The following is a 230686-nucleotide window of genomic DNA, read 5'->3' as shown; positions in this document are numbered from 1 at the left end:
TAATGGGCTTTTTAAAATATCAACATACGATGTTACTAGTTGCTTATTTTCTTGTGTTTTATTTGTTGAATTTTCCTTATTAAACTCATCTAAATTCCCAACAAGAATTTGCGTTGAATATTGATATGACGGCTTTAAAACATACATAGAGATAAGAACTAAAGAAGCGGTTAAACAACACATCGTTAAAATAATCGTTACGAATCTTCTTTTCAGTAATTGTTGAAAATCTTTTATACTCATTTCTTGCTTCAATTATTTCACCGCCCTTTTCTGAATAACATCCTGCAATTCACTCTTTACAGATAACCCTTTCTCTCTTCTATCCACTTGTTTTGTTACATACTTTCCGACTCCGAATGCAAATTTTTCTACATATACATACGAAAGCATTGCAAGTATAAACGAAAAAACAAATGAAAAAATTAAAATAATAGGCAACGGTAATATTTCATGGAGCATGTATATAAGGGAAAACAACGATATAATATGGTATAAATAAAGACTGTAAGAAATCTTCCCCAAATATAACAAATATTTATTATGTAGCAAGGACGACAAAGTTGATATTGACAAACTTAATATGACAAATAAACATGCACTTATCGCCACTACGTAGTCTCGAAATATAAAATTATTGAGCACTTTCATTTCTCCAATAAGTCCTTCGTACATAAAAAGTAAAATCGCAAATAAAAACCATGCAATTTTCGTGTTTTTAGTACAATTACTATAAAAAACTATTAATTTATTTTTATACTTCGCAATTAGTGCCCCTAGTAAAAACAGCACCGTATAATGCAATGTTAATGCATAGCTTGTTAATGTTAAGCCCGAGCGAAACAAAAATAATATTACGACAGAACATATACTAAAACTAAACAATAATAGTAATGAACACCTTAACGTTTTTCGTAAGCAAATCATCAAAATTAACGGGAAAATTATTGATATTCGCATTTCATGGACAAGTGACCAAATCACACCGTTATATGCATCTGTATTATATTTCCCAACCAATAAAATATGTTGTGCGATTAAGCTTGAAGAACTTTCAATCGTCCATGAGCGATTAAACCATTCACTTAAATAAGAAATACCATATTCACTAATTGTAATCTGGCATACAATAGCTATAATTATTGCCACAATATAAGGAATATATATTCTGCATATACGTTTTAAAAGGTATGACCCATAGCTACTATAGTTTTTTTGAATAGATTCATACAAAACAAATCCGCTCAAAACAAAAAAGATAATAACTGATTCGTTACCACTACTAAAAATTAGACGAGCAGGCGTTTCTTTTAATAGATACACAACAAATGGTTTATTATCTTCATAACTGTAATTTTGAAATGCTGAAAAAATCATTAAATGATGACCAATCATTACTACTAATGAAGAAATCCCTCTTATAGAGTCCAATTCTTCGTATCTTTTCATCTTTTTACATCAACTCCTAATGAAATGATAATAATCATTTCAAAGCGACATCTTTATTCATATTCCTCTCCTTTCTTTTCATTCCAATTTTTCATATTAAAATGATTTTATAGTATAAATTTGAGTGTATTGTAACATTTTTTGTAATATTTTGAATAGAAAATCTCAAAAATTGGTATATACCAATTTCAACCTCGAAAAATGAGTAATATTGATAGAAAAACGCTATAAAAATATCTTGCATATTTACAAAATTAAAGAGCTGAATAGCGTTTTTTCAATATAAAATAAAAAAGATAGCCTACATAGGCTATCTTTTTTATTTTATTTAATTACTGGCACCACTATATGCTACATGTCGTTTCTCAATTCTCTCTTCAATTTCTTTCATATTTTCTTTATTATTTAATAGTGATTGTTTATTTTCAATTAATAATTGTTTAAACGATTTTCTCACTTTTTTTCTCATTTTCATTGTCCTCCTTGGGGGATGGTTTATATAAAAGATAAAGAATTATCTGTGTGTTCTTATAATAATTGATCGTTGTGAATTCTATTTGAACTTCATATGAAAATCTCGTTTATTTTCTGACAACTTTGTGAACACGAAAAAATGATTATCTAAAACTATGTTGAAATTAATTCACTTCATGATAAAAGTTATTATTTTTATCAACTTTTATCATTATATCTTGTCGAAATATTTATATATTTAAAATTGAGTTCGACATAATTTTATTTATTATCATACTGTTTACAAAAACAAAAAGAAGGTGTCACCAAGTCAAAGTTCGACTTATGCAACATCCCTCTTCCCAAACTATTTATAGCATATTTATTAATATTTCAGGTCTTCCCCAATTCATTTCTTCACAAACAAATCTAAGTTTTTCTTCATCCATTGTGTGTAATCCTTCTTCTAGTGAACATGAAATTGGAACTTCACAGTGAATTTGGGCTAATTGTAACGAAATATTTAAGTTCTCTAAATCACTTTCAATCTTCGTACGCTGCGCTTTTGTTAATGATTCTACATTTTCTAGTACAGCGGATACTGTTCCGTGCTCTTGAATAAGCTTATACGCTGTTTTTTCACCGATACCTTTTACCCCTGGATAATTATCACTTGTATCTCCCATGAAAGCTTTTGCATGGACGATTTGCCACGGCTCTACACCTTTTTCTTCCATGATTTTCTCCGGTGTGTAATATTCGTAATTTCCAATTCCTTTACGCAGAAGCATGACTGTAACGCTCTTATCAACAAGTTGAAGTAAATCCGTATCACCTGTTAAAATATAAACTTCAGCTTCATTGCAATATTGTTTTGCAAGCGTACCGATACAATCATCGGCTTCGTAGCCTTTCATACCGATAACTGGAATGGATAATTTTGCAGTCATTTCTTGCACTAAATCAAATTGAGGAATTAATTCTTCTGGTGGCGCTGCACGATTTGCTTTATAATTCGAGAACGATTCTGTTCTAAATGTCGTACTTCCCATATCCCAGCATGTAACGATATGTGTTGGTTCGATCGCTTGCGTAGCTGTTAATAAGTGTTTCATATAACCATGAATCCCGTTCGTAGGGGTTCCATCTTGTCGTTTCATAAATTGTCCGTAGACACTTGTTGCGTAAAAAGCACGAAATAATAGTGCCATACCATCAACTAATAATACTTTTTTCATAATTCCTCTCCTATTAAAAAAATAATAACCTTACGTTATCACGTAAGGTTATATAAATAGATTACCATTCTACGTTTTTGCTCAACTTTGTCTATTATACATTGTTTTTGTATATTTAGCATCATTAACACATTAAGACGTTCTACTACAACAAGTATGCAAGATGCCTGAATACGTATTTTTTCCAGTAGAAACAACGATAGCTTTTGCATTTCCACTAACAATATGCGAACCTTTAAAACATACATTTTCAAGCTCAAGTGGATTATAATCTTTCATCCGTTTTAATGGAATAAACCGTTTACGTTCAAGGTGATAGCAGCTCTCAAACTTCTCTATATTCGCTTCGTTTCCCGTTAACACAGACTCATTCACTAATAAATCATCTGCATAAATAATACGTACATCAGCTGGCACAGCATCTCCAGCCGAAAGAAAAATCATATCTCCAGGTACAAGTTCTTGCACAGGTATCTCCATCATTTTCAGTTCACTATTTAGCCCTGTACTACTAGAACATTCTACTCTAGATACAGTAATCGTTTCACGTTGTAATTCATCACACACACGTTGTTTTGAAAAACCTGGAATCATGCCACCTAGCTTCATCATTACTTCTGCAAGAAGTGCTCTTTTTGAAGTTAGTTCATTTCGGCCATATACTTGAATACGTTTTTGTGCCTCTTTCATTGATAGTCCGTCTCTTGTTGTTTTAAAATATGCAAATACAGATTTTACATCTCTTGTTGCAATTTCAATTAATAAATCTTTATTTTTTTGGAGCATTGTTTGTTCTTTTATTGATTTTTTACTTAGTTTATATGACGTGTTACCCACAGTTTTGTTTGCATATAACATATTATCGTCTCCTCCTTTACAACATAGGAAGAAACGCTTTGTTTCTCAATTTATCCACTTTACTGTGAAAGTGTCTCGCGCTTTATAAACGCTATTATTGTGATAAATATAGAGGGAGGAACAAATCGTTTCCTGCCTACATCATATATTTTTGATTTGAAGTATATGGGTAACGGAACCGAGTCAGAATTTGACATGCTCCTCACCTCCTCGTTTAATTTTATAGTTTATAATATGAAATTACTCATAGCTTGGTAACAAAAAAGACCCCTACCCTTAAGAGAGTAGCGGCCATTACATACACAAATAAACGATTTCTAATATAATTAGAAATCTACGGACCTCTCCCTCACCGAGTTTTAGCACTGTATAGCATAGGTACATTACCAGCTACGTTAAGAAAAACCTTAATTCGATCATTCCTGTTGACCCATTGGCGTCTCTCGACATTTTTGGGCAGTAGCATTTCTCTATACAGGAGCCTCACCTAACAGAGACTTATTTTCATTACATTGAAAATGTTACTCTTATTTAAAATAGATGTCAACCGTAGCCTACAATTTTTTCAAATGGTATGGCAAACTAACGTATATAAAGTGAAACTTTAATCAGTGGGGGTTTTGTTCATCCCCCACTGATTATTAGCCCTCACCAATCGGGCTTTTACGGAATAAAATAAAAAACTTTACGTTTAAACGTAAAGTTTTTAATAAGTTATACAACCAGCAATTACAATCCCAATTGAAAGCGATAAAAACATAAGAAAAAGACCGACTGCTTGATTATCTTCTTCGAGACTTTTGTTTATATTAAAGCGTGGTGTAAGCCACTCAGCTAAATAAAAGACGATAATTTGAGCCAAAATCCCAACTGCTCCCCACGAAATCATATCAAGAAGTGAAATTGAATTAGCTGCTGTCGAATATAAAACGATAGCTAACCCAAGTAATCGCCCTCCAAGCACATAGCTTACCGCCTTATTACCTTGAGCCATTAACTTAAATTCCTTAACTTTCGTTGTCACTTCCATCAAGAACAGACCAATACATAAAAGGCCGAGTGTTACTGCTAAATATAATAAAAAATTAATCATTTTTTCCCCTCCTTTTTATACCTACCGGTAAATAGTACGATTCATTTCCTGTAATCTTTTCTCCCGCGCGAATACCGATACTACTCGCTTTTCCAGCAATTAAAAACGAACCAAACACATATGACAGTTTCTCGATCCCTTTTTCTGTTTCCAAGGATACGACTGGCAGTTCGATATACTTTTGAAATATCGGTAGTGACGCTTTATATGTTTGGTGTGCATTTTGAAGCATAATATTTTCGTCTTTATCGCGAATCGTAATTGTATCTCCTTCTCTCCCAAATGAAGGTTTTTGAACGAAAGAACCTTTTCCTAAAAATAAATCTGGTTCTAAATATGTAGGTAACATATATTCTTTAATCCACTGTTGTTCCTCGTTTGTATAAAAGACCTCTTCTTCTGCTAACCCCCAAATAAGACACTGAATTGATTTTGGCTGAAGTAAAAATGCTGACAAAGGATTTATTATAAAAAGCTTTCCGGCTTTTACAAGTTGCAGCAGTTCCACACCTACCAAATCTCCTGTTTCAGGATCTTGATCCTCAATTAAATCTTCTATCGGATATGTTTGGCGATATAAAACATCAATCTTCGCCCCATCTTTATCGACTAGAGCATCTTTTGTAATTCTAAGTTCTGACATTGGCACTACTTTATTTTCAACATGGCATAGCTGACTTAAATACATAGTGGTATTCCAATCCTCGATATGTTCATGATGTGCTGTAAAAACAACATTTGGATTATCTAATCCCTTTGTCGCTTCCATTACTGCTTTCGTTACACCAGAAGATAGCAATCGTTCTTGATCTGAGTTTGGATCATCATAGCCTAGATTTCCACATACTTTCCCATTCATTTGAAAGCATTCCATAATAAAAGTTGGTGTATCACTATTAAACTCAAGCATTTTGATTTGGTTATCCTCTGTTACGGCAAAATCAAATCGCGAAATTACAGATTCAGGATAAAGCCCTTTCATTCTAATGAATGATAAGCTCGCAGGAGGAAAACCAAGCTCAAGAAGCTGTTCGTCACTTAAATTTCGCAAAAGTCTAGCAGTCTTAAAAAATATTTTACCCATTCGTTCAGTCGCTAAGTGTAATTGTTCCAAAGTCTGATTTGTTATAGAAAAAACATGAAACAAACTATACTCACATTCATATAAATCCGACCAAAAATTCGGATATTTTAAATAAAATTCTTTTCTATCCCTTATGTATTGCGACATATTTTAGCCCCCAAATCCTCCCTTTGAACCGCTTCCAATTCCACCTTTAAATTCAGCAGACGATTGATACGATTTAAACGCCGATGAATTTTTAAAAGTGGATTTATTTTGATAGTATCGCCCACCATAGAAGTAATGCCCACGATAACCTGAACTACTATCATCACACTGCCATACCCCAAGTTCATCATCCCAATCCCAATCAGAACAACTATTATCATTCGGTTTTGGGGGAAGATCTTGTGCGCAACCAAATAAAGTGCCAGTCATTAAAGACGTTACGACACCACCTACTAGCCATTTCGTTTTTGTCACCTTCGCACTCCCCTTTTTAAATTCTATTCCTATTATATAGGATGGCATGATAAAGTAGAAGAAAAAGGAAGAAGAGGGATTAAATGCGCTTAGAATATCGACTTAATGATGAAACGAAAGGGTATCCTGCTTTATGGAACTACGCCAATATTTCTAATTCTGAAATTATCGCACGCATGACTTGTGAATATTTTATTAAAGAGAAAAATACTTATATTGTTACTGCAACTTCGGTTGATCCAGACGGAACAGCAGTTATTTATATTCAAAAAGAAGTTTTCGCAAATGACCCTTCAGACCCTACATACTCCTACATCGGTTTTGAAATTAGAGAACTAAGTGAAACGAGTTCAAACATAATAGATAGTCAAGATGTATGGAACTATGAAGAAATTTTACCATCTCTTCATTCAGATATTATATATATTCAGCGAGACGGCATGTCTATGGAGTTCTCCTTAGATTCAAGAGAGATTGATGAAGACAGAAAGTGCTACATTTATTACGGAAACTTCACAGGTGAATCAAGATAATATTGATATATCTATGCAACAAAAAAACCTTACGTATAAAACGTAAGGTTTTTATATAGCCCCACATATGCCGTTCTCTCTAGATGTCCATAAACCTGCTCTCACAGGTGGATGCTCTCACAAATGTTTGTAACTTCCTTCTTAAAAAGATGGCATGTTAGCTACATTTAAATATTGAACTTCCATATTAAACTTATTGGTTTAAGACATGCATAAGCTACGTACACCGTAGGAATTTTATATAAGGTTAGTTGAAATAAGACCCCCGCACGTGCCGCTCCTCGTAAATGTCCAAAAACCCGCTACTCGCAGGTGGATGCCCTCACAGTTACCGTACATCTTCCTCCACAAGGAAGGCTTGATGATGGTCGCTAAATATTGAGCTTCCGTATAACTAACATCGGTTTTAGACATAAATAAGTTACGTACACCGCAGGATGTATTATTTACTTGTCGTTATATTATCACATTGTTTCCAATGTGTAAAATACAAAGTTTTTCGAGCAATCTCTTGCTTGTGACCTTATTTTAATACAAATTATTTTTGCATGCAAGTGATTAATCTTCTTCTTTTGCAATTTGATTTTCTGGATAAGAAATCCAATCACTCCAGCTACCTGCATACAATTTAACATTTTGGAATCCAGCTAATTTTAATGCAACGATATTTGGGCACGCTGTAACACCAGAACCACAATATACAATGGTTTCCTTATCTTTCGAAAGATTTTGGAAGCGTTCTTGTTGCCCAGCTCCATTCTTAAATTGTCCTGATTGCAACATTCCATCCTTCCAAAAATGGTTTACCGCTGTCGGAATATGACCTGCTTTATGATCGACAAGTTCCTCGACACCAGCATAACGCTTTGGCTCTCTAGAATCAATTAATGTAACATCCGCACCTGCACGGATATTCTCTCTGACCGTTTCCATCGTTACAAGCATATGATCTTGTATGTTTGTTTTGAATGTTTTTCGTATAACAACAGGAATTTCCGTTGTTGTCGGTAGTCCATTCTCTTTCCAAGCCGGGAAACCACCATCTAATATATATACTTTCTCATGTCCTACATAGTTACATAACCACCATAAACGAGCAGCATTTGCACCGGCTTGACTGTCATACGCAATTACTTTCGTATGTTCATCAATACCAGCCTCCGAAAGCTTGTCTGCAAACTCCTCAATATTTGGTAAAGGATGGCGGCCACCATGTTCTGCTATAGGACTTGATAAATCTAAATTCAAATCAAAATATAACGCATGAGGAATATGTCCTTCTTCATACTTTTCTCTACCCCAATTAGGATTTGCTAAATCAAAACGACAATCGATTATACGGACATTCTCATCGTCTATATGCTCACGTAACCATTCGACTGTAACTATCATCTTTAAAGACCTTCTTTCTCTTTCAAACGACTTACATACTCCATAACCATTTCTTCTGTAACATATTTACGCTGCAAGGTAACACCATTTTTTGCAAGATCATTAATTTGCTTCGTTACAACATTAATGACATCAACCGAAAATTCTTTCCCATTTGACGCAAGAGATACGGCAGCTTCAATAGCTGCTTCACGCTGTGCATCTAATTGTAAACATGCTTTTACACTTTCATTTTGTTTACGAGAATGTGCTGTAATTGCTTTATGTACTTCCATCTTCTCTTCCCCCTAAATAGTTATACGTTTTTATTCAATTCCATTGCAAGCCGGATCATATCACGACATACAATCCCATTTTCAATAATCTCTTCTTCATAATGCTTCGAAAAGTAATCAAAATCAATAGAAAAAATACGAAATCCACATTTTTGATATAAAGCAAGTTGTGAAACACTAGAATTGCCTGTACCAACTTCAAGTTTTGACATACCGTATCCTTTAGCAGTTTCTACAGCATGCCTTAATAGCTTCTTCCCAATCCCTTTTCCTTGCAAATGCTCTGCAACCGCAATATTCATGATTTCCATCGTCTTTGGCCTTGTTTCCAAAAGAACATATACACCGATAACGCTCCCCCCCTGCTTAGCTACGTATGTTAATCCTCTTTGTACATACGTAGCTATTTGCCGTTCACTTGGATCAGCAAGTAACAATAGAGACTTCGGTATAGCCTCTTTTGGAATACATTCTATTACAACAGACATAAAAAATTCCCCCTTCTCTATTGTTCTAAACCCTCCTTGTCTACCATAAGTAATAGAAAGGAGGGATTCACCATGGACAACAATGAGAAAAAATGCAACGTCATCTCTATTGATGGAAAGAAGAAGAAAAGCGACACGTATTCCTATCCAAAATTAGTAGTTGAAAACAAAACATATGAATTTTCTTCATTCGTCTTATGCGGTGAAACACCAGATGGCAGACGACTCGTTCTTACTCATATGATTTCTACCGATGAATTTGCTGGATTTGTAAAATCTTTAGATACTGTACTGCAAAAGAAAATTGAACGAATCTTTTTCTCATAACGACTATATAACATAAATTTCTTTTTCAATCTCTACTAACTGCTTTTGCAATTGTTCTTTACTTTGTTCATATAGAGATACATCAATCGTTTCAGCCAATGCAAACAATATACTTTCATAATAGTTCATCACATCTTGCTGCATCACTTTTTGGAATAAGTTCCACTTCATATCCCACTCTTGCTTATAATGATGAACAAATAAATCTTTTTCATCAGCTACATAGTTTGATACGAGCGGTTCTAATACAGATTTAGCGTCTTCTTGCATAAAAGCTTTGTCATTCTTTTCAAAAAAGCTTTTCTCATTTTTAAAATGTGCCAATGCTTTTTTGAAATCTTTTATTTCAACTGAAGGAAACGGTTCTTTATGTGTAATATCTTTATATTCATACTCCACTGTTCCATTCATAGAAATTGATTCATTTTCTACTTTACAGTTCACTACAATTTCGTTCTTTGCACGCTTCATCGCTTCATCTATCCATTTTTCAAGGCGTAATGATGTCGCACGCATTTCTTGCAATAAATCATGCTGAATAAATGCTACTAATTCCATAACACACTGTTGCAATTGTGTTTTCACATTTCCATCCGTTCGAAGTGACGCCGGATTAATAAATTCAGTAAACACATCGTTATAGCGTAGGAATAGACGCTGTTGCACGTAATAAAGCAACTCTTTCACTTCATTTTGCATCGCCTGTTCTTCAGCAAGTACACTATATGATGAAATGATATGAAGTAGTTGATCACGCTCTGCTTCATATTTTTTCGTTTGCTTCTCTTTCTCTTCATTCCCCTGTTTTGCACCCTTTATCATGTTTACTAAAAGCTGATCTGCCCCTTGCAAAGCACCATATAGAGCATGCACAGAAACAAGCATTAAATCTCTCATCATAAAGGACGTAAATGATTCCTCAAACTTCGTAATCCCAGAGTTTTGTAAAATACCATACTTCTCTTTTTCAACATTCTTTCCTTGTTTCTCTTCAAGCGCACATAAACTTGAAATTGCAAATAAACGCGGATTTCTAATACCGTATTGCAGCAGCTGATCTGCGATATAACCTTTTACCATTTCAAGTTCTTCTTCAGACTCTGCTAAATCCGCCGCATTAATTAAGAAGAACATTTTATCAAGGGCAAAAGTATCCTTTACACGACCAAGCTGAATTAAAAATTCACGGTCAGCACGAGAGAATACATGATTATAATATGTTACAAATAAAATAGCATCTGCGTTTTTAATATACTGGAATGCAACATCCGTATGGCGAGCATTAATAGAATCCGCTCCAGGTGTGTCTACAAGCGCTACTCCCTGCCTTGTTAAAGCACAATCATAATAAAGTTCCATATACTCAACGAAGCATGATTTCTCTTCATTCGCTACATAATCAGAGAACTCTTCTAATGTAACTTGTACTTGTTCTCCTAAATAAGTAGAAACTGCATCATATCCTTTTTGTACCGCTCGTAAAAAGCTAAATGTTGTTTTTTGCTTCCCAGTTGGTGAAGGATATTTCATAACTTTATCAATTTGTGCTAACGCTTCATCTAACGTAGCAATCTCATAATGAAACAGCTTATAAACAGCTTTCATATCTTCTAATAACGCTTGCTTTGATTTAAACTGAACAATTACTGTTCCGTGTGGTTTTTCCTCTGTAACCGGCAAAATTTGATTAATCGTTGCCGTCGTCGGGTTTGGTGATACAGGAAGTACTTTCTCACCGAGTAAGGCATTGGCAAATGATGATTTCCCAGCACTAAATGCCCCGAATAACGCTACTGTAAATTGTTTTGTTTCCACACGTCTTCTTTTCTCTATTACCTCTTGCTGTACATGTTTCAGCGCTGGCAATGGCTCTAATATCGTTTCAGCTTTTTTCACTTTCTCTAATATCCGCTGAATATTTAAAGCCGCCGTTCCTTTCAGCTCTTCTTCATGAACCGCTACGTTATCGTTTACGATTTCCTGCTCTTGTAGTGTAAATTTCTCACTAACAATTTGCTTTTCCCTTTGCAATATCTCATCTATTTGCAGCCCTTCAGGCGTAGCAACATGATCGTGCCAAACATTTCGTAAATAGTCTTCATATGCCTCCAAATTGTTACTGTATTGTAATTGTGTTTCTTTCGCCGTTTGCAGCATCGTATATGTTTCAATCTCTTCTTCAATACGAGCAACTGCTTCTCTCACCTTTTGCTTTAAAACGACCGCACTTTTATCAAAAATTTGCTGCGCTTTTATAAAATAACGTTTCTTCAGTTCATTCGCTACATCCGCTGTATAAAGAAGTAAGTAATCACCTGTGAAACCTGCGCCTTGTTTAATTACTTCAGCCAACATTTCTGGTCCGAAAGCAATTTCTAACCCATATATGTCTTTCCCAATTTCCTCCGTGAACAATCCTTCTTCTTTTAAGAAGGCTACAATAAATTCCTTCACATGAAAATCAAGCTGCGTTTCAACAGTCTTTTGAAGGGCAGAATAAAACGCCTCTACACGTCTTTGTTTTTCTTGCTCCGTCTTTCCTTTCGCAAATAGCAAACCGACCTTAAATTTTGTTAATTTCGTTTCTAAATATGCATTTGCCAATTCTCTCATTTCAAACGGCATTAAATAAGCGTTATCTAATATAGCTTGTAAACCTTTTATAAATTCATTTCTCACATAAGATTCTTTACTTGCCTCACGATTTTTCGCTTCCGTTAACTCTTCCTTCTTTTCAACTACCTCTGAAATAGAAAGTGGTGATGCTAACTCTTCCTCATATTTCAAGAGAGCTTTTTCATTTTCAGAAACAATAAACGAGAAATGTTCCCCCATTAAATATTCTGTTTCTCGCTCCATTCCAGTCCTTACATACTGCTCTTTTTCTTTCATAATAGAAGTAATTAACGCTTCTAAGCTTCTAATTTCATTATGTGGATGGTTCATCATTCGTAATGACGTATAATAAACACCATCTACTTCAATATCCCAGTTAGAGAATGATTGTTTTACACTATCTTTATAATTCTCAAACGATAATTCATTTTCTTTATGTTTATCTATTTGATTTACAACGAGATAAACCGTTTTATTACGTTGTTTCAATTCTTTAACAAATTGTAAATTCACTTCGGATTGGACGTGATTATAATCCATCATATAAAAAATGACATCTGCCAGATGAAGTGTCGACTCTGTCGCTAATTGATGGGCATCATCTGTTGAATCAATCCCTGGTGTATCAACTAACATAACCCCTTCAGGAATCGGCGCGTCGTTTCGATAAATATGAACACCAATTACTTCATCGCCGTCTTTACAAATTTGTTTTAATTCTTCTGCTGAATATGCACCGTCATATTCGTACTGCTCTCCAGATTTAACCGTTACAACAACACGATCCATTCCTTTTTCAATTTTGACAACGTTAGCGCTTGTCGGAATTGGACTTGTCGGTAACAACTGCGCTTTATATAGATGATTCATCATCGTTGATTTCCCTGCAGAGAAGTGACCGCAGAACGCTATCATAAGCTGTTCTTGTTTATATTTTTGAATTACCTCAAACAACTTTAAACTATTCTCTGCATCGCCGTGTTTTTGCCACTCTTCATAAAAACAAACAAGTTTTTTCATACCGTTTGTCTGTACTATGTTTGTCATCCCCTTGTTCCCCTTTATCCAAGATGTATATACTTTTCCCCGCTATTTGCGAGCTCATAACCAGTGAGAGTTACACCTACCCATTGATTACAGTTTCACTTTACTATCATACTAAATTTTCAGCATATTCTCATTAAAAATAAAAAATCCCTTTCATTCTTTTTACAAATGAAAGGGATTTTATGTCATATCACTCATTTTGCTGTTCCTACTCCATTTAAAACATACTTCGCAATAACTGCATATACAGCGACTGTACCTGCTACTAATGCATATACCATACTTACGCACCAACCTTTTTTGATAATGATTATCACTTTTGAATACAGTTTATCATTAAAGAGAATCATTATCAACACTTTTCATAAAGAAAGCTCCTTATAAGAAGGAGCTTTACTGCCTGTTTTGAAAAAGGTTAAAACTTGTTGTGCACTCTTATTATATCTCATCCTACATAACTTAACAGTTTAAAAAAATGGAAATATCCCCTATCCCCTCCACCTTACATTTCGTATAATAAAAGGGAATTACTTAACAAGGAGGAAAAAAATGACACAAAATCTCACACAAGGCGAGAGGATACACTCCATTGATATTATTAGAGGAATAGCTGTACTAGGTATTTTTCTTGTGAATTGGCCTGTTATCGCCGGGGTTGACTCACGTGATCTTTCAGGAATTTACGAAGGGATAGACAGCTACATTCGCCTATTTTACGATATGTTTATTCAAACGAAATTTTATACAATTTTTTCGTTTTTATTCGGATTAGGTTTTTATATTTTTATGAGTCGTGCTGAAGCGAAAACAGATCATCCAAAAATTTTATTTGTTCGCCGCTTACTTATTTTATTATTATTCGGTTTCTTACATTACGTTCTTTTATGGGACGGAGACATTTTACATACTTATGCGATTGCTGGATTTTTCTTATTTTTATTTTATAAGAGAGAACCTCGTACTATTTTAATATGGGCTATCGTTTTATTGAGTATTTTTCAATTCATTATGCTAATGGCTGGTATTACGGTTGCATTGGTACCAAAGGAAGAGCTAGGTTTTTCCTTACCTATCATGCCATTAGAAGACTGGCTGTCACAAATACAAAATCGTTTCCATACATTTTACGCTGATGGAATTGGATTAAATTTACTTATGCTCCCAGAAACAGTTGGGCTGTTTTTACTTGGTTTATACGCCGGCAAAAAGGATATTTTCCGCCGCGCGAAAGAGTTAGATCCAAAGCTTAAAAAATGGCAAATTATTATGTTCCTTTTTACATTACCAATGTGGTTCTTCATGGTTCGTTACTTCTTATCAAAACCATTTTATGAACCAATTTATATGCAGGTCTTTACAATGTTTAGCGGAAAAACGTTATTCATATTCTACATTTTCACACTAATGCGTTTATTACAAAAAGAAAAATGGCAAACGTTATTACGTCCATTCCAATACGTTGGACGAATGGCATTAACAAATTACATCTCGCATACAATTGTTACATTACTTGTATTTGGTCTATTTCTTAAAAATTATTATCCTGCTCCATTATGGGTTGGACCAATATTCTGCATTAGTTTCTACACGTTACAAATCTTTATTAGCCGCTGGTGGCTTTCACATTACCAATACGGGCCACTTGAGTACATTTGGCGTCTTGGTACTTACGGGAAAATGATGCCACTTAAAAAGAAAAGCAAGGTCTCATAACGAGACCTTGCTTTTTTACGCTTCTCTTACTGCATTTTGCATAGATACTGGCTCTTCTTCTACTTTCACTTTGCGCTGCGGCACCATATTAAATACGATATTTAAAAGTACTGCTGACGCACTTCCAAGTACAATTCCGTTATCTGTTAAAATACGAATGCTTTCTGGAAGTTGTGAAAATAATGTAGGAACGACTGTTACGCCAAGCCCAATTCCGACAGAACATGCAACGATTAATAAGTTTTCTTGTCTTCCGAAGTCAACGCTACTTAACATTTTAATACCATATGCCATAACCATACCGAACATCGCTAACATCGCACCGCCCAGTACTGATTTCGGAATAATTGTTGTAATAGCTGCGATTTTAGGAATGAAACCAAGTACGATTAACATACCACCGCAAGTATAAATAATAACGCGATTTCTTACTCCAGTTAATTGAACAAGTCCTACGTTTTGAGAGTATGTTGTATATGGGAACGCGTTGAAAATGCCACCTAACACCATCGCTAATCCTTCTGCGCGATAGCCTTTTGTTAATTCTTTTTCACCGATTTTTTTATTGCAAATATCAGATAATGCAAAGTATACACCCGTTGCTTCTACAATCCCTACACAAGCAACGAGAATCATCGTAATAATTGGTGTTAATTCAAATGTTGGTGTACCAAAGTAAAATGGTTGAATACCGTGGAACCAATCCGCCTCTCCAACCGCTTGCAAACTTACTTTCCCCATAAACGCTGCAACGATAGTACCGAACAATAGACCTAGTAAAATAGAGATTGAACGAATAAATCCATCAAAGAAACGATACATAATGATGATAAATAATAACACACCAAATGCTAATGCTAAATTTTCAAGACTACCGAAATCCTTACTTCCTACTCCTCCAGCCATATCATTAATTGCTGCTGGAACAAGTGTAACTCCAATTACAGTAACAACAGATCCTGTTACAACAGGTGGAAACAGTTTTACAAGTTTTCCAAATAATTTCGCAAAAATAACAACGAATAACCCAGCAGCAATAATTGCTCCATAAATTGAAGACACACCGTATTGTTTTCCAATCGCAATCATCGGTCCAACGGCTGTAAATGTACAACCAAGTACAACGGGAAGTCCTATACCGAAAAAGCGATTTGATAATGCTTGTAAAATTGTCGCAACGCCGCACATTAATAAATCAATTGAGACTAAATATGTTAACTCTTTTTGATTTAAACCAAGTCCACCGCCCACAATAAGCGGAACGATAATTGCTCCAGCATACATTGCAAGCATATGCTGCATACCAAGCGATGCAATTTTAAATGGATGCTGCTTCATCGTTTATTTCACCTCCGCAGTTTCTTGCTGTACAAATGTAACTGTGCCGTTATCAAGTGATGCAATTTCTGCTAGTGATTCAACACGAACGCCTTGTTCACGAAGCTTCTTTCCTCCATCTTGAAATGCTTTTTCAATAACAATTCCAATTCCTGCAATACTCGCTCCAGCTTGCTCTACTAAACTCATTAAACCTAAAGCAGCCTGACCGTTTGCTAAAAAGTCATCGATGATTAGCACACGATCATTTTCATCGATATGATTTCGAGATAATGAAATTTCATTTGTTTCTTGTTTTGTAAATGAATATACGTTTGCAACGTACATATTATCTTGTAACGTTAACGATTTACGTTTTCGTGCAAAAATTACTTTTACACCAAGCTCTAATGCAGCCATAACTGCTGGTGCAATGCCTGAAGATTCAATCGTCACGATTTTTGTAATGTTCTCTTCTTTAAAACGTTTAGCAAATTCTTTTCCGATTTCTTGCATAAGTACTGGATCAATTTGATGATTTAAAAAAGCATCTACCTTTAATACGTCACCAGATAAAACCTTTCCTTCGTTCAAAATCTTTTCTTGTAATACTTTCATGTTTGTTCCCCCTCTTATGCAATAAAAAAACTCCAAAAGCCGCCACCACTCGTTACAAGTGAGAGACGAGCTTTTGGAGTTTCGCAAAAAAAGAATGCTAAACAAGCAATTATATTCGTCCTCACTCATAGTCAAAGTATTTACGGTACTTCGGTAGAAACTTGCAGGCCATATCCCCGCGATTATATGAGTGTAGCTAACTATTTATTTTATAGAAGGATTATAACGTACTTTTTATGCTTTGAAAAGCATTTATCGAAAAAACACGTACAAATTTTTAAAAACTACTATTTTTGTTCGAGTTTTGCAAACTCTTTCATTTCCAATTACAACTTCGTTAAAATGATTGGCCCATCTTTTGTAATCGCAATTGTATGCTCATATTGAGCTGATAATTTCCCGTCCATCGTTCGTGCAGTCCACCCATTTAAATCTACTTTAGAATATCGCATACCTATATTTACAATCGGTTCAATTGTAATTACCATTCCTTCTTGTAACTGAGGTCCTTGTCCTTGTTTCCCAAAATGAAAAATTGCTGGTTCTTCATGAATCTCTTTACCGATTCCATGTCCCGTAAAGTCTCTTGCGACAGAAAAACCTTCATTTGTTACATAACTTTCAATTGCATAGCCAATATCTCCTACATGGTTATCGATTATCGCCTGGTCAATTCCTTTATACAAAGCATTCTCAGCTACTAACAACAACTTTTCTGCTTCATCAGAAACTTTTCCAACTCTATACGTCCAAGCAGAATCTGAAAGACCCCCATTTAAGTTTACTACCGTGTCAATTGTTACAATATCACCCTCAGTTAAAGGAACATCGGCCGGAAACGCATGACACATTTCATCGTTTACAGATGCACATATCGCATATGGATATCCGTTGTACCCTTTCTGCTCAGACGTTGCACCATGCTGTTCTAAATATGCTTCAACAAACGTATTAATTTCTTTTGTAGTAATACCTGGTTTCATCATCTTCGCAATTTCTCTATGACATGAAGCAAGTAATTTTCCAGATTCATGCATTAACTCTATTTCATTTTTCGTTTTAATTATACTCATGCTGTCTCTCCTTACTAAACTTGCTATTTACTATTAAACTTGCTATTTACTATTAAACTTCAATCATACACATCCTCTTCCAAAATTTCAAAACTTCCAATTACAAAAAGTATGATTTATTTCTGCATAAAAAAACAGAAGGAGATTCTTCTGTTTTTTAATCATTTTTACATATATAATTCATTTTCAAAAACTCAAAACAACTACCATTTGTTTTCTGTATAAACGTTCCAACTACTTCAAACCCTGCCCTTTTATACACTTTAATCGCTCTCTCATTAAATATAGCTACTGATAGTGTTATATACTTGCATCCATATTTTTCTTTACTAAAAGCTAGTATAGCGTTTAAGAACTGTAAACCAAATCCGTTCCCAGTTATATTAGGTCTCATTCCAAGACCAATATCAACCGTTCCGTCATTTATTTTACAAACAGTAAAATAACCAATGAGAGTGCCATTTTCCTTCACAGAAAATGTATGATCCCCTCTACTTTCATCATATAAAAATTCAGCTAAATCTTCTTCATCTGCCTCTATATCGTAAAAGGAATATTTCCCTTCATAATGCCAGTTGTATGCAATTTCTTCTGCTTCTTCTTGCGTCATTACTGTATATGTATAGTCCATTCTCCCATCCCCCTTTAAAAAAGAGCTGCAATTAAGCGGCTCTTTTTTTACAACTCATAAATCTCTTTATATTTCGCTTCTAAATAATCGGCTAAGTAGTTTGCATTTAAGCCTTCACCTGTTACATCTTCTAAAATTTCAAGTGGCTTTTTCGTTTTACCGTATTGGTGAATGTTTTCTGTTAACCATTCACGAATTGGTGTTACGTTTCCTTCTTCTAATAATGCATCAAAGTTCGGAATGTCTTTTAACATTCTTTGCTTAAATTGCGCTGCATACATATAACCAAGTGCATAAGATGGGAAGTATCCAAATGAGCCACCAGCCCAGTGAACATCTTGCAATACACCTTGCGCATCATTTTCCGGACGAATTCCTAAATATGCTTCCATCTTATCATTCCAAGCTGCTGGTAAGTCCTTCACTTGTAATGTACCATCAAATAATTCTTTCTCTAATTCATAACGCACCATAACATGAAGCGGGTATGTAAGCTCATCTGCTTCTATACGAATGAATGACGGCTTCGATTCGTTAATTGCATCATAAAATTCATCGACTGACATATCATCAAATTGACCATTGCTATACTCTTTTAATAAATCATAATTTTTCTTCCAGAATGATTTATTACGGCCGATAAAGTTCTCAAAGAATAATGATTGTGATTCGTGAATACCCATAGATGTACCACTGCAAAGTGGTGTACCTTCAAATTGTTCTGCAATATTTTGTTCATATACTGCATGACCACATTCATGAATCGTTCCAAAAACAGCCATACGAAAATCTTTTTCATCATAGCGTGTCGTAATACGAACATCCCCTCTATTTAATGTAATTTCGAAAGGATGCACTGTTTCATCAAGACGACCTGCTTCAAAGTCATAATTCAATTGCTTTAATAGTTCTAATGTAAAGTTCTTTTGTTTTTCTTTTGAAAATTGTTCCGATAAAGCACTTGTTTTTAATCCTTTTTTAGACTCAGAGATTTCTTTTACAAGCGGCACGATGCGCTCACGAAGTTGACCAAATACGTGATCTAAAACTTCTACTGTAATACCTGGCTCATACATGTCTAATAATGTATTATATTTATATGTTTCATAACCCCAATATGTAATAAATTTCTTTTTAAATTCAACAATTTTTTCTAAGTATGGGCGGAACATTTCGAAATCAGATTTTTCACGAGCTTCTTCCCACACACTCTCTGCTTTCGCTTCTAATTTCACATAAGCCTCATATTCAGCTTGTGGAATTTTTTTATTTCTATCATATTCTTTCCGACACTCTTCAACCATTTTCTTCGTTGTTTCAGAAAGTTTATCTTCACGTATTAAAGCTTCAAGCTCTGTTAAATAGTTTCCCATCTCATCTGAAGTCGACATAGCAAACACTTCTGACGAAAGCATACCAATTACTTCTGAACGCTGATCTACACCTTTTTTGGGTGCACCTGTTCTTAAATCCCAAAACATTAAACTTAATGCTTCTCCGTAATTTTGTATCTTCTTCACGTATGTTAAAAATTGTTTTTCTACTTCATATGTAGCAACTGTCATCGTATAAAAGCCTCCTTTTTCTACCTCAAACTTAATTCGACACGGAAACATAAATTCCTTTTATAATAGAAAAAAAGCTTGGCAAGCGCCAAGCTTTCTCCTTATAATTCTTTACCTTCTACTGGCAGTACATTTTTCACAGCTGCAACTACTTTCTCTTCTTCTGAATCAGATAAGAAAATTGATATGGCACCTTTATCTTCACTTGTACGAATTAAACGCCCAATTCCTTGACGAAGTCGTAAAATCATATATGGTACATCTACATCCCAGAATGGATCATTTACGTGCTTACGTTTCGCTTCAAACACAGGATCGTTTGGAGGGAATGGTAAAGACCAAATAATAACGTGCGATAATGATGAACCAGGAATATCTAAACCTTCCCATAAATGAACCGCACAAAGTACAGTCTCTTCTTCATTTTGGAAACGAGAAACGAGCTGGCTAATTTCCTGATCTCCTTCATATAAGAACGGAACCGACATTTGCTCTTTACTTACATACTCTTTGAACGCTGCAAGCTCTTGCGTTGTACGGAATAATACAAGCGTACGTCCATTTGTTTTTTGTATATTTTCAAGTGTATATTGACACTTTCTTTCCCATTCATTTTCTTTCGTATGTGATAGTAAGTTTACTGTCATTTGCTCTTCGTAGTCAAACGGTGAAGCAACTGAGAATGACAAGTAATCTTTTACCCCTAGGCTATTAGCTGTGAAAGCGAATGAATCGTTGTTCGATAATGTCGCAGAAGAGAAAATATACGGTATTTTCTTCGAGAATACTTTCTCTTGTAACACTTCTTCAACTGCACGCGGCATAATAACTAACGTGAAGGCACCATCACCTTCTTCACCCCAAGTAATTACATTTTTCTCGTGCATGAACAGACGAAGTGAATGTTCTAATACATCTAAATGCTCATCAACAATATTTAAATCATACGTGTTTACTGTATGCATTTCACTTTCGAATACTAATGCATCTCCAACTTCACCGATTTTTGCATAAAGTCGTTTCGCTTCAGCTGTTACTTTTTCTGTCACAGTAATTTCTAGACGATCAGAACCGGCAATTTCCTTTTTATTCTCTTGTAACACATCAAAGAATCGTTCAGTTTGCCAAATTGTTTCTTCTACTAAATGTGCAAACTCCTCACGAATATCGTTTTGTAGCAATCTCGTTAATAGTTGCTCCATCATCGTTTGCTTTAAACGGTATGTTAAAGCTTTTTGAGCTGCATATTCTACAAGATGTCCTTCATCGAATACAACGCAGCTACTTTCTGGTAATAATGGAATTTGCCCTTCGCGCTTACGAGCATCGTACGTCCAAATATGATCCATATAGAAATCTTGAGAACAAATAATTAAATCTGCTGCTTTACGATAATGTTCACGAGAAAGAGTTTGTCCACAACGATGACGAGAATCACAAGTAAAGCAATCTTGGAAGTAATCCCAATTTACTTTTGACCATTCTTCGTCATTTAAAAGTGGAAATTCTTTTCTGTCACCATAGTGAGTAAAGTTTTGCATCGTACCATGATCGAATACAAACTGTGGTAACTCGTAATATACGTCTTCAATTACTTCTGGAGCTCGTCCACTCATAACATCTTCAAGTTTACGTAAGCATAAATAATTATCCATTGATTTTGCAAGCCTTACATCAACAGATAGCCCTAATGCTTCAGATAACTTAGCGATGTCCCCTTCTTCTTTCACAAGCTGCTCAATTAACGTTTCATCTGCACAAGCAATAATAGCTGGTTTCCCAGTATAACGCGCGTAACAAATTGCATATAGAAGATATACAATTGTTTTCCCTGTTCCTACACCAGCTTCTGCGAACATAACTTTCTTTTCTTGGAAAGCGCGTTCTAACTGAAACGCCATAAAAATTTGTTCATCACGCTCTTCAAAGCCTTTTTCCGGAAGGATGTCGTAAAACACATCTCCAATCCACTCATTCAACTTATCATAAAAATTATCTTGTTTTCCTACTTCAAATGGTAATCTCTTCTCAGTAAACATCCTTAGCCTCCAACCAAAAAGTTTTTCTATAAAAAGATAATAGCAACTGCTACGCATATGTGTGCAGCCACTTTCCCCTGTTGCAATACATAGAAATTCACGAAAAAAAATTTTCCTTTCGAAAAAGGAAAATTTTCTTCTATATTAATGACTTTAAATACCGTTTATCAATCGCTGTTTCATGTGAAAGAGCTGACAAATATTCTTCTTGCGCTTTTTGTATTTCATCTACAATCGCACCTTGACTATCCACTTCTTTTCCGAGCTCATCATACGTACGGTGAATAGCTTTTTGAATCATTGATAATTGAAAATTATCCATATGACTTCCTCCTTTACGCATTACATAATAGCCAGTATATGCGCGCTAGAGGAGTTTTATACTATGAATTACGCGGTGGACGTTTTCCGAAGTATTGGTAGTAATCTGTACGGATAAATCCGTTAAACAGCTTACGCTTCTTCGACGCATCTTTTCCGTAACACTTCTCAAATGCTTCGTAGCTTGTTAATACATACGCTGACCATGTATCTAATGGGCGGAATACTTGTCCCATTTCTTTATACAGTTGTTCAACAAGTGCTTTTTCACTTAAACGTTCTCCGTATGGAGGATTCGTTACAACGTAGCCATAATCCTCTTTTGTTGTGAAATCTTTTACTTGCATTTGTTTAAATGTAATTAAATCGCCTAAGCCTACTTCTTCTGCGTTATCTTGAGCAACTCGAATCATACGATGATCAATATCTGATCCAATGATTTGTAATCGTTGATCATAGTTCGCTAAATCTTCAGCTTCTTGACGAGCTTCACGCCAGTTTTGTTTCCCTACCCAGCCCCACTCGTCAGATGCGAAACCACGGTTAAATCCTGGTGCAATGTTTTGTCCAATTAATGCTGCTTCAATCGGAATTGTACCTGATCCACAGAATGGATCAACAAATGGACGATCTGGCTTCCAGTTTGTTAATTTAATTAAAGACGCAGCTAATGTTTCTTTTAACGGAGCTTCCCCTTGATCCATACGGTATCCACGTTTATGAAGCCCAACACCGCTCGCATCAATTGTTAATGTTGCAATATCCTTGAGCATTGCAATCTCGATACGGAATAACGGACCATCTTCTTCAAACCAAGTTGTACGTTTATATGTTGTTTTTAATTTTTCAACGACAGCTTTTTTAACGATACGTTGGCAATCCGAAACACTGAATAATTCAGATTTTAAAGATTTACCGATAACAGGGAATTCACCATTCTCTGGAATATAATCTCCCCAGTTTAATGCTTTTGTTTTTTCAAATAGCTCATCAAATGTCGTTGCTTTAAATTCGCCAACTTTAATTTTTACACGGTCCGCAGTACGTAACCATAAGTTCGTACGACAAATCGCCTTTTCATCTGCTTCAAATGTTACTTTGCTGTTTTCTACTTGACATTCATAACCAAGATCGCGAACTTCTCGGGCAACTAACGCTTCAATACCCATTGCCGCTGTTGCAATTAAAGTAACTTTTCCCATTTGCATTCACCTCTTATGTATATTCAAACAATAATTAATAGCAATTGGTCCTATTAATTATTACATTTTACGAAAAATTTTCTCATTAACCATTTTAACTCATACTTTATAACTTCATACAAATAAAAAGCCCTCCTCTAACAAAGGAGAGCTGAGTTATTTCATAGTTGGTTCATAACGTTCTGTAAGCCATGTTCTGTTCCTTTGTACTACAAACGGCCCACGCCTCGTACTCCGGTGGCAATCATCTATCTACAGGTTATAAAACCTGTCCTTTCCCGTCGTTCATTTCCTTGGAAAAGATTCCCCTACCATTATTTGGGTTTCTCGCTCGTGGGGTTTACCTCGTTCCACTCCTATCATTTCTTCAAGGACTTCGTCACTGTGGCACTTTAAAGGTAGTCAAACCATATCCGAAAGGACTTAGGTTTTTTCCCTGCCGTTAAACCAGCCTTACAGCCAGAATACCCTAGCTTATGAATTGGCTAGGCACGAACACTACAGCCATCTCAGGCCGTGCGAGCATGGACTTTCCTCTACAACGTTGGCGTTGCAGCGATTACCCAAACGTTATGACATCCATTAGTATAGTGGAAACAAAAAGATTTTGCAACGTTTTTTTCTATGTAAAATGCTTAAACCTTTTCCCACCTTACATCATTCGTATAACTTACTTCCAAATACAGCTTTTTCTAAGTTAGATAAGCGTTTTAAAATATCCGTATTCGTGTTGTTATAAACCGGTTGTGCAACTGGTGTTTGTACAGGTTGTTGTGGAACTTGCGTTACTGCTAGTTTTTGTTCCTCTAATTCACGCTTTAAACGAGCATTTTGTTGCTTTAATTGCTCAAACTCTTTGTGGAAAGCTTCATAGTCTTTAATGATCATATCAAGAAACTTGTCTACTTCTTCTTGCTGATAACCTCTCATACCTGTTTTAAATTCTTTTTCTAAAATATCTTTCGCTGTTAATTTAATTTTATCCGAAATCATTTTCTTCACCTCAAATTTTTACCAAAACTTTCATTAACTAAATTTTTTCAGAAACAATGCTTTTTGTCAATCATATATACGAGTACTATATTACATATTACTCTGCATTATTCCACTGTTCCTCTTCTATTATATCTTGTAAATCAGAAAAAAGAATGAAATAACTGTGATAATTTTCTATTTCTCCTTTTTTCTTTGCTGATTCTACAATATATTTGGGACTTCCTGGTTTTTCTTCATCGTATACCGCTAAAAGCGCATCACTTTTTTCAATAAAAAATTGATTTTTTAATTTAAATTGCTCTGGGCTTTCATACTTCCGTTTCGTGATACTATCAACATGGTCTGCTTGAGAAAGAATAAATTCGTAATATTCACGATTATCTTCTTTCCAATTTTCTTCTTGTTCTAAAAACGGAGTGAATACCGCTAATTTTAAATCAGGATATTCTACTTGCATTTCAAAAACAACTTCAGCAGCCCATAATTCTACACCTAATTGGCCGCTTATTATAACCCATTCTAAACCATCTTCTACAAAAGTGATTAATTTACGGTGTAATGCTTTCTTTATACACTCCACTCCTGGATGATCATTTTTAAATATTCCAAGTTCAAATGGCTTATATCCTGTTACTGCAATAACTTTCATATCAACACTCCAATTACAAAAAAAGAACTAGCATTTCGCTAGTTCTAACATATCATTTACTTTTTAAATATTCCACCAACGTTTGGTCCGATATTTGGACCTACTGGTGATACATTGTTTGGTAAAAACGGTGATACATTTGGTCCTGGTCCAAACGGTGATACATTCGGTCCTGGCCCAAATGGAGATATTTGATGACCGTGGTGATGATGATGATGATGACCATGGCCACACGGTCCACATCCGCCACCGAATCCTGGGTCGATTGGGTCCACAACATTTACATTTGAATTTGTTTGCGGGAAGAAGTTTTGGTTTTTAATTTGTTGATGATGTACATGTGTTGTATGTGTTGGGAAAATGTGTGGCACCACCGTTGTTGAAAAAGAGTGTGTTACGCATTGTTTCGTCGGATGAATGACAGGAGCAGTCGTACAAATAGGTCCTGTAGGCTTATGCCCTCCAAAGCAAGGATGACAATGATGCATAGTTTTTTCTCTCCTCTCTCGTTAAAAAAATCTGATTACACTTTACAGTATGAGAAAAGAGAGAAAGCCGTTTGTTATATATACCCATTTATTACAAGGAAATTTGTCTAGTCCTTTATTTCATTTACATTGTTTTTATAGACAATCCTTCAACATCACTTACCAAAAAAGCCTCCAACTTGCTTTACAATACCTGTCACTTGATTCATCGCATTCATCATTTGTCCAGCTGTATTCATCATTTTATTTACATCATAGTTACCATCTGATGTTTTAAATTGAGAAACAAAACTAGAAAACTGACTTGGCTGTTGTTGCTTTTGCTTACCCTGCGTCGGGTACGGTTGTTTTGGTGGATAAAACATCGCTTGTTGATTAGCATACGGAGATGGTGGTGGCATATAATATTGCGAATTCATATAAGGCTGCTGCTGTGATTGATTCATGTATGGTTGCTGAGCTTGTGATTGTTGAGCTTGATTCACATAAGGTTGCTGCTGTTGTGGTTGTTGAGCTTGATTCACATAAGGTTGCTGCTGTTGTGGTTGTTGAGCTTGATTCATAAAGGACACTTCAAACGGTTGATAATAATTTTGATTTCCATAATAAGGCTCGAAAGGATACATATTATACCGTAAATATGTATCCGTATTATATTGGTACATATTTTGCTGTGCATATGGATTCGTTTGCTGATATAAGTTAGGTTGTTGAAACATGCATTCTCTCCTCCTTCACATAAGTTTCTACATATATAATATGTACCTATAAAATAATATGTGTGATGGAGTATCTGTCTATTTTTGTCGGAAGTTTAAATTTTTAAAAAATTAAAAAAGAAAACCCTTCCATGCTATGATAATGAAGAAGAAGATTCTCATGGGGGAGGAATCAACATGGTATTAGGGGATTTAAAACAAGCGTTTTCTCAAAAAAAGGGGTATTGCACAGAGAATGCAAATGAATTATTAGACTTTGCGAGACATTGGTATCTCGAAGGAAAAATATGCATATCAGATTATCGAACATTAATAAAAGAATTAGAAATAAACGGCGCAACAAAACCTACAACAATGACAGAAGCATAAAAATAACAAGAGGGCTCTCCCTCTTGTTATTTACATTGCTCAACTATATTTTGCAAAGTATACGAAATGGCTTGGTGTGTTTCAAAGAATCGTTTACCTTTACCTTTATTTACAAAGCATTGCAACACATTCGTTTGTAAATTATCATATACTTGATCAATTTGCTGTACATGTATATATTTTGGCTTTTCTTCTTTAATCCACTTATAAGCTAATTCTTTCCACTTCTTTAATTCCTCATCTACCATATCTACAAACGGTTTCATATCCTTATAAAAGTCGTATTCGGTTAGTTCTCTCTTTTTTACATTCGCTTCATTATTATACTGCATGAGTTTTTCTGAAGACTGTATTAATGCTTCATTCTTCATTTCTTTCCCACCTTATTATGCACTCACTACGACGTTTTGAAATGTCTTTACCCAATTCCCTTTCTCTTCGTGATGCACTAATTTATTTTCCATATGTTCAATATGCATTTCTGTTATTTCTATCTTATTGCATATTTTTTCACTCGCATCCTTTAATGCATGATTCATTCTAATCCCTATATTCATTTCCAGCAAATCGAGAGAACTTAACATTTGATCCATTTTTTTCATTACATCTTCCTTCTGAACCATCGCCATATACAAAACGCCTCCTTCTTTGCTTTTCCTTTGTCATGTAATTTCGCCGAATGATTCACCACTCCTGCCCACATGACAAAACTAGTTGTTATTCGTCAAAGAAATCATTTCGTATGTCATTTATAGAAATGGTAACAATACAAAAAGGAGGTGTATTACAATGGCAAAGAACAAAAATGAAAAAAAGAAAAACCAAAACAAACAACAAAATAAACCCGAGACTGGCAATCCAAAGCTAGATGGTCCAAACTTCCCTGCTACATAAAGCGAGACTTTATTACGAACAGTTAAATTTCAAGTCACCCTTAATCTCCTACTAGCATTACGTTTTGAGATTAAAGTTGTAGCACACATAGCAGGATTGTTTCAAATTAAGAAGTCCCGTCTTCAAAATGGAAGACGGGACTTCTTTTTTATTATATCATGAACTCATCCATCCTTTTAGCAAAACGATTTGCGATAGATAGCCTATAGATTTGTTCTCTCTTTCTTCTATACCATTCTGTTATATTAACTTCCCCTTTAGGTTCTTCAGGTACAAATAGCACATTCATTTTCATATTTGCACAAAACCAATCTCTCATTTTTATTTCTTCATGTAAAATAACAGGATAAATATCTCTAAGTGTTGGCGTATAAGACTTTCGAGTTTCCTTTGCGTAAACTTCATAATCTTCTCTAGACCCAGTATGTGTAGTTTGCAATGCAAACTTATAAAACGAACCATTATAAATTGGATGAAACAATAACCATGCTAATTTTTTTCCTAGTTCTATGCGCTGTTGTAACGTTTCAAATTGATAAACCGAAAATCCATACATTCTTCCTTCAATTGTTGGGAAGATAACTGCACTAATATGAAGTCTTTCTTGCACTTTAAAAAGTGCAGTATGGAATACATGTTTTTTAAAATATGTGTTCTCAATGACTGGTTTTTGAATTTTATTTTGTTCATTTATAATAAGCGCTGTCATAAGCCTATTCATATCTCTTCTTTCCCAGAAAAGTAACCATTCTTTTTCCATAAAAATTGATACGTTGAAATATTGCAACAAATGAAAGAGAGGTGCACGTCTCTTCTTACTTTCCTCATACAATAATAGCTGAGGAAATGCATCTAAAAAAATAATCCAATTAGCCTGTTCGTACAGAATAAATAAATGTTTTTTTACTGTTCTAGGTAAAACAGTAGCATAATATCTCCCTTCTAAATCAGTCATATTCCAGCCCGCATTTCTCGAAACCATACTCGCTAAAAAGGCCCACCTGATTTCACTATTTCTTAAATAATATTCTTGATAAGATTGTGTCCGAGAAATATTGTCCACATTAGCTATTTCTGTTTTCTTTTTAATATTGTGAATGATTGCTTTTTCTTCCTCTGTACAAAAATTTTTTTCTCGATTTTGTTTCATTTTCATATAATCATTCCATGTAAACATAAATAAGTCATCATACCTTTCATCAAAAAGGTCACATCTTTTTTCATTTTTTGATATAATCACCTTTGTAAGTAATTCTTAGCAAGTTGGGGGTGGACACACTATGACCATTCGTTACCCAAATGGAAAAAGGTATAATCAAGCTTCACAACCTCAAAAAACACCTATAAAAACACATACTTATAGTAATAGAGGTATGTCCCTTGAAGAGGAATTAAATGAAACAAATCAATATTACTTAACCCATAATATTGCATGTGTACATAAAAAGCCTACACCTCTTCAAATTGTAAAAGTAGATTACCCCGCTCGAAGTGCTGCAGTGGTAAAAGAAGCGTATTTTAAACAACCTTCTACAACAGATTACAACGGTGTATACAAAGGGAAATACATCGATTTTGAAGCAAAGGAAACAAAAAATAAAACTAGTTTCCCACTTCAAAACTTCCACCTTCATCAAATTGAACATATGAAGCAAGTGGTTGCTCATAATGGAATTGCATTTGTTATTATTAAATTTACACTTTTTGATGAATTTTATTTACTAGATGCAAAACATATTATTGCATTTTGGAATCGTCAAAATACTGGTGGACGCAAGTCGATTACGAAAGAAGAAATAGAAGAGCATGGATCCTTATTATCATGCGGTTATCACCCTCGGATTGACTATATCCGTGTACTAGACATGGTTTATTTTTCGTGATAGAGTCATCACTAAGGCTCTTTTTTCGACTTTTGGGGGAGAGAATGAAAGGTAGGAGAAAGTATAATGTCAGATAATTATCGTTCTCGTACAGAACGAAATCATGTGAAAAATCAAGAGAAAAAAACACATAAAGAAGAAAAACCAAAGAAAAAAGGCTCCTTTTTCAAGAAATTTCTTATAGGTTGTCTACTTCTTGGTATCGTTGGTCTTGTAGCCGGCGTTTCCGCTTTCTTTGTTATGGTAAAGGATGCTCCAAAATTAGACAAGGCCAAACTTGTTAATCCTTTATCAACAAAGTTTCTTGATAAAAACGGGAATTTCTTCTATGAATACGGTGCTGAAAAACGAACACACGTTACTTATGATCAAATTCCAAAAGTAGTTGAAAATGCATTCCTTGCAACTGAGGATTCGCGTTTCTATGATCATAATGGAATTGATTTTAAACGAACTACAAAAGCAGTTATGGAAAATGTCACTGGTGGTTTCGGTTCCCAAGGTGGTAGTACGATTACACAGCAAGTCGTTAAAAACTACTTTCTAACGATGGACAAAACTGCTAAAAGAAAAGTACAAGAATGGTACTTATCTTACAAATTAGAGCAACAATACTCTAAACATGAGATTTTAGAAATGTACTTAAATAAGATTAATTTAGGTAACCGTTCATACGGTATTGCGACAGCAGCGCAAAAATATTATGGTAAAGATTTAAAAGACTTGCAATTACATGAAGCTGCTATGCTCGCTGGTTTACCCCAAGGTCCAAACATTTATGATCCAACAAAAAAGGAAAATGTTGAACGAGCAACAAATCGTCGTAATGTCGTATTATCATTAATGAATCGACATGGTTATATAACAAAAGAAGAAATGAATAACGCCGTTAAGATCCCAGTAACTGAGGGCCTTCAACCGTCTTCAGAAGTAACTGAGATGAAGTATCAAGCATTTTTAGATGCGGTTGTAAAAGAAGTTGAAAAAGAATATCCTGATGTAAATATCGGTTCAGATGGTTTAACGATTCATACAACACTTGATCAAGATGCTCAAGATTACGCTGAAAAAATTATGGATGGTAATCTTATTAAGTATCCAAACGATCAATTCCAAGGATCATTCGTATTTATGGATACACAATCTGGAGAAGTTCGAGCAATTGGTGCTGGACGTAAAGAAAATAAGTCCACTTTCAAAGGTCATAATATGGCAACTGATTTAAAACGCCAAGTTGGTTCAACAATGAAACCAATTTTCGACTACGGTCCAGCGATTGAGAATCTTCAATGGTCTACTTACCATCAATTAAATGACTCTGAATATACTTATTCGGATGGCACAAAGATTAAAAATGCTACAGGGAGTTTTAAAGGTGACGTTTCACTTCGTGAAGCATTGAAGAAGTCATTAAACATCCCGGCTTTAAAGACAGCTCAAACAGTTGGACTTAATAAATCAAAAGAGTTTGCTGAAGGTTTAGGCATGACATTTGAAAATGGAGTACATGAATCTACTGCAATTGGTAGTAACGATAGTTCTCCATTAGCAGTAGCAGGTGCATATGCAACCTTCGGTAATAGTGGTAACTATAATAAACCACACTTCGTAAAAGAAGTAACCTTCCCGGACGGGAAAAAGAAAAGCTTTAAACCGAAAGAACAACGCGCTATGCAAGACTATACAGCTTACATGGTAACTGACGTTCTTCGTGACGTAGTAAAACCTGGTTCTGGTGGTACAGGACCAACAGCATATGTTTCAGGTGTTGACGTAGCGGGTAAAACTGGAACGCAAAACTTTGATGCAAAAGATCTAAAGAAATACGGCATTCCAGCTGATGCAAACAGGGATAGCTGGTTCGCTGGATATACACCACAATATACGATGGCTGTATGGACTGGTTACGTAAAGAATGGTCCAGAAAACTACATTAGTGATCGTTATACTAAAATTGCACAGCAAATGTTCCAAGTAATGATGAGCAAATTCGCTACAGATAAATCTCGCTTTGAACGTCCTTCTTCTGTACAAGAAATAAACGGAGAATTATACGTAAAAGGTGCGAAAAAAGATGCAATTAAACAAATTAAAGTAGATGCCCCTAGTGGTCTGAATGTCACTTTTGATGGCGCTAGCACAGTTACACTAAACTGGTCTGGACCAGCAGAAGTCGATGCATATGCAGCCAGCTATAAAGCAACTGATGGTTCAAGTGGTAGCCTATCAATAAGTGGTACGACAGCTACTCTTGGTGGTATTAAACCAGGTGTTACTTACAGCTTCTCTGTAGTAGCGAAAAAAGGCACTGGAACAAGCCCAGCAGTTGGTGCATCCTTCACTGCGCCTGGCGGAACTCCAGATGCGAAAAAAGCTGAAGAAGAGGCTAAGAAAAAGGCCGATGAAGAAGCTAAGAAAAAAGCTGATGAAGAAGCCCAGAAAAAGGCTAATGAAGATAAAGTAAAACAAGACGAAGCTAAGAAAAAGGCTGAAGAAGAGGCTAAGAAACAACAAGAACAACAGCAAGAACAACAACGTAAACAGCAAGAAGAAGCTCAAAAGAAAGCTGATGAGGAAGCTAGAAGAAAAGCTGAAGAAGAAGCTAAGAAAAAAGCTGATGAAGAAGCTAAGAAGAAAGCTGAAGAAGAGGCCAAGAAAAAAGCTGAAGAAGAGGCTAAGAAACAACAAGAACAGCAACACCAAAATACCAGAGGAGATACACCTCACGCAGACGGTGCTGTTGTTACAACAGAGTCCTAATATACAAAAAAAGAAGTCCGTTTCTCTTAACGAGAAGCGGACTTCTTTTTTGTTATCATTTTCTTTACATACAGCTTTTCTATTTCGATATACAACTGCGCTAATTGAATATAAGAATGATAATTACTCGGTTTCTTTATAATGAATGAATATCTTTCCATAAAATTAACAGGTTGCACTTTTAATTTATTCGTATTTATTTGCATTTCATTCAAACTATGAACAGGTTGTTCATTTAGCCAATAGACAACCGATAACAAGTGAGCTGCAAAAAGAATCATTGGTCCCTCAGCCTCTTGCTTATTTCTATTTCGAAACAGTATAGCAATGTCTTCATGCTTATTTTTCCATACATTCAACATCGCTGGAATGCTGTTTTCAATTTCCTTCCACGGCTCATACTGTCTTTCAATATCAAATATAAAGTAAGTATTTTGTATTATCTCTTCAAAAGAATTGTCTGTATGATACTTAATTAAATTTACACTTTCTTTAAAAAATGGTAAACAGTGAAATTCTTTCGGTATTTCTATAACTCGCTCCATCCTTTATTTCACCTTCATTCGCTTCTTTCCTTCACGACATACTTCTAACAGTCTGCACTCCTCACATTGCGGTCGTTGTGCTTTACAGTGATAACGTCCAAAGAAAATCATACGATGATGTGTAACTCCCCACTCATCCATCGGTACTTTCTTCATTAATGTTTTTTCTACTTCTAACACCGAATCTTTCCATCTACAAATCGCTAACCGTTTACTCACTCTTTCTACATGCGTATCAACAGCAATTGCCGGGATGCCATACGCTACCGAAACAACTACATTTGCTGTTTTTCTCCCTACTCCTGGTAATTTCGTCAACTCGTCACGGTCTTCTGGAACTTTTCCATTGTAATCATCCAGCAACATCTGACACAATTTTTGAATGTTTTTTGCTTTATTTCTATACAACCCAATAGAACGTATATCTTGTTGTAACTCTTCCAAAGATACACTTAAATAATCTTCTGGTGTTTTATATTTTTGAAATAAATTTTTCGTCACTTTATTTACAAGTGCATCTGTACATTGTGCAGATAGTGCCACCGCGATTACTAATTCAAAAGGATTCTCATGAATTAATTCACAATGTGCTTCTGGATACATATCCGCCATTGTGTCTAAACAATAGCGAATTTGCGTTTTATTTAACATATACTTCCTCCTATATTACTGCTCCAACCAATTATAAAAAGGCACTTTTCCAGTAAATTTCGTCTCTTGTTTTGTCATTTGTTGTGCTCTTTGTTGATTCGCTCTAAATTTTTGACCTTGATTTTGAGCCTGATCTACCGTTTTAATTCCATTCTTTTTCCACTCAAATAAAATACGATCAATATATCGGAAATTTAGTTTTCCACTCATTACAGCTTCTCTAAGAGCCGCTTGAATTAAATTTGGATGATGTTGATCTTGGTCCTCCCACATTCCTAACGTTTCACATTCGAACGGCGAAAGTGGTCTTCCAAATTCTTTTTCAAATACTGTATATAAATTTACTTGCAGCTGTTTTTTTTCTTTTTGCTCTTCCTCTATTGATTCATCCATTAAGAAATGTAATATTTTTTCCCATAACGGTTGTAAAGAATAACTTTCGCACATCATCGCTTCTGATCTTTGTCCACCTTCTAGTGATAAAAACCCTTTTTGAATCAATGCTTGAATTACTTCCATACATTTCATTTCCGTTATCGTCATCCGTTCAGAAATCTCTGATGGAGTCGGAAACGAATTACCTGATTCTAAAAATGTGTGTACATGAAGTACGACCATAAATTCCGTCTCATTTAAACCTAATTTTTTATAATGCATCATAAGTAATTTTGGAATTGCAATGCTTCCCTGCTCAAACCACTGTAACATCATTTTCTTTTTCATCACCAAACACCTCGCTCTCTAGTATAACACACCTTTAGCTATTTCTTTTTGCCACAATTCGTCAAAAAAACCTCCCTATTAATGGGGAGGTTTTTTATATTACATGAATGAAATATAAAATTAAGCTTGCACTTTACTTTTCATAAATGTATGGATACGCTCTAATGCTTTCTCTACTTGTTCAAGAGATGTCGCATATGATAAGCGAACATTATTTGGAGCACCAAATCCTGTACCTGGTACAAGAGCCACTTTTTCCTCTTCTAATAGAGCTTTTGCCCAATCATCAACTGTTGCATATCCTGATAAAGCTACAGCTTCTTTTACGTTAGGGAATAAGTAAAATGCACCTTGCGGTTTAATGCAAGTAAAGCCAGGGATTTGAATTAATTTATCATAAATGATGTTTAATCTCTCTTCAAAGGCTTGACGCATTGTTTCCACAGGTTCTTGTGAGCCTGCATATGCCGCAATTGCGCCGTATTGAGCGATTGAAGTAGGGTTTGACGTACTATGACTCGCTAAGTTCGTCATCGCTTTAATAAGCTGCTTATTTCCTGCAGCATATCCAATACGCCATCCTGTCATAGAATGAGATTTAGATACACCATTAATAATAAGTGTTTGTTCTTTTAATGCATTAGAAAGCTGGGCAATTGAAGTATATTCTACGCCACCATAAATTAATTTTTCATAAATCTCATCAGAAACGATTAAAATATCATGTTCTAAACATACTTCTCCAAGCTGTTGTAATTCTTCTTTGCTATAAATCATTCCTGTTGGATTGCTCGGTGAATTAATAATAACTGCTTTCGTTTTCTCTGTAATTGCCTCACGCAGCTGCTTTGCTGTAATTTTGTACTCATTGTCTTCTAAACCTTCTACATAAACCGGCTTACCGCCAGCAAGCTTTACTTGCTCTGGATAGCTTACCCAGTAAGGAGTTGGGATGATAACTTCATCTCCCTCATCAAGTAATACTTGGAATAATGTATACAATGCATGCTTTGCACCATTACATACAATAATTTCAGATGGATCATACGCAATACCTTGATCGCGAGTAAATTTCTTCACAATTTCTTGTTTTAACGATTGTAATCCACCTGTTGGTGTATACTTCGTATGCCCTTCTAACATCGCTTTATGTGCAGCATCCATAATATGCTCTGGTGTATTAAAGTCAGGTTCCCCTGCCCCTAATGCAATTACATCATGACCCTCTGCTTTTAATGCTTGTGCCTTTGCTGTAATTTCTAAAGTTGAAGACGGTGTTAAAGCAGCTACTCGCTTTGCTAATTTCATTTGTAGTTCCCCCTACATCTATTTTTCAATGCTATATCGTCTTAAAAATTTTCCATCTTTAAATTCAAGATAGTAATAACTATAACGATTGTCATCATCAATATATGTAACTTCCCATAGTGGTACATCATTTTCAAAGCCTAATTTCACTTTCATAATCTCTTTCGGCTTACTTTTTGATTCCTTACTTTCATTGCCGACTTGCTCTATTGTTCTTTGTATAGCCTCTTTTTCAGAAATACCTTCGCTCTTTTTCCTTACTACAGTATCCCCTTTTTTCTCAGGCACCCAAACGATAAGTTGTTCTCCCTTTTCATCTGTACCTTGCACGACTATATATGCAGATTTTCCGTTGTAATAATCAACAGATTTCACCTTTGTAAGCTTTGCTTTTTCTTTAGCAATTTCTACAAATTTCGACTCTTTTGGAATTTTCTTTCCCATCGCTTTATTATAAACATACGCCCCATATATTCCGCTAGCAACGATAACAATAATGATTGCAAAGATCCACTTTTTCATTGTATCACTACGTTCTGTAAATCGTAAATACAGCTGTTTCTTTATCTTTTTCGTCTAATGCTAGTCCGAACATGAGGTCCTGCTCTTTTAACGTACGATTTAAACTATCAACAATTTTATACAAATCCGACGAATATTTAATACGCGTCGTTGATAGTACTTCGATTTTCTTCTCCATGAAAAAACTCCTCCGTTACACAAAAATTTCTAATTATAGAAGAACGCAATGCGGTTACAATAAGAGTACATTCTTTACAACCCCTGCTTCATCACCCATCTATTATAGCAGGACATGTACAGCAAAAAAAGGTTTCAAGTCGAAAACCAACACATTTTGTATACAAGAAGTAAGAAAAATAAAATTCCTCCTACCCACATTTTTTACGCCTGAAGTTTATAAGTACTTCAGGCGTATTTTTCTTCCATTTTTATTCATTTGGTGGTTCTTCTAATTGTACTAACAATTCTTCTAATGGCCCTTCATAAAGAGGTACGTTAGGAATCGATTGTAGAAATCGTTTTCCATAGGAAGAACTCGTCAAACGACGATCTAACACTACTACCGTTCCTGTATCTGTATTCGTTCGAATTAAGCGGCCGAATCCTTGTTTGAAACGTAATATTGCTTGTGGAAGCGCTAATTTAGCAAATACATCTTCACCTTGATTTTTTAGCCACTCACCTTTCGCTTCCATCATCGGCTGATGAGGAGGTGTAAATGGTAGACGGACTATAACAAGACAACTTAAGGCATCTCCTGGAATATCTATTCCTTCCCAGAAACTGCTCGTCCCTAATAAAATTGATTTGTCGAATTCTTGAAACTTTCGAATTAAGCGGCTTCGACTTCTATTATTCACACTTTGGGTCAGTAATAAATACCCCTCTAATTCATCATTATTTTTTAAATTCGCATACGCTTCTTTTAACATTTCATACGAAGTGAATAAAACGAGCATTCTGCCTTTTGTGGCTTTCGCTATCTTTGCAATATGTTCCGATACAGATTCAATATATCGCTCATTACTTACTTGCTTAATAAAAGGTACATCCGTTGACACCATTAATTTCATCTGTTCATCATAACGAAATGGCGACGGAACCTTTAAAGTATTTGGAGCGAAATCATGTAAACCAAGTTCCTCTTTTATATAATCAAACGTATCGTTAACTGTTAGTGTTGCGGATGTAAAAATAACACTCTTTTTTTCTGTTAAAAATTCATCAGCAAATCTTTCACCAATATGAACAGGCTGTGCATATAGAACTGTTGAATGAATCGTCCCTTTCGTTTCAGTCTCCATCCAAGTTACATACGAATTCTTTTCTAATACGAGTAACTGTAATGATTCTGCCATCTTTCTCAGCAACTCAATTAAATGCATAAATTCACCTGTTACAACATGCATCTCCCATTCTAACTTACTTTGCAATATATCCACTTGCTTCTCAAGAGCAGTTACTACCCTTCTTAATTCATATATAAAACGATTTGTTAATTCGACGATACTATCCCACAACTTACCTTTTTCTAGTTCTGCGTTATACCTATAGATGAGCGGCATATTATTCGTTCCTTGCTCTTGCTTTGTTTGTTTAAATATAAAAGTACGTAACATTTGGAAGAGTTCATCCGCATCAAACTTAAGTTCCTTCAAACTATAACTTATCATACGGAAAGTTGAACGAGATGCTTGCTCTGATTTTTTCATCATTTTATATACTTTGGAGAGTACATCTTCTGTTTCTAGTGTCCCAAGACGAGATATAACCAATTGAAAATACATACAAGAGAACTGTTCACCCAATGTTCTACTCGCGGCTTCTTCAATATGGTGAGCTTCATCAAAAATAATATGTTCGCATGAAGCAAACAACGGTTCTTCACTTGAAAAATCTTGAAATAATAACGCATGATTTGTAATAACGATATCTGCAAATAAAGCTTTATTCTTCGCTCGCTGGTAAAAACAACGACTAAACCAATTACTTTGCATACCGCCTGGACTATACGCATCGCTACAAATACGATTCCAAAGTAACTTTCCGCCCTCAGGAATATTTAATTCGTCTCGATCACCTGTTTCAGTTTGCAATAGCCAAACTAAAATCTTCGCCTTTGTAAGTGCCATATCATAATTTTTTTCTTCCTCTTGCAAAGCATACTCAAATTTATGTAAGCATAAATAATGCTTTCTTCCTTTTAGAAGAGCTGCCTCAAATGAAAATGGCATTATTTTTTGTAATAACGGAATTTCTTTTTCTAATATTTGTTGTTGGAGTTGTACCGTTTGTGTACTTATAATGACAGGTTCTTCTTTTCTCTTTGCAAAATAAAGACTAGGAAGCAAATAAGCGAGAGTCTTTCCTGTTCCTGTACCGGCTTCAATTAGTGAAAAACGAGAATCTCTTAACGCCGTATATATCTCTTTCATCATCAGTTGTTGACTTTCTCTTCTTTCAAACTTTGGCATATGTGATTCCAATTTATCCATCGTTTTATTCAAGAAAGCATCAAACTTTGATGAACACGTTTCTCCAAGGTTTAAGGAATAGTTCCGCTTTTTCAGCGCAATATTTCGATGTATTTCATACTCCGCTATATCTTCTTTACCGTGCATTACTTTCTTTAAAATATTTTCAGAAAGCACATCAGCTATATCGCTTTGGAACACATCACTTAATTCATAAAGCGATTGCAACGTGACAAGTGGTAACTTTTCAATTTCATTTAAAAATTGTAAAAATAATTCCGCTGTTGCAAGAGCATCACTATCCGCACGATGTGGTTGATCGTGCTCTAGTTCATGCTTCTTAGCTAAATCACGTAATTTATAACTATCGGCTGTCGGCAAAAGAATTTGAGCCAATTCAACCGTGTCGATTTTCGGACAATGTATTTCTGTATATCCAGCTTGCCTTAATTCTTCATTTAAAAAATTCCAATCAAAGTGAACATTATGCGCAACGAAAGCCGCACCTTGTAATAGCTCAACAATCATCGGGGCTACATCTTGAAATAACGGGGCTTGTTTTACAAGACTTTCATCAATCCCTGTTAATTCTGTAATAAATGGTGGGATCTCTCTCTTTGGATTAACAAAAGACGAAAAAATCTCCAATATCTCTCCATCTTCTACTACAACAGCTGCAATTTGGGTAATTTTATCCTTCCCATCTTTCCAGGAGTTCCCTGTCGTCTCTAAATCAACAACGACATAACGCTTACTCATATATGTAACACCTCAATTTCTTACCTTTCAAACAACAATAATTTATATAATGTTACTATACCACGTTTTATCTCATCTTAATGAAAAGATGCACAAAAAAGCTATCTCCGCAATGGAGATAGCCTTTCTACTTATAATATCGTACCCGCTTTTTCAGCACCTAACATTTCAATAATTTGATTATTATCGTCTAGTACTGCAATTTTTGGTTCTTGTGTATGAATCTCTTCTTCCGTAACTAGCCCATAACAAATAATAATTACTTTGTCCCCTGGTTGTACAAGTCTTGCCGCCGCACCGTTTAAACAAACAACACCACTACCGCGTTCCCCTTTAATAACGTATGTCTCTAAGCGAGCACCATTATTATTATTTACAATTTGGACTTTTTCGTTTTCTACAATATTTACTGCATCCATTAAGTCTTCATCAATTGTAATACTACCTACATAATTTAAATTTGCCTCCGTTACAGTTGCACGATGTAACTTTGCTCTCATCATTGTGCGAAACATAGATGCTCCCCCTTATTTAACCGTTAATGTTATATTGTCAATTAATCTTACATTTTCAAACTTAACTGCAATAGCTAAAATGATTCTTCCTTCGACTTTCTCTACCATTGTTAATGACGGATATGCATATAAATCCGCATAATCTACAGTGCCTTTCGTATGCGTCTCAATATAATCTTTCACAAGATTTGTAATGATTTCCGGATTACGTTCACCTGCCTCAATTCTTTCTTTCGCTATACATAGGCTGCGGTATAAATGAAGAGCTTCTTCACGTTCATCTTGTGATAGGTACACGTTACGAGAACTTTTCGCTAAACCATCTTCTTCCCTTACAATATCAACTGGTACGATTGTAACTGGAATATTGAAATCAGTTACAAATCCTTCAATTACTGCAACTTGTTGAGCATCTTTCATACCGAAATAAGCACGCGTTGGCACCGTAATATTAAATAGTTTCATCAGTACAGTTGCAACACCAGCGAAATGACCAGGTCTTTGTTGACCGCATAATACGTCCGTGCGCTTCACAACTTCTACTGTTGTTGTTTGTTCTGCTGGATACATTTCTTCTACACTCGGATAAAATAAATAATCTACACCGTTTTCTTTTGCTACATTTTCATCTCTATCAATATCACGAGGATATCGATCTAAATCTTCATTTGGGCCGAATTGTAGCGGGTTTACAAATACACTTAAAACTACAATTTCATTTTCTTCTCTTGCCTTACGTAATAAAGTAGCATGGCCTTCATGTAAATAACCCATTGTTGGAACAAAACCAATACTCTTTCCACTTGCACGAAGTTCGCTTGTAATTTGCTGCATCTCTTGCACTGTAGTTACGATTTTCATTATTGTTTTCCTCCGTATAACGCTAAGCATTCTTCCTCTTTCATTGTGAACGAATGTTTTTCTTCAGGAAATTGCCTTGTCTTTACTTCAGTAACATATTGTGAAATCCCACGCACAATCTCCTCTTGAACAGACGTATATTGCTTCACAAATTTCGGAACACGATTTACGCCGTATGAGATAAGATCATGATAAACAAGCACTTGTCCATCTACTTTTTGTCCTGCACCAATCCCAATTGTTGGTATTGTTAGTTGCTCTGAAATAAGTTCTGCTAACTGCATTGGTACACATTCTAACACAAGCGCTATTGCACCAGCTTCTTCACATTTCTTTGCATCTTCTATTAATTTTTTTGCACTCTCCGCATCTTTTCCTTGCACTTTATATCCACCCAACACTCCTACAGATTGAGGGGTTAAACCTAAATGCGCTACAACAGGAATTCCTGCGTTCGTCAAATATTGAATCGTCGATATAACTTCTCCAGCACCTTCTACCTTCAGTGCGTGTGCCCCGCTCTCTTGAACGATGCGACGTGCATTCACCATCGTTTCTTGTAATGATACGTGATACGACATAAATGGCATATCAGTTACAATAAACGTCTCTTTCGCTCCACGGCGTACAGCTTTCGTATGATGAATCATATCCTCTACTGTTACAGGTACTGTTGAATCGTATCCGAGTACAACCATTCCAAGAGAATCTCCAACTAGAATCATATCAACTTCAGCTTCTTCTGCTAATTTAGCAGATGGATAATCATACGCCGTTAGCATTGTAATCGGCTCACCTTGCTCTTTCATCTTCAAAAAATCTGTTTTTGTTTTCAAAAACTACTCCTCCTTTATGCAGGAGAGAGGAGATGGCCGAAATCATATAAAAAACCCCTCTGACCATAAAAGGGCAGAAGGGTTGTGTGTTAGTCGGCATTATTCATCCCTCTGTCCCAGTCCGTTATTGGATCAAGGCAGAATCCAAGTTATTATTTTTCGTATGACTTCGAATCATGGTGCAGTTCGCTCTGATACTGCCCACATTCGAACTAATTATAGCAAACTACAAAAAGGAATTACTACATTTTTTTGAAAAAATAATTTTTTATTCTTATTACGGTATATGAAATTTAACACGAGAGTATATATGCTATACAGTTTTTATGGAGAATTCAATCCTGAAAAGATACATGTTTTTTCAACGCATGCTAAAAAAGTCCAAGTTAATTTTTTCTGTAATCCATTTAACTGTATAGTATAACTCTTAAACTAATGATGCAGGTTAATTGAGGAAAGTACTTAACAAAGGAGAATTGCAGATGTCTATGAACAGGTGGTTATTTCGATTCAGCAGTTTGCTTGTAATGATTGTATGGTGGATGTCTTTAGGATCCTCCCATGTATTTGCCTCAGTTACTGTCGTAACACCCCCCACCGATTTAACGAAAGTGATTGAGGTTGAACTAAATGATGATTACTTTAATCCAAATGTTATCACGATTCCGCTTGAAGGATCAACAACATTACTATTGAAAAATAAAGGTAAAAACGAGCACACCTTTACAGTGAAAAAACTCGGCATTGACGTCGTAATCGAGTCAGGAAAAGAAAAGAATATTACCGTGAAACCTAAAAATACTGGTACATATGAATTAATATGTCGATACCATCTTCTTAAAGGAATGGCAGGCAAAGTAATCGTCAAATAACATGCCCTGCCAACTAGGCGGAAGATATTTTGAAATGAACTTTAAATATGAAAAAAATTTATTATCATGTTACAAATTCAACTCAAAACTATTGAAATAAAAAGAAGTTCCAAAAGAGGAACTTCTTTTACTTAATTTCAATATCTGCAGAATGAATATGATGTACTTTCCCCTCATGATCCTCCAGAAGTAATACACCATCCTCTGTGATTCCTTTTGCTAACCCCGTAATTGTCTCTCTCATCGTTCGAGCGGTAATTTCTTTCCCGATGCTCACAGCGTAACTTTCCCAAAGAATTTTAATGACAGAGAAACCATTTTGTAAATACTCTTCATATAATTTTTCTAGTTGTAAATAGATTTGTTGCATAAGTTCTGCACGAACAATCGGCTTACCTGATTCAATCGCTAATGAAGTAGCAATGTGCTGAATTTCTTCATCAAAATGTTCTTGCTTTTGATTCGCATTAATACCGATGCCCATAATGACAGCATTAATTTTATCAGGATCCGCTTGCATTTCTGTTAATATACCTACAGCCTTTTTACCTTGAATTAAAATATCATTTGGCCATTTTATTCCTACGTTTACACCCGTGCATTTTTCAATTGCCTGTGCAACACTAACGGCCGCTAACAAAGTAAGTTGCGGTGCATGATGAACTGGGATTGATGGGCGTAAAATAATACTCATCCAAATCCCTGTTCCTTTTGGTGAATGCCATTTTCTGCTTAAACGACCTCTTCCCGCTGTTTGTTCTTCTGCTACAACGACTGTTCCTTCTTCTGCACCTTCATAAGCAAGTTTTGCTGCAATGTGCTGCGTTGATTCAACAGTTTCTTCAAAATACACTGTTCTACCAATCCGCTTCGTTTGTAGCCCTAACTGAATTTCATTAGCGGTCACTTTGTCTGGCTTACTTGCAATTCGGTAACCTAATCGACGCACAGCTTCAAGTTCATATCCCTCACTCCGCAGATCCTCCATATGTTTCCACACAGCAGTTCTTGAACAACCAAGTTTATCACTAATTGTTTGGCCGGATACAAACTCGCCATCCGCTTCAGAAAAAACTTGCAATAACTGCTTTCTTATAGTAGATTGCATCCTTGTAGCCACTCCCTTATACGCTCTTTCTCATTAACTACGTTTCCTTGTACGATTGCTTCTTCGATTTTCTGAAGCATCTCAGCAACCCACGGACCAGGCTTTTTGTTTGCCCAGTTTAATAAATCATTACCAGTCACTTTCATTTCTTGACGCTCCTGGATTGGCAATGCATGAAACATTGATTGTACTCGTTCAACAGATGTAGGGTCATAGCGTTCAATCATCGCTTCATATACTCTCTCTGCCATTTCAGCGATATGAATTCCCGTTTTATAAAGAAGGACTGTATCCCAATCCTTCTCCTTTCTAGTACGGATTGTCAATAAAACTGCAACAATATCTTTTATTTTTTTATTCGAAAACTTCCATTGACGTAAAAAGACAGATGGATGTTCTTCTCCGATACAATATAAGAAAAATGCCCACGCCTCAATATCCGTTTCGAAAGAATCCCATTTATACTGCGTAGCTTTTAACAGTCTCTCTTCTGACATTTGTAAATATGGCAAATGAGAAAATAGCTTCGTCTCTACTAATTCTTTGAGACCTTTCACACAATATGTACCAGTTAACAGTTTCTCAAACTCTACTGTAATACGCTCAATTGCTATATGTTCTAGCAAATGCCCATACGTTTCAATCGCTTGCTTCGTTTTCATTTCTAATGAAAAACCTAACGTGCTTACAAACCGAATACCACGCATCATTCGCAGGGCATCTTCTTGAAAACGATCCGTAGCATTTCCAACTGTCACAATTTCTCTCTGTTGAATGGCTTCCTGTCCAGCAAATAAATCGACCATTTTGCCTTCTTCTGTCATAGCAATTGCATTCATCGTGAAATCACGACGTTTTAAATCCTCTTCTAATGAACGAACAAATTGAACACTACTAGGTCTTCGAAAATCTTCATATTCGCTTTCTGTTCGAAAAGTAGTTACCTCATAGGGCTCACCATTTTCTACAACAATTACAGTTCCATGCTCAAGACCAACAGGAACATTTCTTGGGAATATAGCCATCACTTCTTCTGGTAGAGCAGATGTCGCAATATCAATATCTCTAATCGGCCTATCGATAATAAGATCTCGTACGCTCCCACCAACAAAGTAAGCCTCATGTCCTTGTTGCTTTAATGTCTCAATAATAGAACTAGCTTTTTTAAATCTTTCCATTTTTGTCATCCCTTAGTACGTCATAGTAAATCGTTTCATATTGTGAAACAATTTTTTCTGAGCGAAATTGCTCATAAACACTTTCTCTTGCTCGTTCTCCCATATTACGGTGAAGTTCCTCGTCCTTTAATAGCTGAATAGCTTGATTTGCCACTCCTGTTGTATCGCCAACTTCACATAAATATCCTGTTTCCCCGTGTTGAATAACCTCTGGAATACCTCCAACCCGTGTTCCGATACAAGGTACACCACACGCCATTGCTTCTAATAAAACAAGACCAAAACTTTCCTTCTCTGATAGAAGCAACATTAAATCACTCATCGCAAGTAGTTCTGCAACATTATCTTGCTTCCCTAGGAATAAAACGCGATCTTCAATATGTAAATTCTTCACTATCTGTAAAATCGTACAGAATTCTGGTCCGTCTCCAACAAGAAGCAACTTCGCATCTACTTCTTTAACAATTTTAGCAAATGCCTGAACAACATCCTGCACACGTTTCACTTTACGGAAATTCGAAATATGAATAAGTACTTTTTCACTCTCACTTATACCATATTCTTTCTTTAATTGAGACATATTACGCTTGAAATATACACGTTCGTCTATAAAGTTATATACCGTTTGAATTTCTTTACTTGGTTTTACAAGCTCATGTGTTTCGTTAATTAATGAATGCGAGACAGCAGTAACAACATCCGATTGCTCAATACCAAAACGAATTAAATTATTTAACGAAGGGTCGGAACCTAACACAGTAATATCTGTTCCATGTAAGGTTGTAACAATTTTAATACGCTCTCCGATCATTTGTTTTGCTAAATATGCACAAATTGCATGTGGTATTGCGTAATGCACATGTAAAATGTCTAAGTTTTCTCTTTGTGCAACCTCGGCCATTTTACTTGCTAACGCTAAATCGTATGGTGGATATTGAAATACAGAGTATTGATTTACCGTCACTTCATGAAAATAAATGTTTGGATATACTTTATTTAACCGGAATGGTAAACCCGATGTAATAAAGTGAATTTCATGCCCACGTTCCGCCAATTGCTTTCCTAATTCTGTTCCAACAACTCCAGAACCACCTACAGAAGGATAACATGTAATACCTATTTTTAATTTCATTTACATCCCCCTAATAAATCAGCATGTAATAAAACCGGTTTCTTACTCATAAATCCCTCGGCATACAAGACTCCAACTTCTTTTCCAAACATCTTCTCACGAGCAATCACAGTTTCAACGTAACCTTCTGTTAACGGTGTCTTAACACCATCACTCCCTGTTGAAAACTGACTTTCATACGCTTCTAATGCTTCCACCTTTATAGAGAGGTACTCACTTATATCTATACAAAAATTCGGTTTATGAAAACCATTAATCATATAATTATAAAAAGACTCCACACGATGTGGTGAAAGTTCCGGCATATATTTACGGATTCCTGCTGAAAAAATAGCCTCTTCCACAAGCTTTGCACAATTTGCATGATCTGGATGGCGATCTTCATAGTACGGCGCAAAAACTAGTTTTGGTTTATATGTACGGATCACCTTGACAATTTCACGTATATACTCTTCTTTCATATACAAACCACGGTCTGGCATCGCTAAATTCAGCCTCGTTTTTACTCCCATTATACGAGCTGCGACCTTCGCTTCTTCTTTTCTCAACTCTATCGTTCCATTTGAAGAAAGATCAGCTTCTGTTAAATCACAAATACCTACTTCATACCCTTGCTTTGTATATTTAGCGATGGTACCAGCCATGCCGATTTCAACATCATCGGCATGAGCACCAAACGCTAATATATGTAATCCACTCATAATTGTTCCCCTCATTTTCTTAACTTACGATAATCTAAATCTCCTCGCTCTAATGCGTGCATTAACATTTCAGCACTTGCCATATTCGTTGCAAGTGGAATCGCATATACATCACATAAACGAAGTAATGCATTCACATCCGGTTCATGCGGCTGTGCTGTTAATGGATCGCGGAAGAAAATCACCATATCTAAATCGTTCTTTGCAATCATTGCACCAATTTCTTGATCTCCACCAAGAGGGCCAGATTGATATCTTGTTACAACTAATCCAGTCGCTTCCATAATGCGAAGCCCTGTCGTTCCTGTTGCAAATAATTCATGTTGTTCAAAAATTGGTTTATATGCGTATGCAAACGAAACCATATCATTTTTCTTTTTGTCATGTGCGATTAAGGCAATTTTCATCCGTTGTCTCCCCTTTAGTCGATAATATTTTCTAAACCGTACACAAGATGATCAAGGTTCATTACTGTCTCAATTGATAGTTTTACACCTGACATAAATGATGCACGATTGAATGAATCATGACGAACTGTTAACATTTGTCCATCTCCACCAAACATTACTTCTTGGTGTGCAATAAGCCCTGGCAAACGTACACTATGAATGTGAATACCGTCTACATTTGCACCTCGTGCACCTGCTAGTTGCTCTACTTCATTTGGATGACCTTGCTGCTTTGATTCACGATTTTGGCGAATTAACTCTACCGTTTTTACAGCTGTACCAGATGGTGCGTCTAATTTTTGATCATGATGTAATTCAATTACCTCAACATCTTGGAAATATTTCGCTGCCATTTGTGAGAATTTCATCATAAGAACTGCACCAATTGCAAAGTTTGGAGCAATAATTGTTCCTACTGCTTTTTCTTTTGCATTCTCTGTTAAACGTGTCAATTCTTCTTCTGTAAATCCAGTTGTACCAATAACCGAACGAAGTCCACGCTCAACTGCAAGTGTAACGTGTTGTTTCCCCACTTCTGGTGTTGTTAAATCTAACAACACATCTGCTTCTACTTCATCTAAACAAGTATGTAAATCAGCGTAAATCGGCGCATGTAATGCTGGCATGCCAGGTAAATCAGAAATCTTCTCACCACCATGCTTATAATCCACTGCTGCTACTAAATTAAAATGTTCCGTTCTTTCCATAAGAAGGACTGCTTCATGTCCCATACGTCCTCTTGGTCCGGCGATAATTACTTTAATTTCTTTCATTATTCTTTCTCTCCCTCATCAATACGTGTCCAGCGATCTTTATCACGTGTATTAAATTTATTCATTACAATGTTATGTGCTGTCTCTAAATCAATATTTAAACTATTTGCCATACAAATCATAACAAATAATACATCTCCAAGCTCTTCTTCAATACTTCTTTCTTTTTCAGTTGTTTTCTTAGGTTTCTCACCATAATAATGATTTACCTCTCTTGCAAGCTCTCCCATTTCTTCCGTTAAACGAGCCATCATTGCAAGCGGACTGAAATAACCTTCTTTAAACTGACCAATATATGCATCTACTTCTTTCTGCATATCTTTCATCGTTTTTGCTTCCATACTATTCACCTCTAATCCTTCCTCTTTCATGTTAGCCAATTCATCGCGATTTGACAAATATTATTCCCCGCCAAACACCTATTTGCGACCCATTTTTGGATAGACTATAATAAAGTGAAACTTCTTTTGTGATTTTTTTGCAAAAGATTAGTTGAACTAATCGGGTTCCTACGGCTGGTTTGCCTTTCTTCAGAGGTTTATCTCCTACCAGCCGTTGGTACGGGGTAAAGTGAAACTTCTTTTGCGATTTTTGCAAAAGAAGTTTCACTTTACACAAAAAATCAGCCCACATCAATCAGGTTCTTACTATTTTCACTAGCAACTAGAAATTACTTATTATTATGTTTTACCGTTTCAGCGGAGCAATGCAATCATTACATAATTAGGGGGATTTCTATATGACATCAAAATTGAAGATGCGAAATATTATTTTTATTTTAATTGGTTCCGCTATATTTTCTTTCGGTATTGTCAATATCAATATTGAAAACCACCTTGCAGAGGGTGGGTTTACTGGTATTACACTATTATTGTATTTTTTATTTAAGTTTGATCCTTCCTACTCAAACTTAATTTTAAATATCCCTATATTTTTTATTGGCTGGAGGTTACTTGGCAGAACGACATTTTTATATACATTAATTGGAACCTTTAGCGTATCTTTATTTCTATGGATTTTCCAGCGTTACGAAGTACTCAACTTACATTTAAACTTGCAAAATGATATGACACTCGCAGCTTTATTCGCCGGGGCATTTATCGGTATCGGCCTTGGAATAATATTTAAATATGGCGGGACTACTGGCGGTGTAGATATTATCGCACGACTAGCGCACAAATATGTTGGCTGGAGTATGGGGAAAACAATGTTTATGTTTGATGCTGTCGTTATCGTCGTCTCTATTCTTACCTATTTATCATACCGTGAGGGCATGTATACGCTAGTTGCTGTTTTTATCGGTGCTAAAGTCATTGATTTTATGCAAGAAGGAGCTTATGCTGCCAAAGGAGCGACTATTATCTCAGAGAAAAACGATGAAATTGCTGCCAAAATTTTATCTGAAATGGAGCGCGGAGCAACCTTTTTAAAAGCTGTTGGATCGTATACAAAAGTGGAACGTAATGTATTGTATTGCGTTGTTGCTAAAAATGAAATCGTGAAATTAAAGAATATCATTACTTCTGTAGATCCTCATGCTTTTGTCGCTGTAAGTGATGTACATGATGTAGTTGGTGAAGGGTTTACGTTAGATGAAAATAAAAACCCTTTACATAATTAAATATAACTAGAAAAGCGCCTTAGCTTTTCTAGTTTTTTATTACAAGTCTTTTAAGCTTCTCAAAATCCTCATGAATAAGCTCCAATAAACTCCGATTATAAAAAATGGAAGCTGGATGAAAAGTCGGAAAAACATGATATTCTTTCTCTGACCATGTAAACTCTGCACTTTGCATATCCTTTAATTTTTGAATGGGCTGTTTTAATAATTGCCCGTGTACATCTGTGATTTTTTTATTTTTTCCTGTTAAACGTTGAAGACCGATATTTCCAAGCGTGACGATAAGCTTCGGATGTATTTTCTCTAATTCATAATCTAACAAAGGCGCATGGGCAACTATTTCTCCCTGATTTGGCGTTCTATTATACTTTTTTTGTATGATTTCACCATTTCGTTCTTTTTTCTCTCGCCATTTATAAGGTCTACTCCGAACAGCGCTCGTAATATATACTTCTTCCCTTGTAACGTGGATACGCTCTAAAAAAACCATTAATTGTTTTCCCGCCCTCCCGCTAAACGGAATCCCATTATGAATTTCTGTTTCACCAGGTGCTTCTCCTAACAACATAAATTTGGGATTTTCAGGACCTTGTCCACTTAAAAAACCTTCTAGTTGATAAGGAGCACTACGCTTTTGCACTTGTTTTACTAAATGGTCTGGATATTTCATTTCCCCCACCACCTTTCCGCATTACTTCTATTATTTCTATTTGCAATACATTATATAATTCAATCCACACAACAAAAAAAGACTATCAAAATTGATAGTCTTTAGTCGTCGCTACGCTGCATACCAGTATACATTAATACGAGACGTAATAATTCAAATACCGCTACAGCTGCAGCTGCTACATATGTTAATGCTGCCGCATTTAATACTTTACGAGCTTGCCCATATTCATCTGTTGATACAATACCTAACGCTTCAATTTGTTGCATTGCGCGCTTTGACGCATCAAACTCAACTGGCAATGTAACGAGCTGGAACACAACACCTGCTGCCATTAAAATGATACCTAATAACAATAGTTTTGACATTGTCGCAAATATACCAATCATAATAAATACCCATGATATATTCGATCCAAAATTAGCCACAGGAACTAACGAATGACGAATACGCATAAAGTTATAATCTTGTGCATCTTGAATTGCGTGTCCTACTTCGTGTGCTGCAACTGCTGTACCAGCAACTGAATGTCCATAATAGTTATCTGTTGATAATCGAACCGTCTTAGCGGTTGGATCATAATGGTCTGATAAATGACCTGGTGTTTCTTCTACAGCTACGTTGTATAATCCATTTTCATCTAAAATTTTTCGAGCCACTTCCGCTCCTGTCATACCTGATGTTGAATAAACTTGTGAATACTTGCTATAGGCACTACGTACTCTTGACTGTGCATACAACGGTATGATCATTATGATCGCGAAGTAAATTAAATAAAACATCATGAACCTCCATTGAAGTTTTAATTATAGTACTTCTCATTCTATTTTCTTCTGCCACTATTGTCAATGAATAAACCTTACAATCCATATCTTTATTTATTGCATTATCTATTTTTAGAATGTACATTACTTTTTCTTTTTTCTCTCTCTCCTTTATACTTTCTCCATCCAACATAAGTTAATGTGAATAAAATAAGTCCCCCAGTAATTGTCATAAACCAAATGAGAGAGGGTGCAATTTCATCTTTTTTTACTGTGTGAAATATCTTTTGCAAATCCCCTTTAATAATCCCTAATTGCATTTGGCCGCCTTTCGTTTTTAACATAACGTTACGAAATTCATCTAAATAAGATAAATGAACATTTACACGCTGGACCTCGTTTTCTGGCAAAGCAATCATTAAGCTTGGATAAATAATATTGAATTCATTTAAAAACGTATTTAACGTTTGTTGAAACTGCCCAGCATCTTCTTTTTCCATCGCTTTTTCCATTTGAGAAAAGGCATCCATTACTTTCCTTTCTCTTTCCATCCAAAGTGGTTGATATTTCGATACTTGTGCATCAACAGCAAGTTGTAATGCCAGCACATTATCAATTTTAGCTTGCTTACCTAAACCTTCTTCAGAGAGCGATTGTTGCGCCTTATCGTAAGCTAAAGAAATAACTCTAACTTGATCTGGTGTTACTTCCTGCTTCTTTTCATTCCCCTTTATTAAAAACTGCTCCGAGAAATGTTGTAATACTTGTACCGCTTTTTCATCTTCATTACGCTTCACTAACTGTAACGAGTCGTCTAACAACCCTGTTAGCTCATTCCACTCTTCAGCATATATACGTAACGGAAACATTATAATTAGAAATGCTATCAATCCAATTAATGTTCTCTTCATCCCGGTCCCCCCTTAACTACTAGTACAAAATATGTTAATTTGGACAAGAATAGAACAGAACTAGACCGAAAAATATATTATCGTTTTACAAAGAAAAAAATTCTCTTTAAGCAGAGAATTTTTTCTGTGACATCCTTTTCTTTTTTACGAGATATCTATATAAGCTGTAACAAAGTATACTCCCACCTAAAATGAATAATAAAATAGCACACGCAGCATGCATAAAGAACTCTTCTGGTAACATTAATATAATTGGATCCTTTTCAGGATCAAAAACCCAATAATCATTACTAAATAAAAGTTTATGGAATAATACAAAACTCTTTTCAAAATTAATAGCAATTGGTAACATAAGCGCTATCGGAAAAATGATTGTTAAAATCGATCCGTGCAGTAAAAACTTTTCATTTTTCTTTTTTAATAAATAAATTCCGCCTATCACTGCAATCATAATTGTCGCATACATCACATATTGAATCTTTACTAAAATATTTTTAACATCTACAAAATGAATACGGCCATTTGTGGACATATCTAATGTGGGCAAATGTAATGCTCCGTCATAAAACGGGGATAAATATGTAATAAGCACATCGTAATTTCTTTTAATTTCATCCTTCGTCATATCCGCTAAATCAGGAATATTTAAAAAATCAATTTCAAAATAATACAACCATTTTCCATATACAACTGCCGTTGTTGCGAGTGCAAAAATAGAAAATGCTATGCTATATGAAACAACTAAAGTAATCAATCGATCCAATATTTTTGTACCACTCTTATTTTTCTCCATGTTCTCCCCCTAAATGTTCTAACCATCATAAAGAAAATTGTTTTCTTTGCTCACGTAAGCAACAATAATATGTAATACATAGTACAGCAATACTTAACCAAAACGTAAAATAACCAATTTCCTCTACAAACAAATGCATAATTCCATATCGCGGCATTTGCCAAAATAAATAATCAATTGCATCGTTATGCAACGTCCACACAGCTGCTACTATAAAATGCCATTTTTTTATACGATAGAATGGAGCATATAAAAATCCTTGTATTGCCATCGCGAAGTGCGAAAGCATTAACATGTAGCCCATAAGGCCTATAGGCCCTTTTACGTAAATCATAATCGCGTTTACAACAACAGCCCAAATACCATATTTTATTAAAGTTACAATCGCTAACGCTTCTATTAATCCCCAGTTTCTCTTTGCCAAAAAAGCAATTAAAACAAAGACAAAAAAGAGAGTCGCCATAGGACTATCTGGTACAAACGGGCAAAATATAGGTGACGTTTCTTTCAATTGATTTCCGTACCATATAAATCCATAAATTGTACCTAATAAGTTAACAATTAATAAAAATAATAATACCGAGCGTTGTCTTAACATTGCATACAAGTACACCAATCCGTATGTCCAACACCTTTCAAGCAAAGTAATTCATTCACTAAATCCTACTCTATTATAACAAACTTCATCCAACTAAATAGAAAAGCTGACTACAAATTTTGTAGTCAGCTTTTTTATTATTTTTTATTATACTTTGCAACGAATTCCGAAAGCTTCTTCAGTTCCTCATCCGTACCTTTAAATACACCTTTAGGCATTGAACCTTTTCCCTCTTTCGCAATTTTAGCAATTTCTTCTGGCTTTAAAGTTAAGTTTTGCAGTGCCGGTGCTGCTGCCCCGCCTTGTAAATTGTCACCATGACATGTTAAACAAGTATTTTTTTGCATTAATTTATAGCCATCATCATTTTTATCAACTGGCGCTGTTTTTACAATTGCTCCTTGTTTTTTTGCAGCTTCCCAGTCGTGGTGTGCTACAGATTCCCAAGTTAAAAAGATAATCGATGCAATTGCTAAAAGCATAAATCCAGTTGCCACAGGACGCTTCAATGGACGTCTTTCTGGACCTCGATCAAGAAATGGAGCTAACAGTAATGCTCCAAACGCAATCCCTGGCATAATAAATGCTCCAATTACAGTAAATGAACCGGAAGCATACGAATACTTTAATAACTGATACAAGAATAAGAAATACCAATCTGGAAGTGGTATATATCCAGCATCTGTTGGGTCCGCCATTCTCTCAAGCGGCGACGGATGCGCCACTGTTAAACATAAATAACCGATTAAAAAAACTGCACCAACCATCCATTCTTTTAACAAGAAGTTCGGCCAAAATGCTTCTGTTTTCCCTGGGTATTCAGAATAGTCTTTTGGAATATTTGGTTTCCGAGCTACTGGTACCCGAGAATCTCCTACAAACTTCATCCCTTTGCCGCGATGCATAATCTCCCTCCTTTAGTTCTTTCCCCTTTAATTTAGCAATCTCTTATAGTGGACCGGAAATACCTTGTTTGCGAATCATGATGAAGTGGAAGGCCATTAAACCTAGAAGTGCTGCTGGTAAGAAGAAGACGTGAATAGCAAAGAAGCGAGTTAATGTTTGAGCGCCAACAATTTCGGAATGACCAGCGAGTAATGTTTTAATATAAGGACCAATGAGCGGTGTTTGCTCTGCAATTTGAATCCCTACTTTTGTAGCAAATAAAGCTTTCATATCCCACGGTAATAAATATCCGGTAAAACCAAGACCTAACATAACAAAGAAAATAAGAACACCAACAATCCAGTTTAACTCACGGGGCTTTTTATACGCACCTTGGAAGAAAACTCTGAGTGTATGTAAAAACATCATTACAATTACGAGACTAGCACCCCAGTGGTGCATACCACGAACAATTTGCCCATAAGCAACTTCATTTTGTAAATAGTAAACTGATTCCCAAGCATTTTTAATATCAGGCACATAATACATCGTCAAAAACATTCCAGATAAAATTTGAATTACAGTAACGAAAAAGGTAAGTCCTCCAAAGCAATAGACGAATGCAGAAAAGTGATGTGCCGGGTTTACATGTTCAGGTACTTCATGATCAGCGATATCACGCCATATTGGTGTAATATCTAATCTTTCATCCACCCAATCATAAATTTTATTTAACATCTACTTTGCACCCCCTCTTGGCTTCGCTTTTCCTAGATACAGCGTTCCATCTTTCACTTTAGACTCGTACACATCAAGCGGAGCAAGGGGTGGCGTACCTTTAATGTTCATCCCATCTTTTGTATAACGACCCCCGTGACATGGGCAAAAGAATTGATTCGGATGTGCTTTGTCCGAATTCCAGTTAACTGTACATCCTAAATGTTTACATACTGGAGAGAACGCAACAATGTCTCCGCTTTCATCTTTATGAACCCAAGCTGATTTTGGTTCTTCAGACTTGTACCAACCATCAACCTGCTTCACTTTAAAATCGAAACGCTTCGGCTCTGTTGTAATATCCTTTACTTGCGCAACAGCAACCATATCCGTTCCCGCTTCTTTTCTTAACACCGGATCAAGCGCAAATCGCGTCATCGGCATTAAAATACCGGCAGCCATAAAGCCTCCTACCCCTGTGAGTGTGTAATTTAAAAATTGTCTTCTTGACACGCGATGTTCTTTCTCGCTCACGAAAATTTCCCCCCTCTATCAGAAATTGTCCCCTCGTGATAAATTATATAAAAAATAAAAACTAGGACACTATCATGATATAATACGCTCATGCACAGGTCAATATCATACTACTCATAATAATAAGAACTTTCTGTTTATTATGAGTTTCCCCATTTCTCTTCCAACATCACCATTATATTTTTTATATGTGCATGAATAACTTCTCTTTTTGCTTGATCACTAAATTGTTCTAATGCTAATGAAGGAAACCAAAACAAATCTCCCTGTAACTCTTGCATATCCTCTTTCCATGAAAAATCACTTGTAACATAAGCAATATGCTTAAAACCTTCACTTCGTAAATGATTTGTCCATTCTTGCAAACGACCTTTTTCATTCTTTTGACTTTCTACCAAATACGTAAACGCAGGCAGTAAAAGCACTCTTCCCTTATACTCTCTTTCCAATTCCGTGCTCAACAATTCGATAAATTCACCTTGTTCTACAACCATTTTCATTTCTTTTGCTGCCGAAATTGATAACAGCGGTATTACTCCTGTATCAACATACTCTCTTGCTTGCTCAAACTGTTCCACATCTTTTACAATCCACTTCAAATTCCTTCCCTCCTTCACTTACAAATGACAGAACTTTCACTTTATATATATTAAACCATACTAAAAGAGGTAAAAAAAGAAAAACTACCCAATATAGGTAGTTTTTCTTGATGAAAGTCTGAAATTTGTAAAAATTTATTAATCCAAATAAATTCTATAAAGTTTTTAACTCTGCCGTTAATCTATGAAACGCTTCCTTATCTTGCTTATCTAACGCTTCATCAATTTGTTTCAAAAGGCGTTCTCTCCTAAACGAAAATACACTTTCTTCCAAAAACCTTTCTGCAAGTAAACGATCTTTTTCATTTACTTCAATATGCTTTGGTAGATATGGGTTTTCTTCTAATACAGCTACATAATTCGCATTTTGAAACGATGATTTAAAGTTGAGTTGAATATAAATATCCTCATCTCGATTTAAACGAATATCATGAAACGATTTTTCAGCATCTGTTGTCATAACATTTTGTTTAAAAAAGTGAAACGGTGTGTCTTTCACACAATTCGCTGACATCACTAAGCCACGCGGACAATATTTTGCATGCTCTACGAAGTGGACTTTATGCATCAATTGGTCGTGACTCATTAAATAATTCAGAATCCATACACATTCACGCTGTTTCAGTTGGTAATTATTCAAAAACCATTTTACAAAATCCTTCTTCTCGTTTACAGAAACAGGGGTATTCATAGCAATTAAGTCCCTCCTCTGTCTTTCTCTTTTCTTTTTAGATTCAAGAAGCGGCATTCAGTTTCCTTCCAACTTATGAAAAATCCTCTAAATTATATAACAACTCTTCAATATGAATTTGTGTCGGGTCTAGTTGTAATAACTGGGTAAATACTTCTTTCGCCTCTTTTCGGTTTCCTTCTTCCAATAAGAAATAACCGTACTCTTCTAAGAAGTCTGGATGATTCTTAAAAGAAGTATATGCACTTTCATAGTGTTTTAATGCATCCGAATACATTTCTAATTGTTTTTTTGCATACGCAAGATCCCAAAGTAGTTGTGTATCTGGTTCTCCACTATCAATAGCACGCTCTACAATTGCAATTAACTCTTCGTACTTTTCTTGTTCTTTTAAGATATATGCATATTTTAATGTTCCACCTAAATGCCCTGGATCTAACTCAAGCGCTTTTTGAAGAACTTCCTCTGCTTCTACTATTTTTCCTAATTTCGCCGCAATGTTCGCTAACTCTACATAAAATGGAACTGAAAGCTCATCTACTTTAATTCCTTCATGAAGCGTTTCATAGCTTTCTTGAAGCATTCCTTCTTTTTCATAGCTTTTCGCTAAATACATGTACAGTGATGCGTACTCAGGGTCTAATTCTTTTAGTTCTTGCCAAGCACCAATTGCTCTCTGATATTCTTCACCTTGGTATAATGTGAAGGCATATCCAAATAATGAGTGAATATCTTTTTGTTCCTCTAGGCCTGCTTCATAATAAGAAATCGCTTCTTCCCAGTTTCCGATCGCGCTTAACGTTTCTGCGAGGCGAAGTGCGATCACAACACCACCCATTACTTTATGTTCCGCTAATAGCGATTCATAATAAGTAATTGCCTTTTGTTCTTCACCTTTACTACTATATAATTCTGCTAACCCAAACGTAATAACAGGTTCATCAGGCATCATTTCTTTCGCCTTTAATAGTTTTTGCTCTGCTACATCATCAAAACCTTGCATTTGGAATAAATCTGCAACAAGTAATAACGATTGAACATATAAATCGTCATTTTCTGGAATATCATGAAGCACTTCAATCGCTTCATCTTCTTTATCTAGATCAATATATAATTCTGCTAAAAATACAGTGAATTCACTTTCTTCTGGATACAGTAAACGTAAGTCTTCAGTAATTGCTAATGCCTCATCTGTAAATCCAAGTGTATGATAGTAACGAGCGATATCATACTTCTCTTCATCATTCGCAATTTTTAATTGTTCTTTTAATAATTGTAATCCTTTTTCTGCTTCACCATTTTCAATATATGAAACAGCTTGTTCAAACTTTTGCATAAACGTCTCCTTTAATTCTAAAAAATATTCTCTTCTGTTCATTTATCATAAGCAACTCACTGTTAGAACGCAACCTTTAGAATGAGCATGCTTCTTCTTATACTTCTTCCTACAGAGTAGTTAATTGTTCAAAAGGTTCGGATATGACACCGATACCTTATCATCATCTTCTATTGTACCGCTTTCTTTTATGACCGTGCAAATAACTTCTCTCACTAATTATCAAGCCATACAAACCGTGGTTTACAGAATAACTTAATTAGCAGTCTTCAACCTTTATTTTGAATGCGATAAAAAAGGCTCCTATAATAGGAGCCTTCACAATCTCTTAAGAATATGTTTCTTCTTTCTGTACTTGCTCATTTACAAGCTCTTTCAGTAACTCTATAATTTCATCATTTTCTTCCTTCAAACCGACAGTAATACGAATACCATCATCGATACCAAATGCAGCACCAGAACGAACGATATATCCTTTTTTCATTAATCGTTCGAAAGCTTCATTACCTGGTATACCGAGTTTTAAGAAAATGAAATTTGTTTGAGATGGATAATAGAATACGTTATATTCTTTACAAAATGCATAATACTGATTTAAACCTTCAGCATTCTTTTGCACACAATCTTGTAAAAAAGCTTGATCTTCTAATGCAGCGAGTGCTACAGATTGGGCTACAGTTGATGTATTGAATGGTAACCTAGCTACTTCTAGCTGTCCGATTAACTTCGCATCCCCAATCGCATATCCGATACGAAAAGCAGCTAAACCATATGCTTTTGAAAACGTGCGTAAAACCATAAGATTTTCATACTTTTCAAGAAGTGGTAATGTTTGCGGATAGTCTTCTGCTTCCGCGTATTCATAATATGCTTCGTCCATAATAACGAGAGCCGACTTAGGAACTGATTCTAAAAATGAAAGTAATTTTTGTTTCTCAACATATGTACCTGTTGGATTATTCGGATTACAAATCCATACAATTTTCGTTTTCTCATCTACTTGCTCTAGCATTGCATCTAAATCGTGAATACCATCTTTAAGTGATACTTCACGAACTTCTGCTCCTTCAATAACAGCATGGTGATGATATTGTGAAAACGTAGGATTCGCCATTACAACGTTTGTTCCTTCATGTAGTAACGCTCGGCTAATCATTTGAATGACTTCATCTAATCCACTACCAAATAGTAGTTGTTCTGCTTTTACACCTAAATGTTCCGCTATTTTTGTCCGAAGTTCAAAGGCATATCCATCTGGATAAAGGGCATATTGGCTCGCTAAAGAAGTTAATGCTTCTGTCACACGTGCTGAGCAACCGAATGGATTTTCGTTGGATGCTAATTTCACAATTTTTGATAAACCATATTCTCGTTTTACTTCTTCAATGTTTTTCCCAGGCACATACGCTCTCAAAGTTAACAATTGCTCTTTCACTCTCATTTTTCTTCCCCCAGTCATTTCATTCAATTTGATTACAATACGGTTATAGCCCCTTACTGTAATCTTTTGTCATAACCGTCACTATTACGAGAATACCTCTAAATGAGCACTTCACAGCACTTCGCTATCATTTTAAACCATATCTTTTTGAAATGCCTCTAACGCAATATGAACAGTCTCATCTGAAATAGATACGACATTCACTACCCCATATTCCTGCATAAGCACCATATGAATTGCTCCTGCATTTGCTTTCTTATCTTGTTTCATCAATTGAACGAGGCGCTCTACATTCAAATCTCCTGGCATTTTTGGATAGCCGTATTTCAAGAACCACTGCTTCATATCTTCATAAGCAAGATCAACCTTGTACACTTGCTCACTTAAAAATATGGCGAATAACATTCCAACCGCTACACCGTCACCGTGAGTAATATTTCCATACCCTAGCTCTTTTTCAAGAGCATGTCCTAACGTATGTCCAAAATTCAAATGAGCACGTACACCCTTCTCTGTTTCATCTTGTGACACAACATTTGCCTTTACAGGAATCGCCTTCGTTAATATATGGATTAACTTCTCATCATGAAGATCCGCTAATGTTTGCACTTCTTCTTTTAACCAATAGTATAGCTCCACATCACCGATAAGAGCATGCTTTATCACCTCTGCATAACCTGAACGCCACTCTTTTTCAGGAAGAGACTGTAAAAACGGTGTATGATATACAACTGCTTCTGGCTGATGGAATGCACCAATCATATTTTTACCTAACGGATGGTTAATCGCTACTTTCCCACCCACTGCGCTATCGTGCGCTAATAAAGTTGTCGGAACCTGCACAAAGCGAATACCACGCATAAACGATGCAGCAACAAAACCAGCTAAATCTCCAATCATTCCGCCTCCAAGTGCAAGAATTAAAGAATTTCTATCTAATTTATTTTCAAGAGCTGACGTATGAGCCGCATAGAAATTTTCGAAAGACTTCTCTTTTTCGCCACTTGGTACAACAAACGAAAACACGTGCTGCTCTACTTGTAATGCATCGATAACTGTCTGTAAATGTAGTGATGCAACAGCTTCATCTGAAATAATCATTACGTTAGATACCGCTGGCTGCATATTTTGAACGATCGTTGTTAAGTTTGACAACACTTCTTTACCAACATGTACATCATATTCTTTTGATTTCGTTTGAATATGTATGTTTCCCATTAAAATCCCCTCGCATATTCATTATGTTTCTCAATATTTTCACGAATTAGTTCCATACGATCTAATCCGAATTGTTCTATTAAAGCTGTCGCTAATTCCCAAGCCACAACCGCTTCTGCAACGACACTAGCTGCTGGCACTGCACAACTATCTGAACGTTCAATGCTCGCTGTAAAAGGCTCTTTCGTATCAATATCTACACTTTGAAGAGGTTTATAAAGTGTAGGTATCGGTTTCATCACACCGCGCACAACAATTGGCATTCCAGTCGTCATACCGCCTTCTAATCCACCTGCATTATTTGTTCTTCGTGTATATCCATGCTCCTCATTCCACAGAATTTCATCATGAACTTCACTTCCTGGTCTATGCGCTGCTTCAAAACCAATTCCAATCTCGACACCTTTAAAAGCATTAATACTCATAATTGCAGCTGCTAATTTCGCATCCAGTTTTCGATCATAATGCACGTAGCTACCTACTCCAATTGGCATCCCTTCCACAATTACTTCAACGATTCCACCAATTGAATCACCATTTGCTTTCGCATCATCAATCGCTTTCATCATTTGGTTACCAGCTTCGTCATCTAAGCAACGTACAGGAGATGCTTCGGTAATACTCTTTAATTCTTCAATTGAACTATACGTAATCTCCTTAGCTTGTACACCGCCAATTTCAATTACATGGCCCGCTACTTTAATACCAAGTTCTGCTAACACCTTTTTAGCAACCGCACCAGCAGCAACACGCACCGTCGTTTCGCGCGCTGACGAACGTTCCAGTACATTCCTCATATCTCTATGACCATATTTAATCGCACCGTTTAAATCAGCATGCCCAGGCCTTGGTTTTGTCACTTTCCTTTTCATCTCTTTTTCTTCTTGCTCAGTTAAAGGCTCCGCCCCCATAATTTTTGTCCAGTGTGCAAAATCACGATTTTCAACAACAAGTGCAATAGGGGAACCTAATGTTTCTCCATGTCTAACACCACTTAAAATTTGCACTTGATCCGTTTCAATTTGCATGCGTCTACCGCGCCCATATCCCTTTTGCCTTCTAGCTAACTCTTCGTTTATATCATCTGCTACTAAAGACAATCCTGCCGGAACACCTTCTATAATCGTTGTAAGTTGTGGACCATGAGATTCACCAGCTGTAATATATCGCATACGTTATTCCTCTTTTCGTATATGTATTTATCTCACTATATTAACTTTTATCATTCTAAAAATATTAAAGAAATTATATCATAAATCGACCATTTTCTTATTCTATATTTCCGATAGTCCTAATTTAAATATCAATATATCATAACAGTTCAAACTTCGTAACTAACTGAAAATAAAAAAAGTGCAAGAAGAATACCCCTATTCTCCTTGCACTTTTTACTATTATCACAGTGATTAAAGCGTTTACAAATTATTTCAAAATAATTAGTAAATCCATTCATTCATTAATTTTGAGTAGTCAACTAATTCTTCTTCTTTAAAGAAAATAGCAATCTCGCGCTCTGCGCTTTCTAAAGAATCAGAACCATGGATAATGTTTTTCGCAACAGTTACACCGAAATCTCCACGAATTGTTCCAGGAGCTGCTTCATGTGGTCTTGTTTTCCCCATCATGTTACGAGCTGTATCTACTACACCTTCACCTTGCCATACCATTGCGAATACAGGTCCAGATGTAATAAAGTCTACTAACTCACCAAAGAAAGGTTTTTCCTTATGCTCAGCGTAGTGTTGTCCAGCAATTTCTGGAGTGACTTGCATTAATTTTGCACCAACTAATTGAAAGCCTTTTTTCTCAAAACGAGCTACAATTTCCCCAATGAAGGCACGTTGTACACCGTCTGGTTTTACCATTAGAAATGTTTTTTCCATAAAAAATCTCTCCACTTCTGAATTATGTATGTAATTGTATATCCCCACACACATATTATCACCCTTATCACAATTGTGCAATAGTTTTGAAATAGAGAGATTATTTTATTTTTTAGAATAAACCTTAAAATTTTCGTTTTCCAATATACTTTGCAACATTTTGTAATGCGTACTTTGCTTTTCCACGTGGGAGTGGTTTTATTATTTCTAAAGCTTTATGTAAATAACGTTCACTAAACGCAAATGCTTGATCAATTGCTGTACTATTTTTTACAGCATCAATAATTTCTTGCATTTCACTTGCTGTTGAATTTTCATGTACAGATGTGATTTTCTGACGAAGTACGGGATCTTCCATCGCATATAAAGCAGGAAGTGTAATATTCCCTTGTAGTAAATCCCCACCAGCAGGTTTTCCAAGTTTCTCTTCTGTAGAAACGAAGTCTAAAATGTCATCAATAATTTGATAAGACATTCCTACAAAATACCCATACCAAAATAGACGATTTACCGTATCACGATTAGCACCAGCAGCAATCGCTCCCAATTGACAACTCGCGGCAATTAATAATGCTGTTTTTCGCTTTATTCTTCTTAAATACGTTCTTAAATTTTGGTCATAATTGTATTTATCTTTAATTTGTTCAATTTCACCTTTACAGACTTCTAAAATAGTATGTGATAACGCTTGATGTGCCTCTGGAATTTCGATATTGGTTATACATTCAAGAGACTTAGCGAACAGATAGTCCCCTGTATACATCGCAATACGATCTCCCCATTTCGCATTCACAGTCGCACTGCCGCGTCGTAAAAATGCAGCATCAATAACATCATCGTGAACAAGAGAAGCCATATGAATAAGTTCTAACGCAACAGCAACATGCTTAATCGCATCTAACTTATAATCTCCAAATTTCCCTGCAAGCAACACAAATACAGGACGAATTCGTTTCCCACCAGCTTCAATAAGCTGTAATGCTGCCTCTTCTACTAATGGCTGTTCAGAAGCGACTGTCTTTTTTAATTCTTTTTCTATCACATTAATATCCGATCGTAAAAAAGAGTACATAAGTTGTAACTTCATATTGTTCACCTTAACCTAAAACTTCTTTTTTCTATTTTGATTCTGGTTTAATTCCTAAATGCATTGCTGCTACCCCAAAAGTAAATGGTTTCACTTGCACACGTTCAAGTCCAGCTTGCTCAAACATTTGAGCCAATTCTTTCATCCCTGGGAACGTACTAGCAGATTCTTGAAGCCATGAATATTCTTTATAACTTTTCGCAAACATCTTTCCAAATAACGGCATGATATATTTAAAGTATAAAATATACCCTTGTCGAAAACCAATCATTGTTGGTTGAGATGTTTCTAAACAGATTACTTTTCCACCTGGTTTTACTACACGCGTCATTTCTTTTAATACGTGCATATAATCCGGTACGTTACGTAAACCAAACCCAATCGTCACATAATCAAACGTATTATCTTCAAACGGAAGTTCCATTGCATTCCCATGTAGAAGTTCTACTTGTTTTAATTGTAACGCCTCTACCTTTTGCTTACCAACAGATAACATATTTTCACTGAAGTCTAAGCCAACAACCTTTCCTTGCTCACCTACGGCTCCAGCTAGCGCAATTGTCCAATCTGCGGTTCCACAGCATACATCAAGTGCTTGACTGCCTGGTTGTACATCCATAATTCGCATCGTTTCTTTCCGCCACGCTTTATGTCTTTGAAAACTAATTACAGAATTCATCACATCGTATTTATCAGAAATCTTTTCAAATACGTCATGTACTCTTTCTTCTTTTGATTGTTGCATGCTCGTACCTTCTTCCAATGTAAAATTGCTTATGTCTTCTATTTATTCCTTAACACAGAATTTATTTCATTTATGTCTGTGTGATTTTCTAAAAATTGTTTTTCTTTCTTTCTCAATTCCTTCATCCAACCATTAATCACTACTTCTGCTTTATCCCCTAAAGCATCTTGCATAGCTTGAAAAACAGGTGAATGTTGCTTATCAGCATACAATTGAATTTCTTTTTGAAGGCGATTTCCACCTAATACGTATGTGATAAATGGCTTCCAATGTGATAACTGAAAATGATCACATGTTTTTTGAAGGAGCGCAGACTCAATCGTTACTATGCTTTTCATTATGTCATCCGTCGTTTCATGCGCTTTTTGGTATAACATAATTTTGTGTTCATTTATCTCTTTAATTCCTTCAGCAAGTGCACGAATTAAAACAATATCACGATTCATAGACAATAAATAATAATATAGTCCACTATAGTAATCGCCTGCAAGTACTGTTAATTGACGACATTTATGGAATTCAATCTCTTCCTCGCCTGCTTTATTTGATACCCTTTCATGCGTATCAAGCGCAATTTGTACAAGCATAATTGTTACTACGTAATGCTCAATTTGTTCTATATGTAAGTTTGCACTCTTTAAAGCACCATATAACAATGCTATCTTTTCTTCATCAATAAATGGTTCTTCAATATAGTTTATAAAATAAGGATGGCGTAATTTCTCCATCAATTTTTCTTTTATACCCGCATACCCTCCGTAGATGTCACACACAAAAAATCACCCTTGTTTTCTAATTCATAAAACTTATTATAACACATACACTCTATTTTCTATAACCAAAACTTGGCTACACCTACCATTCATGTAAGCAATCTTTCTAATCTCACTCTGTCTAGTTAAAACTATATCATTTATTTACTAAAAAAAAAAAAGAAAAGCAGTTTCCCGCTTTTCTTTACTTCGTTTTAATAAACGATAAAATTTCACTGCGCGCTGCAGCATCATTTTCAAGCACACCACGCACTGCTGTCGTTACTGTTTTCGCACCTGGTTTTTTCACACCACGCATCGTCATACACATATGTTCTGCTTCTACTACTACCATTACACCATGAGGCTCTAGTACTTCCATAATAGAGTTCGCTACTGTTGATGTAATACGTTCTTGCAGTTGTGGGCGACGTGCAATTGTATCTACGGTACGAGCTAATTTACTTAACCCTGTTACCTTTCCACCTTGCGGAATATATGCAACGTGAGCAACTCCATAGAATGGTACTAAATGATGCTCACACATCGAATAAAATGGTATATCTTTTACTAGTACAAGCTCTTCGTGATCTTCTCCGAATACTTTATGCAAATGCTCTTTCGGATCTTCATGCATACCTGAGAACACTTCTGCGTACATTTTTGCAACACGCTTTGGTGTATCAAGTACTCCCTCACGATTTGGGTCATCCCCAATCGCCTCTAAAATAAGGCGTACTGCATGTTCAATTTGTTCTAAATTAACTTTTGCCATCCGCTAGCCCTCCCGAAAACCTAAAAGTGATACGAACACATTCTAGCATATTTATGTTTTTAAAAGCAAAAAGAAGAGTTCCCAAAAAGGAAACTCTTCTTCCCTGTTAATATGTAAGGATTATTTAACCGCATCTTTTAACGCTTTACCAGGTTTGAATGCAGGTACTTTACTTGCAGCGATTTCAATCTCCTCACCTGTTTGTGGGTTACGACCTTTACGAGCCGCACGCTCACGAACTTCGAAGTTACCGAATCCGATCAGTTGTACTTTATCACCTTGTTTTAAAGCTTCTAAGATAGAATCAAAAACAGCGTCTACTGCTTTTGTTGCGTCCTTTTTAGAAAGGGAACTTGCTTCTGCAACAGCATTGATTAAATCTGTCTTGTTCATGCCATTCACCTCCTCCCAAAGATAAGACTGTATAATGATCATAAAATGAGTCTTACTTTCATTTGTAGGCAATTTTTGCAAATTCTATACTACAAAGATGTAGATAAATCATTATCAACGCCTATATTATACGATTCTCCTTTATAATTCAATATTTTTAAGGAAATTGTTACTCTTAAAATGTGAAAATCTGATGAAACTTGACAATTTACAACAATGTATTAGATAATGACTGTTTATTTTTCTATTTTATAATCAAAAAAAACAAAAAATCCCTCTACAATGAGAGGGATTTTTTCTTATAGTATAATCGCAATTAATCCGCCAGATCCTTCATTAATAATTCTTTCTAGCGTTTCTTTTAATTTATATCTAGCATTTTCTGGCATTAAAGATAATTTCGCCTGAATTCCTTCTCGAACAATCGAGCTAAGTGAACGTCCAAATATATCAGAATTCCAAATTGATAACGGGTCATCTTCAAAATCTTGCATTAAATAACGAACTAATTCTTCACTTTGCTTTTCAGTACCAATAATCGGCTCAAACGTTGACTCTACATCTACTTTAATCATATGAATAGATGGCGCTACCGCTTTTAACTTCACACCAAACCTTGAACCGTGACGAATAATTTCTGGCTCATCTAAGCTCATATCCGCTAATGCAGGTGCTGCTACACCATATCCTGTTTGCTTAACCATACGCAGTGCATCCGCCACTTGATCGTACTCTATTTTCGCATGAGATAAATCGAGCATAAGCTTTAACAAATGATCTTTCCCTCGAATTTCTACTCCTACTACTTCTTTTAAAATCTGATCATATAATTCATCTGGCGCATATAAATCAATCTCCGCCACACCTTGCCCCATATCAATGCCAGCTAGGCTCGCTCGATCAATAAATTCATATTGACTAAACTGCCAAACAACGCGATCCACATCACGAAGACGTTTTATATCCTTCACAGTTTCTTGAACTGCTTCTTGATAACTTTGACGCAACCAATGCCCTTCATTTAGCACCATTACCCAACTCGGAAGGTTCACATTCACTTCTAATACAGGGAATTCAAATAGCGCTTCACGAAGTACATTATATACATCTGTTTCTCTTAAACTCTCCACACTCATTGCAATAACCGGGATATCATATTCTTCTGATAAACTTTGGCGTAATTGCTCTGTATCTGGATGATACGGCTGTACCGTATTAATTATCATAATGAAAGGTTTTCCTACTTCTTTCAACTCATTTACAACGCGTTCTTCTGCCTCTATATAATCTCTTCTTGGAATTTCACCAATTGTTCCATCTGTTGTAATTACAACACCAATTGTTGAATGTTCTTGAATTACTTTACGCGTGCCGATTTCTGCAGCTTCATGGAATGGAATAGGTTCTTCATACCAAGGGGTATTAATCATACGCGGGCCATTCTCATCTTCATAGCCCTTCGCTCCAGGAACCGTATATCCAACACAATCTACTAATCGAATATTCACTTCAAGTCCTTCATCTACTTCGATAGAAACCGCTTGGTTTGGAACAAACTTCGGTTCCGTCGTCATAATTGTACGACCAGCAGCACTTTGAGGCAATTCATCCTGCGCTCTTTGACGGTCAGACTCATTCTCAATATTTGGAATAACTACAAGTTCCATAAATTTTTTAATGAATGTTGATTTCCCTGTTCGAACAGCTCCTACAACTCCAAAATAAATATCACCGCCTGTTCGTTCTGCAATATCTTTAAAAATATCTACCTTTTCCAAGTGATTCCCTCCCTCAAAATTTTTGGGAATAATTCCGCGTTTATAGTCAACTAATACCTTCTCTAACGTTGCCTATAATATCTGATATAATATAATGGTATTCTAGAAGTTCGGACAATATATCATATAATTTTGTCCAATTTCATATGACTATTAAAAAATATCTTTTGTTTGCATCGTAAGTTGTATAACATAAAAAACCTTTCTTCTAGAACTTATTCACTAAAAGAAAGGTTCATGACTTATCATTTTAAAAAAATTGGTTCTCCGTCCTTTACTGTGTACGGTAAAGAATAAGCTGGTACAAATGGGGAACCTTTCGAAAGTATATTTCGAATATCTTCTCCCTCTGTAAACTGCCCTTCATTTTTTTTCAAAGCGTCATATAAGTCGATTCTATAATCAACAAAAACTTCTCCTTTTTCATTAATTACAAAAGGCAGTCCTTTACCAGAATATGGACTTGTCACTTGTGGCACATCTTTATATCCTAGTTTTTTGAAATCCAATTCATATACACCATCTGAAATTACTTTTTTAAAAGGTGGATATTGATGTTCATCACGATACATCCTAAGCTTTAAAGATAGTTCCTGAATTTGTTCAGCCATCCTAACATCAATTAACTTTACTGTCGGATTTGTTTCAACGTCTATTAATACGTATTGATATACTCCTCCACTTTCATACGCATTCCCTGGCGCTTCTTGTATGTAACGCGGGGCAATCTGTTGAAAATCGATTGGATACTTTTGATAAATAGGTGTACTCATATCCCTCGTCTTAATTGGCAATATCCCATCATTTTGCTCCTTAAATGTCACAACAGCTTTTTGAACAACCTGTAGCTGATCTTCATAAGGAACCGCATTTTGCTTCATATTTTCTTTCGGATACAGACACCCCGTTAAAAGGCTCATACAACAAAATATTAAAATAATATGGAATTTTTTCACTAGCATCACCTTTTCATACTAATCTAATTTGCTCCGTATGTAGTATTTTCGAGACCATTCCATTTACTGCTGTACAGGTCCACTAAATACAACAAGAAAAATAACTATTCCTGACACAATCATAAGGGTGTACGCTACTAACGCTGTAATCCCTTTCAAAAATTTATTCTTTATTCTATGTCTACTTAATAAAATAAAACTTACTGCAAAAAACATAAATCCAATTGCCCCTAAAGCCAACCACATTTTCATAAGCCCTTCTGACATATACACACCCCTTTTTATTAATCTATTTTTATACTATTTTAACAAATTAAAATCTTTAAACAAATACAAAAAGAACATTTTACTACAAATCGCGAGTATGTAACTTTAATCAATAGGTTTTCCAGCATTTCTCACCAATCTAGGCAAAAATAAAACCGAAGCGATTGTATCTCTCGCTTCGGTTGACCAAATATGCCCAAAAACAGCTCTATTCCCATTCTTTCATGGCTATCATATGCAATCTCCAAACTCTTTGTTTCTCATAATTTATTTTTTAAACATTTTGCTTAACGAGCCAAAATCTGTTGGCATATTATTATTAATAATCGCTTTTACAATTTGATCCTCTTGCTCTTTCGGCACTTCACGTCCCGCCATAAGAGCCACTTGATGAATTAATTGACGAAGTACAGTTTCATCACGTAAATTCGCATTTTGCACGGATGATGCTAATTTAAAAATATCCTCTTTATTTACTTTCGCTTCCTTCTCAATATTATTAAAAATATTATTATCCATTCTTTTCACCCTCTCCTCAAGTTACTCTTCATCCTATGCAAAAATGAAAAAATGGTGAAAAGACCCAAAAAATAAAAAAGCGACAGAAGTACAAATGTACTTCTGTCGCTTTTCTTTACAGTAAATCAGGTATAGCTTCCACTTCATGTTTTCGAACACGTCCCATCAATGAGCCTACTGCATCTTTTACGTTATTCCCATTGAACAGCACGTCATATAAAGCAGCTGTAATCGGCATTTCAACTTCCATTTTCTCTGCCAATTCATGAGCAGCTTTCGTTGTTCTTACACCTTCCACAACCATACCCATGCTTTCTAACACTTCTTCTAAAGAGTGTCCTTTTCCAAGCATATTTCCAGCGCGCCAATTTCGGCTATGAACACTTGTACAAGTTACAATTAAGTCTCCCATACCAGTTAGACCAGCAAACGTTAACGGATTCCCGCCCATTTTTCTTCCTAAACGAGCAATCTCTGTTAAACCACGTGTCATCAATGCCGCCTTTGCATTATCACCTAATCCAAGACCATCAGTTATACCAGCAGCTAATGCGATAATATTTTTTAACGCACCACCAAGTTCAACTCCAACGATATCTGGATTTGTGTATACACGAAAATAACTATTCATAAATAAATCTTGTACTTCCTCAGCCGCTTCCATACGCTTTGCTGCAGACGTAACTGTTGTCGCTTGTCGTAAACCGACTTCTTCAGCATGACTCGGTCCAGACAGTACAACAACATCTTTAATTAAGTGCTCTGGAATTTCTTCCTCAATCACTTCCGAAATACGTTTTGACGTACCAGGTTCAATTCCTTTGCTCGCATGAATCCAAGTAATTGGTTCAGTAACAATTTCTTTCATCTCTTGTAATACATCTCTGTACGCTTTCGTTGGTACTACTAGCAGTACTGTATTTACATCTACTAATGCTTCTTCTAAAGAAGAGTAGGCTACGATTGTGCTTGGCAATGTAATGCCTGGGAGATATCGACTATTCTCATGTTTCGTATTCATTTCATCCATAAGTTCTGGGCGATTTCCCCAAATACGTACATCATGTCCATTGTCAGCTAATACCATCGCTAACGCTGTTCCCCAGCTACCTGCTCCTACTACTGTGATTTTTGTCATAAAATCACATCCTCTCCATTAGTCTCTTGCTCTAGCGATAATGTGAATCGGCGTTCCTACGAAGCCAAATGATTCACGTAAGCGATTCTTTAAGAAACGCTCATATGAGAAGTGCAATAATTCTGGATCGTTTACAAACACAACAAATGTCGGTGGTTTTACCGCAACTTGTGTTGCATAGAAAATTTTCAGACGGCTACCATTATGAGTTGGCGTCGGATTCATCGCTACCGCATCCATAATTACATCGTTTAATACGTTCGTTTGAATACGGATACTATGACTTTCATTTACCTCATCGATAACCGGTATTAATGTTTGTGTACGTTTTCTCGTTTTTGCAGATAAGAAAACAATTGGTGCGTATTCTAAGAATTGGAAATGAGCACGGATATTTTCTTCAAATGCTTTCATTGTTTTTTCGTCTTTTTTCACTGCATCCCATTTATTTACAACGATAACAACAGCTCGCCCTGAATCATGAGCATATCCAGCGATTTTTTTATCTTGCTCAATAATTCCTTCTTCACCATCTAAAACAACTAAAACAACGTCAGAACGTTCAATCGCTCTTAGCGCACGAAGTACACTATATTTTTCTGTACTTTCATACACTTTTCCTTTTTTACGCATACCAGCTGTATCAATAATTACATAATCTTTTCCATCTTTACTATATGGTGTATCGACAGCATCACGAGTTGTTCCTGCTACATTACTAACAATTACACGCTCTTGACCAAGAAGAGCATTTACAAGTGATGATTTCCCTACGTTTGGACGTCCAATTAAAGAGAAACGAATTGTGTCTTCATCATATCCGTCTTCTTCAATCTTTGGAAAATGTTGTGCAGCTTCGTCTAGTAAGTCACCTAACCCTAATCCGTGTGTACCTGAAATTGGGAATGGTTCGCCAAATCCTAATGCATAAAAGTCATAAATGTCACTGCGCATTTCCGGATTGTCCACTTTATTTACTGCAAGTACAACCGGTTTATTTGAACGATATAAAATTTTTGCAACTTCTTCATCAGCTGCTGTTACACCGTCACGACCGTTTGTCATAAAAATGATAACATCCGCTTCATCAATTGCTACTTCAGCTTGTTGACGAATTTGTGTCAAAAACGGCTCGTCTCCAATATCAATTCCGCCCGTATCAATAATGTTAAATTCATGATTTAACCATTCTCCAGCGCTATAAATACGATCGCGCGTTACACCTGGAATATCTTCTACGATTGAAACTCTTTCTCCAACAATTCTATTGAAAATAGTAGATTTCCCTACGTTCGGGCGACCTACTATCGCTATTACTGGTTTCGGCATATACTTTCATCCTTTCAACTTGCTTCTGTTTATTATGTAAAAAACCCTTCTTTGTGCAAGAAGGGATTTGCATTCCAGAATATTTCTCAACGTATCAAAACACCTCACATTATAACACACGTTGCTAATGTTTCACAATAATATATACATTCTCTTGTAAGCGATGTGCAATACCATCTAAAATTGCTTCTAAATTATTTGCAACAAATTCTAGTTCCTCCGTCGATTCGCAAACGAATAAAGGAGCACCACCTGCAAATTTTTCTGGAGTCGTTGTTATAACTGCCAGAATAACACTTTCTAACATCATCTCTTATCTCCCCTTCCTTTTGGGGCTTCCGATGACATATGGACAGCACTTTCTAACGTTGGTACATTTCCTATGACACCTATCGCTTTCTCTGCATCTTGATCTTGCGGCAGGACAAAAATCCCAACCCTGCCATCCTCTAAATCACGCTTTGCTAACGGTACAAGCGCTGGTGTACCAGAATCTCTATAAATCCCTAACGCTACTGAAACATCGTGTAAAATAGCTTGTCGTTGCCCTAAATTTGAGATTGTAACCATCGCATCAATTGATTTCGGCTTTAAAATAAAACCCATACCATATTTCATAATTTCTTCTTGTCTTGCTGGCAATCCAATATTCATAATGTAAATATTGTCAATATAAAGCCCTGCTCCTTCAAAACGAAGCGGAACGTGCTCAATTTCAACAAGATCATGTAGCCTTTTACCAGACATTAATTTTTTCGCGATAAAAAATGCGATTATAGCCATAATTACTCCTGCAATCCATGAACGGAATCCTATATACGCAAACGTCGTTGCAAACGACGTTAACATTGCCAAATAGTTGCGACTTTCAAAAACCAATGCAATTCCTTCAATGTATGTATTTCCACGCGGTACGAGCTCATACCCATCTAATTGTTGAAGCGTATTTCTTTCCATATTACGTACATCACGAAATTGTGTCGCTGCTAATGTAAGAAATGTAATGGCAGAAAAATCTTTTTTCAAAATAGACGGGATTGCAATCGCTCCTAAAGCAGCTGCAATTAACCCCATTGCAATATGAATAATTTTCCCATGTAGCCTCGTCGGATATTGCCGCGTATCCGTCCGAAGCATTAGCACCCTTGTAACTGTCCCAGCTATTACGCCGCATAAAATGGCTGGTGTATATTCAGTCATGTATTACCCTCGCCTTTCTTTTACGTGTTTTTCTCTTAAACCGTTCCATGTATACTGATGCTTTTGCAATCCAAAACAATATTGCCATGAATAATGTAGAAATGGCGACGATATCAAAAAATGCTAAACTACCGTAATCATATGGAAAATTCAATTTCCTAAAAATAAATGTCACTAGCAGCTCTCCTTGTAACATCCCTACATATAGAGAACATAATCGTAATATGCGATCCCCATGCAATAACACCGATGCATACACAAGAGCACTACTTAGCAGAAACACTCTATCCACCACAATCCAAATCGGATCATATATTTCTAACAGATGAAAACTTGTATATAACATTGCGATAATAAGTGCCGAAAGTAAGCTATACAATTTTTTCCAGACAGAATATAGCGTGATCCCTATAAAAGAAATAATACAAAGTAAAAGAGCATTTACTGATACCACGAATGAGGCAATCGTTACATGTAACGGAGAGCAAATTATAAAAATCAGTATACAAGCGCCTAACTTCCACCGGATAGAGTCCTTTTTCATAAAAAAGGTTACAATGATCCACCCTATCCAAGCTACAAAATAAAAAGTACTTCCATCCATCAACTTCACCTCCTATGTTTTCCATTATGGGAACTTTTTATGAAAGTTAATCCACTTTATTTACGCATAGTTTTTTCTTATAACAGCAACACTTTTAACAAGGAGGTGTTATTCATTATGGGTAAAGATCGCCAAGAACGAAAACTACGAGAATCACGCCGCGTTGAATCCGATCGTGATCAATCACTACAATATCCAGGTGCAACTGGACTTGATACACCAGAACAGGCTCGAAAACAAAACCAGCACTAATTAATACAAAAAGACGGTTTCGATATTGTACGAAACCGTCTTTTACATAATCAGTTTAATGATTTCTATTTATATTGAAATAATATTTCGCACACTATATCCTCCCATTACTTCTTTTTACCTTCACCTATTCCCATTAAAAATTAAGTTCTCTCCAGTAATTCGACAACACACCATCTACATTTTTCAACCCTTTTTCAATTACAATTTTTATGAAATGATATTTTTATATAATGCTAATTCCATTCTCCACTTTATATTACGAAAAAGAATAGAACAAAAAAAAATCAACCGAATGGTTGATTTTTTATCTCCTACTATAATGCGCAGTATCAATACCACGCTGCATTAACCAATGATATGTTTCACCCTTTACAACAAGAGGTACAGATTGCAACTCTTCTATCGTCTTCGCACCAAGAGCTGTCATTATAAATTTCAAATCTGTATGTAGAAGCTCAATTTCATCCAATAACTTCTCAATACCATCTTGCATTAAAATACGTAAAAAGTAACCAGCAAACGCAGTTGTATTCGCCCCTAATGCGATCGCTTTCGCTACGTCAAGCGCTGTTTGTATACCCCCAGATGCAATAAAAGAGAGGTTATTATTTGTAGAGGTTGCTTCAATAATCGAGGTTGCTGTTTGTATGCCCCAGTTATTAAAATAAGAAAGCATTCGCTGCCTTCTTTCGTTTTCAACAGCAGCAAAATTCGTACCACCTTGCCCACCAATATCAATTGCTGTTACACCTACGTTCACTAACTGTTGCATTGTTTCCTTACTCATCCCAAATCCAACTTCTTTTACAATGATAGGAACTTTACTATTTAAAACAATTTTCTCAATACGCTGAAGTACTCCAGTAAAATCACGGTCTCCTTCTGGCATCGTTAACTCTTGTATGACATTTAAATGAATTTGTAATGCATTCGCTTCAATCATATCAACGGCGCGCTCTGCCTGCTCGATAGTTGCCTCACTACCTAAATTAGCAAAGAAAATACCATTTGGGTTTACCTTTCTAATCACCTTATAAGAAGCAGCTTCACTTTCATCTTTTAACGCCGCCATTTGCGAACCTACAGCCATAGCAAGGTTATGATGTTTCGCTACATATGCTAATTGCTCATTAATATGTAACGTTTTCTCTCCTCCACCACCAGTCATCGCATTGATAAAAATCGGCGAACTTAGTGAAAGTTCGCCGATTTTTGTTTCACATGTTATTGTGTCATAATTTGAATTTGGCAAGCTTTGATGCACAAAATCAATATCATGAAAGCCATGCGTACGAGACTGACCAGTAGAAAGAGCATATTCAATATGATCTAATTTACGTTTTGCCCTTACCACTTGTACCCCTCATTATTTCTTTAATTTTTTCAGTTGTTCACCAATAATATCACTTAATTGGAAAGTAGCAGAATCAGCATTTGGCTCATACTGACTATAATCTTCAGTTACATTATTTTCCTCAAGCGCTTCTTTTATACTTAAAGAAATACGTTTCTCTGCTACGTGAACTTCAAGTACTTTCACTTTTACTTCTTGTCCCATTTCCAATACTTCATTCGGATTTTTCACGTGACGATTTGCAATTTGAGATACGTGTACAAGCCCTTCAACGCCCGGTAAAATCTCAACGAATGCACCAAATGTAACAAGGCGTTTTACTACTCCCTCACGAATATCTCCAGCTTTTATTTCGCCAGCAACGTTTTCCCAAGGTCCTGGTTGAGCTGCTTTAATTGATAAAGAAATACGTTGTGTATCAGCATCAACAGATAACACCTTTACCTTAACCTTTTGACCTTGCTCTAACACTTCAGAAGGTTGCTCTACACGTTCGTGTGAAATTTGTGAAATGTGAACTAAACCGTCCACTCCACCAACGTTAACGAATGCGCCAAAGTCAGTTAATCGTTGTACTGTTCCTTCAACAACGTCCCCTTCTTTTAATGAAGAAATTGCTTCTTTTTTCTTAGAATCTAGTTCTAATTCTACTACCGCTTTATGCGAAAGGATTACACGATTTTTTTCACGGTCTAATTCAACAATTTTCACCGCTAATGTTTTACCTTTATAGTCAGTAAAGTCTTCTACATAATGTACTTCTACAAGTGAAGCTGGAATAAAACCGCGAACACCAAGGTCCACAACTAATCCGCCATTCACAATATCTTTTACAGTAACATCAAATACATGACCAGAAGTAAATTTCTCTTGTAGTTCTACCCATGCTTTTTCTGCATCAACAGCACGTTTAGATAAGACAAGATCATCTTCTTCTAATTTAATAATTTTCAACTCTAGTGTTTGATCTAATTCTACAACATCGCTTGCTTTTTCAATATGAACGTTAGCTAATTCACTAATTGGAATTACGCCATCTGTTTTGTATCCAACATTTACAAGCACTTGTTTCTCTTCAACCTTCGTTACAGAACCTGTAACAACGTCACCAACTTGTAATTCTTTTGAATCCATAACTTCTTCATTCATTTTCTCTACCATGGAAATACCTCCCTACAGAATTGACAAAGCATTTTTTATGTATATACGAAATGAAAACAAAGTTTTCATTTGCATGTTTAAGAATTTCTCATCACATACTCTTTTTCAATAACATTCACAAGAAAATATATTAAACCTATATAAATAGTATACAGCAAAACCAGCTTGAAAAAAGTATGTTTTGAAATATAATAGCGAATATATTCTGACAGTTTTATTCCTCTTTAACTAACTTCTTACAAATCAGCTCATTTGTCAAGGAAAGAGACTCACAATTCACGTATCCTTTACATTTCTATTTAAACAAAAAAAGAAAGAGGACTATCCCCTTTCTTTATTTCGCAAACACTCCAGAAACAATGCTCATAATTTTTTGGACAACTTCTTCAATTGATAAAGAAGTCGTATCTAATTCCAATGCATCATCAGCCTTTTTTAGTGGAGAAACTTCGCGTTCTGAATCTAATTTATCACGCTGAGAAATTTCTTCTTTTAGCTGCTCTAAATTAGAATCGAAACCTTTATTTAAATTTTCTAAATGTCTTCTTTCCGCTCTTTCTTCAACAGAAGCAAGCATAAAGATTTTCACTTCAGCATCCGGTAATACATGTGTACCAATATCACGGCCGTCCATTACAACGCCGCCTTTTTTCGCTAAATCTTGCTGACGACGTACCATTTCTTCACGAACAAGGCGATGTTTCGCTACAATAGATACTCGATTCGTCACATCAGGTGTACGAATTACTTCAGAAACATCTTGTCCATTTAAAAATACAAGCTGTGTATTTTCTCCTTGCTGAAACTCAATATTTACATTCTTTACAACTTCCATTAACTGCTCTTCATTTTCAATGTCTACTTTTTGTTCAAGGGCTGCATATGTAAGCGTACGGTACATTGCGCCTGTATCAATATAAACGTAAGAAAGTTCCTTCGCAACAACTTTTGCCACTGTACTTTTCCCAGCAGCTGCTGGACCATCTATAGCAATTGAAATTCGTTTATCCATTGTAACACCTCATTTTTTCACTTATAAAACAAAACGAAAAGCAGGTGTTCACCCTGCTTCTTCTCATTTGCTTCACGTCATTAAATCCTCAATTATTGTAGCATAATCCTTCATAGAAGAAAATGAAAACTACCTATTCACCTGCAAGATTTCCACTTTGTTTTTTACCATGACACCTTCATAATAAACAATTTTAGATAAATATTTCACTGATGACTTATGTATAAATAACAATTGCACAACAGAAAGACAAATGAATTGTATTATTAATATACGAATAAAAATTCTCTCCATCTTTTTCACTGGAATTCTTCCCTCCTATACTATATTTATTTGCACATTTCGTTTCATGATTTTATACATCGTACATATAGCAGTTAATTTTATTGTCATTTTCGAGGCATACTTTTATACATTTCCATTGTCGAATTTACTCAAAACATGTTATGTTCTAAATGTATTTTTTTACTTGAAAGGGGTATAAGCATTGAAAAGAATCCTAGTTTTACACACAGGTGGAACAATTGCAATGGAGGAAGATAAAGAAACTGGGGTCGTACAACCAGGTGAAAAAAATCCTCTTTTAAAATTCATTCCTGATTTAGAAGGCGATGTTGATTTAATCGTTGAAGATGTGTTCCACCTACCATCTCCTCATATGACACCGAGCGAAATGTTACAATTACAAGTCATCATTGATGAAAGAGTAAAACAAGACAACATTCATGGCGTAGTCATTACGCATGGCACGGATACATTAGAAGAAACAGCTTATTTCTTAGATTTAACAGTACAAGCAACTATTCCGATCGTAGTGACAGGTGCAATGCGCTCTAGCAATGAGTTAGGTGCTGATGGTCTATATAACTTCTTATCAGCTGTAAAAGTTGCTAGTTGTGATGAAGCTGCAGAAAAAGGTGTTTTAGTCGTATTAAACGACGAAATTCATTGCGCTACAAATGTAACGAAAACACATACAAGTAATGTTGCAACATTCCAAAGCCCACAATACGGACCAATTGGAATGGTAACAAAACGCGGCGTTGTCTTCCATCACGCTTTAGTACATCACGAAACATATACGATAAACAAAGTGTCTAAAAATGTAGTTGTTCTAAAAGCATATGCTGGCATGGATGATACATTATTAGCAGCAATCGAAAATCTTCCTGTAGACGGCATTGTTATCGAAGCTCTTGGACAAGGTAATCTCCCTCCAAGAACACTACCTAGTCTAGAAAGATTATTAAATAGAGGTATTCCTGTCGTATTAGTTTCTCGCTGTTTCAACGGTATCGTTCAAGACGTATATTCGTATGAAGGTGGCGGTAAACACTTAAAAGATATGGGCATTGTATTCACATACGGCTTAAATGCACAAAAAGCACGCATTAAATTACTTGTTGCATTAGAGAATACAAATTCTCATGAATCCATTCAAAATATGTTTATGCACGAATAAAAAGGAGCTGTCGAGGTTTTCCCGACAGCTCCTTTTTATTTTTCTCTTGATGCAATGGTTTGCGCAATCGCATCTCCATGAAATCTTCCGTTCTCGATAAATATTTCATTTGCATTATTTCCAGCAGCAATGACACCTGCAATGAAAATATTTTCAGCATTCGTTTCCATTCTATCCTCTGTATAAATTGGACGTCCTGTTTCTTCATCAATCTGAACACCCATCTTCGTTAAGAAGCTATGATCAGGATGATAACCAGTCATCGCAAATACAAAATCGTTTTTGATTGTAAGAGCTTCACCATCAACTGTAAACGTTAATGTATGCTCAGTAATTTCTTTCACATGAGCCCCAAAATGCATTTGAATTGTACCATTTCGTACTAACGCCTCAAATTCCGGCAAAATCCAAGGCTTTATGCTTGGTGAATACTCACTTCCACGATACAGTACCGTTACACGTGCACCAGATTTAACAAGTTCTAACGCGGCATCTACACTCGAGTTTTTCCCACCTATAACTACTACATCTCGATCAAAATAAGGATGCCCCTCTTTAAAATAGTGAGCTACTTTCTTCAATTCCTCACCTGGAACATTCATATAATTTGGATTATCATAATATCCAGTTGCTACAACAATATATTTCGCTATATATATTTCCTTACTTCCGTCACACTTTGTCGTCTCAACCTGAAAAACTTCTCCATCTTTTTGAACTTTCTCCACTCGCTCAAAAGCATTTACACGTACAGATTTACGTCTTACTACTTCACGATAATACGCAAGCGCTTGATTTCGAACTGGCTTACGATTTTCTGTAATAAAAGCTACATCACCAATTTCTAATTTTTCACTAGAAGAGAAAAATGTTTGATGAGTTGGATAATTATAAATGGCATTTACAATGTTTCCTTTTTCAATTACTAACGGATTTATCCCTACCTTTTGCAACGAAATTGCAGCCGCTAATCCGCACGGACCGCCTCCGATTATAATAACTGTTTCTTTCTGCATACTCGTCCACTCCTAGTCTTCTACCAATACACTATTTATAAAAACAAGAAAAAACCTACTTACAGCAGTAGGCACCTATCTTTATTGTATTCATTTTTCATATATTTGTCATCTAAACGAAACGTACATCCGATAGACATCTGCTAAAAACTGCTGAAATTTAATACCTTGTTTCCCTAATACATTCTCAGGATCAATCTTTCTAGCTGGATCAAGCGTTTTATGTGACACGATATCTTTTTTCGGATTTAAGCCAAAGTTTTGGCATAAATACGCATGATACCATGTAAAACGATTATATGCTTCCCAAAAGTTAACATCACCACCATAACAAAGTTCCACTCCAATGGCCGCCTTATTCGCGTCATAGCCATATAAGTCATTATCCGTCGGCACACCATATCGAACATGATACGCAACTTCATTTATAGGAATAATCTCCAATATTGTTTTATCATCTATAAATGTATGCGCCGAAGCTTTCGGTTGTAATTCATTAAAGTAATCTCGATTCCCTATCGCATTGCTTCCAGGATTCCCCGTATCATGGCTTACAATAAATCTCACTTTAGTCAGAGGAATCCCCGGTCGTGAACTTCCATATCCAATATAGTTGCGCTCTATAGGAAACATCGCCATTGCTACCAACTCCCGCTCTAGAAGATTACCTTACTTCCTTATATATGTATTCGGTAGCAATGTCCTTATCGCATATTTCTTACGCGAAGAGAAAATCGAAAATATTTGAAGTGAACACCATAAACAACAAGATACTTACAGCCACTCCATAAAAACCGTAAAACCAAACACAATCTTCTTTCGTATCTAAACCGAAAAATTTATTTACCGATTGTAATAATGTGCCACGCTTGCTTTGTTTGTTTCGTAATACTTCCACTCGCTCTACAACATCTGCTGGCATCATAAATCTTTGGTCTACTGTCATTTTCATCATTTATCTCTCCTTAAAATCATTTCCGTTTTGTTTATCTAAGGAGAGTATAGCACGTTTGTTCGTATAGAACAAGCGTTCTTTTTATTTTTATTTTTATTTTTATTTTTCAGCAAGCCAAGTAAAAATCGAGATTACAACGGCAATAATCGGCCCTACTACAACCACACCAAATACCAAAAACAGTAGCCCTTCCCCGAACATCCGAACGGTACTTATTTTTCGAGCTTTCATCGTTCTTGCAAGTTCTCCCTCTAACCTCTTAACCTTCTCTTCTAATTGTTCTACTCGTTCCAGCATTTCATTCTCCATATACAACACCTCATTTAATACTTCAACAAAAAAACGTGATTCCCTCGAAAGGAAATCACGTTTTCTCAAGATATAATATTTTATACCCAACCTCTGAAGCGGCTTGCTTCAGCCATTTTACGAACACCAACCATGTACGCCGCTAAGCGCATGTTCACTTTACGAACTTGTGCTGTTTCATAAATAGAATCAAATGATCTTACCATTACTTTTTCTAAACGTTGTTCTACTTCTTCTTCAGTCCAGTAGTAACCTTGGTTGTTTTGTACCCACTCAAAGTAAGATACTGTTACACCACCAGCACTTGCTAACACGTCTGGAACAAGCAAAATTCCGCGATCTGTTAAAATTTTAGTCGCTTCTAATGTTGTTGGACCATTTGCAGCTTCAACAACGATTTTTGCTTTAATATCATTAGCATTTTCTTCTGTAATTTGGTTCTCAATTGCAGCTGGTACTAAGATATCGCAATCAAGTTCTAACAATTCTTTGTTTGAAATTGTATTGTTAAATAGCTTTGTTACTGTACCGAAGCTATCACGACGGTCTAATAAATAATCAATATCTAATCCGTTTGGATCATGTAACGCGCCGTAAGCATCTGAGATTGCAATAACTTTCGCACCTGCATCATGCATAAATTTAGCTAAGAAGCTACCAGCATTACCGAATCCTTGAACAACAACGCGTGCACCCTTAATATCAATGCCACGTTTTTTAGCAGCTTCGCGAATACAAATTGTTACACCTTTCGCTGTTGCTGTTTCACGTCCATGTGATCCACCTAATACAAGCGGTTTACCTGTAATAAATCCTGGTGAATTAAATTCATCAATACGGCTATACTCATCCATCATCCACGCCATAATTTGAGAGTTTGTGAATACATCTGGAGCTGGAATATCTTTCGTCGGACCTACGATTTGGCTAATTGCTCGTACATAACCGCGGCTTAATCTTTCTAACTCACGGAATGACATTTCACGTGGATCACAGATAATTCCACCCTTACCTCCACCATATGGTAAATCAACAATACCACATTTTAAACTCATCCAGATTGAAAGTGCTTTCACTTCATTTTCTGTTACATTCGGATGGAAGCGAATTCCACCTTTCGTTGGACCAACAGCATCATTATGTTGCGCACGATATCCTGTAAATATTTTAACAGTCCCGTCATCCATACGAACTGGTATTTTCACTGTCATCATACGAATTGGTTCTTTTAATAATTCATATACTTCGTTTGGATAACCCAATTTTTCTAACGCTTCACTAATAACAATTTGTGTTGAATTCAATAGTTCAAAATGTTGTTCCCTTTGTTGTTGTGTTTTTGTTTGAGTTCCCTTTTCGGCTACCATAGTAAGTAAACCCCCTGTAATTTCACTTGTTTAGTAAACCTTCATTGCCTAGTATACACCCTTAAATTTGGAATGCAATAGAAAACGCTAACAAATATATACAAACTATTTTCTGTTGCAAGCGTTTTCACTATTATTATAGTCCTTTTATTACTTTTAGAAAAGTAAAATACTTAAATATTTAAATATTTTTTATTTTCATCAACCACACTCCCATAAAACTGCATATTTTATTTTCAAAAAGTATGTTCGAGTATTTACAATCATCCCTTCCCTTCTCCAAATAAAAACAAAACCTCAGCTATGTTGTATTAGCTGAGGTTTTGTTTTTTCACAAAGTAATTGTGTATTTGTTCTATCGCGTTAACATCCATTAATTCTTTACCGTACTCCATGATGCGATAAATGGTTGCTGTAGACGGATTACCGTATTCCGCTAAAATAGCTATAAAATCCGCCTTTAACAATTGAATTTGTTCCTCTTCTTCCACCCAAAGATAGAAGCGCTCATCCCACGTATATAGCTTTCCGCCAGTTACACCAAGGTTATATAAGCGATTCGACAGGTTAATTACGTCATCTAGCGTAGCAAACTCATATAATATATGCTCACTTTCATCTAGAGTCACTTGCATTTCAATAAACTCGTCACGGAACTCATCATCTGTATCCATTTCTTGATTTTCTTTCGTTACAATTACAACCATCCCTTGTGCTTGTAGAGAAAACACTTCAACTGCAATCGGACCATCTGCTTCAAACCCTAATTCCTTATTTGCTTCTTGCATCATATCACGAAATAATTGCTGTACTTTCGGTGCATTTCTCCATAAATCTTCTTTCGTTAATCCTCGTTCAGATAAATCATCAAATGTTAGAAAAATTTTTATCTTATTGTAATTTAATCGTTCCAGCCTCATCTCATACCCTCCCTACGTAACCAATGCATCTAATTTTTATTATATGAAATAGAAAATAGATGGTTCTTTTCGAACAACTATTCCGACATTTTTAACCATCCATCCCATTCTTCTTTCGTATCACCAATTAAGATTGTTTCAATGTCCAACTGGTTTAGAACGCCTAGCTTTCCAATAAATCCAACAGAAAGAGATTCCCTTTTTTCTTGTAATAAATTTATAAAGTTCATCGTCTTTTTCATTTCTTGTTCGTCAGCAAAAGATATAAATACATATTTCGGCTGTATTTCCTCTACCGCTGATAACATACCATCTTCAGCTAAGCTTGTCCTAATATATATCGCCTCATATCCTTTTAAGCGTAAATAAGTTGAAAAAATAAATCCTTTCAATGCATCCTTTTCTAACACAATAACTTTGTGTAAAGAGGAAAACATTGAGGCATTGTGATACACCATCCCTAGACGCGTTTGTAAAAATGATAGTGCATATTGAAATTGCACCATTGAAATCTCATTATTATTTTTTGACGTTAATAATTTGTCTGTCACTCGAAGAACGATACTGGCAACAACCTTTTCTGTTGAATATATACTAAAAGCTTCGTTTAATAATGCAGCAATTGTAATTTCATCAAATTTTAACAAAGCTTGTAGCAAATCGTCCACTAAAACAACTTCTTTATCGAAATGTATCTCTTTTTGAACTGTACTCTGCAAACGATTCTCTTCTAATAACTGAACTGCTTGTCCAATCATCATACCGGAAGAAACTTTTTCCATTAACCATTTTAAAATTTGAATATGCTCTTCTGTATATAAGCGATGCCCAGCTTGATTCCGCTTTGGGGCAATAATTTGATATCGTCTTTCCCATGCACGAAGCGTACTCGGCTGAACTCCAATTATATTCGAAACGGCTTTTATATTATATTTCCCACTAAGAGTTGGCATCATTTCCCTCCGCACAATGTAATGATATGTGTTTGAGCAGGTGCTCGGAAACGAAGTGGTATCAATGTTGTTCCATACCCATTACTAACAAAGAGAATCGTATTCAAATGGTTATATACGCCACCTTTTAAATATTTTTTAGATGGGAATAATCGGATTTGTCCTCCATGCGTATGTCCACTTAACACAAGTGAAATCTGTTCATTTCCAGACATTTTTTTTATTATATCAGGGTTGTGACTAACTAGGATACGAAAACCATCTTCTTTACAATCCGCCAATGCCAAATCTAGACGATCACGGTGCAATCCAACATCATCTATACCGAGCAAACAAATTTTCTCTCCTAATTCAGACTCAAATACCACTCTTGTATTATCTAAAACTTTTACGTTATTTTCTAATAATAACGCATCTAATTCATGATATTCTATCTCATAATCATTGTTTCCCCACACAAAATATACAGGACCTATCTCTCTTAACTTTTGAATATTCGCAGAGATTTTTGATAAAGAGACACCTTTCTCTGCTAAATCTCCTCCGATAATTACGAGATCTACTTTTCCTTTTACTTGTTCAATTAACAAATTCGAAATGACCCTTCTATGAATATCAGAAATAAAAAACACATTTACTTTTTGAAAACTTTTCGGAAATTCTTTAAATACTAAAGTATGTTCCAACACCGTATTACGCATCGCTTCTTTATACATCACAAAAAGTAATAAAATCCCCATGCCTATGAGAGTACTGAATAATATAATCCATATCATATTTTTGACTCCCTCCTCATAAAGATAATCCTAGGCTTTTATAACAAACTGTGATCGCTTAACTCGCTAGCTTTCTTGCTTTGTGGACTTATCTTTTATCGGAATTTTTAATTCTTGACCTGCACTCACTTCATCTTCCTGCAAGTTATTATACTTTTTAATTACTTCAATTCCATTTCCATCTGAAAAATATTGCTTCGCTATACTTTCTAAAGTTTCTCCCTCTTTCACAGTATGCGTTATTACTTTTTCAGAATGTTTCTGCGACTCAGATTTAGCTGAATCAAAGAAGATTACTTCAAACGCACTTTTTCCAGCATTATTACTATCACCCTTCACCTGAATATATTTATCCGTGTACCACAAAATACTAATCGGCAGAAGAATGAATAGAAATGTTAAAACCCGGACGAAAATGTGATTTATTTTAAACTTTTGTTTTTTCTCTTTATTTCTATGAATTTCACTACGCGGCGGTAAACTTTCTTTTTCTTCCACTCGCTCAACTTCTAATTCCTCTTCAAAATCAGGAATTCGTTTCCTCATGTTGTTCACCACCACCTTCCATTTATTTTCTTAATTGGAGTCCCATTATAAAATCAACAAGAAAGTGTGCAAAGATTGTTATAAACAAATTTCCTGTCCATTCAAATACATAACCAAAGACAAAACTAATGAAACAGACGAAACAAAATAAAAATGGCTTTGTTATATAACGAATATGTAACACTGCAAATACGAAGCTCGCAATTACAATTCCAAAATGAGTCTGTACTACACCTCTAAATAAAAATTCTTCTGCAAAACCAATCAAGAACGTAATAACGAGTAAGTGTAGAACGGACATTCCTCGAAACATCTTATCGTTAATACCACCATCATCAAACCATGACTCCGGAAACACTCGCATTGCAACATAATCTAATAACACAATACCAATCGCTAACAAACCACCTATAATAAGTATAGATACTGGTTCCCATTTCCATAAATTAAAGACTTCTTTTACATCTTTAAATAATATATATGCCAGTAAACAGCCAATACCGATAATAATTAACTGTGTTATATATAGATTCAGCCTTATTTCCTGCGGACTCATATCTTCAACATTATGCCTTTGAATGTTCATCATTCCTCCATCTTTTCTAGGCCGAAAAGCTTTTGTAACTCTGTTTCCCAATTATAGTCGAAATCCGATTGTTGCGCTCGTCTTTTTTTATAATCTTCTTTGGTAATACCGCAATAATCGCAGCAATTAATTAACTCTTGCTCTTTCCTATAACCGAACTGTTGCAGCACATATTCACGTCTACACCCTTTAACTTGTATCCATGACTTCATATTTTCTAGCTCACTATATTTATTACGCAACCTTATTTCTACTTCAGCTATTAATCGGTTCATGATTTCATCTGACAAACCTTCTAATAATAATCTTCGTTGTTGTATAATTCCAACCTGTTCGAGATGATAACGAACGAAACGCCAATATTGCTCATTAAATCTTGCTGCATTATAACAAATTTCTTCTACATCTTCTATTGGTAATTCCTTCGTTTGAAACATTCTTTCTTGTAGTAAAGAAAATAAAAATTTTATTTGTGACTTACTTGGCAATTCATCCTCAATGATTGAAATTGGTAAATCATGATCCAACGGACTACATAATAAAATAGCTATACTCGGTTCGCCATCTCTTCCAGCTCTTCCGATTTCTTGTAAGTAAGAGGCTATATTAGTTGGATAATGAAAATGAATAATATATCGCGTATTCGCCTTATTTACCCCCATACCAAATGCACTTGTGCATATTACAAGTTGCAATTGATCGTTCATAAACTGCTGTTGAATTAACATACGCTCTTCATGTTCCATACCACCATGATAAAAAGCTACACCAGTAACACCTTTCCCTCTCAAGTATTCCGTTAACCTTTCTGTCCACGCTCTACTTGAGCAATATACAATCCCCGGCCCTTGTAAATACATCACCTGCTCTAAAAGCGCCTCTTTCTTTTCTTCTATCGTCTCTACAAATTGCACATCCATTGCAATATTAGGACGATCAATAGAGTATACATGTTCCGCGGCACCCTTTAAATTTAAACTATCTGCGATATCCTGCAGTACCCCTTTTGTCGCTGTGGCTGTCAATGCTAATACTGTAGGAGAACCAATATTTTCAATAACTACATTTAGTTTTTTATAGTCCGGTCTAAAATCATAACCCCATTGAGAAATACAATGAGCCTCATCAACAACAAATAATGAAATATGAATTTTCTTCAATTCCCTAATTAATAACTCCGACTGCAACATCTCTGGTGAAACAAAAATAAATTTATATGAAGATAATTTTTTCATCGCTTCTCTTTTTTCATTTAATGTCCGAAAACTATTAAATGCTATCACTCGGTTTTTCACAACATACTTTAATTGTGTCACTTGATCTTCCATTAAAGATAATAACGGTGATACAACAAGCACTGTTCCTTCTCGCATAAGCCCCGGAAACTGATAGCACATAGATTTCCCTCTTCCAGTCGGAAGCATTGCTATCACATCTTTTCCTTCTAATAAATCTGTAATTACTCCTTTTTGACCTGGACGAAATTCAGAATATCCAAACCACTTATATAAATATTCTTCAAGTTTCATTTACACCCTCCATCCGCGCTAATACAAGACGAACTTCAAAATAAGAGATATCTTCTCCAACCGCTTGTTTCAAAACACGTAACTTCCGCGTTTGCAATGCTTCAATTACTTTTATTACTTTGTCTATCTTTTCTTTTTCCATAAACATTTCAATAGAAAAATCTTTTTCTCGCAAAGCAATTTCAACAAAATGATCTTCTATCGTTGCAACCTTTAAATTCCGAATCGTCGCTATTTCTTCTAAAGAACGTCCTTGTCTCCAAAAATTATATGTTTTTTTCGTGGATAAACTAAATAATTCAGCTCTCTCATTTGGATAAGATATAATTTCAGCTAATAGCGGAAATTCATTTTCTTTATCACGAACTTCTTGTATAAAGAAATGTATTGTACCCCAAAATAAAAAATACACCCTGAATATATCTTGTTTCGTAATTTCTGCTAATTGTTGCAATGTACAACCAATGCGTTCATAACCCGTTAATCGATATGTTACAATCGTCGCTTCTATCGCATTACTCTTTTCTAAAAGATTATGTACTTCTGTCCATAGTTTTCTCGCCAACTCACTTCTCTTATATGGCCTTCCTGTTAGAAAACGTTTCACCCACATCATTATTTCTGTATCTTGCTGAATTGGAATAAACCTCGTATTATTCTGTTGTAAATTTGATATGGTTTGAATAATTAATGATAATCTTTTCCAAAATGTTTCACCTAATTCACCATAATGTAAACCATGCAAATGCGCCGGAAAAGCATAAACTTCCTCCCATTTATGTAACTGCATTTTACCCGTAGGTGTTAACACATATGTATTTTCATGTATTTCTTGAATAAAATCCGCTTGCAACAACTTTGCAACTTCACCATCATAGTCATTTCTATTTAATGATTTATATATTCCGAACAAAAAAGAAATTCGGAACATATTTCCATCTTGTAAAGTTTGCGAAGAACGTTTGCCCTTTAGTAAATAATAAATAGAAGAAACGGTTCTTTCACCATTCAATTGTTTTAAACAATGCAACAAAGTATATTGTATTTGCATGACCGCTTCCACCTTCCAATCTTAACTTCATTCTTTTCAGTACAATTACACTATCTACTGTCGCTCATTAAACTTATCATATAAGAACTATATACTTGTATATATTCTATTGTATCAAACGAAATCATATTTACGTATTTTGAAAATCTTATGACATAATTCAAAAATAAGTTGACACTCTAATTGATAAGCATTATCATTATAATTTTATGTTGAAAAGTTTTACAAACCGTTTTACAATAAGGTTATAATTTTTATGGCGAGCTTTTCACATACATATTATCAGGAGGGAAAAAAGATGGCAAAATATACAATCGTTGATAAAGATACTTGTATTGCATGTGGTGCTTGTGGCGCTGCTGCACCAGACATTTATGACTATGATGATGAAGGTATTGCATTTGTAACATTAGATGATAACCAAGGTATCGTTGAAATTCCAGATGTATTAATTGAAGATATGATGGATGCATTCGAAGGCTGTCCAACTGACTCAATTAAAGTTGCTGACGAATCATTCGACGGAGACGCTTTAAAATTCGAATAGTCTTTTATTAACTTCAAAAAACGCCCCTCCTATTGATGAGGGGCGTTTTTTGTATCTAAATTTTATTTTCCTTAATAAAAAACCATTAGTAGTTTCACACTACTAATGGTTTTAGTATATATTATGCATTTTTCATTTTTGCAAACACCCATACTTTCAGGCGTGAGAATAATGCTACAAATACAATTGTTACAACAATCCCTTTAATTAAATTAAATGGTAAGATTGCCGTTACAACCGTTGTTTTTATAGCTTCGCTAGACATAGCTGGTGAATTTAAAAACCAAGTGTACGCCGGGAATATGATGATGTAGTTTAATACACTCATAATAAGTGCCATTGTAATTGTCCCTAGCATTAATCCTGTAGTTAAACTCTTCACAGTACGATACTTTCTAAATAAGAAAGCTGCTGGCCCAATAAATAAACATCCTGCAATAAAGTTTGCAATTTCTCCAACTGGTACTCCCGTTAAACTTCCTTGAATCCCGTAATGTAAAATGTTCTTTATCGCCTCTACAATCACTCCTGCTACTGGTCCAAAGATAATTGCCGCAATTAGAGCTGGTACATCACTAAAATCAATTTTCAAAAATGGCGGAAGCCCTGGGAACGGGAAATCCAACATCATTAGTAAATATGCAATACTACTTAGCATCGCTACACTCACCATCTGCACTACACTGTTTTTTTGTTTCATCTTTCTCTCTCCTTTTCCATCGATCATCTCATGGAAAGTGGAAAGGTTCTGCTATGCCTATTTTTTCATAGAACGAAAAAACCCTTTGTGTTTTACACAAAGGGAGAATTTAAGGCACATCAAACAGACGTTCAAATCCATATCTTTTTTGAACGCTTGAACCTCCATCTTCTCCCATCCAGACTATACTGTCGGCTTTGGAATCACACCAAATCCTGCCTTAACGGCTCGCGGGCTTAGAACAAAATCATAAATAGTTCATCACCGCCGGTCGGGATTTTCACCCTGCCCCGAAGATAGACCGATATTCTATTTTCCCCTTCATTATACAACAACCTCATAACATTGTGAACTAAAAAATTGTAACTTATTTAAAATTAGTTATTTATTTTTCGTAACAACAAATGAATTGCGAGATATTTTACAATACAATCCATATTTTTTATTATTCGGCATTTCTCTTTTGAATTACCTAGTCATATATAATTAAAAGTGATAAGATATTGAATTGTTAAGATAAGAACATTTTCTGAGTTATGGAGGAAATGTCATGAAAAAAGACAAGAGACATTCTATTCGAGAAGCAATGAAAAAAAACTTAAGAAAAGAATACTTTTACTTAAAAAAAGAATTACTTTTCTACTGCCCAATTGATTTAGGCACATTCTCAAACGAGACATACTATGCTACTTTCGATGAAGATGGCATCAGTATTTATCAGTATGATAAAAAAACAGAAAGTAAATTAAAATTGTGTGAGCGTCATCCGTGGAAGAGTTGGAATAAAGTGAAGATTGATCACTATTTGACAACTTCTCAATTTATTTTTCAGGGTGAGCGAAATTGGATCTTATCTCTTTTTCAAAAAGGAAAAGAAGCTCAAAAAATTATTGAAGAGCATACATCTTTACAAACAGAAGTTGTTTCCCGCTCTTTCTTAAAAAAACTTCCTGGTTTTCGTTCTAATACACCACTGAATAAATACATCGGTAGTATTTGTTACACTGCACTTATTGCATTTTTATTAAAATGGATGATTCCATTTCAAGCACCACAAATCGCCCTGTATTCTATCTCGATTGGTTGTATGCTTCTTGGCCTACTTTGTTTGACAATCGGTTTAATTGAACCGACTATCGTACTGTTTCGAACAAAAGAGAAAACAAGAACAAAAGTTTTTTACTTATATAGCTATTTAGCTATTTCTGGATTTATATGTGTCTTTATTTTTTGGTAAAAGAAGCCGTCCCAAAATAAATTTTGGGACGGTTTTCTTTTAGATATAGATGCTCTGATTCACTCAATAGTTCTAGCAAAAGCGCCCATATAATTTCATTTATATTGAATCTTATTTAAGAAGAACATAAATTTGTTCAAAGTTTAATTTTTGAAGCGTTTCCTTTACTTAACATATAATTGTTGATTAGGATAAATTAGCTCTTGCTGCAATCCATTTTTTTCTTTAATTTCCTTAAGTGTCATACTAAATTTCCGTGCAATACTAACTAAAGTATCCCCTTTTTGTACGACATATAATGACGAAGAAACAACTTCATTTCTTTGTTCACTTAAAACAAGCAATGGGTTCATCGCATTCTTTTTCGTCATCGTCCATCTTCCTTGATGAAGTTCTAGATGTAAGTGCGCACCTCGCGATTCTCCCGTGTTCCCTACTTCTCCAATTTTTTCTCCTTTGGAAATATAATCTCCTTGATCCACATATCTCTTATTTAAATGTGCATATACAGCCTCATATTCTCCGTGTTTAATAAATACAACATTTCCATAACTACTTGAATAATAAGACCTCGTTACCTTACCATCTTGGATAGCTGCCACAGGCGTTCCAATCGGCGCAGCTACATCAATACCATAGTGTTTTCCATGCCTTGTCCCAAAATAATCACTTATCTGACCTTCAACAGGCCATGTCCATCGATTTTCTTCTGCATAAACATGTAATTGAGATACAAACAGTATACTCAATAACATGACACCGCATTTTAAAACTTTCATATACATCCTCCGTTTTCTAATTACCACCATACCTTCTCTATTTTGGTATATTACAGAAAAAAGTATACAAAAAAAGAAAGTGAATTATTCCACTTCCTTCTCTTTCTTATCACGAAAAACTAATGCACTACGGTTATACTCCACATCTTTCACTTGTAATCGGGCATTTATTACTCGAGCTATCGCAAACAAATAATCAGATAATCTATTTACATACTTTAATACAACTTCATTTATTTTCACTTCTTTTTGCAATGATACTATAGAGCGTTCTGCTCTCCTTACAACAGTACGTGCAATATGAATAGTAGCCGCTGCCTCGCTACCACCTGGCAAAATAAAGCGTTCTAGTGGCGGGGCTTCTTCTATATATAAATCAATCTTTCTTTCTAAACTTTCAACCATCACAATTGTCACTTTATAAGGAATTTTTTGTTCCACTATTGCCAAGTCTCCTCCGCAATCAAATAGTTCATGTTGAATATTTTCGAGCTCATTGTAAATATCTATAAAAGCTCCGCCTTGAAGCTTAGTCATTGCATATCCAATATGAGAATTTGCCTCGTCTATTGTTCCATACGCTTCCACACGGATATCATCTTTATCAACCCTGCCACCTATTACACTTGTCGTTCCTTTATCTCCTGTTTTTGTATATAATTTCATTTCTTCACAGCACCTCTCTTGTTATTCTTTATTCGAGCAACATAGAAAAAAGTTCTACCATTCTTTATTTAATTGAGTTTACAAAAAAATAAAAAACAGCAGAACTTTATTCATTATCAACTTTAAAAACGCATATCTAAATTATACGATTCGGTAAATATACAGAGAATGTAGTTCCTTCTCCAACAACACTTGATACAGAAATTTTACCATCATGGCCTTGAACAATATTTTTCGCAATCGCAAGCCCGAGTCCTGTTCCACCCTTTTTCCCACGTGTTCTTGCTTTATCAGCTTTATAGAAACGATCAAATAAAAATGGAATATCTTCTTCTGGAATGCCTGCACCCGAATCTTGTACTTCAAAAATAAGACCGTTATTTTTCGTATCAATTACAAGCGTTACATGTCCGCCTGCATTCGTATGACGTATTGCGTTATCAATTAAATTCGTCAATACTTGTTCCATACGATCTGCATCAAACGGGTATTGTTCAATTGGATCTTTGAAATCAACCGTTAACGCGACCTCTTTATCCTTTGCAATTCCTTGGAATTTACGACCAATTTTTTCAACAAACGGATGTATATCCACTTCACCAATATGTAACTCTACATGACCGCTTTCCATACGAGCTAAATCTAACAATTCATTTACAAGTTTACCTAAACGAACAGATTCATCATAAATAATTTGAACAAACTCATCTATTTCCTCTTTCGTTTGCACAATATCATCTAAAATCGCTTCACTATACCCTTGCAGCATGACCATTGGTGTACGAAGTTCATGTGATACATTCGCAATAAAATCTTGACGCATCTTTTCAAGACGACGTTCTTCCGTCATATCTCGCAGTACTGCTACAGCTCCACGAATTTTCGTTTGATTGTAAAGCGGCGTCATAAGAACTACATAGTTTCCTTTTTGTAAATTAATTTCAACAACTTGTTGTTGTTCGCTTTCTACAACGAGATGGAATAATTCCACAAGTTCAGAAGGTAGTTTTTTACTGAGCTCTATCTCTTTTTCTTCTTGCCAAACTTGTAAGAAATGTTCGGCCGGCGGATTGATTACAACGACTTCACCTTCTTGATTTAACGTAATAACCCCATCTGCCATACTACTCAAAATACTTGCTAACTGCTCTTTTTCTTGTTGCAAGGCGTTCATATTAAACTTCAACTGTTTTCCCATTTGGTTTAAGGCCGTTGCAAGCTCACCAATCTCATCCTGAGATACCATAGGAGCCTTTGCATCAAACTTCCCACGTGACACTTCAAAAGCAACCTCACGCATTTTACGAAGCGGTGCTGTAATCCGAGTAGATAAGAAGAACGCAAAGAAAGTTGTTAATATAATCGCAATTCCAGCCGATAAGAAAATAAAATCAGTTGTTCTTTCCATACCTTGTATCGGTACTTGTAAAGATTCATATACGAACACTGCACTTTGATTTTTTGATTGCACTGGTTTTCCGACGATCATAATATCATTTTCGGTGTTTTTATTCTTCCTACTATTAGACGCTTTTCTAATATTATTCTTAATTTCTTTTTTGTCTGTAAACACAGCCGCTAATTCTTTATCTTCTTTTAAGTCATCCATTGTAAGAGTGACTAACCCTTCTTGTTTCGGTGAAGAAGAGATTTCTTTACCATCTTCTACAATAATAATCCTTGAAAGTGGGTCAGAGAATTTGTAAGCGATATTCTCAATCGTTTTTACATCGGCACCTTCTTCAATTAACTCTGAAACACTTGTTGCAACTTTTTGAAGCCTAGCTTCACTCATATCAACATAATACGTTCTAAAAAACTGTGAAAGTAAAATCGCAACAAATCCAAGAACAAACGAAACGAGAAGTAATATGGTCATCCATAACTTCCCTACTACACTTCTCCAAAGCATCAGTCGTTCACAACCTCAAATTTGTAACCTACACCCCAAACAGTAACGATCATTTTCGCTGCATCTGGTGATTTTTTGCTTAACTTCTCACGTAAACGCTTTACATGTGTATCAACTGTACGTAAATCTCCGAAGAATTCATATTGCCATACTTCTTTTAACAGTTGCTCACGATCGAATACTTTATCAGGAGCTTTCGCTAAAAATAATAGTAACTCATATTCTTTCGGCGTTAAGTTTACTTCATTACCATCTGCAGTAACACGGTGTGCATCGTTATCAATTGTTAAGTGCGGGAATACAGTAACATCTTTTGTCGTTGTATCTTGTGTAAAGAATGTTGTTGGTACAGCACGACGTAATACCGCTTTCACACGTAGTACGACCTCACGTGGACTAAATGGCTTTACAATATAATCATCTGTTCCAACTTCAAATCCTTGTACTCTATTTACTTCTTCACCTTTTGCTGTCAGCATAATAATTGGTGTCGCTTTCTTCTCACGAACCCCTTTACATACTTCAATGCCATCTTTACCAGGCATCATAAGATCTAATAAGATTAAATCGTAATCATTTTGCAACGCCATTTCTAAAGCTGTATCACCATTATCTGCTTCTTCAATCGTATATTGTTCTCTTTCTAAGTACATTTTCAATAAACGACGAATACGATCCTCATCATCTACAATTAAAATTCTTGATTCATTTTCCATCTCTACCCGCTGCGCACTCTCACCTCAGCGGTTCACACCTACCCTTCTTTAACTATTATGTTGCGCTATTCTCGTTTATTTAAGCAATCTTCTAAATGTTTCACTTCCCATATTATGCTTCACAAGAATAATAAATTTTGTTCAATTTTTTTCCAAAACTATGTATTTTTTTTGAACAGCATATAATGTCCTCGACATCATTTTACAAAATCAACCGCTACTTTGTCATGTTTTTCTCAAAAAAGAAGAAAAGTTGACAAAAATAAAATAGGAAAGTGACATGCACTCCCCTATTTTATTTCTCTATGCATATGAATGTAAACCGGCAATAATTAAGTTTACTACAATAAAGTTAAACATAATGATTGCAAAACCAATTACTGCAAGCCAAGCTGACTTCTCTCCATGCCATCCTTTTGATAGGCGTAAATGTAATACTGCCGCATAAAAGAGCCAAGTGATAAGTGCCCAAACCTCTTTTGGATCCCAGCCCCAAAAACGTGTCCACGCTATTTGTGCCCAAATCATCGCAAAAATTAATGCACCTAATGTGAACACTGGGAATCCAATTGCAATAGATCGATATCCAATTTCATCTAGTAAATCACTATTCGTATTCTTTACTAACGGCTGAAGTGCCGCCGATACTCGCTTCCGTAAAACAAGTCTTAATACAATATACAGTAATGTTCCAACTAACACTGACCAAATAACAGTATTTAATTTTTTCGCATTTACAATCGCTGGAACTTCAACTGCCGGTTCTAATTTATTTTCTGTCAGTAACTTCCCTTCGTGCGGTCCAACTAAAGCCGGAAGATTGTATTTCATTTCCACTTGTTGTTCATTTTTATCAATCCATTGAAACTTCGCTTCATATTTCATACTAGAAAATACCGTTGTTACTCCAATAAATCCAACTGTACAAACAAGTGTAAATACTACCGTCTCTAGCCAAAATGTACGTTTACTTCTCGTCGATTGATCTACATTTTTCAATAAATACATAACACCTGTAATAAAACTAATCGCTAAAATGGCTTGTCCTGCTGCTGCCGTCGTCACGTGAATATGTAACCAATTACTTTTTAAAGATGGAATAAGCGGGGATATTTCCCTCGGAAACATACTTGCATAGGCAATTAATAAAAGCGCAACTGGTAATGCAAATAGTCCGATTATGCTTACACGGTACATAAAATACATGACAATAAATGCTCCTACAAGCATCATGCCGAAAAATGTACCGAATTCAAAAAAGTTACTAACTGGCGCATGTCCTGATGCAATCCACCTTGTAACAAAATATACTGTTTGTGCAATAAACCCTAAAATTGTAATCGTTATTCCTACATTTGCCCATTTATGACCCTTTTCTTTAATTGCTCCCCCGAAAAATAGAGTGGCAATTAAATATAAAATAAATGCGGTAAAGAGAAAGTTACTACTTATTTGCACCATATCGTTTCCCCACCTTAACTAATTTTTTTATCAATTACTTTATCATTTGGCTGTGGAATTGCTGTACCTTCTAGTACTCTTTCAATATCTTTCTTTAAACCGAACCAATTTTTATTTGTATGCCCTGCAATCCACCATTCATCATTAACACGTTGTATCCAAATACGGCGATGATTCCAATACATACCTTGAATGACACCAACCATAAATATAAATCCTCCAATGCCGAGAATCCAAAGCGTTAAATCTTTTCTTACAGTAAGTGCTGTTGCATTTTGCATTTCAACACCTGCAAACGACATTTTATATTTGTTGTTTCCATCTGGTTCTATATTTTGCTGAATACCAACAAAACTCACTTCACCATCTGGTGTTTCAGGTGTAAACATTTTAAATACAAATGCAGGATTGTTTGGTAATTTCGTTTTTGTATTTGGTTTTCCATTCTCATCAAAATAAAAATCAGGAAAATAGCTTAATAGTTCTAGAGAATAACCATTTCCTAAATCATATTTTTCCTTAGGATTCGTTAAATCTACTTTAATTGGTCCCCACTTTTGATTATTTTCTTTATTTTGCAAGTTAAAGGACATACTTTTAAATTCACTTTCTTTATAATCCACTTGATACACTGCAAATTGATCAAATTTCAGTGGTTCATTCACTCGAATTTCCGCTTCTTTTACTTTTTCTAATTTCGGTTTTTGTCCTGCTATATTTTCTCCTACTGCTTTATATAATACGGCATTCGTTTGGAAGTTTTTCGCAATCATTTTATCGCCTACACGATCAATCGCTTCATCAAAAACTTCCTTGTCCTTACTTTTATCATAAACTTCTTTTATAAATTTCTCGTTTTTTAAGTAGTATTGTCCATCCGTCCCTGGTATTTCTTTCGTTTCACCGTCACGTAACCAAAGTGCTTCGTCTACGTACATACTCGGTAAAAAACGAAGCATCGCACCGAATAAAAAGATAATAAGACCGATATGATTTACATATGGACCCCAACGCGAGAAGCGTCCCTTTTCTGCTAAAACGTTTCCGTCTTCCACTTTCACGTTATAGTTTCTTTTCTTTAAATTCTCTTGCACTCTTTCCAGGTCACCTTCTTGCGGTGTACCAGTCCCATATAATCTCTGTCTCTTTAAAAAACTAGGATGTCTTTTTACGCCTTGCTTTTTTAAAGCTTTATAAAGTGGAATAACGCGGTCTAAACTACATATCACAAGTGAAATACCGATAGAAGCAATCAAAATCATATACCACCATGAACCGTATAAATTATTAAACCCTAATTGATAGTATAATTGTCCTAAAAATCCGTATTCTTGTTTATAATATTCAGCTGGTGCAATACCTGGAGTTATGTACATTTCTTGCGGAAATATAGTTCCTATCGCTGATGCAGCTAAAGTTATTACGATTAGCCATACACCTACTTTTACAGAAGAGAAAAAGCTCCAAATTTTATCGACTATCGTTTTTGTCTGCGTGAGAGATCTCCGTGCACTCCCCTCATAGCGCATATCCAATAGTTTTGCATTTTCATTGCTTTCAAATGGTTTCCCGCAAGCTTCACAAAAAACGGTTCCTATCGGATTAACATGTCCACATTCACATTTAATTTCTTTCAACACTCTCACCGCCCCTGTATCTATATGTACTATTGTATATTCTAACCTCAAGTTACCGCAATACTCAGAATTTTTAAACCAGAGGCACTATAAACACGCACCCCTTATGTAAAGGCTTTCTTTATTACGGAGTAATTTTCTTTAAATACCCTTCTAACTGTTCTTTCGTTTGTTCCCCTATAATTTGCTCCACTACTTTTCCATCTTTATCAATCAAAAAGCTTGTCGGTAAAGGACCTACTCCATATGTTCCTATAATCTTTTGTCCTTTATCAATGGCAACTGGGAATTTCAAACCATATTGGTTCACAAAGTTCTTTACTGCAATATCCGTTTCATCTGCATCTAACGCTATGATTTCAACGCCTTTTTCTTTATACTTTGGATATAATTCATTCATATAAGGCATTTCTTTTTCACAAGGTTTACACCACGTGCCCCAAAAGTTTAAAAATACACCTTTTCCCTTTAAATCTTTTAGTTCAATTTTCTTTCCTTCTAAATCCGTCACAATAAAGTTAGGTGCTTCTTTTCCGATTTGCATTTTCTCTTTATTAGCAAAGAATCCTTGATAAAGAGTAAATCCTACAGCACCACATAAAATGAGTAGAATAATAACGCGAAATAATAAGCGATTTTTCTTCATATTACCTCTCCTCTCCTCGGTAAATGTTATGTATTATCTTCTGTAAATGTTGTATTGAATAAATCACCAGCAGAGCACTCCACTGGTGAATTTTTAACTCTATAGCTTATCTTGGCTTTGTAGAAGCAAGCGCGCGTAATTGTTTCACCTCATGTGGTGTCAATTCTCTCGCATCACCAGGTCGCAGGCTTCCTACTTCTAAGAAAGCATAACGTTCACGTTTTAATTTCACTACTTTACAGTCTAACGCTTCAAACATACGACGTACTTGACGATTACGTCCTTCATGAATTGTTAATTGTACAATAGCCATCTCTTTACGCTTGTCCCAAGAAATAATTTTCACACGTGCTGGTGCTGTTTTACCGTCTTCTAACGTAACACCGCGTTCTAACATGCGAATTTTCTCACCTGTTAATGGCCCTTTTATTTTTGCAACATATGTTTTTTCAACTTTATATCTAGGATGCATTAATACGTTTGCGAAGTCCCCATCGTTTGTCATTAATAATACACCAGACGTATCATAATCTAAGCGTCCGATTGGGAATAAACGTTGTGTAATTTCCGGGAAAAAGTCCGTTACAACACTTCTTCCTTTATCGTCTGATACACTTGAAATTACGCCAGTTGGTTTATATAGTAAAAAATAAACAGGTTCTTCTTTTTCAAGAGGGATATTATTTACTTCTACTTTATCTTGAGGAGTTACTTTTGTCCCTAACTCTTTCACTATTTTTCCATTAACTTTCACTTTTCCTTGCTGAATTAATTCCTCAGCCTTTCTTCTCGATGCAATACCTGCTTGCGCAATCACTTTTTGTAATCGTTCCATTTCTTTTTTTCACCTCGAATTTATCTTACCTTACATTAGAAAGACTTGGCAACCGCATACGCTTTACGGCTATTCGCTTCATCTTACTTAAACAACATAGCGATGATAATAAACATATAAAGGTCAAATCATGTTTTTACCCTTTATTATTGTCCATATTTTTCATATTTCTCACAATAAAAGTTCATCATTTTGTCAAAAATACCACATAAAAAAACCACTATTAAGCTACACCTTAATAGTGGTCGTATACGTATTATAAGCGAAATAGCGTAAAAAATGAATAGTATTACTGAAACAATAAAGAAACGAACACAATTGAGCATATAATCCCGATTAAATCTGCAAAAAGTCCTACTTTTAGTGCATCCCCCATTTTTCTAATCCCAACCGCTCCAAAATATACAGTTAAAATATAGAAAGTCGTATCTGTGCTCCCTTGCATCGTAGAAGCCAATCTCCCAATAAACGAATCTGGCCCATATGTTGCAATTAAATCGGTCGTAATACTTAAACCAGCAGAGCCTGAAATAGGGCGTATAAGTGCTAAGGGTACAATTTCTGCTGGAACATGGATCAAATCTAACATTGGCTTCATTACCGATATCATTGCATCTAACGCACCTGAAGACCGGAATATAGAAATAGACACAAGCATTCCAACCATAAACGGTAAGATGGAAATTGCAATTTGAATCCCTTCTTTTCCTCCCTCAACGAACGATTCATACGTCGGCACTTTCTTTATTGTGCCATATAAAAGGATAAAACCAATTACACAAGGGATTACCCATAAGGAAATTGTATTTACAATGCTCATTTTTTCCGCCCCTTTCTACTCCTTCTTCGGTAAAAATAGCGGTCAATCCAAATTGCCCCAATCATAGAAAGTACTTGTGCAATAAATGTTACCCCAACAATTTCAGTAGGATTCGCTGATTCATACGTCATTCGAATGGAAATGACTGTCGTAGGAATTAATGTAATAGCTGATGTATTTAATGCTAGAAACGTCACCATAGAACGGCTCGCCGAATCCTTTCCTCCATTTAACTCTTTCAGTTGTTCCATCGCTTTAATACCAAGAGGGGTCGCTGCATTACCTAGACCAAAAAAGTTTGCCATCATATTTGATAGAATAAATCCCATAGACGGATGATCCTTTGGTATTTCTGGAAACAACCTTTTTACTATCGGCATAAAAAGTGTAACTAATTTTTTTAACAATCCGGCTTCCTCTGCAATTTTCATTAAACCGAGCCAAAATACTAAAACACTAATAAGTCCTATACAAATCGTTACCGCATCTTTTGCTCCGTCAAATACAGCTTTATTCACTTCTTCCATCGTTCCATTTATCATGGCGTATACAATCCCAATGACAGCCATCGCTACCCATACGAGATTAACCATCGTTCCCAACACCTATCATGTAAGAAAAAATTTCTTTCACATTATTCCAGTAAAGTCCCGTTGTAGCTACTAACTTTCGTTTACTATAAAATAAATTCCGTTCTCCAACTTTTTCATTACCAACATAAATGTCTGTCTTCCCAACCTTTACTCCATCCGTAAGTTTTGTACTTTTATCGAGTTCAACTTTTAATACTACGTTCTTTTTTTCTTCTTCAGTTAACGGTACCGAAAAACTATTTTTCGTATAAACATGGTTGGCATACTTCTTTTCATTTATTTCAGCAATTGCTCCTTGTCCTAAAACTTTCGTTTGTTTGAAACGGTCAAAACCTTTATCAAACAAATTCATATGATCATCCCAATCACTAGAGGCACTCAAAGTTACGACAATTAAATCTAGTCCACCTTTTGATGCCGTTGTAACAAGCGTTCGCCCAGCTTTCTTCGTAAAGCCTGTTTTTCCCCCTGTTGCAAATTCATAATAAGACGTTACCAGCTTATGTTTATTTTTCCACGGGTAATCCCAAGAATCTGATTTATATGTTTTGGTTCCAAAGATTTTCTTAAATGTCTCGTTTCCCATTGCATATTTCGTTAATAATGCCATATCGTAAGCCGACGAATAATGTGATCCATCTCCATCTAAGCCATGAGGGTTTGAGAAGTGCGTATCTTTCATTCCAATTTCTTTCGCTTTTTGATTCATTAAATATACGAATCCATCTATACTCCCACCCACACTTTCAGCAATTACTTGCGCTGCGTCATTACCAGATCTAAGCATGAGTCCGTATACTAAATCTTCTAACTTCACTTTTTGTCCAGGCTTTAAATAGATTGCCGATCCTTCCACCCTCACCGCTTCATTACTAACTGATACCATTTCTTTCATCTTCCCTGATTCAGCAGCTAATAAGGCGGTCATAATTTTTGTTATACTAGCAATTTTTTGAGGCTCATGTTCTGCCTTTCCGTATAATACACGACCAGACTGTTGCTCCATTAATACAGCATTTCGAGCACTAACATTGCTGTTCATCTTTGCATATGTAGGAATCGGCATAACGCTTGCATACATCATAAGAAGCGTAATGATTACACAAATTCGTCTCATATTTCCCCCCACGTCCTTTTGGCACTTTTTGTACAAGTGTATGCTTGGCCTTTTAAAATATGAACGAAATCTTCCTTCTACTTCCATTAAAAAAGACGCAGAGAATTTGCGTCTAATATGGTGTCCATTCAATTTGTTTCGCAGTTTCAAATCTTTTTTCTACATCAGGCCAATTTACAACATTCCACCAGTTTTTAATATATTCATCTTTTCGATTTTGGTATTGTAAATAATACGCATGTTCCCAGACATCTAGTACAAGGAGCGGTATCGTATCCCATTGTGTAAATAATTGATGAAGTGTACTTTGCAAAATTTCTAACCTTCCAGACCGGGGTACCCAAACGAGAATTGCCCAGCCTGAACCTTCTACTTTAGAGGCTGCTTCTGTAAAATGTTTTTGGAAACGTAAAAAGCTCCCAAAATCTTGTTCAATTTGTTGTGAAAAAGTTCCTCTTGGACTTCCACCACCGTCTTTTTTCATGTTATTCCAAAATATCGTGTGTAAGTAATGACCTGACCCATGAAAAGCCGCTTCCCTTTCCCAATGCTTAATTAAATCAAATTTATTTGTTTTTCTCGCTTCTTCCATCATCTTCTCTGCTTTATTTAATCCTTCCACGTAACTCCGATGATGTTTATCATGATGTAACATCATAATTTCTTTAGAAATATACGGTTCTAACGCATTATATGGATAAGGTAATGGCGGGAGTGTATGTCCTCCAATTGGGACAGCTCGTTCACTATCCCCTCTTTCATATAATTCATATTCCTCTTCTTCTTGCATAAATACTTCCTGCAAGTGATGCTGAATATGTTCTACATCATCGCTTATTTCATACATAAACTCTGCATCTGTTTCATACTCATGCTCTTTCATACGCTCTAATAACGTCTGAATTTTATAAGCAAGCATATGGACATCATACACTTCCATTGCGCGACTATCTAATACGTGAAGAACACTTTCACACCAATTTTCTACTTCATGAAAGTAATCTGTAAATACACCTTGCTGATTCATGTTGCACCTCCCTAATGCTATCCACTTAACTATATTCAATGAAAATCCCTTATATAACTGTACAAAAGGAAAAGAAGCTAAGTCACCTTAGCTTCTTTTCCTCAATCAATATTTGTGTAACATCTTTGTCTGATAATCCGTCTCATAATATTCTAGTTCTTCACGCATCAATTGAAATTTACCTTCTAAACTCTTCATCACTTGCTCTAAAGATGCAGGTGGTGTTTGTTGAAAAACGATAGAATTTTTCCCTGTATATGCAGACCGACTATTTTCATACCAATGATCACTCTTCGGTGAAAAAAACTCTGCAATTACTTGATGGTAAATCTTATATAAAATTTTTTCAGCTGCTGTTTTTCGAAATGGCTGGCTATTCAACAAAACAAAACATGCATCCTGTCCTTCTTCGCAAAAAACGAGAAGTCGTCTCATTGATGCTAATAACCCTTTATAATATCGCTCATTCCCTGCTGGTGTTTCCTCTAATAAAGAAGGTAACGTATGATAATTTACATAATTGGTTATCAAATTAATAGCATCTTCTAAAAATATAGAAACTTGTTCTGTTTGATTTTCAACCATCAAATTAGACATTTTTTCTCTCTCCTTTGCCATTTCACGCTATTTCTACTCTTTTATTTTTATGTAATTCAGCCAATATTTCTTGTACTTTCGACACCGTTCCCTCATCAAAATATTGTTGAAATTCTTCCATATTATTTAAATACAAACGTTTTTGCGCACGAAGCTCCTTATCTTTCATTAAACAACATGTCGCTACAATATCGCGCAAATATATGTTTTGTTCTTCTACTTTATACACTGGATTTCCTTCAAAAGGAGTAATTTCTTGTAAAACTTCTTCAAAATATCGAACGTATAAAACCGAAAAAGTTTTCTCTTTACCATTTAATATATATGTCACTTCAGATCTGTTAAAAAAATCTTCTGATGTATTAGGTTTCTCTTTTTCTAACTCATATCCTACGTAACCTTTTATAATCATATACTCCCCCTCACCCTTCTTTCACCTTATTCTAACTTAATTTTCCGATAAACGAAATATTCTTTTAAATATACCTATATAAAAAATAGCTCCCCTATACAGGAAATTACCTTTTTATTTTTCTTGAAGTTTGTCATAATAATATTATTGTCTCAGTTTTCTTATACAAGGAGAGTTGTATTTATGTCGTTTTCATGGAAACGTTTCTTACAAATCGGGAAAATTATCTTCCCATTTGTTGTATTAACAATTGTATTCTTTCAAGCAAAAAAAGAATTAGCGGGCATTTCTTTTTTAGAAGCGATTGATACAATTAAAAACATTCCAACTGGAGGAGTCTTTTTAGCAATTACACTTGGTGCATTCGCTGTATCAACAATGTTCTTTTATGACTATGTTATGCTTCGTTACTTAAAAGCTGATATTCCTGTCCAAAAGATTTTCCGTATCTCGTGGATTGCTAATACTTTAAATGGATTTATCGGGTTTGGTGGTCTTGTTGGAGCCGGCGTACGCACAATGCTTTATCGTCCATATATAAAAGAAAATGGAAAACTTATTAAAAGTATCGCTTGGATGACAACTGCCTTTATTAATGGATTAGCCATTCTTTCATTTCTTGGTCTTATCGGAATATTAGACACGAGATTTATTTTGCATGAAAAACCATGGCTATGGCCTGTTCTTATCTTCTTCGCTCTTTTCGTCCCTATATATATCGGATTTTCTAAATTAAAAAATAGAAAAGCGACGCAAACAGAGGAACAAGAAGAAGAGGAGAAAAACCCAACTGTTTTATACTCATTAGTTTCATTAGTCGAATGGGTATCTGCTGGTATTGTTATGTACGTCATATTACTATTATTTGGCATTGAAATCGAATTCCAAAAGTTTTTAGGCGTATATGTTATTGCTGCTTTAGCTGGTGTCGTTAGTCTTGTTCCTGGTGGCCTTGGATCATTTGATCTTGTCTTCTTAACTGGGCTTGGGCAATACGGCATCGATACAGGTGTTTTACTCCCTGCTATGTTATTATATCGTCTCGTCTATTACATCTTGCCCTTCTGCCTTGGTCTCATTTTTGCAGCTTTTGAAATGACAGGAGTAGCCATTAAAAAGTTTGAAGATAAACCTTTTATTGCGCCTGCATTAGAGACAACTGGTGTTATATGGACTTTGCAGCGTGACTTTCTAGGAAAGTTAGGTTCTTGGGCATCTGCTGCTTTAACAGTATTTGCTGGCTTAATGGTTATTTTATCAACCATTCTACCGACAAGTATAAATCGGGCACACGCCTTACATATTCTAGCTCCAAAACATCTTATTCAATTTTCTTTTAGCTTATCGCTAACATTCGGTATTCTCCTCCTCATTCTTTCGCGGGGGATATATTACGGAACAAAACGTTCTTATTATATGACGATTGTTTCTTTAATTGGAGCGGCTATTTTTAACACACTAAAAGGAATTGATGTTGAAGAAACTTTTATTTTATTAATCGTACTCGCTGTATTGTATATGCTTCGTAAAAGGTTTGTACGTGAGAAAATGGAAGTCTCACTTTCCGATATCGTAAAAGTTTTTATATTCCTACTTGTAACGTTATATTTATATAAAAACTTAGGTATTTTATTTGCAGGTGCAAAAGAAGCTTTCAAACCTGATTTTGTCGTTCGTAATATTACACAAGTAAAACGAAGTGCATTAGCAGCTGCCTTTTTTGTTCCTACTTTTTTACTAATTGGTTCACTCATTGCAAATCGTTATCGAAATGAATTTCCCGGGCAACCAGCTAATGATAAACGATTACAAAACTTCTTAGATGAACATGGTGGAAATGTACTTAGTCATTTAGGTTTTTTAGGAGATAAACAGTTCTTTTTCAGTAGTGATGGAAAAGCACTCATTCTCTTCTCAATAACTGGAAAACGACTTATTGTACTGGGTGATCCAATTGGGGACCCTTCCTCCTATCGTACTGTATTGCAAGAGTTTTTAGCTGAGGCTGATCGATTTGGATACATTTGTGTATTCTATCAAATTGAAAGTAAATGGATGAGTTTATACCACGATTTTGGTTATAACTTCTTTAAGCTGGGTGAAGAAGCTGTTGTTGATTTAAATACCTTTACAATAACAGGAAAGAAACGCGCTGGCATGCGAGCTACTTTCAACCGTTTTGAAAGAGAAGGCTATACATTCTCTATTCATGAGCCACCTTTATCCGACGAATTATATGAAGAGTTAAGAAAAGTTTCAGATGCATGGCTTGGTGGAAAAAAAGAGAAAGGTTTTTCACTCGGATACTTCGATCGTGAATATATTAGTCGCGCTCCTATCGCAACATTATCTGATGCGGATGGAAAAATTATTGCATTCACAACATTCATGCCTGTATATCAAAACGGATCATTATCTGTCGATTTAATGCGATATTATCCAGATGCGCCTAGCGGCATTATGGACGCAATTTTCATCCACTTATTCCAGTGGGCAAAAGAAAATGAATACCACTCCTTTAATATCGGTATGGCACCACTTTCAAATGTTGGTTTATCCACACAGTCTTTCTGGTCTGAACGAGTGGCTGCTGCAATCTTTAATAACGTTCGTTATACGTATAGTTTCAGCGGATTACGACATTTTAAAGAAAAATATAAACCAGCATGGAGCGGTAAATATTTAGCATTTAGGAAGAATCATTCTTTACCAATTACAATGCTCTCTGTAACAAAATTAATAGGAAAAAGAAAAAACAGCTAAATTCTTAGCTGTTTTTTCTTTTTTGAACTTGTACAATAAATTCTTTTTCATACTTCTTACCATTTATATAGAAATTCCCCCACATTTTATACGTGCCCTCGGCAGGAAATGTAATTCGGTATTGTAATTGCTCATCCGTATCTACAGGCATAGCGTATAAAAAATTCTCCTTCGTTTCATCCACTATATAGAGTGACTCTACTTCTCCTCTCTCTGAATGCAATTTCAATTTTTCACCCTTTTTCGCTTGAAACTGAAATGTTAACGTAACTGGTTCATTCGGATGTAATGCGCCAAATAAAAGAGAAACTTCATACTCTCCTATTTTTTTTGTAAGTACACTGTCGATTGGAAATTTCACTTTTTTCTTATTGTTCTCCTCTTTCGTTCTACCAAAATTCTTCCTAGCGAATGACTCTACGGACTTATTTTTGTCTTCGTATAAAAATATTGTATATTCTTCGTCTTTTGCTATTTTGGAAGATAACTTATATGACCCGTTCCCTGCAAATGTGGGTTTAATTTGTTGTATGTTTTTTAACTGTCCATCTACAATCACTGCCCGCATTTGATCATTTACACCACGAATTTCATTATTCTTGTTGTTTAACAACTGAAATACAATATCTACTTTCTCATTTCCCTTTCCATTTGAAACATCCCACTTTACTTCCTGAACATCTCCTACAGTCTCTTCGTTTTCTTGATATTTTTTTATGTAAAATCCTCCTGCCACAATAAGTACTAACGCAATAAGCCCAATGACAAGATTTTTCAAAACATCACCTACCATTTCTATTGTCTCTATTCATACAAAACTTCTTAAGATATATATTCTAGATTATGATTTATGAAATCCTCCTATTTTGCACATATTACAAATAATAAAAAGATTTTAATTGAAAGGATTCGTAGTGTATAATGCAAATGATATTGATTTCTATCAATACATTATAAGGAGGACTTTTTTATGAGTGTACATATCGAAGCAAAACAAGGCGAAATCGCTGAATCTATTCTATTACCTGGTGATCCATTACGTGCAAAATATATCGCTGAAACATTTCTAGAGGACGTTACTTGCTATAATAATGTGCGTGGTATGTTAGGTTTCACTGGAACTTATAAAGGAAAACGTGTATCTGTTCAAGGTACAGGTATGGGTGTTCCTTCTATTTCTATTTATGTAAACGAATTAATCCAAAGCTACGGAGTTAAAAATTTAATTCGCGTTGGAACTTGCGGTGCAATTCAAAAAGATGTAAAAGTTCGTGATGTTATTATCGCAATGACGGCTTGTACTGATTCTAATATGAACCGTTTAACATTCCCAGGATTTGATTTTGCACCAGCTGCAAACTTTGACCTTTTAAAGAAAGCTTATGATGCTGGAACTGAAAAAGGATTACACGTTCGTGTCGGTAACGTTTTAACAGCAGATGTGTTTTATCGTGAAAGCATGGACATAGTTAAAAAACTTGGAGATTACGGTGTATTAGCAGTAGAAATGGAAACAACTGCTCTTTACACATTAGCAGCGAAATACGGTGTAAATGCATTATCTGTATTAACAGTTAGCGATCACATCTTCACTGGCGAAGAAACAACATCTGAAGAGCGTCAAACTACATTTAACGAAATGATTGAAATCGCTTTAGATGCAGCAATTCAACAATAATACACTAAAGAACTTGTCATACGTCTGGCGAGTTCTTTTTATGTGACTTTTTATAAATAACTACTTTATAAAGAGACAGATTTCTCCCCTCTACTTTCTTGTAACGTTTGTTATAATGAAGTGAAACTTTAATCAGTGGAGGTTTTTTCCATCCCCCACTGATTATTTGTTGAACCAATCGGATTTAACGGGATAAAGAAATCATTTACAGTATTTCTCATAAGAGGTGACGCAGTGAAAAACAGAAGTATTGTCTTTAAACTATTTTTATTAACATCCACTTTATTTACAATCATATTCCTACTTTTTTTCCTAGGACAATCTCTATTTTTAGAGAAATTTTATATTAATAAGAAAGTAAAAACAGTCCAAACTGCTTTTGAAAAATTCGTAGATAATTATGATAAAAGTGATAAAAGTTATGAGCAGGTTAGAAAACTAAAACAAGAATTTCATGATAAAACAAATGCCGATATGCAGTTTTTGGATTCTAACGGTATTATTAAAAGTGATAACAATTACTATATCGATGTATTTAATCCCAACAATAATAAACAGTATTCCATTCCACTCAACAATCTTTTAACACCAGAAGAATATAATAAATTCGAAAATTTAGGTTTAAAAAAAGATGTAATAATCAATGTTGATGGAGTCGTACAAGAGAATAATATAATCACACCACAAAAATTAGGAACGAATTATAATCAATGGCAGAACGAACATTTCTATTCGGATTTTCAGTCAATTAATGGTAACCCTTCTAAGAACAGACTTGCAAGCCGATACAAATCTACAACTCGAATCGTCTTTACAGGTGTTATAACTAAGTTACAGCTCCCATCCAAAGCGGAGGTTCGTCTTGCAAATGATATTGAAACATTACAAGCCGTTCAATATTTTGCAGATATGATTAGAGAGGGAACTTCTAACTCGAACCAATTAAGTACTTTCATATTAGATGGCGGAGAAAATATAAAAAATAGTATCTTTGTAAAACCGATTATAGAAAATGGAAGGATTACAGAATACGCTTTTGCGATAGCATCTTTGCAGCCTGTTAATGAAGCGATGCTCGTTTTAAAAGATTATTATGTCTATGCCTTAATCATCGTGTTTCTCGTAATTATTTTGTTATCCTTCTACTACTCAAAAATCATTGTTAAGCCATTAATTAAAATAAATCGTGTTACAAAAAAAATGGCTAATTTTGATTTCAGCGAGAAATTACCTGTTACAGCTGACGATGAAATTGGCGGGCTTTCTGGCAGTATCAATACATTATCTGTAAATTTAAAAGATCGAATCGATCGATTAAATGTTGCTAATACAAAGTTACAACAAGATATTGAACGTGAACGTCAATTAGAAAAAACAAGAAAAGAATTCATTTCTGGCGTATCACACGAATTAAAAACACCGCTAAGTGTAATTAGAAGTTTTGCAGAAGGAATTAAAGATGGTGTTAGTAAGGATACTTCGTATTATACTGATGTTATTTTAGAAGAAACAGAAAATATGAACAGGCTGATTGTTGAAATGTTAGAATTAGCAAAGTTGGAATCTGGTACTTACAAACTAGATATGACGACGTTCTCAATCGGTGAATTAACGCAACAAGTCTACACAAAATTATTATTTAGCATGGAAGAAAAACATTTACAAGTGAACATCGATGCAGACCCTTCTATACTTGTTAAAGCAAATCGCAGTCGCATTGAGCAAGTAGTTGTGAACTTACTAAGTAATGCAATCCGTTATACGCCAGAGGGAGAAAAAATACAAGTCTCCATTATAGAAGCAGAAGATACCGTAAAAGTCGAAATCGAGAATACAGGAAACCCTATCCCTGAAGAAAGTCTTGAAAAAATTTGGGATCGCTTCTATCGTCTAGATGCATCACGTAGCCGTCACACTGGAGGTACCGGTCTCGGATTATCTATTGTAAAAAACATTTTAGACCTCCATCATGCCGAATACGGTGTGTATAATACGACTAACAGTGTTGTATTCTATTTCAATTTACAAAAAGTAAAAGAAGTCAAATAATTTGTCTTAATTTCACTAGGAGTTCACATGAAATTCACACTCTCCCTTTATAGTAAGAAACAAGTTAATCCTTTCCTTTACACATATAAAAGAGGAGAGTGCGTGAAATGAAACAAGCAGGACAACCTATTCAAAATGAAAAACAATTAGAAACTATCAAAAATATACTTTTACAATCTTCGAAACGTGATGGCTTATTATTCGTATTAGCTGTAAATTCTGGCTTAAAAGTAAGTGAAATCTTACAATTAAAAGTTAGTGATGTAATCGATGAAAATGAAAATGTTCGCCATTCCATTTTATTTTACAATGAAAAAGTAAAGAAACATAAATGGTTTGCTGTAAATGAAGACTTACAGCACGCAATCGAAGACTACATGAAAGAACGTAAAACTTGGAAACGTAATGAACCATTGTTAAAATCTCAAAAAGGAACAAAATCTATTACGAGACAACATGCATGGTACATTTTAAACAAAGCTGCAAAAGAAGTTGGATTAGAAGGGATTAGCTCACATACACTTCGAAAAACTTGGGGTTATTGTGCATACAAATCAGGTGTTGATATTGCATTTTTACAACACTTCTTTGATCACAGTACTCCATCAAAAACTTTAAAGTATATCGGTATTGCTTAATAACTCTTATACATAAAAAAGGTTACCATTTAAAAATTTGGTAACCTTTTTTATATTTCATATTCTCTTTTCTTGTCTCTCCTATACTGTAGTGGTACTCTAATAATAAGGGGGAGAAATTATGAACACACTTACAATTGAATTACCAAAAGAAACGGCTGAAAAACTTGATTTATTAAAACAAGCTTATGAAAAGAAAACAGGTGCTTCTATCTCTGAGAGCACTCTCGTTCAAACACTTATCTCAAAAGAATTTATCCAGGCGATAACTCCTTTTGATTTACAACAATTCGTCAACGGAAAAGAACAGCATTAATGCTGTTCTTTTTTTATCTCTATTTAAAATATACAAAGTTTTTTATATATTTTTAGAAAAACCATTGACAATGATAATGATAACCATTATCATTTATTATGAAGCCAACAATTGATGAATCAACCAAACGCTCAGTAACATTGTTACCCCTCTTTTTCATATAGAAAGGCACTGTACATTCCCCCTGTTTGTACAGTGCCTTTCTTGTTTATTATCATTCAAAAAAATTTAATTGCTCCGGCTTCGGCTCACCATATGTAATGTTCATCATTTTCATAAGCTGTTTCGCATTATCTGCTGCATCCCCACCTGAATTGTTGTTAAACAGTACGTATATATCCTTTGTTTTCTTTTTTAATTGCTCTAATCGTTCAACCCATTCTTCCAGTTCTTTATTGTTGTAGCGATATAAACAGCGAACCGCTCTCCAGTTTTCCCCTTTATCAAGCCAACCATGAACATTTCGACCGTGAAAACGTATTAATGCCATGTCTGAATTCGTAACCTCTAACACGAGTGGCACAGAACCTATCCCAGCCTGTGGTTCATCACAAATTGTATGAATCCATTTCTCTTGTTCTAGAAACTGTAACGTCCTATCTCTCATTTCTGGATAAAACCATGTTTGATTTCGAAATTCTATTGCACATGGTAAACCTTCCATTTTTTCTTTCGTATATCGAAGAAAATCTACATTTTTCTTTTTACAATCAAACCATGGTGGATATTGAAATAAAATCGTTTTTAATTTACCAGCTTCAATTAAAGGAAGAATAGATTGTTTATATACATCAAACATCTCATCGAACGTAGAAAAAGGAATTTCACCTTTCATATGTCCTGTCATTCCTTGATATGCTTTTACGATAAAAGAAAAATCTTTCGGTGTTTCCATTGCCCATTTTGTATAGTTTCGTGCAGGTTGCATCGCATAAAATGAGCTATCCACTTCTACTATAGGAAAATACTCGCTGTATGTTCGTAATTTATTTCTATTTTCATAGGGATTTATGTATAAAGAATCATGATCTCCCCATCCTGTCACTCCAATAAACAGCACATATACCCCTCCCTTTTTAACTTCATCTTCTATTCACTTTCCAAACACTTTGCATCATGTAGCCTTTTCTTTAAGAGTATCCTTATAAAAATATGATATACTATATGGAAGAATTTTTAAAATGAGGGGTTATTTATTTATGCTTCCAAACGATGCTACTGTATCTCATGAAAAACGAATTGAAGAACTAGAAAACAAAGTACGTTTTTATGAAGAACTTGTGAATCAATTACCACATCATTTCACATACAAAAATCCACATATTGGTTTACGAATAAAGAAAACTAGAACAACCCATTCCATTCAAGAAATACCAAAAGAGAATAAAGAGGCTCATTTTCAACTTACTTGTGATTCATTATTTTTATTTGAACAACTCGAAAAACACTTTGTACATATTTTTGATGCCTTTTCACATCATGTAACCTTTATCGATAATAAAGGGAATATTACTTTATGTAATCAAGTTGCTGCAGATGATTTCGGTGTAATACGAAATGATATTATCGGAAAACCGATTCAACAATTACTAAACTTGCCGGAAGAAAAAATTAAAGCGATTGAAACATTAAAAACGGGAACAGAAATATATAATGAAGAAGTTTTAGACAAAAACTATGGCATTATAAATAACCGAATTATTCGTGATTATAACGGGGAGATTTTTAGAGTTATTAGTGTCTTTCATTATTTAAATACAGAACGTGATGCAGAGAAGTTTTCGTTAGCAGGGCGAATCGCAGCTGGAATTGCACACGAAGTACGAAATCCTCTTACAACAGTACGAGGATACTTACAATTTTTACAAGAAAGCATTTCTCCATCAAATAAAGAGTTATTTAAAAACTTGCTTATCCCTGAATTAGATCGTGCAAATAATATTATTACAAAATTTTTAGCCATTTCAAAAACACGGGAATTTACAAGAGAACCGTTTCCCATCAATACATTTTTACGTGACTATATTCAACAGTTACTAGCTAGTGAAGTTTCCTTGCATAATATTTCAATTGATTATAACTTCTCTAATGAATTAGATGATATTTTAGTCAATATTGATCGACATGAACTTGTTCAAGTGTTTTTAAATCTATTTCAAAATGCCGTCGATGCTCAAGGCGAAAAACCTCTTTCTATTCAAATTACTAGTTATCGCCTTGATAACTTCGTTCGGATTACTTTCACAGATAACGGAATTGGTATTCCTCCAGCTATTCAAGAATACATCTTTGATCCATTCTTCTCAACGAAGGATTCGGGAACAGGACTAGGCTTGTCAGTAACAAAAAAAATCATTCAAAATCATAACGGTACGCTCAAAATGACTAGTGCTCCAGACGGTACAACCTTCACTATCTCTATTCCGATTTTACCTAAAGTAAATCGTGAAGCAATTAACTTATAAAATGATAATGCTGTTCTATGAACTCCCTTTAATTGTTAAGCAAACTCTAACAATTAAAGGGAGTTTTTTATGCTAATTTATTCTCTTTAAAACATATAGATTTTTCTCTACTTTTTTATTGTTCGTGTTAGGTAGGTAAACTTCTTATTTTTTGAGAAATAGTAGTTTGTCCATCACGAAATTAGTTTAAATTTCATTTTAATATATAGTAACGACTATTTATTCTATGAAAGAAAGGAAAAGTATTTTATGGTAATGATTGTTGCGAAGTAAGAGCATGTAGCCATATTAACATCTCTAAGTCAGAACTTACAGAATTTGTTAGACTTCTTCAAGCTCTTGGTCAAGCTATTCTAGTTCAATATGGATCTGGTTGCCTAGGCGGAGGAACTACGGGGGCTACTGGTACTCAAGGGCCTCAAGGCGCCCAAGGACCGGCGGGTGCTACTGGCGCTACTGGACCAGCGGGTACGCCAATTCCTGTAACGATCGCAGCAATCGGAAACTCCAATGCTCAAACAATATCACCTGGAATAAATATCCAATTTAACCAAGTTTTCAAAATAAATAATATCGATTTCAATGACACTACAGATACTCTAACAGTTTTAGAAACAGGCGTATATGATATTAGTTTCTCAGCATCTACAACTTTCCCAGGATCTTCACCGTTTGGATTCGGTATTTCATTCAACGGCCAACCACCTACTCGTAATTTCTCAACTAACGTTATCGGTAGTGCTGTATCGTTCTCTACAATCGTTACTTTACAAGCTGGTACAACAATTTCTGTACAACCTACAGCAAACACTATTTCTATTCCAAACACGGACGATACAACTGCAACACTATCTGTATTCCGAATTTACTAATTTTCACTTGAAAAATATATTTATAATAATATGTATCGTTTAACCGTGCGTTAAATCTCTCTTTATATAGAAAGGAGCACTTATTTGGGAGGATAAGTGCTCCTTCTTTACGTTTCTTTACCTCAAATTTACTCTATCTTAATCCTCTTTTTGTATGATAAATAATGAAGTCAAAGATATGAAAGAGGGATGAAAATGAGAGTTATGTCACTAATACGCATTTGGTTTGCTCTTATGGTATGCATTATTTTATGTGTAGGATTTTTTTTAACTCTAAAATATTCCACTATATCAAAAGCAGAGAGAAAAACTGTTCCATACAAACTTTTGTATACAAAACAAAGCAACATCCCTTATTCCAATGCAACAAATAATGAAAAAAAAGTTATAAAAGGAATGCTTATTACGAAAGCTTCTAGTTCCGAGGCGTTACTCCAAATTGCTGAAACGATTAAAGATCAGTATACAAATAAAAAAATCGATGAAATTACACTTTCTATCCACAATGAAAATAATGGTAATTACGAAGAAGAATTGCCTTACGAACCTATTAGTAAAGGCAAAATAATCGTCACATACGATTCCGAATCCTTTGGCAGTACGAATATTGTACTTAATGAGTAATATCATGTATCTCAACGGATATGGATTAATAGCTAATTAAGATAGACAAAAATCTCTACCGATTAAAATTTTATTTTGTTTTCATACAAAAAAAGAGGCGAATTTTTTTATTCGCCTCTTTCTTTTACCAAAATGAAGGAATCCATTCTTTCACTTTATCAAGCCACTCTTGTTGCTCTTGTTTTCGTTGTTGTTCCTCTTCTTTCCTTCTCTTCTCTTCTTCTTTTCTTCGTTTTTCCTCTTCTATTGTAGTCAATTGTTTTTTATAATCAGCCTCAGATATGAGCGATAACTGGAATGCTTTTTGAGCTGGATTTGCGTTTGCTTTTTTCATAATATCCCGGAACATTGTCGTCGTAATTTGACTACCACCCGGAACATAATGATCGCTATCTGTTTTATCATATCCTACCCAAATCGCACCTACCAAATCTGGCGTGTATCCAACAAACCATGAATCCTTTGCACCGGTGCTCGGGCCATTTACAATTTGAGTAGTTCCTGTCTTCCCTGCCGTATCAACATTATTAACTTTCGCCTTTTCGCCCGTTCCCTTTTCGACAACACCTTTTAATAAATATGTCATCTTTTGAGAAATTTTCTCGCTCGTCACTCGTGTCTCTTTCTTATACCACTTTCCAAGCGTTTCACCTTCAGCATTTTGTACCTCCCTAATTGCATGAGCTTCCACTTGGACTCCATCATTTGCAAATGTACTGTATGCTTGAGCCATTACAAATGGAGATGTCCCCACATGCATACCGCCTAAAGCAATCGGATACGTACGATCTTCTGGCACTAATGGGATACCAAATCGCTCTAAAGATTTCAATCCTTTATCTAATCCAATTTGTTCTAATAGCCACACAGCTGAAACATTGTACGACTTTGCCACAGCTTCATACATTGTCACATCACCGTGAAAAGTATGATCGCTATTTTGTGGTTTATATTCTTTAATGTTAAATGGTTCATCTTTTAATATATCGTATACTTCATATCCTTGTTCTAACGCTGGTACATATACAGCCAAAGGCTTTAACGTTGAGCCAGGTTGTCTTTTTAATTGGGTTGCATGGTTAAACTGTAAAAACTGATACGGCCCTCTGCCTCCAACTAGAGCTGGTACACCACCTGTTTTTGGGTTCATAAGAACTACACCCGTTTGCATAAGTTGGTCTGAGCCACTATCTTTGAAATAACTATCATTATTCACAACGTCTTCTACAGCCTGTTGTTTTTTCGGGTCAAGCTCTGTATAAATACGATAACCACCCGCTAAAATTTCATTTTGTGTTAATTCGTACTTTTCCATCGCCTCTCTAACAATATAGTCTACATATTGAGAGTATTTTCCCTTGTATTTATCATCAACGCCACGTTTTAACACAAGTCCGCTCTCTTTTTCTTTATTATACTGTTCGTCAGAAATATACCCTTGCTCTTTCATTAAACTTAATACGACATTACGTCTTTCAATTGACTTGTTAAAGTTTTTATAAGGTGAATACGCAGATGGTGCTTTAATCAAGCCCGCAATCGTTGCAGCTTCTGAAATTGATAAATCTTTTACATCTTTATCAAAATAAGATTTAGCTGCCCTTTTTATACCCCAAGCACCTTCACCAAAATAAATTTGGTTCATATACATTTCAATGATTTCATCTTTCGTATACGTGCGCTCTATTTTTTTCGTTAAAAAATATTCCTTTATTTTTCGGGAGTATGTGCGGTCTTGTGTCAGAAATACATTTTTCGCAAGTTGTTGTGTTATTGTACTTCCCCCTGCTACAACTTCTCCTGCTGTAATATTTTTAAAAACCGCACTTATAATTCCACTATAATAAATACCATGATGGTTAAAAAATTCCTTATCTTCTACTGCAACAATTGCCTGAACCATAATATCAGGAATATCTTTTCTTTTAACGCCTTCTGTTTTCGAAGAAGCTAATTTAGTTGCGACCTCATTATTTGCATCATAAATTAAAGTCGGTTGTGGAACAGCTTGTTTTAATTCAGATATGTCTTGAATGGAAATTATTATATTTACAGCAATAAATAGAATAACGAATACACTTCCCAATACAATTAATGAATTACGAAGTTTCTTCCTCTTATTGAACCACTCAAGCATTTTTTTAAAATGAGTGTTCTTCAATTTCATTCGTTCACTTCCTTCATTTATTTACACTCTTCTTTTTAAAAGGAAGAATATACCGCCTTTTAAATTTATTATAATAACGTAGTCATTCCTATAGTGTAAAGCTTTTCTTTTGCATTCATACTTTTTGCAAGAAAAGGACATTCTACAAGTAAGATATTCACTATTGGATATTAATATTATTAATAGAACAACGAGAGTTATGTTAAGTTTTTGTAAACTTTTCGATAAAATGTTTTAAAAAACGACAGTTTTTTGTTAGAATTGATTAGCCAATATATTTTACATATATTACTTTTGTGGGGGTAACAATAATGGTCTTTAAATCAAAAAAAGATAAATTTTCTGAAATGTTAATGAATGTTTCCGAAAATTTAAAAGAAGGCGCGCAGTTTTTCGTGGAGTATAAAATTAAAAATGCTAGCGATTTAAAAGAGTTTTCTATGCGCATGAAAGAGTATGAGTCAAAAGGTGACTCATTTATTCACGAAATCATTATGGAGTTAAACAAAGCGTTTATCACTCCGATTGAGCGTGAGGACATCCTACAACTTGCAATGAGTATGGATGATGTATTAGACGGATTAGATCACAGTGCTGGTCTGTTCGAAATGTATTCTATTACAGAAGCTGATGAATACATGATTAAATTCGTAGAAGCAATTAATCAATGTGCGATTGAGATTGCAAACTCTGTTGAATTAATGTCTAACAAAAAATTAGTCGACATTCGTACAAATGCGATTAAAATTAAGGATTATGAATCACAGTGTGATGATATTCGCCGTCATGCGATTAAGAACTTATTCTCTCGTGAAAAAGATCCGATTAAGATTATTCAATTTAAAGAGATTTACGAAGAGCTTGAAGAAGTAGCTGATAGCTGTCAAAGCGTTGCAAACGTATTAGAAACAATTATTATGAAGAACGCGTAAGGAGTTTGATCATGGATACACTCTTGATACTGACCGTTTTAGTAGTCATTTGCGCTTTAGCTTTTGACTTTATCAATGGATTTCACGATACAGCAAACGCTATTGCAACGGCTGTTTCAACGAAAGCTCTAAAGCCTAGACATGCCATTATTATGGCGGCTATTATGAACTTTTTAGGCGCAATGACATTTACAGGTGTAGCAAAAACGATTACAAAAGATATCGTTGATCCATTCGCCTTACAAAATGGTTCTCTTGTAATTTTAGCTGCTTTGCTTGCGGCGATAGCTTGGAACTTAATTACTTGGTACTACGGTATTCCAAGTAGTTCTTCGCATGCAATTATCGGCTCAATCGCAGGTGCAGCAATTGCGGCCGCTGGGATTAGCTCGCTAAATCTTAAAGGATTTATTAAAATTATTGAAGCTTTAATCATTTCACCGATTATCGCTTTCGTTATTGGTTATATCGTATACAGTATTTTTAAAGTAGTATTTAAAAACTTTAACTTAACAAAAACGAATAAGAACTTCCGTATATTCCAGATTTTCACTGCAGCATTACAAGCCTACACACACGGTACGAATGATGCACAAAAAGCAATGGGAATCATTACGATGGCTCTTATGGCTAATAACTATCATACTTCTAGCGATATCCCGTTCTGGGTACAATTATCTTGTGCTATCGCAATGGGGCTTGGTACTTCTGTCGGTGGATGGAAAATTATTAAAACTGTCGGTGGACAAATTATGAAAATTCGTCCTGTAAATGGTGTAGCTGCCGATTTATCATCATCACTTGTTATTTTCGGTGCAACATTCATTCACTTACCGGTTAGTACGACGCACGTTATCTCTTCTTCTATTTTAGGGGTTGGTGCTTCTCACCGTGTGAAAGGGGTAAAATGGGGAACTGCAAAACGTATGTTAATTACATGGGTTATTACACTTCCTATTTCAGCTTCTTTAGCTGCTCTGTTTTACTACCTATTACATTTTGTTTTCTAATCAAAAGTCGTCTTCCTTATTTTTCTAGGAAGACGACTTTTTTGTGAACAAGCCTATTTCTCATTAAAAAGCGTGTATAATAATTGATGGATAAGTTATTTAGAGGAGTTGGCAATTTTGGAATACATCATGTTACTTTTCATCGGACTAATCGCCGGAACAGTCGGCAGCCTAGTTGGGCTTGGAGGCGGAATTATTATTGTTCCGTTATTAATTGGATTACACAGTTTATCACCACAACTTGCAGTAGGGACTTCTATGGTAACAGTCGTTTTCACAGGACTATCTTCCACCCTTACTTACATGAAGCATAAGCGAGTAGATTATAAAAGTGGACTTATTTTATTTATCGGAAGCGGCCCTGGTGGTATTATCGGATCATGGGCAAATAAATTTTTAAACCAAGACACATTTTCTTTATACTTTGGGATTTTCCTTATATTCGTCTCAATTCTACTTATGCTTCGAGACAAATTAAAACCTCTTTCCCTCTCAAATACGTCTGTAATTAAGCGTTCTTTTACAGATAATGATGGAAATACTGTACACTACCAATTCCCACCGTTTCTTGCTATCTTTATCGCTTTTATAGTTGGGTTTATATCTGGATTATTTGGAATTGGTGGCGGTGCCTTACTTGTTCCAGCAATGATGCTTCTTTTTGCATTCCCAGCACATATTGCAGTAGCAACTTCAATGTTCATCGTATTTCTATCAGCAATTGTAAGTTCTGCAACTCACATCTCACTTGGAAATGTCAGCTGGATTTATGCATTAATCCTGATTCCGGGTGCATGGATTGGCGGAAAAATCGGGGCTTACATTAATACAAAACTAAGTGGTAACGCCGTAATTAATTTATTGCGTATTACGTTAATTATTCTTGGAACTAGATTAATCATTATTTCCCTTTTATAACGTATTCTTTTTAGAATGCGTTTTTCTTATACACATGAATATAAAAATCCTCCGAGGAGAACAAATAAAATTAAACAAACACATAATAACATATAATTTGAAATATGTACTTTCTTCAAGTTGACCACTCCTATAACTGCGACTGTTATCTTTATGATAGCGAAAAAATAGTTCACTTGCAGTTACAGAGTGCTAACAATGCAAAATCAATTATTACAAATTTTATCCTTATATTTCATTTCTTTGTATATTCTATCGATTTAATAAAAAAAGATGTCATATTGACATCTTTTTTAGTGAAGAAGTGACCATCCCATGAAGTCTTCATGTACTTGGCACGCCCTCTTATCCTTTCGATCATATAATTCAGCATAACTATCTGTTTCTTCATCATAAGCCATCGTATAAATAATTTGGCCGTCTACTTCAACGGATAAAACGACTCCACCTTTCATCTCTTCTACATGAATGATAGCATTCGCCGGAATTCTCATATCCGTCATTCTCATCGCATCTAACAATATACTAAACCCCCTACAGCGTATTCATTGCTAGTACTATTACACACTAAATAGTATACTACTGTAATAGCATACATTTCGTCAATGAAATTGCTGTTGAAATAGCATATTGTCTATATACATATACGCTAAAATAGAAGAAATAGAAACATATTAATGGGGGGCTAACATTGATTCTACACAAAGGAGATGTACTATTCCGTCAAGGCGAGGACGGTCCTTTATACTTTATAAAAACAGGCTTATTAAAAGTAGTTCGGCTAGAAGAAAACGGAACACCATTTTTATTCAACATTATCGTTCCAGGTGAAACGATACCTCATCATTCTTTAATTTCACCGAAAGAATATCACGGTACAGCTATCGCTTTAATAAAAACAGAAGTGGAACCGATCACTAGTAGTGAATGGTATGAGAGACTTCAAGCAAATTCCGAATCGTATGCTAACATTGCTATGCAATTGCAATCTAAATTAAGAATGATGCAACAACGAATTGATCAATTGACAACCGTCTCTCCGAAAGAACGTCTTCATCGTTTACAAGAATGGTTCACCCTATATTTAGGTGACATTCCTATATATGAAATATTAACACAAACCGAAATTGGCCAACTGATAGGTATACGCCGTGAAACAGTAAACCGTTTATTACGAGAACAAATAAAAAACGAGGTAAAATAAATACCTCGTTTTTTTGCTTATTGTAAGCTTGTTGCTGGGCCGAAAAATTCATAATGAATATGCTCTTGTTTCACACTTAAATCAGTTAGTGCAGCATTTATATGCTTCATAAATGCTACTGGACCACAGAAATAGAACTCTGCTTCAGTTGTCGGAATAATAGTTTTTAACCATTCACTTTCAATGAAACCTTCTTTATCAAAGTTCTTCATTTCTAAATCTTTTTCAGTCGGTGCAGAATAACAAGTATATGCTTTAACTTGTTCATATTCATTTTCAACTGCCTTAACGTGTTCTTTCATTGCATGTGTATTACTATTTATTGCTGCATGAACAAAATATACATTACGTTTTGAATCTTGTTCAATTAACGTATTTAACATACTCATCATCGGTGTAATCCCTACTCCACCACTAATTAGTACAACTGGTAATGTTGAATCCATATTTAACACGAAATCTCCCGCTGGTGCACTTACTGGTAAAACATCTCCTTCTTTTACATGTCCATGTAAGTAATTAGACACTTTACCGTCTGGTGTATCTACACCTTTTTCTTTTTTTACACTAATACGATAATATTCTTTCCCAGGAGCATCGGATAAACTGTATTGACGATTATGTGTATATGTCTCACCTTCAATATTGATTTGAATCGTTACATATTGACCTGGGATGAATGAAGAAACTTTCCCTCCATCTTCAGGTTTCAAATAAAATGACGTAATAACATCGCTTTCCTTCACTTTTTTTACAATCACAAAGTTGCGGAAGTCTTTCCATCCACCTTCTTTATGTGCAGCTTCTTCATACATCTCTGCTTCAATGCTAATGAATGCATCAGCAATTACACCATATGCTTCTCCCCATGCATTTAAAACTTCATCAGGTGCACCTGCGACCTCTTTAATGGCACGTAGTAAACATGTACCTACAATCGGATAATGCTCAGCTTTAATCCCTAAACTTCTATGCTTATGACCAATTTGTTTTACAACTGGAATAATTGCTTCTAAATTATCAATGTACGTTGCAGCTGCATAAACAGCATTCGCTAACGCTTGTTGTTGTCTTCCCTTTTTCTGATTCGTATGGTTGAAAATATTCAACAATTCCGGATGTTCCGAAAATAAAATTTGATAGAATCTCGTTGTAATTTCAACACCTTTTTCTTGTAATAATGGTACTGTTGACTTTACGATTTCAATTGTTTTTGCACTTAACATTGTATCCCACTCCTCTATTTCCTTAACTGTTTTTAGTTTAACTGAATCTTATAATGCAGATTGTGATTTTAATCACTATTAACACGATGTTTTTGTGAATAATATATGAACATTGCATTTACAAAAGAAAATAAGCTAACTAGAATTCTAGCTAGCTTATTATTTTGTTTGTATAGCTTGTTCGATTACTTTTATATCTTTCCCATCGCCAAACTCCGTATACCCCCAGATATTCGTTTCACCTCTATATTTATTTACGATAATATCCAAGTCATGATATACACGGTGGGCATACACTACATACTCAATATTTTGAAGTTCCACACCTTTTTTTACAATTTCATAGCTTCTATTTACATCGCGTTTTATTTTTTCATTCTTTATTTCCGTATGTATATTTTTTAAAGATTGTTCTTGTTGTTGAAACCATTGCTTAAATTGATTCCAATCCCCGTCTGTATAATTCTCTGCTTTACCATAATTTAAGAAATTATTATAGCTTTCATGTGTCATTCGAATAAAATCTAGCACTTTTGTCTCTTCTTGCACATCTTCTATTTGAGCTATTGTATTTACCTCAGCAGGCTTATTCGCATAATGTAACAGCACTTTCATAAGACTATAACTCGCAATGATCATCACGATAATAATCCCGAATACACTTAACAATTTCTTCATATACAGAACTCCTTCTCTACTAAAAATATTACAATGTATGACTATACTTGTAACTTTCTCTCGTAGAAATATAATTCCTGTATAAATTCTTCCTATCATTTCGACAATATTTTTCTATACATTTCTCGTTGGCAAATGTTCTTGTAAAACAATATATCCTTCATAAGCTGTGTAACCGAGTATAGCCATTAATCCGATATAACAAGCAAATACTGTCCATTTCGTTTTCGCATCCACTTTATAATAGTTTTCTTGTTGTTCCTTTTCTGTTTTCCATTCATTTAATTTTCTTTCTGACGCTTCAAATGCTTCCCTTATGTGAATTGTATACTCATCTTTTTCACCTTCATATGGAACATAATCTAACGGTTCGAACTTCGGTAAAAGATACTCTAACACTTCCATTTTTTGAAGTTCACCTATTTGTAACTCTTTTTCCCGTTCTCTTTGTCTTAATGCATTCATCTCATGATGCATCACGTATATAGTCCGATGTACAGCACCCGTTTCTTTTAATTCCTCTTCAAGCCTAGTAACATATTCTTTCATCCCATCAATTTTATGCCCTAATTCCTTAATCGGCTCATCTCTCTTTATTACTCTATATAACTCCATACAACCGATAATAACAATAAATCCTCCCAAAATACTTTTAAAGTAAATTGAATAGCCAAGTAATAAAATAAGGCCTGCTCCCCAAATTTTAGTACTGACAACTGAAATAATTCGCCCACCATCTAGCGGCGAAACGGGAATTAAATTAAAGAAATTAATCATACTTCCAAGCAAAATAACAAGCGCCCAAAATGGCTCTTTCGTCATTATATAAAGCGGTATCGCTGGTAAAAATGACAGAAGTCCGAAAAGCGGACCCATATAGGCAATGTAAGCTTCATCTTTCGCATTTTTCGGCATCTCTTTCATTCCAATAAGGGCCCCCATAAATGGAATAAAGATTGCTGGCGATGTTGGGATCCCCTTTCTTTTCGCAGCCCATAAATGGCCCATTTCATGAACAAACAACAAATAAATGAGCGCCACTCCAAATTTCCAACCATATAGAACTGCGTATGCGCCAAGCGATAGAAACATACTAAATACCGTTGAAAACTTTGCTAATTTAAAAATTGCAAATACCCACTTTAACTTAGACAGTAAAAATAGACCTATCGCAACAATAATTCCCCATAATCCTTTTTTATTATTTTTCATATTCCTCTCCTTTATCTCTCATTAATGAATCATATTCATTCATTAAAGCTTGTTCTTTTCTCTATTATGACATATTTTTTTCTATTGTTAGAAATAATGTTTATATAATCCATTTTCAGCCAAAAATACAAATAAAAGGAGGTGTACAAAAATGAATTTACAATCTCTTATAATAGGTGCTCTATCGTTTTTAGCTTCAACTCTTATTTTTTATACCGTTAGTTACGTATTATTATTAGATTTGTTGCCCAATCACGTATTTATTGCCCTTGTCATCCTTTCCGCTCTTATGATTTCTTTTCTTATTACACGAAAATCAATGAATGAGCCATCTGCAAAAGCAAAGTAATAGAGAGGGGTGCTTTCCCCTCTCTATTATCATTTCCTAGGAAAGGCCATATAGATTTGACGAGTTTACATTCATTCCAATCCGTACGGGCTAATTAAAGTCTCACTTTATCTTTGAAAATTCATTTTTTCACCATAATCTTTAACAATCTGAATTATATTTTGAAACACACCTATTTTTTCTTTTTCACTGTTTAATATTTTCAAATCATAATTTTCGTAATATGTTTCTAATGATTTTAATTGTGATTCTGAAGCGCTTTTTATCAGAACAGTAGCATGCAATTCATATTGCTTATACCCTTCCTTTACTTTTTCACCTAAAATTATTTCACTCTCTTTTGCTCCAATTAATTTTTGAACTTTTTCTGGAAAATTGAGTTGCAAATAATATTCTTGCTCCTTCACTAACTTATTGTATAGTGATTGTGAAATCGTATACCGTACCGTATAATTCACGTTTTGATCGCCTGTTTTAATATGAAATGCGGTAATCTGTAAATCTTTTTTTGTTACTTCTGTTAAAGGGCTTACCTGCATCTCATCTTCTTTTTGTTCTGAGACATTTGGAAATATATCCAAAAGCTTTTCCGTATCTTTTTCATTCAACATATACATAGCTTTCTTATATTGCACCCATCCTCGTCTATCTTCTCCCCTTAACCATGCATAATAAGTTTCTTTTTTCCCATCTCTACTAATTTGTATTTCATATTCAGGTTCACCGAAGCTTCCTGTTATTTCTTGTTTCTCAGCTTTATTCAAAATGTCTATTACTAACTTCGCTTCTGATTCCTGCAACTTTTTCTCTTTATGTTTTTTTTGTATAACGGTTACCCCTATTGTTTCTTTCACTTCATTCACCGTCTCTTCTACTTTTTTTGTTTCTTTTTTCGGCTCAACTTGACCACAAGCTGCTAGTAACATAACAAACAACAACACCAATACATATTTCCCTTTCAAATTAATCCTCCTCTTACGATAAGAAATCCTTATAATCTTCATACATAAAACAAAAACGTGACATCCTATTAAATACGCTATACTAATCATTGAAAGGAGGTCTTTATCATGTCCATTAATTTTCATGATGAAAATAATAAGTACACATATGCAACAAGAAACGCTCATATTTCTTGGGCTGAAATGGTAAAAAACATTACAGAAATACAAAACAAGCAAATAATTGATATCGGCTGTGGTGGTGGGATTTATACGAAAGAACTCGCTCTTATGGGAGCCAAAAATGTTGTGGGACTTGATTTTTCAAAAGAAATATTACAAGCTGCAAAAGAAAATTGTAACAACTTTTCAAACATTTCATTCATCCACGGTGATGCACATAATATCCCATACCCTAATGAAACATTCGACATAGTTATTTCGCGTGCAGTTATTCATCATTTACAAGACATTCCTACATTTTTACGTGAAGCTTCTCGTATATTAAATAAAAACGGTGTACTTATTTTACAAGATCGAACAATTGAAGATTGTACAATTCCAGGAAGTCCCGAACACATTCGCGGATATTTTTTCTCTCTATTTCCAAAACTTATTGAAATAGAGTCAAAAAGACGTCCAAAAACCAACACTATACAGACAGAATTACAAAAACATTCTCTTCATGTACTTCCCGCACAAACACAATGGGAAATACGAAAAATACATGATTCTGTAGAAGCATTATTGCAAGATTTATCTCCTCGAACAGGTCGATCCATTCTATATGAGTTAACAGATGATGAACTTTCTCAACTTCTACAACATATACAGACCGCATTACAAAACGTCTCTCCTATTATTGAAAGAGATCGATGGACAATTTGGAGCGCCATGAAGTTGTAAGGAAGGAAGCCTCACAAAATAATGTGAGGCTTCCTTCCTTTCATAATCTAATTTTGCAACACTCTTGATATCCTCCACTTCTGGCCTGTGCACTTCCACACTTCGGACATACTAAATATCTAGACTGATTTGTCAATAAACTACCTTTTTGAAAGAGTAAAACTTCTGCTTGTTTAAACGAACGCGAATAATATAACCACATAAAACCAATTATAGCAATAATGCCAAATAATACTCCCATCGCAAGCATTTCAGTCACCTCTTTTGGTTTGTTCTTTCCAGCAAGTGGATTGTTGTATTATTCTCTGTAAATTCAAACAATCCCTTCTTTACTCCTATAAATATCAACTTTCTCTATAAATTTTACAATTCTCCGCAAATTTTTACTCCTATTTTACAATTCATTATTCCTTTTGCAACAACGAATATCACTTTCGATATTTCCATATATAAATATATCTTCAAAAAAACATATTGACTTTCTAAAAAAAACATGCAACAATACTGTCAGAATACTTGAATAAAAATTCATTGACGAGAACGAGTACGTTATAGAACTGTTCCCCAGAGAGTTGGCGATTTGCTGAAAGCCAACGTTCAGTGCGTAACCGAAAATCATCTCCGAGAAGTAGAACCGAATGTTACAGTAAGTTCTTACCGGCCGTCCCCCGTTACAAGGAACACGTATCATGTTGTACGTTGCAAAGCCGTATACATATAGATTTATTTCTACATGTGTAAATTAGGGTGGTATCGCGGGTAAATATAACTCGTCCCTTTCTTTAGGGACGAGTTTTTTGTGTTCTTACAAATGAATGAAAAAGGAGGAAAAACAATGAACACTGTATCAAAAAAACATATTTTTTTCACGGGTCTTATGCTATTTTCTTTATTTTTTGGGGCAGGTAATTTAATTTTCCCTCCCATGCTTGGGCAAAACGCAGGTGAAAACTTTTGGCCAGCAATGATTGGATTTTTACTAACAGGAGTTGGCTTGCCACTACTTACTGTTATCGCAATTTCTCTATCAGGAAATGGAATGCAGCAACTTGCAAGTCATGTCCATCCATTATTCGGAATTTTCTTTACAGTAGTTGTATACATTGCCATCGGTCCATCCATGGGCATCCCACGTGTTGCAAATGTCGCTTATGAAATGGGGGTTAGTTCTTTCTTGCCAGAAACAATCCGCTCTAGCAGCCTAGTGCTATTTGTATATACAATCATCTTCTTTACTATCGTATTTTGGCTGAGTTTGAATCCATCTAAACTTGTTGATCGTATTGGAAATGTATTAACACCTATTTTATTACTCTCTATTTTCTTATTATTTGTTAAAAGTGTATTTACACCACTTGGGCAATCAGGACCAGCGATGCAAGAGTATCAAACTTCTCCAATCTTCAAAGGCTTTATGGAAGGCTACTTAACAATGGACACTATTTCAGCACTTGCATTCGGAATTATCGTTGTAAATGCAATTCGCTCTAAAGGTGTGAATGATCGTAAGTCCATTGCCATCGCCACAGCAAAAGCAGGGCTTATTGCCGCTACAGGGCTCGTACTTGTATACGGTGCACTCGGCTGGCTTGGGGCAACTAGCGTCTCGCTCGGATATGCAAAAAATGGCGGACAGCTACTTACTGTTATCGTACAACAATTATTCGGTCCATACGGTTTGCTCCTATTATCTCTTATCGTTACACTCGCTTGTTTAACGACATGCGTTGGACTCGTATCTGCGTGCAGCCAATATTTTTCAACATTATTGACTACATTTTCATACAAAACGTTCGCGAGTATCATTTGCGCATTAGGATTACTAGTTGCCAACTTAGGTTTAACGAAAATTATCGCAATCTCTGTTCCAATTCTACTTGTTGTGTATCCAATTGCGATTGTACTCGTACTACTATCATTACTTCATAAATACTTCGGTGGATATCGCTCTGTTTATGTAGGTGCTTTAATTGGAGCAGCTGTAGTGAGCGTATTTGATGGATTAAAACAAGGTGGTATTTCAGTTTCATTTATCACACCATATTTTGAATTTATCCCTTTATATAATGAAGGAATCGGCTGGCTAATACCAGCATTAGTAGGAGGTCTTATTGGTCTTGCAACGGCTAGGTTAAGCGGTACGAAAAAAGTTCCATTAGTAACCGAATCTCACGAAGTAAAAGCCTCCTAAAAAACTCCCAAAAGGGAGTTTTTTTACATTTGATACGCAGCATGATTAAAACTGCTTATTTTATAAGCCTTCGTATAATATTCAATATTTGTATCAACTGTTTCTACCTTGACAACATCATAGCGCTCTTCTTGCTTTACTAAAAATAAATAGTATTCCTCTGTTGCCTCAATGATAACGCTTACATTTTTTATCGTCAATAAAAACATTCAATTGTTTTAACGCCAAATCTATATTGTATCGAGCCAATAATCAGCGAGGAATTCCCCACCAATTAAAGTTTTACTTTATCCCGCATTAACTGCCCGTAAAAGCCCGATTGGTGAGGGCTGATAATCAGTGGGAGAGGAACAACCTCCCCACTGATTAAAGTTTCACTTTATCACTTCGTTAATTGATGCCTAAATGCATAAATAACCGCCTGAGTACGGTCACTTACATTCAATTTATTTAATATATTACTCACATGTGTCTTTACCGTTTTCAGTGCAATAAATAACTCGTCCGCAATCTCTTGATTACTTTTTCCCTCTGCAATTAATAACAAAATCTCAAACTCTCTTTCCGTTAAATCATCATGCAAAGGTTGCTCTTTCTTTTGACGCATACGGGACATCATTTTCCCGGTAACTTTCGGCTCTAATACTGTTTCTCCATCATAAGTAGCTCGTACAGCATCAGCAATATCACTTGCTCTTGATGTTTTTAATAAGTAACTGGTCGCCCCAGCCTCAATAACAGGATACAATTTTTCGTCATCTAAAAAGCTTGTTACAACTACAATTTTTGCTTCTGGCCATTCTTGAATAATAGCACGTGTTGCTTCGACACCATCCATCTCATCCATAACAAGGTCCATTAAAATAATATCCGGCCTTAATTGCAATGCTAATTCTGATCCTTTTCTTCCATTCTCAGCTTCCCCTACTACTTCAATATCTGGCTGTGTAGATAAATATGCCGATACACCCATACGAACCATTTCATGATCATCGACAAGCAATACTTTTATCATACTTCTCCCCCTCTCTCAATCATGATCGGTACTTTTACTTCTATTTGTGTACCTTTGGCCGGGAAACTAAGTACCTTAAGTGTCCCACCAATTTCATGAACACGCTCTTGCATCGATCTTAGGCCATATGAACCAGCCTTATTAACCCCTACTTCAAACCCAACGCCGTCATCAATGATTTTTAAAATCGCATATTGATCAATTTTTCGAAGGCGCACTTCTGTTTTCTTTGCCTTCGCGTGTCGCAACGTGTTTGATAGCGCTTCTTGCACAATACGGAATAAATGATCTTCTACACCTTTTTTTAATTCTATTGGCTCAATAAGCCATTCAATTTTCATATGTTGTTTTCGCGATAATTCCGTTAATAATTCCTCTATACCTTCTGTCAGTTTCTTACCTTCCAATTGTACAGGACGTAAATGAAGGAGCAATGCTCTCATTTCTGATTGAGCATTTACAACCATATTTTCAACAAGTTGCAATTGTTTTTTTGTCACATCTGGAAATTCAGTTATTTGTTCATTAATCGCTGACATCATCATCGACATTGCGAAAAGCTGCTGACTTACTGAATCATGCAACTCCCTTGCTAAACGATGCCTTTCTTGAGAAATCGCTTCTTGTCTCATCTCTTCATTCCAATGAGCTCGTTCATTCGTTACTTTTTGAAAGAGTCCAGCTTGCTCCTCTAATCGACGAGCCAGAACGATTACTTTTCGTTCCACTTCATGAAATTCATCATCTGCAGTAAACGAAACATCGCTCGGAAAATTCCCTCGCTCTACTTCAAATAGAAAAGTATTTAATCCTTGTATACGCTGCTCTATATAATAACCGATTGCATATCCTACAATTCCCCCGATAAGTAAACTTGTAGTCATAATAAACAAGCCAATTGGAACAGAAGCGATGGATTCCTTCCATAATAAATCATACACTTGTTGCTCGCTTTTCCATACATATACAATTGTACAAATGAGTGCGATACTAACAGAGGACAACATAGAATAACGAATATACATCCACGAAATATTTTTTTGTTTCTTCATTATACTTTCCTCACTTCCGTGTCGCCTACGACAAGCGAAGAAATAATTTTAATACGACGAGGAGCCTCTTTATACTGCTCTGTTCTAAATGTAACATTGCGGTTAAACCCTGTCTCTTCATGACCTGGCAAGAGCACACGTCCGACAATAACAGAATGATTTAAAGAAAGTTCAATATCATATGGCACATATAAACGAATATTACCAACGACACCCCGAATAACAATTACCGTTTCCCCTTCTGGAATCATAGCAGTTGTTAAATCTATTTCCACATCACAAGCACCATATTGAACATTAATATCCTCAAGTTCATAAATATGATCCATCATTCGTACATTGCCTACAAACATATTTTTCAAATATGTTTCTGTACGATATATTTGCTTCTCTTCGTCTATAATCCCTTTTTCTTTAATTTCAACCTTCATTGCTTTTTGCTGATGCCCTTGTTGAATCAATTGATAACCAATTAAAGCTAAACAAGCAAATACGACAAGAACAAATGCTGCTGATGAAAATAAGAAAAATAAAAATACGATACCACCAACAAATAAAAATACATTTCCCCGTACATAACGATTCTTTTTACGATAATGCCTTCCAAACATAAGCATAATAAATGCAAAAATGAGACCACCTGGTTCAAAATGTCCAAGTATCATATCAAGAAAAAGACCGAATCCAAATATGATGAGGAGCATCCCCATTAATTGTGTCTTTGAAAAATGTTTCTTCATTTCAGCTCCCCCCTTCTTGTCACATATACATAGAAGAAAAGGCATTGCTTTCCAACACCTTTTCTCCTATCACTATATCATAAGCCTGTTTTATAATATACTACTATTATTTTGTTAACTCTTTCGTTAACGATACATCATTCTTTTCTTTCATTTCACGCTCAAGTTTTGCAATTTTCATATCAAACGTGTCACGCTCATGCTCTTCATTCATACGAGTTTCTAAGTCACGAATATGATCTTCAATCTCTTCAAATCGTAAGAACGGATTATTTTCATCCATTTTATGCATCGCAGTATTCATACGACGATTTGCATGTGCCATATTTTCACGTGCCATTAGTTCCATGCGCTTTGCGTGCATTTCTTTTAATTTATTTTTCATTTCAGAAAGACGACGCTCTAACTCATCAAGTTGCTCTACAACACCTGCATACATTTCTTCTAATCGAGTTACTTGCCCTTCATAATAAGCTACCTCTTCTAACGCACGTTCGTGCAATTGTAATTCGTCTGCTTCTTGAGCAATGATAGCTTGCTTTGATCTTTTATTAACGAAATAACGTGCTTGCTCAAGCTCACGAGCAAAATTAGATTTTAATGTTTTATGACGCTCAATTAACTTCTCAATTTTTGTTATTTCACGCTCACTATCACGTAAATATTGGTTTAACATCGCAATTGGATTTTTTCTTTCCTTCTCATCTAACACGTTATGAAAATCAGCTAAAATTGCATCGCGTACACGTCCGAATAAAGATTGTTTCATTATAAATCTTCCTCTCTTCTACTTTATTTATAATTTGATTTATTGTTTTAGTTTTTCATTAATTTGTTCCACTCATCTTCAAAGTTACTATATGGTTTAGAACTTTCTGGAGCAGATTCAACAACTACATCTTTTTCTTTTTTCCACTCACGGTATCCGTAGTATAAAACCACTAAAGCAGCGATACCGATTAATGCTGGCGAATGAGAAAGTGCAATGGATAAACCGATTAAACCCACAATACCCCAAGCTAACTTTCCAAAAAATGATTTAGCTCGCACAAATGATTTATAGCTCCAATATACAACTCCTGCTCCGATTGCGAATCCTACAATACCAGCAAGACTACCAAGAGCAATTAAAGCCAAAATACCGGCTGCGATAAACGCTAGAAATTGTTTCATCTTGTGCTTGCCTCCCTTCGATTTGATACTCTTATCTTAACTATTTTTTCATCTTTCCATAACGAGCTTAAGAACCGTTTTTAACTCAGACTTAAGACCGAGTCATATTCAGCCCTTTACGCAAAAAAACGTGCAGAGTCTATTCTCTGCACGTTTTTTAATTACTAACATTCATATTAAATTAAGCTGTTTTATGATACTCTTTTTTCTCAGCTACTTTCGAAAACCTTGGAAACCCAATTAAAATAGAAACAATCCCACATACTCCAACTAAGATTGGATAAAATGCATATGGCAACAATTCAACCGGAGATAACGCTGCAAATCCTGCTGCCGTTAACATTTGGGCACCGTACGGAATTAATCCTTGCACACAACATGAGAAAAGATCTAATACACTCGCTGATTTACGAGGATCTATTTCATATTGATCTGCAATATTTTTTGCAAGCGGGCCTGTAAAGATAATTGAAATCGTATTATTCGCTGTACACATATTCGTCATACTCACTAAACCAGCAATACCAAATTCCGCTCCTTTTTTCGAACGAATATTACGTGTTAATACATTCATTAAATATTGAATACCACCATTATATTGGATTAATTCAACCATACCGCCAATTAATATAGCAAGTAATACTAACTCCATCATACCGCCCATTCCAGTCGTTACACTTTTAAAGAAACTTTCTAACGTGTAACTTCCATCTATAAGGCCGATAACACCAGATAGTACAGTTCCACCAGTTAATACAATAAGTACATTCCAGCCAAGTAGCGCTGTAATAAGTACTCCTGCGTACGGTAAAATCTTTATCCAATCAAAGCTATGTGCTTTAATCTGCGTGTCACTTCCTGAAGTAACTATTACTAATAGTACAATTGTAATAATAGCCGCTGGTAACACAATTAAAAAGTTCGTTTTAAACTTATCTTTCATTTCTGTTCCTTGTGAACGAACAGCTGCGATTGTTGTATCTGAAATAAATGATAAATTATCACCAAACATCGCTCCGCCAACAACAGTAGCCATTGCAAGCGCAATTGAGATATCAGTTTGACCACTAATACCTACAGCAATCGGCGCTAATGCTGCAATTGTTCCCATTGAAGTTCCCATCGCTAATGAAATAAATGCACCAATAACAAAGATTCCAGCTACGATAAATCCTGGCGGTAAAATAGTTAACGCTAAATTAACAGTTGAGTCTACTCCGCCCATTCCTTTAGCAGTTTCAGAAAACGCACCTGCAAGCACAAAAATTAATACCATAATCATAATATCCGGATTTCCTGCACCTTTAGCGAACCGCTCTACTTTCACATTAAAACTTTCTTTACGATTCATCACTAAAGCGACTCCTACAGCAATTGAAATCGCTACAAGTATCGGCAATTTATAGAAATCACCTGTAATAATTCCAGAACCAATAAATAGCGCCAAAAATATTCCAAGTGGTAATAAAGCTAAACCATTTCCTCTCGTTTCTTTCAAAGTACCATCTCTCCCTAGTTTCAACCTTTTTCTAATGAATAACAAAAGACCTCTTCCGATGAGAAGAGGTCTTATACATCTATAAGAAACACTCTTCTCATCTTTCAAGCACACGCTTGCTGGATTTGGCACAGCACTCTGAAATCGAGTCCGCTGCCGAGGCATCGTAGGGCCAGTCCCTCCGCCTCTCTTTATAAGAAGGTTTCATATTTATTTTTTAATAATAATTTCTTCCCTAACTTTACTCGCTTACAAAACAAAAGTCAATTATTTTTTGTATAGATTTTTTTGGTAATTATACAAAAATTTGAATACAACAATCATTTTAACTTTTCGATTTCTTCTTCCAATATTGAAATCCAATAAAATTCACTATTTTTTATTGTTGCTAATATCCATTTCGTAGTGTGCCAAGCTAGCTCATACTCTTCCTTCGTGACATCACCACTTTTATAAGCATCCTCTAGCTCCTCTTCATCTAATACATACACCTTACCGCTAGATAATAATACTACATCTAAATATAAATCATCAAAATACGGTAAACCACGATCGTCTATTTTATATTCTTTCGCTACATCGATATAATATTGCACTAATTTTTTCTGATCATCTAACATAGCGGTAATCGCAAAGTTTTTCCCGTCTATGAAATATTGAATCCACGTATACTGATCTGCTGCAATACAAAGTTCTTCACCATCATATTCTTTACAACTAGGCTCTCTCACCTTTTTTATATCCAGTATTCCGAGCATTCCCTCTTCCACTTGCTTAACCGTATAACTCTTTTCTATTAGTCTCTTCCACGAAGAACCGTCACCATATTTTCGTTTCATTATGTCTGCTCCTCTTCTATATACAGAAAAGCTCCCACATATTATGTGAGAGCTTGTTCATATTATAATTAAGCCGCTTGACCCTTTTCAGAAATCTCTTTTAAATAAGCTTGTCCTTTTTCAGCGTCATATTGACCTTCCCACTTAGACATAACTACAGCTGCTAAAGAGTTTCCTACAACGTTAACTGCTGTACGAGCCATATCTAAAATACGGTCAATACCAGCAATGAACGCTAAGCCTTCAGGTGGAATACCTACTGTACCAAGTGTCGCTAATAATACAACGAATGATACGCCCGGTACACCTGCGATCCCTTTTGATGTAACCATTAATACAAGCAACAATGTAATTTGTTGTGTAATAGATAAATCAATACCGTACATTTGCGCTAAGAAAATAGCCGCAATTGCTTGATATAAAGTTGATCCATCTAAGTTAAATGAATAACCTGTCGGAATAACGAAAGATGTAATTGCTTTCGGACAACCGAATTTCTCCATTTTCTCCATGATTTTTGGTAAAACTGTTTCTGAGCTTGCTGTAGAATACGCTAAAATCAGCTCGTCTTTTAAAATCTTAAAGAATTGGAAAATGTTAATTCCAAATATTTTCGCTGTAAGTCCTAAGACAACTACGACGAAGAAGATCATTGCTCCATATACGACAATTAGTAATTTCCCTAATGGAATTAATGAAGCAAGACCAAATGTAGAAACTGTAACACCAATTAGTGCAAATACACCAAATGGTGCAAATTTCATAACTTGGTTTGTTACGTAAAACATTGCGTCAGCCACACCTTGGAAAAATTGAAGAACTGGTCTTCCTCTTTCACCAATTGCTGCTACACCTAAACCAAATAGTACAGAGAAGAAGATAATAGCTAGCATATCTCCGTCAGCTAACGACTTCATAATGTTCGTTGGAACAATATTTACAAATGTATCTGCAAATGAATGACTTTGTACTTGCTCTGTCGTATGTGTATATTTCGAAATATCTGTCTTTGTTAACTGCTCCATATTTACGCCTTTTCCTGGTTGGAAAATATTCGCTATTAATAGACCGACAATAATTGCAATTGTTGTAATGATTTCAAAGTAAATAATTGTTTTTCCGCCTAGTCGACCTAATTTTTTAACATCGCCAACACCAGCAACCCCAACAACAATACTTGCTACAACAATTGGCACAACGATCATTTTAATTAATCGGATGAAAATATCACCAATTGGTTGTAAATAACTCACCACTGCTGGATTGCCAAAGAAAATCGCCCCAACCGCAATACCAAGCGCAAGTCCTATTAATATTTGCCATGCTAGTCCTATTCTTTTCATATTTGTTGTAACCCCCTCTTCGATGTGTCACTCTATCTCTCATTCTATCTCTATAAAACTAAGAAATTAAGAGTATTACATATTATTCGACAATTCACTACATTTTGTCCCTGTTAAAAATCATAAATCAAAAATTTAAATCTGACAACAAAATAACTTTGCCCGAACGCAAATAATTTTCTTGACAAAAAGCAGACCCATGTCAGAAAACCTCACATGAGAACGATTCCTCACTAGTGTTTTATTAGCTTTCCAAGTAATATTTCACCTCATAAAAACGATTACTTTCCTCCTTCATTTTACAGGAAAATTCCAAAATATACCTTTGTTACACATATGAATAAAATGTAAGCACTATGACAATTACAGTTGAAAAATGATAAATTCCGACAAAACTTAGCAATTTTATAAAATTTTCTTTACATTATGATTACAACGATAGACACCCTTCTTCTTATGATATATAACATTCATAGGGAAAGGAGTCAGACAACAATGAAAAAGAAATTTGCAGCGTTTAGTGTTTTAGCAGCAGGAACGATTTTTGCTTCCCCGTTACTTTCACCCGTATACGCTGAAACGAATCAAGATAAATTATCTAACATTCAATCTGAATTAGAAGGCAAACAAAGTGACTTACAAAATAAATCAGTCGAGAAAGAACAAATAGAAAAAGAAATTCAAGAATTACAGAAGAAAATCGATGAATTAACTACTTCCATTAATAAAAATGAGACTGAATTAAACGATACAAAAAAAGAAATTAGCAAAACACAACAAGTAATTACTGACAAAAAGAAACATATAGAACAATTACAAACAAACATAGATACACGTCAGGAAGTTATTAAACAACGATTACAATCTATGCAAGAAAAACCGCGTACAAATATCATTACAGAAGTATTAACAAACTCTACAAACATTGCTGATCTTGTTGATAATATGTACTCCGTAAGTTTAATATTAAACAACGATACAGATATTGTAAAAAAACAAACATCTGATCAAAATGCTGTAACGACAGAAAAAGAGGCTGTTGAGAAAAAAGAACAACAACTGAAAGACTCTGAACAAAAACTAGAACAAAAACAACAAGAATTACAAAATAACCAACAGCAGCAACAAACTCTTATTAACGATCTACATACGAAAGTAGCAAAAGTAGATTCAGAGATTGAAGGATTAGAAGAATCCAAGGGCATTTTAGAAAATCAACGTCAAGCTGTTCAAAAAGCAATTGAAGAAGAAAAACGGGCGGAAGAAGCTCGTAAAGCGGAAGAAGCCCGCCAGGCAGAAGAGGCTCGCAAACAACAAGCTACTAAATCTGCTCAAGCGGCCCCAACACCACATGATACAAATATCGGTGGTTTTATCAAACCAGCAGCTGGATCAAAAACTTCTGGATTTGGTGTACGTTCTTTAGATAACCATAAAGGAATTGACATCGCTGCTTCGGGAACGGTTCCAATTATCGCTGCTGCAGATGGCGTTGTTATTCGCTCAGAATTATCATCTAGTTACGGAAACGTAGTGTATTTATCTCACCGTATAAACGGAAAAACATATACGACAGTATATGCTCATATGAATAGTCGTTCTGTATCGAATGGACAAACTGTAAAACAAGGCGATCAGCTTGGATTTATGGGGAATACGGGCCAATCATACGGACAACATTTACACTTCGAACTTCATCTTGGAGAATGGAATGTCGGCAAGACAAACGCAGTTGACCCATCTCCTTATATCGGATTATAAAAAACCTCGGTGCCTACCGAGGTTTTTTATTTACACTTCACACAATATAGGCATTCTACATAGACTATAACTAAATGCCTATAGTTTACGAGGTGATCCATATGAATACGCAATTACAACAAAAAATAGAAGAAGCTAGAGAAACGTATATTGGCCGGATATTTACATTTGGCGGCTCAGTTTTATTTTTAATCGGTTCATTCCTCGCAGTCACCACAGCCTATAAAGCGTATAATCGTCTATTACATTCATCAACATAAAAAAAGACGGGAGATCCCCGCCTTTTTTTATGCAAACATTTTAAATACACCTATCGCATTTAAAAATACAATTATTACAGTTACCGGAATAACATAACGAAGTAAGAAGAACCAAATGTTAAATAACGTTTTCCCTTTCGTTTCCGTCACTTCTAATTCTTTCATCAACAACTCTTTACTCATTTTATTTGGTACAAATAATGAAATAGCTAGTACTCCTAACGGCAGCAATACGTTACTTACCGAAAAGTCGACTAAATCAAAGAATGTTTTCCCAAATATTTTCACGTCACTCATAATCCCAAATGATAACGCTGATGGAATACCGACTGCAAAAATAAGAATACCAATTAATAATGATGCTGACGGACGCTTCTTCTCATTACCTTTCGCAACAGATGCTACTACAATTTCAAGCATTGAAATTGCTGATGTTAAAGTCGCAAAGAAGAATAAAATTAAAAACATAATAAAGAAAAATTGACCAAATGGTATTTTTGCAAATACTGCTGGAAGGACGATAAACAGTAATCCCGGTCCTTCAGTCGGTTTAACTCCTAATGCGAAAATCGCTGGGAAAATTGCTAATCCTGCAAGTACTGTAACAAAAACAGTTAAACTTACAATAGATGTTGCCGATTTCGCTAAATGTTCCTCTTTCTTTAAATACGAACTATACGTTACCATTACCGAGGCACCTACAGTTAGCGAGAAGAAAGATTGTCCCATCGCATATAAAATTGTATCTGCTGTAAGCTTTGAAAAATCTGGTTTTAAGAAGAACTCTACTCCAGCAAAAGCACCATCGAGTGTTAACGCACGAACAATAATCGCAATAAATAAAATAAATAATAGCGGCATCATGTACTTACTTGCCTTTTCTATACCTTTCTCTACACCTTTACTTACAACAAAAATCGTACAAAGCATAAAGATAAATTGTGCTCCAATCGCACTTAATGGATTTGAAATCGTTTCACCGAACAATTGTCCATAATCAGCTGCACCATTCCAGAAACTTCCTGTCACACTATAATATAAATAAAGTAAAATCCATCCACCTACAACACTATAAAAAGATAGTACACTAAAACAAGTAACAACTCCCATACGACCAATCCAAGGATATAATTTGCTATTTGGCACTAGTACTTTATAAGCTGTAACCGCCTCTTTTTGCGTGCTACGTCCAATAACAAACTCCGCTATTAGAAGAGGCATACCTATAAATAAAGTTAATAGTAAAAATACAAGGAAGAATGCGCCTCCCCCGCCATTACCTGCAACATATGGAAATTTCCATATCGCACCAAGACCTACTGCGGCTCCGGCTGCTGCGAGTACAAAGCCTATTTTCGACGTCCATTGCTGTGTTTCTTTCATCATAATTTCTCCTTTTCTGAATATTTAAACTTTTGTTAATTATACACTTTCATTTCATACTCGCACACCTCCTTTAGAAAATAAAAAAGTCCCCTACACGCAAATATGCATGTAGAGGACGATATATGTAATGTAAATACCGTGGTACCACCTCAATTGGATTGATAAATCCCACTTGTTCAAGTACAGGAATAATTCCGATACTCTATCCTTTTAACGGCGGAACCCGGGTTGCCTACTACAATGTTCAACATACCTCTCGCAAGCCCATTCTGTATATTTTATCGTACCGGGCTCCCACCTAACCCCAGCTCTCTGAACGCATCAAATATACGTACTCTTCTTGCTCATCGATTTCATCTATTGAAGTTACTTGTGATTATAAATTATATTTTTACATTTGTAAAGCGCACTTTATCTTTTATTATTTTAAAACCTTTTCCTCTAACTCACGTAAAAAACTTTCTCTTTTCCCCTCATTTTGCACATATACTGATTTCAACACTTCTTGGAGCAATATATTTCGTTCCCTCTTTTCTAACTGTAAATCTTTTAACTTCAACCTTACTTCATATAAAAAATCTAAATACGATTCATATGTCTCATCATATTTATTTGCAATATCATCTCGAATTTTTTTTGCGAGCTTCGGGCTCGCTCCCCCAGTAGAAACTGCTATATTAAGTAAACCACGATGAATCGCTGCCGGAAAATGAACATTACCACTTTCCGGATTTGTAATAACATTTACTAATTGATTCTCAGCGGCATCTTCAGCAACTTGTTCATTTAATATTGAATCACTACTCGCTGCAACAACTAAAAAAGCACTTTTAATATCACTTTTTTCATATTCTCTTTGATACCAACGAATTTTCTTTTCTTCCACAAGTTTTACTAAATTCGCATCTAATTCTGGACTTATCACAACTATATCCGCACCCTGTTTGAGTAAAGGAATAATTTTAAATCCTGCAACTTTTCCCCCGCCAATAACAACAACGCGTTTCTCATTAACTCGCACTGTAAGTGGATACATACTGATCTCCTTTCAATAACTCCGTCGTTTTCTGAATTAACATATCTTGAAACGCTTCATTCTTCCCTAAATATGGACTGATTTTTATCTCTTCCACTTCATATTGGCACACTTCTTTCTCAATATGTTTCATAAGTAAACCTGTAAATAACAAGTAAGGCAGTACAACGATGTTCTTTTCTTTTCGTTCTACAACTTCCTTTAACTTCTCCTCAAATTTTGGCTCTGCAGCCGCTAAATAACAAACTTCTACTTTTTTAACCTTCTCTTTTGTTTGAAATAAAGAAGCAATCCAGTTTATATCTCTTAATACTTCAGGATCACTGCTCCCTCTTGCAACAAGAAGTAACGTCACTTCATTTTTATCTTCCTGTTCGATGCCACTTCCGCTATACACCGATTTAACAAGTGTTTCTGATACACCAAACGGATTACCATAGGTCACTTTAACATCCGAAAATTGATTAGTTAACTTTTCCAATTCAAAAGGGATATCTTTTTTTACATGACCTGCCGCTAATAAAAAAACAGGGATAGCAATAATCTCAGTGGCCCCACGCTTCACACATGTACGAAAACCATCTTCAATAGAAGGATTCGCTAACTCTAAAAAACAAACTTCTTGAATAGTCGCTTCTATACGGCTCATGCACGATGTAATAAATTGAATCGCCTCTTCTTTCGCTGTCTTCAAACGACTTCCATGACATATATATAAGACGGCTTTCATTTTACAACACTCCACTTACTTGATAAGCATTTTCTGTCTGCTTCTCAAACCAATGAATTTTTTCTCTAAAACGGACAACCTCTCCAATTACAATCATACTCGGATTTTGAATTTGCTCTTTTTTCGCAACATCTACAATTGTCCCTAACGTTCCAACAACTGTGCGTTGCATAGACGTCGTCCCCTGCTCAATAATAGCAGCTGGCGTACTTTTATCTTTTCCATGCTTCATAAGTTGCTCACATATGTAGGGCAAATTACTAACCCCCATATATACCGCTAAAGTCTCTACACCTTTCGCTAAACTTTCCCATTTCACTTCTTCTTCAGCACCTTCTTTCCTATGCCCAGTCACAATAGCAAAACTTGCACTTGCATCACGGTGCGTCACTGGAATGCCCGCATAAGCAGGAGCAGCTATTCCAGCTGAAATACCAGGAATGATTTCAAATGGTACACCTTGCTTTGCTAATGCTTCAGCTTCTTCTCCCCCTCTACCAAACACAAATGGATCGCCGCCCTTAAGCCTCGTTACAACTTTTCCTTTTTTCGCATACTTAATAAGAAACGTGTTAATTGTCTCTTGCTTCATCGTGTGATAATTCGGGAGTTTTCCACAATAAATTAAATCCGCGTCAGGCTTTGCGTATGAAAGCAGCTCTTTATTCACAAGTCGGTCGTATAAAATAACATCTGCCTTCTCAATACATTTCAACCCTTTAACAGTAATTAAATCTGGATCGCCAGGACCCGCTCCAACAATATAAACCTTCCCCATCATCTCTCCTCATTTCTTCTATTAAAATGAAACTTCCATTCGTATATAAGAATGGAAGTTTTTATTTTTTCGTATTACTGATCTCTACTCATGGATAACAAATGCCCCACCTTTTCGAATCTTCTTTTTTTCAAACAAAGAAATCTCTTTTACCTCTGGCAACGGTAAAAAATGCTTTTCAAGCTCAATCTCCGCAAGCTTAAATGCCTGTTCTTCACTTTGAGCAACAACAACAATCGGAACAATACTATTTACTAACACAGCTTCAAATCGATATAAATCCATATCGTCCCTCCTAAGACGCTATTACTTCTTCTAGCACGTTATTTAACGCTATTTGTAATGTATCTACACCAACACGACCTACAAAATCATAAAATGTTTCGGCTGGTAATTTATTCTCTTTGAAATAACTTATAAATGATGCGAGTACATCAGGTAGATCCTCGCCATCTATTTTTCCTTTTAACTTTTGATTGTAGGCACCGCCATCTAACAATGTTCCACCTACGTATATTTCAAACGCTTCAACAATACCTTTTTCCTTCGTTTTCATTTTCACCCCTTGTAGCCCAATGTCAGCAATTTGACGTTGACCACATGAATTCGGGCAGCCTACCATATGAATTCGAACTGGAACATCGAGTGCAATTTGTGTATCTAAGTATTCTGCAATTTTTCGTAATCTTTCTTTCGTTTCTACTAGTGCAAGATTACAATATTCAATACCGGTACATGAAACCGCATGACCAATAAATGATTTCGGGCTAGCAGATATCGCTTCAAACAGCGGTTCACTAAGTAATCCTTTTACATTTTCTGGAGGGACGTTCGGAATAATGAAGTTTTGCGAGTTACATGTACGAATTTGTCCATTTCCATATTGCTTTGCGATTCTTGCAATCTCAAACATTTCTTCTGCATGTAAACGACCTACCGGTACATTAAAACCTACATATTTTAATCCCTTTTGTTTTTGGTCTTGAACACCATAAAAATAGCCTGCATTCCATCCTTTGAGTGCACTTTCCCCTTTACTTTGTAAAGGCCCTGTATACTCTATTAGTTTCTCTTTAAATTTCTCTGCTCCCCAGTCCGCAACAAGAAATTTCAACCGAGCTAAATGACGTTTTTCACGATATCCAAAATCACGGAATATAGTAGCAATCGCAATCGCCACCGCCTTCACTTCTTCTGGTAAAACGAATACATCTAATTCATCAGCTAAATACGGTCGAGCTGATAATCCTCCACCTACTTTTATATGAAAACCAACTTTTTTCTCACCATCTATTTCTTTCGTTGCAGGCGTAAATGCAACACAGTTAATTTCTGCGTTTGCTGAATTATAAATATTAGAACTAATAGACATTTTAAATTTACGTGGCAAGTTAGAAAACTCTTCATTATGTTGGAAGTAATCATATACTTCTTTTACAATATGCGTTGTATCGAATAGTTCATTTGCATCAATGCCAGCAAGCGGATTACCTGTAATATTCCGCGTTATATCACCACAAGCCCCCGCTGAAGATAACCCAACTCTTGCTAATCTTTTAAAAATATCTGGAATTTGCTGAATTTCTAACCAGTGAAACTGAATCGCCTGTCTCGTCGTAATATCTATTACATTACGTCCATAATCTTCAGCGATAGAAGCAAGTACTTCTGCCTGTGCATTTGTAATAATCCCTGACGGAATATTTACCCGCATCATAAAATAACCAGCTTCTTTCGGTCTTTGTAAATACAAGCCTGCCCATTTAAAGGCATCCCACTCTTCTTTCGGAATAGATTCGAAACCATTTTCCGCATAGTAAGGAATATCATTAAAAATTTCTAAGCCATCTTTTTCTAATTTATTTTTCTCGGTCTGATTTAATTTTTCATTGTTAGCCCATACTTTTTCATAACTCATTGTTTATCCCCCTATATAAAACTACGCTCTTGTAAGTACTTCACGATTTGTTCTGCACATTCTTCAATAGAATATTTGTGCGTTTCTACAATTAATTCCGCTTGCTCTGGCTCTTCATAAGGCGAATCAATACCTGTGAAATCCTTAATATCACCTTTTCTTGCCTTTTTATAAAGTCCTTTCGGATCACGTTTCTCACACTCTTCAATCGGACACTTCACAAAAATTTCAATAAATTCATCTGCCGCTAATAAATCTCTTACTTGTTTGCGGTCTACTCGAAATGGTGAAATAAATGCTGTAAGGACAACTGCTCCTTGGTCTACAAATAACTTTGCCACTTCGCCAATACGTCTTATATTTTCCATGCGATCACTTTCAGAAAATCCTAAGTCTTTATTTAAACCGTGGCGAATGTTATCCCCATCCAGCACATAATTTCCAATATTCTTTTCAAACAGTTTACGAGCGACCGCATTCGCTACTGTAGATTTACCCGAAGCTGATAAACCAGTAAACCAAATTACAAAACTATGATGTCCATTCTTCACTCTTCTCTCATCTTTTGAAACCGAAGCTGTATGCCAAGTAATATTCGTATCCATCTCGTTCTCTCCCTATTCTGTTACTACTTCTTTTTTCAAGCCTTTAATTAGCACTTCCACTACTTCTTTACGACTAAATGTACTTGGCGGAATCTCACCGTTTCTTAATAATTCTCTTACTTTCGTACCCGATAAAATAACATGATCTTCTTTTCCGTGCGGACATGTTTTCGTTGAAGCCATCGCTTCACATTTCGTGCAGTAAAAACTATGCTCAAAGAATAGTGGTGTAATTCCTAACTCTTCTATCGTAAAATTTGTGAAGATTTCTTGCGCTTCATACGTTCCGTAATAATCTCCTACTCCAGCATGATCACGCCCTACTATAAAGTGGGTACATCCAAAATTCTTTCTTACTAACGCATGAAATATCGCTTCCCTTGGTCCTGCGTAACGCATGGCAGCAGGAAATACACTTAAAAAGACACGATTTTTCGGATAATAGTTTTGAAGAAGTACTTCATAGCTTTCCATTCTTACATCAGCAGGAATATCATCCGATTTCGTTTCTCCAACGAGCGGATTTAAAAAGAGACCATCTACAATTTCAAGAGCAGATTTTTGAATATACTCATGGGCACGATGTACCGGGTTTCTCGTTTGAAATCCGACCACTGTTTTCCACCCACGTTTTTTAAATGCTTCCCTCGTTTCAATTGGGTCTAAATGATAAGAAGGAAATTGATTATTTTCAAAGCGTTTTGTTAGAATAATAGTTCCTCCAACGTAAACGTTTGGTCGTTCATATAATTTTTTCACTCCTGGATGAGCCTCATCCGTTGTTTTATATACAAGTAACGCTTCTTTTTCTTTATCTGGTACAAAAATATCTTCTATTTGAATGACACCGTATATATTTCCATTGTTGACAAGCTTTACTTCCTCTCCAGCCTTCAGGCTTTCTGCGACTTTTTCTGTTACCGGTAATGTAATCGGTATACTCCACACACTACCATTTGCTAAACGAAGCGTTTCTACAACAGAATCATAATCTTCCTTCCCTAAAAAACCAGTAAGGGGGCTATATCCACCTGTCGCCAATAGTTCTAAATCACTTAACGCAATATTGTCTAATTTAATTTCTTTTTCAATTTGTGATACGTCATATGTCTCATCTATACGGTTTACTAATTCGTTTACTATGCTCATTTTTCTATATCCTCTCTTAGCTTTATTTCAAGATTCATCTTATTGGTAATGAAGACCACATTCAGTTTTCACTTTTCCAGCCCATCTACCATCTCTTGAATCGCCACCATCCCCTACAGGTAACGTACATTTCTCACACCCAATACTTGGATAGCCAACATCATGCAACGGGTTATACGGCAAGCTATGTTTGTATACATATCGCCAAACTTCTTTCCACGTCCAATGAATGAGTGGACAAACTTTAATAGATTGAAAACGATGATCTTGATTTATAAACTTTGTATGCTTACGTGTTTCTGATTGTTCCCTTCTTAAGCCCGATATCCATGCTTTTTCCACGACTAATGATTTTTCTAAAGGTAAAATTTTTCTAATCTTACAACAAAGATTCGGATTGCTCTCCCACAGTTTTTCACCATGCAACTTCGCCTGTTCATCAAGTGTAAGTTCTGGCTGTTTTTCTATAATATTCAATGAAGGAAATCGTTCCCGCACTTTTCGAATTAATTCATACGTTTCTTGAAAATGAACATTTGTATCCAAAAATACAACTTTAGCAGATGGATTTACTTGGTTTATAATGTGCAGCAATACCATACCTTCCACCCCAAAGCTACATGCGTAGACAACCTCATCTTTATATTCTTTATAAGCCCAATTTAATACTGATAACGCACCTTTTGTTTCATCTTCTTCCGAAAACGAAACAACATTTTCTTCCCACGTTTCATACGTCAACATGTTTTTTCCCCCTGTAAAAGCAAAAAGACGGTTTTAACCTAATGAAAATAGGTTAAAACCGCCTCTAGTTTTTCTAGTCAGCGCTTTTCACTTTAAACGTACTTTTTCACTTTTCTCTAACTGAATTACTTTTCCATCTTGCACAACAATTGTAATTGAACCATATTTCATATCAGCAAGCATCGCTTCAATCTTCTCGGATACTTCATCAAAATGTTCCCGTACACTCACGCGAACAGCCCCCCCTTTTTATTCATAAAAAAAATCTTTCCCATTTCGAAAAGACTGTTCGGTAATATATTTTACCTTATCTTTCAAAATGGATCCCATTTTGCTGGATTTAGCACCTTGCTTTCTATAAGCAGGTTGCCGAGCTTCTTCGGGCCAGTTCCCTCCACTTCTCTTGATAAGCTTTGTATTTGTATTTTATCACAATTCTGATTTTTTTCAATCCTAGTTTTCCGATATATTTTAATTATTTTATTTTATAAAAAAGGAATTGCCCATTCGAACAACTCCTTTTCCTATTTAGACAAGCTCTTTAATACGTATGCGATCGTTCCCAATAATATTTTCATATGTTTCGCGTTCCACAACTACTTGCGATGTTCCGCCTTTTGCAAAAACAACGGCTGGTCTTCGAATCCGATTGTAATTATTCGCCATCGAGTACCCGTATGCTCCTGTACAGGAAACTGCTAGTAAATCAGAAGCAGCGACTTTCGGTAAATGAATATCCCAAATCAACATGTCTCCACTCTCACAGCATTTCCCGGCAATCGAAACGAGTTCCTCATTCTCATCATTCGCTCGATTCGCTAACATCGCTTCATAACGCGCATTATATAAAGCAGGTCTTAAATTATCTGTCATTCCACCATCGACTGATACATATTTCCGAATACCAGGAATATCTTTCACAGATCCAACTGTATAAATTGTTGTCCCAGCATCACCTACAATGCTACGGCCTGGCTCAATCCATATTTCTGGCAATGGATATTCACATACAGTAAATTGTTCTCTCACTGCACTTGTTACAGCTCGCACATATGTCTCAAGAGTTAATGGTGTATCTGACTCTGTGTAACGTATTCCAAATCCCCCGCCTACATTTAACACTTTTACTACATAGTTTGTCTGCTCTCTCACTTCTTCTAAAAATTGGCGAAGAACTTCAATTGCTCGAACAAAACCAGCTGTTTCAAATATTTGCGACCCAATATGTGAATGGATCCCTAGCACATTATAATTGGATTTTTGTAAAGCAAATCCAATTGCCTGCATTGCTTGACCGTTTGAAACACCAAATCCAAATTTCGAATCATCTTGACCTGTTGTAATATATTCATGTGTGTGCGCCTCTACTCCAGGCGTTACACGAATTAATATGTTCACAAATTTCCCATGTTGCATCGCTAAATCGTGTAAAACTTCTAATTCAAAGAAATTATCTACGACAAAACAACCGATATTCGCCTGAAGAGCCATCACTATTTCTTCTTCTGTTTTATTATTTCCATGAAAATGAATACGTGATGCCGGAAATCCTGCTTGGAGCGCAGTATATAATTCTCCCCCAGAAACAACGTCTAATGACATATTCTCTTCACGAGCTACTCGGCACATCTCCATGCACAAGAACGCCTTGCTTGCATATGCTACTTGATAAGAGAAACCACTTTCTTTAAAAGCACGATGAAATGCTCGGCATTTTCCTCGAATAGACTCTTCATCGTATACATAAAGTGGTGTTCCGTATTGCTTTGCTAGCTGCGTCGTATCGCACCCTCCAATTTCTAAGTGTCCTTGCCCATTAATTCGGCTTGTGCCGTGTAAATACATTTAAATTCCTCCCTTATTTCCTCTAAAACTCATAACCCCAATCTTCTATTCATTGCAGCACGCTTTTAGATAGACAAAAAACGCGCGGAACAATGTTCACACGCGTTTCTTATTAGGAAAAATATATATTGAAAAAATAAACGAGTTGTTATCTCCTCAAAATAAGAAACCGCATCAACATCTCCAAATAGCTCTCCATAAAATAAATCTTATGACAGTACTACATTTATTCAATGCAGTCCCAATATATGAATAAGATGGTTATTCTTATATTTCGGCAATAGTCCCTTTCAACCTATGATCACAGATTCCATTAAATCTCCCATAGCTTACTCTTTCCTATCGCGGCCTCTACCTTTGAGAGTAGATGAGGTAAGTCTATTTAATTTTCAAACATCTAATTGTTGCTATTAACAATACCAAAGGACCATTTTATTTGTCAAACAATTTTTTATATTGTTTTTTTACAGTTTAGTTTCGTATCATTTGGTAAGCGCTTTACTGAAATCTTTGTCACTTCCCATTCGCCTTCTTCGTTATTAAATGTAATCGTTACCTTCTCAAATGGTGGAGCAATTTTCCCAGCAACACGTTCATACTTTGTCACTTCAATACTTGCTTGAAATAAATATGTACCGCTATACACTTTTTTTAAACTAATAATTTTAGGACATTGATAAGGTTTCAAACTTCCATATTGTTTTTCAATTGCTTTATTTATTTTTGGAAATAAAACAGAATAAAGTGCATCTTCCATAAGAGGTGCATCATATTGGGCTACCGACACACTCGGTGAAGTAAAAAGTATAACACTACTGCATGCTATAAAATATAATAATTTTCGCATTATAACCTCCGTATTATCACGCGATTCTTTCTGCGTACGATAATTATCATACATAGAAATTCTGTTTTATTGTCTCCCACCACTCTTTTTCTACTCGATTATTATAAAAAAGCCCACAACCTTCTTTTATTTTCGTATAATGATACTCATAGTATAATAATCATAATAACAAAGGACTGTTCGTATATATAAAATGAGTCGTTAAGCAAACTGACTCACAAGAACTGTCATGCTTTTTAGGAGAGGAGTATATTATGCTACAACATCTGTTTCCAAAACTGCGATTTGCACTCGTTGCAGTCGTTTTACTATGGATTAAAACATATATTGTGTACAAGCTAGCATTTGATATTAAAATTGATAATTTCTTTGAAGAATTCATGCTTTTTATCAATCCACTAGCTGCGTTACTTTTATTTTTCGGCTTAGCTTTACTTGCATCTAAGCACCGAAACCGAATTATAATTGGAATCAGTTTTATACTGTCATTTATTTTATTTGGAAACGCAATGTTTTATGGGTTCTATAACGATTTCGTTACTTTCCCGGTTTTATTCCAAACAAACAATATGGCTGATTTAGGGACAAGTATAAAAGAACTCTTTACGTACAAAACATTACTTTTATTTGCAGATGCAATTATTTTAATGTTTATTTCACGTAAATTCCCATCATTTGGCGACAAAACACCACTTTCCCGCTCAGAGAAGCGAACTTTCTTTAGCGGTGTAACAGCTTTATTAGCACTACAAATTGTTGTATCAGTTATTTATAAACCACAAATGTTCTCGCGCTCATTTGACCGTCAAACTGTCGTGAAGAATTTAGGTTTATACACATACCATCTATTTGATATTACGCTTCAATCCAAGTCTTCAGCTGAGCGTGTATTTGCAAGTGGGGATGGGTTTTCTGAAATTAAAAACTATACAGACTCAAAAGACAAACAAGTTGATAAAAACTTATTTGGAGCTGCAAAAGGTAAAAATGTAATTTTAATTTCAATGGAATCTACACAAAACTTTGTTATTAATAAAAAAATAAATGGAAAAGAAATTACACCATTTTTAAATGAATTTATTAAGGATAGTTTCTATTTCGATAACTTCTATCATCAAACTGGACAAGGCAAAACTTCTGATGCTGAATTTATCGTTGAAAACTCACTTTATCCGCTAGATCGTGGTTCTGTATTCTTTACTCATGCAACAAATGAATACACAGCGACACCAGAACAATTAAAGAAATACGGATATTCTTCTGCCGTCTTCCATTCAAACGATAAAACGTTTTGGAATCGGGATGTAATGTATCCTGCGCTTGGATATGATCGTTATTTTAATTTAAATGATTACGCAGGAACGGAGCAAATGTCTGTCGGTTGGGGATTAAAAGATAAAGAGTTCTTTGAACAATCTATTCCAAAGTTAAAATCTTTACCGCAACCGTTCTATACAAAATTTATTACATTAACAAATCATTTTCCGTTTCTTCTAAATCCGGAAGATCAATATGTTGATGAATTCAACTCGGAAAGTGGTGTTGTAAACCGCTACTTCCCAACTGTTCGTTACACAGATGAAGCTCTTAAATTATTTATTCAACAATTAAAAGAACAAGGATTATATGATAATTCCGTTATTGTCATTTATGGTGATCATTACGGTATTTCCGAAAATCATAACGCAGCTATGGCACAGTTCCTAGGAAAAGATACTATTACACCATTCGATTCTATGCAATTACAACGAGTCCCTCTTATTATTCATGTGCCTGGCCAAGAAGGAAAAGTTGTTTCTAAAGTATCCGGTCAAATTGATATTAAGCCAACGCTCCTTCATTTACTTGGTATTAAAACAAATAAATCCGTTGAATTTGGAACTGACTTATTTATTAAAGAGAAAGACCCGCTTATGGTAATGCGTGATGGTAGCTTTGTTTCTGAAGAGTATGTTTATACAAAAAATATGTGCTACAAAAGAAGTACGGGTGAAGAAGCTGACATGACGTTATGTCAGCCGTATATTGAAAAAGCAAAAACAGAATTAAAACTCTCCGATAAATTAATTTATGGAGATTTATTACGCTTCGATCCTAATAATCGATATAAAACCGGAACGATGACAACGAAATTTGAATAGTAAAGGAAGCAACTTTATACAAGTTGCTTCCTCTTTTTATTTTCACTTAATTTTCGAACCATCCTTCTATGAAATCTTTCACAAATTGGTAATTTCTTTCGTATGAGGAATAAATTTATGGTATGATAAAATAAGTAAACTTTCATACACTAATTAAGAATTTATTACAGAAAGCAAGGGATCAGATTTTGTATAGAGCAGCTATTCCAAACTTATTTACGCTCGGAAATTTATATAGCGGATTTTTATCAATCGGCTATGCATCTTTAGGATATTATAAATCAGCTGCTATTTTAGTACTTATCGGGATGATGTTAGATAGTCTTGATGGTCGTGTTGCTCGTTTATTACGTGTTGATTCACAAATGGGAAAAGAGCTCGACTCGCTTGCAGATGTCGTAACATTTGGTGCAGCACCAGCTGTTTTAATGTATTACACATCTTTCTCAAACTACGGAATCATCGGATTATACATAGCGGGATTATTCCCTCTTTTCGGAGCATATCGTTTAGCACGATTTAATGTAACACCATCTTCTACTTCAATGAAATATTTCACTGGAGTACCGATTACAGCAGCGGGAGGGCTTGTTGCTTTCTTAACATTATTTTCACATACCATTCCAAAAATCGTTCTTATTACCGTATTTGTAACGTTCGCATTTTTAATGGTGAGCCGCATTCGTATCCCGAGTTTAAAAGATGTACCAATTCCACGATATAGCATCATTATTACACTATTTTTAGTTGGAATCATTATTACAATGTATCAAACAGGATTTGGAAATTTTTCTGTTTTCTTATTCATTGCCATTCCACTATATATTTTGTACATGTTATCTCAATTCATTAGACAAAGACCGTCTAAAAAAGCCAATAAAGAAAAATAAGAAAACCTTCCGAGTCCGGAAGGTTTCTTTTTATTTTGTAACTAATACCTTTTGATTTACAGGTGTTACTGGCTCTTCGCCGTTTAATACAGCTAAAATATTTCTGACAGCCATTTCAGCCATCGCATCACGAGTTTCAAATGTTGCATTCCCTACGTGTGGAGCAAGTACTACATTCTTTAATTCTTTTAGCTCTTCTGTAATTTTCGGTTCAAATTCAAACACGTCAAGAGCTGCTCCTTCAATTTCATTCGTTTTTAATGCATGAGCAAGTGCTGCTTCATTCATAATTGGTCCACGTGAAGCATTTACAATATACGCTGTTTTCTTCATCATTTTAAACTGCTCTTCATCAATCATATGATGTAATTTCGGATTATAAGCACAGTTAATTGTAATAAAGTCTGCTGTTTGTAATAATTCTTCCAACGTCACATACGTTGCTCCCAGTTCACTTTCAGCTTCAAGCTTACGATTTGGCCCTGTATATAAAACATCCATTCCAAATGCTTTCGCACGTTTTGCAACAGCCTTCCCGATTTCTCCAAGACCTATAATTCCGATTGTCTTACCATGGACTTCTCGTCCTAAGAAAAATAACGGTGCCCATCCGTTAAATCCAGTCGTACGACATAACGTATCCCCTTCAGGAATTCTACGCGCCGCTGCTAAAAGAAGTGCAAATGTTAATTCTGCAGTCGCTTCCGTTGATACTTTCGGTGTATTCGTAACTGCAATTCCTTTTTCGCCCGCATACGTGTAATCAATATTGTCGTAACCAGCACCATAGTTTGCAACAATCTTTAAATGAGGCGCTGCATCAATAACTTCTTTTGGCACCTTTGTCGAAAGTAAACTTAACAATGCATCTTTATCTTTTACACGCTCTGTTAATTCATCTATAGAAATTAACTCCTCTTTATTGTACATTTCTACATTATGATCTTTTAATAGTTCTAATCCAATTTCCGGAATTTTTCCCGCTACTAATATTTTTGCCACTACTAACACCTCTTCTATAGAAAATAAGACATCTCTTATATTTCATTGTAAGAAATCCACATATAAAAACCAAGGAATTTGATTATAGTTTTGAAAATCGACACTTTTCCATGAAAAAAGAGGAGATGCAACTCTCCCCTCTTCTTACGCTTTTTCCTGCGATTCTTTTCCAAGCTTCACATCAATAGTTCCTTCTGCAACCGTATCGCTAATTTGCTCCTCAATAACCGATTGAGATGCAGCATTCGTTTCAGAAGTATAAGCTTGTTGCTGTGCACCTTGTACATTTTGTTTGTTTTGTTGTTTCGCCATTTCTTACCCTCCTTTTCATTCTTTCTTATTTTGAACAAAAAGGACAGTTTTCATCAAAAAATTGCGTTTCATTTTGAATTTGTTACTTCTTCTTCAAGCGACCTCATTACTCTTGCTCGCTTCGTAAATGTTGCAACCTGAGTAACACCGTGAGCTCGTAATGTTTGTATATTTTCTTGTACATAATTCCCTAAATCATTTGGGTAATGGGCATCCGAAGAAATCGTAATTGGAACACCATACTTAGCTAATACTTGTAAATATAGTGGACTTGGGCACATTTCACGAACAGGATAACGATAGTATAATCCTGCATTTATTTCTGTTGCCGTATTCGTTTCTACTAATGCACAGGCAATTTCCTCATAATAAGAAAGCTGTTCATTCTCATCCAATCGATAATTAAATACCTTTATATTATCAAGATGAGCGATAATATCAAATAACTCGGTACGAATCGCACTCTCAACTGTTTTAAAAAACATATCATATAACGCGCGTAGGTCATGCACCTCAAAATATTCTTTCGTATCTGGATTATCAAATCCCCAGCCATTTAGAAAATGAACGGAACCAATTACATAATCAAAGTCTCCTAGCGCTAATAATTCTTTTAACTCTCCTTCACAACCAATAAAATAATCCGCTTCAATTCCAAGTTTAAGTGTGACACCTCTTTTCCCCCATCGTTCTTTCGCCTCTTCAATTGCCTTTGTAAAATCATACAGTGAAACTACCCTTACTTGATCTAACCATTCTTTCTGTATACGACCGAGCTTAGAATCACTAATATCTACATATTTTTCATAATATCCTTTTGCTTCATGAAAACGATATAGATGATCAACAATTCCCACTTCTTTTATTCCTTTTCGCACAGCTTCTTCTAAATATAGATCTATCCATTCTGTTGTAAATGGCCCTTCCTTCACACGCTTTTGCAAACGCTCTTGTGTTTTCATAAGCCAATCAATAGAATGTCTTTCTTGAAGCGGTTCATAACATTCCAACGCTTCATTTATTTTAGCAAGCCATCCTATTGAATACGGTCCTTCTTCTAAGTGAAGATGATAATCTACTTTCATATACATTCCCCCTTATAATGTATCTATTTCCCTTCTATCCCCAACTCTCGAAAGCTTTCCATTTCGTTCTTTCACCTCTCGCATCACATCTTCCAATGCAATATTTTTTTCAGCTAATAAAACGAAACAGTGATAAAATACATCAACCATTTCTTTCACTACTTCTTCTTTATCATTATTTTTACATGCGATAATTACTTCAGCACACTCTTCACCAATCTTCTTTAAAATTTTATCTTCTCCTTTTGAAAATAAATAATTTGTATACGATTCAGGAAGTGGGCTTCCCTTTCGTTCTTCAATTGTTTTATACAGCAACTTAAAGGCATTTTCCATATGTATCCCCCTATATAATTTGATAGTGAAAACATGTCTTCTCTCCCGTATGACAAGCAGGTCCTACTTGTTTCACATTCACAACAATTGAATCTTGATCACAATCTAAATATAAAGATTGTACATATTGAACATTCCCTGATGTTTCCCCCTTATTCCATAACGACTGCCTCGAACGAGAATAAAACCATGTTCTTTTCGTCTCTAACGTTTTTTTATATGCTTCTTCATTCATATAAGCTAGCATTAAAACGTCTTTCGTACCTTCTTCGATGACAATTGCCGGTATTAATCCTTTTGAAAAATTAGGTTTCATAACCGCACCTCAATATTTGCATCTCTTAATTTTCGCTTTACACTCTGCACTGTCGCCTCACCATAATGAAAGATGGATGCCGCTAACGCTGCATCAACCGTTGTCTTTTGAAAAACTTCTATAATATGATCCGTATGACCACAGCCTCCTGATGCGATGACTGGAATAGAAACACTTTTTGAAATTTCTTCTGTTAAACGAAGGTCATATCCGCTTTCCGTTCCATCTGCATCCATACTCGTTAACAAAATTTCACCTGCCCCAAGTTTAACAACACGCTTCGCCCATTCTATGGCATCCATTCCTGTGTCAACTCTTCCGCCGTTGACATATACGTTCCATTTACCTTCTGCTACTTTTCTAGCATCAATTGCCACGACAATACATTGTGATCCAAAGTGTTCTGCCCCTTCTTCTATTAACTTCGGGTTTCGCACTGCCGCTGAGTTTATTGAAACTTTGTCTGCCCCAGCTCTTAGTAAATTGTACATATCTTTCACACTTGATATCCCCCCGCCAACCGTAAGAGGAATAAATACTTTTGCTGCTGTTTTTTCTACAACATCTATAATCGTTTTTCTTCCTTCATGAGTCGCCGTAATATCTAAAAATACGATTTCATCTGCCCCTGCCTCGTTATATGCTTCAGCTATTTCAACCGGATCACCGACATCTTGTAATCCTATAAAATTTACACCCTTTACGACTCGCCCTTCTTTCACATCTAGACATGGAATAATTCGTTTCGCTAACATAACTTCGTTACCTGTAATACTTCTTCTAAATCAATCGTTTTCTCGTAAAGCGCCTTTCCAATTATGACACCATATATATTCATATCATTTAACTTTTTCACATCTTGAATAGATGCCACTCCTCCAGAGGCGATGAGACGAATGCCCACACTTTTTTGAAGTATCGCTAATTGTTCAAAATTTGGACCTGCAAGCGTCCCGTCTTTCGAAATGTCTGTAAACACAATCGTTTGAACACCTAAACTTTCCATTTGTTTCGCTAAACTAACGTAAGAAATTTCAGATAGATCAAGCCAACCTCTCGTTGCTACGAAACCATTTTTCGCATCAATTCCAACAATGATTTTCTCTTTATATAGACGAACTGCTTCCTCTAAAAATGACTTATCATAAAGAGCTGCTGTTCCTAAAATCACTTTTTCTACACCTGCTGACAATAACTTCTCCACCGTTACAAGTGAACGAATTCCTCCTCCCACTTGCACAGGAATACGTACCGCCTTGCAGATTTTTTCAATGACGGGCAAATTTAAAGACTCGCCAGCAATTGCACCGTCTAAATCAACAATGTGTAGTATTTCCGCTCCAAGCTTTTCAAATATGATCGCCTGCGCTACTGGATCTTCATTCATCACCGTTTCTTTACTAAACTCTCCTTGATAAAGTCTAACGCATCGTCCTTCTTTTAAATCGATAGCTGGGAAGATTTCCATGCTTCTACCACCCCTTGAAAATTTTTTAATATTTGCATGCCAATTTCGCCACTTTTTTCTGGATGAAACTGTGCACCAAATACATTTCCTTTCGCGACAAACCCTGGTACTTGCATTCCATAATCACTTACTCCGCATACAATTTCATCTGGACAATCCGCGTAATATGAGTGAACATAATACACGAAAGAACCATCCACTAATCCATTCCAAAGCGGAAATTCTCTTTCCTTCCTTAATTCATTCCATCCCATATGAGGAATTTTATACGAAACTTTTAACTTACGAATTTCCCCTGGTAGTAAACCTAACCCGCTACAATCTTTTAGTTCCTCACTTCGTTCAAATAAAAGCTGCATGCCCAAACATATACCGAGGAGTGGTTTTCCTATATCACAAACCTCTTTTAGTACACACACTAAATCTCTTTCTTCTAATACGTCCATCGCTTTCGGAAATGCACCTACTCCCGGTAAAATCACGCCATCGCTTCTCAATATCTCTTTTTTATCACTCGTTACAATGTACTCTGCGCCAATATATTTTAATGCTTGCTCTACACTGCGAATATTCCCCATTCCATAATCTATAATGGCAATCAATTACAACATTCCTTTCGTTGAATTTACACCAGTAATGTTGGCATTTTTTTCGACCGCTTCTCTAAGCGCTCTACCAAAAGCTTTAAATAATGCTTCAATTTTGTGATGTGTATTACTTCCGTATAGAACGCGCGCATGTAATGTAATATTGGCAGCATGTGCAACTGCTCTAAAAAATTCTTCCGTCAATTCTGTATCAAAATCCCCGAGCTTCGGATTTGTTAATTCCCCTTGAAATACACAATATGAGCGTCCACTTATATCAATTGCGACAAATCCTAAAGATTCATCCATCGGTACATACGCAGAACCGTAACGATTAATTCCCTCTTTGTTTTGCAATGCTTCTTTCAAGCAATTTCCGAGTACAATTCCAACATCTTCAACGGTGTGATGTGCATCGACAAATACATCACCTTCTGCTTCAACCTGCAATCCAAATCTTCCATGTCTAGCAAATAAAGTAAGCATATGATCGAAAAAACCAACCCCTGTTTGAATAGATACATTTGTACTTTCATCAAGCTGCAAATTTAATTTAATTTTTGTTTCTGTCGTCTCACGTGCTTGACTGGACTGACGCATTATTTTTCCTCCTCAAACCTTATTTGGATTGCTCTCGCATGTGCATGTAACCCTTCTTTATTTGCAAGCTCTACAATATGATGCTGTACATTTTTTAATGCTTCCTCCGTATAAGAAATAAAACTTGATTTTTTCACGAAATCATCGACTGATAACGGAGAAAAAAATCTTGCCGTTCCGCTCGTTGGTAATACATGATTCGGTCCCGCTAAATAATCCCCGAGCGGTTCAGGTGAATATGGCCCAAGGAAAATAGAGCCTGCATGTTTCACATAATCTAGAGCATTCATTGGTTCTTTTATATGTAACTCTAAATGTTCTGGAGCAATTTCATTTGATAACTTTAGCGCCTCCTCTAAAGAAGGAACGATAAAGATGGCTCCATTTCTATTTATTGATTCACGTGCAATTTCACTTCTTGGTAACGTTTCTAACTGTCTTTCTACCTCTTTTTCTACTTCTTTAGCTAGTTCCATATTCGTTGTAATACAAATCGCCGTTGCTCTCTCATCATGCTCTGCTTGCGATAATAAATCCGCTGCGATATATTTTGCATTACCTGTTTCATCCGCGACAACTACAATTTCTGATGGACCAGCAATCATATCGATATTTACTATTCCGTATACTTCTCGTTTCGCTAGAGCGACGTACAAATTTCCCGGTCCAACTATTTTATCCACTTTCGGAATCGATTCCGTCCCGTATGCTAAAGCAGCAATTGCTTGTGCGCCACCTATCGTATAAATTTCATCTACTCCCGCAAGATCTGCAGCAGCTAATATATGTGGATCAATTCCTCCTTTCCTCGGCGGTGTTACCATTACAATCTTTTTCACACCTGCGAGTTTCGCCGGCAATACATTCATTAATACTGAAGAAGGATATGAGGCTGTCCCACCCGGTACATATACACCTACATTTTCTAACGGCCGAATGAGTTGCCCTCTAATTATCCCTTTACTTTCACAATCGAATATTGAGTGCTTCTTTTGCTTTTCGTGATACGAAACAACGTTTTTCTTCGCCTCTTTTAAAGCTTCTAAAAATGAATTCTCTACAAACATACTCGCTTGCTGTATTTCTTCTTCACTTACACGAAAATTTTTCATCTCTACACCATCAAACTTTTTTGTATAGAAAGATAAAGCCTCATCTTTCCCTTCCCTTACATGTCTAATGATTTCTCTTACACTTCTTTGAACAGTTTCTTCTATTATATTAGCGTTTTCTCTTAGCACTTTTATTTTAGATAATGCCTCCTTAAATTCTTCATAAATGATTTCCATTTTAAATCCTCCTATTTCCCTGATAAGATTTCTTGCTCCATCACATTTATAATGCTGAATATTTCGTCTTTTTTAGTTTTTAAGGCTGCCTTATTTACAATCATCCGAGCCGATATAAAGTACATTTCCTCAAATACAATGAGTCCATTCTCTTGTAATGTTTTTCCTGTTTCAACAATATCTACAATCGCATCTGCCAATCCAAGAAGAGGAGCGATTTCTACAGAACCTTCTATCTTAATAATTTCTACATCCTCTCCCTTATCATGAAAATAAGTAGAAGTAATATGGGGGTATTTCGTAGCGATTCTTTTCTTCCGGTAACTCTTCGGATTATACGTAGGAATAGAAGCAACACAAAACTTACAAATCCCCACTCCTAAATCCAGCATTTCATAAATATCTTTCTCGTTTTCCATTAAAATATCTTTTCCAACGATGCCAATATCAGCTACCCCATGTTCTACATAAGTAGCAACATCAACCGCTTTTACTAAAATAAATGAAACATTTGTATTTTTACTTTGAAATACAAGCTTCCGACCTTTATTTTTGAGCTCGGAACAATCAATTCCAATCTGCTCAAAAAGTGGAATGACATGTTTTTCTAATCTTCCTTTCGTTAACGCAATTTGAATGTTACGCATGAAGCCTCTCCTTCTTTCTGGACTACCCATTTCTCATTCCATACATATTCCACTAAGTATTCATTCTTTGCCTCAACGACCGTTCCTATTTTATTTTTTCTTGCAAATTGAAAGGTATCGCTTAAATTAGAGAATAGAGATAACCAAGCATTTTTCCCATCCTTTCGAAGTAAATTTCGTAACCTTTCTGCTTCCGCTAATCTATTTAACTCATAATGAATCACAATATCAATTTGATTTCGTTCATATGGTTCTTGCTGCTCTTGCAGCGCCTTCACAATTTGATTTACTTGTACCGCGAGTCCAACAGCTGGCAGCATTTCTCCAAAATTCCCAATTAGCTCATCGTATCTTCCGCCACTAACGATTTCTTCTCCAATTTCATATATATATCCTTTGAAAATAACACCCGTATAGTAATCTAAGTGTTGAATCATGCCCAAATCAATTGATATGTAAGAACCATATCCTAACGTTTCAATTGTTTCATACATTTCTTTTACTCTTGCAATTGCCATTTTCATTTCATTACTTGAAGCAAGCTTTTCTGCCTCCTCAATAACTTCTAAATTTCCAAATAGCCTTGGTAATTTCTCAAGTAATCTTACTGTCTCATCGCATCGATCTAATTTCTTTTCTCCGATAAAATTTGAGAGGGCAGCATAATTTTTACTTTCTATATACGTTCTAAGTACTCTTTCTTCTTCATCATGGATGGAGAGCTTTTTTACAATACATTTATATAACTGTACTTGCCCAATCTCAATTGTAAAAGATTGCACATTCAACTTTTGAAGTGCTTGAATGACACTTATTACACATTCAATTTCAGCTCTTACATTATCAATCCCGATAACTTCAATACCACTTTGTACGATTTCATTATATTTTCCAGAATGGGATTCATTCGCTCGAAATACATTCCCGCTATACGTCACTTTAAGTGGCGTATCCCATCTCTGTGTTCCAATCACTCTTGCTAAAGGAATTGTCATATCTGGACGTAAAACGATAATCCTTCCCTTTTCATCAAAAAATTTATACATCTTCTCTTCATCTATCGGTCTATTTTGAAATGCAAAAACATCATAAAATTCAATTGTAGGTGTTCTTATTTCCTCATAACCTCTCTCTAAAAAAGTAAGCCTTAATTTTTGCTCCACTTCTTCAATTAACGTACATTCTTCAAATAAATAATCTCTCGTTCCATTCGGGTTTGCTCGTTTCCATTTTGTCATCTAAATTTTCACACCTTTCCCCTTCTAATGTATGCCTATTTCATTCCCCTAAGCCGAAAATAAAAAGAGCCTTGTAGACAAAATACCTACAAGGCTCTTCAGTAGAGTGTAGGTACAACGGGAATAACCCTTGTACCTACACGTTTTCACGCTAGGTTCAAGGGTTTCATGTATGATGATGTAGTTGTGTAAGCATTGTAATAGATTTTATTGTATTCATAATACTTACTCCCTTTCTCCTCTGATTTTCACATAGTATATAACAGTTAATTTTGAATGTAAATACATTTTTAATATTCCGTCACTTTTTTTAATGTAAAGCCACTTTTCTTTCATACTCTTTTATTTCTTGTTCATATTGCATTGTAATACTAATTTCATCTAAACCATTCAATAACTTCTCTTTCCACATTTTCTCGATTGTAAAATGGAATCTATGCATATTCGTTATAATTATTTCATTTTCTAAATCAACTGTAATTTGTTCCCTCGCATCTGTTTTTGCAAGTTGTTCACGCATATCTTTATCCATTACAATCGGTAACATGCCATTCTTCATACAATTCATATAAAAGATATCGGCAAATCCTCCAGCGATAATAACGCGGAAACCATAATCAGCAAGTGCCCATGGAGCATGTTCTCTAGACGAGCCACATCCAAAATTATCACCTGTGATTAATATGCTAGCTCCTTTTCTTTCTTGTGCATTAAGCGGGAAATTAGGGTTTTCTTGGCGATTATTATCATATCGCCACTCATCAAATAAAAACTTCCCAAACCCAGTTCTTTCAATTCTCTTTAAATATTGCTTCGGAATAATTTGATCTGTATCAATGTTATCATTCATCAGTACTGCGGCAGTACCTTTATGAATACGAAATGGCTCCATCATAACTCTCCTTTCTAATATCAACAAAATGACCGTATAACGCAGCCGCTGCCGCCATTGCCGGGCTAACTAAATGCGTTCGTGCTCCCTTTCCTTGTCTTCCTTCAAAATTGCGATTGGACGTAGAGGCACAATGTTCTCCTTCAGGCACTTGATCTGGATTCATACCTAGACACATTGAGCATCCGGGCTCTCTCCATTCAAATCCAGCTTCTTCAAATATGCGATGTAATCCTTTATGCATCGCTGCTTCTCTTACCCTTTGAGATCCAGGTACAACAAGTGCTCGCACACCTTCTTTTACTTTTTTACCTTTCACGACAGATGCAGCAATTTCTAAGTCAGAAAGCCTGGAATTTGTACAAGATCCAATGAAAACATGTTGAACTGGAATGTCATACGTACTTTGTCCGGGACTCAATCCCATATAAGAAAACGCTCTTTCATCATTTGCATCATGCTTTTCTGGCAATTTCTCATCGATCCGAACACCCATACTAGGATTTGTTCCCCACGTAACGTACGGCGCTAAATCCGTAACATCTACTAGAATATGTAAATCATAAACTGCATCTAAATCTGTATAAAGTTCTGACCATTTTTCCTTAATAGATTCATAGTCTTTAGGTGCATATTTACGTCCTTTTACGTAAGCAAACGTTTTTTCATCTGGTGCAATAATGCCAGCCTTTGCTCCCCCTTCAATTGCCATATTGCAAAGCGTCATCCTCTCTTCCATATCCATAGCATGAATGGCCTCTCCGTAAAATTCCATTACGTAACCTGTTCCAACTGCTACTCCGTACTTTGAAAGAAGGTGTAAAATAATATCTTTCGCATAGACACCTTGCGGTAACTTTCCTTTTAACTCAATGCCCATCGCTTTCGGCTTTCGTTGCCATAACGTTTGCGTTGCCAATACATGTTCCACTTCACTCGTACCAATACCAAACGCTAGTGCGCCAAAAGCACCGTGTGTTGCTGTATGACTATCACCACAAACAATCGTTTTTCCTGGCTGTGTGAGTCCAAGTTCTGGTCCTATTACATGAACGATCCCTTGCTCTTCATCTCCAATATCCGCTAATGGCACCTGAAATTGTTTACAGTTTTGCCGAAGTGTATCTAGTTGCTGCTTCGCAATGCGGTCGGTAATATTCCAAACATCTTTCGTTGGAATATTATGATCCATCGTTGCAAATGTTAAATCTGGTCTGCGGACTGTTCGATTTGTAAGCCGCAAGCCTTCAAAGGCTTGCGGTGACGTTACTTCATGAACAAGATGTAGATCGATATATAATAAATCCAATCCATTTTCATTAGTCGCAACTACATGTCTTTCCCAAAGCTTATCTAGTAACCTTTTTCCCATTATCTTCCTCTCCCTACTAACGCTTGCTCTTCCATTTCTTGAATAACTGCCTTTGTAAATGAAGTTGTCGTTTCAGTCCCCCCGATATCTGCTGTACATTTCCCTGATTTAAGGACTGCAGAAACTGCTTCTTCAATTGCATCTCCTTCTCTCGTTAATCCGAACGATTGCCCAAGCATCATTGCAACAGAACGCATCATCGCAATTGGATTCGCCTTATTTTTCCCCGCAATATCCGGTGCTGATCCGTGAATAGGCTCATATAATGAAGGTCCCTTTTCAGCGTGACTTGCTGATGGAAGCATTCCTAATGATCCAGCTAATACTGAAGCCTCATCACTTAAAATATCACCAAATAAATTTTCCGTTACAATAACGTCAAATCTTCCTGGATTCCGAATTAACTCCATAGCTGCTGCATCTACTAAAATGTGTTCTACTTCCACATTTGGGTAGCGAAGTGCTACTTCTTCTGTCACAGTTCTCCATAATTTACTAGACTCTAAAACATTCGCTTTATCAATAGATGTTACTTTTTTCTTCCGCTTATTTGCTAATTGAAAAGCATACGAAACGATACGTTCAATTTCATGGCGATGATACGTAAGTGTATCTGTCGCCACTTCTTCCGTTCGCTCTTTCGGATAAGAAAAATAAATTCCGCCTGTTAATTCACGAACGACAACGAAATCAATTTCATCAGCGTTTTTTAATGGTGATAAATGTGCAGTTGCACTTTCTACCGTTACAGGGCGAACATTCGCAAATACACCGAGTCCTTTTCTTAATGCTAATAATCCTTTCTCAGGCCTTTCTTTCGCACTATCCCACCTTGGTCCACCTACTGCGCCAAGTAAAACCGCATCACTCGCTAAACAGGCGGCAAGTGTTCGCTGTGGTAATGGTTGCCCAGTTAAATCGATAGCAATACCACCAAAGTACTCATCTTGCAAATGAAAATGATGTCCATATAGCCTTTCTACCATATGCAATACTTCCTTCGCACTCTCCATTACTTCTGGACCGACACCATCACCAGCTAAACAAACGATACGTTTTTCCATTTTTAACACTCCTTTTAACTGAATTTTCAGAACTTTAATTTGATAGGTGAGGAAAGCTTCTCTCACCTATCAATTATTTATTTCACAAGCGCTATAAGAGATTTTAATTTCCCTGCTGCATGGACATAAGCTCTCGCCGACGCTTCCAATACGTCTTGCGCAACTCCGAAACCTGATATTTGGTGACTACCTTCTTTTAATTCAACATGAACGTGAGCAAGTGCATCTTGACCTTGTGTAATAGATTGTATGCGATAATCTGCCAATTCACATTCTAATCCTAAAATTCTTTGAATCGCATTGTATATCGCTTCAATACTACCAGAACCAGTGGCTGCATCTTCATATACATTTCCTTCCTCATCCTTCAGCACAACTGTTGCGCATTGTGTACTATTTGATACGAAATGCACTTGTAATTGCGTAATGTTATATTGCTGGGCTGCAAATGCTGCTTCACCAAGCATAATTGCGCGTAAATCTTCCTCAGTAATTTCCTTTTTACGATCCGCCAATTTTTTAAATGCTTCGAATGCCGCATCTCGCTCTTCATTTGTAAATTCATAACCAAGCTCTTTCATTTTTTCCGTAAACGCATGACGGCCAGAATGTTTCCCAAGTACAAAGAGATTTTGAGATTCTCCTATAAGCGCTGGTTCGATAATTTCATAAGTTGTTACTTCTTTTAAAACCCCATCTTGGTGGATGCCTGATTCATGAGCAAATGCATTCGCTCCAACGATTGCTTTATTTTTCGGTACAACCATACCCGTTAACCTGCTTACTAATGTACTCGTCGCCTTAATTTCTTTTAAAGTCATCGAAGGTTCTGCTTTATAAAAATCTTTTCTAATATGAAGAGCTACTGCAACTTCTTCTAACGCTGCATTCCCTGCTCTTTCTCCAATGCCATTAATCGTTCCTTCTACTTGCACTGCTCCCCCTTCAACCGCAGCTAACGAATTTGCTACTGCCATACCAAGATCATCGTGACAATGACAAGAAAAAATCGCTTTTTCATATGATGGAACGGATTCTTGTAAGTATTTAAAAAGAGAATAATACTCTTCCGGATTTGTATATCCAACTGTATCCGGAATATTAATTACATTCGCTCCTGCTCGAATCGCAATTTCTACTGCTTCAGCTAAAAATGCTCTCGATGTTCTTGTCGCATCTTCTGCAGAAAATTGTACTGTCGGAAATAATGATTTTCCGAGCGTAACCGAGCGATGAATACTATTTAACACATCTTCTTTTGACATACAAAGTTTATATTTCATATGAATATCACTCGTAGCTAGAAATACGTGTAGACGAGGAGATACAGCGCCTCTCACAGCTTCATATGCTCTTCGAATGTCACTTTCTTTCGCTCTAGCTAAACTCATAACCGTAGCGTTTTGAATTGTATTCGCGATGCGTTTTACCGATTGGAAGTCACCTTCGGAAGCTGCCGCGAATCCAGCTTCCATTACATGAATACCAAGCCTCTCTAATTGCCTAGCAATTTGTAACTTCTCTTGTTCATTTAAATTTACTCCTGGTGATTGTTCGCCATCACGAAGCGTTGTATCCATGAACAAAATCTGCTTCATATTATTTAATCCCTACCTTTACTCGCGGCTGTACGAAAGGCATCATTTCACGTAATTTACGTCCTACTACTTCGATTTCATGTTCATTCTCTTTCTCATTTGTCGCGTGGAAATTTGGTCTTCCTGCTTTATGCTCTGCAATCCAGCCTCTTGCAAATGTACCATCTTGAATTTCTGCTAATACTGCCCCCATCGCTTTCTTCGTATCTTCAGTAACAACGCGTGGTCCTGATACGAAGTCTCCCCACTGCGCTGTATCTGAAACTGAATATCTCATATTTTCAAGTCCACCTTCATACATAAGGTCAACGATTAGCTTCAGTTCATGTAAACATTCAAAATATGCAAGTTCAGGCTGGTATCCCGCATCAACTAACGTTTCAAATCCTGCTTTTACAAGTGCAGTTACTCCGCCGCAGAGTACAGCTTGCTCTCCAAATAAATCTGTTTCTGTTTCTTCTTTAAACGTCGTTTCTAATACACCAGCTCTCGTTGCTCCAATTCCGTCAGCATAAGAAAGTGCTTTTTCAGTCGCAACTCCTGTTGCATCTTGATATACTGCAAATAATGCAGGAACAGCCCCTCCCTCGGCGAACGTACGGCGTACGAGATGCCCCGGTCCTTTTGGCGCTACTAGAAATACATCTACATTAGCTGGTGGTTTTACTTGATCAAAGTGAACATTAAATCCATGTGCGAACACGAGAGAGTTTCCAGCCTGTAAATTTGGTGCAATTTCAGCTTCATATACTTCTGGTTGTAATTCATCAGGTAATAGAATCATTACTACATCAGCTTTTTCCGCTGCTTCTGCTACTGTATATACAGAAAACCCATCTTCATTCGCTTTATCCCAAGACTTACCTTTTCTTAAACCTACTACTACATCAAATCCGTTATCACGTAAATTTTGCGCATGCGCATGACCTTGCGAGCCATATCCGATGATTGCTACTTTCTTTTCCTTTAATACATTTACTGTTACATCTTTCTCATAATAAACTTTTGCCATTTTCATTTCCCCCTATATTTAAATGATTATTGAATTAACATAACTTGCTTATCTTGTTTTTTCATACTACGTGTAAATGCTGTTACACCTGTTCTAGCAATTTCTTTTAAACCGTATGGACGAAGTAATTCAATTAACGCTTCTACTTTATCTTGCGTACCTGTTACTTGCACAACTATGGAATCCTTCCCAACATCTATTACAGCGGCTCGAAATGGTTCAATTAAACTATATAATTCTGCCCTCGCTACAGAAGTTGCTACTTTAATAAGAGCAAGCTCTCTAGCAATCATTGCTTCTTCTGTAATATCTGATACTTTCAGAACATCGATTTGCTTATGAAGTTGTTTAATTAACTGCTCAACTTGCTGTTCACTTTCAACGTGTACAACAATCGTCATTCGCGATATATCTGATGATTCTGTATGACCTACTGAAATACTTTCAATATTAAAATGTCTTCGTGTCATAACCCCTGTAATTCGGTTTAACACACCACTTTGATTTCGAACTGTCGCTGTAACAATTCTCTTCACCCTTTTTCCACTCCCTCCATTTGGTGAACACCTTTTCCTGGTGCAACCATCGGCATAACCTTCTCTGATTGAAGTACACGACAATCGATTACGACTGGCTCTTGTAATTCGATCGCATGCTGGATTTGCTTCTTTGCAAGAAGTGGATCGTCAATACGAACACCTTTTATACCATACGCATTCGCAAGAGCGACGAAATCTGGTTGGCATGGCAATAAAGAATGTGAATATCTTTGATTGTAAAATTCATCTTGCCATTGTCTTACCATTCCTAAAGCTTCATTATTTAAAATAAATACTTTAACGGGTAAAGCGTGTTCTTTTAATACACTTAATTCTTGCAGAGTCATTTGAAACCCAGCATCACCAACAATTGCAATAACTAGTTCATCTCTCTTTGCAATTTGCGCACCGATTGCTGCTGGAAATCCGAACCCCATCGTTCCTAATCCGCCAGAAGTTACCCATTTATCTGGATTTTTCAACGGATAGTATTGTGCTGCCCACATTTGATGTTGCCCAACGTCTGTTGTTACAATCGCTTCTCCTTTCGTGATTTCATATAGCATATCAATCGCGTATTGAGGTTTAATACTTTCAGAATTTCGTTTATAAGAGAATGGATACTTTTCTTTTCTACTCTTTAATAAAGAGAGCCATTCATGATGATTTTCTTTCTTTCCTTCTGATTGAAGCAATACTTCTAACGCCCGCTTAGCACTTGCAACAATAGGAATCTCTGTTGGCACATTTTTCCCGATTTCTGCTGGATCAATATCGATATGTGCAACAGTCGCCCCTTTAGCAAAAAAAGCTAAATTCCCAGTAAGACGATCGTCAAATCTCGCACCTATATTAATGAGTAAGTCGCATTCATATAACGCCATATTGGCTGTGTAAGAACCGTGCATTCCCCCCATCCCTAGAAATAGCCCATCATCTGGCGGAAAACCACCAAGTCCAAGTAACGTATGCACAACAGGGATTTCATATTTACGGGCAAAACTTGTCAATTCTTTCGAAGCTTTCGCATGCAGTATACCTGCTCCAGCTAAAATTAACGGTTTTTTTGCGGTTTCAATTGCTTGTAGTAATTTGTTTATTTGAAGTAGATTCGGTTCATAATTAGGGTTATATCCTGGTAAATCCATTTGTACATTGCTACATCGCTCACCTTTCTCGACTACCATATCTTTCGGAAGGTCAATAACGACTGGTCCTGGTCTTCCTGTTTTAGCAATATGAAATGCTTCTTTAATAATTCGAGGTAAATCTGAGGCCTTTCGCACTTGATAGTTATGTTTTGTCACTGGCATCGTAAGTCCCATAATATCCGCCTCTTGAAAAGCATCGCTCCCAATTAACGTTGTTGCTACTTGGCCTGTAAATACTACAAGTGGCAATGAATCAATCATCGCATCCGCTAGACCCGTAATTACATTTGTAGCACCTGGTCCACTCGTTGCAATTACAACCCCTGGGTTCCCTGTAATTCTGGCATACCCTTCAGCAGCGTGAATTGCCCCTTGCTCATGCCTTGTTAAAATATGCGGAATTTCACAATCATACAGTGCATCATAGAGAGGTAAAACGGCACCACCCGGATAACCGAAAATCACTTTTACGCCTTCCTTTTCTAGCGCTTCTAACAATAGCTGTGCACCAGTTGCCAGTTTCTCTTCCGTTTTTGAAGACATTGTTCTTATAAGCCCCCTTTTTCAAACTTTTATACAATAAAAAAATCCTACGTCCACACTCCAGCTATGTGCTGAAGGGACGAAAGATTTCGCGGTACCACCCTTCTTTGCAAGAATACTCTTGCCTCAGTGATCCATAAATGGATCTAGCTAATAACGGAGCTACCGTCTAAGCCTAGACAAATGCTTTAGCTTAGCACTCAAGGGCGATGTTCGTCGACGTGAACCATCGGTTTTCAGCAACCACCGACTCTCTGTGAGGCTTCACAATCAACTACTCCTCCCTATCAACGCTTTCTTATGTTAAAAAAGTTGTTATCCAACTTTATTTTCTTCGTAAATTTTCTCTCCATCTTCTACAACTAACTTACGAAACTCTTCTAATAAACGGTTCGTATGTGGACCTGTTTGCCCTAAGCCAATCGTTCTACCATCTACTGTCGTAACAGCAATAACTTCAGCAGCTGTTCCTGTTAAAAACACTTCATCAGCTACATATACATCATGTCTTGTAAATAACTCTTCTCTTACATCATATCCAAGTTTTTCGCCGATTTCTAAAATGGCGTTTCGTGTAATACCTTCTAACGCTCCAGCAGAACTTGGTGGTGTAATTAATTTATTTCCTTTAACAATAAACACGTTATCTCCTGAGCCTTCAGCTACATATCCTTGATCATTTAACATAAGTGCTTCTTGTACTCCAGCTAATTTCGCTTCAATACGAACTAAAATATTGTTTAAGTAATTTAAAGATTTTACTTGAGGGGATAAAACATCGGGACGATTTCGGCGCGTTGCAACTGTTACAACTGGAATCCCTTTCTCATAATATTCTTGTGGGAATAAAGATAATTGTTCTGCAATTACTACTACATTCGGCTTCTTACATGAATCGGGATCCAATCCAAGATTTCCTGCTCCTCTTGATACAACAAGGCGAATGTATCCATTAGATAATTTATTTTGTCGAATCGTCTCAACAACAATATTTGTTACTTCATCTAATGAATATGGAATTTCTAAAAGGATTGATTTTGCTGATTCATACAACCGGACAAGGTGCTCTCTCAAACGGAAAACATTACCGCTATAAACTCTAATTCCTTCAAACACTCCATCGCCATATAAATAGCCATGATCATATACTGAAACTTTTGCCTCATCTTTTGGAACAAATTCTCCATTTAAGAAAATCCATTGCTCATTCACTAGAAGCGCCTCCTATGTTCTATGAATTTTTTATTGTTTCCTAGTTTACTCTCCTTTCTAAATAAATCAAGTGAATTTTTAGAAAATTTATAATTTTTAATCGTACGTACTTCTTTACTTATATTGATTTAACAACATTGTTAACGTTTACAAAAAGTCAAAAAATTTTTTTCGCCAATTTCCACTAAAAAAATATTTGTTTAAAAGAAGGATTTTCATCAATTGATGCGAATCTATTGTATTCAATAAACGGACGTCCGATTTTATAAATCCGGGAATATATAACGACTTTTGCTGAAAAAGGGGGAAAATAACAAAAATAGCGCTGTCTAAAAATAACATTCATATTTTTCATTTCGTAATCATAATCCTATTTTTAAAAAACAATTTGTCAAAATGAAGGAGGAAATAAATATGGCGTGTGTACAAATTAAAGGAACGAGACAAGAGGTAGTAGAAATGCTGCAATTATTTGATTTAATGGATACGAAAGGTTTTTGTAAATTCGATAATTACGTAGAGGTAGAACCAAATACGCAAGAACATAATCATTTTATTGCTTCAATCGACATCCATTCAAATACTTCTTCTGCCCAAGATACATTAAACGATCAATTCGTTAGTCAAATGCTTACTGGCGTATATAACGACTAAACAAAGATTTACTTCCTACCATCTTTTCATAAATGCAGTGAACTTGAGCATACTAGCAATTAGATGGTAGGAGGTGAGAATTATGGCTAGAATTGGCGTTGAAAACTCATTAACAGACGTTCAACAAGCTCTTCAGCAACAAGGTCATGAAGTTGTTACACTTAACTCAGAACAGGATGCACAAGGGTGTGATTGTTGCGTTGTAACTGGGCAAGATTCTAATGTGATGGGCATTGCAGATACATCAATTAAAGGATCAGTCATTACAGCTCACGGTTTAACAACGGATGAAATTTGTCAACAAGTTGAAAGTCGCACTTGAAAAATGAAAGAGGACTCCTTTTAAAAGGAGTCCTCTTTTTTATATTCACCTAACGGGAAAGTAACATATACTGGATGAAAGCCCTACCTCTCTCTCATCATTACGGTTCCACTGACCGCTCCTTGATTCACTAGTATACATATATAGCTTACAAATACAATTTATAGGGTTTGTTCACAAAAGTTGTTGATAAAATTACCCGATCTTTCGCAAACTTTTCGTATTGCATTCATAAGAGATATTTACTTTACACTAGCTGTAACCGAGACACGAATTAAAATTCTAACACCAATACAATAACTTGTCAATATTTTTCCGCAAATTAAAAACAGACATTAACGGTTTGTCTGTTTTAGAATGGAGCTTTTTCTTTTATTACATATACAACAAAGCCGCTTACTAACATAAATAAGCCAACTACTAAGTTTTTGATATTAATCATAAATTCCTCTCCCTTATTCCACACATCATATATATTTACATTTCAATTATTCCGATCATCCTAAAGCGCACTTTTTCTAATATATCATAATTCCTAAAAAATGCAAGTTCACTTTTGACGACCATTCACAAATTTATCTACAGTGCTTGGTACAGTATTTAAAGCCTTTTCAATTAAATGTGTACTGCTGTTGAGATGTAATACTTGCACTCCATTAGAACCAACTACTAAAAAAGCTACTGGACTAATGGAAACCCCAGCCCCGCTTCCTCCTCCAAATGGATGCCCTTGTTTGTTCTCTTTATGCTGATTTTGCCCACCGTTATGTTTTTCAGTAATGAAATCCCCTTTAAAATCACTTCCACCAGCTCCAAAACCAAAAGCCACTTGAGATACTGTTAATACTACATTTCCGTCAGCTGTTGAAACCGGGCTCCCAACAATTGTATTTACATCTACCATTTCTTTTAAATTTGTCATTGCCGTTTTCATTAAATTTTCAATTGGATGTTCCATTATGTATTGCACCCTTTCCTCATTATTCCTTTTTATATTTTCCAAAATAGAGGAAGTCATACTAACTTTTCCTATTTCAAGAAAACATTTTCCTCCTTTTAAAAGATACTACTCCCTGTACATGCTCCGGTATAGTGAAACTTTAATCAGTGGGATGTGTACGTAGCTCGACTCTCACAAATAGCGGGATAAAAAAGAAAAAGAGATACATACTACTATTGAACCTTGTTATGAAAGGAGTCATGAATTTGACTGAGAAATTTGATGATTATAAAAGAAAAGATAGAATAGATAGTGATTATAGTGACTATAAAGAAGAGTACGCCGCTGAGGTTGCACCACAACGCATTGATTATGATTACGATGATAAAGACGATAAAGATGTTGTAAAATCGTCCGCTGCTGGATCAACTGCTGGTTTTATTGCTCTTGCGCTATCTATCTTATCGCTATTTACATTTCCAACACTATTTGGTCTTGTTTCTGTTTTACTCGGTATTTACGCTTATAATCGCGGAGCTACTGTAACTGGCGGTATCGCTGCAGTTGTCGGTGGAATTGCTGCACTTATCGCAATTTTATTCCGAGTAGCACTTATTGGTCTATTGTTCTCCCTGTTCTAAAAAAGAAAAAGGTATCTCGCTTAACGCGGGATACCTTATCCTGTAAACACATCTTCCGATGGATATTTTATTTTTTGTTTTGCTGGTCGCGCTAAAGAGAACACAAGTGTTAATGGTCCAATTAATCCGCAGAACATAACAAACATAATAATACATTTTCCGAATGCCGATAGCTTTGCAGTAATTCCCATCGTTAATCCGACTGTGCCAAACGCTGATATTGTCTCAAATAATAATTGAATAAAGCTGAAGTTTTCTGTAAGCATTAATATGAATACCGCTGCTAAAATAAGTATTTGACTGGCAACAGCAATCGCTAAGGCCCTCGTTACTGTCGACATTTTAATTGTACGCTGAAATAAAACAATTTCCTCCTTTTTTCTAAAGAAAGAAAGGACAGATGTAATTAAGATAACAAACGTCGTTAATTTAATTCCTCCACCTGTCGATACACTTCCTGCACCAATAAACATTAAAATCATCGTAAATAATATAGATGATTCTTCCATACCTCCATAGTCAACCGTATTAAATCCAGCTGTCCGCGGAGTAATACCTTGAAAGAAGGAAGCCCATAGTTTTTCATTTAAAGATAAATTCCCTAACGTCTTCACATTATTATATTCCAATACAAAAATTACAATCATTGCTATAACATTTAGCACTACTGTTCCAATAATCATTATTTTTGAGTGAAGTGATAATTTTCGAAAACTGCGGCTATACCATATATCAATTAATACGGTAAAACCGAGTCCCCCAATTACAATTAAAGAGCAAATCCCAATATTAATAATAGGATCCCCTACATATCTTGTTAAATTATCTGGCCATAAAGCAAATCCTGCATTATTATAAGATGCAATTACATGAAAAATACTATAGTATAAACCTTTTCCAAAACCAAACTCTGGAATAAAGCGAAACGATAAAAAGATGACCCCAATAAGTTCAATACAAATCGAAAATATAAAGACACGCTTTACTAATTTTACAAGACCACCTATATTTGTTTGATTAAATGCTTCTCCAATTAATAAACGATGGCGTAATCCGATTTTTTTACCTAGTACCCAAACAATTAAAATGGCAATTGTCATAAGACCTAGACCACCTGTTTGAATTAAAAACATAATAACAATTTCGCCAAACATCGTAAATGTACTTGCTGTATCCACTACTCCCAAACCAGTTACGGTCGCTGCTGACGTTGCTGTAAAGAAAGCATCTACCCAACTAATATGTACTTTCGTTGCGAATGGTAATTTTAATAACAAACCGCCAACCACAATTAAGCAGAAAAAGCCTAATGCTAATATTTGTGGTGGGTTTAATCGTATAAGACGATTATACAGCCCTTGTTTTTTTGTTACGTCCATATCACTAACTCCCTTATTAAAGTGAAGCTTTCCCCTCATATAATAAAAAGCTTTTTAAAACCCCTTAAATAATTGGGACAAACCTTATATTCTCATAATATAGTTGAGCATAATCCTTTTTTTCATAGATTACAACTTTTATTTATATTCAGATTCCTTTTCGTTTTATGCTGGAAAACTCTATATCCTAACTCAATATTGCTAGCAATAACAATTTCATATGTACTATTTTTCAAATCCCCATATCTTTCACTCTATGTTCACATAGAGGTCACATCCACCTTTTATAGTATATGTATCGAAGCTGTTCCTCCCTAATTTATAAGACATTCCCCAGTGTCTTTGAATAGCTTCCATCCCTAATTAAATTGACATAAATTGTCCCCTTCCTTGACCATCTTATATATGATGGTCTTATTTTTTTGTCTTTCTATCTTTTATTTAAAACTCCCTCTCTCTTTCACTCTATGTTCACACAGAGGTCACATCTACCTTTTATAGTATATGTATCGAAGTTGTTCCTCCCTAATTTATAAGACATTCCCCAGTGTCTTTGAACAGCTTCCATCCCTAATTAAATTGACATAAATTGTCCCCTTCCTTGACCATCTTATATATGATGGTCTTATTTTTTGTCTTTCTATCTTTTATTTAAAACTCCCCCTCTCTTTCACCCTATGTTCACATGAGAGTCACACCTACCTTTTATAGTATATGTATCGAAGTTGTTCCTCCCTAATTTATAAGACATTCCCCAGTGTCTTAAAGCAACTTCCATCCCTAATTAAATTGACATAAATTGTCCCCTTCCCTTGACCATCCTATGTGATGGTCTATTTTATTTTCCAAACACAAAATCAGTCTATCTACACTTAAACAAAAACTAAAAATTCAGAAAATATTGTCAAATTAGGTATTTTTTCGGTATAATTACTTTAGAAAGAAATTTCGCAAAAACAAAAGGGGGGATTTTATTGAAACAAACAAAAGCAATCTTAATCGCATTATTTCTAGGTCTAGTTGTTGGACTCACTCTAAATTTAGCTGCTCCATCTATCTTTGAGCCACTAAATCAATTTGTGTTCAACCCAATTGGTCAATTGTTTATTCGACTTATTAAAATGCTAGTTGTTCCTGTTGTGTTCATTTCTATCGTACTTGGTGCTGCCGGCCTTGGAGATCCGAAACAACTTGGAAGAATCGGTTTAAAATCAATTTCATTCTTTCTCGTAACAACTGCGGTTGCCATCTCTATAGCGGTTACATTTGCACTTATTATAAAACCAGGAGCTGGCGGTAATTTTAAAACAGAAGGTCTTAAGTATGAAGGTGCAAAAACTGAAACATCTTTCGTCGACACATTGCTAAATATCGTACCAGATAACCCAGCAAAAGCGATGGCTGACGGAAACATGTTACAAATCATTGCCTTTGCCGTATTGATTGGACTCGGTATAGCTATTTTAGGAAAACGAGTTCAAGGTATCCATTCATTACTTGAACAGGGCAACGAATTAATGATGTATCTTGTTAATCTCGTTATGAAATTAGCCCCAATTGGAACATTCGGTTTGCTCGCTTCATCCGTTGGTAAAATGGGGCTTGCAGGCGTCGCTGCGATGTTCAAGTATATGATTGTCGTTATGTTAGTACTCATTATTCACGGGGTCTTTGTATATGGCGGCTTATTAAAGGTATTAGCAAAAGAAAGTATTGTTCGTTTCTTTAAACATTTCGGACCAGTAATGGCAATTGGATTTAGTACATCTAGCTCTAATGCATCGCTTCCATTTGCAATGAAAACAGCACAAGATAAGCTTGGCGTTCCAAAAGCGATAAGCTCATTTGTACAACCACTAGGGGCAACTATTAATATGGATGGTACTGCCATTATGCAAGGGGTAGCCACTGTATTTATCGCTCAAGTATACGGAGTTGAACTTACATTACCGCAATTAGCTATGGTCGTATTAACTGCTGTACTAGCTAGTATCGGTACTGCTGGTGTACCTGGTGTTGGACTTGTAATGCTTACAATGGTTTTAAATCAAGTAAATCTACCAGTAGAAGGTATCGCTTTAATTATCGGTATTGACCGTATTTTAGATATGTCTAGAACAGCTGTAAACATTTCTGGTGATGCAATTTGCGCAATGATTGTCGCAAAATCAGAAGAAAAATATAATACGGATCAATCGGCAGCATCTTAAATCAAAAAAGGAGTGATGAATTTCACTCCTTTTTTGATTTACTCCCTTTTTTAGAACGATATTCTTTCCCTTTATTATCATTACCAGTTTCAAATTCAGTGCTAAATTCCTGATTAAACTGGCCGGACTTTGGTGATCCTTGATTACCGCTCCCTTTACTACCGTTACGATTCGTCATATTTCTCCCTCCCTTCCTTGTATTAGTAGTATGGCGCTCTATCTTTTTTCATACACATTTTATTTTTTAACATCTATTACACATGAAAGAAGACCTCCCATATATAAGGAAGATCTTCTATTTCATCACGTAAGCGTTTTCTTGTTTATAATCACTTAAATAAGTTTTTTGGAAATTGAAATCATTACATTCATTTCATCTTCTGAAAGTGTAGAGAATCTTTCTTGTAAATATTGTTTTTTCGCATCTTCCATTTTCGCAACTAAATCTTTCCCTTGTTCTGTAATCTCTAAATACACAACTCGGCGATCTGATGTAGAACGTGAACGAGTTACAAAACCTTTATTAATTAATTTTTCTGTAACAGCTGTAATATGACTATTCGACACATTTAATTCATTTGCTACACGCGATACCATTTCTTTATTCGTACGATTTAATATTCTCAGGACGATGAATTCATTCCACGGTATGTAACCACCGAATATTTTTCCGATATCATTACGCAATGTGCGAAACATAGCAAACACATTTGTCGATAGTTCTTCCATTAATTGCTCTCGATTTTGAGACAACTTTGACAGCTCCTTTTATTTCATTTAGTTAAATAAAAACCTTATTAATAATTTTACATGAAATCTTACTTTTTGTCACCTTATTTTCCCATAATTCGTAGTTTTTTAATATGTATTTCATGATAAAATGAAGTTAACTTCCAGAAAAAGGGGGTATCTTAATGCATGAGGAGGAGAAATTCTCAAATCTCAGCCTAAAAGATAAAACGATTATCATTAGTATTATTGCTCTTTTTCTCATTATAATTTTTGCATTTATATTTTTTATATATGTAGGAATCTTTCAAATTACAGGTATAGAGTATAGTTCACGTATTGCGTTACTTCTCTTTTTTTTATTAATCACTTTCTTAGACAGTATTACATTTTTCATCTTCAGTTTCTTCAAAGCGCTGCTATATCCACTGACACAAAACATGCCAAATTGGATTTCTATTACTCTTTTCTCATTCATTGAAATTACACTAGATTGGTTCGTCATTCATACTGCTGATGATTGGATAGAAAGCGTACAAATGTCCAACATAGCTGAATTATGTGTCGTACTATTCTTTTTCCTCTTAAATAAGTTATTAAGTGACGAGAAAGAGTAAGAATACAAGCTTTTCTATATAAAAATTGGTACAATGAAAGCAAATCTTACTAAAGAGGTGTTAATTATGAACTTACAACAATGGGCTGATAAAGGTATGTCCTTTGATACATATGTGAATGAAATGCAAGTAAACCAATACGAGCTACTACACATTTACAATAACTTTTTAATTCCAAATGAATTACTTCCTGTATTAGAAGAACGTCAAAATGACGGCTGGCGTGTTATCGTATTAACTGCTGATTGGTGTGGCGATGCTCTTTTATGCGTACCTGTTATGAAACGAATTTCTGAAGTTGCAAATATTGAAATGAGTTTATTAATTCGCGACGAAAACTTAGAATTAATGGATCAATATTTAACAAATGGAACAGCACGTGCGATTCCAATCTTTATTTTCATTGATAAAGATGGAAATGAACAAGCCGTCTTTGGACCACGCGCTCCAAAAGTACAAGAATTAGTAACTTCAATGCGCGCTACATTACCCGAAAAAGAAGATCCAACATTCGAAGAAAAACAAAAAGAAATGTATGCTAATTTCCGTGCTACATTAGCTGATGATACTTCTCTTTGGGAGCATGTAATGGAAAATATGGTGGAAAAAATAGTAAAATAAAAAACCTGCCGAGCTCGGCAGGTTTTTTTATTACATAATGAAGAAATAGAATACCGCAGCTAAAATGAAACGATAATAAGCGAACGGTGTTAGTTTCACACGAGATAATAATTTCAAGAATGAAACAATTGCAAGCATCGCAACAACGAATGCAGTTACAAATCCTGTTACAAATAGCGTTATATCTGCTGAGCTTAATACATCCCAGCTTTTAATTAAATCTAAGCCACTTGCAGCTACCATCATCGGTACCGCTAAAATGAACGTATATTCAGCTGCCGCTGTATGCGACACGCGAGCTAATAAACCACCACTGATTGTAGAACCAGAACGAGAAAATCCTGGCCAAAGAGCTAAACATTGGAACATTCCAATTGTAAATGCCTGTTTATATGTGATTTCATCTAACGTTCTTGCTGTACTTGGTTTCGAAAACTTCTCAGCAACAATCATTAAAATACCACCGGCTACTAAGCTAATAACAACTGGTCCTGGACCAAATAAAACCTCTTTAATAGTGCTATGGAATAACACGCCAAGTATCCCAGCAGGAATCATCCCGATAATAATATGTAATAAATTTAACGATGGTCCGTCTGTTACTTTACCTATTCCAACTAACGACCATAGACGCTTCCAAAATATAACAACAACTGCTAAAATCGATCCCAATTGGATAACAACTTCAAAAACTTTCGCTCTCTCATCGTCAAATCCAATTAAATGTCCTGTTAAAATCATATGTCCTGTTGATGATACTGGTAGAAACTCTGTTAACCCTTCAACAGCACCCATGATTAAACCAATTAACCAATCAGCCACAAGTAGTGCCTCCTTAATAACAAATAATATGTAATTTTTTCACACCTTATCATAATACCTTATCCCTTTTCAAAGTGCATCCTTTTTTTATTGGCTTCATATGTTATAGGCGCGTATTTCTTTTCTAATCTTTGATTAAATTGTATGATAGTAAGAGTTTGTTTTTTTATACGGAAAGGGGATTTTATGAAAGAAACTACTTCATTCTCACAAAAGTTAAAGCAATTTGTATTACTATTTTTTCCGATTTTCGTAACACAAATGTCATTATTTGCGATGAGTTTTTTTGATACAACGATGTCAGGACATGCAAGTCCAACTGATTTAGCAGGTGTTGCAATTGGAACAAGTATATGGATTCCAGTTAGTACGGGGTTAACAGGAATTTTAATGGCTACTACTCCCATTGTTGCACAGCTCGTTGGATCCAAGAAAAAAGAGGACGTTCCCCACGTTGTCATACAAGCAGTTTATTTAGCAATTTTTGCTAGCTTCGTTGTTATCCTCATCGGTTTTTTCGTCGTTTCACCTATTTTAAATGGCATGCGCTTAGAAGAACCTGTGGAACGTATTGCAGCGCAATTTTTAAGTATTATCGCAATAGGAATTATACCTTTATTCACTTACACTGTTTTACGTGGATTTATTGATGCATTAGGAAAAACTCGAACAACGATGATTATTACATTATTATCATTACCAATTAACGTAATATTAAATTACCTATTAATTTTTGGTAACTTCGGTTTCCCAAAGCTTGGTGGTGTCGGAGCAGCAATTGCTTCCACTGCAACATATTGGTGCATTTTAATTATTACAGTCATTATTATTCAGACGAAAGAGCCTTTTGCCTCTTTCAACATTTTCAAACAATTATACCGACCTTCTCTTTCGAGTTGGAAAGCATTCTTAAAACTTGGTGTCCCTATCGGATTTGCTATCTTTTTTGAAACGAGTATTTTCGCTGCGGTAACGCTCATGATGAGTAATTTTAGTACGACAACTATTGCAGCTCACCAAGCAGCTATGAACTTTGCTTCCTTGTTATATATGACTCCGCTAAGTTTAGCAATGGCAATGACTATTGCGGTCGGATTCGAAGTTGGAGCAAAACGTTACGATAATGCAAAACAATACGGATTGATTGGAATTGGATTAGCCCTTGCCTTTGCTTTATTATATTCGATTCTTCTCTACTTCTTTGATGATCAAATTGCTTCTATTTATACGACAGATGCAAAAGTTCATCATTTAGCAAAAGAATTTCTTATCTTTGCAATTTTATTTCAAATTTCAGATGCAATTGCAACCCCTGTACAAGGAGCTTTGCGTGGTTATAAAGATGTAAATGTTGCTCTAATTATGACTTTAATTGCTTATTGGATAATAGGTCTACCACTAGGTTACATATTAGCGACGTATACAGAATGGGCCGCGAAAGGCTATTGGATCGGTCTTATTATCGGTCTAGCATTTGGCGCTGCCTTCCTACTTATCCGTCTCTTTCAAGTACAACGAAAATATACAACACAAAACAGTCGCTAATAATAAAGCGGCTGTTTTCTTTATGCATATTTTTTCTTGTAACGTATAATATAATGAAAAAGAAAGGTGGGTACATATGGACGACAAAGAAAAAAAGCAATCATTCGATGAAGAATTTGCCCCTGAAATTTCACCTGGATATCGGCAAGATGTACATAAGCCACCTAAATATAAAAACACTTCGTTTTTAATGGGCATTACCATTTTCGCTGCTGTATTACTCATACTTATCATTTTCGTTTATTTTTGATGAAAGGTGGCCTATTATATGAAGAAACAAGATTCCAATCGTTCAAAAAGAACTGTTAAAACACAAAAAGGATATGCAGGAGATTCTGTTCATACTCTTAAACAAGTCGAGCAAGGGAATTTATATATTGCTCAAAAAGAACTTGGTCAACAAAATGAAAATCTTTAAAGGCCCTTTATTCCTTGAGGGCCTTTTTATTCCGCATTAAGTAGTACACCCCCAAATGATCTATTGAGCAATGAATTTCCTTTATTGTACGCGCTGCTTTTGTTCTAGCACCATAAATCTATTATTAACCTTTACAATTTTCACTTCATAATTCAATTTCATTTCGCCTCTCTTACTCTTATCATTTTCAGTACCCGCAACGTACGCTACAGCTTGATAAAGAAAACTCTCATTGGTCTCTTCACGTATCTCCTCGCTTGTAAATTTATACTCTAAATCTCGAAAACGATTTGGATAATAATTTCCCATTAATTGTTCATACCCTCTATTTAAAAATAGTTCTTCACCTTTTCGTTTCACATCTTCTTTATTATTAAACTCAAACACTGATAGTTGTTCAGTCACAAAATGCTCTCCTACCTTTTTCATTTCATTATGAGTTAAATTTTCTATACTTTTGTTCTTTAATTCCTTATTTAACTCGTACTGATCAATCGGTTTAAAGGTAGCAAAAACCTCCTCTTTATATGACCAAAACAATACAAAAGCGATACATAGAGAAATGATTAACAGTCTTTTTTTCGTAATACTCCCGCCCTTCTTCATAATAATAGATATATTTTAACATATAGAAAGAAAATTCTGATATCATAAAATAGAATAACTTAACTCAGAAACGAGGAACAATTATGGACTCTTACAAACATTATATAAAAGAAGCTTTGCCTAATCTTTCTATACATTCATATAAACAAAATGAAGAAGGATGGGATAATGTAGCAGTTATAGTAAATGATGAGCTACTGTTTCGTTTCCCGCGAAAACAGGAATATGCGATGCGAATTCCGTTAGAAAAAGAACTATGCGCAATTCTCACTCAATCACTACAAGAAATCGAAGTTCCACAATATCACCTAATTTATAAAAATGAATCTGATGAGGTTCCTCTTTGTAGTTACTATACTCTCATTCATGGTGAACCATTAAAAACAGAAACAGTTGCCACGCTGGAGGATACAGAGCTGAAAGCAATTATTACACAATTAGCTACTTTCCTTGCGGTACTACATAGTATTCCTTTACACCAAGTTACAACGCTATGTTTCCCTATTGAAAAAACATGTACCTACTGGAAAGAGCTACAAACAAAATTAAACCAATATCTCACTACTAGCCTTACTTCATTACAGAAACTAGCCTTAAATCGCTTATTTGAAAATTTCTTTGCATGTTTAGCTACATCCACTTTTCAAAACACAATCATTCACGCTGATTTTACTCATCATCACATTTTATTTAACAAGCATAACAAAAGCATTTCAGGTGTTATCGATTTTGGTGATGCGCAAATTGGCGATCCTGCTTTTGATTTTGCAGGACTATATTATGATTTCGGAGATGAGTTTACTACATCTGTATATGAACAGTACAGTACACTTATTTCTCATCATGATCCATTACTCATTTATCGTATTACTACCTTTTATCAATACAGTCCTTTACTACATAATATTATTTATAACTTTGAGTCAGAGAATGAACTCGAATTCATTACAGGCACAGAACAGCTAAAAACGATATTACAGGGATGAGATTACATTCTCTCCCTATATACTCTCTCCTCATACATCATTAACTTTTTATCCATTTCAACAATAACTTTATACAATTGAAACGCCTGTAAAATTTGCAGTTGAATTTCAAAAGGAGCATTTTGTTCTTTTAACCATTGAAATACTTTTGTTTCATCTTTCATTGATTATTCCTCCCTTTATTCTGCTATTTGTGGGTAGCCCGATTAATGAGGGCTGATAATCAGTGGGTGATTGACAAAACCCCCACTGATTAAAGTTTCACTTTATTAAAATCTGCTACAAATATACCGTAAATGATGAAAAGCTTTTCATGTCAATAACAAAAAAGGATGCAAAGTTGCATCCTTTAATGAACTATATTTTTCTTCTGTTTCGCTTCTGTCTTTACTTCTTCCCCTTGGCATTCACTACGAAACGCACAACTTATACACTCAGAACGAAAATGACGCTCTGTATAATGCTCAGGTTGCTCTAACATTTCTTTCATTCTAGATAAATCAGCCATTCCAGTTATAATATCTTCCTGTTTCGGAATGTACTCATACTTAGTTCCTTCTATTAAATTAATAACTTCAATTTTTCCTGGAAGAACTCCGAAAGCTTTATAACTGAATACTGTCATTAGCTTCTGACAAAGAGCAAGCATTTCCTCATCTGCATCGACAACATACTTTTTAATTACAAACGACTCAGCACTCCACTCACCAACTTCAAATGTCAATGACATGTGGACACCTAACTCTTCCATATATGTTTGAAACTTCTCGTATAAAAACAATGGTGGTGTCTGACTATCATCCTTTTCAACGAACTGTAATAAGTGATCCGTTAGCTTCGCTAATACAATATAGTACTCCGTCTTCGAAGCAAACATATTAATCCTTACTTTTTTCCAATACTTTTCTATTAATATTAAAAGTACAATTTTCGTTTGTTGACCCGCAGGTAGCGTGTAATACTCGTTAATAATTTGATTGACAATCATTTGTGCTATTTGTTGCCATTCAAATGAAGAAGGTTCTCTTCTTTTTATGTGACGAAAATAAAATTTATGCGGACAACGCATAAAATCATACAAATGATAATCTGTCATCGTTTTGATTGAGATTTTCTCATGCACTTGCTCTTCATCTCCCTTCTGCCATTAAGAAAGGTGTTTTACAAATTCAGCTCCAAACTGTAAACATTTTTCTACATCTTCATCTTCTGGCGTTAATTCTACTTTTAGTCCTTCTAACACAACTGCTGCCCCGCACTCTTGTAGCTTTTCTATTAAAATGTCAACTGCCACTCCGTATTTCGGATAAGCCGAATCACATGATCCGAATACTGCCGCTTTTTTCCCAGTTAAATCAATAGAATCCATTGCATCATAAAAATCTAAGAAATCATCAGGAAGATCGCCATCTCCCCAAGTGTATGCACCTAAAATAATTCCATCATACTGTTCTAATATAGAAGCTTCTGGTGAATCCATAATATCAATAACTTCAATTTCATTTTCTGTTTCACGAATTACGCCGGCAATATGGTCAGCCATTTCCTCTGTATTTCCACTCATACTTGCAAAAATCATTACTAACTTACTCAACTGAACCTCTCCCTTTACTTTGTATCTCTTTTTCTGTTTGAATGCTCTTCTTCTCATCTACATATTCAGACCGAATTACATTTCTTTGCCATTCCATATGCTGATCAACATCTTTATTTTTATCTTTTAATCCCCTCCGCAGAAGGTGAAAATTCTTTCTCATTAACATGTCGCATCCATCCTATTGATAATAATTATCAATTTCAACTATTTTTAGATTAATTGATATTGATAATCAATGTCAATAACTATTTTTAAAAAAATGATTAAAATGTACAAGCTTGTCCGTTAGCTATTCATATACTATGAATGAGCATAGTTCTTTCTCAGCCCTCTCTGACGGAAAGAAATAAAAGCAACTGCAATAGAGTGCAGTTGCCTTTTTTTGTTTTTCTATGATTTTAGTAATCTTATAGTCGTCTCTAAAAATAGCTCCACTCCACAAATTAATGCTGATTCATCCAAGTCAAATTTCGGATGATGATGTGGATAACAAGTATATATATTTTCATTACCTGTTCCTAATTTAATGAAACAACCAGGTGCTTTTCTTAAATATGCTGAAAAATCTTCTCCACCCATAGAAGGTTCAAGCTTCACAACACGCTCATTCCCAAACAAATGTAGTGCACTTTCTTCTACTATTTTCGTAATATATTCATCATTAATAACCGGATCATATCCATATCGATACGTATATGTATACGATCCTCCATGTGCTTCTGTAATTCCTTTCACAATTTTCTCGATTTTCCCTTCTGCTTCCACCCTCAATGCTTGATTAAATGAACGAACAGTTCCCATTAAAGTTGCTGTACTAGGAATAATATTGTCAGCCGTTCCCCCATGAAATTGTGTAACTGAAACAACCCTTTGCATAAAAGCACTTGTATTTCTTGATACGATATGTTGTAGATTTGTAATAATCTGTGCTCCGATAGCAATAGGATCTATCGTTTCTTCTGGTCGCGCCGCATGTCCTCCTTTGCCTTGAATCTCAACTGTAAATACGTCTGGAGCTGCCATCATCGGTCCATATGCAATTCCTATCTTTCCACTCTCAAGTCCTGACATAACATGTAAACCTATTACATAATCAACACCGTCCATTACACCTGCCTCAACCATTTCTTGTCCCCCGCCTGGATACACCTCTTCTGCGTGCTGAAAGAATAGACGAATCTCACCTGCAAAATCTTCCTTTATATTTGATAACACCTCTGCTGTGCTTAATAAAATAGCTGCGTGAGCATCGTGCCCACATGCATGCATCATTCCTTTATTCACAGATGTATAAGATTTACTTGTCTCCTCTTGAATTGGCAAAGCGTCTATATCAGCTCGAATCGCAATTACTTTCCCTTGCTTCACACCTCTTTTAATTGCTAGTACACTATATTTCGTCGGTCTCGTTACTTCAAAAGAAGAAAATGAGCATAATGTATCATATATAAATTGCGAAGTTTCTTTTTCATGAAATGATAATTCCGGATACTTATGGAAATGCCTTCTCCATTTCACGATATTTTCTTCCGAAATTAGATTCTTCCACACTCTATTCATGATAATTTCCTCCTTTTCAAAAGAACTAGAAATTTAAAAGTTTACTCCGTCTTAAATGATTAATAAAAACAAACACTGTATTTTTACGTATTCTTATAGTCCACTTTTATGTATTCACACAATCCACTTTCTATTTACATGTCAAACCCATTACAAATTCATGCTGAATGTAATATAATTGCTAAGTTAGGGATTTTCTTTTTTAGTATTTAGTGCTAATATCAGAAAAGAGCCTTTTGACTTATTTTTACCTAAAATGTGGGATTTTGTTTTTTTCACAATAATGTAGGACATGATACCTACAAAGAGCTATTATTTCATTAAGAGAGGGAAAGACATGGAAAGATTAAAAGAGATATGGTCTCGACCACTCACACAATGGGTTGCAAAGACGGTTTATTATCTTGCAATTTTATTTGCATTACTTTGGTTGTATGGATTCCATGATACAAACACAAGTACATTTATTTACAATGAATTCTAGGGTGGGAACGTTATGAAGTTATTAGAACAAATTGAAAAGTGGGCTGCAGAAACGCCTGATCAAACCGCTTTTGTTTGGCGAGATGCGAAAATTACGTACAAACAATTAAAGGAAGATTCTGATGCGTTAGCACATTGGATTTCTTCTGAGTATCCAGACGATCGTTCACCAATTATGGTGTATGGCCATATGCAACCTGAAATGATTATTAACTTTTTAGGATGTGTAAAAGCTGGACATGCTTACATTCCTGTAGATTTATCTATCCCAGCTGATCGTGTACAACGTATTGCTGAAAATTCTGGTGCGAAATTACTTTTATCGGCAACAGCAGTAACTGTAACTGATTTACCAGTTCGCATCGTAAGTGAAGACAACTTAAAAGATATTTTCTTTACTCATAAAGGGAACACTCCAAATCCTGAACATGCGGTAAAAGGTGATGAGAATTTCTACATTATTTACACATCAGGAAGCACAGGTAATCCGAAAGGGGTTCAGATTACTTATAACTGCCTTGTTAGCTTTACAAAATGGGCTGTAGAAGATTTCAACTTACAAACAGGGCAAGTATTCTTAAACCAAGCACCTTTCTCATTCGATTTATCTGTAATGGATATTTACCCATCATTAGTAACAGGTGGTACACTTTGGGCAATCGATAAAGATATGATTGCGCGTCCAAAAGACTTGTTTGCTTCTTTAGAGCAATCGGATATTCAAGTATGGACTTCCACACCTTCTTTCGCTGAAATGTGTTTAATGGAAGCATCTTTCTCTGAGAGTATGCTACCGAACATGAAAACATTCTTATTCTGCGGCGAAGTGTTACCAAATGAAGTGGCTAGAAAATTAATTGAGCGTTTCCCTAAAGCAACAATTATGAATACGTATGGTCCAACAGAAGCTACTGTCGCTGTAACAGGTATTCACGTTACAGAAGAAGTGCTTGATCAATACAAATCACTTCCAGTTGGCTATTGTAAATCAGACTGTCGCCTTCTTATTATGAAAGAAGATGGCACGATCGCACCTGATGGTGAAAAAGGTGAAATCGTAATTGTCGGTCCAAGCGTAAGCGTTGGATATTTAGGAAGCCCTGAATTAACAGAAAAAGCATTTACTATGATTGACGGTGAGCGCGCCTATAAAACAGGCGATGCTGGCTATGTTGAAAATGGTCTTCTATTCTATAATGGTCGTCTTGATTTCCAAATTAAGCTGCATGGTTATCGAATGGAATTAGAAGAAATTGAGCATCACCTTCGTGCGTGTTCTTACGTAGAAGGAGCAGTTATCGTTCCAATTAAAAAAGGTGAGAAATACGATTATTTATTAGCGGTTGTTGTTCCTGGAGAACATTCATTTGAAAAAGAATTCAAATTAACATCTGCAATCAAAAAAGAACTCAATGAGCGATTACCAAACTACATGATTCCACGTAAATTCATGTATCAATCTTCTATTCCAATGACACCAAATGGAAAGGTAGATCGCAAAAAATTATTGAGTGAGGTTACAGCATGACCGCATATGGATCATTTTATTTTTTCGCTATAGTGGGCATTTTATTAATACCTACTATCATAGCTGGATTAAAAGGTAAAATGTTGCGCAAATATAATGCCGTTTTAACATTAGTCATGATTGCTATTATCTTCTCAGATAAACCAAAGCAAGCAATGATGCTAGCTGCATTTATTATTTGGCAATATGTCCTTATTAAAGGCTATTTAATTTTAAGAAAACAAAATAATAGTACATTCACATTTTGCATAGCTGTTATTTTATCGATTTTGCCTCTTATTTTGGCAAAAATCGCGCCGTTTGCATCGTTTTTACCTGAGTTAAAACTTGTTGTTTTCCTAGGTATATCTTACGTAACATTCAGAGCAGTTCAAATGGTATTTGAAGTTCGTGATGGTTTAATTAAAGAGCTTTCTTTCTTTAACTTCTGGGAATTCGTTTTATTCTTCCCTGCGATTTCAACAGGACCTATCGATCGTTACCGAAGATTCCAAAAAGATATTCAAAAGCCACCTAGCGCTGAAGAATATCAAAATTTACTATATACAGGACTAAATCGTATTTTCCAAGGTTTCTTGTATAAATTTATTATTGCTTACTTAATAAAGCAATATTGTATGGATCCAGCATTCGCTCAACACGATACAATATTTTCAAATATGATTTACATGTATAGCTATAGCTTATATCTATTCTTTGATTTTGCTGGTTATAGCTCTTTTGTAATTGGTGTAAGTTATATGATGGGAATTAAAACGCCAGAAAACTTCAATAAGCCATTCCTTAGTCGTAATATTAAAGACTTCTGGAACCGCTGGCACATGAGTTTATCATTCTGGTTCCGTGATTTTATTTACATGCGTTTCGTCTTTTTTGCAACGAAGAAAAAGTTAATTAAGAACCGTTACACTATTTCGTATATCGGGGCATTTTTAAACTTCTTCATTATGGGAATTTGGCACATCCAAGGAAGCGCTGTTGCGCAGTATGTTATTTATGGTCTATACCATGCCGCACTGTTTATTTTATTCGATATTTTTGAACGAAAAAACAAGAAGCATAAGTTTTGGCCAAACAATAAATTTACACACATCCTTGCGATTGTAATTACGTTCCACGTTGTATGTTTCGGTTTCCTAATCTTCTCTGGACACCTTAACAGATACTTTTAATGCACCCTTCTTATTCCATTAAGAAGTTGCACATATAATAATTTCGGATATAAAGGAGATTTTAAAAATGGCAGAATTCAAAGAGCAAGTATTAGATATTTTAGAAGAAGTATGTGAAAACGATATTGTGAAAGAAAACTTAGATGTTCAATTATTTGAAGAAGGTATCCTTGATTCTTTCGCTGTAGTATCTTTATTAGTTGAATTCCAAGAGCGTTTAGATATTGAAGTTTCTATTTCTGATTTTGACCGTGACGAGTGGGCTACACCAAACATGGTTATTAAAAAGTTGGAAGAAATCCGATGAACAAAGCAAAATTTGGTCCGATGCTTTTAGCATTGGCCCTTTTTGCTGTATTCTTACTTATTCCAACGCGCTTCCTACTTCCACTTTTAAGTGATGAAAAAGTAGAACAAGCTGCTACTTCTTTAAAAGAAGAAAAAATTCAAAGTATGATTTTACAGCAAAAGATGTTAGCAGATCCAAAATATCTTCCGATGTACGGTTCATCGGAATTCGCACGTATGGATGCTTTCCATCCATCTAATTATTTTAAAGTAAAGCCTGAAGGATTTACGCCATTCCTTCTTGGACGCGGCGGAACACAAGACCTTGTACATGTATTAAACTTCGCATCTACAATGGATCAATTGAAAGATAAGAAAATGGTATTCGTTCTTTCTCCGCAATGGTTTGTACCACAAGGTATTGACGAAACGCACTTTGCACCTAACTTTTCAAAACAACAAGGTTACCACTTCATTTTCAACAATGATTTAAAACCTGAAATGAAAAAACAAATTGCAAAGCGTTTATTAAACTTTGAGATTGTAAAAAAAGAAACTTTATTAAAAATTTCGCTTGAAGGTATCGCTTATGATGATACGAAGTATAAAGTAAAAGCACTTGCTGCTAAACCTTTCGCTTATATTTACCGTAACATTTTAGATCGTAAAGATTTATTTACAGCTATGTTTAATATTAAACCGCACAAAGAGAAGCTCGATCCTTCATTAAAACAAATGAACTGGGAAGATGCTCGTAAACATGCGGATCAAACAGGTGCAGCAGAATCTGGATCTAATGAATATGGTATCGAAGATGGTTACTTCAATAGCAAAATTAAGAAAAAATTAAAGCAACGTGAAGGTTACTTAAAAAATGATGCTTATGACCAATCGCCAGAATATGAAGATTTACAAATTGTACTTGATTTATTAAAACAATCTGGTGCAAAACCACTCTTCATTTCTGTTCCTGTCAAAGGTCCTTGGTACGACTACGCTGGCTTCCCGAAAGAACGCCGCGAAGCATACTATAAGAAAGTTCATGAGCAAATTGAAAAAGCTGGTTATCCAATTGCCGACTTCTCAAATCATGAATACGATAAATACTTCTTAAAAGATCATATGCACTTAGGTTGGAAAGGCTGGGTTTACATCGACGAAGCCATCCAACAATTTTATAAAGCAAACTAACGAAAAGACCGCTTGAATTACTCAAGTGGTCTTTTTGTATATATTTTGTAATTGCTCGATTGCATTCGCCGCTTCTTTCATAACTCGCTCCACTACATGCTGAGCTGATTCGATTCGTGCCAATGATGCTGCCTGTCCTGCCCAAAGTGACATATATTCTTCCTTATTTTGCTTCGCTGCCTCTTGGCGTATTTTAGAAGTTAATACGTTTTGCACTGGATATACCGGAAGCCCTTCTTCTTTTCCTTCATGTCTCTCTATAAATTCATTCCGAATACCGCGTGCATATTTCCCGGAAAACGCACGAGTTACAGTTGTGCTCGTATCTGTACTATGTAAAACCGCTTCTTTATACACATCGTGCGTAATACTCTCTTCACTTGTTAAAAAGGCTGATCCCATTTGAACACCTTCTGCTCCTAGTGCCAATGCCGCAACAAGCCCTTGTCCGTTCATTACACCACCTGCTGCGACAATTGGGATATGCGGAATAACCCCTACTAACTGAGGTATTAACGCAAACGTACCAATCATAGCATCTCGTTCTTTCCCAATAAACGTTCCTCTATGCCCTCCTGCTTCGCTACCTTGCCCAATAATAATATCTACTCCTAGCTCAGCAAGTACTTTCGCTTCCTTCACATGGGTAGCTGTTCCGATAACTTTTATTCCACTTCTTTTTAAATCATTTATTTCTTCTTTTTCTAACGTTTGAAATGCAAAGCTAACGACCGGTACTTTTTCATCTAATAGCACTTGTAATTGTTCCTTATAGCTTTTTGGAAGCTTTAACGTTCCTTCTACTTCTATACCTAATTCTCTATTCACTCCGCTTAGTAATACTTTCGCCTCATTTACCTTCTCTTCTTCTATTTCTATCTCTTTCGTTACAAGTAAATTAACACCGAAAGGCTTATCTGTTAGTTCTCTTATTCTATAAATCGCTTCACGAATTTGTTCTGGGCTCATATAGCCGGCTCCAAGCGTCCCTAATCCTCCACTATTACTTACTGCTGCAACAAGTTCTGGCGTCGTAATCGCGCCTGCCATACCGGCTTGAACAACGGGGTACTCAATTTTTAATATGTCTGTTACTCGACTTGTAAACATCATTTTCCCTCCTATTTCCTTTATATCTTCTTTATTTGATAAGCTTTCCCCTGCTTTTGCAAGGGTTGCACTTCATATGAAGCGAATATATTGAAAGAGAAGGAGGCTGAGCTTAATGATTTATCCAAATGCATTAAAACAAGGTGATACAGTAATGATTATTGCACCATCTGGTCCACCTACAATCGAAAATGTATTAAAAGGTGTGAATGTATTACAAGAGATGGGGTTATCCGTAATAATCGGGAAGAGTGTTTACGAGAAATATGGATTTTTAGCCGGAAGTGATCAAGTTCGGCTTGACGATATACATGAAGCATTTATAAATAATGAAGTGAAGGCAATTTTTTGTGCACGAGGTGGTTATGGAAGTGCTCGTCTTCTTCCTCACATTCAATATGAAGTTATTAGGCAGAATCCAAAAATCTTTTGGGGATATAGCGATATTACAGCTTTACATACTGCTGTTTCACGTTATGCAAAGCTTATAACATTTCATGGTCCGATGATTGAAGAACTAGGAAAAGGCATTGATTCCCTATCTTTATCCTCTTTTAATCAGCTATTCCATCCGTATTCAACCATTTTATCTGCATCAGAATGTATCGTACCTAGCTCTCACAGTACAGTTACAGGTACGTTAGTTGGAGGAAATTTAGCTGTTTTAACAAGTATAATTGGCTCGCCCTACGAGATAATTACGAACAATACACTTTTATTACTTGAAGACATTGGTGAAGAACCGTACCGCATTGACCGTATGTTAAATCAGCTACTTTTATCTGGAAAGTTTAATGAATGCAGGGGCGTTATTTTCACAAGTTGTCACGACTGCACTCCTTCAAAGCCCTCTCAATCATTGCAAACAATATTATATGAATATTTCGCGCCATATCATATACCTGTCCTATTCGATTTACCAATTGGACATATAAGTCCAAACATCGGTATTCCACTTGGAGCTACAGCAACAATAAACACGAATAATAAAACAGTCTCTATTTCTTCTGGTATAGCCACTCCATATTCAAATTAAAAAGGAAAAGCGATTACGCTTTTCCTTTTACTTATAATAATTAAAAATTCGTCCAGATGCGATATCTGCAATTTCTTCTGGAATAAATGTTTTACTTATATCAGTGCCAACATTTAATACAGCTGTAGCATCTTTCTCAATGCTACCAAATAACTCTTTCCCACGTATCGTAATAAGGGGCGTTCCTTCTGGCAACACATCTTTTACAAATTCCATTTGTGTAAAGAACGGAACGATCCATCTACCTTCTCCTTGGAAATGACGCAAACGAAGTATTCCTTCTGTTGCCCCGTCCTCTGCTTCTAGTGAACCAGCAACATAAAACTCAGTAGATAAGAGCAATTCATAAAATTCCTTTTGCTTCTGTTTATCATCCCCTGCTACAACAAGTACCTCTTCTAATTTCTTTACTGAAATTTGCTCCATATGATGCCACCCCTATTTTCAAAATGATTGTACTTAGATTATACGAAATATTCTTATTTTTTTCTACATAATTCGCAATTATTTTCTTAAAATAATTTTAATACTTCTTTTGTCGTCACAATCGTAGCAAACTCTTCATGTAAATTTACAAGTGTCATATTGTGAATATCTTCTGCACTATACTCTTTACCATCTAAACCTATACGGTTAAAAGTAGCCGTTGCATCACTCACTAAATATGTTGTAAATCCTAAATTCCCTGCCATTCGTGTCGTAGTTTCCACGCAATGATTTGTCGTTAATCCTACAACCACTACTGCATTACATTTGTTCTTTCTTAATTGCTCTTCTAAATTTGTCCCAATGAACGCGCTGTTAACGAATTTCTGAATAACCACTTCACCAAGTAGTGGTTGCACTTCTTCTTTAAAGTTTACCGTTTCCGCTCTCTCATAAAACATTGACTGAGCATTTTCTTTATTTACATGTTGAATATGAAAAACTGGTCGTTTCCTTTTTCTCCATTCTTCTAACAAAATTCTCATGTTTTCTTCAGCAAAAATATTATTTCTCTCGCCCCAATCTGGTAATTGAAATGCCTTTTGTACATCGATTATGATAAGTGCTATTTGATTTGTCATCATTTCCCCCTTAATTTGGCTGTAATTGAAATAGAAAACCAAGTTGTTGTGACGCAGTAATAAAGCAAACATAGGCGCAAAGCTCTACAATTTCTTTTTCTGTCCAATATTGTTTTAAAGCGTGAAACATAGTATCATCTATTGCTTTTCGGTCATGAACAAATGTATGCGCAAAAGTAACGGCTACACCAATCTCCTCTGCCTTTTGCACATCATCAGGTCTTCCCTTTGCCATACAGTACGGACATTCATTCCCATACGCTAATGTTCTTCTCACTTGCTCCTTCAACTCTGCTGAAAGAGTTCCTTTATTGTACAGTGTATCTTCTAACGTACTCCACGAGTGTAATATATCCGAATTATGCCCTAATAACTTTTGAAACTTTGTATCTCCTACATTTGATAATGAAATTCTCTCCATCATTTCCCCTCCTATTTCCTTCTGTTTTATTGTAAAATAAATAACGTTCACTTTACATTTCATATGAATCTTAATTTATATTTTTCCTTTACAAAAATCATTATTTTACTGGAGGTATATTTACAAATGCAACTAGACCGTGTTGATCGAAAAATTTTAAATGAATTATATAATGATAGTCGCCTTTCTATGCGTGAATTGGCGAAACGAGTAAACTTATCTGCTCCGTCTACTGCAGAACGTGTTCGTAAACTTGAAAGTGAAGGCGTTATTCAAAAATATACAATCGATATCGACTATAAAAAAGCAGGACTAGTTTTAGATTGTATTTTAGAAATCACTTTAAAAAATGGTGATACAACACGTATGCAACAGTTTATTCAGTCTTATCCATCTGCAAGTTTTTGTTACCGAGTAACAGGAAGCTTATGCTACATTGTAAAAATTTCTGTTCCTTCACTCGTTGAACTTGAAGAATTTATCAATGATGTTTCTTCATATGCAACGACAGTTTCTCATATCGTATTATCAGAAGTATCTCTTACTCCTGATATTGAACATATCTTCCCAGAAGATTAATTTATTTTTATTCATAAATTATAAAAAAACCCCTTACAATAAGAATAAAAATAATATATTATGTATTAAAATACATAATATTCGAGAAAGGGGCTTTACATTGAAAATCTGGTTTTATGAAAAAACGGCACAATTAGATGACTTGCTTGGTATTTGGGACAATGTTCCGACCATCCCGCGAATTGGTGAAAAAGTGGAGATTTTAAAGACAGTCCGCACTGTTACAGATATTAAATATGTCAAGAACGGTAATAATTTTCGTGTAGAAATTATTACAAATTAAAAAGTAGCTCCTAAGAGCTACTTTTTAATTATCTATTATGTGCTTTCTTTATAACGATTTTATCTTCTTCTACAGCTACTGTTACATAATCATTTTCTTCTAACCGAAGCTTATTTACAGCCTCATCTGGTAACTCTATGGCCATCAATCTATCGGTTACGATCACTTGACTATACACTTCATTTTCTTGTGATGAATTCACTACTTTTTGCTCATTTATAAAACGTACTGGTGGCACGCCAACTTCTTTTACTGTACGCCATTGTTTCCAAACATATGGAATTAACCATAGTAATCCAACAACTGTAAGACCGATACCAATCCATAAATTACTTTGCGCTTGTAATTCAGTAATTGAGATTGTACCACTTTCTTCTCCACCGAAAAATTGCATACTTGTTGCAATCAAATTATTTAGAGCGTGCACAGCTATATTCGTCCATATATTTTTTGTCTTTATGTATAAAAGACACATAACGACACCAAACATGAACGCACCAATAACATCAAAATGTCCTAGGCCAAAAATAATTGAAGATATAATTACAGCTTTTTTAATTCCCCATTTATGAGCCATTCGCTGTAAGAAAAATCCCCTAAAAATAACCTCTTCCATAATAGGTGCTAACACACATGCTGAAATGAAAGTAAATATCGTCATATATACGTTACTCGTATTAATAACATTTCCGTCTTCTAGCATAGTAACTAAGAAATTCGGTAACGTATGTGCTAATATGTAAAATTGAATATGAGATATGCCAACTGAAAAAATCATCCCCATTATCGTTGCTAATACAATTAATCCCCAAGATAAACGTCCTGGCTTATCAAAAAAACTGTTAAATACAATATTATTTTTATTTGTTTTTACGTATAGCCAAAGTAATGGAAATACAAAAAATACAGTTATTTGTGAAATAACCTCCATCGTATTCTCAGAAACATTTGCTAGACCTAATGGTATCATTATAAGGAACACCCCTATAATCATCCATCCAAAAAAGCTACGTAGCCTTATACGTGAAAATGCATAGTGCATATAGAACACCTCCAAAGATAGTAAAAGTAAATGGTCGGATAACTACATTATAATATGAATATAGTTGAAACTCTTCCTATTTTTCTCAATTACTTTCAAACAACATAGCTCTTAAAATACCATATCGCTGTTCTTCAAGTTGCAATCCAAGTGAAATTTATGTAATAAAAATCCCCGTTTTTACAAGCGGGGATTTCTTTTATTATAATACGTCACGTTTTTGGAATAATGCACTTGATGCTACAAGTAACACAACAAAGTATGCAGCTACAAGTAATAATGAAGTTGTAAACGTAAATTCTGTAAATGTTGGTTCCATTCCACCATTGATTAATTTATTACTATCGTAAGCTCTTAAATCCAAATGGTTGAATACTACAAACTTCGCTACACCTTTTGCAAACATTATTAATACCATATTAATTGCACCTTGTAAGAAGAATAGGAACATCGTAATAATTAATGGTAATACAGATTTTCTAAAGACATTTGCTAGGAAAAATGCAAGTGTTGCAAAAAAGAACGGTGAAAGTAGTTGATATAAAGTGGACTTCATAACGATTCCTAATGTTAATTCTGTTTTACTACCATCCATTACAATACCGCCAATAATCATTGCAATTAGCATACCAGCTAATACGATAAATAACATTGCTAATAACACTGTAATATATTTAGAAAATAAAACTGCAAGTCTTTTTCTTGGACGGATTAACAATTGTTTAATTGTACCTTTTTGGAACTCATCAGTAAGAGTACGGGCAGCAAGTGTAATCCCAAAAATCGTTGTAAATAAAACAATTAAGCCAATCTCTGAGTTTGCATAATCTAAATATGATCCCTTAAACTCATCACCTTTTCCCCACTTCAACATTGCTAAAGTACCTAAAATTTCGAGTGCCGCAATGACACCAATTAAAATATACATACCTTTTTTCGCATGCAACTTTAAAAATTCATTTTGAATTAATTTAAACATTACGCTTTCACTCCCCCAGTAATCGCTAAGAACTCATCCTCTAACGTTTTATTTTGAACAGTAACTCCGTATACAAGCACATCAGCATGAACAAGTTTTTTTACAAGTTGCGGAATGTTGTCTTTTGTTACAGATGCTACAATTACATTCCCTTTTGCTTTACCTTTAATGATTTCATTTGCTTTCTGAACTTTATCTACTTCAAACGCTACAACGACTGCCTCATCATGTTTCACTTTTTCATGTAAGTTGTACTCTTGTACAAACTCACCTTGTTTAATAATAACGACGCGATCACACATTAATTCAATTTCACTCAATAAGTGACTTGATACGATTACAGCAATATTCTCTTCTTTCGCTAAACGTTGTAAATAATCACGAATTTGGCGAATACCAGCTGGATCTAATCCATTTGTCGGTTCATCTAAAATTAAGATTTTCGGCTGATGAAGTAATGCCTGTGCAATTCCTAAACGTTGTTTCATACCAAGTGAATATGTTTTCACCTTTTTATGAATCGCATGCTCTAATTCAACAAGCTTTACAATCTCAGCAATGCGCTCTTTACTAATTGGTGTAATGGCCATGTTCGCAAAATGCTTTAAGTTTTGCATTCCTGTCATATAATCATATAGTTCAGGATTTTCTACAATCGCTCCAATTTGCTCTAGTGCCTTTTCACGCTCCGAGCGAATACTATGTCCACAAATTGTAATATCGCCCTCTGTCATTGAAATAAGACCTGTCATCATACGGATCGTCGTCGTCTTACCGCTACCGTTCGGTCCAAGGAATCCGTATACTTCTCCTTCACGAACCTCAAATGATAAACCACGAATAATTTCCGTTCCACCAATCTTTTTTCGAACATTCTCTAACTTTACTACTACGTTTCCCAATGGTGATTCCTCCTTTAGACTTCTAGTTTTTTATCTATAATATAAGCAATTACATATATTATTAGAGCACTAACCATTACCATGAAACTTATATTAAAAATGTTAAATCCATTTTCTTGAAACATATTAATAAACAGACTCTTGCTTTCACCATGATATTCTACTCTTCGCAATACTTGGAAAGCTGGAGCTAATTTTCCTAGCAAGGTTGTCGCTAAAGTAATCGCTATATTTATTACTAGGAAAATAATAACGATTAGTATATTTTGCGCCTTTTTCTTTTTCGTAAGTAACTTTACTAGAGTAATTACTAATATGATTTGTAAAACACTAAACAAAAACTCAAATAAATCGCTTATCGTATATATTAAATTATTAATTATGCCTACTTGCATAATCTCTTTTGCTTCTACATATACAGAAGTCGTAGGAAAAGCTAATACATAACTTACGTAGAAAAGAATTCCACATATCCCATACCATATAGCCATTGCGATAAATGAGAAAATAAGCATAGAAATTACATATTGTTTCCCAGATATTGCTGTAAGTCGTAACATTGGATTAGTTAGTAAGCGTGAATATGATTTCATTGTTTGTATAAACATATAAACAATATAAAAGAAAAATATAATCATAATGATTCCAAATATACCCTCTTGTCTACTGATAGCCGCATCACTTTTTCTTACAATCATTTGTGAAAATAACACAGCTTCAATTAGCACAAAGAATAAAAAAGTAACAATATATCTTTTCTTATTTACATTCCATAAATAGGAAAGTACTGAATTCACTTACTAAACACCTCCTTAAACAATTCATGAACTGCTTTTCCTCTCTGAAAACGAATTTCTTCTACATTTTCATATAGAACCATTTCTCCATCTTTTAAAAAGATCACTTCATCAAAAATATTTTCAATTTCATTTATTAAGTGAGTGGAAATTAATATCGTACAATCTTCCCTATAGAACTGTAGAATTAAATCCAATACATGTTCTCTAGAAAGAGGATCAATCCCGCCCAATGGCTCATCCAGTACATATAGCTTCGCTTTTCGAGAAAACGTTAAAATAATCTGCAGCTTCTCAACCATACCTTTTGACAATGCTGTAATTTTTTCTTCTAACGGTATTTTAAATTCTGCAATCGTATCTACCGCTTTTTGAATATCGAAGTCTTTATAAAAATCTCGATAGAAAAATAAAGCGTTTTTTACAGTCATCCAATCATCAAAGATTGGCTTATCGGACATAAATGAAACAATTTCTTTCGTCTGTAACCCTACCTTTTTACCGTCTATTGTAATACTACCTTCAGAAGGGTGTTGCAAGCCTGCAATCATTTTCAATAACGTCGTTTTCCCGCTCCCGTTATCTCCAACAAGCCCAACGATTTTCCCTTCCGTAATCTCTATGTTTAATTCACGGATCACTGCTTTTAATCCGTATCTCTTCCATAAGTTTTCTATTTTCAATAGCTCTGTCATTGGCTCTCCTCCCTCTTATCATGTAATGAAGAACGAAGAATTGTAAGAATTTCTTCTTCTGAAAAACCTAAATTGTCCATTCCATCTATAAAAGAATGAAGTAATTCTTTCGCCATCTCTTTTCGCAGCTCCATAATTTTCTCCCCTTCATTCGTTACATACCGTCCCATTCCTCTACGTGTGACAACAACTCCATCCCGTTCTAGCTCTTGAAATGTACGCTGAATCGTATTTGGATTCACTTGTAATTCACTCGCTAATTCACGGACAGAGGGAATTTTATCACCAGGTAATAAATGTCCTGTTACGATCTCTTTTTTTATGTATTCCATTACCTGAATGTAAATTGGTGTATTTGGAGAAAACTCTATTTTCATTTCTTCCCTCCTTTTGTATCGGTGTACTAGTTAAATAATACACCGATACAAAAAGTTTGTAAATACCCATTTAATTACAAAAAAGTTCTATCCGTTAAACGAATAGAACTTCCCAAATATAAATCGCTATACAAAAATAATAGTGTTATGTAAACAAAATTATAAAGAAAAACTGTCTTATCAATGAATAAGACAGTTTTTCTTTATAATCCTATATTAAAAGTTAAACACGAAGTCATCGTCAGCTAACTTTTCAACGTTCGTTGCTTTTACGTAACCATTTCCTTTTACAGAGAAGAAATCATGGTTTTTCGTATCTGTACGTAAACCATTTAAAACGATTGGGTTAATTTCTTCTTCTTCAAACTTCGGCTCAAGTCCTAAGTTCATAAGCCCTTTATTAGCATTGTAACGAACGAAACGATTTACATCTTCTACAAGACCGATAGAAGTGTAAATTTCTTCTGTATAGGCCATTTCAATTTCATATAGTTCCATTAATAACTCTTGTGTTTCTTTTTGCACTTCTTGTTGCTCTTCTGTAGAAAGTTCTGCGAAGATTTGTTGTGCTAAAATACCGACGAATACGCCGTGAATTGACTCATCACGAATTATCAAGTTGATAATCTCACCACTTGCTGTTAGTTTTCCTTGACCAGCTAAGTAAAGTGGATAGAAGAATCCGCTATAGAATAAGTAACTTTCTAAGAACACACTTGCTACCATTGCCATGTATAACTCTTTTTTTGTTACTTCAGGCTTTAATAAACGACGATAGTAACTAGTAATAATACCAGCTTTTTTCTCAAGTAACGGATGATTGTCTACCCAGTCAAAAATATCATCAATCTCTTCTTCTGTAGCTAATGTTGTGAAAATGTGACTATAACTTTTCGCATGTACTTCTTCCATAGCTCCCATGAAAGCTAATACACTTTTCGCTTGTAAATTTTCAAGATGAACCAGTACAAGTGGCATTCCTTCGCCACCTTGTTTCGTATCTAAAAGTGTTAAACCACCTAATACACGCTTATAAGCAATTTGCTCTTCTTTCGATAATTGCACCCAAGTATTTTTGTCAGACGAAACCGCAATTTCTTCTTCTGTCCAAAACTGAGCGATGTTTTGCTTCCAAAACATTAAACTAAAATCATCTTCTTTTTTGTTCCAGTTTACCGCACGCATTAAATCGCCCCTTCTCTAAATATGATAACTAAGCATGAGCAGGGTTCAGAAAACCCTGCTCATCATGTCTCACTTTTTATATTAAACGGTACAAGCCACACACTCTTCCACGCTTAATTTACGTGTTCTCGTATAATACAGACTCTTTAAGCCTTTTTTATGTGCATAGATGTAGTAACGTGCTAATTCACGTGTTGAAATATCACTATTAACGTAAAGAATTGTACTAATTCCTTGGTCAATATGTTCTTGAATTTCTGCGATTAAATCAATTAATTTAAACTGATTCATATCGTAAGAAGATTTATAGTACCAGAACGTATCTTTTGATAAATACGGCATTGGATAATATGTTGTCGCATTCGCATATGTTCTTGATTCGATTTGACTTACGATCGGCATTACGCTTGAAGTTGCATTTTGAACGTAACTGATTGATTGTGTTGGAGCAATGGCAAGACGATATGAGTTGTATAAACCATTCTTCTGCACTTGCTCTTTTAAACTTGTCCAATCTTCTTTTGTTGGAATATGAATTCCTTCAAATAGTTGCTGAACTTTTTCAGTTACTGGGCTGTAATCTGTCGTTTCATACTTTTCGAAGTATGTGCCATTCGCATAATCAGATTTATCGAAGTCCTTAAATGTCTCGCCTTTTTCTGTAGCGATTTCCATACTTTTCTCAATAGAGTAGTAATTTAACATCATAAAGAATGTACGAGCGAATTCTTTCGCTTCTGCACTTTCATAAGCGATTTTATTTTTTGCTAAATATCCGTGTAAGTTCATTGCTCCAAGTCCAACTGAATGAAGCTCGTCATTTGCTTTTTTCACAGTTGGTGCATTCGGAATAATCGTCATATCAGAAACAGCTGTTAAAGCTTCCATTCCCGCATGAACTGCTTCACGAATTTCTTTATTTTCCATTACGTTTACGATATTTAACGATCCTAAGTTACAGTTAATATCACGACGGATAATGTCATCTGTACCGTAATCATTTATTTCTGAAGTTTCTTGAAGCTGGAAGATTTCTGTACATAAGTTCGACATCTTCACAGTTCCAATATCCTTCAATGGATGTTGATTATTTGCATTTGATTTAAACATTAAGTATGGGTAACCAGACTCAAGCTGAATCATAGCGATTTTAATAAGCATATCACGTGCACTAATATCTAGTGGCTTCTTCTTCACTTTCGGATTGCTCATTAATTCATCGTACATTTCATCAATGTCAATATCATCTAAATGCTTGCCATATTCTTTATAAACCGTATAAGGCGCGAAAACATGGAAAGGTTCGTTTTTCTCAGCAAGCTCAAAGAACTTACTTGGAACGATAATTCCGATTGATAGAGACTGAATACGGCTCTTCTCATCGGCATTTATTTTTTTTGTATCAAGGAATTCAATAATATCCCAATGGAAAATGTTTAAATATACTGCACCGGCACCTTTTCGTTGGCCAAGCTGATTCGCATATGAAAACGAATCTTCAAGCAATTTCATAACAGGTACTACGCCACTTGCAGCGTTGTCGATACCTTTAATTTGCTCACCGCGTGCGCGTAGCTTAGATAAGTTTAAAGCTACTCCCCCGCCGATTTTCGATAATTGCATCGCAGTATTAATGTTAAAGCCGATCGAATTTAAGCTATCGTCCATCTCTAACAAGAAACAAGACACCATTTCTCCTCTTCTGCTTCTTCCCGCATTTAAAAAGGTTGGTGTCGCTGGTTGGTAGTTTTGTTTTACAATCATGCTTGCGAATTGTCTTGCCTTCGAAACATCACCGCGTCCTAAGTATAATGAAACAATTGCTACACGATCTTCATAGCTTTCTAAGTATTGTTTTTGATCATTCGTTTTTAACGCATAATCTTTGTAGAACTTAGATGCTGCCATATAAGATTGGAACTCGAAGTTTTCACCATAAGCGATGTTATATACTTCCTCTACTTCCTCCAAGCTATACTCGTCCAGAACGTTGTAATAGTAATCATGTTCTTTCATATACTCCATTCGCTCTGCCACGCTATTAAAAGGAACGGTATTCTCTCTAGCTTCTTCCATAAAGACTTCTAATGCCTCTTTATCTTTATGAAGCTGATAAAAACCGTCCTGCATTTGCGTGATTTCATTATTCAGTTCAATGTGTCGCAATCTCCCGCACCCTTTCCTTAAAATATTCTACATCGTTATTTGTTCCAGATAACTCAAATTTTGATACAATAGGCACTTCATATTTAGTAGAAATCTTGTCAGCACTTGCACCGAACATGTCTCCCCAGTTACGATTGCCGCTTGCAGATACGCCTTTTAATTTTTCATTATTGCGCTCTAAAAAGTCTAAAACACGTTCTGGTACATTGCCAAAACCTGTTGTATACGTAATAAGAATAAAGTCTTCATCTATTACTAGATCTTCATCAATTTGAACGGCCGGCATATTTAATTTGTGAATGAAACGCTTCACGTTTCCTGTCATAGAATCATATGCAACTAACATTTCCGACCCTCCCTCTCAAATCTATATTCTCTATATGTTGTTCTTGATTTCTCTATATATTGTATTACGTTTCAAAATAAGACACAAGATATATGTATAAATTCTTTCTTTTTTTAACTTTTACTTTTCGACATGATAGCCGTTTTTTTTCAATACAATGACTATGAAACAACATTCTAAAACTCATGTCAATAAAGTGCTTTTCAAAAAAGTTGTCAACGAATTTAACCTTATTTTTAAAAAAGTTAACAATATATTTTGTCATAAAACGGTAGATGCTGAAGAAATATATTTCTCCAGCATCACGCAAAAAAGAACAGATATGAAACTATAATCTGCTCTAAAAAACGATTACATTTATCAAATTTACCTTATTAAATATATTATACATATACTTTCGTTTCTCGTTACATACTAAAAGATAACTATTATAGAAAAAGATTATTATTATGGAACTTCAATTTATTTATGAAAAGTTTATTCAGAGTGCTCAATGCGCAAAATATCTTTTACAAATATATGATGCGGATTTTCATCTTTATCAATCATTGTACATACCGGAGCCTCTTCATCAAAGTATACAATCATTCCTTCTACGTACTGATATGTATGTCGAACTTGTACAGTTACTTTAATTTCTACTGCTTCTTCATATGCTCTTTTTATTTTCTGAAGCATTTTTGCTGAACATTTTCGTTTCTCTGGATACATAACCATTCCCATAAATCGATTGCCGGCTCTATCTTTCCACATATAATCCCAATGTGGTAAAATGCCTTGTTTAAAATCGCCCATAATTCCCCTCTCCTTTATCTTTTATTTATCCCGCATTAAACGTCCGATTGGTGAAAGGCTACTAATCAGTGAGAGATGCCCTGCTGATCAAAATTCCTCTTTATGAACGTGGCGTTTCTGAATATGTATAAATCACTTGCCCGCCTCGCTGTGCGTTACCAATGAAATGCTTAAAGTCTTCTCTATTTACAACAACTTCTCTGAACGTATAAAATACATCTTTCGTAACAACATACTCCTTTATTTCACCATTTTTTAGCTGATCTAAAATTGTATTTGCTAATTCTTTATCCATGTATTTCACCTCTCTGCAATATTTTATTTTATCGTATATTCTATAGGTCAACAACTGTAAATTTATCCCGCTATTTGCAGGTAGTGCGATTGGTGTTGACTACTAATCAGTCGTGGAATGAACAAAAAATCTTACTGATTAACGTTTCACTTTATCTCGTTGTTATGCCATGATTTTATTTTCGTTATTTCGCAAACAATATCGTTTTACTATATGTCCACTAAATATCATATACTAACATAGCTACTTCTCTATATCAAACATTTCGGCATTCAATTATGCAAAGTTCCATACCACTATGCTACAATATACAAATAGAACTAGGAGGGATACTATGATTCGGAAAGCAAAAAAGACAGATGCAATGGCAATAGCTCCTTTATTGTATAATGCTCTGCATGAAATTGCTGAAAAAATCACAGGTAGCACAGATGAAGCAGAAGTATTACTAGGACTTGAGACATGGTTCTCAAAAGAAAATAACCGTCTGAGCTACGAAAACTGTTTTGTCTATGAACAAGACGAGAGTGCAGTTGGAGTTATTGTCGCTTATCACGGTAGTGAAGCAACACAGCTTGACGCACCAATTGTACATCACTTAAGAGAATTACATAAAGATGAATCAATTACGTTAGAAAAAGAAGCTGAGCTTGATGAGTATTACATTGATACACTATCAGTTTCAAGTGCACACGGCGGAAAAGGTATCGGTTCTAAATTAATTGAAGCTGCCGAAATCTATGCAACTGAAAAAGGGCATGAAAAAATCGCTTTACTTGTTAATTTAGAAAACACACGCGCCTATTCACTATACGAAAAGTTAGGTTATAAAAAAGATGAAATTGTTATGCTAGTAGGCGAACCTTATGCTCATCTCGTAAAACCATTAAACGTCAAAATTTCTGTATCTTAAAAAGAAAGCACATGATTTATATAAATCGTGTGCTTTTATGTTAAATTCGTATTTAATATATTTCCATCCATCGCCTCGTGAAACGTATATGTTGTACATCCCCATGGCTTTCTATGCAAAATAGGCGAACTAGACCATCCCATTGCCCTCAGCTCCGTTCCAATCATCGAATTAAAATAATTATGACCTACAAGAGCAATACTTCCATGTACGAGAGCATAACGATGTAATACGTAAGCTGCTTGCCTTGCCCTCTCTCTTACTTCCTTATAAGATTCAACATTTTTATGGTAACCAAGTATCCATAATGCTCGTCCAATACACATCCATACGTTAAGTTTACACTTCAACCATTTTGGCGCATAAAAGCTCGCCGGAACTGCCGCTTCCCTAAAAAGAGAATTTTGTATAAAAGATAAAGAATCCATTAATTCAGCTGCTGACTGTACAGCACACTTTTGATCACTCGTTACAATCAATTTCGCTACTTCAACCGCTTCTCTTGTTTCCAATGGTATAGGTTGTTTTTCTGTTATAGTATGTAAGTCATATCCTTTTATCCATTCATGAAAGGATGTAACCGTCATTGGTTCTATAGTACAATCTAAGCGACCATGACGAATAAAAGAAATCTTCATTCTTTTCACTCTCCATTCATCACTTATGAACTCTATTATGCACTAGTTCTAAACATCATACCACGCAAGAAAATAAAGTTATATACCTTTACATCTCCCCACCACTATCATGTGTTATCGAAGCATGGATACCATCCATCCCATCAAAATATGTACTCGTATCATATTGACGAATCTTTTTTAAATGCATATAAGAAAATAAAAATAAAATTAAAGCTATAACACTCCCCACAAATTCAAACATCATTTTACCGCCTCTAATTTCTCCCACTTCAGCAGGGTATTCTACTTTTTCATTATACCTCGATATAAAAATTCTCGCATTTTTGCTATTTTTTTCAAAAAACATGGATTTTCTACATATTTTCTTACAAAAAGTGAATATTTTTCGAATTTTTACTTTGGAAACATTTACAAAGTAGGAAATATGGTTCAAAATAGGAGGAAATAAAAAAACCCAAATTTATTCTTTTTTTGGGAAAACTGTAACAAGGAGAGTTGCTTATGCAGATCGCAGAAACTGGAGATATCATCGAATTTAAAGGTGGAATGCAAGGCCGTGTTCAAAAAGTAAATCAAAACTCTGTTATTGTTGATATAACAATTATGAAGAATTTTAGAGAACTAGATATGGAACCTCTTACAGTTGTAAGTCATAAAAACTATACTGTCATTAATCAAAATGCATAATATAATAGAAAGAAAGGGCCTGTATAGTATACAGGCCCTTTCTTTCTATTAACGATTATCAATTGTTTCCGGATATAGATCGTGGTTCATCATGCGGTAATCAGCCATTTGTTCATACTTCGTCCCTGGGCGCCCGTAGTTGCAGTATGGATCAATTGAAATGCCACCACGTGGTGTGAATTTCCCCCATACCTCAATATAACGTGGATTCATTAATTTAATTAAATCGTTCATAATAACGTTCATGCAATCTTCATGGAAATCACCATGATTGCGGAAACTAAATAAATACAACTTTAAAGATTTACTCTCTACCATTTTTTGCTCTGGAATATAGCTAATATAAATTGTTGCAAAATCTGGTTGTCCTGTTTTCGGGCATAAACTTGTAAATTCAGGACAATTGAATTTTACAAAATAATCACGGTTTGGATGATTATTATCAAATACCTCTAATATTTCTGGGCTATATTCAAATAAATATTTTGTATTTTGATTCCCTAGTAATGTTACATCTTTTAAATCTTCATCTAATCTTCCTGTCATTTTAAACATCCCTTCTCGTTATACGCCGCGCTTATTTCCCCATACTAACGCATGAAGCTGAGGCAATACTTTTGCATCATTCATCTCTTTACAATTTACAGCTTTATCAATCAGCCATTCATACTTATCTAATAATTTTTTTATAAGCATCGCATCATCCACTGTTTTTGTATCATCGTTTCCTACTTGTAAGAAAAATGGTACCTTTGGATAACGTTCGTGCATCTTAACTGCATATTCAAAATCATGATCATCGAATACTACTACTTTTAAACTAATATCTTTTCCTGCTAGTTTCTGAATAATAGCATCTAACCTCTGAAAATCTGTTTTCATCGTTGAACTTGGTGGTTTTGGAGAAATTGTTATCTCATCAATTTGAAGTAACCAATCTTGCCATTTACTCCCTTGCGTTTCAATTGCCGTTCGCATTCCATTTTCTTTTAATATAGAAAGAAGAAACTCAATATTTTTCAATAATGCCGGATTTCCACCTGAAATCGTAACATGAGAAAAATTTTCTCCTCCAATTGCAACAAGCTCATCCCAAATATCTTCTGGTGTCATCTGTCTAATTTGATCTTTAGCTGATCCATCCCACGTAAAAGCAGAATCACACCAAGCACAGCTATAATCACAACCAGCTGTACGGATAAACATTGTCTTTTGCCCTACAACCATTCCTTCACCTTGAATAGTCGGACCGAATATTTCTAAGACAGGGATTTTACTCACCAAGCATCCACTCCCGTCTTACTTCCGCATAACTAGTCGGCGTCTCAAATAAACGAACAAATTCAACGCGAGCTCCTTTATATTCGTTCACTCGATTCTCTTTTGTTAGTGCTTCTGCCATCTTTTCATAAATCCAAACGACCATATTTTCAGCAGTCGTATTCATTGCAGGTAACGTTTCGTTTAAATAACGATGATCTAGATAAATTTCTATTTCATTCTTCCAAATTTCTTTTATATCTCCAAAGTCAATTGCAAGACCTATTTCATTTACATATCCACTAATTCCAAATACAACTTTATATGTGTGACCATGTAAGTTTTTACATTTCCCTTCATAACAGTGTAAATGGTGTGCTGCATCAAATGTAAATTCCTTGCTGACCATTACTCTTTTATTATGGTATTTGAGTTGTTTACGCTGAATATCCTTGTCCATTTTTTGCAAATTCTCTACGATGCGAAATCCAAAAAAGTTATCCATTAGTTGTTCGCTCCTTCGCGTTCTTGTAGGTACGTATCTAATCCTGCTTTACGAAGTTGACATGCTGGACATTCACCGCAACCATCACCAATGATTCCGTTATAACATGTTAATGTTTTTTCTCGAACAAACTCAAATGCTCCAAGTTCATCTGATAATTTCCATGTTTCAGCCTTATCAATCCACATAAGTGGCGTGTGAATGACAAACGGGTAATCCATAGATAAATTTAAAGTAACATTTAACGATTTCACAAACACGTCACGGCAGTCTGGATAACCACTGAAATCAGTTTCACATACACCCGTTACAATATGACGTGCTCCAACTTGTTTTGCTAATACAGCAGCAAATGATAAGAAGAGTAAATTTCGTCCATCTACAAATGTCGATGGCAATTCACCTTCTTCATGTGTAATCTCCATATCCGTTCTCGTTAACGCATTTGGAGCAAGTTGATTTAATAGACTCATATCTAGTACCGTATGCTTTATTCCTAGTTCTTTTGCAATTTCCGCTGCACAATCAATTTCTAGCTTATGACGTTGATTGTAATTAAACGTTACAGCTTCTACCTCTGCAAACTGCTCTATTGCCCAAAATAAACATGTCGCACTATCTTGTCCTCCACTAAAAACAACAACTGCTTTTTCTTTTTTCATTTCACTCATTCTCCTTCTCTACTATAAATAAGAAGAAAGAACGTTCTTGAACTGTCACAATAAAAAAACAAAACAATACCTAAGTATATTGTTGTTTCCATAGTTTTTTATAGAGGGAGTTCGCGAACCTCTCCCGCGCGGTGCACGGAATTTCTTCTTTCATTGACATAGCTTATTGTAACATATTGTATACTAGCGTAAAAATTTCTGATTTTTCCGCTATTTATTATTTCATTTCTTTCATTTTATAGTATGATTAATTTAATATAAGAAGAGAGGAGGCATCCCACTGAAATCCTTTATTATTTATCTCTTTTTAAATATATTATTCATCCTGATTACGATGCTCGTATATCATTTATTTTGGAATCAAAAAGGGAAACGCTCTCCTAAATTAAATTCAGCTATATTCATTGTACTCTGTTGCCTCGCTACCGTACTCTGTATTACATTTGCAGCAAAAACAAATAATGGTTTTCAATTTGATATGCGCCATATTGTATTAATTGTCGGTACATTAACGGGAGGGCCTATTGCTGGTGGTTCTATCTTAGTTGTATTAAACATATATCGCTTATTATTAGGTGGGGTAGGTGTTTTCCCATCTCTTATCGGTTCTGTTCTTCTATTTATTGTTCTATTATTAACATATAAATTTTTCAATCGAACTTCTAATCGTATAAAAATAACACTTGCTATTATCTACAGTCTCACATACGGATTTAGTTGGATACCCTTCTTCCTTTCAAAGGTTACAAATAAGACTGATTATATACCGCATATTATTGTGTATGAATTATGTTCAATGCTTGGTACGATTCTAATTTTATATTTACTACACATATTACAAACTCAAGTTCGTCTCCAAAATGAACTTATAAATGCTGAAAAGTTTCATTTAATTGGTGAAATGGCAGCGTCTATCTCTCATGAAATTCGCAATCCATTAACTTCAACGAAAGGTTTTTTACAACTGTTACAATCAGATACATGCACTGAGCAGGAACGAAAATTATATATCGACATTGCCATTAATGGCATCGAACAAGCAAATCATGTTCTTACAGATTATTTAACCTTTGCTAAACCAAGCATTGAAAAAGAACAAACATTACAGCTAGAAGAAGAATTACTACATGCATTGTCGCTAATTACACCGCTTGCTAATTTAACAAATGTACGTACTCATTATATAAAGCAAAGCACTTCTTTTTTTATCGCTGGAGAAAAGCAAAAACTAAATCAATGTTTATTAAATATTTTAAAAAATTGCATTGAGGCTATGCCAAAAGGCGGTGATCTTTATTTCACATTAGTTCCTGATCATAAGCATATTCAGTTATATATAAAAGATACAGGAGTCGGTATGGATTCAGAACAAGTAAAACGTCTTGGTTCGCCCTTTTATTCAACGAAAGAAAAAGGTACTGGACTTGGAATGATGGTCGTATTCAGTGTTGTTCAAGCTATGAATGGAAAAATTGATATTATAAGTGAAAAAGGAATCGGTACAACCTTTTTATTAACTTTTCCACTCATACAAAAAACGTGATGAAATACTCATCACGTTTTTTCTGTTCCTTCAACTAATTCAGCAAAAGCTTTCACTTTTCCGTGCGGTTGTTGATTTTCTTTACGTGCTTTCCAGGCGCGCTCTTCTTCTCGCTTCTTCTTAGACATGTTTTTTCAACTCCTTCTTTTCTTTCTTATTTCTCCATGTAGTATTCCAAAATAAGAAAGAAAACTATGCACGTATCAAAAAAGAAGTGGTTTCCCACTTCTTCCACTTTAGCGTTGCAAAATTGCATGTTTCGCCTCTTTTAACTGCGTAAGATGTCTTTGTTCATGCAAATCAAGAAATTGAACCCATTGATACAAATTCAGATCATTAAAAACAGGATGCTTTAATCCATTTTCAAATAGATCTTTTTCATCTATAACACTATGAAGCGCGTGTAATAGTTCTTGGCGTGAATGTTCTAGCAATTGAATTCCTTGCTGTTTTTTCATTAAAGTTTCTGTTGGTTGCATTTGCTGAGGAGCTTCTCGTTTATGTGTGCGATCAAGCGTAAGTTGGAGGTCTTTAAATGGAGTCATGTTTCTTTCATTTTTTTGTAAAGCATATACAAGGGCAGACGTGACAGATTGTTCAACTAAATGCAAGTGGTGTAAAATTTGAATAATACTCCATTTATCACGGCGTGGCTTTACATTCACTTCTGTGTCATTTAACATTTCAATTTCTGATAATAGCGTGCTTCGAGTAGCCTGTAATGAGTTTACTAAACTTTCTAAACTTACATCCATATTAGATTGAAGCATACTTGTTCCCCCCTTTTGTTGGTGAAAAGAGGTGCTCCTTATTAGAAACACCCCTTTAGTATTCTGAATTTTCTTTTATTATCTCATCATTTTCCCATTATGTCGATGTTAAACATGTGAAAAAAAGCGCATGTTTTTTACAATTTTGTGTCGTCAATCGCATGTAACCATGCTTCAATTTCTGTAATAACACTTTTCACACAGCCTTCAGCAAATGGTGATGTTAAATTTGCAACCTCTACTAATTCTAAGAACGATTTACTTCCACCTTGTTGGCACAGATTCACATAATCTTCCCACGCCTCTTGTCTATTATCTCTTGCACGTTTCCAAAATTGTAGCGCACAAATTTGAGCAAGCGTGTAATCAATATAATAGAACGGTGAGCTATAAATATGCCCTTGACGTTGCCAAAAACCACCGCGCTCTAAATAATCATTCTCCTCATAATCACGATGTGGTAAATATTTCTTCTCTATGTTACGCCATGCTGTCTTACGCTCTTCAGGTGATGCTTCAGGATTTTCATATACATAATGTTGATATTCATCAACAGATACACCATAAGGTAAAAACAGAAGTGCTGAACTTAAGTGAGAGAAGTAATATTTATCTGCATCTTCTTCAAAGAATAGCTTCATCCATGGCCATGTAAAGAATTCCATACTCATAGAGTGGATTTCACACGCCTCATATGTTGGCCAATTATATTCTGGAATTTCAAATTTACGACTTTCATATACTTGGAAAGCATGACCTGCTTCATGTGTTAATACATCAATGTCACCAGATGTTCCATTGAAGTTTGAGAAAATAAATGGCGCTTTATAATTCTCAATATATGTACAATATCCGCCACCAGCTTTTCCTTTTTTCGCAACTAAATCTAATAAATCATTATCTAGCATGAAATTGAAAAATTCATCTGTTTCAGCCGATAACTCTTTATACATTGTCTTTCCATGATCAACAATCCAATCCGCATCTCCTTTTGGAGTTGGGTTACCTGTAGCAAACTCAAAGTTTTCGTCGTAATAAGCTAACTTCTCTACACCGATACGTGCTTGTTGTCGCTTTCTTAATTCCGTTGTAACGGGAACGATATAATCTAGCACTTGCTGACGGTAATTAGCCACCATCTCCGCATTATAATCTGTACGGTACATTCTTGCATATCCAAGTTCAACAAAGTTTTTGAAACCTAAAGATTTTGCGATTTTCGTTCTCACTTTAACAAGCTCATCATAAATACGATCTAGTTCTTCCTCATTTCCAGCTAAAAATCCGTAGTATGCTTCACTTGCTGCTTTACGTTCGCTTCTTTCTTTTCCTTGCATAAACGGAATCAGTTGCGATAACGTTCTTTCTTCTCCAGCAAAGTCAATTTTTGCAGATGCTAATAACTGTGTATATTGCGATGATAATTTATTTTCTAATTGTAAATCTTTCACGACTTCATCTGAATATGTTTTTAAATCACATTCTGCTAGAGCAAATAATTGTTTTCCATAATACGCCTCTAATTCTTCACGAAATGGAGAATTAATGAGTGCCTTATAATATTTTGTACCATATCCTTGTACAACTGGAGAGAATTCATCAAAGAAATCCTGCTCCTCCTTATAAAAAGTATCCGTCGTATCAACAGAATGGCGAATGTAACAAAGGTTTCCCATTGTACCAAAATCGTTGCGAATCTCATTAATTGAATGAATGACTTGTTTTTGTTCTTCTACAGTTTTTGCGTTATCAAACTTCTCTAAAGCAACAGTAAATTTCTCTTTTAACTCTTCAATATTTGGGCGTTTATATTCATAGTCTTTAAATGACATGAACGAGCCTCCTCTCCATTACATACCTTTATTATAATTCAATACGTATTCTTGAATTCCCTCTTAATTTTCAACAAATTTCGGCAGTGATTGCCCTGAGCTCATTACAAATAAAAAAGCCTTGGATTTATTTATCCAAAGCTCCTTTGGAACATATTATTTTTCATACTTCCCAATTTTTTTTAATAAATCAAGTAATTCATCTTTTTCATCTTTCGTTAACATTTCAAAAGACTGATGTATAACTTTCTCATGCCCCGGAAAAATAGAAGCAATAAAGTTCTCGCCAGACTCAGTTAATTGCGCGTAAATAACACGTCTGTCATTCGGACATGGAATTCTCTTTACTAATCCCTTTTTCTCCAGCTTATCTACAACATATGTAATGCTGCCACTAGCTATTAAAATACGCTCACCAATTTGCTGAAGTGGTTGACCGCCTTTATGATATAGCAGTTCTAATACAGCAAATTCAGTTGGATTTAACCCGTTACTTTGTATAGATTTATTTGTAGTATCCATAACAGAACGATGTACACGAGATAATGCAATAAATACTTTTAAAGATTGAGAAATATCTTCTCGTTCATTATTTGATGTCATACAACTTTCAACCCTTCACTTAAATTCTCAGCAATAAAAAGAAAATGCCAGTTCATACTTCCTGTGAATTCCGAATGAGCATTCACTCATCCATTTCCTCTCCCCTAATATATTAAGGATCATTCTTGAATAAAAACATGACAATTTTAACATAGTTTATATATAATGATAATAAAAAAAGAAGGAGTACCAAATTTGAAAGTCAAATTCCAAAGCATAATTGTATATATATTGCTTGTTATCCTACCGACAATAGGGATTGGTGCTACATTTTATTCGTATCATACATATAAAATGAAACAGGAAAACAAATTATCTGCTCATACAGTTCTCTTTTTATATAGAGATTATTTGGATCATCATCTTGGTGAAGCAATTTCTGCTTTAGACATGCTTGCAAAAGTTGTAGGCACCGAGACTGGTAATATAAATGGTATTAAACAAATTGTACATGATACAGATGGAAACGATGCACGCTTTTCTGGTCTATATTACGCTACACCAGAAGGAGTCATTACAATCGCATCTGAAGATGAATCAAAGCCTATAGATGTTTCAGACCGTAAATATATTCAAGACGCGCTCCAAACTAAAAAAACCACTGTATCATCAGTCATTACTGATCGCGTTCTTGGACATAAAGCTATTATGATTGCTGCCCCCATATTTAATAAACAGAAGGAGCTCTCAGGATTATTATTAGCTAGTTTACGCTTTGATTACATTTCATCTTCTTTAAATGCCATTAAACCACAATACCATTTTGAGGTAACTGATAAACATGATGTAGTTTTTCTAACCGATGATAATAACGACACAAGTGATACGCATTCTAATATGCTTACTACCCCACTCCAAAGATTAAATTGGAAGGTCTCTGTTTCTCCATTACCTATTCATCAAAAAACCTTATACCAGTGGGTTGCAATAGAGTGTATAGCTACTTTATTTTTAATGTCTATTTTATTTTTACTTGCTCAATATATGTTGTTAAAACGTCAAACAAAAATTGAAAGGCAACAAAATGAACTACAAAAAATTGAATTAGTTGGAACTTTTGCAGCGAGTACAGCACACGAAATCCGTAATCCTCTTACTGGAATTAAAGGACTCGTCGCTCTATTAAAAGAGAAATATAAAGATGAGCAAGATCAGTTCTACTTTTCCGTAATTGAACAAGAAATAGAGCGAATCAATGAAATTGTAAGTGAATTTCTTATTCTCGGAAAGCCAACCGCCATCATCGAACAAACGTATGATGTAAGAAAAATTCTAAATGAGGTAGCATTAATTATTCAATCTGAGGCGAATTTACATAACATTGTATTCCATTTACATCTGCCAGACCATCCTGTTCATATCCGTTGTTCGAAAGACCATATGAAACAAGTGGTTTTAAACATTACAAAAAATGCAATTGAGGCCATGACTTCTAGTGATACACTAACCATTGTAGTAAAAAACAATGAAACACACGCACAATTGCAGATTATAGATACTGGAAAAGGGATTCCGCAACATATTCAAAAACACCTCTTTCATCCGTTCTTTACTAATAAAGATACTGGAACAGGTCTTGGACTTGTCATATGTAAACGAATTGTAGAGATGTATAATGGGCATATTTTTATTGACAGTACAGAAAACGAAGGAACAACAGTTCATATCGAAATTCCGTTACACATAGTATAATTATCCTTATCCTATAAGGGTAATTATACTTATTTCATAAAACCAGCCACAAGCATTCGCCAAAAATTATTTGATTTTCCTTCATACCCGATTTGGAAAATAGGTATTTTTATAATTGAAAACCATTTCGGTGTTTGTTTTTCTTTATAACATTGATATTGTAAAATAAGCTTGTCCAATTCTTGACTAACTTGAATTGTCTCCCTACTATTTAGCCCACTTGTTAATCCTAGTTGAATCATTTCTTCACGTTTCATATGAATATCACGTGAAAGCTTTTCTAATGTGTACTTCCTTTTTACAGTAAACATCCATATCCCCCTTATTATACTTCCATGCTCTTAACTTCACTTCTCCATTGACTTTTTTAACTACTTAATCATATGCAAATTTGAAGAATCAGAAATTTTAACATTTTCTCCCTGTAATTTACAAATCTTTACCCTCACTTTGAGAATTATTACAAATTATTCTATCTTTGTAAATACATTCGCAATAATAGACATTTTTTTCATCTTGTTTTTTTATAAATGCTACGTAAACCGGGGATTCTTAATTTTCCACCTACTTTTCTTCGACATTTTTTGTTTAATTTATATAAAAAAGCAAAACATAATGATGATTGATAAAGTGAAACTTTAATCAGTGTTTTTTGTTCAGCCCCCACTGATTATTAGCATTCACCAATCGGGTAGGCAGTGAATCTCCCACCTATCCAGCCCAATGTTGAGGTGGGAGTCTTACTCCCCACAAATAGCGGGATAACAATAGAAAGGAAATATTTATATGCGAAAATATACGATTGCATTATTCATCATTGTTTTGTTTTTACCGTCCTTCTTATTTCCTATTCAAGCAAATGCTCATACGAATAAAGTTGCTATTGTCATTGATGATTTCGGAAATAATATGAAGGGGACTAATCAAATGTTATCACTTCCCATTCCACTCACTGTTGCTGTTATGCCTTTTCTTCCTTCCACAAAAGAAGATGCAATAGCTGCCCATAAGAAAGGCCATGAAGTTATTATACATATGCCAATGGAACCTATAAAAGGTAAAAAAGAATGGCTTGGGCCGAAAGCAATTACAACTGATTTAAGCGATGAAGAAATAAACAACCGACTTGAACAAGCGATTCAAGAAGTACCGCATGCAATTGGAATGAACAATCATATGGGGTCAAAAGTAACAGCGGATGAAAGAATTGTTCGCCTTATACTTGCTGCTTGTAAAAAACACGGTTTATTTTACTTAGATAGTAAAACGAATCCTAATAGTGTCGTCCCAAAAATCGGAAAAGAATTAGGAGTTCCTATTATTGAAAACCAACTATTTTTTGATGATGTGTATACAGCAGGACATATTTCAAAACAAGCCCAATTACTCATCAAAAAAATTCAAGAAAAACCTATTATGGTAGCTATCGGGCATGTGGGCCCTCCAGGTGAAATTACATCACGCGTTATTGAAACTTCTATCCCTAAAATTCGTGAGCATGCAGACTTTATTTTCTTATCTGATCTAGCATTATCCCCGCCTCCTGTTTCAAAATAAAGTTCATTACTCACATAAAGTGAAACTTTAATCAGCCCTCACCAATTGGGCTTTTATGGGCAATCCGTCCCCCCACTTAACTTCTTTACTTGCGCTGAATTTTGAGGCTCGGATTTTACTGCCCACAAATGGCGGGACAAAAAAGTACCTATCTATATATAACAGATAGGTACTTTTTTTAACTTAAATATAATCTACATGACTCACTCTGAATCCTTTTTTCTCTATTTTTCCGATTAATTGCTTTAATCTTGTTTCATCTAACTCATCTGATATATTTACAATAACGCGGCGGATATATTGATCACCGTTATCTAACGTAAATAGGCCACCGATATTATATGCTTTTAACAATGTCCCAAGCTCTTTAATCGTTCCCTTACAATCTTGTGTTGCAATTGTTAATATATAACCACCTGTTCGCATACCAAATGAATCTTCAATAACATCAAATATATTCGAATGCGTTAACATACCGACAAATTCATTATAATCATTTAGCACGGCTAAAAACGGAAGCCGACGAATTACATAAAAAGCTCTGAAGAATGAATCCTTTTCAAAAATAAATGCATTGGAATCATCAAGCATATCCCCTGCACTTACATGCTCTAATCCGCTATTGCATTTTTTTTCTAATAAATCTACTTTATAAATAATCCCCGTGAATTTCTTCTCATCTTCTGCTAATACCGGGATGGCTCGAAATCCCGTTTCGTTCATCATTTGCAGTGCCTCTTCACCAGAATCATTTATCTTGCAAAATGTTACTTGCTGCTTTGGCAGAAAATGATATTTAACTCGCAAAATATGTTCCTCCTTACATGTCAACATGTAATCTATATATAATAAGGAGACCTATATTTTATGAGTGAAATTATTTTTAAAACGCTTTCATTTGTTTATTAACTTGTATCCATATCACATCCATTTTTATATAACAGAGCTCCTTGCACCCTTAATCATTAATAACTTTACATGGTAGTTCATTAAATATTCTATACCCTCTAGCCATTTTTTCGCTTCTTCTGGCGTTTTTCCCCACACAATCATGCCGTAATTATGAACAAGAACTACTCCTCCACCTTCAATGAAATTCGGAACATTGCTTTCTAATAAATCAGCGAATTTTTTTTCATCTTCTACAATTGGAATTGTCATTTCTGTTATACCTTCTTTTCCGAAAACACGCTCCACACTGCGTTTATCGAACGTTACTTCTCCTTCTTCCCCATATAACTCTGATATTAAATGACTATCTACAGTCTGCACTTGTAAAATACATCCTGCACTACTTTTTTTATAAATATCCGCATGCATAAATGACTCTGCAGCTGGTTTTTCTTCATTTTCAAATACTGACTCGCACATGCAATTTACGACAATAAAATCTTCTTCCGAAAATAGCCCTTTATCTCTTCCCTCAACATTTACTAAAAATGTTAACGGCTCTTTTGACGTACATAGCGATAAGCTAATTTTGGTACCATAAAACCAATCACGAAGTGCCAATTCAGATTTCACATCTTTTAATTCATTCCATTTCTTCAGAAAAAATAACATTTCGTCACCCCCGGCATAATATTCATATAAGGTTCGAATCCTTTCTATGTAAAAGGAATATTTTTTGATTATTCTAAAAATTTAATTGAATTATCACATGAGAACGCTTTTTTGTCAATATAGTTTCGTGGTTCTTCTTTAAAATAGGCTATTCATATGTCTATACTCCTATCTATTTCATTTTGCACATAAAAAATACGCTATTCTTTAATTAAAGAATAGCGTATTTTCCTCATTTTTTATTCCGCATTAACGGGCAGCCCGATTGGTGAGGGCTACTAATCAGTGGGGAATGAACAAAACCCCCACTGAATAAAGTTTCACTTTATTTCTTTATTGCATTATACAAAAACTGCGCGTATTGTTCACGTGTTACGAAATTATCTCCTAAAAAATTCCCTTCCCCGTCGCCTTTTGATATTTTATTATCCACTAAAGCTTTCACATATCCTTTCGCCCAATGGCCATTTGGTACATCTTTAAAATTCTCTGCACTATTTTCATTTTCTTTTAACTGAAATACTCTTTGTAGTACTACTGACATTTCATATCGAGTTAATACTCCATCCGGACGGAACATACCATTTCCATAGCCTGTCATAATTCCAGCTTGAACCACTGCATCAATAGCCGTTTCATACATATTTCCTTTCGTATCTATAAATGCCGTTTTTTGTTCTAGATTATTTTCTAATTTTAAATACCTTTGTATTAGAAGTGCTACTTGTCCACGAGTAATGTTATCACCAAATCCAAATTCACCATTTCCATAGCCTATAAATAATTTTTCTTTCGCTAAGTAATTAATTGCTTCTTCTGACCAATGTCCCTTTGGTACATCTTTAAATTCTACCACTTCTGTTTTCTCATCTTCTTTAGATGTATTACCGTCTTTACTTTCTACTACATTTTGAATAACAGATCCTGTAAAGAAGATTCCTGTATCCGCGAATGGATCTTTCACACCAAATTCATATACTTTCTCACCTGGTGTACTCCATTTCACTACACCATTACTATACGTACCATTATCGCTCTTCAGACGGATTTTCGTAGAAATCTCACCATCTTTTTCATATATAGGTACTTTTACTTCTTTATTTACTTCTGTTTCCTCTAAAAATACTTTTTGATTTTGGACATTAATATAAGCCGTCTTACTTAGTTCTATAACTGGTCGGACATCACGGATTTCATTTGCAACAAAACTTAGAAATACTAATTTTTTTAAATTACTAACTGGTGATAAGTCTGAAATATAATTCGCTTCTAAATCAAGCTTTTGTAAGTTTACTAAACTTGATAATGGAGTAATATCCTTTAACTCATTGTTAGGTAAGTGTAATTGTTTTAACTGTGTCATCTTACTTAGAGGAGTAACATCTTTTATTTCATTTTTCCCGATCCACAATTCTTCTAATTGCTTCATTTGCTCAATGCCGGATAAATCTTTAACTTTATTACGTGTTAATACTAAGTCTGTTAAAGGTAATGAATATAACGCTTTAATATCTTCAATTTGATTACCTGCTAAAGTTAAGTATGTTACATTTTTCAAAGCGCTTAATGGAGCAACGTTCGTAATTTTATTATTTGCTAAATTCAAGTAATCTAGTTGTTCCATTTTCGCTAATGCTGTTACATCTTCTATTTGGTTGCCTGATAGATATAAACTTTTTACATTTTTCATTTCAGTTAGTGGTGCAACGTTTGTAATTTTATTATTACTTAAATCAAGAGATTCTAAATTATCCATCTTAACAAGTGGCGTTACATCTGCAAATTCATTACCACGCAAAGCTAAATGATTTAATTGCTTTAAGTTCGCAAAGAACGACGGGTCTTTTATCTTCGCATTCGCAACTGTTAAAGATTTTAAATTTGGCATATATTTTAATGCACTATAATCAAGTATCTCATTTGTATTTAAAAATAAATCCTTTACTTGTAATAACTCTTCTTTCGTAATTGGTGTATTTAAATCTTTTCTATTAAATACTTTTTTATTCACAAGTTCTCTTAATTTGTTATCTGTTATCATATTTTGATTATCAACTGGATTATCCGTTTCCGTATTTCCTGAATTAGAGTTATCATCTGGTTTCTCTGTTTCTTTGTTACCTACAGTTGGATCTTTAATTTCAAATTGAACTTGATATTTGTGATCATATCCAATAGCTGGAATAAGTATATGCATTTGCATATTGTGCTTCTTCTCAAACTCGCCAATTTCAAATTGAACTACCTTCGTTCCATTCTTCCTCTTATCTTCTGACAAAACCTTCACATCATGAAATACACCAGGCTGGTTTTTATCTTCTATTCTAAGATATTGAAAATAATCGCTATCTTGCATTGTTACAGTGACAATTTTTTTGCCAGCTGCAATCGTTACTTTAGGATCTTTTATATATTGAGAAACCATAGATGGCTCATCTTTTTGGTCCTTATATATTTTAATCTCAGTATCATACGTGCGATCACTCGCTGCTGCTACCGATTGATTTGCTTCAACTTTTAATGCCGCTAATGCTGGAGTAGAATACGTAGCAAATGGAATTGCTAATGTTGTCGCTACTACTAGCGCCTTCATATAATTTTTTTTCAAAATAATATCCCCTATCATATACAATTTTTATAATTGATAATATTTATCAATTACCCACAAATAAATGATAATGAATATCATTATCATTGTCAATGAGAATATTACATTAAATTTATATTTTTAAAGATAAAAAATAAAAAGCCCTTTATTCAAAGGGCTTTTTTACCTATCGTATGAAGAATTTCACTTTTTTCCTTCTCATTGATGACACCAATTTTTTGCAAAATATTCGCGTACAATACAAGTTTATTATATATTCGTTCTGACATGTTCTCCCTTCTTTCCTTCGACCAACTTTTTTTGTATTGGTAAATTATATGAAAGAGATGAGAAAATGTGTCCACTTTTTGCATAAATGCAAATCTTTTATTTTACGATTTGCAGACAATAAAACTCCCTCCTAAAAATTAGGCGGGAGTTTAGGTACTTTCACTTTATTTAACAAACTGTCCACTGAATATTATGCTTCATAAGTTCTTCTTCAAAACTATATGGCATTTTTTTATCACAAATTACATGTTGAATACGTGAAAATGCTGCTATACGATAATTCCCTTTCACGCCTACCTTCGTATGATCACATAAAATATATGTCTTCTCAGCTAATTTCATCATCGCCTCTGACAATTTCGCTTTCTCTAATTCAAAGCTGGAAACTCCAAAACTAGGTAATAACCCATCAATCGAAACGAACGCTTTATGAAAATGGAATTGCTGTATTACTTGCTGAGAAATAGACCCTGATACACGCGAATGCTTTGGAGATACTTTTCCACCTATAAATAAAACTTCACCGTGAAACATCTTTTTATTAATAGAAGAAATTAATTGTGTTGCGACTGGAAATGAACTTGTTACAATCGTTAAGTTTTTACGATGAACAAGGTATGGAACCATTTGAAGCGGTGTACTTCCATCATCAATTGCAATGACATCACCATCTTCTACAAATGTCGCTGCTTTATAACCAATTCTTTTCTTCTCTTCTATATGTAGCATTTCTCTTTCTAACATTGGCGCCTCTACCCCAGCGCCTGGAAGTTGAACAGCTCCACCATACACTTTTTTCAGCTTCTTTTCACGATCTAATTCTTCTAAATATCGACGAATCGTTTCTGTTGATACAGCAAATTCTCTCGCTAATTCTGAAACCTTTACTTTTCCTTTAAATTCTACCTTTTCAAGAATGGTTCGCTTTCTTTCTTCTCCTACTACAGACATAGATTCACCTCATTTATATCTCCCTCATAAGCTTCCTTACTTATACAAAGTTATAATTTTCTTTGTAAGTAGAAACTTCTTCATGAATATGAATACCGCGCTTTGCTAGTTCATCAAAAATTAATTGTGGATTTTCAAAAGCTTCTTCAGGCGTAACAACACCCACCCTACTTACATTTCCAGTTGCAATTAACTCTGCAGCAATCCCAAATGGAATACCGACGTTTCTCGTATACGCCCTTAATTTTTCCCATCCTACAACAGAACCATCAGATAACGGATGTGTATGATATAACACATGTCTTTGCTTCTCATTATTTTTCATACCTATTACTTCTACATGAAGTGCATAACCATAAAGCTCTGTTTCTTGTCCTTCTTTCGATTGCAATAAATACTGCGAAATACAATCCATAATGCCTATTTCTTTCCCGTTTATTTCAATCTGATCATTACGCAATATGCCGTAATCATATAAAGCACGTACAAGTTGCATATTTTGCTTCGGCCAAGTTCCTCTCGTCTCTATCAGTTTGACACCTTTATTTTCTAGTGCCTTTGCTAACGTAATCGTTTCAGAATGCGGAATGATATACTGCGTTTCCTTACCATAAGGCGCTGGCAATTCTATTTCTCTCGGACGCGCAAACGGAAGTACTTGTTTAAATTCACCATCTTCATACACTGTACGCGATGGTAAATGTGGATCATATTCATATGTCGTTGTCTCTGTAATTGAAGCAGAAAAAGCAATCGGACGATACGAACCGTGACTTACGCGGACAGACTCTACAGTATCCAGTTGATTTGCTGCATGCATTGCCATCATTTGCGTTACACCTGGCGTCATACCAAACCCAGGCAAACATGTTTTTTCATTTTGAACAAATATAGCATGCGATTCATTTTCTTCACCAAATCCATTTAAGTTCACACCATGACAGCCTGCTTCTGCAATACAGCGAGTCGACAATCCATTTAGCTTTATCGTCGTACCGTCCATTACAATGTCATAACCTTTCATTTTTGCAACCGTATCCTCGTGATTTGTTACATCTACTTTTACAAAATCAACACGAGGATCGTTGAGCCATTCTACTACTTTACGGCCCTCTTCCTCGTTAAAATCGGCTACAGTAATCGTCTCAAAAGATGAAAATTGAACTAAATCCAAAATAGCTTCACGACAAATTTTACCTGCTCCACCTAAGCAAAATACTTTCACCCAATAACAACTCCTTTAGCAATACTATCAACTAAGCGATTAATATCTTCTTCATGTACATCACCGATATTTCCAATGCGGAACGTATCTACTTTCGAAATTTTCCCAGGGTAAATAACAAATCCATAACGCTTTAATTCGTTATATAACTGTTGAAACTCAAACCCCTCTTTTGGATAAATGAAAGATGTAATAATAGGAGATTGATATTTCTTATCTACTAGTGGCTTAAATCCGATTTCTCCCATTCTATTCACTAGTAGTTTTTGATTGTTGTAATATCGATTGTAACGTGCTCTTACTCCACCTTCTTTTTCTAGCTCAAGTAGCGCTTGATAAAAAGCATGTACAACATGTGTAGGTGAAGTAAAACGCCATTTCCCATTTTGTTTTTCCATCGTTTCCCACTGATCATATAAATCAAGAGATAAAGAGCGTCCTTGCCCTTTACACTTCAATAATTCATCACGTTTTGCGATTACAAATCCGAATCCAGGAACCCCTTGAATACACTTATTTGCACTACTAATTAAAAAATCAATTTGTAAATCAGCAATGTCTATTTCAATCCCGCCGAAACTACTCATCGCATCAACAATTGTAACCTTTCCATACTGCTTTCCTAATTTACATACATCTACAATTGGATTTATAATGCCTGTCGTTGTTTCACAATGAACAACTGCAATATGCGTAATCTCTTTATCTTCTTCCAATAACTTTTCTACTTCTACAATATTAGTAGGTTCCCACTCTTCTGTTTGGCTGACCACTACATCAATCTGTAACATCTCTGCCATTTGTACAATGCGCTTACCGTACGCACCATTTGTACAAACGAGAAGCTTCCCATTTCCCGGAATAACAGAGCCAATTACTGCTTCAACTGAAAACGTACCGCTTCCTTGCATTAACACTGTTGTATATTTCTCTTCTTCCTTCGTCGCTAACGATACAAGTTTAGCTCTTACTTCTTGCACCATCGTATTATATTCAACATCCCACGTACACCAATCGTATAGCATAACTTCTTTTACTGATTTTGTTGTCGTTAATGGTCCTGGTGTTAATAATAAGTAGTGATTTTCATTCATGATCCCGTACCCCTTTTATGAAATAATAAGTTCTTGTTTCTCGATATGTTCCATTACGTTTTCAAGCTCCTGCATCGTTTCAATCGTAAAATGAGCCCCATTTTCAACAAACCGATTACGAACTATTTCTATTTTTTCACGAAGCTCTACCGAATCCATGCTCTCCACTTCCTCTTCCGTTAAACCGAGCTCACTACTTCCAAGAATTACACCAACTGTCCACATTCCAGCATTTCTCCCTTCTTTCATATCTGATACTGTGTCCCCTACTTTTATCATATGGTTCATCGGATACACACCAAGTTCCATTGCATTTTTATAGCACATCCATGGGTATGGGCGGCCTGCTGGCACATCATCTGGCGTAACAAGAAAATCAGGTTTATATCCTTGTAACGCTGCTTCCTTTGCTACAATTTCCATCATTTCTCTCGTATAGCCCGTTGTTGAACCGATTTTAATGCCTCTCTCACGTAAAGAAGCGATTACTTCTTTTACCTCATCAATCGGCGTAGCATAACTTGGTAAAATAGAAAAGAGAATTTCTTCAAACTCTTCATACATCTCATGAATGTCTGCTTCTGTTGGTAATTGACCGAAGACACGCTTCCACTCATCCGCAATACGAGGCATTTCTGTTAGTGCCCTTACATGATCTATTTTTAATAATCCCATTGGCTTACGTGCTTCTTCTGCTGTAATTTCAACGCCACGTTTTTGAAAAATCTTCATGAATACTTCTAGCGGTGCAAAACATCCGTAATCAACCGTCGTACCTGCCCAATCAAAAATAACTGCTTCAATTTTCATTCTGTCCATCACCCTTCTTACTTATCTTTTTTGCCATTGTGAAGTTCGGTTACGAAGTGCTTTCGTTCCCCATTCATATACAACTCTCACTACAATATTTGTAACAACAATAAGTACACTCATTGCAGCTGCTGGTGCTACATTTCCTGCATCATCCATATTTACGATTGATACGGCAGCTAGTTTAAAATCAGCTGCATATAGGAATACAACTGCCGATACAGTTACCATTGAATTTACGAAGTAGTACATTACCATTTCTAAAATTGCTGGTAAACACATTGGTACTGTTACTCGGAAGAATGTTTTATAAAACGGAATACCCATCGACTGCGAAACAAGCTCAAACTCTCGGTCTAATTTCTTTAAGGCAGTCGTTGCCGTGACAAATGTTACAGAATAAAAATGAATGATATTTACTAGTACTAATACAGCGATTGTTCCGTATAAAGAATGAAACGGATTCGTTACTGATAGTCCAAGAATTTGAATCGTTGGTTGACTAAAGAAAAAGACATATCCTAATCCGAGTACTAAACCTGGTATCGCTAACGGCACTATAGAGAAAAAGTAACCTGTTTTTCTGAAAAATTGTAGCTGGTCTATTTTCTCAATTGCATATGCGAATACAAATGTTAAAATCGCCCCAATAACTGCTGTAACTGCTGAAACAATTACGCTATTTTTAAATGCTTCAAGTCCATCTCCTGTTAAACTTGAAAAATTAAAATGCTCAAATGTAAAACTCATATTATATGGCCATACTTTCACACTTGCAGCAATACCAACTGCAACAAATAATAGAATGATCATAAGTGTAATCACACTACAATATATGAATGAGATTACATCTCTTTTCTTATTAGCTATTATTCTGTATGGTACTGCTTTTGAAGATAAGAAATTCGCCTGCTTTCTTTGCGTAATACGATCAACTACAAATGCGAATATAGCTGGGATTAATAAAATCATTCCGACAGTTGCACCCATCGGCATATTTTGCTGTCCAATTACTTGTTTGTATACGTCAGTAGCAAGCACATTATATTGACCACCAACAATTTTTGGTGCCCCAAAATCAGTAAAACTAAGTGTAAACACAACAAACATTGCACTAATTAATCCGTACTTTACACTAGGTAAAGTAACCGTGAAAAATTGCTTTGTTTTACTCGCCCCTAACATATTAGAAGCTTCATATAAACGATAATCAGATCCTTGGAAGGCAATTAGCAATATAAGAAAGGCTTGTGGAAATGTATACATAACTTCAGCTATTACAATTCCTACTGGTCCATATAAAGGGATTTGTATACCTTCAAATAAACCAAACATTCCTTTCGTTACTAGCCCTTGATTACCAAATAAATATGTAAGTGCTATACCGTGCATCATCGTTGGTGCGAACAATGGTAATAACGCTACATACTGAAATACACGCTTTCCAAAAACATTCGTACGGGCAATTGCATATGCGTAAACGAATGCGATTGCAACTGAAATAATTGTTGTTGCGCCAGAAATCCATACTGTATTTTGTAAAGACTGAACTAAAGTTGGTGTTGTGAAATATTTACTGAAATTCGCTAAACCAACGAAAACTCCATCTTTATTATAAAAAGCTTGTGTAAATAGTTGTAATAGCGGTAATACAAGTATGATAAGGAAAGAAAAAATCATAACGATAATTACGAGCCTTTGGATCCATTCCTCTTTCCCTATACTTCTCTTAATCTTTTTTTTCGTACTTTCTACCTTATAGTTTTCTAACATCTCCATCTATACAATGACCTTCTTTCCATATGACAACATATGATTTTCTGAGAAAGAGATTTGAATCGGCTTTCCTTTTCTAATAGCCGTTGCTTCTACTTCTGATGCTAATATATCCACTACAATTTTCTCATTATAAAGGTGTGTGTTTTCTTCTAAGACTCGCACTTCCGTCCGATATACAGATCCGCGAAATTCCATACTTTCCACAACTGTTTTAATACCGTCCTTTTGTACAATTGTTACATGTTCAGGACGAATTGCATGTTCTTCGTTATTTTTCGAAAAGAAATTAATAGAACCAATAAAATCTGCCACAAACGGATTGGCTGGTCTTTGATAAATCTCCTCTGGTGTTCCAATCTGCATAATTTCCGCATGATTCATTACAACAATTTTATCAGCCATCGTTAATGCCTCTTCTTGATCATGCGTTACCATAATCGTCGTTACTCCTATTTTCTCTTGCAAATCACGCATTTCCCTACGTAATTTTTCACGCACTTTTGCATCTAAAGCTGATAACGGCTCATCGAGTAACAAAATATCTGGAGACAGAGCGAGCGCACGTGCAAGTGCTACTCGCTGCTGTTGTCCACCAGACATTTGAGCAGGATATTTATCTTTTACATTCAGCAAATCTACAAGTTTTAACGCATCTAGCGCTTTCTCTTTCACTTCTGCTTTCCCATATTTTTTTGTCTTTAAGCCGTATTCAATATTTTCAAGTGCTGTTAAATTCGGAAATAAAGCATACGATTGGAAAACCATTCCGAAGTTTCTCTTTCCAGGAGGCAATGCTGTAATATCTTTTCCATTCACAGCTATACTGCCAGTCGTTGGTTCCTCTAGTCCCGCTAAAATGCGAAGCAACGTCGTTTTCCCACAGCCACTCGGGCCTAATAAACAAACAAACTCATTTTTGTTCACAGTAAAAGAAATATCTTTTAATGCTGTAAATGCATCAAACTGTTTTTGAATGTGTTGAATTGATAAATATTCGCTCATTTTTCTCTCTCCCACTCACTTACTTTTTCGGTTCTGCTTTTTGGCCAAACTCTTTTT

At 35.3% G+C, this 230686-nt stretch carries 256 protein-coding genes, 3 other RNA genes, 2 pseudogenes, 7 riboswitches and 3 other annotated features (2 of these 271 cut by a window edge); of the genes and pseudogenes, 55 read left to right on the top strand and 206 right to left on the bottom strand.

What is annotated here, in order from left to right; translation table 11 throughout:
* The 8 genes from MR112_RS01905 to MR112_RS01870 all read right to left on the bottom strand — a co-directional run.
* Positions 1-255: the start of a YveK family protein gene (locus MR112_RS01905; RefSeq protein ID WP_000807054.1), read on the bottom strand. The gene continues 489 nt to the left of window position 1, outside the view; 255 of the gene's 744 nt are visible here — the first part of the coding sequence; it begins with the start codon at positions 253-255; the stop codon falls past the left edge of the window.
* On the bottom strand, positions 256-1449 hold the full coding sequence (locus tag MR112_RS01900) for an acyltransferase family protein (RefSeq protein ID WP_211477990.1): 1194 nt from the start codon (positions 1447-1449) through the stop codon (positions 256-258).
* A 328-nt stretch (positions 1450-1777) separates the two neighbouring features.
* Positions 1778-1918 (bottom strand): FbpB family small basic protein, encoded by a 141-nt coding sequence (locus MR112_RS01895; RefSeq protein WP_001228048.1) that lies wholly within the window; start codon positions 1916-1918, stop codon positions 1778-1780.
* A gap of 355 nt (positions 1919-2273) precedes the next feature.
* Positions 2274-3140 (bottom strand): 5'-3' exonuclease, encoded by an 867-nt coding sequence (locus MR112_RS01890; protein WP_000757075.1) that lies wholly within the window; start codon positions 3138-3140, stop codon positions 2274-2276.
* A gap of 132 nt (positions 3141-3272) precedes the next feature.
* Entirely contained in the window at positions 3273-3998 is a 726-nt protein-coding gene (locus tag MR112_RS01885; RefSeq protein WP_000964949.1) for a P-type ATPase actuator domain-containing protein, read from the bottom strand.
* 336 nt (positions 3999-4334) lie between these two features.
* Positions 4335-4500: riboswitch (M-box (ykoK) riboswitch) on the bottom strand.
* Between the two features lie 204 nt (positions 4501-4704).
* Complete coding sequence (locus MR112_RS01880) at positions 4705-5091, bottom strand: DUF350 domain-containing protein (protein ID WP_000606857.1); 387 nt, start codon at positions 5089-5091, stop codon at positions 4705-4707.
* The gene (locus MR112_RS01875) at positions 5084-6322 is read right to left on the bottom strand and encodes a glutathionylspermidine synthase family protein (RefSeq protein ID WP_086395963.1); all 1239 of its coding nucleotides are present in this window, start codon (positions 6320-6322) and stop codon (positions 5084-5086) included. Before MR112_RS01875 ends, MR112_RS01880 begins: the two co-directional genes overlap by 8 nt.
* A gap of 3 nt (positions 6323-6325) precedes the next feature.
* Positions 6326-6637 (bottom strand): hypothetical protein, encoded by a 312-nt coding sequence (locus MR112_RS01870; RefSeq protein ID WP_000169030.1) that lies wholly within the window; start codon positions 6635-6637, stop codon positions 6326-6328.
* 83 nt (positions 6638-6720) lie between these two features.
* Between MR112_RS01870 and MR112_RS01865 the strand changes: the two genes are divergently transcribed.
* The gene (locus tag MR112_RS01865) at positions 6721-7170 is read left to right on the top strand and encodes a hypothetical protein (RefSeq protein WP_086395962.1); all 450 of its coding nucleotides are present in this window, start codon (positions 6721-6723) and stop codon (positions 7168-7170) included.
* A gap of 54 nt (positions 7171-7224) precedes the next feature.
* Here the strand turns inward: MR112_RS01865 and ssrS (MR112_RS01860) are convergent.
* The 5 genes from ssrS (MR112_RS01860) to MR112_RS01840 all read right to left on the bottom strand — a co-directional run bounded on the left by ssrS (MR112_RS01860) (position 7225) and on the right by MR112_RS01840 (position 9325).
* Positions 7225-7408, bottom strand: a non-coding RNA gene (ssrS, locus tag MR112_RS01860) — 6S RNA.
* A gap of 21 nt (positions 7409-7429) precedes the next feature.
* Positions 7430-7612, bottom strand: a non-coding RNA gene (gene ssrS, locus MR112_RS01855) — 6S RNA.
* A 116-nt stretch (positions 7613-7728) separates the two neighbouring features.
* A complete protein-coding gene (locus MR112_RS01850) occupies positions 7729-8562 on the bottom strand; it encodes a sulfurtransferase (RefSeq protein ID WP_086395961.1) in 834 nt (277 codons plus the stop codon).
* Positions 8563-8564: 2 nt separating this feature from the next.
* Positions 8565-8837 carry a YpbS family protein gene (locus tag MR112_RS01845; RefSeq protein ID WP_000451817.1) on the bottom strand — a complete coding sequence of 91 codons (273 nt, stop codon included), beginning with the start codon at positions 8835-8837 and terminating at the stop codon, positions 8565-8567.
* A gap of 20 nt (positions 8838-8857) precedes the next feature.
* Complete coding sequence (locus MR112_RS01840) at positions 8858-9325, bottom strand: GNAT family N-acetyltransferase (protein WP_086395960.1); 468 nt, start codon at positions 9323-9325, stop codon at positions 8858-8860.
* Positions 9326-9397: 72 nt separating this feature from the next.
* Between MR112_RS01840 and MR112_RS01835 the strand changes: the two genes are divergently transcribed.
* On the top strand, positions 9398-9652 hold the full coding sequence (locus tag MR112_RS01835) for a DUF3931 domain-containing protein (RefSeq protein WP_000369740.1): 255 nt from the start codon (positions 9398-9400) through the stop codon (positions 9650-9652).
* 3 nt (positions 9653-9655) lie between these two features.
* On the opposite strand, the gene MR112_RS01830 is transcribed toward MR112_RS01835, so the two are convergent.
* Both MR112_RS01830 and MR112_RS01825 read right to left on the bottom strand, forming a co-directional pair.
* Entirely contained in the window at positions 9656-13315 is a 3660-nt protein-coding gene (locus MR112_RS01830) for a dynamin family protein (RefSeq protein WP_086395959.1), read from the bottom strand.
* A 194-nt stretch (positions 13316-13509) separates the two neighbouring features.
* On the bottom strand, positions 13510-13674 hold the full coding sequence (locus tag MR112_RS01825; RefSeq protein WP_002182615.1) for a hypothetical protein: 165 nt from the start codon (positions 13672-13674) through the stop codon (positions 13510-13512).
* 190 nt (positions 13675-13864) lie between these two features.
* On the opposite strand from MR112_RS01825, the gene MR112_RS01820 reads away from it, so the two are divergent.
* The gene (locus MR112_RS01820; protein WP_086395958.1) at positions 13865-15028 is read left to right on the top strand and encodes a DUF418 domain-containing protein; all 1164 of its coding nucleotides are present in this window, start codon (positions 13865-13867) and stop codon (positions 15026-15028) included.
* Between the two features lie 15 nt (positions 15029-15043).
* On the opposite strand, the gene pbuX is transcribed toward MR112_RS01820, so the two are convergent.
* The 13 genes from pbuX to MR112_RS01755 all read right to left on the bottom strand — a co-directional run bounded on the left by pbuX (position 15044) and on the right by MR112_RS01755 (position 26646).
* Positions 15044-16366 (bottom strand): xanthine permease PbuX, encoded by a 1323-nt coding sequence (pbuX, locus tag MR112_RS01815; RefSeq protein WP_000809224.1) that lies wholly within the window; start codon positions 16364-16366, stop codon positions 15044-15046.
* A gap of 3 nt (positions 16367-16369) precedes the next feature.
* Complete coding sequence (locus MR112_RS01810) at positions 16370-16963, bottom strand: xanthine phosphoribosyltransferase (RefSeq protein ID WP_000866483.1); 594 nt, start codon at positions 16961-16963, stop codon at positions 16370-16372.
* Positions 16964-17071: 108 nt separating this feature from the next.
* A riboswitch (purine riboswitch) is annotated at positions 17072-17173 on the bottom strand.
* Positions 17174-17289: 116 nt separating this feature from the next.
* Positions 17290-18036, bottom strand: a complete 747-nt coding sequence (locus MR112_RS01805; RefSeq protein ID WP_000022484.1) for a type I methionyl aminopeptidase — start codon at positions 18034-18036, stop codon at positions 17290-17292.
* Positions 18037-18193: 157 nt separating this feature from the next.
* Complete coding sequence (locus tag MR112_RS01800; protein ID WP_242244738.1) at positions 18194-18667, bottom strand: GNAT family N-acetyltransferase; 474 nt, start codon at positions 18665-18667, stop codon at positions 18194-18196.
* Between the two features lie 47 nt (positions 18668-18714).
* Positions 18715-20232, bottom strand: coding sequence for a carboxypeptidase (gene ypwA / locus MR112_RS01795; RefSeq protein WP_000215078.1), 1518 nt, complete (start codon positions 20230-20232; stop codon positions 18715-18717).
* Between the two features lie 101 nt (positions 20233-20333).
* On the bottom strand, positions 20334-22271 hold the full coding sequence (locus tag MR112_RS01790) for an ATP-dependent DNA helicase (RefSeq protein ID WP_242244737.1): 1938 nt from the start codon (positions 22269-22271) through the stop codon (positions 20334-20336).
* Positions 22272-22410: 139 nt separating this feature from the next.
* Entirely contained in the window at positions 22411-22593 is a 183-nt protein-coding gene (locus tag MR112_RS01785; RefSeq protein ID WP_000368570.1) for a DUF3921 domain-containing protein, read from the bottom strand.
* Positions 22594-22654: 61 nt separating this feature from the next.
* Positions 22655-23794, bottom strand: coding sequence for a THUMP domain-containing class I SAM-dependent RNA methyltransferase (locus MR112_RS01780; protein WP_000521224.1), 1140 nt, complete (start codon positions 23792-23794; stop codon positions 22655-22657).
* Between the two features lie 180 nt (positions 23795-23974).
* Positions 23975-24365, bottom strand: an RNA gene (gene rnpB / locus MR112_RS01775) — RNase P RNA component class B.
* A gap of 86 nt (positions 24366-24451) precedes the next feature.
* Positions 24452-24787 carry a cell division regulator GpsB gene (gene gpsB / locus MR112_RS01770; protein ID WP_000622431.1) on the bottom strand — a complete coding sequence of 112 codons (336 nt, stop codon included), beginning with the start codon at positions 24785-24787 and terminating at the stop codon, positions 24452-24454.
* Between the two features lie 97 nt (positions 24788-24884).
* Entirely contained in the window at positions 24885-25439 is a 555-nt protein-coding gene (locus tag MR112_RS01765; RefSeq protein ID WP_000862908.1) for an SLOG family protein, read from the bottom strand.
* 56 nt (positions 25440-25495) lie between these two features.
* Entirely contained in the window at positions 25496-25927 is a 432-nt protein-coding gene (locus MR112_RS01760; RefSeq protein WP_000546272.1) for a CotD family spore coat protein, read from the bottom strand.
* 155 nt (positions 25928-26082) lie between these two features.
* The gene (locus MR112_RS01755) at positions 26083-26646 is read right to left on the bottom strand and encodes a YppG family protein (RefSeq protein ID WP_242244736.1); all 564 of its coding nucleotides are present in this window, start codon (positions 26644-26646) and stop codon (positions 26083-26085) included.
* A 177-nt stretch (positions 26647-26823) separates the two neighbouring features.
* On the opposite strand from MR112_RS01755, the gene MR112_RS01750 reads away from it, so the two are divergent.
* Positions 26824-27015: a YppF family protein gene (locus MR112_RS01750; RefSeq protein ID WP_000242652.1), complete on the top strand. Its 192-nt coding sequence runs from the start codon at positions 26824-26826 to the stop codon at positions 27013-27015.
* A 26-nt stretch (positions 27016-27041) separates the two neighbouring features.
* Here MR112_RS01750 and MR112_RS01745 read toward each other — a convergent pair whose 3' ends face one another.
* Complete coding sequence (locus MR112_RS01745; protein ID WP_000786939.1) at positions 27042-27386, bottom strand: YppE family protein; 345 nt, start codon at positions 27384-27386, stop codon at positions 27042-27044.
* Between the two features lie 15 nt (positions 27387-27401).
* Entirely contained in the window at positions 27402-27644 is a 243-nt protein-coding gene (locus tag MR112_RS01740) for a hypothetical protein (protein WP_001252036.1), read from the bottom strand.
* 85 nt (positions 27645-27729) lie between these two features.
* On the opposite strand from MR112_RS01740, the gene MR112_RS28850 reads away from it, so the two are divergent.
* Complete coding sequence (locus MR112_RS28850) at positions 27730-27909, top strand: hypothetical protein (protein WP_001987054.1); 180 nt, start codon at positions 27730-27732, stop codon at positions 27907-27909.
* Positions 27910-28060: 151 nt separating this feature from the next.
* Here MR112_RS28850 and MR112_RS01735 read toward each other — a convergent pair whose 3' ends face one another.
* Positions 28061-29086 (bottom strand): DUF2515 domain-containing protein, encoded by a 1026-nt coding sequence (locus MR112_RS01735; protein ID WP_000495658.1) that lies wholly within the window; start codon positions 29084-29086, stop codon positions 28061-28063.
* 103 nt (positions 29087-29189) lie between these two features.
* Here MR112_RS01735 and recU point away from each other — a divergent pair, with 103 nt between their 5' ends.
* On the top strand, positions 29190-29792 hold the full coding sequence (gene recU, locus MR112_RS01730) for a Holliday junction resolvase RecU (protein WP_000155598.1): 603 nt from the start codon (positions 29190-29192) through the stop codon (positions 29790-29792).
* A 66-nt stretch (positions 29793-29858) separates the two neighbouring features.
* Positions 29859-32552, top strand: a complete 2694-nt coding sequence (locus tag MR112_RS01725) for a PBP1A family penicillin-binding protein (protein ID WP_242244735.1) — start codon at positions 29859-29861, stop codon at positions 32550-32552.
* A gap of 26 nt (positions 32553-32578) precedes the next feature.
* On the opposite strand, the gene MR112_RS01720 is transcribed toward MR112_RS01725, so the two are convergent.
* From MR112_RS01720 to panB, 10 genes are all read right to left on the bottom strand, one after another.
* Positions 32579-33097 (bottom strand): YpoC family protein, encoded by a 519-nt coding sequence (locus MR112_RS01720; RefSeq protein WP_000442650.1) that lies wholly within the window; start codon positions 33095-33097, stop codon positions 32579-32581.
* A gap of 3 nt (positions 33098-33100) precedes the next feature.
* A complete protein-coding gene (gene nth, locus MR112_RS01715; protein WP_000933030.1) occupies positions 33101-33748 on the bottom strand; it encodes an endonuclease III in 648 nt (215 codons plus the stop codon).
* Positions 33749-33763: 15 nt separating this feature from the next.
* Positions 33764-34471 carry a DNA replication protein DnaD gene (dnaD, locus tag MR112_RS01710; RefSeq protein ID WP_000728542.1) on the bottom strand — a complete coding sequence of 236 codons (708 nt, stop codon included), beginning with the start codon at positions 34469-34471 and terminating at the stop codon, positions 33764-33766.
* A 120-nt stretch (positions 34472-34591) separates the two neighbouring features.
* The gene (aspB, locus tag MR112_RS01705; RefSeq protein WP_000761560.1) at positions 34592-35779 is read right to left on the bottom strand and encodes an aspartate transaminase AspB; all 1188 of its coding nucleotides are present in this window, start codon (positions 35777-35779) and stop codon (positions 34592-34594) included.
* Between the two features lie 18 nt (positions 35780-35797).
* Entirely contained in the window at positions 35798-36301 is a 504-nt protein-coding gene (locus MR112_RS01700; protein ID WP_000758739.1) for a cell wall elongation regulator TseB-like domain-containing protein, read from the bottom strand.
* 7 nt (positions 36302-36308) lie between these two features.
* A complete protein-coding gene (locus MR112_RS01695; RefSeq protein WP_000412179.1) occupies positions 36309-36479 on the bottom strand; it encodes a YpmA family protein in 171 nt (56 codons plus the stop codon).
* Positions 36480-36729: 250 nt separating this feature from the next.
* A complete protein-coding gene (gene dinG, locus MR112_RS01690; protein ID WP_000044956.1) occupies positions 36730-39534 on the bottom strand; it encodes an ATP-dependent DNA helicase DinG in 2805 nt (934 codons plus the stop codon).
* A 131-nt stretch (positions 39535-39665) separates the two neighbouring features.
* A complete protein-coding gene (panD, locus tag MR112_RS01685; RefSeq protein ID WP_000490184.1) occupies positions 39666-40049 on the bottom strand; it encodes an aspartate 1-decarboxylase in 384 nt (127 codons plus the stop codon).
* A gap of 12 nt (positions 40050-40061) precedes the next feature.
* Complete coding sequence (panC, locus tag MR112_RS01680) at positions 40062-40910, bottom strand: pantoate--beta-alanine ligase (protein WP_000707025.1); 849 nt, start codon at positions 40908-40910, stop codon at positions 40062-40064.
* Positions 40910-41746 (bottom strand): 3-methyl-2-oxobutanoate hydroxymethyltransferase, encoded by an 837-nt coding sequence (panB, locus tag MR112_RS01675; RefSeq protein ID WP_000851108.1) that lies wholly within the window; start codon positions 41744-41746, stop codon positions 40910-40912. Before panB ends, panC begins: the two co-directional genes overlap by 1 nt.
* A gap of 482 nt (positions 41747-42228) precedes the next feature.
* Between panB and MR112_RS01670 the strand changes: the two genes are divergently transcribed.
* Complete coding sequence (locus MR112_RS01670; protein WP_000062388.1) at positions 42229-42618, top strand: cupredoxin domain-containing protein; 390 nt, start codon at positions 42229-42231, stop codon at positions 42616-42618.
* Positions 42619-42745: 127 nt separating this feature from the next.
* On the opposite strand, the gene MR112_RS01665 is transcribed toward MR112_RS01670, so the two are convergent.
* From MR112_RS01665 to MR112_RS01635, 7 genes are read right to left on the bottom strand one after another with little or no spacing between them, the layout of a single operon-like run.
* Positions 42746-43726: a biotin--[acetyl-CoA-carboxylase] ligase gene (locus tag MR112_RS01665; protein ID WP_001192063.1), complete on the bottom strand. Its 981-nt coding sequence runs from the start codon at positions 43724-43726 to the stop codon at positions 42746-42748.
* The gene (locus MR112_RS01660) at positions 43711-44904 is read right to left on the bottom strand and encodes a CCA tRNA nucleotidyltransferase (protein ID WP_242244734.1); all 1194 of its coding nucleotides are present in this window, start codon (positions 44902-44904) and stop codon (positions 43711-43713) included. The genes MR112_RS01665 and MR112_RS01660 overlap by 16 nt, the downstream gene beginning before the upstream one ends.
* Positions 44891-46036 (bottom strand): N-acetyl-alpha-D-glucosaminyl L-malate synthase BshA, encoded by a 1146-nt coding sequence (gene bshA / locus MR112_RS01655; protein WP_000768305.1) that lies wholly within the window; start codon positions 46034-46036, stop codon positions 44891-44893. Before bshA ends, MR112_RS01660 begins: the two co-directional genes overlap by 14 nt.
* Positions 46033-46737, bottom strand: coding sequence for a bacillithiol biosynthesis deacetylase BshB1 (gene bshB1, locus MR112_RS01650; RefSeq protein WP_000015673.1), 705 nt, complete (start codon positions 46735-46737; stop codon positions 46033-46035). Before bshB1 ends, bshA begins: the two co-directional genes overlap by 4 nt.
* Positions 46738-46748: 11 nt before the next feature.
* On the bottom strand, positions 46749-47144 hold the full coding sequence (gene mgsA, locus MR112_RS01645) for a methylglyoxal synthase (protein ID WP_000684765.1): 396 nt from the start codon (positions 47142-47144) through the stop codon (positions 46749-46751).
* A 14-nt stretch (positions 47145-47158) separates the two neighbouring features.
* Positions 47159-47959, bottom strand: a complete 801-nt coding sequence (gene dapB / locus MR112_RS01640; protein ID WP_000658813.1) for a dihydrodipicolinate reductase — start codon at positions 47957-47959, stop codon at positions 47159-47161.
* Positions 47959-48300, bottom strand: a complete 342-nt coding sequence (locus tag MR112_RS01635) for a nucleotide pyrophosphohydrolase (protein WP_002108639.1) — start codon at positions 48298-48300, stop codon at positions 47959-47961. Before MR112_RS01635 ends, dapB begins: the two co-directional genes overlap by 1 nt.
* Positions 48301-48698: 398 nt before the next feature.
* Here MR112_RS01635 and MR112_RS01630 point away from each other — a divergent pair, with 398 nt between their 5' ends.
* On the top strand, positions 48699-49580 hold the full coding sequence (locus tag MR112_RS01630; protein ID WP_000202121.1) for a YitT family protein: 882 nt from the start codon (positions 48699-48701) through the stop codon (positions 49578-49580).
* Between the two features lie 28 nt (positions 49581-49608).
* Here MR112_RS01630 and MR112_RS01625 read toward each other — a convergent pair whose 3' ends face one another.
* The 29 genes from MR112_RS01625 to MR112_RS01485 form a co-directional block, all read right to left on the bottom strand.
* Positions 49609-50250: a uracil-DNA glycosylase gene (locus tag MR112_RS01625; protein WP_000876878.1), complete on the bottom strand. Its 642-nt coding sequence runs from the start codon at positions 50248-50250 to the stop codon at positions 49609-49611.
* A 101-nt stretch (positions 50251-50351) separates the two neighbouring features.
* Entirely contained in the window at positions 50352-51035 is a 684-nt protein-coding gene (locus MR112_RS01620) for a zinc metallopeptidase (RefSeq protein WP_011109966.1), read from the bottom strand.
* A 101-nt stretch (positions 51036-51136) separates the two neighbouring features.
* Entirely contained in the window at positions 51137-51925 is a 789-nt protein-coding gene (ypjB, locus tag MR112_RS01615; protein WP_000831584.1) for a sporulation protein YpjB, read from the bottom strand.
* Positions 51926-52031: 106 nt separating this feature from the next.
* Positions 52032-52718, bottom strand: a complete 687-nt coding sequence (gene lit / locus MR112_RS01610) for a lipoprotein intramolecular transacylase Lit (protein WP_000414378.1) — start codon at positions 52716-52718, stop codon at positions 52032-52034.
* A 25-nt stretch (positions 52719-52743) separates the two neighbouring features.
* A complete protein-coding gene (gene lhaT / locus MR112_RS01605; RefSeq protein ID WP_242244733.1) occupies positions 52744-53334 on the bottom strand; it encodes a lipoprotein heptaprenylglyceryl N-acetyltransferase LhaT in 591 nt (196 codons plus the stop codon).
* Between the two features lie 119 nt (positions 53335-53453).
* Positions 53454-54221 (bottom strand): menaquinol-cytochrome c reductase cytochrome b/c subunit, encoded by a 768-nt coding sequence (gene qcrC, locus MR112_RS01600; protein ID WP_000554603.1) that lies wholly within the window; start codon positions 54219-54221, stop codon positions 53454-53456.
* 43 nt (positions 54222-54264) lie between these two features.
* Positions 54265-54939: a menaquinol-cytochrome c reductase cytochrome b subunit gene (gene qcrB, locus MR112_RS01595; protein ID WP_000932700.1), complete on the bottom strand. Its 675-nt coding sequence runs from the start codon at positions 54937-54939 to the stop codon at positions 54265-54267.
* Positions 54940-55452, bottom strand: coding sequence for a menaquinol-cytochrome c reductase iron-sulfur subunit (qcrA, locus tag MR112_RS01590; protein ID WP_001290420.1), 513 nt, complete (start codon positions 55450-55452; stop codon positions 54940-54942).
* A 140-nt stretch (positions 55453-55592) separates the two neighbouring features.
* Positions 55593-56051, bottom strand: a complete 459-nt coding sequence (locus tag MR112_RS01585; RefSeq protein WP_000871313.1) for a YpiF family protein — start codon at positions 56049-56051, stop codon at positions 55593-55595.
* A gap of 154 nt (positions 56052-56205) precedes the next feature.
* Positions 56206-56742, bottom strand: coding sequence for a ReoY family proteolytic degradation factor (locus tag MR112_RS01580; RefSeq protein WP_001095925.1), 537 nt, complete (start codon positions 56740-56742; stop codon positions 56206-56208).
* A gap of 73 nt (positions 56743-56815) precedes the next feature.
* The gene (locus MR112_RS01575) at positions 56816-58078 is read right to left on the bottom strand and encodes a tetratricopeptide repeat protein (protein WP_242244732.1); all 1263 of its coding nucleotides are present in this window, start codon (positions 58076-58078) and stop codon (positions 56816-56818) included.
* 328 nt (positions 58079-58406) lie between these two features.
* Positions 58407-59519: a histidinol-phosphate transaminase gene (gene hisC / locus MR112_RS01570; RefSeq protein WP_001264019.1), complete on the bottom strand. Its 1113-nt coding sequence runs from the start codon at positions 59517-59519 to the stop codon at positions 58407-58409.
* Between the two features lie 132 nt (positions 59520-59651).
* A complete protein-coding gene (aroB, locus tag MR112_RS01565) occupies positions 59652-60737 on the bottom strand; it encodes a 3-dehydroquinate synthase (protein ID WP_226369084.1) in 1086 nt (361 codons plus the stop codon).
* Positions 60737-61909 (bottom strand): chorismate synthase, encoded by a 1173-nt coding sequence (aroC, locus tag MR112_RS01560; protein WP_001269384.1) that lies wholly within the window; start codon positions 61907-61909, stop codon positions 60737-60739. The genes aroB and aroC overlap by 1 nt, the downstream gene beginning before the upstream one ends.
* Positions 61910-62173: 264 nt before the next feature.
* Entirely contained in the window at positions 62174-62620 is a 447-nt protein-coding gene (ndk, locus tag MR112_RS01555) for a nucleoside-diphosphate kinase (RefSeq protein WP_000415883.1), read from the bottom strand.
* A gap of 124 nt (positions 62621-62744) precedes the next feature.
* On the bottom strand, positions 62745-63707 hold the full coding sequence (gene hepT, locus MR112_RS01550; protein WP_000776077.1) for a heptaprenyl diphosphate synthase component II: 963 nt from the start codon (positions 63705-63707) through the stop codon (positions 62745-62747).
* 31 nt (positions 63708-63738) lie between these two features.
* A complete protein-coding gene (gene menG / locus MR112_RS01545; protein WP_001187674.1) occupies positions 63739-64452 on the bottom strand; it encodes a 2-heptaprenyl-1,4-naphthoquinone methyltransferase in 714 nt (237 codons plus the stop codon).
* A gap of 38 nt (positions 64453-64490) precedes the next feature.
* Positions 64491-65225 carry a heptaprenyl diphosphate synthase component 1 gene (locus tag MR112_RS01540; protein WP_000332847.1) on the bottom strand — a complete coding sequence of 245 codons (735 nt, stop codon included), beginning with the start codon at positions 65223-65225 and terminating at the stop codon, positions 64491-64493.
* Between the two features lie 184 nt (positions 65226-65409).
* Positions 65410-65979, bottom strand: coding sequence for a GTP cyclohydrolase I FolE (gene folE, locus MR112_RS01535; protein WP_001151482.1), 570 nt, complete (start codon positions 65977-65979; stop codon positions 65410-65412).
* Positions 65980-66099: 120 nt separating this feature from the next.
* A complete protein-coding gene (locus MR112_RS01530) occupies positions 66100-66372 on the bottom strand; it encodes an HU family DNA-binding protein (RefSeq protein WP_001043860.1) in 273 nt (90 codons plus the stop codon).
* Between the two features lie 299 nt (positions 66373-66671).
* Positions 66672-68150 carry a stage IV sporulation protein A gene (gene spoIVA, locus MR112_RS01525; RefSeq protein WP_000416519.1) on the bottom strand — a complete coding sequence of 493 codons (1479 nt, stop codon included), beginning with the start codon at positions 68148-68150 and terminating at the stop codon, positions 66672-66674.
* A 245-nt stretch (positions 68151-68395) separates the two neighbouring features.
* Complete coding sequence (locus tag MR112_RS01520; protein WP_000713407.1) at positions 68396-69106, bottom strand: hypothetical protein; 711 nt, start codon at positions 69104-69106, stop codon at positions 68396-68398.
* A 63-nt stretch (positions 69107-69169) separates the two neighbouring features.
* A complete protein-coding gene (locus MR112_RS01515; RefSeq protein ID WP_001289008.1) occupies positions 69170-69373 on the bottom strand; it encodes a DUF2768 domain-containing protein in 204 nt (67 codons plus the stop codon).
* Positions 69374-69640: 267 nt separating this feature from the next.
* Entirely contained in the window at positions 69641-69892 is a 252-nt protein-coding gene (locus MR112_RS01510; protein ID WP_000369754.1) for a stage VI sporulation protein F, read from the bottom strand.
* Between the two features lie 115 nt (positions 69893-70007).
* Positions 70008-71030 carry an NAD(P)H-dependent glycerol-3-phosphate dehydrogenase gene (locus MR112_RS01505; protein WP_048655807.1) on the bottom strand — a complete coding sequence of 341 codons (1023 nt, stop codon included), beginning with the start codon at positions 71028-71030 and terminating at the stop codon, positions 70008-70010.
* 18 nt (positions 71031-71048) lie between these two features.
* On the bottom strand, positions 71049-72359 hold the full coding sequence (gene der, locus MR112_RS01500) for a ribosome biogenesis GTPase Der (RefSeq protein WP_001125893.1): 1311 nt from the start codon (positions 72357-72359) through the stop codon (positions 71049-71051).
* Between the two features lie 124 nt (positions 72360-72483).
* Entirely contained in the window at positions 72484-72669 is a 186-nt protein-coding gene (locus MR112_RS01495) for a capping complex subunit for YIEGIA (RefSeq protein ID WP_000979059.1), read from the bottom strand.
* Positions 72666-73559, bottom strand: a complete 894-nt coding sequence (locus MR112_RS01490) for a YIEGIA family protein (RefSeq protein ID WP_000141596.1) — start codon at positions 73557-73559, stop codon at positions 72666-72668. The genes MR112_RS01495 and MR112_RS01490 overlap by 4 nt, the downstream gene beginning before the upstream one ends.
* Positions 73552-74163 (bottom strand): YphA family membrane protein, encoded by a 612-nt coding sequence (locus MR112_RS01485; protein WP_000349105.1) that lies wholly within the window; start codon positions 74161-74163, stop codon positions 73552-73554. Before MR112_RS01485 ends, MR112_RS01490 begins: the two co-directional genes overlap by 8 nt.
* Before the next feature lie 117 nt (positions 74164-74280).
* Between MR112_RS01485 and MR112_RS01480 the strand changes: the two genes are divergently transcribed.
* The gene (locus MR112_RS01480; protein ID WP_000513900.1) at positions 74281-74415 is read left to right on the top strand and encodes a YpzI family protein; all 135 of its coding nucleotides are present in this window, start codon (positions 74281-74283) and stop codon (positions 74413-74415) included.
* Positions 74416-74722: 307 nt separating this feature from the next.
* Here the strand turns inward: MR112_RS01480 and MR112_RS01475 are convergent, their stop codons facing one another.
* From MR112_RS01475 to MR112_RS01460, 4 genes are all read right to left on the bottom strand, one after another.
* Positions 74723-75772 carry a type 2 isopentenyl-diphosphate Delta-isomerase gene (locus tag MR112_RS01475; protein ID WP_000251035.1) on the bottom strand — a complete coding sequence of 350 codons (1050 nt, stop codon included), beginning with the start codon at positions 75770-75772 and terminating at the stop codon, positions 74723-74725.
* A 12-nt stretch (positions 75773-75784) separates the two neighbouring features.
* Complete coding sequence (gene rpsA, locus MR112_RS01470; protein ID WP_000229559.1) at positions 75785-76933, bottom strand: 30S ribosomal protein S1; 1149 nt, start codon at positions 76931-76933, stop codon at positions 75785-75787.
* 334 nt (positions 76934-77267) lie between these two features.
* Positions 77268-77945, bottom strand: coding sequence for a (d)CMP kinase (gene cmk / locus MR112_RS01465; protein WP_242244731.1), 678 nt, complete (start codon positions 77943-77945; stop codon positions 77268-77270).
* A gap of 129 nt (positions 77946-78074) precedes the next feature.
* Entirely contained in the window at positions 78075-78248 is a 174-nt protein-coding gene (locus tag MR112_RS01460; RefSeq protein WP_000738057.1) for a YpfB family protein, read from the bottom strand.
* A gap of 184 nt (positions 78249-78432) precedes the next feature.
* Here MR112_RS01460 and ansA point away from each other — a divergent pair, with 184 nt between their 5' ends.
* Positions 78433-79407, top strand: coding sequence for an asparaginase (ansA, locus tag MR112_RS01455; protein WP_000822010.1), 975 nt, complete (start codon positions 78433-78435; stop codon positions 79405-79407).
* Between the two features lie 35 nt (positions 79408-79442).
* On the opposite strand, the gene MR112_RS01450 is transcribed toward ansA, so the two are convergent.
* The 12 genes from MR112_RS01450 to MR112_RS01395 form a co-directional block, all read right to left on the bottom strand.
* Positions 79443-80423 (bottom strand): YpdA family putative bacillithiol disulfide reductase, encoded by a 981-nt coding sequence (locus tag MR112_RS01450; RefSeq protein WP_242244730.1) that lies wholly within the window; start codon positions 80421-80423, stop codon positions 79443-79445.
* 108 nt (positions 80424-80531) lie between these two features.
* Complete coding sequence (locus tag MR112_RS01445; protein ID WP_001240655.1) at positions 80532-81062, bottom strand: peptidoglycan recognition protein family protein; 531 nt, start codon at positions 81060-81062, stop codon at positions 80532-80534.
* A gap of 79 nt (positions 81063-81141) precedes the next feature.
* Positions 81142-81378: a DUF3961 domain-containing protein gene (locus MR112_RS01440; protein ID WP_001983018.1), complete on the bottom strand. Its 237-nt coding sequence runs from the start codon at positions 81376-81378 to the stop codon at positions 81142-81144.
* Positions 81379-81477: 99 nt separating this feature from the next.
* Positions 81478-81687 carry a hypothetical protein gene (locus tag MR112_RS01435; protein WP_000426763.1) on the bottom strand — a complete coding sequence of 70 codons (210 nt, stop codon included), beginning with the start codon at positions 81685-81687 and terminating at the stop codon, positions 81478-81480.
* 80 nt (positions 81688-81767) lie between these two features.
* Positions 81768-83054: an NAD-specific glutamate dehydrogenase gene (gudB, locus tag MR112_RS01430; protein WP_000225173.1), complete on the bottom strand. Its 1287-nt coding sequence runs from the start codon at positions 83052-83054 to the stop codon at positions 81768-81770.
* A 311-nt stretch (positions 83055-83365) separates the two neighbouring features.
* Positions 83366-83974 carry a genetic competence negative regulator gene (locus MR112_RS01425; protein WP_001235402.1) on the bottom strand — a complete coding sequence of 203 codons (609 nt, stop codon included), beginning with the start codon at positions 83972-83974 and terminating at the stop codon, positions 83366-83368.
* A gap of 77 nt (positions 83975-84051) precedes the next feature.
* Positions 84052-84927: a MerR family transcriptional regulator gene (locus MR112_RS01420; RefSeq protein WP_001142718.1), complete on the bottom strand. Its 876-nt coding sequence runs from the start codon at positions 84925-84927 to the stop codon at positions 84052-84054.
* Positions 84927-85703, bottom strand: a complete 777-nt coding sequence (locus tag MR112_RS01415; RefSeq protein ID WP_000637791.1) for a metallophosphoesterase — start codon at positions 85701-85703, stop codon at positions 84927-84929. Before MR112_RS01415 ends, MR112_RS01420 begins: the two co-directional genes overlap by 1 nt.
* A 66-nt stretch (positions 85704-85769) precedes the next feature.
* Positions 85770-86249, bottom strand: a complete 480-nt coding sequence (locus MR112_RS01410; RefSeq protein WP_001231553.1) for a LysM peptidoglycan-binding domain-containing protein — start codon at positions 86247-86249, stop codon at positions 85770-85772.
* Between the two features lie 22 nt (positions 86250-86271).
* Complete coding sequence (locus MR112_RS01405; protein WP_226369081.1) at positions 86272-86835, bottom strand: CPBP family intramembrane glutamic endopeptidase; 564 nt, start codon at positions 86833-86835, stop codon at positions 86272-86274.
* The gene (recQ, locus tag MR112_RS01400) at positions 86835-88364 is read right to left on the bottom strand and encodes an ATP-dependent DNA helicase RecQ (RefSeq protein ID WP_048655803.1); all 1530 of its coding nucleotides are present in this window, start codon (positions 88362-88364) and stop codon (positions 86835-86837) included. Before recQ ends, MR112_RS01405 begins: the two co-directional genes overlap by 1 nt.
* On the bottom strand, positions 88354-89415 hold the full coding sequence (locus MR112_RS01395) for a YpbB family protein (RefSeq protein WP_001167004.1): 1062 nt from the start codon (positions 89413-89415) through the stop codon (positions 88354-88356). The genes recQ and MR112_RS01395 overlap by 11 nt, the downstream gene beginning before the upstream one ends.
* Before the next feature lie 298 nt (positions 89416-89713).
* Here MR112_RS01395 and MR112_RS01390 point away from each other — a divergent pair, with 298 nt between their 5' ends.
* Positions 89714-89962, top strand: a complete 249-nt coding sequence (locus tag MR112_RS01390) for a ferredoxin (RefSeq protein WP_001151993.1) — start codon at positions 89714-89716, stop codon at positions 89960-89962.
* Between the two features lie 121 nt (positions 89963-90083).
* Here MR112_RS01390 and MR112_RS01385 read toward each other — a convergent pair whose 3' ends face one another.
* Positions 90084-90662, bottom strand: coding sequence for an ECF transporter S component (locus MR112_RS01385; protein WP_000810855.1), 579 nt, complete (start codon positions 90660-90662; stop codon positions 90084-90086).
* A 162-nt stretch (positions 90663-90824) separates the two neighbouring features.
* A riboswitch (FMN riboswitch) is annotated at positions 90825-90964 on the bottom strand.
* Between the two features lie 248 nt (positions 90965-91212).
* On the opposite strand from MR112_RS01385, the gene MR112_RS01380 reads away from it, so the two are divergent.
* A complete protein-coding gene (locus MR112_RS01380; protein WP_000710837.1) occupies positions 91213-91899 on the top strand; it encodes a hypothetical protein in 687 nt (228 codons plus the stop codon).
* A gap of 164 nt (positions 91900-92063) precedes the next feature.
* Here the strand turns inward: MR112_RS01380 and MR112_RS01375 are convergent, their stop codons facing one another.
* The 14 genes from MR112_RS01375 to MR112_RS01310 form a co-directional block, all read right to left on the bottom strand.
* On the bottom strand, positions 92064-92678 hold the full coding sequence (locus tag MR112_RS01375) for a peptidoglycan DD-metalloendopeptidase family protein (protein WP_226369080.1): 615 nt from the start codon (positions 92676-92678) through the stop codon (positions 92064-92066).
* A gap of 84 nt (positions 92679-92762) precedes the next feature.
* Entirely contained in the window at positions 92763-93344 is a 582-nt protein-coding gene (locus MR112_RS01370; RefSeq protein WP_000781268.1) for a cob(I)yrinic acid a,c-diamide adenosyltransferase, read from the bottom strand.
* Positions 93345-93480: 136 nt separating this feature from the next.
* Complete coding sequence (gene resE / locus MR112_RS01365; protein ID WP_000964673.1) at positions 93481-95256, bottom strand: sensor histidine kinase ResE; 1776 nt, start codon at positions 95254-95256, stop codon at positions 93481-93483.
* Positions 95256-95972, bottom strand: coding sequence for a DNA-binding response regulator ResD (gene resD, locus MR112_RS01360; protein ID WP_000426861.1), 717 nt, complete (start codon positions 95970-95972; stop codon positions 95256-95258). Before resD ends, resE begins: the two co-directional genes overlap by 1 nt.
* 303 nt (positions 95973-96275) lie before the next feature.
* A complete protein-coding gene (gene resC, locus MR112_RS01355) occupies positions 96276-97433 on the bottom strand; it encodes a cytochrome c biogenesis protein ResC (RefSeq protein WP_000250083.1) in 1158 nt (385 codons plus the stop codon).
* Between the two features lie 14 nt (positions 97434-97447).
* On the bottom strand, positions 97448-99073 hold the full coding sequence (resB, locus tag MR112_RS01350; protein ID WP_000910522.1) for a cytochrome c biogenesis protein ResB: 1626 nt from the start codon (positions 99071-99073) through the stop codon (positions 97448-97450).
* 121 nt (positions 99074-99194) lie between these two features.
* Positions 99195-99716, bottom strand: coding sequence for a thiol-disulfide oxidoreductase ResA (gene resA / locus MR112_RS01345; protein ID WP_000742192.1), 522 nt, complete (start codon positions 99714-99716; stop codon positions 99195-99197).
* Positions 99717-99822: 106 nt separating this feature from the next.
* Positions 99823-100551 (bottom strand): 23S rRNA pseudouridine(2605) synthase RluB, encoded by a 729-nt coding sequence (rluB, locus tag MR112_RS01340; RefSeq protein ID WP_000440556.1) that lies wholly within the window; start codon positions 100549-100551, stop codon positions 99823-99825.
* A 289-nt stretch (positions 100552-100840) separates the two neighbouring features.
* Positions 100841-101371 (bottom strand): spore maturation protein SpmB, encoded by a 531-nt coding sequence (gene spmB, locus MR112_RS01335; protein WP_000029514.1) that lies wholly within the window; start codon positions 101369-101371, stop codon positions 100841-100843.
* Positions 101368-101964, bottom strand: a complete 597-nt coding sequence (gene spmA / locus MR112_RS01330) for a spore maturation protein SpmA (RefSeq protein WP_000247811.1) — start codon at positions 101962-101964, stop codon at positions 101368-101370. Before spmA ends, spmB begins: the two co-directional genes overlap by 4 nt.
* On the bottom strand, positions 101957-103081 hold the full coding sequence (gene dacB / locus MR112_RS01325; protein ID WP_001252638.1) for a D-alanyl-D-alanine carboxypeptidase DacB: 1125 nt from the start codon (positions 103079-103081) through the stop codon (positions 101957-101959). Before dacB ends, spmA begins: the two co-directional genes overlap by 8 nt.
* Before the next feature lie 112 nt (positions 103082-103193).
* Positions 103194-104108, bottom strand: a complete 915-nt coding sequence (locus MR112_RS01320; protein ID WP_001075741.1) for a superoxide dismutase — start codon at positions 104106-104108, stop codon at positions 103194-103196.
* A 105-nt stretch (positions 104109-104213) separates the two neighbouring features.
* Positions 104214-104705, bottom strand: coding sequence for a YpuI family protein (locus tag MR112_RS01315; RefSeq protein WP_000067557.1), 492 nt, complete (start codon positions 104703-104705; stop codon positions 104214-104216).
* A gap of 22 nt (positions 104706-104727) precedes the next feature.
* The gene (locus MR112_RS01310; protein ID WP_242244729.1) at positions 104728-105117 is read right to left on the bottom strand and encodes a hypothetical protein; all 390 of its coding nucleotides are present in this window, start codon (positions 105115-105117) and stop codon (positions 104728-104730) included.
* Positions 105118-105300: 183 nt separating this feature from the next.
* Between MR112_RS01310 and mprF the strand changes: the two genes are divergently transcribed.
* The gene (gene mprF / locus MR112_RS01305) at positions 105301-107880 is read left to right on the top strand and encodes a bifunctional lysylphosphatidylglycerol flippase/synthetase MprF (protein WP_226369078.1); all 2580 of its coding nucleotides are present in this window, start codon (positions 105301-105303) and stop codon (positions 107878-107880) included.
* Between the two features lie 4 nt (positions 107881-107884).
* On the opposite strand, the gene MR112_RS01300 is transcribed toward mprF, so the two are convergent.
* Positions 107885-108673 (bottom strand): hypothetical protein, encoded by a 789-nt coding sequence (locus MR112_RS01300; RefSeq protein WP_000232610.1) that lies wholly within the window; start codon positions 108671-108673, stop codon positions 107885-107887.
* Positions 108674-108850: 177 nt separating this feature from the next.
* On the opposite strand from MR112_RS01300, the gene deoD reads away from it, so the two are divergent.
* From deoD to MR112_RS01280, 4 genes are all read left to right on the top strand, one after another.
* On the top strand, positions 108851-109558 hold the full coding sequence (gene deoD, locus MR112_RS01295) for a purine-nucleoside phosphorylase (RefSeq protein WP_000110703.1): 708 nt from the start codon (positions 108851-108853) through the stop codon (positions 109556-109558).
* Positions 109559-109792: 234 nt separating this feature from the next.
* Positions 109793-111607: a sensor histidine kinase gene (locus tag MR112_RS01290; protein ID WP_000797516.1), complete on the top strand. Its 1815-nt coding sequence runs from the start codon at positions 109793-109795 to the stop codon at positions 111605-111607.
* Positions 111608-111714: 107 nt separating this feature from the next.
* On the top strand, positions 111715-112245 hold the full coding sequence (locus MR112_RS01285) for a tyrosine-type recombinase/integrase (protein ID WP_000806236.1): 531 nt from the start codon (positions 111715-111717) through the stop codon (positions 112243-112245).
* 121 nt (positions 112246-112366) lie between these two features.
* The gene (locus tag MR112_RS01280) at positions 112367-112561 is read left to right on the top strand and encodes a DUF3924 domain-containing protein (RefSeq protein ID WP_001094860.1); all 195 of its coding nucleotides are present in this window, start codon (positions 112367-112369) and stop codon (positions 112559-112561) included.
* Between the two features lie 214 nt (positions 112562-112775).
* Here MR112_RS01280 and MR112_RS01275 read toward each other — a convergent pair whose 3' ends face one another.
* Positions 112776-113621: a DUF72 domain-containing protein gene (locus tag MR112_RS01275; protein ID WP_000897361.1), complete on the bottom strand. Its 846-nt coding sequence runs from the start codon at positions 113619-113621 to the stop codon at positions 112776-112778.
* Between the two features lie 139 nt (positions 113622-113760).
* Between MR112_RS01275 and MR112_RS01270 the strand changes: the two genes are divergently transcribed.
* The 3 genes and pseudogenes from MR112_RS01270 to MR112_RS01260 all read left to right on the top strand — a co-directional run bounded on the left by MR112_RS01270 (position 113761) and on the right by MR112_RS01260 (position 116522).
* Complete coding sequence (locus MR112_RS01270) at positions 113761-115026, top strand: ATP-binding protein (RefSeq protein ID WP_146718785.1); 1266 nt, start codon at positions 113761-113763, stop codon at positions 115024-115026.
* 233 nt (positions 115027-115259) lie between these two features.
* A pseudogene (locus tag MR112_RS01265) lies at positions 115260-115898 on the top strand (Gly-Xaa-Xaa repeat protein); the annotation flags it as partial.
* A gap of 195 nt (positions 115899-116093) precedes the next feature.
* On the top strand, positions 116094-116522 hold the full coding sequence (locus tag MR112_RS01260; protein ID WP_001265569.1) for a hypothetical protein: 429 nt from the start codon (positions 116094-116096) through the stop codon (positions 116520-116522).
* Positions 116523-116646: 124 nt separating this feature from the next.
* Here the strand turns inward: MR112_RS01260 and MR112_RS01255 are convergent, their stop codons facing one another.
* The gene (locus MR112_RS01255) at positions 116647-118689 is read right to left on the bottom strand and encodes a transglycosylase domain-containing protein (RefSeq protein ID WP_226369077.1); all 2043 of its coding nucleotides are present in this window, start codon (positions 118687-118689) and stop codon (positions 116647-116649) included.
* 311 nt (positions 118690-119000) lie between these two features.
* Between MR112_RS01255 and MR112_RS01250 the strand changes: the two genes are divergently transcribed.
* The 3 genes from MR112_RS01250 (at position 119001) to MR112_RS01240 (ending at position 121549) form a co-directional block, all read left to right on the top strand.
* Positions 119001-119621 (top strand): DUF47 domain-containing protein, encoded by a 621-nt coding sequence (locus MR112_RS01250; protein ID WP_000231449.1) that lies wholly within the window; start codon positions 119001-119003, stop codon positions 119619-119621.
* Between the two features lie 11 nt (positions 119622-119632).
* Positions 119633-120631 (top strand): inorganic phosphate transporter, encoded by a 999-nt coding sequence (locus MR112_RS01245; RefSeq protein ID WP_000380272.1) that lies wholly within the window; start codon positions 119633-119635, stop codon positions 120629-120631.
* Between the two features lie 117 nt (positions 120632-120748).
* Positions 120749-121549, top strand: a complete 801-nt coding sequence (locus tag MR112_RS01240; RefSeq protein ID WP_000455762.1) for a sulfite exporter TauE/SafE family protein — start codon at positions 120749-120751, stop codon at positions 121547-121549.
* Between the two features lie 293 nt (positions 121550-121842).
* Here the strand turns inward: MR112_RS01240 and MR112_RS01235 are convergent, their stop codons facing one another.
* Positions 121843-122070: a hypothetical protein gene (locus MR112_RS01235; RefSeq protein WP_000883008.1), complete on the bottom strand. Its 228-nt coding sequence runs from the start codon at positions 122068-122070 to the stop codon at positions 121843-121845.
* Between the two features lie 170 nt (positions 122071-122240).
* On the opposite strand from MR112_RS01235, the gene MR112_RS01230 reads away from it, so the two are divergent.
* On the top strand, positions 122241-122753 hold the full coding sequence (locus tag MR112_RS01230) for a Crp/Fnr family transcriptional regulator (RefSeq protein ID WP_226369076.1): 513 nt from the start codon (positions 122241-122243) through the stop codon (positions 122751-122753).
* A 17-nt stretch (positions 122754-122770) separates the two neighbouring features.
* Here the strand turns inward: MR112_RS01230 and hmpA are convergent, their stop codons facing one another.
* The 3 genes from hmpA to MR112_RS01215 all read right to left on the bottom strand — a co-directional run bounded on the left by hmpA (position 122771) and on the right by MR112_RS01215 (position 125869).
* Positions 122771-123979, bottom strand: a complete 1209-nt coding sequence (gene hmpA / locus MR112_RS01225) for an NO-inducible flavohemoprotein (RefSeq protein ID WP_000947336.1) — start codon at positions 123977-123979, stop codon at positions 122771-122773.
* 159 nt (positions 123980-124138) lie between these two features.
* Positions 124139-124657, bottom strand: coding sequence for a hypothetical protein (locus MR112_RS01220; protein WP_211477977.1), 519 nt, complete (start codon positions 124655-124657; stop codon positions 124139-124141).
* 114 nt (positions 124658-124771) lie between these two features.
* Positions 124772-125869, bottom strand: coding sequence for a site-2 protease family protein (locus MR112_RS01215; RefSeq protein WP_211477976.1), 1098 nt, complete (start codon positions 125867-125869; stop codon positions 124772-124774).
* Positions 125870-126020: 151 nt separating this feature from the next.
* On the opposite strand from MR112_RS01215, the gene MR112_RS01210 reads away from it, so the two are divergent.
* Positions 126021-126218: a hypothetical protein gene (locus MR112_RS01210; protein WP_001053356.1), complete on the top strand. Its 198-nt coding sequence runs from the start codon at positions 126021-126023 to the stop codon at positions 126216-126218.
* A 107-nt stretch (positions 126219-126325) separates the two neighbouring features.
* On the opposite strand, the gene MR112_RS01205 is transcribed toward MR112_RS01210, so the two are convergent.
* On the bottom strand, positions 126326-127180 hold the full coding sequence (locus MR112_RS01205) for a YhfM domain-containing protein (protein WP_211477975.1): 855 nt from the start codon (positions 127178-127180) through the stop codon (positions 126326-126328).
* A gap of 108 nt (positions 127181-127288) precedes the next feature.
* On the opposite strand from MR112_RS01205, the gene MR112_RS01200 reads away from it, so the two are divergent.
* A complete protein-coding gene (locus MR112_RS01200) occupies positions 127289-128065 on the top strand; it encodes a class I SAM-dependent methyltransferase (protein WP_000026281.1) in 777 nt (258 codons plus the stop codon).
* A gap of 40 nt (positions 128066-128105) precedes the next feature.
* On the opposite strand, the gene MR112_RS01195 is transcribed toward MR112_RS01200, so the two are convergent.
* Positions 128106-128315, bottom strand: a complete 210-nt coding sequence (locus MR112_RS01195) for a hypothetical protein (RefSeq protein WP_000880630.1) — start codon at positions 128313-128315, stop codon at positions 128106-128108.
* Between the two features lie 272 nt (positions 128316-128587).
* Positions 128588-128846 (top strand) — a binding site (T-box leader).
* A gap of 54 nt (positions 128847-128900) precedes the next feature.
* Here MR112_RS01195 and brnQ3 point away from each other — a divergent pair.
* Positions 128901-130256 carry a branched-chain amino acid transport system II carrier protein BrnQ3 gene (gene brnQ3 / locus MR112_RS01190; protein WP_001099177.1) on the top strand — a complete coding sequence of 452 codons (1356 nt, stop codon included), beginning with the start codon at positions 128901-128903 and terminating at the stop codon, positions 130254-130256.
* Between the two features lie 23 nt (positions 130257-130279).
* Here the strand turns inward: brnQ3 and MR112_RS01185 are convergent.
* The 9 genes and pseudogenes from MR112_RS01185 to gltP all read right to left on the bottom strand — a co-directional run.
* A pseudogene (locus tag MR112_RS01185) lies at positions 130280-130432 on the bottom strand (DUF3992 domain-containing protein); the annotation flags it as partial.
* Positions 130433-130638: 206 nt separating this feature from the next.
* The gene (locus MR112_RS01180) at positions 130639-131271 is read right to left on the bottom strand and encodes a response regulator (RefSeq protein WP_000598707.1); all 633 of its coding nucleotides are present in this window, start codon (positions 131269-131271) and stop codon (positions 130639-130641) included.
* Positions 131268-132323 carry a sensor histidine kinase gene (locus MR112_RS01175; protein ID WP_000744326.1) on the bottom strand — a complete coding sequence of 352 codons (1056 nt, stop codon included), beginning with the start codon at positions 132321-132323 and terminating at the stop codon, positions 131268-131270. Before MR112_RS01175 ends, MR112_RS01180 begins: the two co-directional genes overlap by 4 nt.
* Entirely contained in the window at positions 132323-133063 is a 741-nt protein-coding gene (liaF, locus tag MR112_RS01170) for a cell wall-active antibiotics response protein LiaF (RefSeq protein ID WP_000716095.1), read from the bottom strand. Before liaF ends, MR112_RS01175 begins: the two co-directional genes overlap by 1 nt.
* Before the next feature lie 106 nt (positions 133064-133169).
* Complete coding sequence (locus MR112_RS01165; protein WP_242244728.1) at positions 133170-133832, bottom strand: PspA/IM30 family protein; 663 nt, start codon at positions 133830-133832, stop codon at positions 133170-133172.
* Positions 133833-133879: 47 nt separating this feature from the next.
* On the bottom strand, positions 133880-134236 hold the full coding sequence (locus MR112_RS01160; protein ID WP_000808640.1) for a lmo0954 family membrane protein: 357 nt from the start codon (positions 134234-134236) through the stop codon (positions 133880-133882).
* A 181-nt stretch (positions 134237-134417) separates the two neighbouring features.
* Positions 134418-135734 (bottom strand): Na+/H+ antiporter NhaC family protein, encoded by a 1317-nt coding sequence (locus MR112_RS01155; protein ID WP_000665496.1) that lies wholly within the window; start codon positions 135732-135734, stop codon positions 134418-134420.
* Between the two features lie 94 nt (positions 135735-135828).
* Positions 135829-135934: riboswitch (SAM riboswitch) on the bottom strand.
* Between the two features lie 120 nt (positions 135935-136054).
* Positions 136055-136573 (bottom strand): ribonuclease FAU-1 family protein, encoded by a 519-nt coding sequence (locus MR112_RS01150; protein WP_000824664.1) that lies wholly within the window; start codon positions 136571-136573, stop codon positions 136055-136057.
* A gap of 68 nt (positions 136574-136641) precedes the next feature.
* Complete coding sequence (gltP, locus tag MR112_RS01145) at positions 136642-137916, bottom strand: glutamate/aspartate:proton symporter GltP (protein WP_000821134.1); 1275 nt, start codon at positions 137914-137916, stop codon at positions 136642-136644.
* 495 nt (positions 137917-138411) lie between these two features.
* Between gltP and MR112_RS01140 the strand changes: the two genes are divergently transcribed.
* Entirely contained in the window at positions 138412-139677 is a 1266-nt protein-coding gene (locus tag MR112_RS01140; RefSeq protein WP_000726086.1) for a murein hydrolase activator EnvC family protein, read from the top strand.
* A gap of 101 nt (positions 139678-139778) precedes the next feature.
* Positions 139779-139937 carry a hypothetical protein gene (locus MR112_RS01135; protein ID WP_001096001.1) on the top strand — a complete coding sequence of 53 codons (159 nt, stop codon included), beginning with the start codon at positions 139779-139781 and terminating at the stop codon, positions 139935-139937.
* 27 nt (positions 139938-139964) lie between these two features.
* On the opposite strand, the gene MR112_RS01130 is transcribed toward MR112_RS01135, so the two are convergent.
* The 12 genes from MR112_RS01130 to MR112_RS01075 all read right to left on the bottom strand — a co-directional run bounded on the left by MR112_RS01130 (position 139965) and on the right by MR112_RS01075 (position 150975).
* A complete protein-coding gene (locus MR112_RS01130) occupies positions 139965-141320 on the bottom strand; it encodes a sodium-dependent transporter (RefSeq protein WP_000665430.1) in 1356 nt (451 codons plus the stop codon).
* 111 nt (positions 141321-141431) lie between these two features.
* Positions 141432-141680 (bottom strand) — a binding site (T-box leader).
* A gap of 64 nt (positions 141681-141744) precedes the next feature.
* Positions 141745-142359, bottom strand: coding sequence for an NAD(P)-binding protein (locus MR112_RS01125; protein ID WP_000283356.1), 615 nt, complete (start codon positions 142357-142359; stop codon positions 141745-141747).
* Positions 142334-143089: a sirohydrochlorin chelatase gene (locus MR112_RS01120; protein ID WP_048538177.1), complete on the bottom strand. Its 756-nt coding sequence runs from the start codon at positions 143087-143089 to the stop codon at positions 142334-142336. The genes MR112_RS01125 and MR112_RS01120 overlap by 26 nt, the downstream gene beginning before the upstream one ends.
* 1 nt (position 143090) lies before the next feature.
* On the bottom strand, positions 143091-143867 hold the full coding sequence (cobA, locus tag MR112_RS01115; RefSeq protein WP_000521262.1) for a uroporphyrinogen-III C-methyltransferase: 777 nt from the start codon (positions 143865-143867) through the stop codon (positions 143091-143093).
* 84 nt (positions 143868-143951) lie between these two features.
* Entirely contained in the window at positions 143952-144152 is a 201-nt protein-coding gene (locus tag MR112_RS01110; protein ID WP_000366914.1) for a DUF3906 family protein, read from the bottom strand.
* A 10-nt stretch (positions 144153-144162) separates the two neighbouring features.
* Positions 144163-145785 carry a nitrite/sulfite reductase gene (locus tag MR112_RS01105; RefSeq protein ID WP_000119621.1) on the bottom strand — a complete coding sequence of 541 codons (1623 nt, stop codon included), beginning with the start codon at positions 145783-145785 and terminating at the stop codon, positions 144163-144165.
* Positions 145786-145796: 11 nt separating this feature from the next.
* A complete protein-coding gene (gene cysC, locus MR112_RS01100; RefSeq protein ID WP_000380499.1) occupies positions 145797-146390 on the bottom strand; it encodes an adenylyl-sulfate kinase in 594 nt (197 codons plus the stop codon).
* Positions 146391-146402: 12 nt separating this feature from the next.
* Entirely contained in the window at positions 146403-147539 is a 1137-nt protein-coding gene (gene sat / locus MR112_RS01095) for a sulfate adenylyltransferase (protein ID WP_000029491.1), read from the bottom strand.
* Between the two features lie 39 nt (positions 147540-147578).
* Positions 147579-148283, bottom strand: a complete 705-nt coding sequence (locus MR112_RS01090) for a phosphoadenylyl-sulfate reductase (protein WP_000959022.1) — start codon at positions 148281-148283, stop codon at positions 147579-147581.
* A gap of 87 nt (positions 148284-148370) precedes the next feature.
* Positions 148371-148514 (bottom strand): YezD family protein, encoded by a 144-nt coding sequence (locus tag MR112_RS01085; protein WP_000116158.1) that lies wholly within the window; start codon positions 148512-148514, stop codon positions 148371-148373.
* A gap of 73 nt (positions 148515-148587) precedes the next feature.
* A riboswitch (SAM riboswitch) is annotated at positions 148588-148696 on the bottom strand.
* A 115-nt stretch (positions 148697-148811) separates the two neighbouring features.
* Positions 148812-150128, bottom strand: a complete 1317-nt coding sequence (gene lysA / locus MR112_RS01080; RefSeq protein ID WP_000280642.1) for a diaminopimelate decarboxylase — start codon at positions 150126-150128, stop codon at positions 148812-148814.
* Between the two features lie 180 nt (positions 150129-150308).
* Positions 150309-150490: riboswitch (Lysine riboswitch) on the bottom strand.
* Positions 150491-150579: 89 nt separating this feature from the next.
* Complete coding sequence (locus MR112_RS01075; protein ID WP_001228823.1) at positions 150580-150975, bottom strand: DUF3888 domain-containing protein; 396 nt, start codon at positions 150973-150975, stop codon at positions 150580-150582.
* Between the two features lie 254 nt (positions 150976-151229).
* Here MR112_RS01075 and MR112_RS01070 point away from each other — a divergent pair, with 254 nt between their 5' ends.
* Positions 151230-153116 (top strand): LTA synthase family protein, encoded by a 1887-nt coding sequence (locus tag MR112_RS01070; protein WP_242244727.1) that lies wholly within the window; start codon positions 151230-151232, stop codon positions 153114-153116.
* A gap of 188 nt (positions 153117-153304) precedes the next feature.
* Positions 153305-154006: a CDP-diacylglycerol--serine O-phosphatidyltransferase gene (gene pssA / locus MR112_RS01065; RefSeq protein ID WP_000285417.1), complete on the top strand. Its 702-nt coding sequence runs from the start codon at positions 153305-153307 to the stop codon at positions 154004-154006.
* A gap of 30 nt (positions 154007-154036) precedes the next feature.
* Here the strand turns inward: pssA and MR112_RS01060 are convergent, their stop codons facing one another.
* The 20 genes from MR112_RS01060 to ilvE form a co-directional block, all read right to left on the bottom strand.
* The gene (locus tag MR112_RS01060; RefSeq protein ID WP_001062858.1) at positions 154037-155008 is read right to left on the bottom strand and encodes an NAD(P)-dependent oxidoreductase; all 972 of its coding nucleotides are present in this window, start codon (positions 155006-155008) and stop codon (positions 154037-154039) included.
* Between the two features lie 144 nt (positions 155009-155152).
* The gene (locus tag MR112_RS01055; RefSeq protein WP_001118878.1) at positions 155153-155320 is read right to left on the bottom strand and encodes a YozQ family protein; all 168 of its coding nucleotides are present in this window, start codon (positions 155318-155320) and stop codon (positions 155153-155155) included.
* Between the two features lie 68 nt (positions 155321-155388).
* The gene (locus MR112_RS01050) at positions 155389-156405 is read right to left on the bottom strand and encodes a histidinol phosphate phosphatase domain-containing protein (RefSeq protein ID WP_000861836.1); all 1017 of its coding nucleotides are present in this window, start codon (positions 156403-156405) and stop codon (positions 155389-155391) included.
* Positions 156406-156417: 12 nt separating this feature from the next.
* Positions 156418-156741 (bottom strand): phosphoribosyl-ATP diphosphatase, encoded by a 324-nt coding sequence (gene hisE / locus MR112_RS01045; RefSeq protein ID WP_000426358.1) that lies wholly within the window; start codon positions 156739-156741, stop codon positions 156418-156420.
* Positions 156742-156751: 10 nt separating this feature from the next.
* Positions 156752-157057, bottom strand: a complete 306-nt coding sequence (gene hisI, locus MR112_RS01040) for a phosphoribosyl-AMP cyclohydrolase (protein ID WP_000803956.1) — start codon at positions 157055-157057, stop codon at positions 156752-156754.
* Positions 157054-157812 (bottom strand): imidazoleglycerol phosphate synthase cyclase subunit, encoded by a 759-nt coding sequence (gene hisF / locus MR112_RS01035; protein ID WP_242244726.1) that lies wholly within the window; start codon positions 157810-157812, stop codon positions 157054-157056. The genes hisI and hisF overlap by 4 nt, the downstream gene beginning before the upstream one ends.
* Positions 157806-158525: a 1-(5-phosphoribosyl)-5-[(5-phosphoribosylamino)methylideneamino]imidazole-4-carboxamide isomerase gene (hisA, locus tag MR112_RS01030; RefSeq protein ID WP_000402298.1), complete on the bottom strand. Its 720-nt coding sequence runs from the start codon at positions 158523-158525 to the stop codon at positions 157806-157808. The genes hisF and hisA overlap by 7 nt, the downstream gene beginning before the upstream one ends.
* Positions 158498-159127, bottom strand: coding sequence for an imidazole glycerol phosphate synthase subunit HisH (gene hisH, locus MR112_RS01025; protein ID WP_000560360.1), 630 nt, complete (start codon positions 159125-159127; stop codon positions 158498-158500). Before hisH ends, hisA begins: the two co-directional genes overlap by 28 nt.
* Positions 159128-159712 (bottom strand): imidazoleglycerol-phosphate dehydratase HisB, encoded by a 585-nt coding sequence (gene hisB, locus MR112_RS01020; protein ID WP_001249949.1) that lies wholly within the window; start codon positions 159710-159712, stop codon positions 159128-159130. It abuts the gene before it with no gap.
* Positions 159712-161001, bottom strand: a complete 1290-nt coding sequence (gene hisD, locus MR112_RS01015; protein WP_000402933.1) for a histidinol dehydrogenase — start codon at positions 160999-161001, stop codon at positions 159712-159714. Before hisD ends, hisB begins: the two co-directional genes overlap by 1 nt.
* A gap of 11 nt (positions 161002-161012) precedes the next feature.
* Complete coding sequence (gene hisG, locus MR112_RS01010) at positions 161013-161648, bottom strand: ATP phosphoribosyltransferase (RefSeq protein WP_242244725.1); 636 nt, start codon at positions 161646-161648, stop codon at positions 161013-161015.
* A complete protein-coding gene (locus tag MR112_RS01005) occupies positions 161624-162886 on the bottom strand; it encodes an ATP phosphoribosyltransferase regulatory subunit (protein ID WP_000170300.1) in 1263 nt (420 codons plus the stop codon). Before MR112_RS01005 ends, hisG begins: the two co-directional genes overlap by 25 nt.
* A gap of 310 nt (positions 162887-163196) precedes the next feature.
* Entirely contained in the window at positions 163197-163778 is a 582-nt protein-coding gene (leuD, locus tag MR112_RS01000; protein ID WP_000433187.1) for a 3-isopropylmalate dehydratase small subunit, read from the bottom strand.
* Positions 163756-165150, bottom strand: a complete 1395-nt coding sequence (leuC, locus tag MR112_RS00995) for a 3-isopropylmalate dehydratase large subunit (protein ID WP_000518109.1) — start codon at positions 165148-165150, stop codon at positions 163756-163758. Before leuC ends, leuD begins: the two co-directional genes overlap by 23 nt.
* Entirely contained in the window at positions 165150-166214 is a 1065-nt protein-coding gene (gene leuB, locus MR112_RS00990) for a 3-isopropylmalate dehydrogenase (protein WP_000415363.1), read from the bottom strand. Before leuB ends, leuC begins: the two co-directional genes overlap by 1 nt.
* Positions 166215-166291: 77 nt before the next feature.
* Positions 166292-167812, bottom strand: a complete 1521-nt coding sequence (gene leuA / locus MR112_RS00985; RefSeq protein ID WP_000809600.1) for a 2-isopropylmalate synthase — start codon at positions 167810-167812, stop codon at positions 166292-166294.
* A gap of 1 nt (position 167813) precedes the next feature.
* Positions 167814-168824, bottom strand: coding sequence for a ketol-acid reductoisomerase (gene ilvC / locus MR112_RS00980; protein ID WP_001151740.1), 1011 nt, complete (start codon positions 168822-168824; stop codon positions 167814-167816).
* Between the two features lie 26 nt (positions 168825-168850).
* The gene (gene ilvN / locus MR112_RS00975) at positions 168851-169360 is read right to left on the bottom strand and encodes an acetolactate synthase small subunit (RefSeq protein ID WP_000822952.1); all 510 of its coding nucleotides are present in this window, start codon (positions 169358-169360) and stop codon (positions 168851-168853) included.
* Positions 169357-171057 (bottom strand): acetolactate synthase large subunit, encoded by a 1701-nt coding sequence (gene ilvB / locus MR112_RS00970; RefSeq protein ID WP_000095868.1) that lies wholly within the window; start codon positions 171055-171057, stop codon positions 169357-169359. The genes ilvN and ilvB overlap by 4 nt, the downstream gene beginning before the upstream one ends.
* Before the next feature lie 72 nt (positions 171058-171129).
* Positions 171130-171357 (bottom strand) — a binding site (T-box leader).
* A gap of 15 nt (positions 171358-171372) precedes the next feature.
* Entirely contained in the window at positions 171373-172269 is an 897-nt protein-coding gene (ilvE, locus tag MR112_RS00965) for a branched-chain-amino-acid transaminase (protein WP_001005486.1), read from the bottom strand.
* A 414-nt stretch (positions 172270-172683) separates the two neighbouring features.
* On the opposite strand from ilvE, the gene MR112_RS00960 reads away from it, so the two are divergent.
* Positions 172684-172923 (top strand): DUF3911 family protein, encoded by a 240-nt coding sequence (locus MR112_RS00960; RefSeq protein WP_000752514.1) that lies wholly within the window; start codon positions 172684-172686, stop codon positions 172921-172923.
* Between the two features lie 82 nt (positions 172924-173005).
* Positions 173006-173245 (top strand): YkuS family protein, encoded by a 240-nt coding sequence (locus MR112_RS00955; protein WP_000101022.1) that lies wholly within the window; start codon positions 173006-173008, stop codon positions 173243-173245.
* Positions 173246-173597: 352 nt separating this feature from the next.
* Here MR112_RS00955 and MR112_RS00950 read toward each other — a convergent pair whose 3' ends face one another.
* Complete coding sequence (locus MR112_RS00950) at positions 173598-173687, bottom strand: hypothetical protein (RefSeq protein ID WP_000608227.1); 90 nt, start codon at positions 173685-173687, stop codon at positions 173598-173600.
* 108 nt (positions 173688-173795) lie between these two features.
* Entirely contained in the window at positions 173796-174263 is a 468-nt protein-coding gene (gene ytfJ, locus MR112_RS00945) for a GerW family sporulation protein (protein ID WP_000204234.1), read from the bottom strand.
* 188 nt (positions 174264-174451) lie between these two features.
* Between ytfJ and MR112_RS00940 the strand changes: the two genes are divergently transcribed.
* Positions 174452-174826, top strand: a complete 375-nt coding sequence (locus MR112_RS00940) for a hypothetical protein (RefSeq protein ID WP_000136541.1) — start codon at positions 174452-174454, stop codon at positions 174824-174826.
* A gap of 35 nt (positions 174827-174861) precedes the next feature.
* On the opposite strand, the gene MR112_RS00935 is transcribed toward MR112_RS00940, so the two are convergent.
* The gene (locus tag MR112_RS00935; RefSeq protein WP_000383526.1) at positions 174862-176205 is read right to left on the bottom strand and encodes a TrkH family potassium uptake protein; all 1344 of its coding nucleotides are present in this window, start codon (positions 176203-176205) and stop codon (positions 174862-174864) included.
* A gap of 974 nt (positions 176206-177179) precedes the next feature.
* On the opposite strand from MR112_RS00935, the gene MR112_RS00930 reads away from it, so the two are divergent.
* Positions 177180-178415 carry a dicarboxylate/amino acid:cation symporter gene (locus tag MR112_RS00930; RefSeq protein ID WP_000814802.1) on the top strand — a complete coding sequence of 412 codons (1236 nt, stop codon included), beginning with the start codon at positions 177180-177182 and terminating at the stop codon, positions 178413-178415.
* Between the two features lie 22 nt (positions 178416-178437).
* On the opposite strand, the gene MR112_RS00925 is transcribed toward MR112_RS00930, so the two are convergent.
* Entirely contained in the window at positions 178438-178593 is a 156-nt protein-coding gene (locus tag MR112_RS00925) for a hypothetical protein (RefSeq protein WP_000184928.1), read from the bottom strand.
* Positions 178594-178748: 155 nt separating this feature from the next.
* On the bottom strand, positions 178749-179168 hold the full coding sequence (locus tag MR112_RS00920) for a MarR family winged helix-turn-helix transcriptional regulator (RefSeq protein WP_000081434.1): 420 nt from the start codon (positions 179166-179168) through the stop codon (positions 178749-178751).
* A gap of 161 nt (positions 179169-179329) precedes the next feature.
* Here MR112_RS00920 and MR112_RS00915 point away from each other — a divergent pair, with 161 nt between their 5' ends.
* A complete protein-coding gene (locus MR112_RS00915; RefSeq protein WP_098772044.1) occupies positions 179330-179761 on the top strand; it encodes a YrvL family regulatory protein in 432 nt (143 codons plus the stop codon).
* Between the two features lie 33 nt (positions 179762-179794).
* Positions 179795-180382 (top strand): thioredoxin family protein, encoded by a 588-nt coding sequence (locus MR112_RS00910; RefSeq protein ID WP_002040836.1) that lies wholly within the window; start codon positions 179795-179797, stop codon positions 180380-180382.
* 30 nt (positions 180383-180412) lie between these two features.
* Here the strand turns inward: MR112_RS00910 and uppP are convergent, their stop codons facing one another.
* Positions 180413-181204, bottom strand: coding sequence for a bacitracin resistance undecaprenyl-diphosphatase (gene uppP / locus MR112_RS00905; RefSeq protein WP_000796253.1), 792 nt, complete (start codon positions 181202-181204; stop codon positions 180413-180415).
* Positions 181205-181390: 186 nt separating this feature from the next.
* Here uppP and MR112_RS00900 point away from each other — a divergent pair, with 186 nt between their 5' ends.
* From MR112_RS00900 to MR112_RS00890, 3 genes are all read left to right on the top strand, one after another.
* On the top strand, positions 181391-182749 hold the full coding sequence (locus MR112_RS00900) for an MATE family efflux transporter (RefSeq protein ID WP_242244724.1): 1359 nt from the start codon (positions 181391-181393) through the stop codon (positions 182747-182749).
* 76 nt (positions 182750-182825) lie between these two features.
* The gene (locus tag MR112_RS00895) at positions 182826-182999 is read left to right on the top strand and encodes a hypothetical protein (RefSeq protein ID WP_000341062.1); all 174 of its coding nucleotides are present in this window, start codon (positions 182826-182828) and stop codon (positions 182997-182999) included.
* Positions 183000-183017: 18 nt separating this feature from the next.
* On the top strand, positions 183018-183167 hold the full coding sequence (locus MR112_RS00890; protein ID WP_000743742.1) for a hypothetical protein: 150 nt from the start codon (positions 183018-183020) through the stop codon (positions 183165-183167).
* A gap of 81 nt (positions 183168-183248) precedes the next feature.
* Here MR112_RS00890 and MR112_RS00885 read toward each other — a convergent pair whose 3' ends face one another.
* A complete protein-coding gene (locus MR112_RS00885; protein WP_048538170.1) occupies positions 183249-183773 on the bottom strand; it encodes a hypothetical protein in 525 nt (174 codons plus the stop codon).
* A gap of 83 nt (positions 183774-183856) precedes the next feature.
* On the opposite strand from MR112_RS00885, the gene MR112_RS00880 reads away from it, so the two are divergent.
* Positions 183857-184759, top strand: a complete 903-nt coding sequence (locus MR112_RS00880; RefSeq protein WP_242244723.1) for an aminoglycoside phosphotransferase family protein — start codon at positions 183857-183859, stop codon at positions 184757-184759.
* A 2-nt stretch (positions 184760-184761) separates the two neighbouring features.
* Here the strand turns inward: MR112_RS00880 and MR112_RS00875 are convergent, their stop codons facing one another.
* The 5 genes from MR112_RS00875 to amaA form a co-directional block, all read right to left on the bottom strand.
* Positions 184762-184923 (bottom strand): hypothetical protein, encoded by a 162-nt coding sequence (locus tag MR112_RS00875; protein WP_000651086.1) that lies wholly within the window; start codon positions 184921-184923, stop codon positions 184762-184764.
* 185 nt (positions 184924-185108) lie between these two features.
* A complete protein-coding gene (locus MR112_RS00870; protein WP_000544574.1) occupies positions 185109-185882 on the bottom strand; it encodes a hypothetical protein in 774 nt (257 codons plus the stop codon).
* A 24-nt stretch (positions 185883-185906) separates the two neighbouring features.
* On the bottom strand, positions 185907-186353 hold the full coding sequence (locus MR112_RS00865) for a flavodoxin (protein ID WP_078186386.1): 447 nt from the start codon (positions 186351-186353) through the stop codon (positions 185907-185909).
* Positions 186346-186522, bottom strand: a complete 177-nt coding sequence (locus MR112_RS00860) for a hypothetical protein (protein ID WP_000929023.1) — start codon at positions 186520-186522, stop codon at positions 186346-186348. Before MR112_RS00860 ends, MR112_RS00865 begins: the two co-directional genes overlap by 8 nt.
* A 224-nt stretch (positions 186523-186746) precedes the next feature.
* The gene (gene amaA / locus MR112_RS00855) at positions 186747-187916 is read right to left on the bottom strand and encodes an N-acyl-aliphatic-L-amino acid amidohydrolase (RefSeq protein WP_001082783.1); all 1170 of its coding nucleotides are present in this window, start codon (positions 187914-187916) and stop codon (positions 186747-186749) included.
* A 337-nt stretch (positions 187917-188253) separates the two neighbouring features.
* On the opposite strand from amaA, the gene MR112_RS00850 reads away from it, so the two are divergent.
* The 5 genes from MR112_RS00850 to dltD all read left to right on the top strand — a co-directional run bounded on the left by MR112_RS00850 (position 188254) and on the right by dltD (position 192578).
* Positions 188254-188400, top strand: a complete 147-nt coding sequence (locus MR112_RS00850; RefSeq protein ID WP_000440293.1) for a teichoic acid D-Ala incorporation-associated protein DltX — start codon at positions 188254-188256, stop codon at positions 188398-188400.
* Between the two features lie 12 nt (positions 188401-188412).
* Positions 188413-189927 carry a D-alanine--poly(phosphoribitol) ligase subunit DltA gene (gene dltA, locus MR112_RS00845; protein ID WP_000770505.1) on the top strand — a complete coding sequence of 505 codons (1515 nt, stop codon included), beginning with the start codon at positions 188413-188415 and terminating at the stop codon, positions 189925-189927.
* Positions 189924-191099: a D-alanyl-lipoteichoic acid biosynthesis protein DltB gene (dltB, locus tag MR112_RS00840; protein ID WP_000127933.1), complete on the top strand. Its 1176-nt coding sequence runs from the start codon at positions 189924-189926 to the stop codon at positions 191097-191099. Before dltA ends, dltB begins: the two co-directional genes overlap by 4 nt.
* Before the next feature lie 67 nt (positions 191100-191166).
* Complete coding sequence (gene dltC / locus MR112_RS00835; RefSeq protein ID WP_000807310.1) at positions 191167-191406, top strand: D-alanine--poly(phosphoribitol) ligase subunit DltC; 240 nt, start codon at positions 191167-191169, stop codon at positions 191404-191406.
* Positions 191403-192578 carry a D-alanyl-lipoteichoic acid biosynthesis protein DltD gene (dltD, locus tag MR112_RS00830; protein ID WP_078186385.1) on the top strand — a complete coding sequence of 392 codons (1176 nt, stop codon included), beginning with the start codon at positions 191403-191405 and terminating at the stop codon, positions 192576-192578. Before dltC ends, dltD begins: the two co-directional genes overlap by 4 nt.
* A gap of 21 nt (positions 192579-192599) precedes the next feature.
* On the opposite strand, the gene MR112_RS00825 is transcribed toward dltD, so the two are convergent.
* A complete protein-coding gene (locus MR112_RS00825; protein ID WP_000495279.1) occupies positions 192600-193688 on the bottom strand; it encodes an NAD(P)H-dependent flavin oxidoreductase in 1089 nt (362 codons plus the stop codon).
* Between the two features lie 115 nt (positions 193689-193803).
* Between MR112_RS00825 and MR112_RS00820 the strand changes: the two genes are divergently transcribed.
* Entirely contained in the window at positions 193804-194724 is a 921-nt protein-coding gene (locus tag MR112_RS00820) for a S66 peptidase family protein (RefSeq protein ID WP_242244722.1), read from the top strand.
* 27 nt (positions 194725-194751) lie between these two features.
* On the opposite strand, the gene MR112_RS00815 is transcribed toward MR112_RS00820, so the two are convergent.
* The 3 genes from MR112_RS00815 to MR112_RS00805 all read right to left on the bottom strand — a co-directional run bounded on the left by MR112_RS00815 (position 194752) and on the right by MR112_RS00805 (position 196212).
* Positions 194752-195150 (bottom strand): SseB family protein, encoded by a 399-nt coding sequence (locus MR112_RS00815; protein WP_000435265.1) that lies wholly within the window; start codon positions 195148-195150, stop codon positions 194752-194754.
* A gap of 86 nt (positions 195151-195236) precedes the next feature.
* Positions 195237-195791 carry a cysteine hydrolase family protein gene (locus MR112_RS00810; RefSeq protein WP_000184436.1) on the bottom strand — a complete coding sequence of 185 codons (555 nt, stop codon included), beginning with the start codon at positions 195789-195791 and terminating at the stop codon, positions 195237-195239.
* A 10-nt stretch (positions 195792-195801) separates the two neighbouring features.
* Positions 195802-196212: a carboxymuconolactone decarboxylase family protein gene (locus MR112_RS00805; protein ID WP_000439756.1), complete on the bottom strand. Its 411-nt coding sequence runs from the start codon at positions 196210-196212 to the stop codon at positions 195802-195804.
* A 126-nt stretch (positions 196213-196338) separates the two neighbouring features.
* Between MR112_RS00805 and MR112_RS00800 the strand changes: the two genes are divergently transcribed.
* Together MR112_RS00800 and MR112_RS00795 are read left to right on the top strand one after the other, a co-directional pair.
* Complete coding sequence (locus MR112_RS00800; protein WP_001175498.1) at positions 196339-196791, top strand: Lrp/AsnC family transcriptional regulator; 453 nt, start codon at positions 196339-196341, stop codon at positions 196789-196791.
* A 100-nt stretch (positions 196792-196891) separates the two neighbouring features.
* Positions 196892-197074 carry a DUF3913 family protein gene (locus MR112_RS00795; protein WP_000707107.1) on the top strand — a complete coding sequence of 61 codons (183 nt, stop codon included), beginning with the start codon at positions 196892-196894 and terminating at the stop codon, positions 197072-197074.
* A 28-nt stretch (positions 197075-197102) separates the two neighbouring features.
* Here the strand turns inward: MR112_RS00795 and MR112_RS00790 are convergent, their stop codons facing one another.
* From MR112_RS00790 to MR112_RS00740, 11 genes are all read right to left on the bottom strand, one after another.
* Complete coding sequence (locus tag MR112_RS00790) at positions 197103-198116, bottom strand: CPBP family intramembrane glutamic endopeptidase (protein WP_000558807.1); 1014 nt, start codon at positions 198114-198116, stop codon at positions 197103-197105.
* Between the two features lie 202 nt (positions 198117-198318).
* Positions 198319-199095: an ABC transporter permease gene (locus MR112_RS00785; RefSeq protein ID WP_000475427.1), complete on the bottom strand. Its 777-nt coding sequence runs from the start codon at positions 199093-199095 to the stop codon at positions 198319-198321.
* Positions 199095-199997 carry an ABC transporter ATP-binding protein gene (locus tag MR112_RS00780; protein WP_000528791.1) on the bottom strand — a complete coding sequence of 301 codons (903 nt, stop codon included), beginning with the start codon at positions 199995-199997 and terminating at the stop codon, positions 199095-199097. The genes MR112_RS00785 and MR112_RS00780 overlap by 1 nt, the downstream gene beginning before the upstream one ends.
* 14 nt (positions 199998-200011) lie before the next feature.
* Positions 200012-200794, bottom strand: coding sequence for a hypothetical protein (locus MR112_RS00775; RefSeq protein ID WP_048538168.1), 783 nt, complete (start codon positions 200792-200794; stop codon positions 200012-200014).
* On the bottom strand, positions 200791-201489 hold the full coding sequence (locus MR112_RS00770; protein WP_000137745.1) for an ABC transporter ATP-binding protein: 699 nt from the start codon (positions 201487-201489) through the stop codon (positions 200791-200793). Before MR112_RS00770 ends, MR112_RS00775 begins: the two co-directional genes overlap by 4 nt.
* Positions 201486-201866 carry a GntR family transcriptional regulator gene (locus MR112_RS00765; protein WP_000687512.1) on the bottom strand — a complete coding sequence of 127 codons (381 nt, stop codon included), beginning with the start codon at positions 201864-201866 and terminating at the stop codon, positions 201486-201488. Before MR112_RS00765 ends, MR112_RS00770 begins: the two co-directional genes overlap by 4 nt.
* Before the next feature lie 216 nt (positions 201867-202082).
* Complete coding sequence (gene nrdF, locus MR112_RS00760; protein WP_226369064.1) at positions 202083-203051, bottom strand: class 1b ribonucleoside-diphosphate reductase subunit beta; 969 nt, start codon at positions 203049-203051, stop codon at positions 202083-202085.
* An 81-nt stretch (positions 203052-203132) separates the two neighbouring features.
* The gene (gene nrdE, locus MR112_RS00755; protein WP_001215839.1) at positions 203133-205217 is read right to left on the bottom strand and encodes a class 1b ribonucleoside-diphosphate reductase subunit alpha; all 2085 of its coding nucleotides are present in this window, start codon (positions 205215-205217) and stop codon (positions 203133-203135) included.
* Positions 205204-205563: a class Ib ribonucleoside-diphosphate reductase assembly flavoprotein NrdI gene (nrdI, locus tag MR112_RS00750; protein WP_000959447.1), complete on the bottom strand. Its 360-nt coding sequence runs from the start codon at positions 205561-205563 to the stop codon at positions 205204-205206. Before nrdI ends, nrdE begins: the two co-directional genes overlap by 14 nt.
* A gap of 477 nt (positions 205564-206040) precedes the next feature.
* Entirely contained in the window at positions 206041-206358 is a 318-nt protein-coding gene (locus MR112_RS00745) for a hypothetical protein (protein ID WP_000502205.1), read from the bottom strand.
* A 100-nt stretch (positions 206359-206458) separates the two neighbouring features.
* Positions 206459-206653: a hypothetical protein gene (locus tag MR112_RS00740; RefSeq protein WP_000356684.1), complete on the bottom strand. Its 195-nt coding sequence runs from the start codon at positions 206651-206653 to the stop codon at positions 206459-206461.
* A gap of 334 nt (positions 206654-206987) precedes the next feature.
* Here MR112_RS00740 and MR112_RS00735 point away from each other — a divergent pair, with 334 nt between their 5' ends.
* A complete protein-coding gene (locus MR112_RS00735; RefSeq protein ID WP_000619542.1) occupies positions 206988-207566 on the top strand; it encodes a GNAT family N-acetyltransferase in 579 nt (192 codons plus the stop codon).
* Between the two features lie 35 nt (positions 207567-207601).
* Here the strand turns inward: MR112_RS00735 and MR112_RS00730 are convergent, their stop codons facing one another.
* Positions 207602-208204: a histidine phosphatase family protein gene (locus tag MR112_RS00730; protein ID WP_242244721.1), complete on the bottom strand. Its 603-nt coding sequence runs from the start codon at positions 208202-208204 to the stop codon at positions 207602-207604.
* 88 nt (positions 208205-208292) lie between these two features.
* A complete protein-coding gene (locus tag MR112_RS00725) occupies positions 208293-208553 on the bottom strand; it encodes a hypothetical protein (protein WP_000464657.1) in 261 nt (86 codons plus the stop codon).
* A gap of 155 nt (positions 208554-208708) precedes the next feature.
* Here MR112_RS00725 and MR112_RS00720 point away from each other — a divergent pair, with 155 nt between their 5' ends.
* Positions 208709-208894, top strand: a complete 186-nt coding sequence (locus tag MR112_RS00720; protein WP_001165082.1) for a YkvS family protein — start codon at positions 208709-208711, stop codon at positions 208892-208894.
* A gap of 48 nt (positions 208895-208942) precedes the next feature.
* On the opposite strand, the gene queF is transcribed toward MR112_RS00720, so the two are convergent.
* Genes queF through queC form a run of 4 tightly spaced genes read right to left on the bottom strand, consistent with a single transcriptional unit; the run spans position 208943 to position 211321 of the window.
* The gene (gene queF, locus MR112_RS00715) at positions 208943-209440 is read right to left on the bottom strand and encodes a preQ(1) synthase (RefSeq protein WP_242244720.1); all 498 of its coding nucleotides are present in this window, start codon (positions 209438-209440) and stop codon (positions 208943-208945) included.
* 18 nt (positions 209441-209458) lie between these two features.
* Entirely contained in the window at positions 209459-210175 is a 717-nt protein-coding gene (gene queE, locus MR112_RS00710; RefSeq protein WP_000036294.1) for a 7-carboxy-7-deazaguanine synthase QueE, read from the bottom strand.
* Entirely contained in the window at positions 210168-210659 is a 492-nt protein-coding gene (queD, locus tag MR112_RS00705) for a 6-carboxytetrahydropterin synthase QueD (RefSeq protein ID WP_242244719.1), read from the bottom strand. Before queD ends, queE begins: the two co-directional genes overlap by 8 nt.
* A complete protein-coding gene (gene queC / locus MR112_RS00700; RefSeq protein ID WP_242244718.1) occupies positions 210659-211321 on the bottom strand; it encodes a 7-cyano-7-deazaguanine synthase QueC in 663 nt (220 codons plus the stop codon). The genes queD and queC overlap by 1 nt, the downstream gene beginning before the upstream one ends.
* A 93-nt stretch (positions 211322-211414) precedes the next feature.
* Positions 211415-211458, bottom strand: a riboswitch (PreQ1 riboswitch).
* Positions 211459-211664: 206 nt separating this feature from the next.
* Here queC and kinB point away from each other — a divergent pair.
* Complete coding sequence (gene kinB / locus MR112_RS00695) at positions 211665-212873, top strand: sporulation sensor histidine kinase KinB (protein ID WP_048655979.1); 1209 nt, start codon at positions 211665-211667, stop codon at positions 212871-212873.
* An 11-nt stretch (positions 212874-212884) separates the two neighbouring features.
* Here kinB and MR112_RS00690 read toward each other — a convergent pair whose 3' ends face one another.
* The 4 genes from MR112_RS00690 to MR112_RS00675 all read right to left on the bottom strand — a co-directional run bounded on the left by MR112_RS00690 (position 212885) and on the right by MR112_RS00675 (position 216078).
* The gene (locus tag MR112_RS00690) at positions 212885-213001 is read right to left on the bottom strand and encodes a DUF6254 family protein (protein WP_000038355.1); all 117 of its coding nucleotides are present in this window, start codon (positions 212999-213001) and stop codon (positions 212885-212887) included.
* A 108-nt stretch (positions 213002-213109) separates the two neighbouring features.
* Complete coding sequence (locus MR112_RS00685) at positions 213110-213643, bottom strand: DinB family protein (RefSeq protein WP_000941961.1); 534 nt, start codon at positions 213641-213643, stop codon at positions 213110-213112.
* A 137-nt stretch (positions 213644-213780) separates the two neighbouring features.
* Positions 213781-215475: a M3 family oligoendopeptidase gene (locus MR112_RS00680; RefSeq protein WP_000008577.1), complete on the bottom strand. Its 1695-nt coding sequence runs from the start codon at positions 215473-215475 to the stop codon at positions 213781-213783.
* Between the two features lie 156 nt (positions 215476-215631).
* Positions 215632-216078, bottom strand: a complete 447-nt coding sequence (locus tag MR112_RS00675; RefSeq protein WP_000203336.1) for a MarR family winged helix-turn-helix transcriptional regulator — start codon at positions 216076-216078, stop codon at positions 215632-215634.
* A 195-nt stretch (positions 216079-216273) separates the two neighbouring features.
* Here MR112_RS00675 and MR112_RS00670 point away from each other — a divergent pair, with 195 nt between their 5' ends.
* On the top strand, positions 216274-217770 hold the full coding sequence (locus MR112_RS00670) for a DUF3149 domain-containing protein (protein WP_000865068.1): 1497 nt from the start codon (positions 216274-216276) through the stop codon (positions 217768-217770).
* A 29-nt stretch (positions 217771-217799) separates the two neighbouring features.
* On the opposite strand, the gene MR112_RS00665 is transcribed toward MR112_RS00670, so the two are convergent.
* Complete coding sequence (locus MR112_RS00665; RefSeq protein WP_000495536.1) at positions 217800-218081, bottom strand: aspartyl-phosphate phosphatase Spo0E family protein; 282 nt, start codon at positions 218079-218081, stop codon at positions 217800-217802.
* A gap of 475 nt (positions 218082-218556) precedes the next feature.
* Between MR112_RS00665 and MR112_RS00660 the strand changes: the two genes are divergently transcribed.
* Positions 218557-219327 (top strand): divergent polysaccharide deacetylase family protein, encoded by a 771-nt coding sequence (locus MR112_RS00660; protein WP_001234107.1) that lies wholly within the window; start codon positions 218557-218559, stop codon positions 219325-219327.
* A gap of 183 nt (positions 219328-219510) precedes the next feature.
* On the opposite strand, the gene cbpA is transcribed toward MR112_RS00660, so the two are convergent.
* The 10 genes from cbpA to MR112_RS00610 all read right to left on the bottom strand — a co-directional run.
* Positions 219511-220134, bottom strand: a complete 624-nt coding sequence (gene cbpA / locus MR112_RS00655; protein ID WP_001264208.1) for a cyclic di-AMP binding protein CbpA — start codon at positions 220132-220134, stop codon at positions 219511-219513.
* A gap of 126 nt (positions 220135-220260) precedes the next feature.
* On the bottom strand, positions 220261-220890 hold the full coding sequence (locus MR112_RS00650; protein ID WP_000896006.1) for a class II aldolase/adducin family protein: 630 nt from the start codon (positions 220888-220890) through the stop codon (positions 220261-220263).
* Between the two features lie 325 nt (positions 220891-221215).
* Positions 221216-223516, bottom strand: coding sequence for an NEAT domain-containing leucine-rich repeat protein (locus tag MR112_RS00645; protein ID WP_078386599.1), 2301 nt, complete (start codon positions 223514-223516; stop codon positions 221216-221218).
* A 420-nt stretch (positions 223517-223936) separates the two neighbouring features.
* Entirely contained in the window at positions 223937-224719 is a 783-nt protein-coding gene (locus MR112_RS00640) for a DeoR/GlpR family DNA-binding transcription regulator (protein ID WP_000117666.1), read from the bottom strand.
* A 40-nt stretch (positions 224720-224759) separates the two neighbouring features.
* Positions 224760-225944 (bottom strand): saccharopine dehydrogenase family protein, encoded by a 1185-nt coding sequence (locus MR112_RS00635; protein ID WP_000862163.1) that lies wholly within the window; start codon positions 225942-225944, stop codon positions 224760-224762.
* A complete protein-coding gene (gene phnW, locus MR112_RS00630) occupies positions 225941-227038 on the bottom strand; it encodes a 2-aminoethylphosphonate--pyruvate transaminase (RefSeq protein ID WP_098771124.1) in 1098 nt (365 codons plus the stop codon). The genes MR112_RS00635 and phnW overlap by 4 nt, the downstream gene beginning before the upstream one ends.
* 15 nt (positions 227039-227053) lie before the next feature.
* The gene (gene phnX, locus MR112_RS00625; RefSeq protein ID WP_000687399.1) at positions 227054-227848 is read right to left on the bottom strand and encodes a phosphonoacetaldehyde hydrolase; all 795 of its coding nucleotides are present in this window, start codon (positions 227846-227848) and stop codon (positions 227054-227056) included.
* 21 nt (positions 227849-227869) lie between these two features.
* Complete coding sequence (locus MR112_RS00620; RefSeq protein WP_000425532.1) at positions 227870-229627, bottom strand: putative 2-aminoethylphosphonate ABC transporter permease subunit; 1758 nt, start codon at positions 229625-229627, stop codon at positions 227870-227872.
* Positions 229628-230629: a putative 2-aminoethylphosphonate ABC transporter ATP-binding protein gene (locus tag MR112_RS00615; RefSeq protein WP_000006197.1), complete on the bottom strand. Its 1002-nt coding sequence runs from the start codon at positions 230627-230629 to the stop codon at positions 229628-229630.
* A gap of 19 nt (positions 230630-230648) precedes the next feature.
* Positions 230649-230686 carry the 3' end of a putative 2-aminoethylphosphonate ABC transporter substrate-binding protein gene (locus MR112_RS00610; protein WP_242244717.1) on the bottom strand. It continues 1039 nt past the right edge of the window, so only the last 38 of its 1077 coding nucleotides appear in the window; its start codon lies off the right edge, out of view; the stop codon is at positions 230649-230651.

Source organism: Bacillus cereus group sp. BfR-BA-01330 (genome assembly GCF_022663885.1).
GTDB lineage: Bacteria > Bacillota > Bacilli > Bacillales > Bacillaceae_G > Bacillus_A > Bacillus_A cereus.
The sequence above is the reverse complement of the archived record's forward strand: the minus strand, read 5'-3'. Positions and strand labels throughout refer to the sequence as shown.

Coding starts and splice junctions, on each gene's coding strand:
- MR112_RS01900 (WP_211477990.1), bottom strand. CDS start 1,449: ATGAAAAGATACGAAGAATTGGACTCTATAAGAGGGATTTCTTCATTA.
- MR112_RS01895 (WP_001228048.1), bottom strand. CDS start 1,918: ATGAGAAAAAAAGTGAGAAAATCGTTTAAACAATTATTAATTGAAAAT.
- MR112_RS01890 (WP_000757075.1), bottom strand. CDS start 3,140: ATGAAAAAAGTATTATTAGTTGATGGTATGGCACTATTATTTCGTGCT.
- MR112_RS01885 (WP_000964949.1), bottom strand. CDS start 3,998: ATGTTATATGCAAACAAAACTGTGGGTAACACGTCATATAAACTAAGT.
- MR112_RS01880 (WP_000606857.1), bottom strand. CDS start 5,091: ATGATTAATTTTTTATTATATTTAGCAGTAACACTCGGCCTTTTATGT.
- MR112_RS01875 (WP_086395963.1), bottom strand. CDS start 6,322: ATGTCGCAATACATAAGGGATAGAAAAGAATTTTATTTAAAATATCCG.
- MR112_RS01865 (WP_086395962.1), top strand. CDS start 6,721: ATGCGCTTAGAATATCGACTTAATGATGAAACGAAAGGGTATCCTGCT.
- MR112_RS01850 (WP_086395961.1), bottom strand. CDS start 8,562: ATGATAGTTACAGTCGAATGGTTACGTGAGCATATAGACGATGAGAAT.
- MR112_RS01845 (WP_000451817.1), bottom strand. CDS start 8,837: ATGGAAGTACATAAAGCAATTACAGCACATTCTCGTAAACAAAATGAA.
- MR112_RS01840 (WP_086395960.1), bottom strand. CDS start 9,325: ATGTCTGTTGTAATAGAATGTATTCCAAAAGAGGCTATACCGAAGTCT.
- MR112_RS01835 (WP_000369740.1), top strand. CDS start 9,398: ATGGACAACAATGAGAAAAAATGCAACGTCATCTCTATTGATGGAAAG.
- MR112_RS01830 (WP_086395959.1), bottom strand. CDS start 13,315: ATGACAAACATAGTACAGACAAACGGTATGAAAAAACTTGTTTGTTTT.
- MR112_RS01820 (WP_086395958.1), top strand. CDS start 13,865: ATGACACAAAATCTCACACAAGGCGAGAGGATACACTCCATTGATATT.
- pbuX (WP_000809224.1), bottom strand. CDS start 16,366: ATGAAGCAGCATCCATTTAAAATTGCATCGCTTGGTATGCAGCATATG.
- MR112_RS01810 (WP_000866483.1), bottom strand. CDS start 16,963: ATGAAAGTATTACAAGAAAAGATTTTGAACGAAGGAAAGGTTTTATCT.
- MR112_RS01805 (WP_000022484.1), bottom strand. CDS start 18,036: ATGAGTATAATTAAAACGAAAAATGAAATAGAGTTAATGCATGAATCT.
- MR112_RS01800 (WP_242244738.1), bottom strand. CDS start 18,667: ATGGACTATACATATACAGTAATGACGCAAGAAGAAGCAGAAGAAATT.
- ypwA (WP_000215078.1), bottom strand. CDS start 20,232: ATGACAGTTGCTACATATGAAGTAGAAAAACAATTTTTAACATACGTG.
- MR112_RS01790 (WP_242244737.1), bottom strand. CDS start 22,271: ATGTTTACTGAGAAGAGATTACCATTTGAAGTAGGAAAACAAGATAAT.
- MR112_RS01785 (WP_000368570.1), bottom strand. CDS start 22,593: ATGGATAATTTTCAATTATCAATGATTCAAAAAGCTATTCACCGTACG.
- MR112_RS01780 (WP_000521224.1), bottom strand. CDS start 23,794: ATGGGAAAAGTTACTTTAATTGCAACAGCGGCAATGGGTATTGAAGCG.
- gpsB (WP_000622431.1), bottom strand. CDS start 24,787: ATGATTTCGGATAAAATTAAATTAACAGCGAAAGATATTTTAGAAAAA.
- MR112_RS01765 (WP_000862908.1), bottom strand. CDS start 25,439: ATGAAAGTTATTGCAGTAACAGGATATAAGCCATTTGAACTTGGAATA.
- MR112_RS01760 (WP_000546272.1), bottom strand. CDS start 25,927: ATGCATCATTGTCATCCTTGCTTTGGAGGGCATAAGCCTACAGGACCT.
- MR112_RS01755 (WP_242244736.1), bottom strand. CDS start 26,646: ATGTTTCAACAACCTAACTTATATCAGCAAACGAATCCATATGCACAG.
- MR112_RS01750 (WP_000242652.1), top strand. CDS start 26,824: ATGGTATTAGGGGATTTAAAACAAGCGTTTTCTCAAAAAAAGGGGTAT.
- MR112_RS01745 (WP_000786939.1), bottom strand. CDS start 27,386: ATGAAGAATGAAGCATTAATACAGTCTTCAGAAAAACTCATGCAGTAT.
- MR112_RS01740 (WP_001252036.1), bottom strand. CDS start 27,644: ATGGCGATGGTTCAGAAGGAAGATGTAATGAAAAAAATGGATCAAATG.
- MR112_RS01735 (WP_000495658.1), bottom strand. CDS start 29,086: ATGTTTACATGGAATGATTATATGAAAATGAAACAAAATCGAGAAAAA.
- recU (WP_000155598.1), top strand. CDS start 29,190: ATGACCATTCGTTACCCAAATGGAAAAAGGTATAATCAAGCTTCACAA.
- MR112_RS01725 (WP_242244735.1), top strand. CDS start 29,859: ATGTCAGATAATTATCGTTCTCGTACAGAACGAAATCATGTGAAAAAT.
- MR112_RS01720 (WP_000442650.1), bottom strand. CDS start 33,097: ATGGAGCGAGTTATAGAAATACCGAAAGAATTTCACTGTTTACCATTT.
- nth (WP_000933030.1), bottom strand. CDS start 33,748: ATGTTAAATAAAACGCAAATTCGCTATTGTTTAGACACAATGGCGGAT.
- dnaD (WP_000728542.1), bottom strand. CDS start 34,471: ATGAAAAAGAAAATGATGTTACAGTGGTTTGAGCAGGGAAGCATTGCA.
- aspB (WP_000761560.1), bottom strand. CDS start 35,779: ATGAAATTAGCAAAGCGAGTAGCTGCTTTAACACCGTCTTCAACTTTA.
- MR112_RS01700 (WP_000758739.1), bottom strand. CDS start 36,301: ATGAAAAAGTGGATCTTTGCAATCATTATTGTTATCGTTGCTAGCGGA.
- MR112_RS01695 (WP_000412179.1), bottom strand. CDS start 36,479: ATGGAGAAGAAAATCGAAGTACTATCAACGACGCGTATTAAATATTCG.
- dinG (WP_000044956.1), bottom strand. CDS start 39,534: ATGAGTAAGCGTTATGTCGTTGTTGATTTAGAGACGACAGGGAACTCC.
- panD (WP_000490184.1), bottom strand. CDS start 40,049: ATGTTTCGCACAATGATGAGAGCAAAGTTACATCGTGCAACTGTAACG.
- panC (WP_000707025.1), bottom strand. CDS start 40,910: ATGAAAATCGTAACTACAGTGCAAGAGATGCAGCAAATTACAAGCGAA.
- MR112_RS01670 (WP_000062388.1), top strand. CDS start 42,229: ATGTCTATGAACAGGTGGTTATTTCGATTCAGCAGTTTGCTTGTAATG.
- MR112_RS01665 (WP_001192063.1), bottom strand. CDS start 43,726: ATGCAATCTACTATAAGAAAGCAGTTATTGCAAGTTTTTTCTGAAGCG.
- MR112_RS01660 (WP_242244734.1), bottom strand. CDS start 44,904: ATGGAAAGATTTAAAAAAGCTAGTTCTATTATTGAGACATTAAAGCAA.
- bshA (WP_000768305.1), bottom strand. CDS start 46,036: ATGAAATTAAAAATAGGTATTACATGTTATCCTTCTGTAGGTGGTTCT.
- bshB1 (WP_000015673.1), bottom strand. CDS start 46,737: ATGAGTGGATTACATATATTAGCGTTTGGTGCTCATGCCGATGATGTT.
- mgsA (WP_000684765.1), bottom strand. CDS start 47,144: ATGAAAATTGCCTTAATCGCACATGACAAAAAGAAAAATGATATGGTT.
- dapB (WP_000658813.1), bottom strand. CDS start 47,959: ATGAAAGAAATTAAAGTAATTATCGCCGGACCAAGAGGACGTATGGGA.
- MR112_RS01635 (WP_002108639.1), bottom strand. CDS start 48,300: ATGGAAGCAAAAACGATGAAAGATATGCAGAAAGAAGTAGATGCATAT.
- MR112_RS01630 (WP_000202121.1), top strand. CDS start 48,699: ATGACATCAAAATTGAAGATGCGAAATATTATTTTTATTTTAATTGGT.
- MR112_RS01625 (WP_000876878.1), bottom strand. CDS start 50,250: ATGAAATATCCAGACCATTTAGTAAAACAAGTGCAAAAGCGTAGTGCT.
- MR112_RS01620 (WP_011109966.1), bottom strand. CDS start 51,035: ATGATGTTTTATTTAATTTACTTCGCGATCATAATGATCATACCGTTG.
- ypjB (WP_000831584.1), bottom strand. CDS start 51,925: ATGAAGAGAACATTAATTGGATTGATAGCATTTCTAATTATAATGTTT.
- lit (WP_000414378.1), bottom strand. CDS start 52,718: ATGGAGAAAAATAAGAGTGGTACAAAAATATTGGATCGATTGATTACT.
- qcrC (WP_000554603.1), bottom strand. CDS start 54,221: ATGCATCGCGGCAAAGGGATGAAGTTTGTAGGAGATTCTCGGGTACCA.
- qcrB (WP_000932700.1), bottom strand. CDS start 54,939: ATGTTAAATAAAATTTATGATTGGGTGGATGAAAGATTAGATATTACA.
- MR112_RS01580 (WP_001095925.1), bottom strand. CDS start 56,742: ATGAATACCCCTGTTTCTGTAAACGAGAAGAAGGATTTTGTAAAATGG.
- MR112_RS01575 (WP_242244732.1), bottom strand. CDS start 58,078: ATGCAAAAGTTTGAACAAGCTGTTTCATATATTGAAAATGGTGAAGCA.
- hisC (WP_001264019.1), bottom strand. CDS start 59,519: ATGAGAGTGAAAGAGCAATTGTTAACTTTGAGAGCGTATGTGCCTGGG.
- aroB (WP_226369084.1), bottom strand. CDS start 60,737: ATGGGAAACATACATATTCAAACGAAATCAAAAGAATATGATGTACAT.
- aroC (WP_001269384.1), bottom strand. CDS start 61,909: ATGCGATATATTACAGCTGGTGAATCTCATGGTCCACAACTTACAACG.
- ndk (WP_000415883.1), bottom strand. CDS start 62,620: ATGGAAAAAACATTTCTAATGGTAAAACCAGACGGTGTACAACGTGCC.
- hepT (WP_000776077.1), bottom strand. CDS start 63,707: ATGAAGTTACAACTTATGTACTCTTTTTTACGATCGGATATTAATGTG.
- menG (WP_001187674.1), bottom strand. CDS start 64,452: ATGCAACAATCAAAAGAAGAAAGAGTACATGACGTATTTGAAAAGATT.
- folE (WP_001151482.1), bottom strand. CDS start 65,979: ATGGCAAAAGTTAATTTAGAACAAATTGAACATGCAGTACGCCTTATT.
- MR112_RS01530 (WP_001043860.1), bottom strand. CDS start 66,372: ATGAACAAGACAGATTTAATCAATGCTGTTGCAGAAGCAAGTTCCCTT.
- MR112_RS01515 (WP_001289008.1), bottom strand. CDS start 69,373: ATGTCAGAAGGGCTTATGAAAATGTGGTTGGCTTTAGGGGCAATTGGA.
- MR112_RS01510 (WP_000369754.1), bottom strand. CDS start 69,892: ATGGATAATAATATTTTTAATAATATTGAGAAGGAAGCGAAAGTAAAT.
- MR112_RS01505 (WP_048655807.1), bottom strand. CDS start 71,030: ATGACAAAAATCACAGTAGTAGGAGCAGGTAGCTGGGGAACAGCGTTA.
- der (WP_001125893.1), bottom strand. CDS start 72,359: ATGCCGAAACCAGTAATAGCGATAGTAGGTCGCCCGAACGTAGGGAAA.
- MR112_RS01495 (WP_000979059.1), bottom strand. CDS start 72,669: ATGATGTTAGAAAGTGTTATTCTGGCAGTTATAACAACGACTCCAGAA.
- MR112_RS01490 (WP_000141596.1), bottom strand. CDS start 73,559: ATGACTGAATATACACCAGCCATTTTATGCGGCGTAATAGCTGGGACA.
- MR112_RS01485 (WP_000349105.1), bottom strand. CDS start 74,163: ATGGATGGAAGTACTTTTTATTTTGTAGCTTGGATAGGGTGGATCATT.
- MR112_RS01480 (WP_000513900.1), top strand. CDS start 74,281: ATGGGTAAAGATCGCCAAGAACGAAAACTACGAGAATCACGCCGCGTT.
- rpsA (WP_000229559.1), bottom strand. CDS start 76,933: ATGGTAGAGAAAATGAATGAAGAAGTTATGGATTCAAAAGAATTACAA.
- cmk (WP_242244731.1), bottom strand. CDS start 77,945: ATGGATAAACGAATTTCAATTGCTATAGATGGTCCAGCAGCTGCTGGG.
- MR112_RS01450 (WP_242244730.1), bottom strand. CDS start 80,423: ATGCAGAAAGAAACAGTTATTATAATCGGAGGCGGTCCGTGCGGATTA.
- MR112_RS01445 (WP_001240655.1), bottom strand. CDS start 81,062: ATGGCGATGTTTCCTATAGAGCGCAACTATATTGGATATGGAAGTTCA.
- MR112_RS01440 (WP_001983018.1), bottom strand. CDS start 81,378: ATGATGAAAATGACAGTAGACCAAAGATTTATGATGCCAGCAGATGTT.
- MR112_RS01435 (WP_000426763.1), bottom strand. CDS start 81,687: ATGGAGAATGAAATGCTGGAACGAGTAGAACAATTAGAAGAGAAGGTT.
- gudB (WP_000225173.1), bottom strand. CDS start 83,054: ATGGTAGCCGAAAAGGGAACTCAAACAAAAACACAACAACAAAGGGAA.
- MR112_RS01425 (WP_001235402.1), bottom strand. CDS start 83,974: ATGAGGCTGGAACGATTAAATTACAATAAGATAAAAATTTTTCTAACA.
- MR112_RS01420 (WP_001142718.1), bottom strand. CDS start 84,927: ATGCCAACTCTTAGTGGGAAATATAATATAAAAGCCGTTTCGAATATA.
- MR112_RS01415 (WP_000637791.1), bottom strand. CDS start 85,703: ATGATATGGATTATATTATTCAGTACTCTCATAGGCATGGGGATTTTA.
- MR112_RS01410 (WP_001231553.1), bottom strand. CDS start 86,249: ATGAGGAAACGAATTCCTGATTTTGAAGAGGAATTAGAAGTTGAGCGA.
- MR112_RS01405 (WP_226369081.1), bottom strand. CDS start 86,835: ATGAACATTCAAAGGCATAATGTTGAAGATATGAGTCCGCAGGAAATA.
- recQ (WP_048655803.1), bottom strand. CDS start 88,364: ATGAAACTTGAAGAATATTTATATAAGTGGTTTGGATATTCTGAATTT.
- MR112_RS01395 (WP_001167004.1), bottom strand. CDS start 89,415: ATGCAAATACAATATACTTTGTTGCATTGTTTAAAACAATTGAATGGT.
- MR112_RS01390 (WP_001151993.1), top strand. CDS start 89,714: ATGGCAAAATATACAATCGTTGATAAAGATACTTGTATTGCATGTGGT.
- MR112_RS01385 (WP_000810855.1), bottom strand. CDS start 90,662: ATGAAACAAAAAAACAGTGTAGTGCAGATGGTGAGTGTAGCGATGCTA.
- MR112_RS01380 (WP_000710837.1), top strand. CDS start 91,213: ATGAAAAAAGACAAGAGACATTCTATTCGAGAAGCAATGAAAAAAAAC.
- MR112_RS01375 (WP_226369080.1), bottom strand. CDS start 92,678: ATGAAAGTTTTAAAATGCGGTGTCATGTTATTGAGTATACTGTTTGTA.
- MR112_RS01370 (WP_000781268.1), bottom strand. CDS start 93,344: ATGAAATTATATACAAAAACAGGAGATAAAGGAACGACAAGTGTAATA.
- resE (WP_000964673.1), bottom strand. CDS start 95,256: ATGCTTTGGAGAAGTGTAGTAGGGAAGTTATGGATGACCATATTACTT.
- resD (WP_000426861.1), bottom strand. CDS start 95,972: ATGGAAAATGAATCAAGAATTTTAATTGTAGATGATGAGGATCGTATT.
- resC (WP_000250083.1), bottom strand. CDS start 97,433: ATGGTGCAAATAAGTAGTAACTTTCTCTTTACCGCATTTATTTTATAT.
- resA (WP_000742192.1), bottom strand. CDS start 99,716: ATGAAGAAAAATCGCTTATTATTTCGCGTTATTATTCTACTCATTTTA.
- rluB (WP_000440556.1), bottom strand. CDS start 100,551: ATGGAACGATTACAAAAAGTGATTGCGCAAGCAGGTATTGCATCGAGA.
- spmB (WP_000029514.1), bottom strand. CDS start 101,371: ATGAGCATTGTAAATACAATTTCCTTATGGGTAATCCCTTGTGTAATT.
- spmA (WP_000247811.1), bottom strand. CDS start 101,964: ATGGTTAATCTCGTATGGGTAGCGATGGCTGTCATTGGGATTGTATAC.
- dacB (WP_001252638.1), bottom strand. CDS start 103,081: ATGAGACGAATTTGTGTAATCATTACGCTTCTTATGATGTATGCAAGC.
- MR112_RS01320 (WP_001075741.1), bottom strand. CDS start 104,108: ATGAATCAGCAAGGTGTATTTACAGATTACTTTCATGAAGTAGAAAAT.
- MR112_RS01315 (WP_000067557.1), bottom strand. CDS start 104,705: ATGTCTAATTTGATGGTTGAAAATCAAACAGAACAAGTTTCTATATTT.
- MR112_RS01310 (WP_242244729.1), bottom strand. CDS start 105,117: ATGATTATAAAAGGTTACGTAGGATATGAGTTAGAAAAAGAGAAACCT.
- mprF (WP_226369078.1), top strand. CDS start 105,301: ATGTCGTTTTCATGGAAACGTTTCTTACAAATCGGGAAAATTATCTTC.
- MR112_RS01300 (WP_000232610.1), bottom strand. CDS start 108,673: ATGGTAGGTGATGTTTTGAAAAATCTTGTCATTGGGCTTATTGCGTTA.
- deoD (WP_000110703.1), top strand. CDS start 108,851: ATGAGTGTACATATCGAAGCAAAACAAGGCGAAATCGCTGAATCTATT.
- MR112_RS01285 (WP_000806236.1), top strand. CDS start 111,715: ATGAAACAAGCAGGACAACCTATTCAAAATGAAAAACAATTAGAAACT.
- MR112_RS01280 (WP_001094860.1), top strand. CDS start 112,367: ATGAACACACTTACAATTGAATTACCAAAAGAAACGGCTGAAAAACTT.
- MR112_RS01270 (WP_146718785.1), top strand. CDS start 113,761: ATGCTTCCAAACGATGCTACTGTATCTCATGAAAAACGAATTGAAGAA.
- MR112_RS01260 (WP_001265569.1), top strand. CDS start 116,094: ATGAGAGTTATGTCACTAATACGCATTTGGTTTGCTCTTATGGTATGC.
- MR112_RS01255 (WP_226369077.1), bottom strand. CDS start 118,689: ATGAAATTGAAGAACACTCATTTTAAAAAAATGCTTGAGTGGTTCAAT.
- MR112_RS01250 (WP_000231449.1), top strand. CDS start 119,001: ATGGTCTTTAAATCAAAAAAAGATAAATTTTCTGAAATGTTAATGAAT.
- MR112_RS01245 (WP_000380272.1), top strand. CDS start 119,633: ATGGATACACTCTTGATACTGACCGTTTTAGTAGTCATTTGCGCTTTA.
- hmpA (WP_000947336.1), bottom strand. CDS start 123,979: ATGTTAAGTGCAAAAACAATTGAAATCGTAAAGTCAACAGTACCATTA.
- MR112_RS01220 (WP_211477977.1), bottom strand. CDS start 124,657: ATGAAGAAATTGTTAAGTGTATTCGGGATTATTATCGTGATGATCATT.
- MR112_RS01215 (WP_211477976.1), bottom strand. CDS start 125,869: ATGAAAAATAATAAAAAAGGATTATGGGGAATTATTGTTGCGATAGGT.
- MR112_RS01210 (WP_001053356.1), top strand. CDS start 126,021: ATGAATTTACAATCTCTTATAATAGGTGCTCTATCGTTTTTAGCTTCA.
- MR112_RS01200 (WP_000026281.1), top strand. CDS start 127,289: ATGTCCATTAATTTTCATGATGAAAATAATAAGTACACATATGCAACA.
- MR112_RS01195 (WP_000880630.1), bottom strand. CDS start 128,315: ATGCTTGCGATGGGAGTATTATTTGGCATTATTGCTATAATTGGTTTT.
- brnQ3 (WP_001099177.1), top strand. CDS start 128,901: ATGAACACTGTATCAAAAAAACATATTTTTTTCACGGGTCTTATGCTA.
- MR112_RS01180 (WP_000598707.1), bottom strand. CDS start 131,271: ATGATAAAAGTATTGCTTGTCGATGATCATGAAATGGTTCGTATGGGT.
- MR112_RS01175 (WP_000744326.1), bottom strand. CDS start 132,323: ATGAAGAAACAAAAAAATATTTCGTGGATGTATATTCGTTATTCTATG.
- liaF (WP_000716095.1), bottom strand. CDS start 133,063: ATGAAGAAACATTTTTCAAAGACACAATTAATGGGGATGCTCCTCATC.
- MR112_RS01165 (WP_242244728.1), bottom strand. CDS start 133,832: ATGAAACAATCTTTATTCGGACGTGTACGCGATGCAATTTTAGCTGAT.
- MR112_RS01160 (WP_000808640.1), bottom strand. CDS start 134,236: ATGAAACAATTTCTAGCGTTTATCGCAGCCGGTATTTTGGCTTTAATT.
- MR112_RS01150 (WP_000824664.1), bottom strand. CDS start 136,573: ATGAAACGAAAATATGGTGACGGTTCTTCGTGGAAGAGACTAATAGAA.
- gltP (WP_000821134.1), bottom strand. CDS start 137,916: ATGAAAAGAATAGGACTAGCATGGCAAATATTAATAGGACTTGCGCTT.
- MR112_RS01140 (WP_000726086.1), top strand. CDS start 138,412: ATGAAAAAGAAATTTGCAGCGTTTAGTGTTTTAGCAGCAGGAACGATT.
- MR112_RS01135 (WP_001096001.1), top strand. CDS start 139,779: ATGAATACGCAATTACAACAAAAAATAGAAGAAGCTAGAGAAACGTAT.
- MR112_RS01130 (WP_000665430.1), bottom strand. CDS start 141,320: ATGAAAGAAACACAGCAATGGACGTCGAAAATAGGCTTTGTACTCGCA.
- MR112_RS01125 (WP_000283356.1), bottom strand. CDS start 142,359: ATGTATCCACTTACAGTGCGAGTTAATGAGAAACGCGTTGTTGTTATT.
- MR112_RS01120 (WP_048538177.1), bottom strand. CDS start 143,089: ATGAAAGCCGTCTTATATATATGTCATGGAAGTCGTTTGAAGACAGCG.
- cobA (WP_000521262.1), bottom strand. CDS start 143,867: ATGGGGAAGGTTTATATTGTTGGAGCGGGTCCTGGCGATCCAGATTTA.
- MR112_RS01110 (WP_000366914.1), bottom strand. CDS start 144,152: ATGGATTTATATCGATTTGAAGCTGTGTTAGTAAATAGTATTGTTCCG.
- MR112_RS01105 (WP_000119621.1), bottom strand. CDS start 145,785: ATGAGTTATGAAAAAGTATGGGCTAACAATGAAAAATTAAATCAGACC.
- cysC (WP_000380499.1), bottom strand. CDS start 146,390: ATGGATACGAATATTACTTGGCATACAGCTTCGGTTTCAAAAGATGAG.
- sat (WP_000029491.1), bottom strand. CDS start 147,539: ATGAGCATAGTAAACGAATTAGTAAACCGTATAGATGAGACATATGAC.
- MR112_RS01090 (WP_000959022.1), bottom strand. CDS start 148,283: ATGTTGACGTATGAAACGTGGGAAGAAAATGTTGTTTCGTTTTCGGAA.
- lysA (WP_000280642.1), bottom strand. CDS start 150,128: ATGTATTTACACGGCACAAGCCGAATTAATGGGCAAGGACACTTAGAA.
- MR112_RS01075 (WP_001228823.1), bottom strand. CDS start 150,975: ATGCGAAAATTATTATATTTTATAGCATGCAGTAGTGTTATACTTTTT.
- MR112_RS01070 (WP_242244727.1), top strand. CDS start 151,230: ATGCTACAACATCTGTTTCCAAAACTGCGATTTGCACTCGTTGCAGTC.
- MR112_RS01055 (WP_001118878.1), bottom strand. CDS start 155,320: ATGGCGAAACAACAAAACAAACAAAATGTACAAGGTGCACAGCAACAA.
- MR112_RS01050 (WP_000861836.1), bottom strand. CDS start 156,405: ATGAAAGTAGATTATCATCTTCACTTAGAAGAAGGACCGTATTCAATA.
- hisE (WP_000426358.1), bottom strand. CDS start 156,741: ATGGAAAATGCCTTTAAGTTGCTGTATAAAACAATTGAAGAACGAAAG.
- hisI (WP_000803956.1), bottom strand. CDS start 157,057: ATGAAACCTAATTTTTCAAAAGGATTAATACCGGCAATTGTCATCGAA.
- hisF (WP_242244726.1), bottom strand. CDS start 157,812: ATGTTAGCGAAACGAATTATTCCATGTCTAGATGTGAAAGAAGGGCGA.
- hisA (WP_000402298.1), bottom strand. CDS start 158,525: ATGGAAATCTTCCCAGCTATCGATTTAAAAGAAGGACGATGCGTTAGA.
- hisB (WP_001249949.1), bottom strand. CDS start 159,712: ATGCGTCAGTCCAGTCAAGCACGTGAGACGACAGAAACAAAAATTAAA.
- hisD (WP_000402933.1), bottom strand. CDS start 161,001: ATGGAAATCATTTATGAAGAATTTAAGGAGGCATTATCTAAAATAAAA.
- hisG (WP_242244725.1), bottom strand. CDS start 161,648: ATGCGTAACATTCAAATTGCGTTAACGAAAGGAAGATTAGAAAAACAT.
- MR112_RS01005 (WP_000170300.1), bottom strand. CDS start 162,886: ATGACAAAATGGAAACGAGCAAACCCGAATGGAACGAGAGATTATTTA.
- leuD (WP_000433187.1), bottom strand. CDS start 163,778: ATGGAGCCATTTCGTATTCATAAAGGTACTGCCGCAGTACTGATGAAT.
- leuC (WP_000518109.1), bottom strand. CDS start 165,150: ATGGGAAAAAGGTTACTAGATAAGCTTTGGGAAAGACATGTAGTTGCG.
- leuB (WP_000415363.1), bottom strand. CDS start 166,214: ATGGAAAAACGTATCGTTTGTTTAGCTGGTGATGGTGTCGGTCCAGAA.
- leuA (WP_000809600.1), bottom strand. CDS start 167,812: ATGAAGCAGATTTTGTTCATGGATACAACGCTTCGTGATGGCGAACAA.
- ilvC (WP_001151740.1), bottom strand. CDS start 168,824: ATGGCAAAAGTTTATTATGAGAAAGATGTAACAGTAAATGTATTAAAG.
- ilvB (WP_000095868.1), bottom strand. CDS start 171,057: ATGTCTTCAAAAACGGAAGAGAAACTGGCAACTGGTGCACAGCTATTG.
- MR112_RS00960 (WP_000752514.1), top strand. CDS start 172,684: ATGGCGTGTGTACAAATTAAAGGAACGAGACAAGAGGTAGTAGAAATG.
- MR112_RS00955 (WP_000101022.1), top strand. CDS start 173,006: ATGGCTAGAATTGGCGTTGAAAACTCATTAACAGACGTTCAACAAGCT.
- MR112_RS00950 (WP_000608227.1), bottom strand. CDS start 173,687: ATGATTAATATCAAAAACTTAGTAGTTGGCTTATTTATGTTAGTAAGC.
- ytfJ (WP_000204234.1), bottom strand. CDS start 174,263: ATGACTTCCTCTATTTTGGAAAATATAAAAAGGAATAATGAGGAAAGG.
- MR112_RS00935 (WP_000383526.1), bottom strand. CDS start 176,205: ATGGACGTAACAAAAAAACAAGGGCTGTATAATCGTCTTATACGATTA.
- MR112_RS00925 (WP_000184928.1), bottom strand. CDS start 178,593: ATGACGAATCGTAACGGTAGTAAAGGGAGCGGTAATCAAGGATCACCA.
- MR112_RS00915 (WP_098772044.1), top strand. CDS start 179,330: ATGCATGAGGAGGAGAAATTCTCAAATCTCAGCCTAAAAGATAAAACG.
- MR112_RS00910 (WP_002040836.1), top strand. CDS start 179,795: ATGAAAGCAAATCTTACTAAAGAGGTGTTAATTATGAACTTACAACAA.
- MR112_RS00900 (WP_242244724.1), top strand. CDS start 181,391: ATGAAAGAAACTACTTCATTCTCACAAAAGTTAAAGCAATTTGTATTA.
- MR112_RS00895 (WP_000341062.1), top strand. CDS start 182,826: ATGGACGACAAAGAAAAAAAGCAATCATTCGATGAAGAATTTGCCCCT.
- MR112_RS00890 (WP_000743742.1), top strand. CDS start 183,018: ATGAAGAAACAAGATTCCAATCGTTCAAAAAGAACTGTTAAAACACAA.
- MR112_RS00885 (WP_048538170.1), bottom strand. CDS start 183,773: ATGAAGAAGGGCGGGAGTATTACGAAAAAAAGACTGTTAATCATTTCT.
- MR112_RS00880 (WP_242244723.1), top strand. CDS start 183,857: ATGGACTCTTACAAACATTATATAAAAGAAGCTTTGCCTAATCTTTCT.
- MR112_RS00875 (WP_000651086.1), bottom strand. CDS start 184,923: ATGAAAGATGAAACAAAAGTATTTCAATGGTTAAAAGAACAAAATGCT.
- MR112_RS00860 (WP_000929023.1), bottom strand. CDS start 186,522: ATGTTAATGAGAAAGAATTTTCACCTTCTGCGGAGGGGATTAAAAGAT.
- amaA (WP_001082783.1), bottom strand. CDS start 187,916: ATGAATAGAGTGTGGAAGAATCTAATTTCGGAAGAAAATATCGTGAAA.
- MR112_RS00850 (WP_000440293.1), top strand. CDS start 188,254: ATGGAAAGATTAAAAGAGATATGGTCTCGACCACTCACACAATGGGTT.
- dltA (WP_000770505.1), top strand. CDS start 188,413: ATGAAGTTATTAGAACAAATTGAAAAGTGGGCTGCAGAAACGCCTGAT.
- dltB (WP_000127933.1), top strand. CDS start 189,924: ATGACCGCATATGGATCATTTTATTTTTTCGCTATAGTGGGCATTTTA.
- dltC (WP_000807310.1), top strand. CDS start 191,167: ATGGCAGAATTCAAAGAGCAAGTATTAGATATTTTAGAAGAAGTATGT.
- dltD (WP_078186385.1), top strand. CDS start 191,403: ATGAACAAAGCAAAATTTGGTCCGATGCTTTTAGCATTGGCCCTTTTT.
- MR112_RS00825 (WP_000495279.1), bottom strand. CDS start 193,688: ATGTTTACAAGTCGAGTAACAGACATATTAAAAATTGAGTACCCCGTT.
- MR112_RS00820 (WP_242244722.1), top strand. CDS start 193,804: ATGATTTATCCAAATGCATTAAAACAAGGTGATACAGTAATGATTATT.
- MR112_RS00815 (WP_000435265.1), bottom strand. CDS start 195,150: ATGGAGCAAATTTCAGTAAAGAAATTAGAAGAGGTACTTGTTGTAGCA.
- MR112_RS00810 (WP_000184436.1), bottom strand. CDS start 195,791: ATGACAAATCAAATAGCACTTATCATAATCGATGTACAAAAGGCATTT.
- MR112_RS00805 (WP_000439756.1), bottom strand. CDS start 196,212: ATGGAGAGAATTTCATTATCAAATGTAGGAGATACAAAGTTTCAAAAG.
- MR112_RS00800 (WP_001175498.1), top strand. CDS start 196,339: ATGCAACTAGACCGTGTTGATCGAAAAATTTTAAATGAATTATATAAT.
- MR112_RS00790 (WP_000558807.1), bottom strand. CDS start 198,116: ATGCACTATGCATTTTCACGTATAAGGCTACGTAGCTTTTTTGGATGG.
- MR112_RS00785 (WP_000475427.1), bottom strand. CDS start 199,095: ATGTTTAAATTAATTCAAAATGAATTTTTAAAGTTGCATGCGAAAAAA.
- MR112_RS00770 (WP_000137745.1), bottom strand. CDS start 201,489: ATGACAGAGCTATTGAAAATAGAAAACTTATGGAAGAGATACGGATTA.
- MR112_RS00765 (WP_000687512.1), bottom strand. CDS start 201,866: ATGAAAATAGAGTTTTCTCCAAATACACCAATTTACATTCAGGTAATG.
- nrdF (WP_226369064.1), bottom strand. CDS start 203,051: ATGCGTGCGGTAAACTGGAACAAAAAAGAAGATGATTTTAGTTTAATG.
- nrdI (WP_000959447.1), bottom strand. CDS start 205,563: ATGTTAGTTGCATATGATTCTATGACAGGAAACGTGAAGCGTTTCATT.
- MR112_RS00745 (WP_000502205.1), bottom strand. CDS start 206,358: ATGGGCGATTTTAAACAAGGCATTTTACCACATTGGGATTATATGTGG.
- MR112_RS00740 (WP_000356684.1), bottom strand. CDS start 206,653: ATGGATAAAGAATTAGCAAATACAATTTTAGATCAGCTAAAAAATGGT.
- MR112_RS00735 (WP_000619542.1), top strand. CDS start 206,988: ATGATTCGGAAAGCAAAAAAGACAGATGCAATGGCAATAGCTCCTTTA.
- MR112_RS00730 (WP_242244721.1), bottom strand. CDS start 208,204: ATGAAGATTTCTTTTATTCGTCATGGTCGCTTAGATTGTACTATAGAA.
- MR112_RS00725 (WP_000464657.1), bottom strand. CDS start 208,553: ATGTTTTTTGAAAAAAATAGCAAAAATGCGAGAATTTTTATATCGAGG.
- MR112_RS00720 (WP_001165082.1), top strand. CDS start 208,709: ATGCAGATCGCAGAAACTGGAGATATCATCGAATTTAAAGGTGGAATG.
- queF (WP_242244720.1), bottom strand. CDS start 209,440: ATGACAGGAAGATTAGATGAAGATTTAAAAGATGTAACATTACTAGGG.
- queD (WP_242244719.1), bottom strand. CDS start 210,659: ATGGATAACTTTTTTGGATTTCGCATCGTAGAGAATTTGCAAAAAATG.
- queC (WP_242244718.1), bottom strand. CDS start 211,321: ATGAAAAAAGAAAAAGCAGTTGTTGTTTTTAGTGGAGGACAAGATAGT.
- kinB (WP_048655979.1), top strand. CDS start 211,665: ATGCTCGTATATCATTTATTTTGGAATCAAAAAGGGAAACGCTCTCCT.
- MR112_RS00690 (WP_000038355.1), bottom strand. CDS start 213,001: ATGTCTAAGAAGAAGCGAGAAGAAGAGCGCGCCTGGAAAGCACGTAAA.
- MR112_RS00685 (WP_000941961.1), bottom strand. CDS start 213,643: ATGCTTCAATCTAATATGGATGTAAGTTTAGAAAGTTTAGTAAACTCA.
- MR112_RS00680 (WP_000008577.1), bottom strand. CDS start 215,475: ATGTCATTTAAAGACTATGAATATAAACGCCCAAATATTGAAGAGTTA.
- MR112_RS00675 (WP_000203336.1), bottom strand. CDS start 216,078: ATGACATCAAATAATGAACGAGAAGATATTTCTCAATCTTTAAAAGTA.
- MR112_RS00665 (WP_000495536.1), bottom strand. CDS start 218,081: ATGTTTACTGTAAAAAGGAAGTACACATTAGAAAAGCTTTCACGTGAT.
- MR112_RS00660 (WP_001234107.1), top strand. CDS start 218,557: ATGCGAAAATATACGATTGCATTATTCATCATTGTTTTGTTTTTACCG.
- MR112_RS00650 (WP_000896006.1), bottom strand. CDS start 220,890: ATGTTATTTTTTCTGAAGAAATGGAATGAATTAAAAGATGTGAAATCT.
- MR112_RS00645 (WP_078386599.1), bottom strand. CDS start 223,516: ATGATAGGGGATATTATTTTGAAAAAAAATTATATGAAGGCGCTAGTA.
- MR112_RS00640 (WP_000117666.1), bottom strand. CDS start 224,719: ATGTCTGTAGTAGGAGAAGAAAGAAAGCGAACCATTCTTGAAAAGGTA.
- phnW (WP_098771124.1), bottom strand. CDS start 227,038: ATGAATGAAAATCACTACTTATTATTAACACCAGGACCATTAACGACA.
- phnX (WP_000687399.1), bottom strand. CDS start 227,848: ATGAAAATTGAAGCAGTTATTTTTGATTGGGCAGGTACGACGGTTGAT.
- MR112_RS00620 (WP_000425532.1), bottom strand. CDS start 229,627: ATGGAGATGTTAGAAAACTATAAGGTAGAAAGTACGAAAAAAAAGATT.
- MR112_RS00615 (WP_000006197.1), bottom strand. CDS start 230,629: ATGAGCGAATATTTATCAATTCAACACATTCAAAAACAGTTTGATGCA.